Here is a 228,469-nt window from a genome sequence, read left to right as displayed (position 1 = left end):
GCTCCACTGCTCGTTGAACTTGTGGCCGATGCCGGTAGTGACCGTCCAGCCGTCGCGATACATCAGGTCAAGCGAAGTCCACTTGACCGGTATGGGAGACGTCGTCGTGCAAGCCGCAATGCCCTTGGTCGCCTGCGAGCAGATCGGAATGCTCTGCAGCACGCTCCAGTTGACCCACTTGATCGAACCGAAGGCGAGCCAGCCAGGCGCGATGCCCGACTGAAGTTTCATTTCCACCGAATCCGGCATCGAGGCTTCGCCGTAGATCGGAATGACAGGTCCACCGACATTCGTCAGATCGAGTTCGCCCTTAAGGTTGTCGAGCTTGACCTGCGAATTGTAGACGAGGCTGGCGCGCAGCGCGATCTCTGGGATTTCGTAGGCGAGGCCAGCGCGCCAGCCCCAGCCGCTGCTCGACAGATCAACACGACCGGTGCCGCCGAAATTGGGCACCAGCGGCGACACGAGGCTTTCCTTGAAGCCGTAGACCTCCTGGTAGAAGACGCCACCGATGAAGCGAAGCTGGCCCTTGCCCGCATCCATCTTGTAGGAGCAGGTGGCGGCATAGTTGTCGCTCTTGATTTCGGTTTCCATGTTGGACTGGGCGCCATTCCACTGGCCGGGAGCGGTATGCGCGCCCCAAGGCTGGGAATAGTCGGCCATACAGTCAACGCCTTGCACAATCTGGGCCTTGACGCCGATGCGCGGCACCCAATAGCTCTCGCTGTCGTGAGCAGAGCTCATGCCCGTCACGGTTCCATCGAACGGATTGGTGTCCACCGCATTCTTGAGCTTGCGCTCGGGCATCACATAGGTCGCCTCGGCTTCCGTGGCGAAGGGAGCCGGATCGAACAGAAGGTCGATGTCGTAGCCCCCGCGCTCGATGCCGCCGGCATGCACTGAACCGATCAAGCCCAGCGAAAAACACCCCGCCCCCAGCAGTGTTTTCAAACGCAAATTGTTCATGGATGTCCTCCCCGAAATACTGGTGCGTCAAGCTAGAACCAATTCAGGTTAACGGTGCAACAATGAATTCACATAGCGTACACGTACACTCTTGCGGACCGCATTTCGAACACAGTGGCGGCCTTGGCCAGCAGGTCCGAAAATGACCACTTGGGAGGCACACTAGGAAAAAAATCAGAAAAAAACGCTTAAAACGGCACGAAATCCGGCTATTTTGCCGGCATTCCGCCCGATTGTTACATTATGGCAACAATGGGGCTGAAACTTTCCGTTTACGTCAACATTAACGCAACGGAATGCCTGTTTTTTGGGCAAAAGAGCCGTCGCGACCCGCTTGTCAGCGCCTCGCGAATCCGGTTCTCAACCGGCGTCGCGCACCCTTGTCAACGCCACCGAAAGCTTCTCCTGCTGATCGCGGTATTCGTCGAGTTTTTCGCGCTCGGCTGCGACGATCTCTTCCGGCGCGCTGGCGACGAATCGTTCGTTCGACAGCTTCTTGTGCAACCGCGCGATTTCCTCGGTCACCTTGGCCAGTTCCTTCTGCAGTCGCGCCGCCTCGGCGGAGAGATCGATCAGGCTGCCGAGCGGCAGGCAGATCGTCGCCTCGTTGAGCACGATCTGGGCCGAGCCCTTGGGTGCGGCGTCCTGCAGCGAGATGTCGCCGACCCGCGCCAGCCGCTTGATGGCGGAAGCATGGCGTTCCAGCCTTTGGTGGGTCTCGGCGCTGGCGCCGACCACCACCAGCGGCGCGATGGCCGCCGGCGGCACGTTCATCTCCGAGCGCACCGAGCGAATGCCGGAGACCAGATCGACCAGCCAGTTGATGTCGGCGGCCGCATCGGCGTCCTCGAAGTCCGGTGACGGCCAGGCGGCGTGGCAGAGCAACGAGTCTCGCGTCATGCCCTCGCCTGCCGTCTGCGCCCACAATTCCTCGGTCATGAACGGCATCATCGGGTGAAGCAGCTTGTAGATCTCGTCGAGCACGAACGCGACGCAGGCGCGGCTTTCCGCCTTGGCCGCCTCGTCAGTGCCCATGAACACCGGCTTCAACAGTTCCAGATACCAGTCGCAGAACAGGTTCCAGACGAAGCGGTAGGCAGCGCCCGCAGCTTCGTTGAAGCGGTATGAGGTGATGCCCTCGGTGATCGCGTGCGACGCCCTGGTCAGCTCGGTCAGGATCCAGCGGTTGACCGGCAGCTTGGCGTCGTTCAGCCAGAAATCGTCATTGCGGGCGACCTCGTTCATCTCGGCAAAGCGCGTCGCGTTCCACAGCTTGGTACCGAAATTGCGGTAGCCGGCGATGCGCGCCGGATCGAGCTTCACATCGCGCCCCTGCGCCGCCATCACCGTCAACGTGAAGCGCAGTGCGTCGGCGCCAAACTCGTCGATGAGGTCGAGCGGATCGATGACGTTGCCCTTCGACTTCGACATCTTCTGCCCGTTCTTGTCGCGCACCAGCGCATGCACATAGACGGTGTGGAACGGCTCCTCATGCATGAAATGCAGGCCCATCATCATCATCCGGGCAACCCAGAAGAAGATGATGTCGAAGCCGGTCACCAGCACGTCGGTCTGGTAATAGGTCTTCAGCTCCGGCGTGTGATCCGGCCAGCCCAGCGTCGAGAACGGCCACAGCGCCGAGGAGAACCAGGTGTCGAGAACATCCTCGTCGCGGGTCAGGATTTCGCCCGGCTTGAAATTCTCGAGCTTGTCCTCGACCCAGGCCTTCCACGGCCCTTCCAGCGCCAGATAATATTCGATCGCGGCGGCCAGCGCCTCTTCCTCGGTCTTCTCGACAAAGACGCGCCCGTCCGGCCCGTACCAGGCCGGAATCTGATGGCCCCACCACAGCTGACGTGAAATGCACCAGGGCTGGATGTTCTCCATCCAGTCGAAATAGGTCTTTTCCCAGTTCTTCGGCACGAAGTTGGTACGGCCCTCGCGCACCGAGGCGATCGCCGGCTTGGCGAGCTCCGCGGCATTGGCATACCACTGCTCGGTCAGGAACGGCTCGATCGGCACGCCGCCGCGATCGCCATGCGGCACGGCGTGGCGATGCGGCTCGATCTTGTCGAGAAAGCCGCCGGCCTCCATCAGCTCGACGATCTTCTTGCGCGCGGCGAAACGGTCGAGACCGTCGAGTTCGTCCCAGATGGCCTGACGCTCGGGCGTGATCTCAAGGCCAGCGAGGAAGTCCTCGTTGTCCTTGAGTTTGATGGCTGCCTCGATGGTCAGGATGTTGATTGCCGGCAGCTTGTGGCGCTTGCCGACCTCGAAATCGTTGAAGTCGTGCGCCGGCGTGATCTTGACCGCGCCGGAGCCTTTTTCCGGATCGGAATACTCGTCCGCCACAACAGGGATCTTTCGGCCAACGATCGGCAGCACGACATTCTTGCCGACCAGATGCCGGTAGCGCTCGTCGTCCGGGTGCACGGCGACTGCCGTATCGCCCAGCATCGTCTCCGGGCGGGTGGTCGCCACGGTGATGAAGGTTGCTGGATTTTCCGGATCGAAAACCTCGCCTTCGATCGGATAGCGGAAGTGCCAGAGATTGCCGTTGACCTCCTGCGGCTCGACCTCAAGGTCGGAGATCGCGGTCAACAGCTTGGGGTCCCAGTTCACAAGGCGCTTGTCCTTGTAGATCAGCCCTTGCTTGTAGAGGGTGACGAAGACTTCGAGCACGGCCTTGGACAGGCCTTCATCCATGGTGAAGCGTTCGCGCGACCAGTCGGCCGAGGCGCCAAGCCGCTTCAGCTGATTGAAGATGGCGCCACCGGATTCGGCCTTCCACTCCCAGACCTTCTCGATGAACTGTTCGCGGGTGAGATCGCGGCGATGGATCTGCTTTTCCATCAGCTGGCGTTCGACCACCATCTGCGTGGCGATGCCGGCATGGTCCATGCCGGGCTGCCACAGCACGTTCTTGCCGCGCATGCGCTCGAAGCGCACCAATATGTCCTGCAGCGTGTTGTTGAGCGCGTGGCCCATATGCAGCGAACCGGTGACGTTGGGCGGCGGGATGACGATGGTGAAGGCCTCCGCCCCCTCCTCGGCGCCGGCGCCGGCGCGAAATGCGTCCGCCTCTTCCCAGATTTTGGCGATCTTGGGCTCGACGGTTTTGGCGTCGTAGGTCTTTTCAAGCATGGGAAAATGGTCCGCGCTGTCGGGATTTTTGCTGGTTCGGTGTAAATCGGAAGGTCTTGGGCAAGTCAACCGCAAGGGCGGTCAACGGTACCAGCCATTAGATAGGGCGGCATAGATCGAGGCAACAGACCCGGGCGCGGCCTTGGCCTCGGTCTCGACCTTAAGCCGCAAACCATCATACTTTCCAGCTGCTGCTGCAGGGCGCACCGGCCAGGCTCTACCTGACCCGCGACGAAAAAGCGCCGCCCAAGGGCAGCGCTTTAATCCGGAATGGGCTGTAACTCTTACTGGGCGCCGCGCGCGACGCGCTCGATTTCCTCGCGCACCAAGCGCTCGACCAGCGTCGGCAGATTGTTGTCCAGCCAGTCCTGCAGCATCGGCCGCAGCATCTCCTCGGCCATCTCGTCGAAGGTCTTCTTGCTGCGGCTGGCAAAGGCGTCGGAGAGTTCGCCGAAGGCCGCCGCGACTTGCCGTCCCGTATGTTCCGAAACGATCGCCGGACGGACCGGCATTGCATCGGCCTGGCGCGCCTGCTCGCCGCGCGAAGGGCTAGGCTCGAAAGTCGGCTCGGCCGCCAGATCGTCCTCGAAAGCCTCGATCTCCACGGATACAGCCTGCTGCCTCCCCGTCTCTTGCTGCTTAGTCTCCTGCGGCCTGACTTCCTGCGGCTTGGCCACATCGGCGGGCTTTGTCTGACTGCCCACGGCTGCAATTTCGCGCCGCCAATCGGTGACGATCGAATCGGTGGTTTCCGCCTTTGCCCGGGCCGGCGCCTCTGTCCTGGCCGCCGGAGCAGACTCGCTTGCGATTCTGGCACTCACTTCCGCCAGGGTCATCGGCGCATGCGCGGGAGGCGCGACGGTCGTCGGCGCCGGATTTGCCGGTGCCGGAGCGCTCGGCTTCATCGGAGCCGGCTCGGGGCGTGTCTCCAGCCGCGTCACCAACGGCTCGGTCAGTTGGGCCTGCACCTCGGCCAGCGTCAACGGCTTCTTGCTTTCGGCCGCGCTGTGCAGTTCGCTGCGGAAGGCCTCGACATCCGACGCCGGTCCGGCGGCCGGCGCAAGATCCTGGCGCAGCTCATCGGCGTCACCCGGCTGCTTGCGGCCGGTGTCGCTGTCTTCGATGATCCTCCTGATGGAAGCCAGTATTTCTTCCATGGATGGTTCGCGCTGTGCGCTGCTTGCCGTCGCCATCGTCACATCCGCCGCCCTTGTGACCCGTTTGCAGATTCCTGTCCGTCAAAGCCGGGCACGAATCATGGCGACAGCGTAGCCGACGGATCGCCATCCGAGAATCCCCAATCTCGGGAGATGCGGGATTTCAACAATTTAGACATGGCTCAGAGCCGAAGGCCCTCTTTCGGAAAAGATCATGTCGCTACAAAAGGATAGCGCCGCGCATCCCTGAGATGCGCGGCGCTCCAATGCTTCAATCCTGGCGGGATTTGAACCGCCTGGGCGCGGTCAGCGGCCGTCCGGCGTGCGCAGCCCGATCCACTTGTCCTTCACGGCTCTGTAGTGCTCTTCAGGCTTGTACTTCACCACATTCAACGCCAGGCGCTCGACCGACAGGCGGCCCATGGCCGAAAGGATGGCGTAGCTCGCCACCACCACATCGCGCTCGGAGCTGGCGAGGTCGATCTTGGCCGAGATGACGGCGTTCTGGGCGTTCAACACGTCGAGCGTGGTGCGCTGGCCGACATTGCGCTCTTCGATGACGCCGTTGAGCGCCAATTGCGCGGCGGCGATGACCTGCCGGTTGGCGTCAACGCTTTCCTGCGCAGCGGTATATTGCGTCCATGCTGACGTCACCGCCTGGCGGACCTGGTCGCGGTTGACATCGACTTCGATGCGAGCCTGGCTAAGCGATTCCTTCGACTGGCGGACCAGGGCGGAGGTGCGACCGCCCGAATAGATCGGAATGGTCAGCGTCGCACCGATGTTGGCGGAACGGGTGGTGCCATTCGGCGACGACAGAGAGTCCGGCGAGTTTTTGGAGTAGTCGTCCGAAACGCTGGCGGAAGCGGAAAGCTGAGGCAGCAGCGCCCCTTCCTGCGACTTCACCGCAAACCCCGCCGCATCGACCAGATGCTCAGTGGCGAGAATGGCCGGATGTTCGGTCGCCGCGATGCCGATCGCCGCATCGAGACTCCTTGGCAAAAGCTTCGCCAGCGGCGACGCCGCCTTGAGCTTGCCCGGATCGTCGCCGACGATCTGGCGATAGGTCGCGGCACTGGCCAGCGCCTGCGCGCGGGCCGCACTCAACTGCGCCACCGCGGCCGAGCGCGAGGCGTCGGCTTGGGCCACGTCGGTGCGCGTGCCTTCGCCAACCTCGAAGCGCGAGCGCGCCGCGCGCGCCTGCTCGGTCAGGAACTGCAAATTCTGTTCCGTCAGCACCGCCACCTGGCGGTCGTGGATGACATCCATATAGGCGCTTGCCGCGTTGAACAGCGTGTTCTCTTCGGTGTTGCGCAAGCTCTCGACCGACGCCTTGACCTGCGCCTCGGCCGCCGCGACGTTGTTCTTGGTCTGAAACCCGTCGAACAATGTCTGATTGATGGTGACGCCGAAGCTACCGGTTGTCAGACGAGTGCCGGCGTTTGAGCCGTTGAGGTGCCGGCTGGAGTAGCCGACGTCCGCGCTGCCGGCAATGGTCGGCCTGTATCCCGACTTGGCGATGGCCACGCCCTCATCGGTGACGCGCACGCCGGCGCGGGCGGAATTCAGCGACGAATTGTTCTGGTAAGCCTTGGAAAGCGCGCCGAGAATGGTTTCCGCCGAGGCGGCTATCGGCGAAAGCGCTGTCGCGGAAATGAGGACGGTAACAAACAAACTCTTGGCTAAGGACGGCACTTTAAATCCCTCATTCGTTTTGCACGGGAACCACGCCACGCCGGCCCATCCCTCGGGATCAGCCAGCGCCGCGTCGATTTATCGTTCCCCCGCTGACAGCCTCCCGAAACCCTCGGTTAACCAATCAGCAACGATTGTTCAATCGCAAGCCAACATGACAGCGTTTTTGCTGCAAGGCAAAATCACTTAGAATTCGAACGCATGAATACGTTCAAATCCCGGTAGTGGCTTAATTGCCGCATTAAATGCCCGTCTTCCGGTTACAACCCCCCCTGCCTTGAAAAACAAGCGGGCTACACCCGCATTGCCCTGCCCTTCGACAGCCACCAGACGGCCGCCTTCGGCGAGTTGGCCGAGCAGCGCCGCCGGCACGTCCTCGACGCTGCCGCCGACGAGAATCACATTGTAGGGCGCCTTGGCGGCATGACCTTGCGGCAACGGCCCGGTGACCACGGCGACATTGTCGCAGCCCTGCGCCGAGAGTGCGGCCTTGGCCGTTTCCGCCAGTCCGGCATCGCTTTCCAGCGCGATGACGGATTTTGCCAGTCTGGACAGCAGCGCCGCGCAATAGCCGGTGCCGCAGCCGACATCGAGCACCGAATCGCCGGCGCCGATCTCGGCCAGCTGCAAAAGCTTGGCCAGCGGCGACGGCTCCATGAGGTAGCGTGCACCGCTGCCGTTGGCGCCGTCGGAGATGCGGATATCCCCGTCAATATAGGCAAGAGCCTGCTGGCCTGCCCCGACAAAGGCCTCGCGCGGAACCGCGAGCATGGCATCGAGCAATGCTGCGTCTGTCACGTCGGTGGTGCGGACCTGGCCGTCGACCATCTTGACGCGAAGTTCGGAGAAATCAGCGCTCATGTCCCAACCAATCCGTCAAAAGCCAATGCGCTGAAATGCGCTTGTCGCGCCAACACTGCGGCGCATTCGACCGGAACTCAAGCCCCCGCCGCGCGGGAGCTGAAGCAACTGGAGGCCTCGCCCGGAATCGAACCGGGGTGCAAGGATTTGCAGTCCTCTGCGTAACCACTCCGCCACGAGGCCTCGTCGCTCCCGGCGAGCGAACTCAATATGGTGGCGGCGAAAGGTCGTCAAGCGTCCGCGCAGCATTCCGGCGCGCTTTCCGCGTCAGCTTCCGCAACGTGGTTCCCGAGCGGTGTAACCGCTTGGCGCGGTATATTAGGCAGTCGTTAAGCATGGCCTGCCGATCGGTGAAACTCGAACCTGCGGGTTTACGTTGCGGGAGATGGAGGTAGCCCATGCCTAGGGCCGCAACGGACTGGAAAAACAGCGAGGGCAGATTGTCGCTGCTGCGCTGCGAAGAGCTTGTGCGCTACGCGATCGACCGCCTCTCCATCGAGGGTGCAAACCGGCTTTCGCCGCATGATCGCGCGCGGCTGGCTTCAGCCGCTGCCGTCCTCAAGGAAATCTGCGAGGGGCTGGAAAAGCACAGCGGCCGCTGAGCCGGGACCGCGCCATCGCTTTTCAACTCGGCCGGCGGCGTCGTTCCCACCAGACGACGAACCGCCGCCGCTGGCGGCGCACCGCGGCAAATTCGTAGGAAAGCACCAAAAGGCCGAGCGGAATCATCCAGAAGCCGAGAATCGGCAGGAAGCCGAGAATGCCGAAAAACACCAGCACGATGCCGATGGCGATCCTGAGGCCGCGCGAGCGCGGCATGGTGAACTCGCGGCCGAACACCGAAATTTTCCGCGCCGGTGCCTGGTTTTCGCCTGCTGCAGTCATGTCGAAAGTCGATCCGGTTGCCATCAGTAAAGCCATATGCCGTAAAGGCTGCAATCGCCTTTTCGGTTCCGCCGACCAAGGCCGGACGGCGCCCAAGACCGCTCATATGTGGTGTCATCAGGCGATTGCCAGAAACCATTGCATGAAAAAGCGCTAAAAAAATGCGAAATGCTTCTTTGCAAAGCCGAAACGGGTTTGCTATAGGCTGCGCCACTCACATGAGAGCCTCTGTTCCCCGGTAGCTCAGTGGTAGAGCAACCGGCTGTTAACCGGTTGGTCGCTGGTTCGAATCCGGCCCGGGGAGCCAACATTTCCAAGGTCTTTAGAGTTCTCAGGAACAGCCGGAGATCGGCTGATCTACAGCATATTTACACAACTCGACTTCGCTAGGTGCTGATCTACACCCGGAGGAGAGAATGACCATTGACCACGTTTTCGACGATCTGATCCGGCTGCAGGGAGCCCAACCGAAAGGAAATTGGCGCGCCTTTGCCATGTTCGACTGACTTACTGGCCGCCTTCGCCGGGTCAGCCTGAGATAATTTCGTAGGTAAGGAGCTGAGCGTCGCTGAGGGACGACCTCCGTCCAGGCGAGATGACGCCGGAGCCGAACAGGAGAACGGATTCACGGCGCACGAACACTTCTTGGTCAGGTCCAGTCGACACAAATGTGCCCGACGAGCTTCGCTCAACAAGCCCCGCCCTGCCGTTCGAAATGGTGAAGGTCGCGTGGTGCCGTGAGACCCAGGGCCGCAGGACGACGATATTGCATTCAGGAGATCGGCCGATGGTCACGAATTCGTTGTTGCGGCAAGATCGCAACTGATCTCCATAGCGGATGATTAGATTGATGTGCCTTGGCGGGGCGAACCGCCTATCGATAATGGTGCCCCGGCTGGCGATCTGCGTAGTGAGGCCCCCATCGTCGCTACCCAGGGTATAGACGTCGAAGGGCTCTTCCTTCCCCTTGAAGGGCATTTTGTCGAGGAGCCGCAAGGCACCGCGGCCCTCTGGGGAAAGGGCTTCGAAGAAGCTCTGGCTGATCAGCACCTCCCCCGGGTTCGCCGTGGTGGACAATCTCGCCGTGACATTGACAACGTCGCCGAATACTTCGCCCCGCGTGCGAATAACCGCCCCGAAGTGCAATCCGATCCGGGTGGTCAGCGACCCTTTCGTCAGCTGGCTGCTAATCTGACGGACGGCCGTTAGCGCCGCGTCTGGCCTCTCGAACAGGCTAAGCACGTCATCGCCCTTCGAGTGAATGAAATCACCGCCGTGCCGGAGGGAAATCTCGCGTATAGTGTCTAGGCAATCCGAGACCTGCTGCAGAGCGGCATCGTCGCCGATGCGCTCATAAAGCGGCGTGCTGCCCACCACATCGGCTAACAGGACTGCGGCTAGAATTCTTTCCTGATCCATCGTCCTAAAGCTCCGGCACCGGCTTTATCTCTACAACTGAAACTTGCCACCCGTCCCTGCTTGCGTTGTAGAATGCACGGCAGGGCGGTCTGGCGCTACCGGCAGCGTGACATGATGGGCGTGTGGGCGAGCTTGATGATGCCTTCTGGGCTTGTGTGGCGCCGATCAATCGCGCCGGAATGCCCGTGATGGATCGGAGCAGGCGCAACGTGCTGATCGGTGCGTCTATCTTCGGAGCCTTGAGCCTTGCGGGCTGCTTCCTGCTATGTGCGCAATGCGGCAAATCAGGACAAAATCCCCCATGGCCGAAGCCAGCCACCCCAAACGCCCGCTAGGACAGGCGAAGCCGTTGCTGGAGGAAGATATCGCACCGGCGCTTGCGCGCCTTGATGCCTGGTATTCTACCCATCTTCCGCCAGACAAATATGTGTTCAATCCTCCGGCCACCGGCGCACAACTGGATGCGTTCGAGCGGCTAATCGGCCTCAAGTTGCCGCGCGCCTCTCGAGACCTATACCGGTGGCACAACGGCGAAAACGACGACCGTTGGGGCCATATCTATGGGCTTCCGCTGCTGCCGCTGCATCAGGCAGGGGCGCAATGGAAAGCCTGGCGCGATGTGCTCGCTGACTTCGGCGGCAATCGCTATGAAAGTCCGGGAGGGCGTGGCCTGAAAACGCGGTTGACCCGGCCTATATCAATCTGCGCTGGATACCGCTGACCCATGACGGCTCAGGCAATCATATCGGCCTCGATTTCAATCCCTGGCCCAGCGGTCGTGTCGGCCAGGTCATCCTCTATGGGCGCGACGAAGATGTGAAGGCGGTGCTTGCGGAATCCCTCGGCGAGTTCCTCGAGTGGATCGCCGGCTTGCTGGAAAGCGGCAATTTCACGTTGGAAGCAGCGGAAGAGCCAATGTTGCGCCAGTTCCGATTGAAAGCCCCCGCATCAAACGACTTCCAGGAAGGCGCACGAAGCCTTCTAGGTGCACCTGGTCCCTTCCTATGACGGCAATCGCATTCGCTGACGCACTTATTAGGCGTTCCTAGGATCTCACCTGAAAGTCCTGCACCTTCGCAAAGGAAACAGCCCGACGCGCCACGCAGGTCGGCGGAACCTGGACGCGCGTCGGGCCATTTGCGGGTGGGCTAGAAAACGGGGTTCGGCCCGCAACGCCCAAACTATAGGCACCGTAGCTATTGCTCAACCAGGACTGAAGTCCCCGGTCTTCCGTGGGTTCTGTCCCTGCAGGCTCGCCGAGAGCACCCTCCCGGGTTCTCAGCGAGCCAGCCACCCCGGCACGAGGGACACAACGGAGCGACCTCTAACCTGTACGGGTTCGATGTGCAGAAAGTTACGAAGCATCTCCCAGGAGACTTCGTGCCACTCGATCCACGGCTGGGTAGCATCATCCGGACCACCCAAAATATATGAGGATTCACTAAAAAGTTTGGAACATCAGATGGACAGGGACAGAACCAAAGCGGTCACGTCAGACCTTCGAAAGCAAGCCGCAAGACTTTAGTCTGATAGAAAAAGCCCACCACTGAGGTCCCAGCAGTGGGCTTTAAGCGGCTACATCCACAGAGGGAATCGACCGCCTTGCAAATACAACTCCAGATGAGCGGCTATGGTTCCCGGTGGATCCGTTACGGTCTGAGTTGGGCGCCGCCAACTCAACGGAAGCCGGCGGTGCCCTTAGCTAGCAACCAGCGGCACGGTGACGGTTGTCGAGTAATTGATGGGGTATTGGTCGAAATACGGGAAGGCGATGACGAAGCCATAGCTGGCGGTCAGATGCGCCATCTTGAAGCCGCCGCTGGCAGGGTCGATCGCGATCGTCACGATGACGTTCTGCAGACCCAGGCTCACCAATTTCTGCGTAGCGATGGCCTGGATGTCGCTCTGCGAAAGCGTGTTGTTCAGCTGCAGCGCCCGAGAAGAGGTCTCCAGCGTATAGCGGACGGTCGACACGGCATTCATGGCCCAGCCGAAGGCGAAGATTCCGAACAAAAGCATCACCAGGACAGGGGCGATCAAGGCGAATTCCAGCCCTGCTGCGCCGGAGCAATCACGGCGCCATCTGGACCCGATCCTTTCAGCGGACACGGATCACCTGCTGATGACTGATCGCGCGCGGGTCCGGGAAGACACCGAAGTTGAACGGGGGCACCCAGGTGCCTGTCGCCGTTATCTGGACGAAGACGGTCGGCAGCTTCGTTCCGCCGCAGATGGTGGTCGCATCCACGACCGTGGTGCCGCACAAGTAGGAGCGGACCAGCACGACCGCGGCGTCATCGGGCTTGTTGTCCCAGCTTGAAAGCGCGACCGCCTGCGTTCCCGTGTCTTTGGCCGCGTCACTGCCCGCGCCGGCCATCACCAGATTGGCCGCGGTTTTAACGCCGGCCCGCATCTGCAGGTAGCTCGTCACGTAGGACCAGCCGTCGGCGATGCCGAAGCAGACCAAGCACAGGATGGGCAGCACCATGGCAAATTCCACGGCGGCCATCCCGGCTTTGTCCCGGACAATGCGCAAGGTCCGCTTACCCATCCCGCTACTCGACGAGCTGAACGGACTGCGTCGCCGGAATGTCCTTCATTCCAAGGCTGGTGCAGTTCTGCTTGATGGTCGTACTGCCGGACCACTGGATGGTGTCGGCGACGACCTGGGTGCAGCCGCCGTTCCCCGAGAAATTGCCAAGGTAGTTGACCTGCTGCCTGGGAAAATAGATGGCGCCGGTCAGAAGCGAGTTCGCCGTGCCATTGAAGGTGCTCTGCGCCGCGGTCCCCGTCCTGTCGCCGTAGAACAGCACGCCGGAATAGGTTCCGGATGTCGGCGCACTCAGCGTCACCGTGGCGTTGCCGTTCATACTGACGGTGTTGCTGCCTGCCATGAAGATGGTTACCCCGCTGCCCGCGACGACCGCGTTGGCGTTGACCTTCATACTGCCCTGCACGACATAGACGCCGGGAGAAAGCGTGACGTTGCCGCTGAGGCTCATGCCGCTGCAGTAGGTGCCAGGCTGGAGTGTTTGCGAGTTCTTGTTGCCGTTGACATTCTTGCACGGGTTGCTGGCCGTCGGCGTCGCCAGGCTGGAGAAAGGATCGGCTGCCGGCAAGGCCTGGGTCATATTGGACTTGCAGACCGTGGTCGCAGGAACGTTCAGCACCATGCCGCCGACCGTGATCAGACAGTCGGCCTTTATCGTCGCCGATCCCTGGGTCTTGATGGCGTCCGAGGCAATCGAGTCCGCCATGACCGAGCAGCCGGTGAGGTTGACGGTGGTGTTGCCGGAAAAGAGCGCAGCCTGGGCGGCCGACGGGCTGAGCGCCAGCACGCAGGCTTTCGAGGCGTCGGTGATGAGCGCCACGGCCCTCGCCTGTTCCGGCACCGGCGTGCTGTTGAAGATCGCCGTGAAGTAGCGATCGAGGTTCTGCTTGACGATGACCTCCACCGCCTTCTTCGCGGTGTTCGGGCCGGACAATGGCGGCGTGTTGACCTGGATCGTGCCCGGCGTGGCAAAATTGTTCGAGGTCGCCGACAGCGTGGCGGCGGCGATGATGGTCGGGTTGTCGGAACCCGCGACCTTCTCGAGCGCGCCGGCATAGGCCGCGGCATCGGCCACCGCCTGCAGCTTCAGGCTGTTGTAGTACCAGAGGGAGGTCTCGACACCGAGGCCTGCGCCGCCCACCACGACCGGCAAGGTAAAGGCAAAGATGACGGCAACGTTACCGTTCGTGGCGCGTCTTAGGCGGCCCCAAAAAAACCGGATCCGGGTAAAAGCATTGAATGCCATATGTTATTAGAAATCACGAATAGATAAACGAATGTCTAAAGACTCCATTCCGATTCGACGTAGTCCGACGGGCTAGGCGCGCGTTCGCGCCTGGAATTGTCGTTGGGAAGCTTAGCGATCTGTCGCGTGTCACCGCCACCGATGGCGGAAGACAGGTCGATATGAGCACGTGGTCCAAGTCGGATCGCGAGCGACACAATGAATCGTGACGGAGCCGGATGGGCTTTTACCCGCTGGGCGTTTACCCGCCAGACATCGGCGCCCGGTGCGTTTCATTCGCTTAATGCATGTCGCCCAAAAGTGCGCAGCGGTTTTGGGACAACGACTTGCATAAATACAACAACCTAAAGCGCGTCGCATGAGGCCGTTCAGACGCGACGCGCTTTAGGCCTTCAAACGCCACCGAATTGTTCTCTGAAATCGTCAAGCACGCCCTTGCGGGGGCGAAGCTGCTCGCTTGACCGGCTGTTTGGCGGCGTCCGGAATGGCCTCCTTCGCCTCCTGCTCAGTGTTCCGCCGCCCGTAGACAAGCCCAAACACAAGCGCGAAATACCCCACCTGCAGCAGAAAAGCGGCGATGACGCCCCAGATTACACCCTTCCCGATGGACCCCGTGTCAAGATAGGCCCAAACTGCAACGAGCACCGACGTCGCCAGCATTCCCACCAGAAACCGCGGAAAATACATTGACCCAAACCCCTTGCCGCCGTTCCCCAACGGCTCCCCGCACCCTCCTGACCATTATTTAGTATTTTAGCAATTGCGCAAGTATGGCAGTTCGGTCGCTTGCGCAGCCGCCCTGAGGGAGAAGCCTTCCGGGCTAGGTGTCCTCGCGGAAATTCTGCAGCGAGGCAGGGCGCACGTCCTTCCGGCAAGGCTATATGCGTTACGCGATCACACCATACCCTTGACTGGTGAGTCCGCTATTCTTCATGGGCGGCGGACCCCATTTCCGCCTTAAGGCCGGCGCCACCCCAAAAGCCCACCCAGGCATACCCCAACGGCGTCGGCCATTTTTCCCCGGAACATCTCCACGACAGCGACGTTCGCCTTGATGGCTATCGTCACCGGGTTCGCATCTGCGGTGGTGGTTCTGTTTGTCGTGCTGCTGTTCATCCATGCAGCCCGAGACCTTCAAAGCTCGCCCAGCTATCACCGGTTATGTCGCCGCCTGCGCAAAGGCTTTTAGCGCCTGACGCGCATTGCCTGTTGATTCCCATCAGGTAGGGCCTGCGTAGCCGGCGGCTAGTCTCTAGCAGCCAGTCACGATCCACGGATCGGTGTCGTATCCGAGGCGTGGTTCTTCCGGCGTTGCACCAACGGCGATCAATCTTCCTCGCGGAATCCTGAAACGAGGCATGGCACAGGCTTCACATCCAATCTTTTGCACGTAACGGAGAGCGAGGACAGATCGGTGGTCGCCGTCCATCGCGATACCGCGAAGTGGAACGGCAAACGGCTGGATGTGCTCACCTGCACCGTCTTCGACATCAGGAACGGCAAGGCGATGGACCGCCGCTCAGGCTCAGGTGGTGGCATCCTGGAAGCGGTCGTTGAGGTCGCGGCGCAGGCCGGCATTGACATAGAATGGTGAAGCCTATGGCCGCATCGAGAACCTGTTCGACGAGCAGTACCAGGAAGTGTTCGGCTATAACACGCAAGGCCGAACTGCTTTCATCGGCTTGAGAGGGAGCTATTGAGCGCGATGTCGACAGGCAGCCATTCCATCACGATCGTGGGGGCAGTGTTTGCCGCCCTCACCTTGAGTGCATGCCTGCCGGCCCTGGCAGACGCGGCGCCAAAGCGCGTCGTCTCTATGAACCTGTGCACCGACGAAATGGCGATGCTGATTGCCGACCCGGGGCAACTTTATTCCGTGTCCTATCTCGCCAGCGACCGCGCCTCGTCGGTGCTGGCCGATCAGGCCGGTTCCTACGTGGTCAATCATGGTGCCGCCGAAGAGATCTTCCTGATGCAGCCCGATCTGGTCATTGCCGGCACCTATACGACGCGCACCACCGTTGCGCTGCTCCGGCGCCTCGGCTTCCGGGTCGAGGAATTCGCGCCGGAAAATTCTTTCGACGATATCAGGGCCGGCATCACCCGCATGGGCGAGATTCTCGGCCGCCGGCAGCGCGCCGGCGAACTGGTCGCCGAGCTCGATGCCGGCCTGGCCGAGCTTGCCGCCCAAAAGCCGCCGGATAAGACCGTCGCGCTCTACTACGCCAACAGCTACACCTCCGGTTCGGGAACGCTGGCCGACGCCATCGTCAAGGCTTCGGGCCTGACTAACATCGCCGACACGCTGGATTTCACCGGCACCACCAAGCTGCCGCTTGAGCTGCTGCTGCTCGCCAATCCCGACATTGTCGTCGACGGCGGCAGCCACCAGGAGACGCCGGCGCTGGCGCAGGAGAATTTCGTCCGCCCGGCTTACCAAGCGCTCAGCGGCCGCAAGATCGCGGTGCCGGCGAAATACACCATCTGCGGCGCGCCGTTCACGCTCGAAGCCGTCCGTATCCTGCAGGATGCGGCGCGAAAACCGGCCGGCGCGCCATGAGCGAGCTTGCCCGTTACCGGCTGGTGCTTTCCCTTCTCGGCCTGGCTGTTGTGATCCTGTTCCTGCTGTCGCTCACCGTCGGCCCGGCGGCGATCGGTTTTGGCGACAGCCTGGCGGCGCTGTTTTCCGACAAGCGCGACGCCATTGCCCTGATCATGCAGGAGATCCGCCTGCCCCGCGCCATACTCGGCCTGATGATCGGCGCCACGCTCGGCCTGTCGGGGGCAGCGCTTCAGGGCTGGCTGCGCAACCCGTTGGCCGAACCCGGCCTGCTCGGCGTCAGCGCCTCGGCCTCGCTGGGGGCGGTGATCGCCATCTATTCCGGCCTGGCGACGGTCTTTGCGCTCGGCCTGCCGCTGGCCGCCCTTGCGGGTGCTGTGCTGGCGGTGTTCGTCGTCCAGGCCATGGCCGGCATGCGCGGCGGCACGATGACCATCATCCTGTCCGGCGTCGCCGTCTCCGCTTTCGCCGGCGCCATGACCTCGCTGGCGCTGAACCTCTCGCCCAATCCGTTTGCCGCACTCGAAATCACCTTCTGGATGCTGGGCTCGCTGACCGACCGGTCGATGACGCATGTCTGGCTGTCAGCACCCTTCATGCTTATCGGCTGGGCGATGCTGGCAAGCCTTGGCCGCTCCCTCGACGCGCTGACGCTCGGCAGAGACGCCGCCGCCTCGATGGGCGTCGATACCAGGCGCGTGCAGTTTATGGCCGTTTTCGGCACGGCGGCTTCAGTGGGGGCTGCAACCGCGGTGGCCGGCGCTATCGGTTTCGTCGGCCTGGTCGTGCCGCATATGCTGCGACCGCTGGTCGGCGCACGGCCGTCGCGGCTCTTACCAGCCAGCGCGCTCGGCGGCGCCGCGATGCTGCTCGCCGCCGACATCGCGGTGCGGGTCATTGCACCCGGCCGCGACCTCAAGCTCGGCGTGCTGACAGCAATCGTCGGCGCGCCGTTCTTCCTGTGGCTGGTCTACAGCACCAGGAGGCAGCTGTTGTGAGCCTGCTCTCCGTTTCCAATCTTCGCGTCTCGCTCGGCGGCAAGCCGGTGCTCAACGGCCTGTCCTTCGACATCCAACCCGGCGAGTTCGTCGGCCTGATCGGCCCCAATGGCGCCGGCAAATCGACCTTGCTGCGCGCCGCTCTTGGGCTTGTTCCGAACCAAGGCAGGATCGCCATCGACGGGCGTGAAACCCTCTCCATTCGCGAGCGCGCGCAACACGTCGCCTACCTGCCACAGGAGCGCGACATCGCCTGGGCGGTCTCGGTGGAGATGCTGGTGTCGCTCGGGCGCACCCCGCACGGTTCGGCCTTTTCGCGCCTGACAGCCGCCGATCTCGATGCCATCGAGCGCGCCATGCGGCGCATGGAGGTCGACGCGTTTCGCGATCACCCGGCCACCAACCTCTCCGGCGGCGAGAAGGCGCGCGTGTTGATCGCCCGCGCCCTGGCGCAGGATGCGCCGCTGCTTTTGGCCGACGAGCCGACGGCCGGCCTCGACCCCTCCCACCAGATCGGCTTGATGCGGATCTTTGCCGACCTTGGCCGTGAAGGCCACGCGGTCGTGGCCTCGATGCACGATCTTGGCCTCGCCGCCCGCTGGTGCTCGCGGCTGATCCTGCTCGACCACGGCCTCGTCGTCGCCGACGGCCCGCCGCGCACCGTCCTGACCACTGAGCGCCTGCGCTCGGTCTATGGCGTCGAAACCTATCTCGGCGAAGCAGCCGGCGCGATGATAGTTCAACCCTTGGACATTGCTGCGACCACAGCCCAGAGAACCAGGTGAGGAGGAGCGCGATGATCGAGCTCGAATATCTGCTGCGCGAACATCTCGCGGACTGGCGCACCGGCTGGAGCATGGGCACGTTCGGCGCCATCGCCGAGTTCCATCAGGATGCCGGCGAGATCACCGTGGTGGACGAGCCGCACAGCCTGATGCGTGCGACAAAGCGCGGCGCCATCCACATCGACCGCAGGCGGCTGGCCGGCATCCGCGCCATTGCCCATGAGACGGTCAGTCCAAAACGCCATCGCTGGAGCCAGGCGGTGTCGCTGTGCCTGCCCGAGGCACGGGCGCGGCGTTCGGCCCGCTCAGTGCTGACCGAACTTGGCCCCGACGACGACGCCATCCGCGGCATCGACCGCACCGGCATCCTGTTCGACATGGGCCTGTCGCTGCCGCAATGCGATTTCTGCGTCCGCACCAGCGAACCGAAACTGCTTTCGGCCTTGCGAGCCGGCCTTGGCCGTTCGCTGTTCGATCACGACAATCCGGCGCTGATGGCGGTGCTTGCCGGCCATCCGCACCGCATCGCGCTGACCAATATCGGCCGCGTCGAGGTCTATCAGAAGATCGGCGGGCCGGAGACCGGCGGCGTCTCGCCGCCCGGACCGCACACGCATCTGTTGCCGAAACTGTTGAAGAGCGGCCGCACGCATTCGGCCAACACACCCATTCCTGATGGGTTGCTGCCGCTCGGCTCCCTGCATCCCGGCAATCCGGTGATCGGTCCGATGGGCGAGGACCTGCCCTTCGATGCCGACCTGCATCGCGATTTCCAGGCCTTGCTGGAGAATTACGGCAATCCCGAAATCGTCGCCGTGAAGCAACATGTGCTCGACGAGCTTGCCAGTGGCGATGGACCGGAGCGTTTCGACATGCCCGCCAACCGCTTTGCCCGCGCCGCCGTGCGGCTGGCGCTGCGCCAGCAGGCGCATGTCGCCACGCACGATCGCGACGACAGGCTCGGCGCCGTCATCGCCGCCTGGCAGGCGGTACATGAGCAGATTGCCCAGCAGGACGGCGAAGACGACGACGCGCCGGGGCACTAGCCTGGCGCGCCCTCGTCTCGCAGCCATGATGGATGATGGAACGGGCGGATGACGTTATGTCTCGATAACTGAACTTTGGCCCCTTGCGCGCAGATGCCTGCCGCGGGACGGTGGCAGCAAAATTTGGAGGACCCATGCGAAACATTCTGGCATCGACGCTGCTGTTCGTGGTCGCGTTATCTGCAAACCCTGCTGCGGCGCTGGACAGTTCCAGCCCACCCGTCGTCGTGACCCCGCTTGCCGATCGCACACAGACGGCCTCCGGCCAGCCGATCGTACTGCCGCAGAAAAATGTCCAGGTGCTGGTTTCGACCTACGACATCGCGGTCGGCGCCACCTTGCCGGTGCACAAGCATCCGTTTGCCCGTTACGCCTATGTCGAGGCCGGAACGCTCAAGGTGACGAACGTCGAGACCGGCAACAGCAACACTTACAAGACAGGCGACTTCATCGTCGAGATGATCGGCCAATGGCACCAGGCCACCAATATCGGCGACGGCCCGGTCAAGCTGCTGGTCATCGACCAGGTCGAACAGGGCGCCAAGAACACCATCCTGCAGAAACAATAGATCTCCCGCGACGGATCTAGGCCGCGTACCGGCTGGCCCAAGCAGCGATTGGCTGTTCCCGCTTCCCCGGCAATCGAGCCGATGCTAGGGCTGGCCATCTTTAAATCATGAAGGACTGCCCCTTGGCCGGAAATGCTCGCCCCCTGATCGAAATCTGCGTCGAAGGCATCGACGGACTGCTGGCCGCGCAAGCCGCTGGTGCCGACCGGGTCGAGCTCTGCGCCAGCCTGGTCGAAGGCGGCATCACGCCAAGCCTCGGCACGGTGCGCGCCGCGCTCGGGAGCGCGACCATTCCCTTCCATGTCATCGTGCGCCCGCGCGGCGGCGACTTCCTCTACACCGAGGCCGAATACCGCTCGATGCTCGCCGATGTGGCAGCGCTTCGCGATCTCGGCGTCGCCGGCGTCGTCGTCGGCTGCCTCAATGCCGACGGCACCATCGACGAAACCCGCATGGGCGCACTGGTCGAGGCGGCCGGTCCGCTCAACGTCACCTGCCACCGCGCCTTCGACATGACGCGCGACCCCGCCGAGGCGCTGGAAGCGCTGATCCGCTGCAAGGTCGGCCGCGTGCTGACCAGCGGCCAGAGGGACACTGCGGTGGAAGGCGCCGGCCTGCTGGGGGATCTCGTCCGCCAGGGGGGCCACCGCGTCATCATCCTCGGCTGCGGCGCGCTCGATCCCGAAAACATCGCCGGAGTGCTGGCAACAACCGGGCTTGCCGAAATGCATTTCGCCGCGCTCAAGGACGTGCCGAGCGCAATGGCCTACCGCAATCCGCAAGTCGGCATGGGCGGCACCGATCTCGACCGCGAGTACCGCACCACCGTCACCGACGCAGCGCTGGTGGCGACGACGATTGCGGCGGCGAGAGCGTGATGAGCAAGGCCATGACTGGACGGTTGCCGATCAGCAGCGTCTCGGCAGCCGACGAGGCGGCCATCCTTGCACTCAACAACGAGCACGCCGCCGAGCTGTCATGGCTTGAGTCGGAACGGCTATCCTTCCTGCTCGGCGAAGCGTTTTACATCAGGCGCATCGGTTCCCTCGAAGCCTTCATCATGACCTTCGACCAGGATGCCCGCTACGACAGTCCGAATTTCCTCTGGTTCCGTGAGCGCTATCCACGTTTCGTCTATGTCGACCGTGTCGTCGTTGCCGCTGAGGCACGCGGCCGCGGCCTTGCCCGCCGCCTTTATGAGGATCTGTTCGTGGAAGTCGCCCGCGCGGGCCACAGCATCGTCACCTGCGAGGTCAATGCCGAACCGCCCAATCCGGCCTCGGACGCCTTCCACGCCGCGCTCGGCTTCACCGAGGTCGGCGACGCCGTGATCCATGGCGGCAAGAAGGCGGTGCGCTACTACCTCAGGCAGATCGCCGGCTGACGCGGGCGCCACTGGCGCCATAAAGAAGCCCGGACTAATATAACGCTTCCGCCAGTCGGGGGGCGAAATACCATGCCGAGCAACGTCTTCCGCTTCGACGAAAGCTGGGACATCCCCGAGGCGACGCCGCAAGATGTGTGGGACGTGCTCTCCGACGCCGAATTGCTGCCGCTGTGGTGGGGCGATGTCTACAAGGAAGTCGTGCCGCTCGACCGCAAGGGCAAGGGCGTGGTCGGCTCGCGGGCCAAAGCCCGGGCGCGCGGCGCCCTGCCCTATGAATTGAACTTCATCGTCGAGGCCGCTGAGCTCGAGCCCGGCCGCCTGGTGGTGGTGAAGACCTTCGGCGATTTCGACGGGCTGTGGCGAGCGGAACTGTCCCCTTCGGGAACCGGCACCTGCGTCGACCTTGTCTGGCAGGTGACGGTCGAGAGGCCGATCCTCAAACTCCTGGCGCCGCTGCTCAGGCCAGCCTTTGCCTGGAACCACCGCTGGACCACCCCGCGCGGCGAAGCCGGCCTGCGCCGCTATCTCGCGGCGCAGAAGAAGGGCAAAGCGGCCTGATGCCGCCTCGGCGCCGCATAACTCACCAATTGCGGTTCAGCCAGGCCCGCGCCGGCTTCTCGACCAGATAGTAGCTGCACAATGCGCAGGCGAAGACTGCCGCCAGCATCGGGGTCGGCGCGCTGCCCTGCTCGGCGACGAATTTGTAGAAGGGTTGTTGCCAGAGATAGAGCGAGTACGACCACAGGCCGATCATCACCATCGGCCTGGACGACAGCAGGCCGCTCAAATGCCAGCTGCTGGTATCCAGCGTGTTGACGGCAAGCGCCAGCAACGGCACCGCGAAGAGGTAGTGGATCGGCGTCGGCACCGGATCGAGGAACAGCAGAATGGCCGCAGCCGCCGACACCAGGCTGACATAGGGCCCTTTCAGGAATGTCGGCAGCCGGTCGTCATGCTTGAGCAGGCAGATCGAAGCCGACAGCAAGATCGAAGCGATATGCACGTCGGTGCGCCAATAGCTGTGCTCATAATCCATGCCGAGCACCCAGTACGAAATGGCGCCATTGGCCATCGCCAGCAGCGACAGCGTCACCAGCAGCCGCACGACATTGGCTCGCCCGGTCACCACCACGCTGATCAGCGCCAGGATGATATAGGCATGCTCTTCCACACACAGCGACCAGATATGGTCGAGCGCGCCGGCGCGATTAATGAGAATGCCGGCATAGTTGTAGGTGAAGGTCAGCGCCGTTAGCGCCGCCTTCCATTTGAAGGCAATGTAGGTGCCGGAAAGCCCGACCATGGCGGCGATCACGAACACCAGCAATGCCGGGTAGATGCGCGAGAAGCGGCGCTTGAAGAACTTTTTCAACGGAAAACGTTCGATGAACAGGATCTCGCCCATCAGTCGGCCGCTGAGCACGAAGAAGAATTCGACGCCGAGCACGCCGAGATTGATCCCGGGAACGGGGAAAAAATGCCCGATCAGCACCAGCGCGATCGACAGCCCCCGCCAGCCATCGAGATAGGCCAATCTGGTTCTTGCAGTCTGCTCGGCTGCCGCCCGCGGCAAGACAACGGACGCTGCGGAAATGTCGGCCATGCCGATCCTTTACGACGCAAGATCCTGCTGCAGCTCAGATCGCTGCGCTCAGAATCCACCGTGTCCGCCTGCCTACATATTGCAGTGCAATATCGCTTTGTGCAAGTGCGAGAATGGAGCCGTGGCAGTCCTTGGGAAGTATGCGTCTGTTCCTGCACGGGAATTACCTGGAGCAACGGATTCGCACGCGGCGGCGAACTCGCAAGAACTGGGCGGGTACAGCCAGCCCTCCACGAAAAAGGGGCCGCAAAGGCCCCTTTCCTTGTCAGTAGTTGACAGTATCAGGCATTGGCCGCGGCCACAGCGCGTTTTGCCATCACCGCGATCAGGTTGGCGCGGTATTCGGCCGAAGCGTGGAGGTCGGTCATCAAGGTCTTCGCCGGCACTTTCACGCCGTCGAGCGCCGATGCGGCAAAGTTCTTGGCAAGTGCGGCCTCGATCTCCTTCGAGCGGAACACACCGTCATCGCCGGCGCCGGTGACGGCAACGCTGACCCCGTCCTTGCCCTTGGCCACGAACACGCCGACGATCGCGTAGCGCGATGCCGGATTGCGGAATTTTTCGTAGGCCGCCTTGGCCGGCGCGGTGAAACTCACCGCGGTGACGATCTCGCCCTCCTTCAGCGCCGTTTCGAACAGGCCGGTGAAGAATTTGGCGGCTGCAATCTCGCGCTTGTTGGTGATGATGGTGGCGCCGAGCGCCAGCAGCGCCGCCGGATAGTCAGCGGCCGGATCGTTGTTGGCAACGGAGCCACCGATCGTGCCCTTGTGGCGCACCGCCGGATCGCCGATCAGCGATGCCAGATGCGCCAGCGCCGGACAGGCCTTCCTAAGCTTCTCGTCATTGGCAACGTCGTAATGCGTGGTCGCGGCGCCGATGGTGACGGTTTTGCCCGACACCTTGACGCCTTGCAGCTCCTTTATCCGCGACAGGTCGACCAGGTCGGAAGGTGCTGCAAGCCGTGTCTTCATCGCCGGGATCAGCGTCATGCCGCCCGACAAAAGCTTGGCGTCGCCGCTTTTCACCAGCTTGGCGGCGTCAGCGACCGAGGCGGCGCGATGGTAATTGACCGAATACATCTTCGTTCCTCCTCAATGCTTCTTCGTCGCGCGGATCGCCGCCCACACGGTGGATGGCGAGGCCGGCATGGCGATGTCGGTAATCCCCAAAGCGTCGGTGATGGCGTTGATGACCGCGGGCGGCGAACCGATGGCGCCGGCCTCGCCGCAGCCCTTGATGCCGAGCGGATTGCTCGGACACGGCGTGTTCGAGGTCGAGACCTTGAACGACGGCAGGTCGTCGGCGCGCGGCATGGTGTAGTCCATGTAGCTCGCCGTCAGCAATTGCCCGCTGGCGTCATAGTGCGCACCTTCCAGCAGCGCCTGGCCGATGCCCTGGGCAATGCCGCCATGCACCTGGCCCTCGACGATCATCGGGTTGATGATGTTGCCGAAATCGTCCGCCGCGACGAACTGGACGATCTCGGTCGTGCCGGTTTCCGGATCGATCTCGACCTCGCAGATGTAGCAGCCGGCCGGGAAAGTGAAGTTCGCCGGGTCGTAGAAGGCGGTTTCCTTCAAGCCGGGCTCCATGCCGGCCGGCAGATTGTGGGCGGTGTAGGCGGCAAGCGCCACCTGGAACCAGGGCAGGCTCTTGTCGGTGCCGGCGACCTTGACCTCGCCATTCTCGATGACGATGTCGCCCTCATCGGCCTCAAGCAAATGGGCGGCGATCTTCTTGGCCTTGGCCTCGACCTTGTCGAGTGCCTTGGCGATGGCCGACATGCCGACGGCGCCCGAGCGCGAGCCATAGGTGCCCATGCCCATCTGCACCTTGTCGGTGTCGCCATGGACGATCGACACCGAATCGATCGGCACGCCAAAACGCTGGTTGACCAGCTGCGCGAAGGTCGTCTCATGGCCCTGGCCATGACTGTGCGAGCCGGTCAGAACTTCGATGGTGCCGACGGCATTGACCCGCACTTCGGCCGATTCCCACAGGCCGACGCCAGCGCCGAGCGAGCCGACCGCCGCCGACGGCGCGATGCCGCAGGCCTCGATGTAGCAGCTCATGCCGATGCCGCGCAGCTTGCCCGCCTTGGCGGCGGCCGCCTTGCGCTTGGCAAAGCCGGCATAGTCGGACGCCTGTGTCGCTGCATCGAGCGAAGCGCCGTAGTCGCCTGCGTCATAGTTCATGATGACCGGCGTCTGATGCGGGAAGGAGGTGATGAAGTTGGTGCGCCGAAGCTCCGCCGGCGACACGCCGAGTTCGCGCGCCGCCGTCTCCATTGTGCGCTCCAGCAGATAGGTCGCTTCCGGCCGCCCTGCCCCGCGATAGGCGTCTACCGGTGCCGTGTTGGTGTAGACGGTGCGCACATTGGCGTGGATCGTCGGGATATTGTACTGCCCCGACAGCAGCGTCGCGTAGAGATAGGTCGGCACGCAGGACGAGAACAGCGACATGTAGGCGCCGAGATTGGCGATGGTGTCGACCTTGAAGCCGGTGATCTTGTTGTTCTTGTCGAAGGCCATCTCGACGGTCGAGACATGGTCGCGGCCATGCGCGTCGGTGAGAAAGCTTTCGGTGCGGTCGGCGACCCATTTGACCGGCACGCCGGTTTTCTTCGACGCCCACAGGCAGACGATTTCTTCGGGGTAGATATAGATCTTCGAGCCGAAGCCGCCGCCGACATCGGGCGCGATGACGCGCAGTTTGTTTTCCGGCGCGACATTGTAGAAGGCGCTCATCACCAGCCGCGCGACATGCGGGTTCTGCGAGGTCGTCCAGCAGGTAAAGTGGTCCTCGGCCTTGTCGTAATGGCCAAGCGCCGCGCGCGGCTCCATGGCGTTGGGCACAAGCCGGTTGTTGACGATCTTCATGCGGGTGACATGGGCGGCGGCCTTGATCGCCGCATCGGTCGCCTTGGCGTCGCCGATCTCCCAGTCGAAGATCAGATTGTCGTCGGCCTCGGCATGGACCTGCGGCGCGCCTTTTTGCAGCGCCTTGGTGGCATCGACCACCGCCTTCAATTCCTTGTAGGTGATCTCGACGGCTTCCGCCGCGTCGCGCGCCTGGCCCTTGGTTTCGGCCACCACGATGACGATGGCGTCGCCGACATAGCGCACCTTGTCGACGGCGAGCGGCGACCAGGCCCCCATCTTCATAGGCGAGCCGTCCTTGGAGTGGATCATCCAGCCGCAGATGAGGTTACCGATGCCGTCGGCCTTGAGTTCCTTGCCGGTCAAGACGCCGATGACGCCGGGCATGGCTTGCGCCTTCTTGACGTCGATCTTCTTGATCTGCGCATGCGCGTGCGGACTGCGCACGAAAGCGGCGTGCTTCATGCCGGGAACCACCATGTCGTCGACATAACGGCCGGCGCCGGTGATGAACCTTTTGTCTTCCTTGCGCACGACCCGAGCGCCAATACCTTCAATGCCCATAAGAAATTCCTCCGGAATTTAGGGAGTAGTCAGTAGGGATTAGGCAGTAGGGGAAGGGGCTCTCGGATCCGTGTGGGCCGCTTGCCCTACTCCCTATTGCCTACTCCCTACTGCCTTGTTCACGCTGCTTGTTTCGCCTTGCCCTTCGACGCCTTCGCCATCGTCTTCGATGCGGCGAGGATTGCCTTGACGATGTTGTGGTAGCCGGTGCAGCGGCAGATGTTGCCTTCGAGCTCGGCGCGAACCGTCGCCTCGTCGAGGCCTTCGGGATGGCGGGCGATCATGTCGGTCGCCGTCATGATCATGCCCGGCGTGCAGAAGCCGCATTGCAGCCCGTGATGCTCCTTGAACGCCGCCTGCACCGGATGCAGGTCGGCGCCATTGGCGAGCCCCTCGATCGTCACTACGGTCGACCCGGAAGCCTGCACGGCCAGCATCGAACACGACTTCACCGCTTTGCCGTCGACATGGACGACGCAGGCGCCGCATTGCGAGGTATCGCAACCGACATGCGTTCCGGTGAGACCAAGATTTTCGCGCAGGAAATGAACCAGAAGCGTTCGGTCCTCGGCAGCGCCGCTGACCCGTTTTCCGTTCACGACAAACGAAACGTCCGACATGCATCCTCCCTGGGTATAACCTCGGTAATCATGCTGCTGCCGATGCGGCGTTGGCGCTCGGCCACGTGCTATTCGTACACCGCACAACGCGCAAAAAACACACGGTGCTCATTGTACTTTCGGTCATGGAGAAACCGAAAATCATCGGCCCGACCGCCCCATTGCCAAAGTGCGGATTGAAGGCAACAATGTCATCGACGCTGGCGCTCCAAAGGACATAAAAACAAAGAACAGGCGCGCACAGAAATGCGTCGGAGGAATGCGGAGAAAGCTGCTGGCCAGTTCACGGACGAGCTATGCATCCGGTCTGTCGGCGCTCACCACCGACGAGCCCGACGCTAATGCATTCGCCCGGGCGGTCGCCGCCGAAGCCTCTGCCATCGACGCTGGCTTTGCGCTGCTGTTCTTCTCCCAGAGCCTGGTCGATGCCACTGCTTTGTCGCATGCGCTCAAGGCCCACGCGCCGGCGCTGGCCTACGCCGCTTGCTCGACCGCCGGCGAGATCACCCCGCAGGGCCTCGAGGACGGCCACGTACTGGCCCTGCTCTTTCCCTCCGCGTCGTTTTCGGCGGTCAGCACCATGGTCGACAATCTCTCTTCGTCGGGCATGGACAGGATCACCGACGAGGTCGAGGCCTTGCGGCGATTGCTGCGCGGGCGCACCGGCAGTTGCCACACCAAAAGCACCTTCGCGCTCTGCTTCATCGACGGCCTGTCGTTTGCCGAGGAAGCGGTGACCTCGGCCATTCATTGGGGGTTGGACGACATCCCGCTGCTCGGCGGTTCGGCGGGCGATGATCTGAAATTCGAAACCACCAGGCTGATCTCGAACGGCAAGGTTGCGTCCGACAGCGCCATCATCGTGCTGATATCAACCGAAATTCCCTTCCACGTCTTCAAGACCGACAATTTCGTCCCCACCGACGAGAAGCTGGTGGTGACGGCATCCGATCCCGACCACCGCACCGTGCGCGAATTCAACGCCACCAATGCGGCTGAGGAATATGCAGCCTCGGTCGGCATCGTTGCGCAGAACTTGACGCCGCTGAGCTTCGCTTCGCACCCCGTGGTGGTGAAGGTGGGTGGCGAATATTACTGCCGCTCGATCCAGAAAATGCATCCCGACGGCTCGCTGTCGTTCTTCTGCGCCATTGACGACGGCGTCGTCCTGTCCATCGCCCAACCCAAGGACATGGTGGAATCGACGCGCGCCGCACTGCGCGACGTCGAGGAGCGGCTCGGCGGCATCGACATGATCCTCGGCTTCGATTGCGTGCTGCGAAGACTGGACGCCCGCAACCGCCAGGTGTTCCGCGACATTTCGGAGCTTTACCGGGTCAACAACGTCATCGGCTTCGGCACCTATGGCGAGCAGTACCGCTCGATGCACCTCAATCAGACTTTCACCGGCATCGCCTTTGGCGACCGACAGGCGGCGGAATAGGTTCCATGCCGCTCAGGGATATCGACGACATCGACAGGCTGAAGAAGATCAACGCCGCCCTGGTCAGCCGCGTCGAGCGCTCGATGGACCAGCAGGGCAACGCCTTCTCGCTGTTCCAGACCGCGATTTCGCTCGAAAATCGAGTGCGCATCCGTACCGAGGAGTTGCACTCGACGCTTCGTCGCCTGGAGCAATCCAATATCGACCTCAGCGCGGCCAAGGAAAACGCCGAGCTGGCGAACCTGTCCAAAACCAGGTTCCTGGCCGCTGCCAGCCATGACGTCCTGCAGCCGCTGAACGCCGCCCACCTCTCCGTCTCGGCGCTGGCCGAGGTGCAGACCAGCGACGAGGGCAAGAAACTCGTCCGCCAGGTCGAGCGCTCGCTGGAGACGATGGAAGACCTATTGCGCACGCTGCTCGACATTTCCAAGCTCGATGCCGGCGTGGTCTTGCCCGACATTGGCGACGTCAATCTGGAGACGTTGTTTTCTTCGCTGCGCTCGGATTTCCTGCCGGTGGCCGAGACGAAGGGCCTGGCGCTGAAGTTCCGCCCGGTCAGCGCGGTGGTGCGTTCGGACCGCACGCTGTTACGCCGCATCCTCCAGAACATCCTGTCCAATGCATTGCGCTACACCCGTTCGGGCGGCGTGCTGGTTGGCACCAGGCATCGCGGCGACACCATCCGCATCGACGTCGCCGACACCGGCTGCGGCATTCCCGAGGATCAGCGCGAGGCGGTATTCGAGGAATTCCATCGCGGCTCCGCCATTCCGGCCGATACCGGGATCTCCGGAGGCGGGCTGGGGCTGGGCCTTGCCATCGTGCGGCGCATGGCCGCCGCGCTCGGCCATCCGGTGACGTTCTCCTCGAAGGTCGGGCGCGGGACCATCTTCCACATCGATGTTCCGGTCGGCATCGGCGCCAGCGCCGATGCCATCGCCAGCCTTGCCGAGATGGAGCGTCCGCGCGGCTACGGCCTGTTCGGCACCAAGGTGCTTTTGGTCGAAAACGATGCCGATGTGCTGCAGGCGATGACTTTCCTGCTCGAGCGCTGGCAGTGCCTGGTGCGCGCCGCGACCTCGACCGAGGATGCAATCAGCCTGCTCGGCGACACCGACTGGGTGCCTGACATCGTCATTGCCGACCAGCATCTCGACGACGGCGATCTCGGCACCGCCACCATCGCCGAAGTCCGCGACTATCTCGGCCGCGCTGTTCCGGCCCTGATCGTCACCGCAGACAGCTCCGAAGCCGTGGTGAAAGCCGCCCGCGCCGCCGGCATCGAGCTGATGCGCAAGCCGCTGAAACCGGCGCAACTAAGGGCGCTGCTGGCCCATTTGCTGGCTTAGAGAATGGCTAACGCGTTGCTTGATTACCTGGGAAAGCCGGCGTCATCCCTTTTGACGTCGCCGCGGTTTGAATCCTGGAAATTCAGACGAACTGTTACCGATGATCTTTCGGAAATCCGCATAAACTACGAATCTGCGCGTAACAAATTTTCCTTCATCTGCGATAGCGATGAAAAGATAGACACCATATTCATAGAAGCCGACAATTTGGATCGAGACCTCTTGGGTATTCCCTTTTCATCCAGTCGCGGCGACGTGCTGAAAATGTTCGGCGTACCCTCAAAAAGCGGCTCCGCACGGAAAGATCCCTATTTAGGTGAGTTTGGCCCTTGGGACCGCTTCGACGAGCCGCATCATTTGATACATGTCTCATATCACCCTCATGCGGATCGCATAAAAAGGGTGTCGCTAGCACGCGCCGACGCCGTGCCGTGAATGTTCGGGCATTGCCCATACGTGAAGGGCAGACCCGGGGAACCCATCATGATAGTGCAATTCCACGGCCTGACCTTCGATCTGCCTGCCGGATGGGAAGACATAACTGACGACCTCCCCGACGGCTCACCGCCTACCTGAGCTAAGGTATCAGGTGTCGGCGCTTTCCAGTTCTCTATTGCGAAATATCGTAGTGGGGAAAGGCCAAACGCAGATTTCGACGTTCTCAGATCGTTTATGATTGAGTTTTGTCAAAACAACTTCATAGAAATCGAGCATATTTTTACCCGAAAATTTCGCGATATAATGTGTGTTGGTGTCGCATCAAGGACTGCGGGTGAAACCTTGTATGCCTGGTATTTATCGAATGGAAACGACTTTGCCTTCCTGACGTACCTCGGCCCAGGTGATGAAGACGATCATGTCGATAAAGAACTAGATGAGACGACAGAAATCATTTCGTCGATATCATTCGGATAGGATCAGAAACTACAGGCGTCTACCGGTGCCGACCCTCAAAACCCCGCCTGATCCCTGAACAGCTCCGCATTGTCGAGCTTCGACACCTCGATCACCGCTTGCGTGCGGCTATACACGTTGAGCTTGCGCAGGATCTCCGAGACATGCGCCTTGACCGTGGTCTCGCCGACCTGCAGCTCATAGGCGATCTGTTTGTTGAGCAGCCCCTGGCGCAGCATCTGCAGCACGCGCAGCTGCTGCGGCGTAAGCTTGGCCAGACGCTGCACCATGTCGGCGCGGTCGGCGCTGTCGGCGTCGGGCGGCTGGCCTTCATAGGTTTCGGGCACATAGATCGCGCCTTCCATCACCGAGCGTATGGCGGCGGCGAGATCGCTCTTGCGCGCTGATTTCGGAATGAAGCCCGCAGCACCGTAGGACAGCGCCTCGGAAATGATTTTCGGCTCCTCATAGCCCGACACGACGACCACAGGCAGCCGCGGATGGCGGGTCCTGAGCTGCAGCAGCCCGTCAAAGCCATGGACATCGGGCATGTTGAGATCGAGCAGCGCCAGGTCGAACGGTTTTATCCCACCCAGCAGATCGAGCGCTTCGGCGATCGAGCGCGCCTCCACCGTGTCGACTTCCGGGTAAGCCATTTGCACGGCGCTGTGCAGCGCTTCGCGAAACAACGGGTGGTCGTCGATGATCAGGAATCGGGCGCGATCGTTGATTGCGGTCATGGGGTTCGTTTCAGTCCTCCCTGGGCACGATACTCCCGCTGGTATGGTCAGCTTATTGGCAAATAGTCTATCGCCATCTTAAGCCGGAGGCCGAGCCGGGCTTTTGCGAACGCTCACGCCTTGCCCGGCGGTTCAAATCGGTCAAATGTGCCAGCAGTTGAAGAAGAAAGACCGCGCATGACAGAGTTCGTCCTTCCCCTGCCCGCAACCCCGTCGGTCGCCATAGAAGGTTCGCCGGACCGTTTTGCGGTGCGCCGCATCTTCTGCGTCGGCCGCAACTACGCCGCCCACGCCCGCGAACTCGGCAATGACGAGCGCGACCCGCCCTTCTTCTTCACCAAGCCGGCCGATGCGGTGGTCGATAGCGGCACCACGATCCCCTACCCGCCGCTGACCAAGAACCTGCATCACGAGATCGAGCTGGTCGCGGCCATCGGCAAGGCCGGCTTCCGCATTCCACGCGCAGAGGCGCTCGACCATGTCTGGGGTTACGGCGTCGGCATCGACCTCACCCGCCGCGACCTGCAGGACGAGGCCAAGAAGGCGGCACGGCCTTGGGACTGGTCGAAGGCCTTCGACCGTTCGGCGCCCTGCGGCCCTCTGGTCCCTGCGGCAAAATCCGGCCACCCGCAAAAGAGCCGCATCTGGCTCGCCGTCGACGGCACGGTGAAACAGGATGGCGATCTCGCCGAGCTGATCTGGCCGATCGCCGATATCGTTTCGATCTGCAGCGAGTCGGTTGCACTACAACCGGGCGACCTGATCTTTACCGGCACGCCGGCCGGCGTCGGCGCGGTGGCGTCCGGCCAGACGATGACCGGCGGCGTCGACGGCATCGGCACGATCGAACTGACCGTCGGTCAACCCAGTTGAGGACGTGATGAGCGACCTCGTCCTCCATAACTACTACCGCTCGTCCACCTCCTACCGCGCACGCATCGCGCTGGAGATGAAGGGGCTGACCTACGAGTACGTGCCGCATCATCTGCGTCATGGCGACCATCTGGAGCCCGCCTACCGCGCGGTCAATCCGCAAGCGCTGGTGCCGGCGCTGATTCTGAGCGACGGCACGCTTTTGACGCAGTCGCTGGCGATCATCGAATATCTCGACGAGACCCATCCCGAACCGCCGCTGCTGCCCAGGGATGCGCTCGGCCGTGCACGGGTGCGAATGCTGGCGCAGATGATCGCCTGCGACATCCACCCGGTGAACAATCTGCGCGTGCTGACCTCGCTGCGCACTTTGTTCGGCGCCGGCGACCAGGACGTCGTCAACTGGTTCCGCCACTGGGTGAACGAAGGCTTTCAGCCACTTGAAAAGATTCTGGCTTCATCGGACGAGACGGCCACATTCTGCCATGGCGACGCGCCCGGATTGGCCGACATCTGCCTCGTCGCCCAGATCGCCAGCAACGCCCGCTTCGGCGTCGACCTGACGCCCTACCCCACGATATCGCGCATCCACGCCGCCTGCATGGCGCTGCCGGCCTTCCGCAAGGCGGCGCCCGAGAATCAGATAGATGCGGAATAGGCGCACACTGCCGGAGCAGAGCATGGAGACTTGCCGATGAAAGCCGTCGTCTTCGAAAAATTCGGCGAAGCGCCGACGATCCAGACCGTGCCGGATCCGAAACCGGCCGCCGATGGTGTCGTCATCAAGGTCGAGGCGACAGGGCTCTGCCGCAGCGACTGGCATGGCTGGATGGGTCATGATGACGGCATCACGCTGCCGCATGTGCCGGGTCACGAGCTGGCCGGCATCGTCGTCGCCGCCGGCAAGCGGGTGACCCGCTGGAAAGCGGGCGAACGCGTCACCGTGCCGTTCTGCGTCGGCTGCGGCCGCTGTTTCGAATGCAATTCGGGCAACCACCAGGTCTGCGAGCACCAGACGCAGCCGGGCTTCACCGCCTGGGGCTCCTTTGCCGAATATGTCGCCATCGAGCATGCCGACACCAATCTCGTGCGCCTGCCCGACGAGATGGAATTCGCCACCGCCGCCAGCCTCGGCTGCCGCTTCGTCACCTCGTTTCGCGCCATCGTCGACCAAGGCCGGGTGACGCCGGGCGAATGGGTGGCGGTGCATGGCTGCGGCGGCGTCGGCCTGTCGGCGATCATGATCGCCAGCTCCATGGGCGCCAATGTCATCGCCATCGATCTCACCGACGAGAAGCTGGAGTTTGCCAAAAAGATCGGCGCGGTGGCGACCATCAATGCGTCCACGACGCCGAATGTGGTCAAGGCGGTCAAGCAGATCACCAATGGCGGCGTGCACATGTCGATGGACGCGCTCGGCCATCCCACGACATCGTTCAATTCGATTGCAAACCTGCGCCGGCGCGGCCGCCACGTGCAGGTCGGCCTGATGCTGGGCGAACACGCCCGCCCGCAAGTGCCGATGGACAAGGTGATCGCCTTCGAACTCGAAATCCTCGGCAGCCACGGCATGCAGGCCTACCGCTACCCCGCAATGATGGAGATGATCCGCACCGGCAAGCTCAAGCCCGAACTGCTGGTCGGCAAGAAGATCAGCCTCGACGAAGCGCCGGCCGCCCTGATGGCGATGGGCGGTTTTGAAGGCATCGGCATTGGCGTGGTGACGAAGTTCTAGGGACAGGGCCGCCCTCCGCCACCAAAACTACCGCGCAAACTTCTTTGCCCCGAACACGCACGCCACCACCCCGAGGGTGACGACGACCATGAGCGGGCTGACCTGCTCGTGCAACAGCGTCGCCGCCAGCGCGAGGCCGAAGAAGGGCTGCAGCAACTGCAACTGCCCGACGGCGGCGATGCCGCCTTGCGCGAGGCCGCGATACCAGAAGACGAAGCCGATCAGCATGCTGAACAGCGAGACATAGGCGAGACCGATCCAGGCGCCGGAGCCGACGGCGGCAAAGGACGGCGGCAGCGTCGCAAACGTCAGCACCAGCATGATCGGCAATGAGATCGCCAGCGCCCAGCAGATCACTTGCCAGCCGCCCAGCCTGCGCGACAGAGCGGCTCCCTCCGCATAGCCCAGGCCGCAGACGATGATGGCGGCCAGCATTAGGCCATCGCCCACCGGTGACGCGGTCACGCCTTGGGAGAAGGCAAAGCCCGCAACCAGCGCACTACCGATGCAGGAGAACAGCCAGAAGGCCGGGCGCGGACGCTCGCCACCGCGCAGCACGCCGAAGATCGCGGTGGCCAGCGGCAGCAGGCCGACGAAGATGATGGAATGGGCGGAGGTGACGTGCTTCAGCGCGAGCGCCGTCAGCAAAGGAAAGCCGACAACCACGCCAAGGGCGACGATCACCAGCGACAGGAAATCGCTACGCTCCGGGCGTTTCTGCCGGAACAGGACGAGCATTGCCAGCCCGAGCAGACCGGCAATCGCCGCGCGGGCCGAGGTCAGGAATGTCGGATCGAAATCCGCCACCGCCACACGCGTCGCCGGCAGCGAACCGCTGAAGATCAGCACGCCGACGAATCCGTTCACCCAGCCACTCGCGGTCTTGTCCATTCCAGGCTCCATTGCTTTCGCCCTCTATCGCGCCTGAGGGTATGGAATTGCCAGAGACAATGCGGTACAATTTTGCAGAACTGTAATGGCCGATTGAGCAATACAGATGGCTGATCTCTTTCTGGAAACCGACGGCGCAAAGACGCTGGTCGCTACCACGCTTGTCGAAACTGTCATGGCGACCATCCGTCAGCGGATTGCAGCGCGCAGCCTGACGCCGGGAGCGCGCCTGCCCTCGATCCGCGCTTTCGCCAAAGCCATGCAGGTATCCAAATCCACCGTGGTCGAGGCCTATGAGCGGCTTGCCGCCGAAGGCGCTATCCGCTCCCGGCCGGGTTCGGGCTTCTATGCCGCCGGTTCGCTGGCACCGTTGTCGCTGGCCGAGATCGGCCCGCGGCTCGACCGCGCCATCGATCCGCTATGGGTCTCGCGCCAGTCGCTGGAAGCCGGCGGCGAGATGCTGAAACCTGGCTGCGGCTGGATGCCGGCCTCGTGGATGCCGCAGTTCGCCTTGCGCCGGGCGCTGCGCACGGTGGCGCGCGCCGACGATGTCGACCTCGCCGATTACGGCACGCCGCTCGGCCTGCCGCCGCTGCGGCAATTGCTGGCGCGGCGCATGGAAGGGCACGGCATCGAAGTTTCGCCCGAACAGATCATGCTGACGGAATCGGGCACACAGGCCATCGATCTCCTGTGCCGGTTCCTCATCGAACCCGGCGACACCGTACTGGTCGACGACCCCTGCTACTTCAATTTTCACGCGCTGCTGCGCGCCCACCGCGCCAAGGTGGTCAGCGTTCCCTACACGCCATCGGGACCGGACATCGAGTTGTTCGCGCAGGCGCTGGCCGAGCACAAGCCACGCCTCTACATCACCAATTCCGCCATTCACAACCCGACCGGCGCGATCCTGTCGCCGGTCACCGCGCATCGGCTGCTGAAACTCGCCGACCAGTCGGACCTGACCATCGTCGAGGACGACATCTTTGCCGACTTCGAACATACGCCCGCGCCCCGGCTGGCGGCGTTCGATGGCCTCAACCGCGTCGTCCATATCGGCAGCTTCTCCAAGACGCTGTCGGCCTCGGTGCGTTGCGGCTTCATCGCCGCACCGCGCGGCTGGATCGAGCAGCTCACCGACCTCAAGATCGCCACCACCTTCGGCGGCGGCCGGCTGGCGGCCGAACTGGTGCTGGCGCTGCTCAAGGACGGCAGCTACCGCAAGCACATGGATCTGCTGCGGGCGCGGCTTTCCCGCGCCATGGGCGAGACGAGCGCGCGCCTGAAAGCGATCGGCATCACGCCCTGGATCGACCAGCCCGCCGGACTGTTCCTGTGGTGCAGCCTGCCCGATGGTGTGGATGCAGCCGACATCGCCCGCCGTGCACTGGCCGACAACATTGTGCTGGCGCCCGGCAACGCATTCAGCCTGTCGGGAACTGCCAGCCGCTTCCTGCGCTTCAACGTTGCCCAGTGCGGAGACGAGCGGATTTTCAGGGTACTTGAGACCGCGATGGCGCGTTGATCTCTGAGCGAGAGGCCGCACAGACCTCGCGCACGCAATCGCGCAGCCAGCGTTGCGCCGGTTCGGCGTCAAGCCGTGGATGCCACAGCATCGAGATGGTGACCTCGACGGTGGCGACCGGCAGCGGAAAGCTGACCATGCCGGCGCGTGCGCCTTGCGTATGCCGTTCCGGCACGCTGGCGATCAGATCGGAGGCACGTGCCATGGCAAGGGCGGCCGAGAAGCCGGAAACCATACACACGACCGTCCGCTGCAGGCCGAACCCGCTCAACGCCTCGTCGATCGGCCCTCGCTCGCGACCACGCCTGGAAACGCTGATGTGGCGGCCGGCCGCATAGCGTTCCGTCGTTACCGCGCCTTCGCTTAGGGGATGGCCCGCTCGCACGGCGCCAACGAAGTGGTCGCGAAACAGCGCCTGGATGCGGACCTCCGGTCCCGTCTCACCGGCAACGCCGATTTCCAGGTCGATCGCCGCGTCACGCAGCGCCATCGCATCCTTGCCGGATTTGGGCGCAAAGCGCAGCCGCACGCCAGGTGCCTCGGCTCCGACACGGGCGACGAGACGCGGTCCAAATTCCTCGACGAAGCCTTCATTGGTGCGCAGCGTGAAAATCTGGTCCAGCTTCGCGAGATCGAGAAGCCTGGCAGGGCGCAGCAACACCTCCGCCTCCTGGACGACGCGGCCGGTGTGCTGCCGCAATTCCTGCGCGCGCGGGGTCGGAACCAGGCCACGGCCGGCACGAACCAGCAACGGATCGCCGGTCGCCTGGCGCAGCCGCGCCAACGTCCGGCTCATCGCCGACGGGCTGAGCCGCAGCCGACTGGCGGCGCGCGCCACGCTGCCTTCGGCGAGCAGAACGTCGAGCGCGAACAGCAGATTGAGATCGGGCGATGTCATTGTCTAGCTATAACATGGCATGGCGTTTCATGCATGAATAAGATGCAAATGCTGCGCCTTCCGCTATGCCACTTTAGAAATTAGATCTCCGACAGGTCCGTTTCCCGGACCAGGAAGAAGGAGATCACTATGGCAATTGCTGAGCAGACTGGAAACCAACGCGCATCAGCGCCACGACAGGCCCAGTCCGCTGTCCTGGCATTGGCAAGCCTGTCGTTCGCCACGCTGCTGTCGTCGCTCGGAACCAGCATTGCCAGCGTCGGGCTGCCGTCGCTGATGCAGGCCTTCGGCGCGTCGTTCCAGTCGGTGCAATGGGTGGTTCTCGCCTATCTGCTGGCCATCACCGCCCTGATCGTCAGCGCTGGACGGCTGGCTGACATGTTCGGCCGCCGGCCTTTGCTGCTCGGCGGCATCGCGTTGTTCACACTGGCTTCGGTGCTCTGCGGGCTGGCGCCGACGCTGTGGCTGCTGATCGCGGCGCGCGCCGTGCAAGGGCTCGGGGCGGCACTGATGATGGCGCTAACGCTGGCCTTTGTCGCGGAGACCGTGGCCAAGGAGAGAACCGGCAGCGCCATGGGCCTGCTCGGCGCCATGTCGGCGATCGGCACGACGCTCGGCCCCTCGCTTGGCGGCTTTCTCATCGCCGGCTTCGGCTGGCGGGCGATCTTCCTCGTCAATGTCCCGCTCGGCATCGTGACCTTTGCGCTCGCCTGGCTGGCCCTGCCCGCCCGCGGCACGTCTGCGGCGACAACTCAAGGCAGGTTCGACGCGGTCGGCACTGCCCTGCTCGCCTTGACGCTCGCCGCCTACGCGCTGGCCATGACGCTCGGCCGCGGCCATTTCGGCGCCCTCAACATCGGCCTGCTGATCGCCGCCGGCATCGGCATCGTTCTGTTTGGCGTTGCGCAGAAGAGGACGAAAAATCCCTTGATCCGGCTTGCCCGGTTGTACGACTTCCGGCTCAGCGCCAGCCTGGCCATGAGCCTCGCCGTCGCCACCGTCATGATGGCGACCCTTGTCGTCGCGCCGTTCTATCTGTCGCGCGGGCTTGGGCTCAATGCCGCGATGGTTGGCTTGGTGCTATCGACAGGTCCGCTGGTCTCGGCACTCTCGGCGCTGATTGCAGGACGCTTCACCGATCACTTCGGCACGCACAGGATGATGATAGCCGGACTGTTCGGCCTTGCCACCGGCACCTTGCTTTTGTCGCTCGCCATGACAGAACTCGGCATCGCCAGCTATGTCGTGCCAATCACCGTCACCTGCTTCGGCTACGCGCTGTTCCAGACATCCAACAATGCGGCGGTCATGACCGGAGTCGGCGCCGGTGAGCGCGGCGTCGTGTCCGGCTTGCTCAATCTGTCGCGCAATCTCGGCCTGATCACCGGGGCATCGCTGATGGGCGCCATCTTTGCGGCCGCTTCGGCGGGAGGACAGGAAAGTCAGGATGTACTGCCATCAGTGGCAGCCGCCCACGGAATGCACGTGACCTTTCAGGCAGCGACGGTTCTGGCAGTGGCTGCACTGTTGCTGGCTCTGCTCTCGGCCCGCGCTGACGGTCGGTCATCGTCGCGGCAACAGTCATCATGATCTAAGGTAGGGAGTTTACGCGCCTGCCCGCTTGCGGCGCTCATAGAGCATGACCAGCGTTTCGGCAGTCAGGGCCGGCCTCTGCTCGCCCTCGATCTCGACCGTGTTGGCGGCCTTCATCAGATACTGGCCCGGCCCCCTGTCTTCCACCGACAACAGCGTGGTGCGCAGCCTGATGCGTGCGCCCACCCTGACCGGCGCCAGGAAACGCACCTTGTCGAAGCCGTAGTTGAAGGCGGCTTGGGTGTTTTCGGGCACGATGCCCAGATCGAGCGCCAAGGCGCCGATGATCGACAGCGTGAGATAGCCATGCGCAATCGTGGTGCGAAACGGGCTCTGCCGCTTCGCGCGCTCCGGATCGACATGAATCCACTGATGGTCGCCCGTGCATTCGGCAAACTGGTTGATGCGGTTCTGGTCGACGGTCGTCCATTCCGACACGCCGAGCTCCTGCCCGGCCATCGCCTTCAGCTGCTCGAAGGTCGGCGGCGTCTTCGGCCGTATTTCCGTCATTCCTGCTTTCCCGATGGCTCCAAAATGCCTCGGACCACGAACCGACAGCCTCTGTCAATTCGCCTGTTGCGATTCTGTTCCAGCATTTTCGGCCAAACGGCGCCCCTCGTCCACGGTCATGCGCCGCAAGCGGCCCGTCGCAGCCGCAGCCGGCAGGCTGCGCTTAAGAATCACTTCTTGTCATAGCCGGAGCGGATTTCCTCCATCGCTTCCTTGATGCGCTCGCGCAGGATTTCGACGGATTCGGTGCCGGATTTCTTGACCAACTCGGCCACTTCGCTGGCATTTTTCAGGGCGGCTTCGAAGGATTTCTTGGCGAACTCGGCCTGCTTGGACATCAGTTCCTGCGGATTGCCCGGAGCCTTGTAGCTCTGCGCCATGTCGCTGACTTCACGCAGCGTGTCCTGCAGCATCTCGCGCTGCCTGGACAGAAGCGATGTCGCGCCGGCAGCTCCCGCCCGCGCCGATTTTTCCAACGCCTCGAGGTTCTTGCGGTGATGCGCAAGGATCGCCTCGACATTCGGCACCTTCAGGTCACGGCCGAACTTGCTGAACATATCCATGAACGAATCGGAGTCGGGTTGTTTGGCCATTGCTCGTTTGCTCCCCAGTTTACTGCAAATGCTGAACCCTAGGCTGGACAATAGCACTCGCGCGCCGCGTGTCCATTCGCTCCGCAACGCAATTTAGTCGCGAATGCAGCGTCAGCCGGTAAGCAGCAGCCGCTCGCCCAAGTAGAGCGCGACGCCGGCAAGGCCACCGATGATCATGCCGTTGAAGCGGATATATTGCAGGTCCCTGCCGATGTTCATCTCGATCAGCCTGGTCAGCTGGGCAAGGTCCCAGCGCTTGACCTGGTCGGCGATGAACGTCGACACGCCGCTCTTCTGACTCTCCACGAACGAGCTAAGCGCCACGACAAAGCCTTGGTTCATGTCGGCCCTGATCTGCGGATCGCCGGCGAGATGGCGGCCGACCTCGACGAACATGTTGGCGAGATGCTCGCGAACGATCGAATTCTCCGCCCTGGCGTCCTGTTCGATGAACACGCTGAGGCTCTGCCACATGTCACCGGCCAGCGCCTTGACCTCCGGCCGCGCCAGGAAATCGCGCTTCAGCTTCTCGGCCCGCTTGGCGTATTGCTTCGAGGTCCTGAGCCGCTCGATGAAGCTATGCGCGAAACGGTCGAATTCGGCGCGCATCGGGTGATCGGGATCGGCCCGGACCTCATCGAGCAGCGAGCCGGCGGAAGCGACGATTTTCTTCAACAGATACGCGTCGGCGCGGAACAGGTTGAACAGCGACGGCAATTCCTCGCGGATTTTTTCGCGCATGGTCGCCAGCGCTTCCTCGTCGTTGAGGAAGCGGCCGATCACGCGGGTAAACTCGTCGAACAGTTTCTGGTGGCGACGGTCGTCGGTCAGCGCCGACAGCAGCTCGGCCGCCAGCGGCGCCAGCGGCACCTTGTCGATCTGCTCCAGCATGCGGCTGGTGACGAAGCCGCGCAGGCCGGATTGCTCGATTGCCGCAAGCGTCTGCGGCACCAGCCGCACGACGAAGCGCGACAGGCCGGCGGCGCGCTCGGCGTCGGCCAGCCAGTCGGCGACGAGCGCCGCAAAATCGACATCGGCGAGCTTTTCGCGCACCGGCTCTGGCGCCAGGAAATTGACCTCGATGAAGCGGCCGAGATTGTCGGCGATGCGGTTCTGGTTCGCCGGGATGATCGCGGTGTGCGGGATCGGCAGGCCGAGCGGTCGCTTGAACAGCGCCACCACCGCATACCAGTCGGCCAGCCCGCCGATCGTCGCCGCCTCGGCGAAGGCCGCCACGAAACCAAGCCACGGATAGGTGCTCTCAAACGACTTGGCCATGGCAAAGACCACGACGCAAAGCACCAGCGCAGCCGTGGCGAGCAACTTTGTCCGACGCAGCGCCGAAAGCTTGGCACCCGCCTCGCTGTCAAAAGCCGAGGGCGCCACGGACGAAACCGATTGAGACATGGATGAGGCGCTCCTGGTCGATCTCTATCTGGTCTGGGCTATTTAGGGAGTGTTTCGGCCCGTGGCATGATCGGATAGGCCGATTTCGCCCGGGACTTGCCGATTTCGCACGCAAAGTTGACAAGAATATTCATCTATCATGCAATCCCAGTCTGGAATTGTTCCAAGGTATAGGCCATATTCCGGCCAGGCCAGTGCGGGCGAATCCGAAGTTCCAGATGAGGAGCCGCGCCGGCACGAATCTAAAATCTGGTGCGGTTGCAACGCGCCAGCACTTGGGTGAGGAATGAAATGCGGTTAACGCGCCAGACCAACTACGCCATGCGCATCCTGATGTATTGCGCGGCCAACACCGAACGGCTGAGCCGCATCCCGGAGATCGCGGCCGCTTATTCGGTGTCGGAACTTTTCCTGTTCAAGATCCTGCAGCCGCTGGTCGAGCATGGTCTGGTCGAGACGGTGCGCGGCAGGAATGGCGGCGTCAGACTTGGCCGTCCCGCCGAGCAGATCAACCTGTTCGATGTCGTGCGGGTGACCGAAGAGAGCTTCGCCATGGCCGAATGCTTCGAGAACGACGCCGCCGAATGTCCGCTGGTCGACAGCTGTGCGCTCAACTCGGCGCTGCGCGAGGCGCTGAACGCCTTTTTTGCCGTGCTCTCCCGCTACACGATTGCCGATATGGTGGCAGCGCGCCCGAATGTCCGCCATTTGCTCGGCATCGACATGCTGGAACGCCGCGCGCCGGCGGCCTAGGCTTTTACGCGGCCGACTGCGGTAGCACAAAGGGCACGTTTCCGGTCGGCAATGCGCCGACCTTGAGCCGGCAGTCAAAGACCTTTTCGATCAGATCGTCGCTCAGCACCTCTTGCGGTGAGCCGTTGGCGGCGAGCCGGCCGCGATGCATGACGAAAATCCGGTCGGCATACATGGCCGTCAGGTTGAGGTCGTGCAGGATGGCGATCACGCCGCCGCCGCGCCGGGCGAAATCTCGGGCGATGTTCATGATGATCAGCTGGTGCTTGATGTCGAGGCTGGAAACGGGCTCGTCGAGGAACAGATAGCGCGGCTTGCCGTCGAGCACCGGCGCCCAGACCTGGCACAGCACCCGCGCCAGTTGCACGCGCTGTTGTTCGCCGCCCGAAAGCTCCTGATAGAAACGGCCGGCAAAGCCGTCGAGGTCGACGCGCGCCAGCGCTCGCTCGGGCAGCCTCTCGTCTTCGCCCGGCAGCACGCCGGAACGGCCGCCGACAAGGCCGAGCCTGACCACCTCGCGCACAGTGAAGGGAAAGGACAGCGTCGTCGCCTGTGGCAGCACGGCGCGCGCTGTCGCGGCCTCCACCGGCTTCATCGCGGAGAGGTCGCGGCCGTTGACGGCAACCGTTCCCGTAAACGACAGATCGCCCGACAAGGCCTTGAGAAAGGTCGTCTTACCCGAGCCGTTGGGCCCGACAATGGCGGCGATTTCGCCTGGCCGCGCGGCAAAATCGACATTGGCGACAATACGCTTGCCGCCGATCGCCACCGAGACATCGCGTGCTTCGATCATGCCCGCCTCACAGGTTTCAAATCACAAGTCGACTACGCCGCGCTTGCGCAGCAGGATCCAGAGGAAGAACGGCGCGCCGGCGATCGCGGTGACGATGCCGATCGGCAGTTCGGCTGGCGCCACGATGACGCGGGCGACAGCATCGGCCAGAAGCAGCATCGAGGCGCCGAGCAGCGCCGATGCTGGTAAGAGATAGCGATTGTCCGGACCGATCAGCAGCCGCAGCAGATGCGGCACGACGATGCCGACGAAGCCGATGCCGCCGCTGACCGCGACCGAGGCGCCGACCGCCGCGGAGACGCCGACGATGGCGGTGTATTTCAGCCGCTGCACCGGAATGCCGAGATGGCCGGCGGTCGCCTCACCCAGCGCCAGCGCATTGAGCCCGCGAGCCATGAACGGCATTGCCGCCAGCGCCAAAACGATGATCGGGCCGACGGAAGCGATCTTCGGCCAGGTGGCGCCGCCGAGCGAGCCCAGCTGCCAAAAGGTCAGGTCGCGCAATTGTCGGTCATCGGCCATGAAGATCAGGATGCCGGTGAGCGCCATGGCAAGGGCGGCCAGTGCAATGCCGGCAAGCAGCATGGTGGCGACCGAGGTGCGCCCCTGCCGCGTGGCGACGCGGTAGAGCACCAGCGTCACCGCAAGGCCGCCGCAAAAGGCGGCGAGCGGCAAGGCCAAACTGCCGAGCGCCAAAGTGAGCGGCGCCAGCCATGTCGTGCCGAGCACGATGACGGCAACTGCGCCGAGGCTCGATCCGGCGGAAACGCCGATCAGGCCGGGATCGGCGAGCGGGTTGCGAAACAGGCCCTGCATCACCGCGCCGGATACGGCCAGCGCCGCGCCTATCAGCACACCGAGCAGGACGCGCGGCATGCGGATGTCGTAGACGATCAGCCGGTCGCGGGCGCCAAGTGCGGTATCTCTAGGCACGGCGCCGGTCAGCCAATTACGAATGACACCGACGGCCGATGCATCGGAGGCGCCCGACGTTAATGACAGGAACATGGAAAGCGCAAGCACCACGCACAGAAGCAAAATAACCAGGCGCGCACGCCCCGAACGATCGCCTTCGGCCGCCACTTTGCCCGCCGCGCCGGTGATCGACTGATCCACCATCGGCTCAGTCCGTGACCTGGCTGCCATAGAGCGAGACGGCGAGATCGTGGATGGCGTTGGCCGTGCGCGGCCCGAAGCCGAGGAGGTAGCTGCCATCCATCAGGATCAGTTTGCGGCCTTCGCCGGCCGGCGTCGAGGTGATCGACGGGATAGCGAACAGCTCGGCCTCCGCAATCGGCGGGCCGGCATTCTTCATCGCCAGGATCACATCCGGCCTGGCGGTGACGATGGCCTCGTCGGACATCGGCTTGTAGCCGGAAAAACCCTCGACCGCGTTGACCGCACCGGCGAGCTTGATGATGCCGTCGCCGGCCGTGTCGCTGCCGGCGGCCAGGATCTTGCCGCCCTGGATCGACAGCACAAACAGGATGCGCTTGCGCTCCTTGATCGACGCCGTCTGCTTCTCGGCCGCCTTCAGCTTGGCATCGGTCTCGGCCACAAGCTTCTCGGCCTTGGCGTCGACGCCGAGCGCCTTGCCGACGATGCGGATCTTTTCCAGGATGCCGTCATGGCTGTAGTGCTCGGGCACATCGATGAACGGAACGCTCGACTTTTTCAGCACATCGACCGCTTCCTTCGGGCCGCTGCCATGCAGCGCCAGAATGCCCGACGGGTTGACCGACAAGACACCTTCCGGCGACAGCTGGCGCATATAGCCGACATCGGGCAGTGCGACCGCTGCTGCGGGGTAGCGGCTGGTCGAATCGCGGGCGACGAGGTGGCCCTCTTCGCCGAGCGCATAGACGATCTCGGTGATCGAGCCGCCGATCGCCGCGATCCGCGACGTGTCGGCAAACACGGCCACGTTTTCGCTGGCCGGCGCCGGCGCCGCAAGAAACAGCGACAGGCCCATGGCCGCTGCAAGCGTCCTGAACAGTGAAATCATCGTCGTTTCCTCAGGCTGCGGTCGGGCTTGGAATGCGCGGCAGGTTTTCGGCGAGGAACCGCCAGTCGTCGCGCTCGCCCCCGCCTTCATGGCGCTTGCCGAAGAACTGGATGATCATCTTGCCGTCGGCGCCATAGGCTTCGAGCGACGTGACATGACCGTCCTTGGTCGGCTTGCGCACGGCCCAGACCTCGTGGATGTGATCGGTGCGCAAATGCAGGTGGAAGGTCTCGTCCAGCACGTTGATCCACGGACCCATCGGCTTGATCGATTTGACCGGGCCGGAATGGATCTGGATGCAGCCGCGGTTTCCGACGAAACACATGATCGGCATTCCATCGGCGGCAGCATGGTGGAACATGGCGCTGACGGCATCATTGTCGAGCAGCCAGGCATAATCCTGGCCGACCATGCTCACGGCCTGGCGGCGGCTGAGCTTCAGGGCTTTCAGCATGCCGAAGAACTGATGCACATCGGTCAGCCGGCTCCAGCGGTCGCGCAGATCGTCAATGTTTGCGGCAACGCCCGGCGTTTCAGCATCGTCCTCGGCCACGCCGGCGACAGAAACGGTCGACTCCTGGTTCGATGATTCGAGGGCCGCCACCAGCTTCTGGTAGGCGTAGAGATTGGACGCCGGCCGCAAATGCACCTTGTGCACCGCATCGCCAGCCGCATCGAAGAATTGCAGGCTGCGGCGGATGTCGCCGCCGTCGCGCTTTTCGACGGCAAAGCCATGCGCCCAGACTTTCGGAAAGATGCGCAGGTCGATGTTTTCGCCCAGCACCATGGCATTGTGCGCGCCGGGCACGACCTTGTCGTAGACGCCGATCTTCTCGTGCACCGCGCTTTCGTTGCGGGTCAGCGCCATCACCTCGCCGACGGCGTCGAGGCCGGTCAGAAGATCGTTGACCCGCGGCTCGACGCGCATGACGCCGTCGCCGCAATGCGCGGCGACCAGTTCGGCTTCGGAAATACCGAGCTCGGCGGCAAGGTCGCGCTCGCGCGCTTTCGGATTGTCTGCCCGCGCCCGCCGGATTTCATGCGGGGCCGGTTTTACGCGCTGGTCCATGTCCTGCTTACCTGTCTGCCCTGTCTGGTTCGTCACTTGTTGAGGATCAGCTTGCCCTGGCGGGTGATCTTCAGCCGATAGAGCGCACCATGGTGCTCGATGCCAATCTCATGCTCGCCCTGGAACAGCGTGTTGGAGGACAGCGTCCTCACCGCCAGCGGCACCCGGTCGAAACGGGTCGGCGTCTCCTCGGAACGGCGGACGCGGTAACGGAAGTCATTGGGATTGTGGGTGTTCATTTCTGTCTATCCCTTTCCTGTGCCGGGCGTCTGGCTAGGCGTTGCAAAAATGCCGATTCATTTCTTGACTTGAATAATCATGTTTAATAGTCAGTGCAATACCGGACGAAATGAGTCAACATTTAAGACGCCGGATGAAATGAAAAATGCCAGCGAGCGCCGCCGCCAGCCAGCATCGAACCTGGATTTGGAGTTGGGGCAATGGGGTTGGCAAATCGTGGACGACTGGGTCAGGCAAACGCCGATCCGGTGCGTCGGCCTATGGCAAAGACAGTGGCCATTTTGCTTGCGGGAGTGGCAGTGGTCGCGTTGCTGACGCCGCCGGCCAGCGCTCAACAAGCCGCCCAACCGGCCGCTGACCAGGCCGACCAGACCAAGAAAACCGAGGACACCAAGCCAGCGCCTGCCGGCGTGACGCTGCTGGACAAGATCCTCGTCATCAGCCGCACCGGCGAAACGGCGATCGAATCGCTGGCCTCGGCCAGCCATGTCGATCAGGAACAGCTCGACCGCCGCATGGCGACGACGCCGAACGAAATGCTGCTCGGTGTGCCGGGCGTCACGGTGCAGGCCGATGCGCGACGCGTCAGCTCCAGCATCAACATCCGCGGCCTGCAGGATTTCGGCCGCGTCGCGGTGATCGTCGACGGCGCCCGACAGAATTTCCAGCGCTCCGACCACGGCACGCAGTCGACCTTCTATGTCGATCCCGAACTCATCAAATCCGTCGATGTGATCCGCGGACCGACTGCCAACACCTATGGCTCCGGCGCCATTGGCGGCGTCGTCTTCTTCGACACCAAGGATGCTGAGGACTTCTTGAAGCCCGGTGAGACCTGGGCCGGCTCCGTCACCGGACGCTATGAAAGCAATGGCAAGGGCTGGACCACCAGCGCCAGCGGCGCTTACAAATTCAACGACAACTTGGATGTGTTGGGCAACATCGTCTATCGCGACTACGACGACTACAAGAATGGCAGCGGCGACACCGTCGCCGGCACCGGCTTCGACGTGCTGAGCGGCCTGCTCAAGACCACCATCCGCGCCAGTGAAAACAGCGAATTGAAGCTCGGCTGGGTCGGCTCGAGCGACGGCTGGACGGAAACCAGCGGCGGCGTGCCGGCCAACGATGTCGACCTGAAGTCGAACACCTTCACCGCCCGCTACAACATCACCGACGACGCCAAGAGCTGGCTCGATCTCCACATCAACGCCTCCTACAACAAGACCAATCTGGACCTGACCACGCTCGTGCCGCAAAACCGCTTCGATCCGGTCACCGGTCTTCCCGTGGTGCTGCCGACAGGCTCGACATCGACCTTCGATGTCGGCACCACCGGCATCGACATCTGGAACACGTCGCGCTTCGAGACCGCCGGCATCGCGCACGAGCTGACCTATGGCGGCGACTGGGTCGGCGACAATGTCGAGACCGGCGGCACGTCGGGCAGCGACAGTTTTTATACGCCGTCAGGCAAGCGCAACGTTTCGGGTGCCTACATCCAGGACAAGCTGACCTGGGACTGGCTCGAAGTCATCACTGGCCTGCGTTACGACAATTACAGCCTGAAGGATTCGGACAACGAAACCTCAGGCGACAGGCTGTCGCCACGCATCACCGTCGGCGTCTCGCCCTTCGAAAGCGCCAGCCTGGCTGGCCTGCAATTCTATGGCACCTACGCGGAAGGCTACCGCTCGCCGTCGCTGACCGAAACGCTGATCAGCGGCAACCATCCGGCCGGCGTCACCTTCCCGTTCCTCCCCAACCCGAACCTGCGGCCTGAAACCGGCAAGACCACCGAATTCGGCGTCAACTACAAGCTGAACGACATCATCGAAGCCGGCGACGCGTTTCGGCTCAAGGCCGCCTACTTCCACAACGATGTCGACGACTACATCGAAGGCGTCACGCTGTCGCCATTCGACCCGACCAGCGGCTGCCCGTTCGGCCCGGGCATCCCGATCTGCTTCCAGTATCAGAACTTCGCACAGGCCAAGATCAACGGCTTCGAACTCGAGAGCGTCTACGATGCCGCCTGGGGTTACGCCGGGCTGTCGGCCTCGATCATCAACGGCCACACCATCTCTTATGGAGGTGAGCGCGCCGACCTTGCCACAATCCCGTCGTCGCAGGTCACCGGGCAGCTCGGCTTCCGCTTCCTCGAAGACAAGCTGACCGTCGGCGGCGAGGTGCAGTACAACGGCAAGCCGAAGGGCAACCCCGTGGCCAAGGACTATACGCTGGTCAACGCCTTCGCCAGCTACCAGGCAACCGACAATCTGAAGGTGGACTTCCGCGCCGACAATTTGTTCGATGTCAAATACACCAACCCGCTGAACGGCGGCACCACCGCCGTCGTCTACGAGCCCGGCATCACGCTGAAGCTGGCCGCAACCATGCGCTTTGGAGGCTGACACCCATGATACGCTTGACGACATCGCTTCGTCTGTTGACCTCGACGCTGGCGATGTCGCTTGGTTCGGTGCCGGCGTGGGCGCAGTCCGCGCCGGCTCAGCAACTCAGCCTCGAGCTCAATGCCGCGCAGCCCTCCGACAAGGGCTGCCGCCTGACCTTCGTCGTGAACAATGCGCTTGGCGCCGATCTTTCCAAGGCGGCGTTCGAGATCGCACTGTTCAACGAGGCCGGCGTCGTCGACCGTCTGAGCGTGCTCGACTTCAAGGACCTGCCGGCCGACAAGACCAAGGTGACCCGCTTCGACCTCGCTGGCACCGACTGCACCAAACTCAGCCGTGTGCTGATCAACAGCGCCACCGAATGCGCCGGCACCGGTATCGAGCCGCAGGCCTGCATGCGCGGCCTGAAGACGCAGACCAAGACCGGTATCGCATTCGGCGTCTGAGGTGGGACTGCATCGCGCCTTCCTGCAAGAGAGTTCGGCGCGGCCCGTCTCCGGCCCACCTTCATGGTCGGCAACCGATCTTGATTTGACAATCACACCGCGCTCGCGGCAGGTCTCGCCGCGAAACATGCAGGACATCACCCCCCTCCCCGTCGACGCCGGCAACGAACTGGCGACTGCGCCAGCCGAGCCGCTTGCGCAGCCATCGGCCGCGGACTGCAAATGGACGGTGGCGATCATCGCCTCCTGCCTGCTCCATGTCGCCGCTGCGGCGGCGTTCCTGATCGCACCCGCCGGGACGTTCGATACCGGGGATGCGATACAGTCCGAGGGCACCGATCAATCGGGCGCCGACGTCCTCGGCACCGCTTTGAAAAACCCGGCACCTGACGCGATCGATGTTACCCTGGTGGCCGATCCGCAGCCGGCCAAACCCGAGGCCGCTCAACCAGTGCCGCCAACCGAGGCGCCTCAACCCATAAAGGCGCCGGCGGCACCCAAGTCTGCGCCGGAAGCTGCCGAACAGGCAAACGTCGCTCCCGATACACTGACGGCTGCCATTCCGAATGATCAAACTGTCGCCCCAAGCGCTGAGACGTCGACACCATCAGCGGTTCAAACGCAAAGTTCAAAGGCGCCTCCCGCCGATGAGCCTGCTGTTGATTTGCCCGCCGCAAGGCCACCGGTCCCAAGCCCGAGGCCAAGCGCACCAATATCGGGAGAGACTGGCGGCACAGCAGATAGCGAGGAGCGCGAGGCACCGGCGGTTGCCAGCAGGGGTGAAAAACAGGGCGCGGCCGGCAATGCGATGGAATCCGGCTATAGCGTTGAAGTTCAGAACAAGCTTGCCCGCGCCAACCGCCACGTTTCGAAAAAGATTCAAGAGAAGGCTCGCAACAATGCCAGGGTCGTTTTCGTCGTCATGGCCGATGGCAGCATCAGCGACTTGCAGCTTGCCGAAAGTTCAGGGTCTGCCGAGCTAGACCAATTCGCCTTGAAACTGGTGCGCCAGCAAGCCCCGTTCCCGCCCATTCCACCCGAGACCGGGCTATCAAGCTGGGTGTTCAGGGCGCGGATCGGTCCGTTTTAAGCACCTTCGCCAAATGCCATCCACCAATTCGAGAGGACGCCAATGTACATCGCCATGAACCGCTTCAAGGTCCAGAACGGCTCGGAGACCGCCTTCGAGGATGTCTGGAAGAACCGCGATTCCAGCCTCTCGGAGATGAAAGGCTTCAGGGAATTCCACTTGCTGCGCGGCCCGGTCAACGAGACCGAGGGCTACACGCTGTTTGCCTCGCACACGGTATGGGCAAGCCACGAGGATTTCATCGCCTGGACCAAATCCGAGAATTTTCGCGCCGCCCACCGCAACACCGGCACCTCGAAGGTGCACTATCTCGGCCATCCCCAGTTCGAAGGCTTTTCGGTCGTCGAAGGCGCCTGACATTGGCGCGCCCAGGGACTGTGATGCCCTTGGGCGCTTGTTATGATCGCGGCGAGCCACCGCTTCTCAGTCGCCGCAACCACTGGGCGACATGCATACGCAGCCGCTGCCAGGGTCGTCCCCGGGTCAGGTAGCGCACCAGCCGCGGATCGCTGCCCAATTCCCTGAACTGGCGCACATGCTGGGTCAGAAATGCGGGTATGAAATTGCGGCCGTTGACATCGCTGAGCCAGCCCGAATTCGCCAGCACATACTCGACCGCATCGGCCGCCAGCACGCTCCTGTAGGCTCTGTAGGCAGGTGTTTGCCGCACATGACCGCCGGCAAAAGCCGTCCCAGTGGAGACGTTGGACCCATGCAGGCGGTAGAGACCGAGGCATTCCGACAGGATGAGACTGCCGCCGGCCAGATGCGCGCATATCGCCGTCAGATAGTCGCTGCCCACCCTGGCCTTGAACGGAAAGGACAAGACCGGTTCCAGAGCGCCGCGCCGGTAAACCATGGCCGAGGATGGGGACCACAGCCAACCATATATGGCCGGTCCGAAATAGGTCACCGGATGCTGCCACGCATAGTCGATCCCGGGCGCCATGCCGGCAAGCTGGCCGCCGGGCACGATCGCGACGCCATGGCGGTCCGGTCCGGAGCGCGGTTTGCGCAAGGCCAGGAAAGTGCCGCTCAGCAAGGTGTCGTTGCCATCGACCAGGAAAACATCGGAGCTCGACAGCGCGGCCGAATGCGTTGCATTGAGGTGGGCGGACAGATGGGCGAGCAAAAAATTCGGCAGCCAGACGTCGTCGGCATCCAGAAAGGCGATGAAAGGCGCATCGGTCGCGGCAAAGCCATCGCGAAATCCCGCGATCTGTCCGCCATTCTCCTGGCGCGCCAAAAAGCGCAGGCGCGGATCGTCGATTGACTGGAGAAGCTGGCGGACATGATCGGCCGAGCCGTCGGTCGAGGCATCGTCGACGATGACGCAGTCCCAGTTCCGGTAAGTCTGCGCCAATACCGAACGGATCGCATCCTCGACATAGGCGCGATAGTTGTGACAGGTGATGACCACACCAACGCGCGGCAGCTCAAACGGTGGGGACTTCTCTTCCATCGGATCGGCCTGGCCGCTCGCGTTGCTGTCTATACCAGCGCATATCCTTGCAACCCGACGCAGGCAAGCGAGCTCACGCTGCGGCCAGCAGGCTGGCGTTACCGCCGGCAGCGGTGGTGTCGACGCAGACGGCGCGTTCATGCGCATAGGCCGCCGGGTTGAGCACTTCACTGACCAGCGGCACGATCGGCCCGGTCCGGTTGGCGATCACCTTGCGCACGATGCGGGCTGCTTCCGGCTTGCCCGAGAAGGCGACGACATCGACGCGCAGCGAACGCGCCTCGACCGGATCGGGCCGACCATCTATGGCAGCGAGCGGCAGCCCCTTGCCGGTCAGCGCCGACAGTGCCGCCGGCGCGCCCGGCGCCACGGCCAGCACCGCATTGCCGGCGGCCAGCGCCTGGATCGCCTGCGCAAGCAGCGTGTCGGCGTCCGGCCCGAGGCACAGCACCCGGCCGCGCGGTGACAGCGACAGCGTGTTGGCCTCGCCGGTCGGGCCGGGCAGGTCGACCTGGCCGAAATCGATGCCGGCGGCAGCGCCGATCGCTGCCGCACCCTTGCCGCGCAGATGCTTTCTCAAAATGGCGATGCGGTCCGGCCGCGTCGACCAGCCGCCAAGCGTCGGATCGGGCAGGTTGTCGGCGAGTTCGGTTGCCGTCACCTTGTGACCATCGGCAATCTCGGTGCCGGCTTCCGGTCCCTTGCGGAAACGGCGGAGATAGTGCGGACCGCCGGCCTTCGGCCCGGTGCCTGAAAGCCCCTCGCCGCCGAAGGGCTGCGAGCCGACGACGGCGCCGATCTGGTTGCGGTTGACGTAGATGTTGCCGGCATGGATGCCATCGACGAAATGCTGGACGCGGCCTTCGATGCGGGTGTGCAGGCCGAAGGTGAGGCCGTAACCCTTGCGGTTGATAGCGGCGATGACGGCGTCGATCCCGTCGGCGTCAAAACTCGCGACATGCAGCACCGGCCCGAACACCTCGCGCTCCATCTCCTCGATGCCCTTGACCCGGAACACATGCGGCGCGACGAAGCGGCCATCCCCAGGCGCCTCGAGCTTGGCGATCAGCCGGCCCTGCAGCCCCATCGTGGTGCAATACTCGCGGATCGAGCTTTGCGCCTCGTCGTCGATCACCGGGCCGACATCGGTCGAAATCTGCCAGGGATCGCCGATGTTGAGCGCCTCCATGGCGCCTTTCAGCATCTCCAGCATCTTCTTCTCGACGTCCTTCTGCACGTAGAGCACGCGCAGCGCCGAGCAGCGTTGGCCGGCACTCTGGAAGGCAGAGGCCAGAATGTCGCGCACCGCCTGTTCGGGGAGTGCCGTGGAATCGACGATCATGGCGTTGAGACCGCCGGTCTCGGCGATCAGCATGGCGTCGGGCCCAGCGGTCTCGGCGAGCTGTCGCTCGATCAGCTTGGCGACTTCGGTCGAGCCGGTGAAGCAGACACCGGCAATGCGTGGGTCCGCGGTCAGCGGCGCGCCGACCGACGGGCCGTCGCCGGGCAGAAGCTGGATGACATCTTCCGGCACGCCGGCCTCGCGCAACAGTTCGACGGCACGGAAGGCGATCAGCGGCGTCTGCTCGGCCGGCTTGGCGATGACCGAATTGCCGGTGACCAGCGCTGCCGCGATCTGGCCGGTGAAAATGGCGAGCGGAAAATTCCATGGCGAGATGCAGACAATGGCGCCGCGCGCCTCGGTGCCCGCTTCGTTGTTCGCCGCTTCGGCCGCGTAATAACGCAGGAAGTCGACGGCTTCGCGCACTTCGGCGACGCCGTCGGCCAGCGACTTGCCGGCCTCGCGGGTAGCGAGCGCGAAGAACTCGATGGCATTGGCCTCATAGAGATCGGCGGCGCGGTTGAGGATCGCGGCGCGCTCTGCAACGGGACGCTTTGCCCAGGCCGGCTGCGCTTCCACCGCAAAGCGCACAGCGGTCGCAACCTGCTTGGCGACGGCCTCGGCGACCGTGCCGACGATTTCGGCAGGCTTCGCCGGATTGACCACCGGGCGCTGCTTGCCATAGCCGGCGGCGCGCGTGATCGGCTTGGCGTGCCAGCGCTCGGGACCGGCGAAGGCCGCCTTGGCCTTGTCGATCACCGCCAGCGTCACCGGATCGGTGATATCGAACCCTTTCGAATTGCGCCGCCCAGTGCCGAAGATCGTCGCCGGGCGAGCGATCGCCGGATTGGCGGCCGGACCCTGGCTCTCGACCGTTTCCAGCGGATCACGCGCAATGTCCTCCGGCTCGACGTCCTCGTCGGTGAGCTGGTGGACGAAGGAGGAGTTGGCGCCATTTTCCAGTAGGCGGCGAACCAGATAGGCCAGCAGATCGGAATGCGCGCCGACCGGCGCATAGATGCGGCAGCGCGTGCCTTCGCTCTGGCGCACCGTCTCGTGCAGCGCCTCGCCCATGCCGTGCAGACGCTGGAATTCGAAGGCGTCGCGATTGTCGGCCATCGACAGGATGGCAGCGACGGTGTGGGCGTTGTGGGTGGCGAATTGCGGATAGATGCGGTCGGTCATGCCAAGCAGCTTCTTCGCGCAGGCCATGTAGGAAACGTCGGTGTTGGCCTTGCGGGTGAAGACGGGATAGCCGGAAAGCCCGAGCGTCTGCGCCCGCTTGATCTCGGTGTCCCAATAGGCGCCCTTGACCAGCCGCACCATGATGTTGCGGTTGTATTTCTTCGCGAGCGCATAGAGCCAGTCGATGGTGAAGGCCGCACGCGGGCCATAGGCCTGGACGACGACGCCAAAGCCGTTCCAGCCGGCGAGCTCCGGCTCGGCCAGCACGCGCTCGATGACATCCAGCGACAAATCGAGCCGGTCGGCTTCCTCGGCGTCGATGTTGAGGCCCATGCGCGAATGCCGCGCAGCCAGCGCCAGCGATAGCAGCCGCTCGGCCATGACCGGCAGCATCTTTTCTTTCTGCGCTTCTTCATAGCGCGGATGCAGCGCCGACAGCTTGACCGAGATGCCGTGGTTCTGCCTGATATCAGGACCGTTCGAGCCGGAATCGAGCGAGGAAATGGCGTCGGCATAGGCCTTGAGGTAGCGCAGCGCATCGGCCTCGGTGCGGGCCGCTTCGCCAAGCATGTCGAAGGAATAGAGATAACCTTTCTGGATCATCGCCTTGCCGCGCTTGACGGCTTCCGCAATGGTGCGGCCGAGCACGAACTGCTCGCCCATTTCGCGCATGGCGGCGGCCACCGCCTTGCGGATCACCGGCTCGCCCAGCCTACGCACCATGGAGCGAAGCGTGCCCTCAATGCCGCCCTCGCCCTCGTCGAGCACGCGACCAGTCAGCATCAGCGCCCAGGTCGAGGCATTGACGAAGATCGAGCTCGAACCGCCCGAATGTGCCGACCAGTCATGCGGGGCGATCTTGTCGGCGATGAGGTCGTCCATGGTCTCGGTGTCGGGCACGCGCAGCAGCGCCTCGGCCAGGCACATCAACGCCACGCCTTCCTTGGTGGAGAGACCATAGGCCGAGAGAAACACCTCCATCAGCCGCGGATCGGACGAGCCGCGCACTGCCCGCACCAGATCGGCGGCACGAGCCGAGACGGTCTTGCGGTCTTCGGTCGAGAGTTCTGTTGCTTCGGCCAACCTCTTCACCGCCGCGTCTTCGTCGGGCAGGTAGTTGGCGCGGATCTGCTGGCGGATGGTGTCGAGCGGCATGGCTGTCCCTGCGGAGCGAGCATCTGGGAGCGGGCCGGCAGTCGCCGGACCGAATGGCGCAAGCTAGCACAGAGCCGAATTTTCGGTCGGTCCAAAGAAATCGACAAAGTAAGCCGAACGATCTATGATTGTGTCAAATTCCACATCAATTGGACTGCAATACCAGTGACAGAAGACCAATTGGACCGCATCGATAAAAACGTCCTGTCGGCGCTGGCGCGCGACGGACGGCTGTCCATGTCGGAACTGGCCGGCAAGGTCGGCCTGTCGAAGACGCCGGTACAGGCGCGGGTAAAGCGTCTCGAGAAGGATGGCTATATCAGGGGCTATCAGGCGATCATCGATCGCGAGCGGATGGGTGAAGGCCACGTTGCCTTCGTTCAGGTCAAATTGTCCGACACACGTTCGGCCGCCCTCGACGCCTTCAACCGCGCGGTGCAGGCGGTACCGGAGATCGAGCAGTGCCACATGATGGCGTCGAGCTTCGATTATCTCCTGAAGGTCCGCACCACCGACATCGCCGCCTACCGCCGCGTTCTCGGCGAGCGCATCTCGGCGCTGCCACACGTGGCCCAGACTTCGACCTTCGTGGCGATGGAAACGGTGAAGGATCGCTGACTCAATCCGACAGCGTCTTCAAAAACGCCACCAGCGCCGCGCGTTCGCGCTCCGACAGCTGCAGCGGGTGCACTTCGGAGGTGCCTTCAACTGCCGCCTCCGCTTTCGCGTAGTGCGCCACCACCTCCTCCAGCGTGGAGAGTTGTCCGGCATGCATGTAGGGCGGCCGCGTCGCCGCGCCCCTGAGCGACGGCGTCTTGTAGGCACGCATCAGCTCGGGCGCAGCCTTGACCATGAAGCGCAGCTCGCCGCAGGCGCCCGCGTCGCCATCGCGGAAGGCGCCGAAGCAGTTGAACGGATCGGCCTCGACCTGGGCTACCGCGTCGAAACGGCCGCGATCCAGCGGCAAATCCTTGACCGGCGGCACGCCAGTGTTGTGGAAACTGTTGTCGGTGAAGCGCGGGCCGTTGTGGCAGGTCACGCAATTGGCCTTGCCGATGAACAGCTTCAGCCCAAGAACTTCCTCCGGCGAAAAGGCATCGTCGGCGTTCGGCTTGGCGCCCGACGCCAGGTCGATGGCAAAACGGTCGAAGCGTGTCTGCGCCGGTTCGATCGACCGTTCGAAGGCGGCGATCGCCTTGCCGATGTTGGAAAAGACGCGGTTGACGTCGTCCATTTGGCTAGCGCTCATCGCCTTCCATGCAGCCTGCTCGGCTTCGTTGCCGAGGGGGCTGGCGTTGGCGGGCACGGTCGAAAGGTCGGGTAGCGGTCCGAAGATGCGCTCATAGCGCGCGCCGAACCGCTTTTGGATGTAATGCGCGAAGGAGGCGCGGTTTCCCGCCTGCTCGAGCGGGTTTTCCAGCGGCGTCAGCGCCTGCGCCCACAGGCTGTCGCGCCGTCCGTCCCAGAAGAACCATGGATTACGGGCAACGCCGGCCAGCGGCATGCTGCGCCTGTTGGTGCGGCCGACGCCGACGGCCTGCGGCAGGTCGTCCTGGAACTGCCGGTCGATCTTGTGGCAGGTCGAGCAGGACACACTGCCGTCATGGCTCATGCCCTGGTCGAAGAACAGAGTGGAGCCCAGAGCCGCCGCGGCCGGCACGTCGGCGAAGTGGTTGGTGGTGTCCGGCTTCAACGCCGGCAAAGCGTTCAGCGCCAGCGACGCAATGGTCTTCTTCTCGGCGTCGGAAAACTGCGGCTTGCCGCAGCCGGCAACAAGCAAGACCGCCGCCAATGCCAGAAGACCCAACAGACGGCTCATCGGCAGCTCACAGCACCACGTTGAAGATGACCGTGTCGGAACCGGCTGCCGCCGAAATGGCGAACCGCAACTGCCACACACCGCTCATGGTGAATTTCAGCCCCTCGATGCGATAGCGCCCCTCGCCCAGATAATCGGTCGCCTGCGGACTGGTCGGCAGGCCATGATTGTGCTGCGGCATGCCGCCGGAGACCGAGATCGCCGCACCTTCCACCGGGGCGCCGGCAATCGTCTTCAGGGTGAGCAGCCAGGATTGCAGCTCGCCTTGTTTGATAATGCCCCGCTCCGGCTGGAAACTGGCGACAAACAGACCGTTCGCGGTTTTCTTCGAGCGCGAGATATCCGGACCCGGCGCCGACTGCGGCGCGGTCAGATAGACGATCGCCAGTATGCCAGCCAGCAAGGCGGCCAGACCAAGGCCCGCAAGAAGATAACGCCATAGTGATGCCAAACCGGTTCCTCTTCCAAACATAACGTCTCGGGAAGCAATTCGCGTCCCGCCGCTTCTGTGGGAAAACGCTTCTGGCGCAAAAATCCGCCGCCGCCAAGCATGGCGCTGCCGGCCGCAAAAAGCTACAGGACCGAAACCGAGCCCTGAGGGAGAGTTATGGCAGCAGACGGCGTCGCTTCGATCGGTGAATGCATGCTCGAACTGTCCGGCCAGGCCGGACCGAACTGGCGCATGGGCTTTGCCGGCGACACGTTCAACACGCTTTGGGCGCTGCATGCTCTGAGTGGCGAGAGACCCGCCACTTACGTCTCTGCTTTCGGCGACGATCCGTTCTCGCAGGGCCAGATCTCGTTCTTCGCCGAAAACGGCATCGGCATTGGCGCCAGCCCGGTCATTCCAGGCGCGCGGCCCGGCCTCTACGCCATCACCTTGACCGGCGCCGAACGCGCCTTCACCTATTGGCGCAGCGATGCGGCTGCAAAGCGGCTTGCCTCGGACCCGGCCGCCCTGGCAAAAAGCCTTGAAAGCCAGGCGCTTGTGTATTTTTCCGGAATCACTTTGGCAATTCTGGACGCCGCCGCGCGCAAGACGTTGCTGGCGGCGATAGCCAAGGCGCGCCGCGCCGGTTCGCTCGTCGCCTTCGACCCCAACTACCGGCCGCGCCTGTGGCAGAGCCGCGACGAGGCGCAAGCCGCGATCCTCGACGCGCTCGCCGTCACCGACATCGCCCTGCCGACCTTTCCCGACGAGCAGATGCTGTTCGGTGACACCGCACCACAAGCGACCGCCGAGCGATTTGAAAAGCTGGTCGGCGAAGTTGTCGTCAAGAATGGCGAGGAACCCGCGCTGATCGCCACTGGTGGAGCTCTGCAGCCGGTTCCGGCCCAGCATGTCGCCACCCCCGTCGACACCACCGGAGCCGGCGATTCCTTCAATGGCGGCTATCTCGCCGCACGGCTTGCCGGCCACACCCCGGCCGAGGCCGTGCAACGCGCGCACCGTGTCGCCGCCGCCGTCGTGCAGGTGCGCGGCGCGCTGGCGCCGTTCGAAGTTCTAAGAACCGCTTTCGAGGGCTAAGACCTTAAGGAAGTCGGAAGCGATATTCCGTGACCTGATGATAGATCTGGCCCGGCCACAGCGTGGCCTGCGGGAAATAGGGCCGGTTCGGCGCGTCAGGCCAGGCCTGTGCTTCAAGGCAAAAGCCGGAAAACGCCTTGTAGCGCCGCCCATCCAGACCGCCCGAGGTCGGCGCGACGTACTGACCGGTGTAAAGCTGGAGGCCGGGCTCGGTGGTCCAGACTTCCATCTCGACGCCTGAAGTAGCGCCTTGCGCCCACGCCACCTGGTGAAGCGGCCCACGGCTGGATGCCAAGCAGAAATTGACATCGTAAGGCAGCTGCTCGCCTTCCGTTTCCATACGCAGCGGCCGCGCCTGGCGGAAGTCGAAGGGCGTGTCGTCGACAGGCTTGACCACGCCGGTCGGGATCATCTCGCTGTCGATCGGGGTATAAGCGCCGGCATTCAGCATCAGCCGGTGATCGAGAATGTCACTGGTGCCGCCATCGTCGAGATTGAAATAGGAATGCTGCGCCAGATTGCACAGCGTCGGCTCCTCGCAGGTGGCGGTCAGTTCCATGCTGAGCGTGCCGGGGATCTTCAGCCGGTAGGTGCAGGTGACGTCCAACGCGCCGGGAAAGCCCATCGTGCCGTCGGGGTCGTGCAGGGTCAGCGTGACAAAATCCCGGCCGTGCAGCGAGACCGTCCATGGTCGGTGGAAATAGCCCCGCGAACCGCCATGCAGCGTGTGCTTGCCCAGGAAATTGCGTTCGGTCTGGTAGCGCTGGCCGGCAATGGTGAAGCGACCGTCGCGGATGCGGTTGGCATAGCGGCCGACGACCGCGCCGAAGAAGGCCCGGTCGGTCTCGTAGGGCTCGAACCGGTCATAGCCGAGCACCAGCGGCGCATCGTGACCGGCGAGCCGAAGATCCTGAATGATCGCGCCGAGCCCGATGATGTTGGCGCTGATGCCGCCGCCACGAATGGTGAAACGGCGCACCGGTTCGCCCGCCTGCGTCGTGCCGAAGACTTCGCCGTCCTTCATCGCTATGCCCAAATGCTATTTCGTCGATCTATCGACTTAGGCCGGCTGAATGTCGTCTGGCAAGGGCAGGCGCATGGCCTGCCCTGCCCGTCAATGATTTAGAGGCCGAGGCCGCCGATGCAGACATATTTGGTGTCGAGGTAATCCTCGATGCCCTGATGTCCGCCTTCCTTGCCGAGGCCCGATTCCTTGACGCCGCCGAACGGCGCTTCCGGCGTGGTGATGAGGCCTTCATTGACGCCGACCATGCCGTATTTCAGACCTTCCATGACGCGGAAGGCGCGGCCGAGATCGCCGGTGTAGAAATAGGCGGCAAGGCCGAACTCGGTATCGTTGGCAAGCGCGATTGCTTCTTCCTCGATCTCGAACTTGAACACCGGGGCGATCGGGCCGAAAATCTCTTCCTTCATGAAGCGCATGTCGGGCTTCGCATCGGCGATGACCGTCGGCTGGAAGAACGAGCCGCCAAGCGCGTGGCGCTTGCCGCCGGCAACAACCTTGCCGCCCTTGGACGTGGCGTCGGCGATGAATTCCTCGACCTTCTCGACCGCCTTCACGTCGATCAGCGGCCCCTGCTGCACACCCTCTTCGAGGCCCGAGCCAACCTTCAGAGCATTGCTGGCGGCAACCAGCTTCTCGACAAACTTGTCGTAGATGCCGGCCTGCACGAGGAAGCGGTTGGTGCACACGCAGGTCTGGCCGGAATTGCGGTATTTCGCCGTGATGGCGCCGGCGACGGCGCGATCGAGGTCGGCGTCGTCGAAGACCACGAACGGCGCGTTGCCGCCGAGTTCCATCGACACTTTCTTGACGGTCACCGACGATTTCTGGATCAGGAGCTTGCCGACCTCGGTCGAGCCGGTGAAGGTGATCTTCGAGATCAGCGGGTTGGCGCAGATCTCATCGCCGATTTCGGCAGCCGAGCCGGTTAGGATGTTGACGACACCCTTGGGGAACCCGACTTCCTCGGCCAGCGCGCCCCAGGCGAGACCCGAGTAAGGCGTCTGCGAGGCCGGCTTGACCACGGCGGTGCAGCCGGCGGCGAGCGCCGGGCCGAGCTTGCGGGCAAGCATTGAGGACGGGAAATTCCATGGCGTGATCGCTGCGATGACGCCGACCGGCTCCTTGGTCACCAGGATGCGGCGGTCGCCCCACGGCGACGGCACGACGTCGCCATAGGTGCGGCGGCCTTCCTCGGCGAACCACAGAATGTAGGACGCGGCCGAGCCGATCTCGCCCTTGGATTCGGACAGCGACTTGCCCTGCTCGATGGTCAGCAGTTCGGCCAGCACGTCCTGATTGTCCATCATCGCGTCATGCAGCTTGCGCAAGAGCTTCGAGCGTTCGAGCGCGGTGGTCTTGCGCCAGGTTTTGAAGGCCTCGGCGGCAGCTTCGATGGCGCGGCGGGTTTCCGCCTTGCCCGACTTCGGCACGGTGCCGATCTTGAGGCCCGTGGCCGGGTTGTTGACATCGACGGTCTGGCCGCTGTCGGCCTGCACCCATTCGCCATTGATGAGATTGGCCTGGCGCATGAAATGGCTGGTTTTCTGAAGCATGGTCTAGCCTCCGTTCGGCGCGCTGACGGGCCGTCGCTGGATTTGATCGATGAGCGTGCGCATCGGTGCCGGCACGCCAAGTCATGAATTCATGACTTTGAGCCACTGCTCTTTACCTAGGGCAAGCCCCGCAAGCAATTGCAAGATGGCATATAGGGGTTGGGCCAGCGCAAGACGAGAGCTGAGCCCTAACCAAAGACGTGAACCACCACCGTCAGCCAGAAGGTCGTCGTAAGAGCGGCGCAAGCGGTGGCAATGGTCATCTGGTTCGACGCCAGCGCCTGGCCGGTGTTGAACTGCACGGCGATCAGGTAGGAATTGACCCCGGACGGCATCGCGGCCACCATCACCGCCACCTTGGCAGTCAAGGGCGGCAGGCCGAGCAACCAGACGAAGACCAGCACCAGCGCCGGCATCAGGAACAGCTTCAGCGCCGAAAGCACCAGCGCTGGACGGACGTTGCCCGAAATGCCGAAGCGGCGCAGGCTGAGCCCCATGGCGAACAACGCCACCGGCGCCGCCGTAGCGGCCAGCGCATCGACCAGGCGCGTGGCGACATCAGGCAGCGGCGCACCGGTGATGCGCCATGCAAGCCCCGCCAGAATCCCGATGACCAACGGATTCATGAACAGCCGCCTGAGGAAGCGACGGATAACACGCAAAGGATGCACGGGTTCGCCGCTGCTGCGGCCGAATATCTCGAACAGCACGATCGAGGCCATCAGCATGATCGGCAGATGCACCGAGACCAGCAGCGACAGCACCTCGAAGCCATCATTCCCGAATATGCCGAGGATAAAAGGCGCGCCGAGCAGCACGACATTGGAAAACGCCGACGACACGCCGCCGACGACACCGGCGCGGGCATCCCTGCCGAAAATGCGCGTGGTGACCAGATGGCCGGCGGCCCAGGTGATGGCGACCGCCGCGAAATAGGCGAACCACAGCGGCCATGGCGCCACGCCGTGGAAGTCTGACTGCACCATCGTCTGGAACAGAAGCAGCGGCATCGCCACGTTGACGGCGAACTCCGATATGCCCTCGCCGCTCGCCGACTTGAGATAGCCGGTCCACCCGGCGATGTAGCCGAGCGCGACGAGGCTGAAGACGAAGAGGACGGTTTCGATAAGCGGCGACATTTCCCGAGGGATAAGCGAGCCATGCTCGCGGCGCAATCGCGTCCGAATTTGATCATCGTCGGCTGGCAGGCTTATAGAGGGTTTGGATCATCGGGCGGACGACACGACAAATGGCCTTTGTCGGCACCTCGAAAGGCAATCTTGTCCGGCGGCTGGCGGCTTTCGTCACCGTGCTGCTTTGCCTTGCCCTATCTGTGGCTCAGGCCGCCGAAACCAAGAGCCTCAAGGGCGTGGCGCTGATCATCGGCCAGTCGAAATACGAACACATCGCAGCTCTTGCCAATCCGGCCAATGACGCCCGCGACATGGCCAAGATGCTCACCGACCTCGGCTTCGACGCCCGCAACGTCACTGATCGCGATGCCGCCAAGCTCAAGCGCGACCTCGACCGCTTCGTCGAGGACGCCGAAGGCGCAGACGTCGCCTTCATCTACTATTCCGGCCACGGCATCGAAGCCGGCGGCGAGAACTATCTGGTGCCGGTCGACGCCGACGTGTCGTCGCTGAAGAATGCCGGTGAGGCGCTGGTGCCGATTTCGGCCGTCATGGATGAGTTGAAGAAGACCGTGCCGGTGACGATCGTGCTGCTCGATGCCTGCCGCACCAATCCGTTTCCGCCAGATGCAGTTGTGCGCCGAGGGCCGACGGCCTCCGCCGAGCCCATCGGCGACGGCGGGCTCGAACCGATGCGCGGCGCGAAGACGCTCGCCAATGCATCGGTGGACGATGCCAGCCTCGGCACAGTGGTTGGCTTTGCCGCCGAACCGGGCCGCCCGGCGCTCGACGGCGCTGCCGGCGAAAACAGCCCCTACGCCGCTGCGCTGCTGCGTCATCTCACGGCGATGAAGGGCACCGAATTCGGTTCGGTCATGCGCATGGTCACCGAAGAGGTCTATCTCGACACCAAGGCGAAGCAACGCCCCTGGGTCAGCGAGAGCCTGCGCCGGCTGCTCTATTTCGGCGTTGCCCCACCGGAGCCGACTGGCGACGACGGGCTGATCACTGGCGAGCGGCGGCAATTGCTGCTGACCATTTCCGACCTGCCCGACCCCAAGCGGGCGCAGGTGGAACTGGCTTCGCTCAAGGACGGTGTGCCGCTCGACGCGCTCTACGGCGTGCTCAGGGCGCTCGGCACGGAAAAGATCCCCGAAGATCCGAACGACCTGCAGAAGGTGCTGGACGGCCAGGCCGAGCGCCTGAAAAAGATGATGGCCGAACGCGCGGCGTTGCGCACCGACGATCCCGAAATCTCGCGCCTCGTCGCATCCGCCGACAAGGCGATCAGCCAGGGCGCCATGGTGACGGCGCGCAAATTCCTTGATGACGCTGTCGTCCGGGTCGAGCAAAACAGCGGTGCGGTTGACGAGGCCGAGGATCTGCTTCGGAAGAAGCGCATCGCCGACGCCGCCGTCTACGCCAAACGCGCCGACGCCGCCGCACTGGTCTTCGACTACAAATCCGCCGCCAACGACTATGCCAAGGCGTTCTCGCTGGTCGAGAAGTGGGATGAAAAGCTGCGCTGGAACTACAAGAACCAGGAAGCCGAGGCGCTGAACGCTTATGGCTACGCCACGGGCGACCTCGATGCCCTGCAACAATCCATCGAAGCCTATCATGTCATCCTGAACTTGATCCCCAACGGTGAACAGAATCGCGACTGGGCAATCACTCGCAACAACATGGCGGTTGTGCTGCAAACCATCGGCGAACGCGAAACCGAGACCACGCATTTGGACGAGGCGGCGCAGATCTTCCGCGATTCGCTTGCCGTCTTCGAGCGCGAGAATGATGACCGCAACTGGGCTGCGGCGCAGAACAACCTGGCCAACGTGCTGCTGAAGATCGGGCAACGCGAAAGCGATCCGAAGCGCCTGAACGATGCGGTGGCGGCAATGCGCGCCACGTTGGAAAAGCGTCCGCGCGACAAGCTGCCGCTCGACTGGGCCGCGTCGCAGAACAATCTCGGCCTGGCGCTCTATGCCCTTTCCGAGCGCGAACCCGCCGGCGAGCATCTGAAGGACGCGGAAGCCGCCTACCGGCTGGCGCTCGAGCAATACACGCGCGAGAAAGCCCCCGTGGAATGGGCGATGGTCGAGAACAATCTCGGCAACACGCTGGTCACGCTTGGCATCCAGCTCAACGACAAGGTCAAGATCAATGAGGCGGCCGACGCGTTCCGCGCAGCACTCGAAGTGCGAACCCGCGAAACCTTCCCGGTGTCCTGGGCCACCAGTCGCCTCAATCTCGGCAATGCGCTGAGTGGCGTCGCCCGCTACGATATGGGCACGACTACGCTCGAAGAAGCAGCGGCTGCTTATGACGACGCGCTGACAGTGTTCACCCGCCAGCGCTTGCCGATGGACTGGGCCTCGGCGCAGAACAATCTCGGCTCGATCTATCAGACGCTTGGTCAGCGGACGCGTGATGCGGCCAAGCTGGAACAGTCGGCGGCAGCCTTCCAGGCGGCACGGCAGGTCTATGTCAGGCGGAAGTTCCCGCAGGACTGGGCCATGAGCTACTACAATCTCGGCAACACGCTGCAACTGCTCGGTGGCGTGACCGACAAGCCCGAGCATTACAGCGAGGCGGTCGACGCCTACGGCAATGCGTTGCGCGAGTACAAGCGCGAGACGAACCCGCGGCAATGGGCAATGGCCCAGGCCGGCCTGGGCTCGACGCTGCACTGGTTGAGCATGAGCAATGCCGATCCCAAGACCCTGCAGGATTCGATTGCGGCGCGGCGGGCAGCGCTCGAAATATTCACCATCGAGGCCACACCGGTTGACTGGGCCAATGCTCAAAATGGCATCGGTATGAGCCTGCTCAATCTGGGCAATCTCCAGCGAACCGACAAATATCTCAACGACGCCGAAGCGGCTTTCACGGCGACGCTGAAGGTGTTTACGCGCGAAAGCCAGCCGCTGCAGTGGGCCTTCGAACAGAACAATCTTGGTGACATCCACTGGAACCGCGCCAGCTATGGCGCAGGCAAGCCGGAATATCTCAAGGCAATCGAATTCTTCGAGAACGCCAAGCAGGGCTTTACCGAAGCCGGCTACACGATCCCCATCCCGCTCACCGACCAGAAGATCGATCTGGCGAAGAAGCAGATGGCGAAAAAGTGAAGTTACGGACGGAGCGTCCGCGTTTCGCTTGTCTTTGCCCCGGCTTTCCGATCCCTATATGCGAATAACCGGAGCGAGCATGTGGCTCCCGGAAAGGTCTCGATGATTCGATTTGTGCTGGCGCTGTTCCTGCTTGCCGTCCCTGCCGTCGCCCATGCGACGGACGCCGGCTGGGCGCTGCTGCGGGACGGCGGCCGTGTCGTGCTGCTTCGCCATGCGCTGGTCACCGGCACCACCGACCCCGCCAATTTCGACATCGGCAACTGTGCGACCCAGGTCAATCTGTCGGCACGCGGCAAGCAGCAAGCAAACAAGATTGGCGCCTTGTTCGGCGCTCGTTCCGCGCCGGTGGAGCGCGTGCTGTCCAGCCGCTATTGCCGCTGCCTCGACACCGCCCGCATCGCCTTCGAAGCGGAACCGGAGCTTTTTGCACCGCTCGACCTCCTGAAGAACGATCCGACCGAGAAGGCGGCACAGCTCGACGCGGTGATGAAGGAAATCCGGGCCTATTCCGGTTCCGACAATCTGGTCATGGTCACGCATCTCGAAAACATCCAAGCGCTGACCGGCGTGTCGCCGCGCGAAGGCGAAGCGGTGGTGGTGGAGCCGCAAGGCGACGGCCTGCGCGTGCTCGGCCGCGTCACGTTCTGACACGCCCGTCGGCGCCCCGCACTGTTGCCGAAATACCACCGCCGAAAGAAGTCGCAAATTCGCCGCCACAATGCCGCTTGCGACAACCCGTCGCAGGGTCTATAGGCGCGCTCCCGGTCACGAAAACCGAAGCGAGCACAACGGTTGGAGCTTTCGTCTCCGCCCGTGCAGGCGGCTTTGCCGCCCTGTATACGGCGCCGCTTTGGGGATTGGGATCGCGGATGTAGCTCAGGCTGGGAGAGCGCCGGATTTGGTTCCGGAGGTCGCAGGTTCGAATCCTGCTGTCTGCACCACGGATAGCTCAGTTTGGGTAGAGCATCAGACTCATAATCTGACGGTCCAAGGTTCGAATCCTTCTCCAATGGCTGACAGGCCACCACCCTTTCACGGTGTTATCTGAAAAACGGTCCGGGGACCGGAATGCTGAAGACCTGACGAGCCGCCGAAGCCCACGGGCCAAGGCCGGTTCGAAACGGTCTGACGCCATCGGCTCGCGGCCAGGCCCGCGGTGATGATCAAGGCGCAGTGTCGCCGGCAAGGGTGGCCTAGGCCTCCGGCGCCCGCTTCGCTGCCCCGCGATCCGCTCCCGAAGGTCCGCCGCGAATGGATGCCACCGGTCCCCGGATCATTCGTGCCGGGACGACGACGAAGTGAAACGAGAAACGAAGGGAAGATCGACGCATGACTTGACGCCTCGCATGGGGCCATGCCCGACAGGAGTAAGACAATGACGACTATTCTCGACAAGGTTCTTGGACGCGAGCGCGTCCTCGTAAAGGAAAACGAACGTGCCCTCACCCTTTACAAGGGTGAGATCAAGGCTGTCCTGCTGCCGGGCGAGCACTCGCTCGTCAACCAGCGCAGTAACCTTGAAGTGTCGCGGCATGATCTGAAGAACCCGGAATTCGTTTCGGCGTACGAGAAGGCGTTGTTCGACAAGCTCCCGGATGTGGCCGCGCGTCATTTCACCGTCGTTCGCACCGGACGCACGGACGTCGCCGTCATCGAGCGTGACGGCAACCTGCACGCCGTGCTGGCGCCGGACCGCAAGCTGGTGCTGTGGACGGATGCCGGTCCGTGGAAGGTGGCGTCGGTCGACACTGCGACCGATCTCGCCATCGACCCGGCGCTGATGCGCCGGCTCGGCCAGGCCCGGAAGACGGAATTGATGTCCGTCCATCCGGTCGTCGATGGTCAGGCCGGACTGCTGTTCGTCGACGGTGTGCTGGTGCGCACGCTGACCGCGGGCGTGCATGCGTTCTGGAACGTCGGACGCATGGTTCAGGTGAAGGTCGTCGACCTCAAGCGCCAGTCGCTCGATGTCGCCGGGCAGGAAGTGCTGACCAAGGATCGGGTGACGATCCGGGTCAACATCGCCGCCGAATACCAGGTCGTCGACCCGGTCAAGGCGGTGAGCACGGTGAAGGACTTCTCCGAAGCCCTCTACCGCGCCCTGCAGTACGCCTTCCGCAAGACGCTTGGCGCGCTGACGCTCGACCAGATCCTTGAAAAGAAGGTGACGGTCGATGAGGAGGCGGCGGCCAAGGTCCGTGCCGACCTGGCCGCGATCGGGGTCGAGGTCAGCGATATCGCCCTCAAGGATGTGATCCTGCCGGGCGAGATGCGCGAAATCCTCAACCAGGTGGTTTCGGCCGAAAAGCAGGCCGAGGCCAACGTCATCCGCCGCCGCGAGGAGACGAACGCCACGCGTTCCCTGCTCAACACGGCGAGGGTCATGGCCGAAAACCCGGTGATGCTGCGGTTGAAGGAGCTCGAGGCTCTGGAAACCATCGCCGGCAAGGTCGAGCGGCTGACCGTCCACAACGGGACGGGCGGACTGCTCAACGACATCGTCAAGCTCCGCGAAAACTGAGCTGACGTAACGTCAATCGGAAGGGCCGCCGGCTTATCGGGCGGCCCTTCTTGTCTTTATAGGAAGGCCATCCCATCTGCGCCCGGCGCATCAGGCCTTTTCCTGCCGGGAAAAACCGATTAGACAGCGCCCAAACCAGATGCGGACAGATTCCGCCCGCAACCGAAGGAAGAGCCCTTGTCCACCACGTTCGAGAAAGTCGCCAAGATCATTGCCGACACCAGCGAGATCGATATCGACACCATCACCCCCGAGAGCCACACGATCGACGATCTCGGCATCGACAGCCTCGATTTCCTCGACATCGTCTTTGCCATCGACAAGGAATTCGGCATCAAGGTGCCGCTGGAAAAGTGGACCCAGGAAGTCAATGACGGCAAGGCTTCGACCGACGATTACTTCGTCATGAAGAACCTGTGCGCCAAGATCGACGCGCTGGTCGCCGCCAAGACTGCCTGACATCGGGCAAGCGCGCGGCCTTGACGGGCTGCGCCGCCTGACCCACAAAGCCGCTCATGAGCAGCCCCCGCGACGTCGTCATCACTGGCATTGGCCTTGTCTCCTCGCTTGGAGAAGGCCCTGACGCACACTGGCAGAAGCTGGCGCAGCCAGGCCTGCAGCCGGTGATTGAGGCCGCGCGCTTTGCGCCCTACACCGTGCATCCGTTGCCCGAGATCGACTGGAATCTGCAGATCGCCAAGCGCGGCGACCAGCGGCAGATGGAAACCTGGCAGCGGCTCGGCACCTATGCCGCCGGCCTTGCGCTGGACGACGCCGGCATCAAAGGCAATGACGAGCTCTGCACGACCATGGACATGGTGGTGGCCGCCGGTGGCGGCGAGCGCGACGAGGCGGTGGATGCCGCGATCCTCGCCGCTTCGGAAAGCCGCAACGACCGTGACGTTCTGCTCAACGAGAAGCTGACCACCGAATTGCGGCCGACCTTGTTCCTGGCCCAACTTTCCAACCTGCTCGCCGGCAACATCTCCATCGTCCACAAGGTGACGGGGTCGTCCAGGACCTTCATGGGCGAGGAGGGTGCCGGCGTCGCCGCCGTCGAGACGGCCGCTGCGCGCATCCGCTCGGGACAGTCGACGCATATACTGGTCGGCGGCGCCTTCCAGACCGAACATTCCGACATGCTGCTCGGCTATGAGCTTGCCGGCTATCTGCATCGCGGCCCGTGGAAGCCCGTCTGGCAAAGACAGGGCGCCGAAGGCGGTGGCCTGGTCTCCGGCTCCGGCGGCGCCTTCCTGGTGCTCGAGCAGCGCGAGCATGCGCAAAGCCGCGGGCGCAAGATCTATGCCGAGCTCGGACCGGTCGTTTCCGGTCGCGCCAGGCGATCGCGCGGCGAACTCGACGCCGAGATCGCGGCGCTGCTCAAACAGGCAGCGCTCCCCAGCGGCAAGCTGCTTGCCCTGTCCGGCGCCTCCGGCGCGCACACGGCAACATCGGCCGAGAAGGCGGCGCTCGATGCCAATCCGGCGATATCAGCGCGCGGCTTCGCGACGTTGACCGGGCACATGAAGGAAGCGCAGTTTCCGTTCGCCGTGGCGCTTGCCGCGCTGGCTGTCGACCGCAAGGCCGCCTATCCCGTTTTCGATGCCGCGGCCGAGAAGCCGTTCGAAGGCATTCCGCAAACCGTTCTTGCAACGGCGATCGGCTATCACCAATTCGAGGGCATGGCGCTGGTCAACGCCGCTTGAAGCGGCGCTGCGTGGTCGTGCAACAGGGATAAGAGGGCTCTTATGGCCAATCTCAGAGATCACATGGGCAGGCCGATCGTCGCCGTCACCGGCATCGGCGTGGTGACCTCGCTCGGCATCGGCAAGGCAGACAATTGGGCAGCGCTGACCTCCGGCAAGTCGGGCATCCACCCGATCACCCGTTTTCCCGTCGACCACCTCAACACCCGCATCTCGGGCATGGTCGATTTCCTCGACTCGAGTTCGAAGGGCGCCAGCCTGCTGACCTACGAACTGGCAGAAACCGCCGCGAATGAGGCCGTGGCCGATTCCGGCCTCGATTCCTCCGATTTCGGTGGCCCGCTCTTCCTCGCCTCGCCGCCGGTCGAGCTCGACTGGCATGATCGCTTCTCGCTCTACAATTCCGATGGCCAGGGCGCCGGCGCCGAAAGGCTGCTGCGGGTGGCGCGCGGGCTGAAGGAATTGGACATTTTCGAAACCACGCAGTTCGGCTCGATCGCCGACCGGCTGGCCGACCGGTTTGGCACGCGCGGCCTGCCGATTACGCTGTCGACCGCCTGCGCGTCGGGCGCCACCGCCATCCAGCTCGGCGTCGAGGCGATCCGTCGCGGCGAATGCGACCGGGCGCTGTCGATCGGCGCCGACGGCTCGGCAACGGCCGAGGCGCTGATCCGCTTTTCGCTGCTGTCGGCGCTCTCGACCCACAACGACATTCCGGAAAAGGCGTCAAAGCCCTTTTCCAAGGACCGCGACGGGTTTGTGCTGGCCGAAGGCTCCGGCGCGCTGGTGCTGGAATCGCTTGAGGCTGCCCTTGCCCGTGGCGCCAGCGTGCTTGGCATCCTTCGCGGCTGTGGCGAAAAGGCCGACGATTTCCACCGCACCCGCTCCAAGCCCGACGGTTCGCCGGCGATCGCCGCAGTCCGCGCCGCCCTTGCCGATGCCGGCTTGAGCAAGGACGAAATCGACTACGTCAATGCCCACGGCACTTCGACCCCGGAAAACGATAAGATGGAGCATTTGTCGCTGTCGACCGTGTTCGGCGAACGGATCGGCTCGATGCCGGTCTCGTCCAACAAGTCGATGATCGGCCACACACTGTCGGCGGCGGGTGCCGTCGAGGCGGCATTTTCACTGATGACCATGCGCGAAAGCGTCATTCCGCCAACCATCAACTACGACAATCCGGACCCGGCGATCGTGCTCGACGTGGTGCCGAACAAGAAGCGCAATGCCGAAGTCGGCACCGTTTTGTCGAACTCCTTCGGCTTCGGCGGTCAGAACACCTGCCTTGTCATGGCGCGGGAACCGGTCTAAGCGAGCCGTTCAGCTCGAACAGAACCGACAGGCCTTATGCGCGCACTGCAACTTATCGAGGACCGCCGCCTTGAAACGGTGGACCTGCCGCCCCCGCCGCCCCCCGCACTGGGCGAGGTCACGCTGCGCATCAAGGCGGTGGCGCTGAACCATATCGACGTCTGGGGCTGGCGCGGCATGGCCTTTGCGAAGCGCAAGCTGCCGCTGGTCGTCGGCGCCGAAGCTTCCGGCGAGGTCGAGGCCGTCGGCCCCGGCGTTTCTAGCCTTTTGCCCGGACAATTGGTGTCGATCTATGGCGCCCGCACCTGCGGTCTCTGCCGCGCTTGCCGCGAAGGCCGCGACAATCTCTGCGAACATGTTTCGGGCGTGCACGGCTTCCACCTCGACGGCTTCGCGCAGGAGAAGATCAACCTGCCGGCGCGCCTGCTGGTCCCCGCCCCTCCCGGCGTGACCGATGTCGGCGCCGCTGTCGCGCCCGTCACCTTCGGCACGGTCGAGCACATGCTGTTTGATAATGCGAAGCTGCAGCCGGGCGAGACCATCCTTGTCCATGCCGGCGGTTCCGGCATCGGCTCGGCAGCGATCCAGCTGGCCAAGCGGATGGGTTGCACCATCATCACCACGGTCGGCTCGAACGACAAGATCGACAAGGCCAAGGCGCTCGGCGCCGACCATGTCATCAACTACCGTGACGACCGTTTCGAAGGCGTCGTGCGCAAACTGACCAAGAAGAAGGGCGTCGACGTCGTCTTCGAACATGTCGGCACCGACACCTTTGCCGCCTCGATGCTGTGCCTGAAGCGCGGCGGCCGCCTGGTCACCTGCGGCTCGACCTCCGGCGTGTCGACGCAGATCAATCTGATGCAGCTCTTCCAGCAGCAATTGAAGCTGCTCGGGTCCTTCGGCTGCCGCATGGAGAACATGGCCAACGCCATGCAGAAGATGGCAACGGGACAGGTAGCACCTGTCATCGACACCGAAGTCGGCTTCGACGGTATCGACGCCGCGCTGAAGCGCATGGAAGGCCGCGACGTGTTCGGCAAGATCATCCTGCGCGTTTCCTAGGACAATGGTCGGCAAGGTGTTCAAGAAAGCCCGCCGGGACTTCATGTTCCGCTATGGCCGCCGGCTGCGCCAGCTGGACCACTGGGTGACGGCGCGCGCCGCGATGCTGATCATCTCGCTGCTGCGCTTGCTGCCTGCCGACAGGGCGCTCAATTTCGCCGACCGCGCCGCCCGGCGGATCGGTCCGCGGGTCGGACGCCACCGCGTCGCCATCAACAATCTGCGTCTAGCCTACCCCGAAAAGAGCGATGTCGAGATCGAGGCCATCGCCTCCGACATGTGGGGCAACATGGCCCGGCTTGCCGCCGAATACATCTTCCTCGATGCGCTTTTCGACTATGATCCGAATGCGACGACGCCCGGGCGCGTCGAAGTCGGCGGCGCCGATCACTTCAAGCACATCGCCACCGAGCAGAAGCCGCACATCCTGTTCACCGGTCATCTCGGCAATTTCGAGCTTTTGCCGGTGGCAGCCGCCACCTTCGGCATGCAGATCACCGCGCTGTTTCGCCCGCCAAACAACCCCTACCTCGCCGACTACATCCACTCGACCCGCCGTTCGAGCATGGGCGCCCTGTTGCCCTCCTCCACCGGCGCCTCCTTCGCGCTGGCGTCCATTCTTGAGAATGGCGGTAATATCGGCGTTCTGGTCGATCAGAAATTCTCCAGCGGGCTGGAGACGACCTTCTTCGGCCGCCCGTGCCAAAGCAATCCGGTTCTGGGCATGCTCGCCCGCCACTATGACTGCGATGTCTATCCGGCGCGTTGCGTCAGGCTGCCGGGCAACCGCTTTCGCCTCGAGATCGAAGACAAGCTCACTCTGCCGCGCAACGAGAGCGGCAGCGTTGACGTCCCAGCCACCACGCAACTGCTCGCCGACGTTGTCGAGCGCTGGGTTCGCGAGGACCCGGGACAGTGGATGTGGTTCCACAAGAGATGGGAAATCTCGGGCCGGCGTCGCCGCCGGCGCGGACAGTCCAAAGACGCTGCCGGCCAGCGGCAGCGTCAATCTTAGGTCGTCAGTTCGTCACCACGATCCGAGTGTTGCCGAAGCCGACTTCCCGCACCATCGAATAGAAGGCCGCGGCATTGGCCGTATGCAGCCGCACGCAGCCATGCGAGGCCGGGCGCCCGAGCTGCCTCACCGCATTGGTGCCGTGGATGGCGTAGCCGCCATGGAAGAACACCGAATAAGGCATTGGCGACATGTGGTACTTTTTCGAATACCACATCCGCGCCGTCCGCTGCGGCCGATAGGTGCCCCGCGGCGTGAAATAGCCGCTGCGCGCGGTGGAGACGTTCCACCGGTAAAGCACCTGGCCGTATTGGCTGACGGTCATGGTCTGCGATGAGACGTCGATGCTGGCCACCAGCGAAGCAGCCCGGCTTTCGATGGACGTGCCGAACAGAATCGCAGCAAAAGCTGCCGCCATGAGAACGATTTTAGTCATGAGATCAAACCCCTTTGATGCCCCTTGCCTGCTCTGTCATCACGCGGTTTTTCATCTTTTTAACGACAGGTGAGTGATCTAACACACACTCCTTGATAAAATCGCCAATCTAAAGCAGCGAATTTGAACGATTTTCCCGTCATAGTTGCTGCAGCGACACGTAGTTTGAGCGCCAGTGGCGTTACGCTTGCAAAACCATCCCCTTGCCTGCTCAAATCCGGGAATGAATGAACGACTCTTCAAAGCAATCGACGACCGTTCCGATGAACTGGTCCAGCTTACCGCCGACCTGATCCGCTTCCCGACCATCAACCCGCCCGGCGAAGCCTATCGTCCCTGCGCGGAATATATTGGTGCGCGGCTAAGGAAACTTGGCTTCGAAACGGAATTCATCCGCGCCGAGGGAACGCCCGGCGACACCGACCGCTATCCGCGCGTCAATGTCGTCGCCCGCTTCGACGGCCGCTCGCCCGGCGCCTGCGTCCATTTCAACTCGCATATCGATGTCGTCGAAGCCGGCGAAGGCTGGAGTGTCGATCCCTTTGCCGGCGTGGTGAAGGACGGCAAGGTCTACGGGCGCGGCGCCTGCGACATGAAGGGCGGTCTCGCCGCCTCGATCATCGCGGCCGAGGCCTTCATGGAGGTCTTCCCCGACTTTCCCGGCGCCATCGAAATCTCGGGCACCGTCGATGAGGAGTCCGGCGGCTTCGGCGGCGTCGCCCATCTGGCGGGGCTCGGCTATTTCTCGAAACCCAGGGTTGATCACGTCATCATTCCCGAACCGCTGAACAAGGACCGCATCTGCCTTGGCCATCGCGGCGTCTGGTGGGCGGAGATCGAGACCAAGGGCGAGATCGCGCATGGCTCGATGCCGTTCCTCGGCGACAATGCGGTGCGCCACATGGGCGCCGTACTGCAAGCCTTTGAGGAAGAACTGTTTCCAGCGCTCGACCGCAAGGTGACGCGCATGCCGGTGGTGCCCGAAGGCGCAAAGCGCTCGACCATGAACATCAACTCGATTCATGGCGGCCAGACCGAGGATTTCCGCCCCGGCCTGCCCTCGCCCAACGTGCCCGATGCGTGCCGGCTGACCATCGACCGCCGCTTCCTGCTGGAAGAGGACCTGGCCACGGTCAAAAGCGAGGTGACCGACATCCTCGACCGGCTTAAGCGCGAGCGCAAAAAGTTCGACTACGAAATACGCGACCTGATGGAGGTGCTGCCGCTAATGACCGAGCGCGATGCGCCGGTGGTCAAGGCGGTGGCACAAGGCATCATGGCGATCTTCGACCGCGAACCGGATTATGTAATTTCACCAGGCACTTACGACCAGAAGCACATTGCCCGTATCGGCCATATTTATGACTGCATCGCCTATGGCCCGGGCATTCTCGATCTTGCCCACCGACCCGACGAATGGGTCGGGATTTCGGATATGGTGGAGTCGGCCAAGGTGATGGCGATCGGGCTGAATGTGCTGCTGAGGGGCACGGCTGCAGGCTAAACCGCCGGCTTCCTGAAAAAACATTCCCCCTGGCACCCCTGGGGAGCACGAAACGCAATTTACTCCATCTCGAAATCACGCTTCTATCCCAGCGGTTCGAGCATTTGGGAGTTGCACGATGAAATTGTGGAAAACCATTCTTGCCGCTGCTCTGCTGGCGCTGGCCGCCGGCAGTCAGGCATTTGCCGCGCGCACCGACCTGGTCATCGGCATTCCGCTCGAGCCGCCGCATCTCGATCCGACTGCCGGTGCCGCCGCGGCGATCGATGAAGTGCTCTACGCCAACGTCTTCGAGGGCCTGACCCGCATCGGCCCGAACGGCGAAGTCCTGCCCGATCTCGCCGAAAGCTGGGCTATCTCGGACGACGGCAAGGTCTACACCTTCAAGCTTCACACCGGCGTCAAATTCCATGACGGCACCGATTTCGACGCCAGCGACGTGAAATTCTCGCTCGACCGCGCCCGCGCCGACAATTCCGTCAACGCGCAAAAGGGCCTGTTCGCTGCCATCGACACGGTCGAAATCGTCGATCCGGCGACGGTGAAGGTGACGCTGAAGAACCCGCAAGGCTCGTTCCTCTACAATATGGGCTGGGGCGACGCGGTGATCGTGGCGCCTGAGAGCGCCGACACCAACAAGGAAAAGCCCATCGGCACCGGCCCGTTCAAATTCCAGAGCTGGGCCAAGGGCTCGTCGATCACGCTGGTGAAATCGGACAACTACTGGGGCGCCCCGGTATCCCTCGACAAGGCCGAATTCCGTATCGTTCCCGATGCCGCTGCCGCTGTGCCGGCGCTGCTCTCCGGCGACATCCAGGCCTTCCCCTTCTTCGATCCCGACAGCGTCGCGCAGGTCAAGGACGATCCGCGTTTCAAGGTGGTGATCGGCTCGACCGAAGGTGAAACCATCCTGGCGATCAACAACAAGAAGCCGCCTTTCGACAAGCTTGAGGTGCGGCAGGCGATTGCCTTCGCGCTCGACCGCAAGGCGATCATCGACGGCGCCTCGGCCGGGCTTGGCGTGCCGATCGGCTCGCATATGTCGCCCGCCAGCAAGGCCTATGTCGACCTCACCGGTCTCTATCCGCACAATGTCGACAAGGCCAAGGAGTTGCTGAAGCAGGCCGGCCTCGAGAACGGCTTCAAGGCGACACTGAAACTGCCGCCGCCTTCCTATGCCCGGCTCGGCGGCGAGATCATCGCCTCGCAGTTGCGCGATGTCGGCATCGATCTCGAAATCATTCCCGTCGAATGGGCGCAGTGGCTGGATCAGGTGTTCACCAAGAAGGATTACGACCTGACCATCGTCTCTCACACCGAGCCCAACGACATCGATATCTATTCGCGCAAGGACTATTACTTCAACTACGACAATCCGGCCTTCGACAAGATCATCGCCGAGTTGAACCTCACCTCCGACGACGCCAAGCGCAACACGCTGCTCGGCGAAGCCCAGAAGATCCTGGCCGACGATGCCGTGGTCGGCTTCCTCTACGAACTGCCGAAGGTCGGCGTGTGGGACGCCAAGCTGCAGGGCCTGTGGGAGAACGCCCCGATCCAGGCGAATGACCTGACCAAGGTGAAGTGGACGGATTGACCGCCTACCTCCTCAAACGCCTCGCCATCGCCATCGCGACCTTGATCCTGGCCTCGATGGTCGTTTTCGCCGTGCTCGAAATCCTGCCCGGCGACCCGGCGCGGCTGATGCTTGGCCTGAACGCCAGCGCTGAACAGGTCGAATTGCTGCGCAACCAGATGGGGCTCAACGCGCCGCTCGTCTTGCGCTACTTGCACTGGGTGGGCGGCCTGCTCAGCCTCGATTTTGGCCGCTCCTACACCTATTCGGTGCCGGTCATCGACCTTGTGCGCGAACGCATGGCCGTTTCACTACCCCTGGCGCTGATTGCGCTCGCACTCTCCACCGTCATCGCCATTCCCGTCGGGCTCTATTCCGCTAGCCGGCGCGGCCGGGCCGGCGACACGATCGCCATGGGTGCCGCCCAGCTCGGCGTCGCCGTGCCGAACTTCTGGTTCGCGCTGATGCTGATCTACCTCTTTGCCGTTTGGCTGCGGCTGGTGCCGGCCGGCGGCTTTCCCGGCTGGAGCGCCGGTGTCTGGCCGGCGCTGAAATCGCTGCTGCTGCCGGCCGTAGCACTCGCTCTGCCGCAGGCGGCGATCCTGGCGCGCGTCGCCCGCTCGGCGCTGATCGAGGTGCTGAACGAGGACTATATCCGCACCGCCCGCGCCAAGGGGCTGCCCTACCGCGCCGTGCTGTGGCGGCACGCGCTGCGCAACGCGATGATTCCGGTCCTGACCATTTTGGGGCTGCAATTCGCCTTCCTGCTCGCCGGCACCATCATCATCGAAAACGTCTTTTATCTGCCCGGCCTTGGCCGGCTGGTGTTCCAGGCGATCACCCAGCGCGACCTGATCGTCGTCGAAAGCATCGTCATGCTGCTGGTCGTCGCCGTCATTGCGGTCAATCTCGTAGTCGATGTCTCCTACGCGATCGTCGATCCGCGCCTTCGAGGCCGGCAATGACGCTGCACATCGACATCCCCGAGGAGACGCTGGGCAGCATTCTGGCCAAGGCATTTCGCAACCGCTCCTTCCTCATCGGCTTCGTCATCACGGTGTTGGTTGTCGCAATGGCGCTCATCTCCTACGTCTGGACGCCATACGACGTGACGAAACTGGTGATCTCGGACAAGACGCTCGCGCCCTCTTTGGCGCACTGGTTCGGCACCGACCATTTCGGCCGCGACATCCTGTCGATGATCATGGTCGGCGCCCGCAACTCGATCGCCGTGGCGCTGGTCGCGGTCGGCATCGGCATGGGCGTCGGCGTGCCGCTCGGCGCCTTCGCCGCGGCGCGCGGCGGGTTTGTCGACGAGGCGCTGATGCGGCTGAATGACCTCGTCTTCGCCTTCCCGGCGCTGTTGTCGGCGATCATGATCACCGCCATCTTCGGACCGGGCGCCATCAACGCCATCATCGCTATCGGCATCTTCAACATTCCGGTGTTTGCGCGTGTCGCCCGCGCGGGCGCGCTAGCGATCTGGCCGCGCGAATTCATCCTCGCCGCGCGCGCCGCCGGCAAGAGCAAGACCCAGATCAGCATCGAGCACGTACTGCCCAACATCGCCACGCTGCTTCTGGTGCAAGGCACCATCCAGTTCGCGCTCGGCATCCTTGCCGAAGCCGGGCTGTCTTATGTCGGCCTGGGCGCCCAGCCGCCAATGCCGAGCTGGGGTCGGATGCTGTTCGATGCGCAGACACGCATGGTGGTGGCGCCGTGGATGGCAATCTTTCCCGGCATGGCCATCGTCATCACTGTGCTCGGCCTCAATCTGCTCGGCGACGGCATTGCCGACATACTCGACCCGAAATCGCGGCGGCAGCGATGAGCCTGCTGGAAATCGAAAACCTGTCACTGGCGATCGGCGACACGCCGATCCTGAAGGGGGTCGAACTCTCTGTCGCGCCCGGCGAGGTGATGGGGCTGGTCGGCGAATCCGGCTCCGGCAAGTCGATGACGGCGCTGACCGTCATGCAGCTTCTGCCGCATGCGGCGCGCGCCAGCGGCCGAGTCTCCTTCGACGGCATCGACATCCTGGCGGCCACCGAGGACCAGATGTGCGCGCTGCGCGGCGACGACATCGGCATGGTGTTCCAGGAGCCGATGACGGCGCTCAATCCGGTGAAAACCATCGGCGAGCAGGTCGCCGAAGGCATACGCTGGCACACCAAAGCGAGCCGTGCCGAAGCCGAGGACCGGGCGCGCAAAATGCTCGACCGCGTCGGCCTGCCCGAAGCGAAATTCCCGCTGTCGCGCTATCCGCACGAGCTGTCCGGCGGCCAGCGGCAGCGCGTCGTCATCGCCATCGCCTGCGCATTGAAGCCGAAGCTCTTGATCGCCGACGAGCCGACCACGGCGCTCGACGTGGTGCTGCAGGCGCAAATCCTCGACCTGTTGCGCGGCCTTGTCAGCGAGAACCGCTTGGGCCTGCTGCTCATCTCGCACGACCTTGCTGTCGTGACCGAAATGGCCGATCGCATCACCATCCTGCGCCATGGCGAGGTGATGGAAGCCGGCGACACCGCACGCACGCTGTCTGAGCAGTTGCATCCCTACACGCGCCAGCTGGCGCTGGCCTCGATGCACGTGCCGGCGCGCCCGAAGATCCATGCCACCGGATCGGCCAAGCCACTGCTTGAGGTCGAAGGCGTGACGCGCGACTATCCCGGGCGACGCACCTCCCTGTTCAAACCCGCGTCCTCAATTCGCGCCGTCGACGACGTGTCCCTCTCGTTGGCGCCCGGTCAATCGGTGGCGCTGGTCGGCCGTTCCGGCTGCGGCAAGTCAACGCTTGCCCGCATGATCCTGGCGCTCGACAAATCCACCTCGGGAACGATCCGCTTCCGCGGCGAGACCATCACCGGCAGGAGCGAAGGAGAGCTGAAGCCAGCGCGACGCGACATGCAGGTGGTGTTCCAGGATCCCTACGGCTCCTTCGACCCACGCCAGAAGGTCGAGAAACTGGTGGCCGAGCCGCTGCATGTGCTGGAGAAGAAACCGACACCCGCCGAGCGACGCGAGATGGTGGCGCATGCGCTACGCGAGGTCGGCCTCGGCACCAGCGACATGGACAAATATCCGCATGAGTTTTCGGGTGGCCAGCGCCAGCGCCTGTCGATCGCCCGCGCTATCATCACAAGGCCGAAGCTGGTGGTTGCCGACGAACCGGTCTCCGCACTCGACGTCTCGATCCGCGCCCAGATCCTCGATCTGTTCGCCGAGCTCAACCAGAAACTCGGCATCGCCTATCTCTTCATCACCCACGATTTGACCGTCGCCCGCGCCATCACCGACGAGGTGCTGGTCATGCATGACGGCAGGATCGTCGAGCGCGGCAAGACCGGCGACGTGCTCGACCGCCCGCAATCCGAGGCGGCCAAAGCGCTGGTGGCGGCAGCGCCAGATTTGCATCGGGCGATCGCACGCCGGATGCAAGAACAGGGGTGAGCAGCCGGTTCGCGTAAGCGAATTCATCGCGCCAGTGGCACGATGAAAGGCCAGCGAACGCTGGGACGCTGCGAAGCAGCGGGGACCCAGCCGGCCGGCTCACTCCTCCGGCTTCACCACATCGACCGGGCTGATGTCGAGCAGGTCGAGCGTGCGGCGCAACAGCCGCACCTCGCTCTCGGCCAGTTTTGAATCTGCTTTGGCGATCTCCGCCATATGGCGTGCCAGCAGCTTGCGCCGCTCGACGTCGAGATCGCGAAACAGCGCAATGGCTTGCGAGCCATTGGTCTCGTAGCCGAACTCATTGAGATATTCGATGACCGCGTCGATGCTGGTTTCCGGGATGCCGAAGGCGTCCTTGCAGATGCGCCGGAAGGCGACCATCTCGCTCTCCGACACCGAACCGTCGGCCAGGATCATACGAAACAGCATCAACAGTTCAGCCGACAGCACCGGATCGTCGGCAACCTTGCGCACGCCGGGATCACCGTCGAAGATCGAAAGAATCTGATCAAGCAAAGCCATCGCCAACAGTGTCCCCTTCCCAAGTCCGCCCAGCGGTACTGGGATAATGACATGCAACACAGAAAATCCAAGCGCAACGCGCTTGGATCGACGTCACGCGGAAACGGTCTTGCGCAAACCGGGTCGCCGTGGTCGAAGGCGCGGCACCACCTTTCCCGCCGGAATGCCTGCCACACCCCGATGTTCGACCTCACCACCCAGACCGTCATCATGCTCGCCTTCGCTGCCTTTGCAGCCGGCTTTGTCGATTCGATAGCCGGCGGTGGAGGCCTGATCACCATCCCGGCCCTGCTGCTTGCCGGTTTCCCGCCGGTCGCAGCGCTTGGAACCAACAAGCTGCAAGGCATTTTCGGCACCGCTTCGGCGACCATCCACTACGCCGTGAACGGCCATGTCGATCTGCGTCGCCAGCTGCCGTCAGCGCTTCTTGCCCTTGTCGGCAGTGCCGTCGGCGCCTTGCTGGCGGCCTTCGTGCCTGGCGATCTCCTGCGCGCGCTGCTGCCGCTGCTGCTGATCGCCATCGCGCTCTACTTCGCCGTGAAACCCAACATGAACGATGTCGACCGCACCGAGCGCCTGTCGCCCTTCCTGTTCGGACTGACGGTCGCACCCGCGGTCGGCTTCTATGACGGCCTGTTCGGACCCGGCGCCGGCTCCTTTTATATGCTTGCCTTCGTCAGCCTCGCCGGCTTTGGCGTGCTCAAGGCGACGGCGCACACCAAGCTGCTGAATTTCGCCTCCAACATTGGCGGCTTCATCGTCTTTGCCGCCGCCGGCGTGATCTACTGGAAGATCGGCCTGATGATGGGCGTCGCCCAGTTCCTCGGCGCGCGTCTCGGCGCCAGCCTCGCCATCCGCATCGGCGCCCGGCTGATCAAACCGCTGCTGGTGATCATCTGCCTGGCGCTGGCGATCAAGCTGCTGGCCGACCCGGCAAACCCATTGCGCCAGCTAATTGGTGTATGAGCCTTACGCCTGATAGAATACGCTTGTACGAATCATGTTGGAGGGACAGACATGAATCTTAGTGCACCCACTCAGCTTATTTTCATCATATCCCTTGTTATCGCCATCATCGGCGTTCTCGCCGCGCTTGGCGTTCTTGCGTTTATTCCCTTGGCATCGGTCTGGATCATGCTCATCGCCTATGTCGTGCTTGCCGCCGGCTGCATGATGCGCGGCGCCTGAGCATCCATATCTCAGGTAACCGAAGCGCCCGGCCAAAAGCCGGGCGCTTTTGCTTTCGGCCCGTTTTGATTCAGATCAGGGCGTCTGCTAGATTTGGCCGGAAAGTGATGGCCGATGCCGATCGAGATGCAGCGCCGCAAGGAACAGGACCGCTCCATCGCCGGGCGGTTCGAGATGCGCCGGCGGGCTCCGCCGCCCGCGCTCGAAGGCATTGTGTCGGACATTTGCAGCTACCGCGAAACGGCGCCCGGCCATTTCCGCAACATCGAATACGCCTCACTGACCGTGCCGCTGGTCATCAGCTTCGCCGAACCCTTCGCCATCGGCCTCGGCAAAGACCCTGGCGACAATGACCGTTTCGCCAGTTTCGCCGCCGGCCTGTTTGCCGGCCCGGTGATCATCGAATCCTTCGGCGACGCCTGCTGCGTGCAGATCAACTTCACCCTGCTCGGCGCCCGCCGCTTCTTCGGCCTGCCGATGAGCGAGCTGACCGACAGCATGATCGTGCTCGACGATGTCCTTGGCGCCGAGGGTATTGCGTTGCGTGAAAGGCTTGGCAACGCGCCGGACTGGGCGGCGCGCTTCGATCTCGCCGAGGCCTTCGTCGCCACGCGCCTCCGGCATGCGGCTGACACGCCGCCTGAAATCACCTGGGCCTATGACCGCATCGTCGCATCGGGTGGCCGCACCCGCATTGCCTCGATCGCCGAAAAACTCGGCTGGAGCCGCAAGCATCTTGCCGGCAAATTCTCCGATGCGACCGGCATCGGCCCCAAGACGCTGTCCCGTATCGTCCGCTTCAACCGGGCGCTCGGCCTGTCTAGGCAGGACCAAAGCGACTGGGCCGATATTGCCGCCGATTGCGGCTATGCCGATCAGGCGCATCTGGTGCGCGAGTTTCGCCAGCTCGCCGGCGATCCGCCGACGGCGCTGAGGTAACATTTCTTCAAGACGGCGGAACAGCCTTCGAACAGACTGGGTTATCGACCAACCCAATGAAGGAGGTTTTTAATGCCCGCCACCAACGAAGCGCCCCGGCTCTACCCGGCCCTGCGCTACAAGAATGCAGGAAAAATGATCGACTGGCTGTGTGAGGCCTTCGGCTTCGAAGTTCGCGCCCGCTATGGCGAGGGCGACATCGTGCACCACGCCGAACTCACTTTCGGCTCCTCGATGGTTATGCTGGGCACCGCGCGCAGCGACGATTACGGCAAGATGGTCGGCGAGCCTGGCTCCGGCGGCGGCAAGTCGATCTATGTCGCAGTCGACGATGCCGATGCCACCCATGCCAAGGCCAAGAAGGCCGGCGCCACGATCATCCAGGAATTGACCGATCGCGATTATGGCAGCCGCGAATTCATCTGCCGCGATCCGGAGGGCAATGTCTGGTCGTTCGGGACCTATTGGCCGAAGGCGGGCGAGAAGGCGTGAACCAGCCTGAGGCGTTACCTCGCCAGCCCAAAAATCGCATCGCAGTCGAGATGGATCTCCAGCTCGGCTGCGATCTCGTCCAGCGCCTTTTCCACCTCGGCGCGATAGTCGATGCCGCCCCCCTTGACGCCGAGGCTTTCCAGGAACTTTGCCCGGAAAGCGTCGGCTGAAAACAGGCCATGCAGATAGGTGCCGAAAACCTTGCCGTCGGCGGAGACGGCGCCGTCATCCGCACCGTTGATGACGGCGGACGGCCGCGCCATGTCCGGCCCGGTGGTGCGGCCGAGATGGATTTCGTAACCCTCGAGCGGTGAGCCGAACGGCACCGACCGCGCGCTGACATTGCGCACCGTCTTTTCCGGCTCCATCACCGTTTCGATGTCGAGCAGGCCGAGCCCCTCGGCCTCGGTGACACTGCCTTCGATGCCGTCGGGATCGCGCACCATGCGGCCGAGCATCTGAAAACCGCCGCAGATGCCAACGACATGGCCACCGCGTTTGCGATGCGCGAGAAGATCGCGATCCCAGCCACTCTCGCGGAATTTCAGGAGATCGCCGATCGTCGATTTCGAACCGGGAATGACCACCAGGCCGGCATCCTCCGGCAAGCGCAGCCCCGGCGGCACGAACACCACCTCGACCTGCGGCTCGGCCTTGAGCGGATCGAGGTCGTCGAAATTGGCGATGCGGCCAAGCATCGGCACAGCGATCTTCAGCGCCCGTTTCTCACCCGACGCCAGGCGCTCAAGCACGACCGAATCCTCCGACGGCAATCGTGCCGCCGCCTTCAGCCACGGCACCACGCCGAAACAGTGCCAGCCGGTGAAGTTGTCGATCGCCTTGATGCCGTCGTCGAACAGCGAGACATCGCCGCGGAACTTGTTGATGAGGTAGCCGACGATCATGCGCCGGTCCTCCTCAGGCAGGATCAGATGCGTGCCGGCGACCGAAGCGATGACGCCGCCGCGGTCGATGTCGCCGACGAGGATCACCGGCACATTAGCCCGCGTGGCAAAGCCCATATTGGCAATGTCGCGGCTGCGCAGGTTGATCTCGGCCGGCGATCCCGCGCCCTCGACAATGACAAGGTCGGCGCCCTCGCCCACCTTGCCCCAGGACTCCAGCACGGCGTCCATCAGCCGGCCTTTCAGCGCCTGATAGTCGCGCGCTTTCGCCTCGCCGAACACCTTGCCCTGCACCACCACCTGCGCGCCGACATCGGTCTGCGGCTTGAGCAGCACAGGGTTCATGTGGACGCTGGGCGCTACACCGCAGGCGATCGCCTGCAGCCATTGCGCCCGGCCGATCTCGCCGCCGCTTTCGTCACCCGGAATGTCGGCGACGGCGGCATTGTTCGACATGTTCTGCGGTTTGAATGGCCTGACCTTCAGCCCGCGATTCCTGGCCGCACGGCAAAGCCCCGCCACCAGCACGGTCTTGCCGACATCCGAGCCCGTGCCTTGCAGCATGATCGCCTTGGCCATGGCTCAGCCTCTGCCCTGCGCGCCGGGAATGGTCGACTTCTGCGCCAGCGGCCCGCCGCGCCAGATGTAAAGCGCCAGCAGCGGCTCGCTGCCGGTGCGCATGGCATGGCTGACATTGGAGGCGTGATGGATCACTTCGCCCGCCTGGCGGACATGAAAGCCGCCCTCGCCCATGCGCCACTCGGTGCCACCGGTCAGCGGAATGTAGATCTCCTCTGCAATGTGATGGTGGTCGGGATAGGTAATGCCGGGCCCGAGGATCAGCAATCCGGCCGCGACCTCGTCATTGGTAAAATGGCCTCGCAGCCCAAACACCTCCAGCCAGCCATATTTCTGCAGGAACGCTTCACCGAAATCTGCCGCGTTGTAGGTTTGCCCCCAGCGGAGATCGTTGCGGTGCTCCGCCAGCAGCCGCACCAGACGCTGCGCATACGGCGGCGCCAGTTCAGCGATTCGGTCGAGCTGATCGAGGCACGGCAGTCTATGCGGTTCGAGCGGATGCGCCGGCATTGTCCAGTCGATCCGGGCGACAGCGTCCCGCACCAGCGCATTGTCCACGCCCCGGAGATAGGCATGGAAGCGATCAAGCAGCTCATCGAAATATGTCGGCACGCAATGCTCCGTTGATCCATTCATGCACAGCCGCTGCGCAGCAGGCCGGGTTGCGCGGCGGCATCATTGGTCTAGATTGGGCGGCGCGCAAAGCCAAAAACAACAGGCCAGCAAGCCAACCCCCAGCTAGGGAAACACAGGGAGCACGCCATGGACGCCGCGGTCGATGCGAGCACCAGCCAGTTCGAACTCAACGAGGAGCAGCGCGCCATCCAGGAGATGGCACAAGCCTTCGCCGCCGATCGCGTCGCGCCCAACGCGCTCCAGTGGGACCGGGAAAAACACTTTCCCGCCGATGTGATCCGCGAGACCGGCCCGCTTGGCCTCGGCGGCATCTATGTCAGGGACGATGTCGGCGGCTCGGCGCTCGGCCGGCTCGATGCCGTCCTGATCTTCGAGGCTTTGTCACACGCCGATCCCGCCTTCTCCTCCTTCATCTCGATCCACAATATGGCGGCGTCGATGATCGATCGCTTCGGCAGCGACGAGCAGCGCCAGCGCTTCCTGCCGAAACTGACCTCGATGGAATGGCTGGCGAGCTATTGCCTGACCGAGCCGGGCTCCGGCTCCGACGCCGCGGCGCTGAAGACGCGCGCGGTGAAGAGCGGCGACGACTATGTGCTGAACGGCGCCAAGCAGTTCATTTCCGGCGCCGGCGACAGCGACCTCTATGTCGTGATGGCGCGCACCGGCGCCGACGGTCCGAAAGGCATTTCCACCTTCGTCGTGCCCAAGGATGCGCCCGGCCTCTCCTTCGGCGCCAACGAGCACAAGATGGGCTGGCACATGCAGTCGACCCGCCAGGTCATCTTCGAGGATTGCAAGGTGCCGGCTCAGAATCTGCTGTCGGGCGAAGGCGCCGGGTTCGGCATCGCCATGGCCGGGCTGGACGGCGGCCGTCTCAACATCGCCGCCTGCTCGCTCGGCGGCGCACAGTCGGCGCTCGACAAGGCGCTGGCCTATACCGGTGAACGCAAGGCTTTCGGTTCGAAAATCAACCAGTTCCAGGCGCTCCAGTTCCGGTTGGCCGACATGGAAACCGAACTGCAGGCGGCCCGCATTTTTCTCTACGCCGCCGCCTCGAAACTCGACCGCAAGGCGCCGGATGCCGGCAAATGGTCGGCGATGGCCAAGCGCTTCGTCACCGACATCGGCTTCAACGTCGCCAACGAAGCACTGCAGCTGCATGGCGGCTACGGCTATCTGCACGATTACGGCATCGAAAAACTGGTCCGCGACCTGCGCGTCCACCAGATCCTCGAAGGCACCAACGAGATCATGCGCGTCATCATCGCGCGGGCCTTGATCGGACGACAATAGGCAGTAGGCAGTAGGATGACCGGCAAGATCAATTCGTACAAGGATCTTATCGTATGGCAGCAGGCGATGGATCTGGCTGTCGCTACCTACTCATTGACCAAGACATGGCCCAAAGAGGAATTGTATGGGCTGACCAGCCAAATCCGCCGTTCAGCAACCTCTATCCCTGCAAATATCGCAGAAGGCTATGGTCGAGACAACCGAGGCTCTTACCAGCAGTTTCTCAGGATAGCCCAAGGCTCGCTGAAGGAGTTCGAGACACACCTCCAGATTGCTGAACGCGTTGGCCTCACCACGCATGATCAAGCTGATCACCTGCTGTTGGCGACCGAAGGCGTCGGAAAAATGCTTCGCCAACTGATCGTAAAACTCACACCCGAATAGATCCCCTACTGCCTACTGCCTACTGCCTACTGCCTACTGCCTACTGCCTACTGCCTACTGCCTACTGCCTACTGCCTACTGCCTAGTCATCATGGAGCACCGCTATGACCACCATTGCCTTCATCGGCCTAGGAAACATGGGCAATCCGATGGCCGCCAATCTGGTCAAGGCGGGGCATGCGGTGCATGGCTTCGATCTGATGCCGGAGAATTTGACCGTTGCGCGCGAGCATGGCGTCGTCGTCATGGCGAATGCCATTGCCGCGGTGAAAGACGCCGATGTCGTCATCACCATGCTTCCCGCCGGCAAGCATGTGCTCTCCGTTTACGAGGACATCGCGCCCAAGGCCAAGCAAGGTGCGCTCTTCATTGACTCCTCGACCATCGACGTCGAGTCGGCCCGCAAGGCGCATGCCGTCGCAAAGAAGCACGGACTGCATTCGATCGATGCCCCCGTCTCCGGCGGTACCGGCGGGGCTGCCGCCGGCACCCTCACCTTCATGGCCGGCGGCTCGGGCGAAGCTTTTGCTGCTGCCGAACCTATTCTCAAGCCGATGGCCGGCCGCATCGTCCATTGCGGCGACGACGGCGCCGGCCAGGCGGCAAAAATCTGCAACAATATGATGCTCGGCATTTCGATGATCGGCGTCGCCGAGGCCTTCGTGCTGGCCGAAAAGCTTGGCCTCTCTCATCAGGCGCTGTTCGACGTCGCCTCCACCTCGTCGGGCCAGTGCTGGTCGCTGACCACCTACTGCCCGGTGCCCGGCCCTGTGCCGGCATCGCCGGCCAACAGGGATTACAGACCTGGCTTTGCCGCGGCACTCATGCTGAAAGACCTGAAACTGGCGCAGGAAGCCGCCCAAAGCGCCGGCGCGGTGACGCCGATGGGCGCCGAAGCGGCCCAGCTTTATGCGCTGTTCAACGCACAGGGAAATGGCGGCGCCGATTTTTCCGGAATCATAAATTTCCTTCGCGGCAATTCTCTATAAGTTTCGAATTTTGCAGCGCTTTTATCGATTTTTCTCGTGCGGGAAAATTGCAAATTTAGATTTGCTTAAGCTCTCGATAACCCGACGGTAACGATGTGCCTATACAACGGATGGCGAGGCGGACATATCGCATCCGCCCGGCGCTCCGGATCAGGTCTCGCGTACCGGAGCCCGTAAGTTTCGCAAGTGTATTGTTAGCGAAACGCCATGCGTATCTGGCAAAGCCGCGTTCCCGATGGGGCGCGGTTTTTGCGTTTCTGCGAATTATTGCTGCGGCGTCCAATTATATTTTGGTTGCCGCATCTGGACTGCCGATGTGATCCTCGTCAACCAGCACGATCGGCGCCCCTCCGGCCATGACGACAAGCAGGCGCAGGTTCCATTTTCCCGCACTGCGCACGGCATGCGACATCACCCAGGCCGATCCATGGCTGCCATGAATGGGCATACTAAGCTGGGCATCGCCCAAGCCGTCTCCAAAGATCTGAACGCTGCCGACCACCCAATAGCCGGCGTCAATATCTTCACCCAGCGCGGCCTTGACGCGGTCGTCGGCGCGCACCGTCTCCATGGTTAGCCGGTAGGCGTCGCTATTCTTCATCATGCGAGGGACGAGGACGGCTATGGCGGCGATACTGAAAAGCCCGACCACGAACAGGCTGAACCCGGCAATCGCCCAGTTGCGTTGCACCCTTCGGAAATGCTCGGCATCGCGCCAGGAAACATTCTGCCAGGCCCAGCGACTGCCCTTGGCGCCCAGCACGAAGAGCATGACGATGTTGACCAGCGGGACGAACATCAGCAGCGCGATGAAGGTGCTGTTGCCGATGCCCCAGATCCAGTTGAGGAAAAACGCGCCCCAGTTCCAGCGGTCGAGTTCGGGCGGAATTTCAGCGGGCTGGTTGAGCGGCTGTACGGCCATGATGTCCCCCCATCGGCAAATATACCTCAGCGGGTTTAGCCTATGGCTCCGAAAATCGGAATCGGTTTTCGCTTAGCCCTAAAGCCGTCATCAGCCTTTTGACGACAGCCGGCGGAAATTCGCTTTCACCGCACGGCTGGCGGGCTTCAGCGCCGCACTGATCGACCGTTCCGCCGCGACACCGCTGAACAGCGACGGCATGCGGCCCGAAAAGACCTCCGGCCAGAAGCGCGCCGTCGATTGCAGCAGCGCCATTTGCGCGGCAAACGCGCCCTCAGCCACGGCGGTGGCCTTTTCCTGCACCGCACGAGCGGTTTCAGGACTCCAGCCCCGGCCGCTCTGTGCGTCCGCGGCCATCAGCGGCAGGCGCATCATCGCCACCAGCGGCGCCAACATCAAATCCTGGCCTATCCCGGCCGCTTCCAGCGCCCGCCGGCTCTTGCCTGTCTTTGTCATGGAAATCTTGACCCCAATGCAGCCGGTCTTGGCCGGTCCCGCAACACTACGCACGACAAGGGCTATTCGTTCCCTCGTATCGCCACGGAAGTTGCATTTGAGGCCGGGCGCCCTGGTCGCAGGGCACCCGGCATCGTGTTCGCCTACTTCCTGCGCAAATCCGCTTGCGCCAGATCGAGCGCCTTGGCGATGCGATCGCAAGCCATGTCGATCGTCTCGCGCGTCCAGATCAGCGGCGGCGACAGGATCATCGTGTCGCCGGTGGCGCGCAGCATCAGGCCCTGAGCGATAGCGTGGTCACGGACGGTGACCGCGGCACTGCCTGCCGGCAGGAAGCGCTCCTTGGTCGCCTTGTCCTTGACGATCTCGATCGCCCCCATCAGCCCGATCGAACGCACCTCGCCAACCAGATCGTGGCCGGCGATGCGCTCCTGCAGCGCCTGGGCGAAATACGGGCCGGTGTCGTTCTTGACCCGGTCGACCAGACCTTCGCGCTCCATGATCTCGAGGTTCTTCAGTGCCACCGCACAGGCCACCGGGTGACCGGAATAGGTGTAGCCGTGATAGAACTCGCCGCCCTTTTCGACCAGCGTCGCCGCGATGCGGTCGCCGACCAGCAGTGCCGACAGCGGCTGGTAGCCCGAGGTCAGCGCCTTGGCGGTGGTGATGGTGTCGGGCTCGATGCCGAAGGTCTGCGCGGCGAACCACTCGCCGGTGCGGCCATAACCGGTGATCACCTCGTCCAGCATCAACAGCACATCGTATTTGCGGCAGATACGCTGCACTTCAGGCCAGTAGCTCATCGGCGGGATTTTAACACCGCCTGCCCCCATCACCGGCTCACCGATGAAAGCGGCCACCTTGTCGGCCCCAGCTTCGAGGATGGCGTCTTCGACGGCCTTGGCGGCGCGCAGGCCGAAATCATGGTCGCTTTCGCCAGGCAGCGCCAGCTCATAGGCATAGGGCATCATCACGTGGACGATGTTGGGGACAGCGCCGCCAAGCTGCTTGTGCATCAGGTCCATGCCGCCGAGCGACGTGCCGGCGATAGTCGAGCCGTGATAGCCCATCTTGCGCGAGATGATGCGGTTCTTCTCCGGCTTGCCCTCCAACGCCCAATAGTGGCGCACGAGCCGGAGTGCCGTGTCGTTGGCTTCTGAACCCGACGAGCCGTAGAACACTTGGGCGACGCCCTTGGGCGCCAGCTCCGCCAGCTTCTTCGACAACAGCACCGGCGTCGGCGTCGAGCATTTGAAGAAGGAGTTGTAGTAGGGCAGTTCCTTCATCTGGGCGTAAGCCGCATCGGCCAGCTCGTCGCGGCCATAGCCGACATTGACGCACCACAGCCCGGCCATGCCGTCGAGGATTTCGGTGCCGTCGGCATCGTAGATGAACGGGCCGTTGGCGTGGGTGATGATGCGCGAACCGGCCTCGCGCAATTCCTTGTGGTCGGTGAAGGGATGCAGATGATGCGCGGCGTCGATCTGCTGAAGCTGCTTCAGCGAATAATTCTGGTAGGTCATGGATGTGCTCTTTCCTCAGAAATCATTCCGGCGGTGCCGGGGCGAATTCGTCAGAGGACGGCAGGAGGTGAATAGCCGATGCGGGCGCACAGCCGCAAAAGCTCGGCCCGCAGCGTGCGCGGTGACGGCGTCACCGCGACCCGAAATACGCGAGCCCCAAAGGCGCTAACCAAGATCCTGACGAGAGCCATGGCCGCACCTTAGAGCAAAGGCTGGTCGAGGTGAACCACCCTTTGCTTGGCCCACGAGGGGATCTGTCTAGGCTTTGGCGGACAGCGCCTTTTGCAGGAAGACATATTTCATCGCCGTCTGCGCCGCCTGCGGCCGGCGGTCGCCGCGCCCGCCATGGCCACCTTCGGTCTCCTCGAAGAACAGCGTCCTGCCGTGCCCGGCTTCCTGCAGCCGCGCCGCCATCTTGCGGGCATGGCCGGGATGGACGCGGTCGTCGGCGGTCGATGTCGTCAACAGCACGGGCGGATAGGCGGCATCGGCCGAGACATGCTGGTAGGGCGAATAAGTGGCGAGCCACCTAGCCTCATCCGGTTTCGACGGATCGCCATATTCGCCCATCCATGAGGCGCCGGGCGGCAGTTCGGTGTAGCGCAGCATGTCGAGCAGCGGCACTTCGATGATCACTGCGCCGAACAGTTCGGGATGCTGCGTCAGCGAAACGCCGGTCAGCAGACCGCCATTCGAACCGCCCTGGATGCCGAGCGAGCCGGCCGTGGCAATGCCGCGCCTTACGACATCCTGCGCCACCGCGGCGAAATCGTCGAAGGCATTCTGGCGATTGCCTTTCAGCGCCGCCTGATGCCAGGCAGGGCCGAACTCGCCACCGCCGCGGATGCAGGCTTGCACATAGGCATTGCCCTTTTCCAGCCACAGCCTGCCGCGCACGCCGGCATAACCGGGCAGCAGCGGCACTTCGAAGCCGCCATAGCCGTAGAGCAGCGTCGGCACCGGACCCTTCTGGTCGCGCCGCCGGACGACGAAATACGGGATCATCGTGCCGTCCTTCGAACGCGCCTCGAACTGTTCGGAGATCAGGAGCGCTGCATCGAAACGCGCTGGCTGCGACTTCACCGTGGCCAGCGTCTCGCCATCGTCATCCGACCAGATGATCGAACTCGGCGTCAGGAAATCGGTGAAGGAGAACGAGACGCTGGAGCCGAAATGCTCGGCATGCGCGATGCCGACATTGCCGTTTTCGGGCAACGCGACCGGTTTCATCGACCAGCCGTCCGCCTTGCGCTCGCAGACGATGACCTTGCCGCGCACATTGTCCATCAGATTGATGAACAGCCGATCCTGCGTGCGGGCAAGACCCGCGATCGAGACCCGATGTGCCGGCTCGAGCATGGTTTCAACAGGCCCCAGTTCGCCAGTGTCGATCCAGCGTTCGAAATCAAGCGAATAGAGGCCGTCCGGCAAGCACTCGGTGCCATCAGGCGCCGTCCACGGAGTGCGCACGCCGAACACAAACCGACCCTTGAAAAGCGTAGTGTCGGTGACATCGTCCGGCAGCGGGATGCGTCGGTTTTCGCCCGATGGCAGGCGTAGAAAACTGTGCGAGGAGAAGAAGGCGATCGCGCGGACCAGGAACAGATACTGCTTGTCGCCGTCATATTCGACACCAACGCCGGCGGCGAGGTCCTGCCTCTCGGCCTCGAAGATCGGCGTCGCGTCTTCCAGGCGGGTGCCACGCTTCCACAGTTTGACGACGCGCGGATAGCCGGACTGGGTCTTGTCTCCTTCCTCGAGAGCGGCCGAGACAAGGACGGTGTCCTTGTCCAGCCAGGAAAAGCCGGATTTGGAGGCGGGAGCGCTGAAGCCGCCCTCGACAAAGGATTTTGCTTCAATGTCGAATTCGCGCATCTCGCTGGCATCGCCGCCGTCCGGCGACATCGCCACCAGGCAAAGGTTGAAATCGGGGTAGAGGCGGCTGGCACCGCTGAACACCCATTTCACGCCCTCCTTGGCCGAGAGCACGTCGAAGTCGATGATGGTTTCCCAGTCCGGCTTCTCGGTCTTGTAAGAGGCGACGCTCGTGCGACGCCAGAGGCCGAGCACATTGGTCTTGTCCTGCCAGAAATTGTAGACATGGCCGTTAAGCGCCGCACCGACCGCGATGTTGTCCTCGGCCGTCATCAGGTCGAGCGCCGTCTCGAACGCCGGCTGGTAGGACGGATCACCCTGCAACTGGCCGACCGTGGCTTCGTTCTGGCGGTGCACCCAGTCGAGCGATTGCTTGCTGGTCCGATCTTCCAGCCAGAGGAAATTATCCTCGGTGGCGGCTCCGATCTGGCGTTTTGTCGTCGATTGGGTCACGCGTGGTCTCCAAGCTATTGTCGGGCGGCCCCGCCTACATCGCGTCCCAGGCGGTTTTATTCAAGATGGTGACGTCAGGTCATTGGCCCTGATGGGGGTAAGCACCTGCTCCGGGAAAGCCGGTCAGGAATTATTGCGCTTGAAGGAGCGGTAGAGTGCAAAGCCGACCAGCAGCGCGTCGAGGCCGGCGATGACCACCGGCAGACCCAGCGGACCGATGGCCTGCATCAGGGTACCGGCTCCAGGTGGGCCGACAATGCCGCCGGCGCCCCACATCAGCGCGAAGGCGGCGTTGCCGGCAACCAGCACCGTTCCCTTGAAGCGGCTGCCGAGCTCGACCAGCGCCATGGTGTAGACGCCGTAGCCAACCGCCCCCATGACCAGAAGGACGACCCAGATCGCCGGCGTCGTGATCAGTACCGGCAGCAAGATCGCGCAGGTCGTTGTCGCCAACGCACAGAAGATGATCATCGCCCGCCCGCCGAAACGCTCGGCCAGCAGGCCGAGCGGGATTTGCAGGAAGATGTTGCCCAGCGACAGCGCCATCACCAGGGCCGCGAGCGTCCTTTCGGGCAGGCCATAGGCAGCACCGAACACCGGCATCAAGGCGTAGGTGCCCTGCTGGACCGCCGCCGAAACCAGCACGGCAAACAACAGCGCCGGCGCCAGCCTGGCGAAACCGAAAAATCCGCCGGACGACTGGCCGTCGTCCTCGAAGCCGGCAAGGCTTGACGAAACAGCGCGCAGGATCACGGCGCACAGCATGAACCCTGCCGTCCCGACCAGGAAAGGAACCCAGCCCGAAATGCCGACTGCGGTCAGGACCAAGGGCCCTGCGGCATAGCCCGCGCCCAGCACAGTGTTGAATGCACCCATCACCCTGCCGCGGCGCGACGGCGGCGCCAGCGACAGCGCCCAGACTTCGCCCAGGATATAGAGCGGGTTGATGACGATACCGATGATGAAGCGGATGACGAACCAGCCCACCCAGTCCTGCAGATAGCCGATGCCGAGGAAGCACAGCGCCCCAATCAATGAGCAGCCGACAGCCAGCGTGCGCGCGCCGACCAGCCGAACGGCCGCCGGCACGAACGAGGCTGAAAGGATCAGGCCAAGCGGCATCATCGCAGCCGACAAGCCGATCAGCGCAGGCGACATGCCTTGCTTCTGCATCAGCAGCGTAAACAGCGGTGAACTCAGCCCCTGCGCCGCGCCGAACATGGCAAGTGCGGCGGTAACGCCGGCAAGCGCTGCCCACTGCGTCCCCGCTTCGCTATCGCTCGAACCGGTCGCGGCCATGCTGTCTTCCCAATGAATTGCCGGCCCAGCGGCAAACCACTTGAGCTAGCGGTTCGATTCAGGGAAAGGAAGAGCCGCGGATGAAATCCCCTTGCGCCAAGGGACGTGGTGGGCGCGTCCTGTCCGCCAATCTCCCGCAAGGTTGTCAGCTATCCAACTGCCGTTCCGGCATGTCGCTTCCCTCGTCCTAGTGGTCGCCGCCTCCGCAATGGCCGGACAGCCGCCGGTCCATTATGCCGCCCGCTACCTGCATCGTACGAGGACCGTCATGACCGCCGCCCTGCACCCAGCCGAACCGCCTTTGGCAACCGACCGCGCCCGTCGCGGTGGCCGTGCGGGCAAGCGCGCCGGCGGCTCGGCCGCCTTCGAACAGCCGGCTTTCCGGCAGTTGAGAAACCCGCTGACGCCGACCAAGCTGGTCTCCGACGACGAGCTGGAATCGATCCACCTCGCCTCGCTGCGCGTCTTGAGGGAAATCGGCGTCGACGTGCTGCATGACGAAGCCCGCCGCATCATGAAGGAAAATGGCGCTGATGTCCGCGAGGGCAGCGAGCGCGTGCGCTTCGACAGCGACATGATCCTCGATCTGATCTCGAACTGCCCGTCGGAATTCACGCTGCATGCCCGCAACCCGGCGCACAATGTGCGCTTCGGCGGCAACAATGTGATCCTGTCGATGATGGCCTCGGCGCCGAACTGCTCCGATCTCGATCGCGGCCGCCGTCCGGGCAACCAGGCCGACTACCGCAACTTCCTGCGCCTGGCGCAGATGCACAACATACTGAACTGCACCGGCGGCTACCCGGTCGAACCGACCGATATCCATCCGTCGGTGCGCCACCTCGAATGCATCCGCGACCTCGCCACGCTGACCGACAAAGTGTTCCACATCTATTCGCTCGGCAAGGAACGCAATGTCGACGGCATCGAGATCACCCGCATCGCGCGCGGCATCAGCCACGAGCAGATGCTCGAAGAGCCGTCCGTCTTCACCATCATCAACACCAACTCGCCGCTGAAGCTCGACGTGCCGATGATGGAAGGCATCATCCAGATGTCGAGCAAGGGCCAGGTGGTCGTCGTCACGCCTTTCACGCTGTCGGGCGCCATGGCGCCGGTCACCATCGCCGGTGCACTGGTGCAGCAGAATGCCGAAGCGCTGTCCGGCATCGCTTTTGCCCAGATGGTACGCAAGGGCGCCCCGGTCGGCTATGGCGGCTTCACCTCCAATGTCGACATGAAGTCCGGCTCGCCGGCCTTCGGCACGCCCGAATATATGAAGGCACAGCTTGTCGGCGGCCAGCTTGCCCGCCGCTATAAGATTCCCTACCGCACCTCCAACACCTGCGCCGCCAACACCGTCGACGCGCAGGCCGCCTATGAAAGCGTGTTTTCGCTGTGGGGCGCCATCCAGGGCGGCGGCAATCTGATGATGCACGGCGCCGGCTGGCTCGAAGGCGGCCTGCGCTGCTCCTACGAGAAGACGATTCTGGACATCGACCTGTTGCAGATGGTGGCGGAGTTCCTTACCCCGCTCGACCTGTCCGAAGAGGCGCTCGGCTTCGACGCCATCCAGTCTGTCGGCCCCGGCGGCCACTTCTTCGGCACGCAGCACACGCAGGACCGCTACAAGACCGCCTTCTACTCGCCTATTCTCTCCGACTGGCGCAATTTCGAGACCTGGGCCGAAGCCGGATCGCCGACCGCGCTGGAAAAGGCCAACAAGGTCTGGAAGGAACGGCTGGCGTCCTACGAAGAACCCTATATGGACCCGGCCATTCGCGAGGAACTCAACGACTTCGTCGAAAAGCGCACGTCCGAAGGCGGCGCGCCGACCGATTTCTGATCGACACACCGCACAGCGTTCGTCACGCCGCTGGCCAACACCCGATTCAATTTACCCAAAAACGGACCTACCTTTATGAAATCTCACGTAAAAGCGGTTGTCATCGGCGGCGGCGTCGTCGGCTGCTCGGTTCTCTATCATCTGGCCAAGGCCGGCTGGACCGACGTCATGCTGATCGAGCGCTCGGAGCTCACCTCCGGCTCGTCCTGGCATGCGGCCGGCGGCTTCCACACGCTGAACGGCGACCCGAACGTCGCCAAGCTGCAGGCCTATACGGTCCAGCTCTACAAGGAGATCGAGGAGATCTCCGGCCAGTCCTGCTCGCTGCATCTGACCGGCGGCGTGATGATGGCCGATACGCCCGAGCGCATGGATTTTCTGCGGCTGGCCCACGCCAAGGGCCGCTATCTCGGCATGGACACCGAGCTGATCACGCCGTCCGAAGCCAAGGCGATGTTCCCGCTGATGGACGAGACGAATTTCGTTGGCGCCATGTGGGATCCGGTCGAAGGCCATCTCGATCCCTCCGGCACCACCATCGCCTATTCAAAGGCGGCCAAGAAACTCGGCGCCGAGATCGTGCTGCGCAACCGCGTCGTTGATCTCACGCAGCAGCCCGACGGCACCTGGAACGTCGTCACCGAACAGGGCACGGTCCATGCCGAGCACGTCGTCAATTGCGGCGGCCTGTGGGCGCGCGAGATCGGCCGCATGGTCGGCGTCGAGCTGCCGGTGCTGGCGATGGAGCATATGTACCTGCTCACCGAGCCGATGCCGGAAGTCGAGGAGTTCAACAAGTCGACCGGCCGCGAGATGATCGGTGTGCTCGACTTCAAGGGCGAGATCTACACCCGCCAGGAGCGCAACGGCATCCTGCTCGGCACCTATGAAAAGGCCTGCAAGCCGTGGTCGCCGGTCAACACGCCGTGGGATTTCGGCCATGAACTGCTGCCGCCCGATCTCGACCGTATCGCGCCGTCACTGGAAATCGGCTTCAAGCATTTCCCCGGTATCGAAAAGGCCGGCATCAAGCAGATCATCAATGGCCCCTTCACTTTCGCGCTCGACGGCAACCCGCTGGTCGGTCCGGTGCAGGGCCTGACCAATTTCTGGTGCGCCTGCGCGGTCATGGCCGGCTTCAGCCAGGGTGGCGGCGTCGGCCTCGCATTGTCCAACTGGATGGTGCATGGCGATCCGGGCTTCGACGTCTGGGGCATGGATGTCGCCCGCTTCGGCGAGTGGGCCAGCCTGCGCTACACCAACGCCAAGGTGCGCGAAAACTATTCGCGCCGCTTCTCGATCCGCTTCCCCAATGAAGAATTGCCGGCGGCCCGCCCGGCGCAGACCACGCCGCTCTACGACACCATGCTCGCCAACAACGCCGTCATGGGCGACTCCTGGGGCCTCGAAACCCCGCTGTGGTTCGCGCCGAAGGGCAAGGAGCCGAAGGACATCGTCTCCTTCCACCGTTCCAACGATTTCGGTCCGATCGGCGAGGAAGTGCGTGCCACCCGCGAGAAGGTTGGCGTCACCGAGATCGCCAACTTCGCCAAATACGAGGTGTCGGGGCCTGCGGCGGAAGATTTCCTCAACCGGCTGATGACCAACCGCATGCCGAAGATCGGCCGCATTGTGCTGACGCCGATGATCAACGAATTCGGCAAGCTGATCGGCGACTTCACCATCGCCAAGGCCGGTGAAGACCGCTTCATGATCTGGGGATCGTCGGCCGCGCAGAAATACCACATGCGCTGGTTCGAGAAGCATTTGCCGAAGGACGGTTCGGTGCGCATTCACCGCTTCGATCAGACGCTGGTCGGTCTCTCCATCGCCGGTCCGAAATCGCGCGATCTGCTGCAGAAGCTGGTCGATGTCGACATTTCGACCAAAGCCTTCCGCTTCATGGATTTCCGCGAAATGGCGGTCGGCGGCGCGCCCTGCATGGTCAACCGCATCACCTATACCGGCGATCTCGGCTACGAGATCTGGATGGCGCCGGCTTACCAGCGCCTGGTCTACAAGGCGATCAAGGACGCCGGCGAGGAGTTCGGCCTGGTCGATTTCGGCATGCGCGCGCTGCTGTCGATGCGCCTGGAAAAGAACTTCCCGACCTGGTACCGCGAGCTGCGGCCGATCTACGGCCCGTTCGAAGGCTCGATGGACCGCTTCATCAAGCTCGAGAAGAACGACTTCATCGGCCGTGAAGCCGCCGCCAAGGAACAGGCGGAAGGGCCAAAACTGCGCCGTGTCTCCTTCATCGTCGATGCGACCGATGCCGATGTGATGGGCGACGAGCCGATCTGGGCCAAGGTCAGCAAGGACTACGGCACGGTGGAAAAGCCGCATGGCTACGGCGCGCCGCGCTTCGACACGGCGGGCAAGGAAGTGCGTGGCTCGAAGGCAGCCGAAGGCGCGTCCGCCGTGCGCGGCATCGTCGACGGCGACTGGCGCGTGGTCGGCTGGGTGACCTCGGGCGGCTATGCGCATTCCGTGCAGAAGTCGATGGCGCAAGGCTATGTGCCGGCGGCACTTGCCGAGGACGAAAGTGCCGGCCTGTTCGAGATCGAGATTCTCGGACACCGGCGCCCGGCCCGCATCAATATCGAGGCGCCCTTCGATCCGAGCGGCGAGAAGATGCGGACCTAAAGCAATTCCAGGAAAAGTGTGAAGCGGTTTTCCGTCCGGAATTGCGTTGAAACATACAGATGTAGAGCGGTTCAGCGTTTCTGTGAAACGCCGAACCGCTCTATATCGGCGACAGCGCGCGTGAGATCGTGTAAGGGGCCTTCGGCAACTGGCCGCAGGCTTTTCCCTCGATGAGAAGACGATCCCCTTGCAGTATCTAGAGAAATGGACGGACTGGCTCTGCAACGGCAAGGTCGGTCCCTTCAACGCCGCGCTCTTCTGTCTCGCCGTTTACTGCCTCGTCCAGATCGCGGTGATGACGCTGTCGTCCCATATCGTCGGAACCGGTGTCGGCGTCGATGATTCCGAACAGCTGATGTACATGCATTACCTCTGGGCCGGCTACGGCGGGTCGCAGCCACCGCTTTACACATGGCTTGCCCGCCTCGTCGCCGGCGTGGTCGGGACGAATATACTCGCGCTCAAGATCGTGAAGTATCTTCTGATTGGCGTGGCGCTGGCGTCGGCTTTCATTGCTGTCCGCCGTCTCGGCTATTCCAGCCGGGCTGGCGCCGCGGCTATGTTCGGCCTGCTGTTGTTTCCGCAGATGGTGTGGGAGATGCAGCATGCCCTCACCCACTCGATCGCTGCCTTCTGTTTTTCAGTGGTGCTGTTTCTCGCGCTCGTCGAACTGGTGCAGCGGCGATCACTGACCGCCTATGTGTTGTTCGGCGCGGCCATAGCAGCCGCGATCCTGTCGAAATACAACAATGTGATTTTTCTCGGCGCGCTGCTGCTGTCCACCCTGTCGCTGCGCGAAACGCGGGGCGTCATCCTCAACCGCCAGTTTTTGATCAGCCTAGCGCTGGCCGTGCTGCTTTGCCTGCCGACGCTCTACTGGAGCCTGACACACACCGAACAGGTGCTGTCGCATGCAGGCGGTTTCGGCATGGCCAGAGAAAATGGTGTGATCCAGAACGCGCTCACTGGAGTATGGGGGCTCGGCAAGGCGATGCTGAATTTTGCCGGGCTGCCGGCCGGCATATTCGCGGTGGCTTTTCTCATCGCAAGGAACAGCCCGGCGCCGGCCCTGCAACCGCTGCCATGGGCCGAGAAACTGGTGTGGCGCACCATCGCTTTTGCCCTTGCCATCACCATCGTGCTCGTCCTGGCGACCGGGGCAACGCAATTCCGCGACCGCTGGATGCTTCCCATCCTTGTGTTGCTGCCCGTCGCACTTGCCCTTCGCATGGACGCCAGGGGAGACAGGGGCCGGAAGGTCCAGGACATCGCCGTCTTTGTCGGCGCGACCCTCGCCATCCTGGTACTGCCCGTTACATGGTACGCCCACCTCAAAGGTGGCGACAGCCGCGGCAGCATCGCGCGTGTTGACTACAATTCGCTCTACAACCAGTTGACGGCAAACGGACCGATACGCACCACCGTATCGAGCTGGCACTGGTTGGGAAATCTGCGTCTGGTCGACCCCGATCTTGTCGTCCTTGATGGAGAATTGCCAGACTTCGGCCAATTGCTGAAGGAGCCGGCGGTGTTCGTCACGGCAGACGACAGGGTGGGGGTCGAAACTATCCTCAAACTGCTGGATCAGGCCGGCTACGCAGCGGATGGCCCGCCGCAGCAGCTGGCCGTGCCCATGCTGTTCGGCAGCGACCCGCCCACCCGCACAGTAACGGTCACGCGGCTGAAGAAAGTGGCCGCAGCCGCAGCACCACAATAGCATCGGCAGGGAGGCTCGGGTGGAAAAGCAAGGGTTCGGTCGTCACCGCAAGATCATGCCGTTCGAGCCGGGCTCGGTTGAGGCCTTGCGCGACGCCTCGCGCCAGAAGGCGGCTTCACTGAACCAGCACGTGCTGGGCTACGGTGCGCAAGCTGAGTCCGAATGGCAAATGGCAGGCATCGCAACACCCGACCTTGCCGCGATGCGCAAATACCGGCTCGAGCGCATCCGCACTGAACTGAAGCGCCGCGGCTACGCCGGCGCCCTGCTCTACGACCCCGTCAACATCCGCTACGCCACTGATTCGACCAACATGCAGCTCTGGGTCGCGCACAACCCGACCCGCCACTGCTTCGTCGCCACTGAGGGACCGGTGGTTCTGTTCGACTATTTCTCCTGCGAGCATCTGTCCGACCATTCCGGCGTCGTCGACGAGGTACGGCCGGCAGTGTCGTGGATGTATCTCTATGGCGGCGAACTGACCGACCAGAAAGTCCGCCGCTGGGCCGCCGGCATTGCCGATCTGGTCAGGGAACATGGCGGCGGCAACAGGCGCATCGCCGTCGACCACATCAACCCGGAAGGCGTCGAGGAACTCGCCCGGCTCGGCATTGCCATCGGCAATGGCGAAGCGGTGATGGAAAGTGCGCGGTTGATCAAATCGCCCGACGAGATCCTCGCCATGCGCCGCGCCATCGTCGCTTGCGAAGCGGCAATGGGCGAAATGGAGAAGGCGCTCAAGCCGGGCATTTCCGAAAACGAGTTGTGGGCCGAACTGCATCGCGGCAACATTGCGCGCGGCGGCGAATGGATCGAGACCCGGCTGCTCGCGTCGGGGCCGCGCACCAATCCGTGGTTCCAGGAATGCTCGTCGCGCGTCATCGAAGCGGGCGACCTCGTCGCCTTCGACACCGACCTGATCGGCCCCTACGGCTTCTGCGCCGATCTCTCGCGCACCTTCCTTTGCGGCGACGAAAGGCCATCGAACGAACAGCGCGATCTCTTCCGCATCGCCGCAGACCAGATCGCCCGCAACACCGAGCTGATGCAGCCCGGCATATCCTTCCGCGACCTCGTCGAGCGCTCGGCGGTGCCGCCGGGAGACTGCTTCCCGACCCGCTACGGCGTGCTCTATCACGGCGTCGGTCTGGCCGACGAGTATCCGACCCTGCCGCATGCCAGCGACTGGACCCCGGACACACCTGACGGTGTGCTGGAGCCGGGCATGGTGCTGTGCGTGGAAAGCTACATCGGCAGGCTAGGCGGGCACGAAGGCGTCAAGATCGAGGAGCAGATCCTGATCACCTCGACCGGCAACGAGCAGCTTTCAACCTACCCGCTGGATGCGAGGCTGTTGGGGAACTGACGGCGGAACCCTCAGTAGTAGCAGTCGATCTTGCGCTTTGCGCGGTCGAAGACGCTGTCGAACCGCCCCCGGCCGATGGTCTGGTCCTTGGTCGAGACAGCCTGCCAGGCCCGCTCTTTGTCGGCACCTATGCCGGCCAGCGTGTTGATCGCAAGGTCGCCATAGCTGGAATAAAGCGGGACGGTTCCCGCCCGAATGCGCTCCAAAAATGGCTCCACGGCGGGAGAGCCCCGCTCTCCAAGTTGGCAAAGGGCCTGCACTCCCGCCAGGTAGGAGTGCTGCCAGAAATTTCCCCTGTCGCGCGGCTGCAGGGCGGCATCGTCGATCAGATAGAGCACCGTCGGGATGGCATCGGCGCCGAGGGCTGAAAGCCGCGCCAGGGCACGATAGGCGGCAACGCGCCGGGGCGTATCCCTGGCCAGTCTTTCGAGATCGGCACGATGCGCCGGAATGACCTGGTCCGGCAGGTACTGGATAGCGAGCGCCAAGTCACCGGCTTGCGGTGCATCGATATTGCCGGATTTGCCGACCTTGATGTCAAGCTCGAACAGCCTCGCGAAGAGCACGTCGGCAAGACGCGCGATGCTCTGCGGCGTTACGTCCTTCGTACGGCTCGCGGCCGTGTAGACATGCCTTGGGATGTCCAACCGCCGGTCGCTGAGCACGGCTATGGCGAGATCGATGTCGGCCTGCGACGCAGTCCGCTTATCACCCAGCCTGCTGAAGAAATCCTCGGCGAGGGAATTGGTGACGGCGTCGATCGGCTGGGGCTGACCGAGCTTCGCAGCCAATACAACAGCGGCATCCGCCGAACCAGCCGGCAACGCAAGCTTCATGCCGAGCGCGTGGACGACGAACCCGCTCCAGTCGGGTCGTGGGCCGAACCGGTCGAGGTGGGTGAGCCGAAGCAATCGCGGGAAGCCGATGCGAATATCGAACTGGTAGCCAGTCACGTAGCTTGGCAAGAGCAGCGGCAGCAGCCGATAGGAAGCAACGCCGGTCGATCGATAGACTTCGGAAAAACGGTCTCCCGCCTTGCTCTGCATGGAAATACGATAGACCGACATCGTGTCTGCCGTCGGATCGAGCCCCGCCCGATAGTCGTCCAGCCCACGCTTGACCTGCCCGGTGCTGATCACGGTATCGGCTTCCGAAAGCGGCGCCTCGGCCTCGATCAGGCAATTGCCCTTGGCAATCTCGATCCGCATGCGTTCCGAGGCTTTAGGCGCTTTGAAATCCCGGGGACCACCGAGATCGAGGAGGCGCGCATCGACGAGTTCGACCAGCGGACAAGAAGCTCGATGCTCCATGTGGAAGGTTCTGGCAGTGGCCGAAAAATCGACCTCGGGCATTTCCTTGTCGTAGTCGAGCACCATGATGCGCTGGACGCTGCCGGTCAGCAGTGCGCGCATGCAGAAATCGTCGCAATGCGTCTGGGTTTTGGTCCAGAAGACGGATTGATCGGAACGAACCGCCAGTGTCCCGGTCTGGAAAGGCCGAATGACCTGGTCGCGGTCGCCGGACACCAGCGCCGTCGTGGTCTGGTCCATCGATCTGTTGATCAGGAAAGGTGGCACGGCGAGCAGCGCCGCCGCAATCAAGGGGCTGGTCAGCCAGGCCAGCCGAGCTGGAATGCGAAAGCTGATGGCCCAGGTCAACAGCACGAACAGAAACACCGGTGGGATCAGCGCCATCAGTATGGCGATCGGGATGCCGACGATGCTCATCGCCGCGACGATCGCCATCTGCGGAAAAAGCAGACATGGTATGGCCGCCAGTCCCAGGACCAGCAACACGGCTCGGAATGTCCATCTCTGCACAGTTGCGACGGCCATATGCACCATCCCGCGAAGTCCCGTGCAGGCTGCACGAAGATGGTGATGGTCGCGTAAAGATTGGCCTCGGGCCCAGTCTACCGACGGGCAGAGTTAGCGAACGGTGTGTATGACAGGTCAGAGGCCACCACGTCGGCCATGATCAGCCTGACCGACTCCGGTGTCGTCCTGGCAGTGATGTAGGGCAGGCCTTTGCGCCGAGCCGTCCAGCCGACAACAGCGACCTTGCCCGCCGCCGGCTCGAAACGCTGCGCCAGCGCCCAGCTTTCGCAGTCGATCGCGGCGATATCCGCTTTGCCCTCGGCCACAGTAACGATCGAGCCGCGATGGCCGCCGCTTTCGCTGCGCGAGGAAAAGATATCGAGACTTTCGCCGACCACTTGCAGGTCGCGCGTCAGCCCAATGCTGCCCGACATCGAATCGAGGCTGTTGAAGGTGAAGCGCTTGCCACGCATGAGATCGAGCGGCAGTACGGCCTTGCCGTCCGCGGGCGAGCGAAGCTGTGGCCCCTCGCCTATGCGCATCACCAGCGCGCTCGAATAGAGTTCGCCCTGCCCGCCCTCATAGGCGTCGTAGCTCGGCTGGCCGACCACCTGCACATGGTTGTTCAGGCCAAGCTCCATCGGCCCCCAGCAGGTCTGCGCGAACAGCAGCGCCGGATGCAGCCAAAGCTTGTGATAGTCGAGTTCGTTCGGCGGCAGCGACGCCGGATCGGGCGCGATCAGCTTGCCCTCGGCATTGTGGATACCGCCGGGCACCGACGGCAGGTCGCCATTGCGGCGCACGATGGCCTGCGGCGCATCGATACCCTTTTTCCGAAAGGCCGCGCGCAACCCGGCCCACTGCGCGTCGACTTCGTCACGCATTTCGGGCCAGTCATACATCGGCAAAGCCGCAACCAATTCACTCATGCCGACACTCAATCATCATGTCTCAGGAAAGGATCGCAAAAACGCGGCGTCCAATCAGAAATTGGCCGACACGGATCCCGCCGGAATTATTCCTTCGGCGGCTCGGCAGGAACCGGCGCGCTCCCAAGCCCGCTGACGCTGCGCGCTCGGATGCGTGGCTTGAACGCCCTGCCCGGCTCGGCCTGGCGGCGCAGCACCGGGTGCACGATCGGCTCCTTGGCCTTGAAGGCGTAAGCTTTGATCAGCGCGAAATAGTTCGGATAGGCATAGCCATTGTTCATCCGCAGCCACTCGTCGCGGCGGTCACGAAACAGCTTCGGCAGTCTGTACCAGGCGACCGTCGGGGTCTTGTGGTGGACGAAGTGCAGATTGTTGTTGAGGAACAGGAACGACAGCGGCGAGCGCTCGATGATCACCGTGCGACCTTCCGGATGCTCCGACCACTGATGCTCGGCGAAAGTGCGGACAGCGATCAGCGACTGGCCGAGCCACACCGGCACCAGAATGTAGAGCCATACGGGGATGCCGAAGCCGAACTGCACGACCGGCAGCACGATGGCGAGACCGATCGCATGCAGCAGCCATGCCTTGCCGATCACCTTGTCGCCGGCAATCATGTGCTTGGCATCGTCAATGAAGAAGCCGATGCAGGACAGCCAGGGGCCGAGGAAGAAACGGCCGGCCATGGTGTTGTTGATCTTGAGCAGGAATTTCATCGTTGGCGGCAGATCGTCATGCATCCACAGCGCCTGGTAATAGCTCTCGGGATCGTCGAGCGGATCGGTCAGACGCTCGTCGGCGTGGTGGCGCAGATGAAGCGTCTTGAAGCGACGGAAAGGCCAGACCAGGCCGATCGGCAGGAAGACGAAGGCTTCGTTGATCAGCGCACTGCGCGTCGGATGGCCATGCAGCACTTCGTGCATGATCGACGACTGCAAGGCCAGGATGAAGCCGAGGAGAACGAGAGTCAGGATCGGATAAGAGGGCCAGAGCAGGAGCCCGGCAGCGAGCCACATTCCGTAACAGAAGAAAGCGAGGACCACGGTCGGCCACTCGATGGCCGCTGCGTTGCGTCGCTTGATGCTCTTGCCTGTCATGCTATCGACCACTGTCCCTCAGTCGCCGGAACCCCAATTGGTTCCTGACAGCATAGTGTCAGGAGAAGCGATTCCACTCAACGAGACAAAGTGTACAAAATGTTGCATTTGCGCATTTTTGACCGCACATGTTACACATTGTAAACAAGCTTAGGGATTCATTTACGCCTTGAGCGCTGATTCGGCGGCTCTGGCGCAAATTTTTCCTCAAAGAATGCGGAGAACGAACAGTGGACAAACGAGACCTGTCAGCCATCTTCCGGGAGCGTCTGAAGTTGCTCCTGACACGGTCCGATCTCAACCAGTCGGCCTTCGCGTCAGCAGTCGGCATCGATCGGTCGGCGCTGTCGCAACTGATGTCCGGCGCCTCGACGCGACTGCCGCGCGCCGAAACGCTGCTCAACATCGCCGCCGAATTCAAGATCTCGCTGGACTGGCTGCTTGGCCTCTCCCAGGACGAAGGCGTCACCGGTGAAATCCGCGAAAGCCTGGAGATCGAGGAAGCGCCCGACGGTTTCGACCGCACGCTGCTCGCCAAATGGTTCGCCGAGGCTGCGGGCACCAAGATCCGCTACGTGCCGGCCGGCATTCCGGACCTCCTGCGCACACGCCAGCTGGTCGACTACGAAGCCAACATCACCAATCGCAGTCGTTTGGCGCAGGCCAGCGAGACGCAGTACCGCATCGAGTACAACAGGCGCCCGGAGACCGACATGGAGGTCTGCATGCCGCGCCACACGTTGGAGATTTTTGCGCGTGGCCTCGGCGTCTGGGACCGTTTTCCCGAGGCCGACCGGCGGCAGCAACTCGCCCATATGGCGACGCTGCTCGACGATCTCTACCCGACCTTCCGGCTGTTTCTCTATGACGGCCGCATGCGCTACTCCATCCCGCTGACCATCTTCGGCCCCTATCGCGCTGCCATCTATGTCGGCGACATGTATGTGGTGCTGAACGCCACCCAGCCGGTGCAGGCGCTGACCCAGCATTTCGACAATCTGATCCGCGCCGCCGATATCAACCCGCACGAGGCAGCCGCCTTCGCGCGCAATCTGGCCGGCGCGTCATTCCCGTCGGGTTCTGCCTGAGCGCCAACGCCCCCGGAAAGGCGCGCCGCGCGGCAGCCGCGGGCCGCAAATACGTTGACTGGACATAAAGACTTCTTTATATCTTTATTCCATTCGAAAATTTGAAAGCCGATCCGATGACCGCGACCAATCCCATCGACGCACTGTTGGCCGAAAAGGGCGTGCTGCTGGCCGATGGCGCCACCGGCACCAATCTGTTCGCGATGGGTCTGGAGGCCGGCGAAGCGCCCGAACTGCTCAACGAGACGGCGCCTGATACCATCACCAGCCTGCACCAGAATTTCGTCGATGCCGGCGCCGACATCATCCTCACCAACTCTTTCGGCGGCACCCGCCATCGGCTGAAGCTGCATCATGCGCAGGACCGCGTGCATGCGCTGAACAAGCGCGCCGCCGAGATCGCCCGCGCTGTCGCCGACAAGGCCGGCCGCAAAGTCATCGTCGCCGGTTCGGTCGGCCCGACCGGCGAGTTGCTGGTGCCGCTCGGCGCCATGACCTATGACGAGGCGGTCGAGGCCTTCGCCGAACAGATCGAAGGTCTGAAGGAAGGCGGCGCCGAAGTCGCCTGGATCGAGACCATGTCGGCGCCGGACGAAATCCGCGCCGCCGCCGAAGCCGCCATTCGCGTCGGCCTGCCCTACACCTATACCGGCTCCTTCGACACCGCCGGCCGCACCATGATGGGCCTGCTGCCCAAGGATATACACGGCGTCGTCGACGGGCTGTCGCAAAACCCGCTCGGCGTCGGCGCCAATTGCGGTGTCGGCGCCTCCGACATCCTGGCCTCGCTGCTCGACATGACCGAGGCGAAGCCGGAAGCCACGGTGATCGTGAAAGGCAATTGCGGCATCCCGGAATTCCGCGGCACCGAGATCCACTATTCCGGCACGCCGGAACTGATGGCTGACTATGTCCGGCTGGCGGTCGATGGTGGCGCGAAAATCATCGGCGGCTGCTGCGGCACCTCGTTCGAACACCTTGCCGCCATGCGCAAGGCGCTCGATGCGCACACCAAGGCGGACCGCCCGACCGTCGCGGCGATCGTCGAGCGCATCGGCCCGATGCGCAACAAGGCGGCAACGGAAAACACTGCCGAGACCAGCGAAGCCCGCCGCGAACGCCGCCGCAGCCGCGCCTGATATCTGGAATTACTCGCTGTTTTCAGCGTAGCGCGACAGCGCCGTCTTGAAATCCAGGACGGTGCTGTCTGCGTTTCCGCCCATCGTCACCAGGTCACCCGATGACTGCGGATTGCCGATCTGCTCCAGCATGACGCGAAAGCGGTCGTTGGTCAGCGCCGACATTGCGGTATTCCGGGCCGCGTCGACGTCGTCCATGATGCGTCTCGATTCCGGCGAAAGCGCAGTCGACCCCGACACCTGCGAGTGTCGTACCGCCGGCAGCGTGTTTCCGATATTCGTGATCTGCAATTCACGGCCCCCTCAAGCCCAATCCCGGCACACTGGATAGCACCAGGGCATTGCAATGATGTTCCTGAAAAGCCACGCAATTTAACGATCGGCCGAGCACTCGCCAGGATCTGTCGAGATTCAGGTCAGGCCGAGCCGAAAACGATGGCTCGCGAGAACCGGAGCGGAGCGTACTTTTGGGTACGTGAGCACCGGAAGCACAGCGAGCCGTCGTTTGCAGGCCGACCTCACCTGAATATCAATAGATCCAAAAAAAGGCCGGCAAGGTTTCCCCCGCCGGCCTGCCTCACCCGCCCGTAGCCGGTTCCCCCGTATCAGAACGACCCCCGTCTGAAAGGAACCGGCGTTATTGCCACTACCGGTTACCGCCCAGCGCCGAGGCAAGGCGCACAAGCGAAAGGAACTCGGACCTGTACCCAAACGGGTCGGCTCCTCGGGCGGCGGTGGCAATCTCCATGATCTTGTCGTAGCCGAACTTCGCGGTCGCATCCTCGTCGCGCAGCTTCTGGCCGAAGGCGGCGACAGCGACGGAGAAACGCTGGTCGGTGCCGGCCTCGTCGAAGGACTTGACCTCGTTGGCCGACGTCACCGGCGTGGTGATCAGCTTCGAGACGTCCTCGTTGGGCAGCTTGTAGCGGATCTTGACGAAGGCATATTCGTCGGCATTGGCGACACCGCCATTGTTGACCGTTGCCTGGCCATAGCGCAGCGGGTCCATCTGCTCGCCGCCACTGCCCTTCGGCGTGATCTCGTAGATGGCGGTGACCGAATGGCCGGAACCGATATCGCCGGCGTCGACGCGGTCATTGTTGAAATCCTCACGGTTCAAGGCGCGGGTTTCGTAACCGATCAGCCGGTATTCCGAGACCTTGTCCGGATTGAACTCGACCTGGATCTTGACGTCCTTGGCGATGGTGAACAGCGTCGAGGAGGCATCCTCGACCAAAACCTTCTCGGCCTCGGCCAGCGTGTCGATATAGGCGGCGGTGCCGTTGCCGTTCTGGGCGATGGTTTGCATCATCTGGTCGTTCAGATTGCCGCGGCCGAAGCCGAACACCGACAGGAAGACGCCCGTCTTGCGTTCCTGCTCGATCAGCCGCTTCAGGTCCTCGTCATCAGTCTGGCCGACATTGAAATCGCCGTCCGTGGCCAGCATCACACGGTTGACGCCATCCTTGACGAAGGACTGCTGGGCAAGCTTGTAGGCTTCCTTGATGCCCGCCTCGCCGGCCGTCGAGCCCCCCGGCTGCAGATTGTCGATGGCGTTGAGTATCTTGTCCTTCTCGGTGACCTTGGTCGGCATCAGCACCGTGCCGGCGTCACCGGCATAGGTAACGATCGAGACGGTGTCGTCCGCCTTGAGCTTGCTGACCAGCAGCCGGAAAGCCGACTTGAGCAGCGGCAGCTTGTCCGGCTCGTCCATCGAACCCGACACGTCGATCAGGAACACCAGATTGGCCTTGGGCTGCTCGACCGGCTTGATGTCAAAACCCTTGATGGCGACGTGCATCAGCTTGGTGTGCCCGTTCCACGGCGTCGGCATGACGCTGACGGTCGAGTTGAACGGCGTCGAGGCGGAGTCCGGTCCTTTCCAGTCATAGGGGAAGTAGTTGACCATCTCCTCGACACGCACCGTATCGGCCTGCGGCAGGTAGCCCTGCTTCAGCGAGCCGCGGACGAAGGAATAGGAAGCGGTGTCGACGTCGATCGAGAAGGTCGAGACCGGATCCTGGAGTGCTGCATGCACCGGATTGGTCTTGAAATCCTCGACGCGGTCGCGGTTTGGCTCCTGCGGCGCGATCTGGTCGGCCGGCATCGTCGAGGGCTGCTGCGGCGCCATCAGCTTGGATTCGGCGGTCCCTTGGACACGGCTGGTCCGCGCGGCATCTGCCGCTGGCGCAGCTGGTGAAAGTCGCATGATAACTCTGCCGCCCGATGGCGCGGCCTCGGTGCTTGGCGCAGGCTCGGGCGCCTGCTGGTAAGTCTGCAAAGTGCCGTACTCCGCCGGAGCCTCGGTCTTCGGGGGTGCGGTCGGCGTAACAAGCGCATCGGTGGCGTCGCGGCTTCGCACCTCGGCGTCGGCGTCGGCCTTCTTCAGGTCGCCTTCGGGCGCCTGCTTTTCTTTCAGCGGCGCGTTGGTTGCCGGCTTGTCGGCCAGCGTTTCGGTGATCTTCTCGTCGTTGCCGAACGGCGACGGCTGTTCCCTCAGCATATGGAAGGTGGCGTATCCGGCGATCGGCAGGGCGACGAGCCCGGCAATGGCTGGCGTGGCAATGAGTTTCTTTTGCATGATCTCGCTCCAGAGCTTTTGTGCTCGCTCTGTGAGACGAAGCCCGCCAACCGATCCTTGGGTGACGGCGGAAATATTTTCCTGATCAAAGGCGCGCATGGCGGCTTCGAAGGCGCGTGCCTTCGCGCTCTCGCCCGGCGCCGGTACTGCTGCGTCGCGCAGCCTGTTGAGTTCGTTGTCGTCGACCATGGTCACACTTCCCCGGCTGAACGCATCAACGTCTTCAGCCGTTTCTTCGCTTCATGGATGTGCCAGGAAACCGTCGTCTCCGAGATTGCCATCGCCTCGGCGGCGGCCGCATGGCTCAAGCCTTCGCCATAGACCAGAAGCACTGCATCGCGCTGCTTGTCCGGCAATTGCCGCACCGCTGCCCAGAGCGCCTCAGTCGGATCTTCGGGCTCGGCGGACGCCTCTCCCGATATCATGCTGTAGGCGCCATAGGCCTCGGTCTTGACGTTTTCGCGCGTGGTCTTGCGCATCATGTCGCGCGCCGCGTTCATCGTCACGGAATAAAGCCATGTCGTGAACGCGCCGCCGCCGCGATAGTCGCGGATCGCCTTGCCGAGACGGACACAGACTTCCTGGGCGATGTCTTCGGCATCGGCCTTTTTTCCGCACCAGCGATAGGCGGCGCGATAGACGAAGTCGTAGTGCCGCTCCAGCAATTTGCCGAAGGCACCCCTGTCTCCGCCCTTCGCCCGCCCGATCAATTCGGCGTCGGAGGCTTCGCTCTCATCCAGCATCATCGCCATCATTTGATTGTTGGACGAAGGCTAATGGCCAATCCTTTGGGTTATGGAAAGAATTTTTTCAGGCAGGCGTATTTTGGGCTAGACGGCCTGGCCGGCAGCCCAACCCGACGACCACGCCCATTGGAAGTTATAACCGCCGAGCCAGCCCGTGACATCGACAACTTCGCCTATAAAAAACAGGCCCGGCACGGATTTCGCCTGCATCGTCTTCTGATCGAGCCCGTTGGTATCGACCCCGCCAAGCGTCACTTCGGCCGTACGGTATCCTTCGGAGCCGGCCGGCTTTATACGCCAGTCGTTGACGGCGGCTTCGACGGTTTTCATCCGCAGGTCCGTCAAATCAGCGAGATTGCCGTCGATCCCGCTGCGCTCGGCCACCGCTTGCGCAAGACGCTTCGGCAGGTGGTTCGCCAGCACCGTCTGCACCGCTTGCCTGCCGTTGACGCGCCGGCCGGCGCGAAGCAGTTCCGCCACATCCACTCCCGGCAGCATGGCGATGCGAATCTCGTCGCCTTCGCGCCAGTAGGATGATATCTGCAGGATGGACGGCCCGCTCAAGCCGCGATGCGTGAACAGCATCGCCTCCGAAAACCGCGTCTTGCCACAAGCGACTTCGGCATCGACGGCATTGCCGGCCAAAGGCGCCAGCCGCTCGAGCGTTCTGGCGTCGAACGTCAGCGGCACCAGCGCCGGCCGCGTCTCCACCACGGCCAGGCCGAATTGCGAAGCAAGCTCGTAGCCGAAACCGGACGCGCCCATTTTGGGGATCGACTTGCCGCCGCAGGCCACCACCAGCGATCTGCAGGCGACGGTGCCGGTGGAGAGCGCCAGCACAAAACCGTCCGCGGTCTTGCCGACATCCCTGACCTCGGTCGACAGCGCCAGTTCCGCACCCCGGTCCTGCATTTCGGCGACCAGCATGTCGATGACCTGGCGCGCCGAGCCATCGCAAAACAGCTGTCCCAGTGTCTTCTCGTGGTAGGCGATGCCATGGCGTTCTATGAGCGCGATGAAATCGCGCTGGGTGTAGCGACTGAGCGCCGAGATGCAGAAATGCGGATTGCCGGAGATAAAATTCTTCGGGCTGGTGTGGATGTTGGTGAAATTACACCGGCCACCGCCCGAGATGCGGATCTTCTCGCCGGGCTTTGCCGTGTGATCGAGCACCAGAACCGAGCGGCCGCGCTTGCCCGCCTCGATGGCGCACATCATTCCGGCCGCTCCGGCGCCGATCACCACGACATCATAGGATTGCATCAGGCTATTCGTTCCCGCTCGACTGGCGCCGTCTTGCAGGCCGCGCCAATCGTGCAGTCTCTACCCGTTCGATGCGACTGCAGGCAACGTCTCGATCAGTGTTTAGCCCAGCGTTTCGGCAAACAGCGTCGTCAATCGCTTCCAGTGGCGTTCGGCGCCGGTCGCGTTGAAGACACTATGGTCCGACACGCACCAGCCATGCGCCATGCCGGCATAGTTCTCGATGGCGTGGTCGACTTCGGCCACGCGCAGCGCCTCGGCCAACCGCGCCGACTGCTCCGGCGGAAAGCTGCGATCGACGCCGGCAACGCCGACATAGACACGCGCCTTGATAGAGGCTGCCTTGCGGTGCGGGCTGTCGGCATTGTCGCCAGCCAGATTGCCGCCGTGGAAGCTGGCGGCAGCCACGATGCGATCGGGATGGGTTGCGGCGGCATTCAGCGCCCGCGCCCCGCCCATGCAGTAGCCGACGGTGCCGACCGGTCCGGTGACACCTTCCGCAACGAGCGCATCGAGGAAAGCGCCGCTGTCGCGGACGGTCATGTCCTGCGTCGTGCCGTGCACCAACGCCATCAGCGCAGCCTTGGTCTCCTCCACGACAAAAGCGGTCTTGGCATCGAACGGGCCATAGGGCGCATTCCGGTAGAACAGATCCGGCACCAGCACCGCATAGCCCTCACTCGCAAGCCTTTCCGCCATCTGGTCGAGCGCCGGTCGTGGCCCGAAAGCGTCCATGTAGAGAATGATGCCGGCCTTGGACGGGGAAGCAGCCGCCGAGTGGAACAGTCCCGTTTTCGCCACGCCGTCCTCTGTCTTGATCTGGATGTCCTGCTTCGCCATGGCCCGCTCCGTTGACTGTCGTGCGATACATATCCGCAGGCATTTTCAGGGCAAGCCGTTCCCTGACAATTGCGTTCAACATTTTGTGCAGGCATTCGACGCCCCGCTAGAGGCCAGCAAACGCTACCATGTGAAAGGCCTGAACCTCAGCGGGATAGCGATAGTCGGCGCCATAGGGACAGGCGTTGCGGTCGAGGCAGCCGCCGGTGCGGCACGGTTCGCCATTCGCTCCCCGAACATGCGCCAGGCACGCCTGATATGTGAAACCGTCCAGGGAATAGGCGTCGACCGGACAGGATTTCAGACAAGGCTTTGCGACACATGCGTCGCAAAGGTGAATCACCTCGCGAGGTTCTGGGAGTGCGATCTCATCCTCGAACAGCAGCGCACCGCGATAGGCGTGCCAGAGCCCGTATTGCGGATGCATGAGAATGCCGAGCGGCGACGGTTTCAATCCCTCGGCCCGCATCGCCCATTGCTGGAACGGCAGATACGGCCTGTCGGACGGCGAAACGGCGCGCGCCCCGAATTTTTCCGCCACCGCGCCGATCACCTGGCGTGACCAGGTGTCGAGCGGATTGGCGATGGTTTGCGGCTGCCGCTCGCGCCAGTGCAGGAAATGTGGCCAGGGTGCCGCGCCCGCCTGCCCGACCAGCAGCACTGATTTGGCGGGAGCGCCCGAAGAGCCAGACGATGGCGTTTCCCCGGCCGCGAAGTTAAACCCACCGCGCAGAATGAGGCCGTTGGCGGAAAGCGCGGCCGCTATCTCGTCAGCGGTGCCGCGCGCAATCATCCCTACTGGTCCGGATCGGAGAAAGCGCTCCGCCAGACTTCCTTGTGGATGATGTTGGCGACTTTAGCCCCGCCTGACTCGGGCTCCTTTCAAGTGAAGGCGTCAGCCATCGACGCTTTCTTGGTGGCGATGTAGTCCTTCAGGCCGTCGTCGATGCCCGGATCGAGATACGGCGCCTCGTAGGTTTCCAGCCAGCGGCGGGCGAGATCGTTGGCGCGCTGCGGCGCCGTTTTCTCGCCTTCGGCCAGCCACTGCTCGTAGGAATTGTTGTCGGCGATACTGGAGCGGTAGAAGGCGGTCTGGAAATTGGCCTGCGTGTGGTCGCAGCCGAGATAGTGGCTGCCCGGGCCGACCTGGCGGATGGCGTCCATCGCCTGGCCATTTTCCGACAGGTCGACGCCTTCGGCAAACTTCTGCTGCATGCCGAGTTGGTCGATATCCATCATGAACTTCTCGTAGCAGGACGCCAGTCCGCCTTCGAGCCAGCCGGCCGAATGCAGCACGAAGTTGGTGCCGGCCAGAATGGTCGAGTTCAGCGTGTTGGCGCTCTCATAGGCGGCCTGCGCGTCCGGAACCTTGGAGGCGCAGAGCGAGCCGCCGGTGCGGAACGGCAGCCCAAGCCGGCGCGCCAGCTGTGCGGCGCCGTAGGAGACCAGCGACGGCTCGGGCGTGCCGAAGGTCGGCGCGCCCGACTGCATCGAGATCGACGAGGCGAAAGTGCCGAACAGCACCGGCGCACCGGGCCGGATCAGCTGCGTGAACGACGCGCCGGCCAGCACTTCGGCCAGGACCTGCGTCAGCGTGCCGGCGACGGTCACCGGGCTCATCGCGCCGGCGAGGATGAACGGCGTGACGATGCAGGCCTGGTTGTGGCGCGAATAGACTTTCAGCGCCCCCAGCATGGTTTCGTCGAACACCATCGGCGAGTTGGCGTTGATCAGGCTGGTCAGCACCGTGTTGTTTTCGACGAAATCGTCGCCGAACACGATCTTGGCCATGGCGACGGTATCTTCGGCCCGCTCCGGCGCGGTGACCGAACCCATGAACGGCTTGTCCGAATACTTTATGTGCGAATAGACCATGTCGAGATGGCGCTTGTTGACCGGCACGTCGACCGGCTCGCACACCGTGCCGCCCGAATGGTGGATCGACGGCGCCATATAGGCGAGCTTCACGAAATTCTGGAAATCCTCGATCGTCGCGTAGCGCCTGACGCCGTCGAGATCGCGCACGAAGGGCGGGCCGTAAACCGGCGCGAAGACAGTGGCGTTGCCGCCGATCTGCACCGAACGCTCGGCATTGCGCGCATGCTGGGTGTAGATGGGCGGGGCGGTCTTCAGCAGCGAACGGCACAGACCCTTGGGAAAATGCACGCGCTCGCCCTTGACGTCCGCGCCGGCCTCTTTCCACAGCTGCAGCGCTTCCGCATCGTCGCGGAAGATGATGCCGATCTCTTCAAGCACCGTGTCGGTGTTGTTTTCGATAATTGCCAGGCCCTCCTCGTTGAGGACCTCATAGATGTTGATCTTGCGCTTGATGTAGGTGAGCTGGGTGCCCGGTCCGCCACCCGAGCGGGCCGCGCGCCTGGCTGCCGCGCCGCCGCTGGCAGCGCGCCCGCGTCGCGCATTGGACGCTTCCTGGTCGACTGACGCGTTCTCACTCATGATCGTTTTTCCCTAAAAACCGTTTGCGGCCGCGCATCGCAGCTTCTCGCCCGGATCGTAGCCATGCACCCTATTCGAAACGGCCCGCCAGCGCCAACGCCTGTCGCAAAATCGACAAGAATTCCAATAGATTTGCGGTCGCTTTCCTTTTGCGGGAAGTCGCAAATCAGCTATGGATACCTGCCCCTGCCGGGTTAGGTATTGACGCGATTATTTTAAGCCGCCGTGGTCGCATCCCCGCGGCAAGGAGCCCGAGAAAAAATGGCCGACGACGAGATCATCCTCTCCGAGCTTTCCGACGACGAGCTGGTGCAGCAGATGCACGACGATCTGTATGACGGGCTGAAGGAAGAGATCGAGGAAGGCACCAACATCCTGCTCGAGCGCGGCTGGGTGCCCTACAAGGTGCTGACCGAAGCGCTGGTCGAAGGCATGCGCATCGTCGGCGAGGACTTTCGCGACGGCATCCTGTTCGTGCCGGAAGTGCTGCTTTCCGCCAACGCCATGAAGGCCGGCATGTTCATCCTGCGCCCGCTGCTCGCCGCCACCGGCGCACCGAAGCAGGGCAAGATGGTCATCGGCACCGTCAAGGGCGACATTCACGACATCGGCAAGAACCTCGTCGGCATGATGATGGAGGGTGCTGGCTTCGACGTCATCGACCTCGGCATCAACAATGCGGTCGAAAAATACCTCGACGCCATCGAGCAGCACCAGCCCGACATCATCGGCATGTCGGCGCTTTTGACCACCACCATGCCCTACATGAAGGTCGTCATCGACACGATGAAGGAAAAGGGCATTCGCGACGACTACGTCGTTTTGGTCGGCGGCGCGCCGCTCAACGAGGAATTCGGCAAGGCCGTCGGCGCCGATGCCTATTGCCGCGACGCGGCTGTGGCCGTCGAGACCGCCAAGGACTTCATGAAGCGCAAGCACAACGTGCGCGCTTCAGCCTGATTTGTTCCGCAAGGCGTTGGCCAACAATCGAAAGCCGCGCCTTGCAGCGCGGCTTTTTTGTTCCCAGATGTTGGCGACGACGGCCGCGTCTCAGGGTTTGGTGACGGTGTCGTCGATCGCTTTCGCGGTCGATTTGAGATCCCGGCCGACGCCGCGGACGGTGTTGGCGCAGGCCGTAAGCGCCAGGGCGCAGGCAAGGATTGCAATCGGCGCAACGCGTAACAGTTTCATGGACGGTTTATCCCTCTCTCGATAGATTCGCCCCACAGCAACGAAGGCCGCTTCGACCGGGTTCCATGGCCAGAGACCAAAAAACGAAACCGAATCAAGACGACAGGCTGCTGGTCATCGCCTGCGGAATGATTGCGCGCGAAGTTTTGGCCGTCAAGGAGCAGCTCAAGCTCGACCATCTCGACCTGACCTGCCTGCCGGCGGAATTCCATTTCTACCCCGACCGCATCGCGCCGGCGATGGACAAGGCGATCGAGAAGGCCAAGGCAGAAGGTTACCAGAACATCTTCGTCGGCTATGCCGATTGCGGCACCGGTGGCCTGCTCGACCGGGTGCTGGAGAAGCACGGCGTCGAGCGCATGGCCGGCCCGCACTGTTTTGCCTTCTACCAGGGCATGGATGCCTATGCGAAGGTCGCCGACGACGACATGATGTCGTTCTACATGACCGATTTCCTGTGCCGCCAGTTCGACGCCTTCTTCATGAAGCCGCTCGGCCTCGACAAGCATCCGGAGCTGATCAAGGACTATTTCGGCAACTACGAGAAACTGGTCTACATCGCCCAGACCGACGATCCCGAACTCGACAAGGTCGCCGAGAAAGCCGCGAAACTGCTTGGCCTCGCCTATGAACGGCGCTCGACCGGCTATGGCGACTTGACGGCCGGGTTGGCGCAGGCTGCCGCACACGCCTGAAGCAATTCTTGAGCCGCGACGCCGTCGAGAATAGATGACAGGCCGCCGCGAATGGGTAAGTTGTGCGCCCAAGCAAACAGGCTGATTCAGCCATCCGAACACGGAAACGTCCCGATGACCTCACGCCTGCTGATAGCCGCCCTTTGCTTCCTCTGTTTCGCCCTGCCCGCTTATGCCGACGGCGCGGTGCAGAAGATCATCACGCCGGCCGACAAGGCGCGCCTCGACAAATATGGCGAGGCGCGCAAGGCGGCCCTGGTCGAGGCAAAAGCGGGAGACCCGGCAGAGGTCAGCCAACTCGACGCGCTGCTGGCAAAGCCGCTGGTGGCCTTTTCCGATAAGGACCTGACCGGCAACTGGCAATGCCGCACCATCAAGGTCGGCGGTATCAGCCCGCTGGTCATCTATGGCTGGTTCAAATGCAAAGTGACCGGCGACGGTTCGGGTTGGCGGCTGGAAAAGATCAGCGGCTCGCAGCGCACAACGGGCCGTTTCTTCGATGATAGCGAGAAGCGCGCCATCTATCTCGGCTCCGGCTATGTCAACGATAACAAGCCAAAGCCCTATGGCAGCGGCCCGGAAAGCGACCAGGTTGGCTATGCCTTCCGCACTGGCGCCAATGAGTGGCGCATCGAATTCCCGGCGCCCTACTACGAATCGAAGCTCGACATCATCGAGTTCAAGCGCTGATCCGCTGTTCTCTCGCTGGCAGGGCGGTCATCAAGATTTAACCCCGCCCGGCCAGAATTGAGCCAGGCAGCGCACGGGAAGACGGTTGCGTGCCGGCAAGAAGGCGCGCCATGGCTTCAGCGATTGGGAAAAGCACTGCGATCATCGTGGTCACCGAAGGCGGCCCGCACATCTGGGCCATCGTCAACGCCCTGGCCGACCGGCTCGGCCCCGTCAGCGTCATCCTCGAAAGCCCTGAATCCAAAAAACAATTGCTGCTCGGCCGCGCGCGCCGCCAAGGCTGGCTTCTAGCCATCGGCCAGCTCGGCACCATGGTGCTGACCAAGCTCGGCAAACGCTTTTTCGCCGGCCATGCCGAGCGGCTGATTGCCGAGCAAAAACTTGAGACTGAGCCAAAGCCGGGACAAAAGATCATCCACGTCTCCTCTGCCAACGCAGCCGATTGCCTGCAGGCGATCGCCGACATCCGGCCGCGTGTGGTGCTGCTCGCCGGTTGCCGGCTCTTGTCCCGGCAGACGCTGGCGAAAATGCCTTGCCCGGTGCTCAACTACCACGCCGGCATCGCCCCGAAATACCGCGGCATGAATGGCGGCTACTGGGCCCTGGCCTCTGGTGATGCGGGAAACTTCGGCACCACCGTGCATCTGGTGGATGCCGGCGTCGACACCGGCGGGGTGCTGAAACAGGCGCGCGGCAGGCCTGAGCCCGGCGACACCATTTCGAGCTACGCGCTGCGCCAGGCGGCGTTCTCGCGCGACATCTGCGTCGAGGCGGTCCGCGATGCGCTGGCCGGCAAGCTGGCCACGATCGACCCCGGCCTGCCGTCGAAACAATGGTACCACCCGACGATCTGGTTCTATCTCTGGACCGGCCTCACCAAGCGGGTCTGGTAGCCGGTTTCGCCTGCGAATCTTGCCTTTCTTTTTGCGACGTCCAATAGCGTCGCTTTTGAATGCGCGCGCGTCGTCCCATAACAAGCAGCCCCACTGCGCATCCGGCAATGCTCGCTGCTGCTGGATAAAGTGGTCGAGAGTCCTTCGTGCGTCCAAGTGGACGCATGGCGCTCGACAGGGAGTGAGAATTTCATGGCCGATCTGATCGTCGTCTATTGGCGCGACATCCCCGCCCAGGTCATCGTCAAGAGGGGCCGGCAGAACGCCAAGCGCGAACTGCCGCTGCGCTTCACCGAGGCGATCGACATGTGCGCCATGCGCACCGGCGCCGGCGGCACAGACGACTACCTCGCCGAATGGCGCAAGGCCGAACCGGTTCCGGTCGGCGACGATCTCGAAGCCGAGGTCGAGAAGGCGTTCAGCGACATCGACGCGAAATATGACCGCGAGCGGCTGGTCGCTCTGGTCAAGGCGGGCGGAAAAGAAAATGTCTGAAACCACTCCTGCCAAAGAGGGCTCGGCAGTTACCCAGGCCACGCTGGTCAAGAAGGCAGCGCCGAAATCCGACTACAAGCCGGCCGACGTGTCGCCGCAGCGGCGCGTGCAGCGCTCGTTTGCAGTCAGGCTGTGGTCGATCCGCCATTCGCGCCTGCTCGAATGGTTCTACTCCAGATTCGCCGACATGTTCCTGCTTCTCCATCCTTTGTGGAAAGGCCTTGGCTACGGGCGCGTCGAAGCGCCGATCAAGTTTGTCGAAAAGCGCGTCAAAGGCTTCATGTTCGACTGCCGCATGTGCGGCCAGTGCATCCTGTCTTCGACCGGCATGTCGTGCCCGATGAACTGCCCTAAGCAGCTGCGCAACGGCCCTTGCGGCGGCGTGCGCGCCAACGGCAATTGCGAGGTCGAGCCTGATATGCCCTGCGTTTGGGTAAAGGCCTGGGAAGGCTCGCAGAACATGGTGCACGGCGACAAGATCCTGACCGTGCAGAAGCCTGTCGACCAGTCGCTGCGCGAAACCTCGGCCTGGCTGCGGGTAACCGCGCAGTCGGCAGCGGCCCGCGAAACCGCGGCCAAGGCCAACACCGGAGCCGCCGCATGATCGCCCGCCAGCGCGACGAAAACCCGGCCGGCATCCATCTGCCGCTCGATCCCCTGCCCGGCCACTCGTCACGCGGCCGGCTGGAGCGTGTGCTGCGGCGCGGCGAATTCGCTGTCACCACCGAACTCAACCCGCCTGACAGCGCCGATCCGGAAGATGTTTATAACCGGGCGAAAATCTTCGACGGCTGGGTCGACGCCATCAATGCCGTCGATGCCTCCGGTGCCAACTGCCACATGTCCTCGGTCGGCATCTGTGCGCTTTTGACCCGCATGGGTTACGCCCCGATCATGCAGATCGCCTGCCGCGACAAGAACCGCATCGCCATCCAGGGCGACGTGCTGGGTGGCGCGGCGATGGGCGTCGCCAACATGCTGTGCCTGACCGGCGACGGCGTGCAGGCCGGCGACCAGCCCGGCGCCAAGCCTGTCTTCGACCTCGATTCTATGTCGCTGCTCGAAACCTGCCGCATCATGCGCGACAACGGCAAGTTCCTCTCCGGCCGCAAGCTGACGACGCCGCCGCAGATTTTCCTCGGTGCCGCCGTCAACCCGTTCGCGCCGCCCTTCGATTTCCGCCCGATCCATCTCGGCAAGAAGATCGCCGCTGGCGCGCAGTTCGTGCAGACGCAGTACTGCTTCGACGTGCCTATGTTCAAAACCTTCATGCAGAAGGCGCGCGATCTCGGCCACACCGAAAAGGTCTTCATCCTGTGCGGCGTCGGTCCGCTGGCCTCGGCCAAGACGGCCAAATGGATCCGCTCCAACGTGCCCGGCATCCATATCCCGGACGCGATCATCAAGCGGCTGGAAGGTGCCCAGGACCAGAAGAAGGAAGGCAAGCAGCTCTGCACCGACATCATCAATGAGGTGAAGGAAATCCCGGGCGTCTCCGGCATCCACGTGATGGCCTACCGCCAAGAGGAATATGTCGCCGAGATCGTCGATGAATCAGGCGTGCTGAAGGGCCGCCAGCCGTGGAAACGTGAGATCCGCCACGACGACCAGATGGTCGCCGACCGGCTCGACCGCATATTGCATGACGAGATTACCGAAACACAGGTGGACATGGTAAAGACCGCGCACTAAGCCCGGCCAAGCACCAGACCTGGAACGAAACCAGACACGATATAAAGAAGCCCTTTATATCAAGGCGGAGAGACTTCATGACCCGGACCATTGTCGCCTCGGCGACACGAGAGATTATCATCGGCTTCGACCAGCCCTTTTGCGTGATCGGCGAGCGCATCAACCCGACCGGCCGCAAGAAGCTGGCCGCCGAGATGATCGCCGGCAATTTCGAGACCGTCATCAAGGACGCCCTGGAACAGGCCGCCTGCGGCGCCACCATGCTCGACGTCAATGCCGGCGTCACCTCGGTCAACCCGAACGAGACTGAACCGGGCCTTCTGGTGCAGACGCTGGAGATCGTGCAGGGTCTGGTCGACCTGCCGCTGTCGATCGATAGTTCCGTCACCGCCGCCATCGAAGCCGCACTCAAGGTCGCCAAGGGCCGTCCGCTGGTCAACTCCGTCACCGGCGAAGAGGAAAAGCTCGAAGCCATTCTGCCGCTGGTCAAGAAGTACAATGTTCCGGTCGTCGCCATCTCCAACGATGAGACCGGCATTTCGATGGACCCGGACGTCCGCTTTGCCGTCGCCAAGAAGATCGTCGAGCGCTGCGCCGATTTCGGCATTCCGGCGCATGACGTCGTCGTCGACCCGCTGGTGATGCCGATCGGCGCGCTGGGCGACGCCGGCCGCCAGGTGTTTGCGCTGCTGCGTCGGCTCCGCGAAGAACTCAAGGTCAACACCACCTGCGGCCTCTCCAACATCTCCTTTGGCCTGCCGCACCGCCACGGCATCAACGCTGCTTTCATCCCGATGGTGATCGGCGCCGGCATGACCTCGGCGATCATGAATCCGGTGCGGCCGCAGGAAATGGAAGCCGTGCGCGGCGCCAATGTGCTCAACGGCACCGACGAGAACTGCACCAACTGGATCCGGACCTACAAGGACTACAAGCCGGCCGAAGGCGGCCAGGCGGTCGCGGCGCCCACCGCGGTCAACGCGCCGGGCGAAGGCGGTGGCAATGGCGGACGCCGCCGCGGCGGCCGTGAAGCCCGCATGGCCAGGGGATAAGCGCGCAATCGTGAACTCGCCTGCAAACATTACCGATCCGCTCGTGCTGTTCATGCCGTCAGGCAAGCGCGGGCGGTTCCCTGTCGGCACGCCGGTTCTCGATGCCGCGCGCCAGCTTGGCGTCTATGTCGAGAGCGTCTGCGGTGGCCGCGCCACCTGCGGACGCTGCCAGATCGAGGTGCAGGAAGGCAATTTCGCCAAGCACAAGATCGTCTCTTCCAACGACCACATCTCGCCCAAGGGTGCCAAGGAAGAGCGCTATGAGCGCGTGCGCGGCCTGCCCGAGCGGCGCCGCCTGTCCTGCTCGGCACATATCCTCGGCGACCTCGTCATCGATGTGCCGCAGGACACGGTCATCAACGCCCAGACCATCCGCAAGGATGCCGACACCCGCGTCATCGCCCGCGATTCAGCGATCCGCATGTGCTATGTCGAGATCGAAGAACCCGATATGCACAAGCCGCTCGGCGATCTCGATCGCCTGAAGATCGCCTTGATGAAGGATTGGGGCTTTAAAAACCTCGAATTCGATTTCTACCTGATGCCGCAGGTGCAAGGCATCCTGCGCAAGGGCAACTGGACGGCGACTGCCGCCATCCACAAGGATGCCGAGAGCGATATTGCCCGCGTCATCGCGCTCTGGCCCGGCCTCAAGAACGAGGCCTATGGGCTGGCCTGCGACATCGGCTCGACCACCATTGCCATGCATCTGGTGTCGCTGCTGTCGGGCCGTGTCGCCGCTTCGTCCGGCACGTCAAATCCACAGATCCGCTTCGGCGAGGATCTGATGAGCCGCGTCTCCTATGTGATGATGAACCCGGACGGCCGCGAAGGCATGACGGTCGCCGTGCGCGAGGCGATCTCGGGCCTCGTCGACAAGGTCTGCGCCGAAGGCAATGTCCAGCGCAACGACATCCTGGACTCGGTCTTCGTCGGCAATCCGATCATGCACCATCTGTTCCTCGGCATCGATCCGACCGAGCTCGGCGGCGCGCCCTTCGCGCTCGCCGTCTCGGGTGCCGTGCGCATCAAGGCTTCCGATATCGGCCTGAAGCTCAACCAGGGCGCCCGCCTCTATATGCTGCCTTGCATCGCCGGCCATGTCGGCGCCGATGCGGCCGCCGTTACGCTGTCGGAAGGCCCGCACCGCCAGGACGAGATGATGCTGATCGTCGACGTCGGCACCAATGCCGAGATCGTGCTCGGCAACCGCACGCGCGTCGTCGCTGCGTCCTCGCCCACCGGCCCGGCCTTCGAGGGCGCCGAAATCTCCGGCGGCCAGCGCGCCGCACCCGGCGCGATCGAGCGCGTGCGCATCGATCCCGACACGCTGGAGCCGAAATACCGCGTTATCGGCTCGGAACTGTGGTCCGACGAACCCGGCTTCCTCGACAGCGTGCAGGCGACCGGCGTCACCGGCATTTGCGGCTCCGGCATCATCGAGATCGTCGCCGAGATGTATCTCGCCGGCATCATCTCCGAGGATGGCGTTGTCGATGGTTCCCTTGCCGCCCGCTCGCCGCGTGTCACTGCAAACGGCCGCACCTTCTCCTATGTCTTGAAGGAAGGTGAGCCGAAGATCACCATCACCCAGACCGACGTGCGCGCCATCCAGCTTGCCAAGGCGGCACTCTATGCCGGCACCAAGCTTTTGATGGAAAAGCAGAACACCGAGCACGTCGACCGCATCCACTTCGCCGGCGCCTTCGGCTCCTTCATCGATCCGAAATATGCCATGGTGCTGGGACTGATCCCCGACTGCGACCTCGACAAGGTGTCAGCCGTCGGCAACGCCGCCGGCGCCGGCGCCCGCATGGCCCTGCTCAACCGCGGCTATCGTCGCGAAATCGAGGACACGGTCAGCCATATCGAGAAGATCGAGACCGCACTTGAGCCGAAATTCCAGGAGCATTTCGTCTACGCGATGGCGCTGCCCAACAAGGTCGATCCGTTCCCGAAACTGTCGGCGGCGGTGAAATTGCCGCCGCGCAAGACCGTCAGCGAGGACGGCGTCGCCGGCGACGCCGCCCCACGTCGGCGTTCGCGCGAAGGCCACGCCGCCAGGCGCAGCCGCGAATAACAAGGCTCAAGTGCCGTTTTGCCAAGTGGATTTGAGCGGCTTCAATAGCGTAGGCCGATACCAAGCGCCACTTCGTTGGTTCGCTTTTCTGTGAGTTCGTTCTGGCTTAACTCATAGTCAAGATTGAGCGTCACGTTCCCGGCGTCGTCTAAAGTCCACGCCAGCCTGTTCGCCCAGTCATATGTATGTTCGTTGTCACCCGTCACATTCCAGGAATCCCGGAATTCGGACGTAAGCGTTGAGACCCGTTTGCCGTCCCTGATCCATGCAAGTTCGGCCGTAAGCCCGTAACCCACATTGAGATAATCGTCATATGGAGATGGGACACCACCATCTGAAAGCACGCGCTCGTAAGTCCCAAATAATGATGGAGCCAAGCGCGCAATTATTCTCCCGTGCGGTACAGTGAAACCGCGCAGGAACGCGAAAGAAAACGGCTCATAGACGGCTTCCGCGCCGACCACCTTACGCTCGAATTCAGTATCGGTTTTCAAATAGCCCCAAGCGCTGAGGTACTGCACGGGAAACATCAAGCCCGCAATTTCCAAGTCCCCGCCACCACGCAACTCCAAAGCGTTTGTCTCGAACTTCTTTCCGCGAGATTCAAAAGACCGATCGATCGCTATCGATCCGCCATATGTGAGCGCGCTGATATATGGCCCCGTTGCCGGCGCAAACTTGTCCTTGAGCCGCAACTCCCGCAGCACCCCGAACGCCGCAGTGACGCGCCCGCTTGCAGTCTCCGAAATCGCGTTGTTCTTGTATGAAAAATTTGCTCCGTTTCCATCAAACTTGTCTGCCCGAATGGACACGTCGCGTCCTGATTTCCTCAGATAGAATTTGAGGTCGTCGGAATATGTTCTCTTGTCCTCTGCTTCCTTTTCAATTCTTGCTTTCTCAATCTCGGCAGGGGTTGGAGGTACCTTGGGTTTCTGTCCCAAGACGGACATAGCTTCTTTCACGGCAATTGGAGCAATCGGGAGTCCTGTTTCCTGGGGCGTCGATGCAAAATTCGCTGCCGCTTCCTCCTCTGCCAGGGAATGGAGCTTCTTGTTAAACTCGTCCAGTTCAGAAGGATCGATCATTCCATTCTTGTTTTTGTCGAATTCGCCGATGGAAACTGTCGCCTTGTTGGCGAAATAAACGATCATTTCCTGGTAGCTGATAGTGCTCTTGTCACTGTCGGTATTGTATTCATCTATATTCGTACTCGACCTGGCGTTATGAGCGGAACCAAGCATGCCGATCATAGCCGCAATAAAGAGAACCGGGACGCGAGGCTCTATTAACTTCCGCAATTTGCGAACTGTTGTCTGGTCTGCAGTGCTGGTTGGTGTAAGCACCGGTTTCAACGGAGTGCCGTTTGCGCTAAATTCGTTGTTCAGTGGCTTATACAATGCTCGCCTGGCTGTGACGTCCAGCCCGTAAAGAGATTCCAAATCCTCGTCAGCCTTTGGCTCGAACGGCCCAACACCTCCGCCCAAAACCTTTCTGATGGTGCTTCGAATAAGCGCGTAGATTGTATTTGGATGCATCGCCCTCTCCCTTAACCCCAGCGGCGATCATAAATTTTGATTTACGTTTGTCAAACATTTAACAATGAATACTTTATAGCGTTGCCAATTAGAGTATTTTTTTCCAGGGCCTACATACCCCCGCGAAATAGGCTTGTTAGAAGTATCTTAGCGCTAGCAACTCACCTGTTGACAGACGAATGAAGAATCGCCGCCCTAGAGCGCCAGATTCATTTGTATGCAAATGTTTCCAGATCGCACCGATCTGGAAACCGAAACGCTGCTTTCGCGCAATCCGTCCGATACAGGCGTGAAGCATTTAACGGACACCGAAAGGCGGGCCGGACTATTGCGCCATCACAACGCTTCAAAGGAGAATAACGATGTTCGACAGCCTCGGCCGTTTTCGCGCGGCCATCAAGAATGCACGGTCTGTGCGCGCCATGAACAGCCTGCCGCCCGAAGTGCAGAAGGACATTGGCTGGCCCGTGTCGCCGCGCATCGACGCTCAGGCCAACCTGACGCGCCTGATCCTGGGCTCGGGCCGCTGATGACCTTCGCCGACAAGTGCAAATTGCTGGCCAAGCGCCGGGACCGCCGCGTGGTCCCGGCGACCACCGACATCAAGTTGCGCGCTGCGCTGCTGCCCCGGCGCTGAGCCCGCTTGCGGGAAACCGCAGACCTGGTTGATCAAACAACCGTGTTGCATTGGGCCAAATTCTTGACATTTCGGCTGGAGGCACGATGTTCGAGATAGTGGGGAAATTCTCTTAGTCGGCTGCGGCCGAGCTTGTGTATTCGAATGCCCAGTTTCAAAAGCCATCTCGTTTCCTTCATCCTCCGGCATAGCCGGAAGAAGGCGTTTGCCAGCCCGGAAAATCTGCAGCGCTGGATCGCCTATGCACGCAAGACCGAGGACCACCATCCGCCGGCATTGCTGCGTGAGCGGCTCGATATCACCGAGCGCAGCGTCGATGGCTTCCCCGTCTACGAGATCGCGCCGAGGGCCGGCGAGCGCAGGCGCATCCTCTACATGCATGGCGGCGCCTATGTCTTCCAGATCACCTCCTATCATTGGGGACTGATCGCCGAGATGGCGGAACGGCTGGGTTTCGGGATCACCGTGCCGATCTACCCGATAGCCCCCGAGCATGATTTCCACGCCATGTTCGGCATGGTCGGCGACGTCTACCGGCAGATGCTGGATCAGACGGACGCCGAAGACATCGTTTTCATGGGCGATTCCGCCGGCGGCAACATGGCCGTGGTGCTGACCATGATGGCCGCGGAAGATGGCCTTCCCCTGCCCTCGCGCCACGTGCTGATCTCGCCCGGGCTCGACATGTCGCTCTCCAACCCCGAAGTGTTCGAGGCTGAGCGCTATGATCCCTGGCTCGGCATTTCGGGCGGAATGGAGGCCGTCCGGCTCTACAGCGCCGGCTTTGATCGCAGCGACTGGCACATCAGCCCGCTTTACGGCGACCTCTCGGTTTTGCCGAAGACGCTGCTCCTGACCGGCTCGCGCGACCTGCTCAGCCCCGACAATTTGATCTTCGCCGAGAAGGCGCGTGCCGCCGGCGTCGAGGTCGAGGTCGTCTACGAGGAAGGCATGTTCCACGCCTGGCTGCTGATCGAGATGCCCGAAGCGCGGCGGGCGCGCGAGCGCATCGTCGCCTTTCTGAGCAGCGATAAAGCCACTGGTCAGGCCAAGAGCGAGGCGATCACCTGGTCGGTCAAGACTTCATCAAGCAAGCCATTCAAGACCGGATTGGCCAGCACGTAGATCGCTTCGAGTATTTCTTCATCTCGTTCTGGCTGGTTGTCGATGTCTTCCCTGCATTCGATCAGGTCCGCCCATGCTTCCACGTCGGCAGCAGTGAGTTCTCCCGCCTGGAACCGTCGGAGCACATTCAAGACATGATCAGTGGTCAGGATGACCACTGGCGTCTCGGACCAACCAAGGTCGCTTACGATTGCAGCCAGAACATCAATCGGTTTTCTGAACTCGATGAGATCGTTGAGACCTGAAACGCGGCTCACATCATGGCTCATCAGAACTTGCCGGTCTCCCTGAACACTTCAAAGGTCGCGCGGATATGGTCGGCGACTGCCTTGACCGGCGCGCTGGCGTCCGGCGACACCACCATCGCCAGATTGTAGGTGCCGATATCGGGCATGCCGTCCTTCGGGCACAGCTCGACCATGTCGTTGCCGAGGAACGACTTCGGCAGTGGCGCCACGGCGAGGTCGGACATGATGGCGGCGCGCTGGCCGGCCGTATGCGCGCTCATATAGGCGATGCGGTAGTTGCGGCCCTCACGGCTCAGCGCATCGAGCGCGCCGGCCCGCCAGGCGCAGCCCTCTTCCCATAGCGATACAGGCAAAGGCTCGCGTAGATGCGCGCTGCCGCCCTTTGCGCCAGCCCAGACAATCGGCTCGGTAAGCAGCACCTCGGCGCCAAGCGCGCTGGTCTTGTAGGAATTGGTCAACAGCGTGATGTCGAGCGCCCGGTCGTCCATGCGGCGGCGCAGATTGCTGCTCTGGTCGATGGTGACGTCGACGGCGATCGACGGATGCGATTGCGCGAAACGCTTCAAGACATGCGGCAGCACGCGCTCGCCATAATCGTCCGGCGAACCGAGCCGCACCACGCCGACGATCTCGGGGATGATGAACTTCGACACCACCTCGCGGTTGATCGACAGCAGCCGGCGGGCATAGCCGAGCAGCATTTCGCCATCGGTGGTCAGCGTCACCGAGCGCGCATCGCGCGCAAAGACCGAGCGGCCGAGAATGTCCTCGAGCTTCTTGATCTGCATGGAGACCGCCGACGGCGTGCGGAACACCGCATTGGCAGCGGTGGTAAAGCTACCGGTCTCGGCAATGGCCACAAACGTGCGCAAAACGTCGAGATCGAGCAGCGGCAGGGGATGATTGAGTGGGGCGTTCATCGGGATCGACCTTCAATTTTTCTGATGTGAAGCATCATTCCATTTCGTTTGATTGAACATCAGAATGGGAGGATAGTCAACTCCATCGAAGGCAGGACGCGCCACGGCTTCAAACGCTCCTGACACGAAATTGCATTCGATGCGGAATATCCCGGCGACGAAACGCGTTCATGCGGGACGTGCCACAACCAAAGGAGAATGAAATGTCTATCCTGTCATCCATCGGTCGGCTTGCGACCGAGTTCAGCGCCGCCCGCGCCCGCTTCCAGACCGAACGTGCGATCCGCTCGCTGCCGATCGAACTGCAGAAGGACATCGGCTGGCCTGAAGCTGCCGACACCAAGACCGGTGCACGCCATGGCGTCGGATCCTGGGCTGGAGCAAAGTAAACCATTGTGTACCATGTGCTGAAGGCCTGCCGCGCACCAGCCCGGCAGGCCTTCTCTGTTTTACCCCCGCTTGCCTTCCCTAACTTATTTGTACTCAAATGAATTTCAGAGCCATGTCGCCCTTGCATGGCGCATATGAGCAAGCTGCATAGCAGCTCAAATTTCCAATTAACGCCTTGTAAATAATCACAAATCCCGGGCAATCTGCCCAAAAATGTCGCAATTGATGTCGCTTTTCATATCAAGCGCTTCGCATTTGCGATTTAGTTTCTGCTTACACAAGCCTATATCACCGTCAGCAAACGAGCTGCCCCACTCCATCAAGCGAAGGCGACCCGTCTGAGCAACCGATAGGAGATGACGATGAAGCTTTTTGCCCGCCTCTTTGCCCGCCGCGAAATGAACCTGACGACCGCTCTCGAGCGCCAGCGCCTTGCCAACACCATGCCCGGCCAGACCGGCGCCATGAATGCGGTGCGCCTCGGCTTCGTCGCCTGAGATAACGGCTACCGCGCAGCGCTTCCCTGCCGCTGCCGAAAGTCGACAAATGCGCCGCTTCGGTTTGACCGAGGCGGCGTTTTTTCGTTCTGAAGCCGATGCTGCCGGATAGCGATGCTCAATCCGGCGGCAGCCTGTGCCCGTCATCCCGGACCATTGCCCATTTGCGACCCATGTCGCAAATTTAGTTGCCGCTTAGCCGCCTAGCCGATTGACAGGAATGGTTTTTCCTGATGTCGCTATGCTGTTCGCGACATCCTGTTCGCGCCATGGCTGCGTGAGGTTCCCTTGAACGCCGTAAAGCATCCGATCAAGCGATCGTTTGTATTCTTCCTCATCCCCGATTTCACCATGATCGCCTTTGCGACGGCGCTCGACCCGCTGCGCTCGGCCAACCGCATGCTCGGCTATGAGGCCTATTGCTGGCGTCTCGCCAGCATCGACGGCAAGCCGGTGCGCGCCTCCAACGGCGTCGAATGCGCGGTCAACACCTCGCTCGAGGAAGAGCGCAAGAAGATGGCCGGGCCGGATCGGCCGAACATGGCCATTGTTTGCAGCGGCATGAATGTCGAGCGCTACCAGAACAGGTCGGCCTTCGCCTGGCTGCGCGAGGAGTATAACAGAGGCGTCGCCGTTGGCGGCCTGTGCACCGGCGCGCATATCCTTGCCGCCGCCGGCCTGCTCTCGAACAAGCGCTGCGCCATCCATTGGGAAAACCTGCCGGGCTTCTCCGAGGCCTTCCCGAAGGCCAACGTCTTTGCCGACCTCTTCGAAATCGACCAGAACATCTACACCTGCGCCGGCGGCACCGCTGCGCTCGACATGATGCTGAAGCTGATCGGCGACGATTTCGACGACAATCTGGTCAACCGGGTCTGCGAGCAAGTGCTGACCGACCGCGTGCGCAGCCCGACCGACCGCCAGCGCCTGCCGCTGCGTGCCCGCCTCGGCGTGCAGAACTCCAAGGTGCTGACCATCATCGAACTGATGGAAGGCAACCTGTCCGAGCCGCTGTCGCTGATCGAGATCGCCGACCATGTCGACCTGTCTCGTCGCCAGATCGAGCGCCTGTTCCGCACCGAGATGGGGCGCTCCCCTGCCCGCTACTACCTGGAAATCCGCCTCGATCGCGCCCGGCATCTCTTGATCCAGTCGTCGATGCCGGTGGTCGAGGTGGCGGTTGCCTGCGGCTTCGTCTCGGCCTCGCATTTCTCCAAATGCTACCGCGAGCTCTACGCCCGCTCGCCGCAGCAGGAGCGCGTCGACCGCAAGCAGTTGCTGGCGGCCTGAAGCTCTTCAGTCCGGCGCGTCCTCTCGGACGCGCCTGGGGCTCGGCGCCTCGATCTTTTCGAGCTATTTGCGCGGCGAACTGACAACAAGGATTGGGCAGCGCTCGGCCACAGGATAATTGCCGCTCGCGACGAGGCGGACATCGGCGAAGTACCGCGAGGCCTCCGTCACGTGAATATCCTCGTTCAGCCAGCAGCAGATCGTGTCCGACCCTTTGTATAGGTCGATGAAGGCGAAGGCACCCGGCTGCCATCCGCCTGCCGCCATCAGCGCGGTTCGATCGCCGAACATCCCGTCAATAGCGTCCAGAACGGCCGACATCTTCAGCCCATAATCGGGCGCGGCGACAGGCAATGACAACGCGGTGCGCAGAACGATCTCGGCGAGCGCCTTTATCTTGCCGGCAAGCGCATCGCCTCTTATGGCGTCGAGCGCCTCAGTTTTCTTTGGCCTTGCGAACAGTCTGATGCCCGCGCGACCGCCCGGCCGCAACACCCGCGCCATCTCCTGCAGGCATCTGAGGCGCTGGGCCTCGCTGATCACCGCCGAAAGGCAGCCGTCGCCGACGATAACGTCAACGCTACCGTCCGTCAGGGGAAGGTCAAGCCAGTTGCCTACCACGGCCTTCCTTGTCGAATCATCGCCGATCCACAGCGCGCCGATCATGTGCGGAGCGGCATCAATGGCGACCAGGGTTTTGCCGAGCCTGGCCAACTCCGGCGTGACACCAAGCAGCGCCGTGTCGGCGCTATCCATCGCAAGCTCGCGTTTCAGAACGGCCACGACGTCAGGATACGGGCGCAGCGGCGGCCCTATGAGATCCCATGTCCGAAAGAGATTTGCCCACAGGTCGGACATGCACCTCACCCTTTTGTAGTGCAACGCACTTTCCCCTAGGAAAGCGCTCTATATTATCGCCTCCTGAAATGAAAGGCGGCTGGGAGCCACAATGGCGCATATCGTGGTGATCACGCACGAGCACGACCGGTTGATCGAACGCAAATTCTTCCGGCGCCCCGAAAGCAGCTACATGATCTACGCCATCCTGGAAGGGCTGCGCAGGCGCGGTCACTCATGGGAGGTCGCGCAAGGCCCGTCGAGCAAGGCGAAAGGCGACTTCGCGATCCTTCATGTCGATGCAACCCAGGTCGACCCGGCCTATGTCGAATACGGACAACGTTTTCCGCTGTGCCTCAATCTTGGCGTGACGGACATTTCGAAACGGCGCATCAGCGTGGCCGAAGTGACCCGGCACGATAATTGGGAGGGACCGGTTATCGTCAAGGGCGTGCTGAACTGCGGAGGCCTTCCCGAAGAACGGATCAACCAGCGGGCTGCGCGTGCGGGAAGGCCCGCTCCCTTCCCCGATGCCAGGGTCATGAAGGACTATCAGGTGTTCGATCACGCGGCGGATGTGCCGGCGGAAGCTTTCGACGACCCTGACCTGCTGATCGAGCGGTTCCTGCCCGAGGTCGAAGCAGACGGGTTTGCCTTGCGCTATTGGCTTTTCTGCGGCGATTACGACTTTTGCGGCCGCTTTGTCTCGAGCCATCGCATCATCAAGGGCGCGGGCGTCTTTCGCAGCGAGCCGTGCCCGATCCCCGACGACCTGCGCCACCGGCGCCGCGAACTGGGATTCGACTACGGCAAATTCGACTTTGCGGTCCATGGCGGGAAGACCTACCTGATGGACGCCAACAAGACGCCCGGCAGGGTGCCCGAAGGCGCCGGCGAGGTAGCCTCCATGCCGCGCATGGCCGACGCCCTGGAAACAATGATCAAAAAGGCACTATCCTGACCGCCTCTGCCGCAGCAGGAGCGCGTCGACCGCAAGCAGTCGCTGGCGGCTTGATACGGCTACGCCCTGGCACTTATTGAGTTCAATGGGCTTCGGCCGTGCGCATCGCCTCGACGCGGATGTCTTCCGTCAGCCGCGCCTTCAGCGCCGAAAATTCCGGGCTGGTTTTCAGCGTGTAGTGGCGCGGGTGCGGCAGGTCGATGGCGACATCAGACTTGATGCGGCCGGGTCGCGCGCTCATCACGATCACCCGCGAGGCCATGAAGATCGCCTCCTCGATATCGTGGGTGACAAACAGCACCGTCTTCTTGCGCCGTTCCCAGATGCCGAGCAAAAGCTCCTGCATCAGCCCGCGAGTCTGGTTGTCGAGCGCGCCGAACGGCTCATCCAGCAACAGGATCTCGGGATCGTTGGCCAGCGCCCGGGCGATCGCGGTGCGCTGCTGCATGCCGCCGGACAGTTGCTTTGGCCAATGGTTGTCGAAGCCCTTGAGCCCGACGAGATCGACATAGGAGGCGACGATCCCGTCGCGCTCCTTTTCCGCCATGCCGCGCTCGCGCAGGCCAAAGGCGATATTCTGCGCCACCGTCAGCCACGGAAACAGCGTGTAGGACTGGAAGACCATGCCGCGATCCGGTCCCGGCCGCGTCACCGCCTTGCCGTCGAGCAGCACGCGGCCCGCGCTCGGCGCCTCGAGGCCGGCAACGATCCGGAGCAGCGTCGACTTCCCGCAGCCTGACGGCCCCAGAATGGTGATGAAGTCGTTGGCCGCGACCGCCAGATCGACCGGCATCAGCGCCTTGACCGGCTGCCCGCCGCGCACGCCGGAGAATGTGCGGGAGACGCCTTCGATGAGAAGCTTGCTCATGCCAGGCTCCAGGGGAAGAGCCAGCGGTTGAACGCCTTGAAGGCGAAGTCGGACAACAGCCCGATCAGCCCGATGACGATGATGCCGAAGATGATCTGTCCGGTCGCCAGCCGCGACTGGCTGTTGATGATCATGTAGCCGATGCCTGAGGACGAACCGATCAGCTCGGCGACGATGACATAGGTCCAGGCCCAGCCGAGCACCAGCCGCAGCGTCTCGGCAATCTCGGGCGCATTGGCCGGCATGATCACCCGTTTGACGATGCCGTTGTTGGTCGAGCCCAGCGTATAGGCGGCTTCGACCAGGTCGCGCCGCGTCGAGCCGACCTTGACCGCGACGATCAGGATGATCTGGAACACCGAACCGACGAAGATGACCAGCAGCTTTTCCAACTCGCCAATCCCGGCCCAAAGAATGAGCAGCGGGATAAAGGCAGAAGCCGGCAGATAGCGGGCGAAGGAGACGAACGGCTCCAGGAACGCTTCCACCGGCTTCCAGGCGCCCATGGCGATGCCGATCGGCACGGCGACGACCGACGCCAACAGGAACCCGCCGAAGACGCGCCAGATGGTGATCAATATGTCGAGCCAGAACCGGTCCTCGACCAGCAGCCGCCAGCCGTCTTTGAGCATCGACAGCGGATCGGCGAGGAAGATGCGGTTGACGTGACCGCCAAGCGTGATCCACGCCCAGAAAGCGACGAACAGCACGAAGAAGGAAATGCCGAGCACGGTTCGAATGCCCGGCGACACCGGATGCAAGGGGCGCATCGTCAGATCGTCCGCATCGTCAAATCACCATTTGTCCAGGAAAAGGCAGCGGCGCCAGAGCGCCGCCGCATGATCGTCAAAGGCAAAGCTATCAGTTCGCCACCGCGCTGGTGTCGGCCAGCGTGGCGACGTCAGGCGCTTCCTTGATCAGCCCCATCCGCAGGAGCAATTCGCCGGCGGTCTTGGAAAAGTCCTGGAACTCCTTGGTGAAGAACTGCTTGTTCTCCGCCTTGTCGGCCCATTTCAGGTACTTCGCCGAATCCTCGAACTCCTTGGCCGACTGTTTTACGTCGGCGCCCATGATCTCGTAGGATTTCTGCGGATCGCTCTTGATCAGGTCGAGCGCCTCGAAATAGCTGTCGGCCAGCGCCTTCGCGGCGTCGGGATTGGCGCTGAGGAATTCGGGCGTGCAGCCAACCGTGTCGAGCACCATCGGGTAGTCGAGCGTGGTCGCCAATATATGGCCCTGGTCGGACTTGTCGCGCACCGCCGAGATGAACGGCTCATAGGTGACCGCCGCATCGTTCTGACCGGCGAGGAAGGCTTGCGCCGCTGCATCCGGCTCCAGATTGACGACCGTGACATCCTTCGTCGACAGGCCGTTCTTGTTCAGCACCCAGGCCAGCATGAAATAGGGCGACGTGCCCGGCGCCGAAGACGCGACATTCTTGCCCTTGAGGTCGGCGACGGTCTTGATGTCGTTGCGCACGACGATACCGTCGGCGCCGTAGGATTTGTCGAGCTGGAAGATCTGCTTGGTGGTGACGCCGCTGGCGTTCCAGACCAGCCAGGTCTCTACTGTGGTGGCGGCGCATTGCAGGTCACCGCTGGCGATGGCGAGCGGCCGGCTGGCCTGCGGTACCTTTTTCAAGGTCACATCGAGGCCATGCTTCTCGAAGATGCCGGCCTGCTTGGCCAGCGTCAGCGGCGCAAAGCCGGTCCAGCCGCTGATACCGATGGTGACCGATGTGGCGGCCTCAGCCGGTGCGGATAAGCCCGCGCCAAGCGCCAATGCCGCGGCAAAAACGATGGTCTTTCTCATGTCAGTTCCCCTTTTTTTCTGATGGGGAATTGTGTCACAGACGCCCATAGGCTTGTCAATGAAACTGATGGTGCACTGCGGCATGGACCAAAGCTCTAGCGGGCGTCGAACATCCAGCTGCGGTCGCGCCACATTTTTTCGCCGACCTGGCAGTCAGTCGGCCGGTCCTGCGCCAGCATCACCGGCGGGTGAGCGGCTTCCTCCCGAGCCCATTGCGGCGAAGCGGGGCCGGCCAGCTCCAGCACCAGCTTGCGGCGGATCGCTTCGGGAAACTGCGTCCAGTCATTGACCGGGATCATGAAGGATCCGGGTCCGCCGATAACGCAGTCGCTGTAGTAGCGGTCGAGATTGTTGACGTCGTAGCCGCCAAACCCGCTGCCGCGCGTCATCAGCGGCAGGCCGTTGATGATTATGCCTTGCTTGACCACCGCGTCGCGGGTGATGTCGACGGGCGCGCCCTGATTGTTGGGGCCGTCACCGGAAATGTCGATGACGCGCTTCGTGCCCTGAAAGCCGCTTTCGGCGAAGAGATCGCTGCCGAATTCCAGCGCGCCGGAAATCGAGGTCCGCCGAGCGCTGGCTGGCGGATGGGCGGAAAGCTGCGCGGCCACCCGCTCGGCGTCGGCCCGGCTGGCGATCACCGTCCATGGCACGACGACCAGCTGCGTGGTCGCTCCCGCCCATTCGACATAGGTGACGGCGACCTTGCCATAGGCGCCGTCGGCAATGGCCTGCAGCACATGGTCGTGCGTCAGCGCCGCGGCATAGCCGTGACGCTGGATTTCGAGTTCGCCCGGCGACATCGACAGCGACACGTCGACGGCCAGCACCAGCTCGACATCGACCGGCTCGGCGGCATGAATCGGTGATGTCAGCCAGAGCCCCAGCGCCAGCGCGGCGCTGCCGGAGAGGAAATGTCGTGCGCGCGAAAAAGCAGACATGCCGCAACGTAAGCGAGAATCACCTGCTGACAAAGGAAAAAGGCGGCCTGCCGGTTCCGCGTCTAATCTCCGAACAGCAGCCGCGGTTCGGCCTTATTTGTTGATGGGTCGCCCACCTTTGCCGCGCCATTCCACGTCGTCGGCCCCAGCCTTTGCCGCTTCCCGGCTCGGACGGGTCGTCTTTCTGCCGGTGCCACGCAACGCTCTCCAGTTCGGCCTGAATGACGGCGGGAGCCACACCAGGATGCCCGCCGCGGCAGCGGGCAGGATCACGGCGAAACGCAACACAGAGAGCACGACACCGCAGAATCCGACGATACGCGCGGCTCGCCCCTCGCCGAAACGCCGCGCAAGCAAATGCCGCGCGATCATCCCGCCATCAAGGGGGTATGCCGGTAGAATGTTGAGAATGGCCAGCACCCCATTCAGCAAGGCGCCGATCCACAGCATCCACGCCAGATAGGTCATCGGCATTGGCGGCGGCGCACTGAACAGGCTGTCCACCTCTTCGGGAATCCAGGGCCTGACGATCAGAAAGTAGGAAGCAGCGAAAAACGCCGCCAACAGGATGTTGGCCAAGGGGCCGGCAAACGCAATCCACGCCCAGCCATACGAAGACGTTGCGCCGCGCTTGAAGTACGCAACCCCGCCAAACAGATAGAGCTCTATCCTGTCGGTTCCGATACCTTGCCGGCGAGCGGCCCATGCATGCGCCAGTTCGTGCAGGAATACCGATGCGAAGAACAGCGCGCCAAAGATCGATGTGTGGATCAGTGCGGTTTTGGGACGTGTCGACCATTCATGCAGAAAGGGCAGGACAATCGGAATGGCAAAGGTCCAGCTGACGCGAACGGGGATGTTCCCATTCAGGCTGAACACCAGCGCATCGTTCTTTCTGTCCCAGCCAAACCGCTGCAAGTGCTTCACTCCGCCTGCGCAACGGTAGGCGGAAATCACCTGCTTAAAAAGTGAAAAGCCCGGCAAAGCCGGGCTTTCATGCACTTGTCTTCCACCACGCCAACGCCAGCCAGGCTGCCGAGGAGCTGGCGGTTAACTTCTCGGCTTGAGGTTCTCCGGGTCGTAGAGCGGCTTGTATCCGACGGCAGCCACTTCGACCGGATAGGTCTCGCCGAAATATTCGATGGCGAACTTGCGCCCTTCCTGGGCATGAGCCCAGGGCAGATAGGCGAGGCCGATGTTCTTGCCGATGGTCGGGCCATAGGCCATCGACGTGGTGAAGGAGCGGCGGCCGAGCTCGTCGACCAGCGTTTCGCCGGTCTTCGAGTCCATCACCGGCATGGTGCCGACGGGATAGCGGGCAACGCCCTTCGAATCGACGTTTTCCGTCATCACCAGCGTGCACAGGATCGCCGGCTGGTGCTCACGGGCGCGGTACTCGACATGCTTCGCCTTGCCGCAGAAATCGTTCTCCTTGACCTTCGGTCGGGCAAGATCGGCTTCGAGCAGATTGTACTCGGTCAAGAGGTCGGCGTTCTGCAGCCGCAAGCTCTTTTCCATGCGCCGCGTGTTGGCGTAGGTCTCGACGCCGAACGGCATCACGCCGGTCGCGCGCAGCGCGTCCCAGACAGCGAGGCCGTCCTCGTAGCGCATATGCAGTTCCCAGCCCTGCTCGCCGACATAGGAGATGCGGAAAGCGGTGACATCCTTGCCGCCGATCCTGACCGGCTTGATTGCCGCGAACGGGAAGTTCTCGAGCGACAGGCCTTCCGGATTCTCGACCACCTTCTGCAAGGTCGCGCGGGCGTTCGGACCCCATATACCGATGGTGACGTATTTTTCCGTCACGTCGGTGATGGTGACGTCAAAGCCTTTGTCCTGCGCGGTGCGCTGCATGTAGCGGAAGTCGCGCGGGCCGGCGTCGGCGCCGTCGATGAGGCGGCAGCGGTCGGCCATGCGGATCACCGTAAAGTCGGCCCGCACCATGCCTTCCTCGTCGAGGAAGTGGGTGTAGATGCCCTTGCCGATGTTGTTGTCGCCACCGACCTTGGCCGCGCACAGCCATTCCAGCAGCGCGACATGGTCGGGTCCCTCGATGTCGTACATCGAGAAATGCGACAGGTTGACGATGCCGCAATCCTCGCTCATCGCCAGGTGCTCGGCATTGGAGACGCGCCAGAAATGGCGGTTGTCCCATTCATTCTCACGCACGGGAACACGGTTGCCATACTTCTCCAGCAGGTGCTCGTTGGCGGCGTAGCCATGCGCACGCTCCCAGCCACCCAGCTCCATGAAATAGCCGCCGAGCTCCTTCTCGCGCTCCCAGAACGGCGAGCGCCTGATGTTGCGGCCCTTGGAGAAGGGTTCGCGCGGATGCACAGCGGGGTTGTAGACCTTCATCGCCGTTTCGGTGCAGCGATCCCAGATGAACTGTTCCTTGGTCTGGTGCGGATAGAAGCGCGCATAGTCGATGGCATGGTGGTCGATTTCGGTGCGGCCGTCGGTCATCCAGTCGGCCATCAGCTTGCCCATGCCGGGGCCGTCCTTGACCCAGATGGCGACGGCGTACCACAGGCCCCTCACCTTCTGGCTCTCGCCCATCGATGGGCCGCCATCGGCGGTGACCTGCAAAAGGCCGTTGAAGGAATGGCTTTCGTTATAGCCGAGTTCGCCCAGGATCGGCGTCAGCTCCATGGCGCGCTCCAGCGGCGCCAGGATCTGTTCCATGTCGAGGTCGCGTTGCGACGGCGACAGCCGCGCCTGGTCCTTTTCCAGCAGGTCGCGCGGGTGGCAGAGACGCGGATTGGTCTCTTCGTAATAGCCCCATTCGATCTGGCCGCCTTCGGCGGTTTTGGGATCGCCGGTGTCGCGCATATAGGCCGAATTGCCCTGGTCGCGCAGCAGCGGCCAGCCGATCTCCTTGCCGGTGCCGGCAAACTCGTTGTACGGGCCAAAGAAGGTCAGCGGATGGTCGATCGGCATCACCGGCAGGTCTTCGCCGACCATTTCGGCGATCAGCCGGCCCCATATGCCGGCGCAGACCACGACATAGTCGGCCATGATGGTGCCGCGGTCGGTTACGACGCCCTTGATGCGGCCTTCCTCGACGATGAGGGATTTGGCCGGCGTGTTGGCGAAGGATTTGAGCTTGCCCGACGCTTCTGCCTGGTCGACCAGCTTGCCGGCGACCGTCTGCGAGCGCGGGATGACCAGGCCGGCATCCGGATCCCAGAGACCGCCCTGCACCATGCCTTCTTCGATCAGCGGGAATTTTTCCTTGATCTCGGCCGGCTCGATCAGCCGGGCGCGGGTTCCGAAGGATTTGGCCGAAGCGATCTTGCGCTTGATCTCGTCCATGCGGCTGTCGTCGCCGACGCGCGCCACTTCGAGGCCGCCGATGCGGGCGTAGTGGCCCATCTTCTCGTAGAAATCGATGGAGTAGAGCGTCGTCCAGCAGGACAGGAAATCATGGCTGGTCGTGTAGCAGAAGTCCGAGGCGTGCGCGGTCGAACCGATATCGGTCGGGATGCCCGACTTGTCGATGCCGACAATGTCGGTCCAGCCGCGCTCGATCAAATGATGGGCGATCGACGCGCCGACAATACCACCCAGGCCGACGATGACGACCTTCGCCTGTTTCGGAAACTCTGCCATTGCCCGCGACTCCAAAGGGGTAAAGCGGGCGCGTCCGCGCCCGTTCGAATGGCGCACAATATGCAGAGGACGCGGATGGAGCTACCGCCTGTTTGCGACACGTCGCAGATGCGGCGCGACCAGCGCGCCGGCGTGTCGTCAGTGGCGATCTATCTCAGGCGAAGGCCCAGATATCCTCGGCCTGGAAGCCGACCTGATAGCCTGATGTCTTCAGCTTGACCACGACCTGGCCGATTTCCGCGGCGGGCAGCGCGCCGACCTCGACCTTGATCATACCGGGACGATAGCGCTTGAGGTCGAGCTGCTCGAAGACGATCCAGTCGGCGCCTTCGCAATCGACCAGGAAGGCGTCGATATGCGTGATGCCGTTGCGGTCGAGTAGCGTCTGCAGCGTTTCCGACGGCACCTCGATATCCCTGAGGTGCGGCGCGAACTTGTTGAAATTGGCGTCGTCCTCACCCCAGGCATTCTTGCCCGACATCAGATTGGTGTCGGTGACAGACGAGCAGCCGATGAACTCGATCGGCAACGTGCCGGCCTCGAGTGCTGCTGCATCGAACGTGTGGACGGTGATCGTGCCCTTGGTCTTCGTCACCGCCACCGGCTCGATGATGAAGCGTTCGGTGTCGGGATAGTTGGCGCGCAGCCGCTTCTGATTGTACGGGATCGGCTCGACCAGCATTGCCCGCGCCCGCGGGATGCGATGCAACCACGGCGTGACGTCGTCGAACAGCGCACCGTCGCAGGCGCCGACATTGACCATCTGGAAGGGTCGCCCGCTGCCAAAGCGCGCCTTCAGCGCCGCCTTGGCCAGGAACTTCGTGCCGCGCAGCGCCGGCCCGCGATCGAGCAGGCCGGCGGGCAGACCGAGTGAGAGGGCAATGCGTGCCAGGCCGGATACAGAACTCAAGGCTTATCTCCTGGTATGACCTGCAAGGCGGCGGGCCGCCTTCCATTCAGGCTTGCCGATGCCCACAGCGCCATGATCGGCCCCACCAGCAGCAGGAACGGCGGCAGGAGGTTGGGGAAGTAGATGCGGGTATCGTGGATCGGGAACACGGTGAACTTTGCCAGCACCCCGAGCACGAGTGCGGCAAGCAGGATGCCGGCGCGACGCTCGAGCCGGAAGCCGGCGCGGCTAAGCGCGAACCAGCCGGCCAGCGCCAGCACGCAGACGCCGACCCAGCTGTTGATGCCGATGGCGCGAATGAAGGATGCGGCAAACGCCTTGAGATAGGCGGCGACCGAGAACGGCGGCTCGAACCCGTCCATATTGTAGTGCTGCTCAATGCTGGAGAACCACAGATGCGGCCACCAGCCCGGATGATGCGCCCAATGCGAAATCGCGAAATAGGCGACGAAGGATAAAGCAAAGCCGGCCAGCGCCCCCCATGCTCGTTGCCGGAAAACCAGCAGCAGCACGGCGAAGATAGCCAGGAACACGATGTTATCCGGCCGCGCCATGAAGGCGAGGAAGAGCAAGACGGCGGTTGCTGCTTCGCGGCCGCGCACATAGGCAAGCAGCCCGCCGAGGAACAGCGCGGAACACAACAGATCCGGCGTCGAGGCGCGCGCCGCGTCACCAAAATCGGCCATGATCAGCACCGCGCCGACCACGGGCGCCAGCGCCAGCCCGCCTTCGGTTCGCAGCCAGAGCAGCGTGATCATCCCGAACAGCAGCGCCGAGACCACCTGCAGCACCCGCATCGCCTCGACCGGCGACATCACCACGCTCATCGTCGACAGCATTTCGGCGTAGAGGAACTTGATCCGGTACATGCCGAGCAGCGAGTGGAAGTCGGCGGCATTTTGCGCCATGTGGCTGCGGAAGCCGCCGCCATCGTCGGTCAGCGCCTTGTAGTCGGCGGCCGACACGCCGGCCTGGACGGTGCTGTAGGCATAGTCGTGCAGCGCCTGCGCATCGGGATAGCTGCCCTCCTCGGCAATCGCCAGATAAGGCAGCATGTCCCAATTGGCATCGGGCATCGTCCAGGCGGTGAACGCCGTGAGCAGGATGTAGAGCGAAAACGCGATCGCGCCGATCGGCGCCGCCCATTGCGCATAAGTCCCCTCGCCCCACGCCAGAGCGGCCGCGGTCAGCCGGTCGAGTGTGTTTTGCGGGGCGGGAGACTTGCTCAGCATCGTCAGGACTTCGCTCAACGGACCTGGCTTTTGACGAAATCCTTCACGATCGACACGATGCCGCGCGACAACAGGCTGTCGAAGGCATCGACGAAACGGTCGACATGCTCGCGCTGGCAGATCAGCGGCGGCTCGAGCCGGATGACGTTGCGGTTGTATTCGGTGAAGGCGACGAGCATGTCATAGTCGCGCAACAAGAGCGCGCCGACAAAGCCTGACAGCGAGCCTTTCAGCTTGTCATCGAGCACGCTGACGATCGGACGCAGCACCATTGGCAAGGTTTGCGAGAAGTCGTGGAACTCGAGCCCGACCATGAAGCCTTTGCCGCGCACATCCTTGATGATCTTGGGATATTTCTCCTTCAGCGCCTGCAGCCGCTGCAGCAGATAGTCGCCAGTCGAAGCGGCATTGTCGATCAGTCCCTCGTCATAGAGCACGTTGATGCCCTCGATCGCGGTGATGCAGGCCTCGCCCATGCCGCCGAAGGTCGCCATGGCATGAATCATCGCCGTCTTCGGCGTGCCATAGGCCTTCATGTAAACCTCGCGCCGGGCGATCATCGCGCCAACCGCCGCCTTGCCAGCACCGAGCGACTTGGCCAGCGCCGTCACATCCGGCACGACGCCATAATGCTCGAAGGCGTAGAAGCGGCCCGAACGGCCATAGCCGCACTGCACTTCATCAGCCACCCACAGCACGCCATACTGGTCGCACAGCGCGCGCAGCTTCTGCCAGTATTCGGCAGGCGCCTGGATAATGCCGCCGCCGCCCTGGATGGTTTCGAGCACGATGACGCCGACATCCGGGTCGGAGCGGAACAGGCGCTCGACCGCCTCGATATCGGCGAACGGAATGCGCACCGTGTTCTCGGCCATTTTGAAGTCGGCGCGGTAGAGCTGGCCGTCGGTGATGCCGAGCACGCCCTTGGTCTTGCCATGGAAGGAATTCTCGGCATAGGCGATTTTCGGCCGCTTCGGCCCGGCGGCGCGCTCGGCAAGCTTCACCGCTGCTTCCATCGCTTCCGAGCCGGACGATCCCAGAAACACCATGTCGAGATCGCCGGGCGAGCATTTGGCGATGTTGTGCGCGAGTGCGGCCGCATATTGCGACATGAAGGCGATGGCGATTTCCTGGCGTTTCTCCTCCTGGAATTTGCGGCGGGCCTCCAGGATGCGCGGATGGTTGTGGCCGAAGGCCAGCGAGCCGAAGCCGCCGAAGAAGTCGAGAATCTTGCGGCCGTTCTGGTCGATGTAGAACATGCCTTCGGCGCGCTCGATCTTGATCTTGTGGAAGCCGAGCAGCTTCATGAAATGCAACTGGCCCGGGTTGAGATGCGCCTTGAACAGATCTGTCATGCGGGCGATATCCATCGACTTCGCCTGCTCGACGCTGATCAGATCGGGCTTGGCGATGGTGGTGGGCGACAGCGCCGGCGCGCTGACCATGGTGCGCGCGTTCGTCTGCTCAGGCTTGGCCATGACGGTCATCTCGGAGTTCTCCTGGTCGTCCCATCTTATTCGGCGGGGACATGATTGGCGGTGACGGCAAGGCCGTCCTTCTTGGCGCGGTACTCGCTGTAGGCGGCGATCAGCATGTCCTCGTCGCGATATTGCGGCACCCAGCCGAGCTGGCGCTCAGCCTTGGACACGTCGAGCACGCACTCCTCATCAGCGATCAGATATTGTTCCGGATCCATGATCGGCATGTTCATGAGATCGAGCAGGTCGAGCGTGCGCTTGACCGCCCAGCCCGGCGTCGGGATCAGCAGCGACTTCGACCCGGCATGTTTGATCAGGTCGCCGAGCAGTTTCTTCACCGGCGGCGGATTGAGCGAGCCGAGATTGTAGGCTTCGTTGGGCACGCTGGCCTTCCAGGCCGCGCGCGCGGCTTCCGCACAGTCGAACACTGAGATGAACTGATAGGGATTCTTGCCCGACCCGATCATCGGCACCGGAAGGTTCCAGTCGATCAGTTTGAACAGTTTCTCCAATATGCCGAGCCGGCCGGGACCGATGATCAGGCGTGGGCGAAACAGCGAGATCGACATGCCGCGCTTGCGCCATTCGGCGGCGAGTTCTTCTGTCTTCTGCTTCGACCAGCCATATTCGCCGAGCGGGGCGACCGGGTGCTCCTCGGTCATAGGCTGGGTGACCGTGTGGCCGTAGATCATGTCGGTGGTGTAATGGACGAGCCTCGGTGCGCCGGCCTTGTCCATGGCCTGCATGATGTGCTCGGTGCCGTGGAAATTCACTGGGAAGAAGAAGTCGTGGCGCTTGGCGCGCACCTGGATCGGCGACAGCATCTTGGCCGACAGGTTGTAGACCATGTCGTCGGCCTTCAATCCGACTTTGGCCACCGAGGCCGGATCGGTGACGTCGCAGGTGACGAAGCGGACCGAACGATAATGCGGCAGGTCGCTTTTGACGATGTCGGCAACGACAACCTCTTCACCGTCGGCCACAAGCTTCGGGGCAAGATGACGGCCGACGAAGCCGTCACCGCCGAAAATCACATGTCTCATCGAACGGTCTCGTTTGCGTGGATCTTGTCGGGGGTGATGGAAGCCGTCTGGTCGTCATGCCCGCGTCCGCTTTGCGCGATCAGAACCGTGCCGACGCAGATGAAGGCGATACCGGCGATGCGCCAGGCGTTTAGGTCCTCGCGGAAGATGAAATAGGCGAAGATCGCGACCGCGACATAGGCAAGGCTGAGGAACGGATAGGCAAAGCTGAGCTCGACCTTGGACAGCACATAGAGGTGCGAAGCCATCGAGATGACGAAGGTGCACAGGCCGAGGAAGACCCACGGGCTGAAGACGATCTGCAAGAGCTTCAGAAGCGGGTTGGTGCCTTCGAACGAGATCGGGCCGAGCGACATCATGCCTTGCTTCAGCATCAGCTGCGCCGCGGCATTGGTCATGACTGTGAACAGAATGAAGACGATATATTTCATATTTTCCACCCGCCGCTTGCGACGGTCCTACTACTAACCTGCAAACATTTCGTGAAGTCACGACAATGTTTCGAGTAAACCATGGAATTTACCATCTATTTACCATGACTTATTCAACTTGGATCTATTCCGCCGCCTCGACGCGCCCCCTTGGCATCTCCAGTTTTTTCGCCGTCCGCAGCCAGAAACTGGACATGAACGCCGGGTCGCGCAGCGCCTCCAGCCGCTGCCAATCCGGGAAGGAGGCCGCGAAAACATCGGCGCTCATGCGCGCATCCTTGTAGGGATTGACCGCGCCGCCGGCCGCGACCGTGATGCGGTCGAGTTCGCAAAGCAGGGCCAGCGTCTTGTCGCCACGGTTGGGAAAATCCAGCGTCAGCGTGAAGCCCGGCCGCGGAAACGACAACAACGCCGGCGAACGGATCGAGCCGAAGCGCTTCAGCACGGTGAGGAAAGACCCTTGCCCGGCCCGCCGCGTCACGTCGAGCAGCGCCGGCACGGTCTGGCGCGCGGCATTTTCCGGCACCACGCTCTGGTGCTGGTAGAGACCTTTGGGGCCATAGAGCCGGTTCCAGCCACCAACGCCGTCAAGCGGGAAGAAAAAGCCCTGATAGCCGGCCTGGCGCGGTTCTGATGAGCGCCCCTTTTTCCAGCGATAGGCGGCATTGAAGGCCGTGAGAAACGGCCGGTTGAGCACATTGAAAGGCGGTTGGACCGGCACCGAAAGGCGCGAGCCGGTGCGCGACGCCTTATGCAAGCCACGCTCGGCATGGTTGCCAGACAACAACAGGCCGCGCCCGCGGCCATGGCCGCCGGCCAGCTGGTCGATCCAGGCGACGGCATATTCATTGGCTTGGTCGGCAGCCTCAGCCAGTTCGAAGAATTCGCCGAGGTCGCGGAACGGCGTCGCCTTCTCGACGATGTCGAGCGAGGGCACCCGCATCAGCCGGATAGACGCCGACAGGATCAGCCCGGTCAGCCCCATGCCGCCGATCGTTGCCGCAAACAGCCGGGCGTTGTCCGTTGCCGAGCAGGTGTAGGTTCGCCCGTCCGAGCGCAGCAGCGTGAGAGACTCGACATGGCAGCCAAAGGTGCCGCGCCGGTGATGGTTCTTGCCGTGAACGTCGTTGGCGATGGCGCCGCCAAGGGTGACGAACTGGGTGCCTGGAACCACCGCGGGAAAGAAGCCATGGGGTGCGGCGTGCGCTATGATGTCGGACAGCAACACGCCGGCTTCCGCCTCGAGCAGGCCGGTCTCGGCGTTGAAGGCGCCGATACGGTTCAGCGGCCGCATGTCGATCACCGCGCCCGCTTCGTTTTGGCAGGAATCGCCGTAGGAGCGACCGTTGCCATAGGCGAGCAAGCCATTTGCCTTCGCCTTGCCGCTCTTCATCAGTTCGATAGCCGTATCGGCCGCGATGCTTCGCTTTGCGGCCGGCGTGGCGCGGCCGAAACTCTGGAACCTTTCGCCCGCCATGCCTACCAGCCTCCGGCGACCAGCAGTGCAGCGCCGATAGCCACGATGATCTGGCTGCGCCAGTCACGGATGATGAAGACGACCGGATCGTCGTTCATCTCGTCGCGGCGCGCCAGGATCCAGACGCGCATGGTCAAATACAGCACGATCGGCGCCAGCGGCCAGACCAGCCACGGACGCGGATAGAGTTCGCGCACAGCGACGCTATCCATGTAGAGCGCCAGCACCAGCGCCGAGGAGAAGGCCGACGCCATGCCCGCCTGTGCGACGATCTCCTGATCTTCGATGCGGTAGCCGCGGCCTGCAATACGCTCGCCCACTGGAATGGCTGTGGTGCGCAGTTCGACATAGCGCTTCACCAGCGCCAGCGACAGGAAGAAGAAAATCGAGAAGGCGAGCAGCCAGAACGAGACCTCGACGCCGGTCGCCGCAGCGCCCGCCAGCACGCGCACCGTGTAGAGGCCGGCCAGCGTCAGCACGTCGACCAGAAGCATGCGCTTGAACGACAGCGAATAGGCCGTTGTCACCACGATGTAGCCGGCGAGCACGCCCAGGAATTCGATCGGCAACAGAAGCCCGGCGGCAATACCGGTCGCCAGCAGCACCGCCATCGCGCCGAGACCGAACGGGATCGACAGCGCGCCGCTGGCGAACGGCCGGTTGCGTTTGGTCGGGTGCTTGCGGTCGAGCGCAAGGTCGAAGAAATCGTTGAGGATGTAGATGGCCGAAGCCACGGCGCTGAAAGAGACGAACGCCAGCATGCATTGCCAGATCATGTTGGCGTTGAAGTATTCGTGCGACAGCACCATCGGCACCGCGATCAGCGAATTCTTCAGCCACTGATGCACCCGCAGCATCTTGACGAATGTCTTCAATGTCCTTTTCGGGGCCGGCATCGTTTCGGCGCTATGCGCGGCCTGCCAGCGTGCCGCGTGGCGGTCGGGCGCCACGACGATGGCGTCGCGCGCGGCTTCGAAAACCTTGAGATCGTGACGGCTGTTGCCGGCATAGTCGAAACCGCCATCGCCATAGGCGGCGATGAGCGCGTCGCGCTTGCGGCCCGAGGTCATGTTGTGCGGACCATCGGTCGCCAGCACGTAGTCGAAGATGCCCAGATGGGCGGCAATCGCTTCGGCGAACTTGCGCGGCGTGCCCGTCGCCAGCACGATCTTGCGGCCGTCCACATGGTCGGCTCGCAGGCGCTGCAGCAGCGCTTCGCGATAAGGCAGCGAGGCCGGATCGATGTCGATGCGCTCGGCAATGGCCTGTTTCAGCCGCGCAGGGCCGCCAGCCAGCCAGAACGGAACCAGGAAGATATAGAGCGGATTCTTCTTGAGAAGGATGAACAGGCCTTCCCAAAGAAGGTCGGTTGCAATCAGCGTGCCGTCGAGGTCGACCGCAAGCGGGATTGCGTTCTTGTCCGACCGCGCATCCATGTCTGTCCTGCCCTACTCATAAACCCATCGCGCCGTGTTTCGGCGTCTTCGTATGGGTATAGCGGCGGAACGGCGCAATGAACGTTAAAACGCCTGGTTGCAGCCGATAGGCGCGACGATATTTCCTGCGTCATTGTTAAGCAATCACTACCACAGACAATAAAAGGCCGGGCATTGCCCGGCCTCTGCAAGAGCTGTCTGCCGACTTTACTTGATGCGGGCAACACCACCCGAGATTTCGACCGTTTCCGAGCCGGTCAGGGCCTCGAGGTCACCATTCGGCAAGGTGACGAAACAGCCGTTCGGGCAGAATTCCACGGTTTCGCCGGCGGCCAGCGCCAGCTCCGTCTTGCCGCCGCCTTCCGTCACGATCAGCGTACGGGTCTCAGCGTCCTTGTTGACCGCGCTGGCGGCAAAGGCCGAGCCACTCGCTGCGGTAAGAGCGATGGCGACGACGAGCGACTTCCACATTTTGCAATATCGGTGTTTCCACACCGCCTCTGTTGCATTTCGCAAGGCATTCTCGCCTTTGCATGTGAGCTTATATGAGATGCAAGCTGAACCGCAACTGAATGCCGCATTCATGCCGCAATTGGTTTCGCTAGGCCGGCCTCACCTGAATATCAATGCGCCTAGCTGGGATCGGGCTTTCGGGCCTTGCGGCCTGATTTGGCCAGGCGCGCCTTCTCGGCTGCCGCTTCGGCCTCCGCCTGCTGCTTCTCGGCGAACTCGACTTCGATCTTGTCGTCGTCGAGCGGCCATGCCTCGGTCTGCTTGACCTTGACCTCGGCGCGCGGCGTCGAGGGGATTTCGATATGCTCGGCGTCGAAAGCATCGAGCACGGCAAAGCGGATATCGTTCTGAACGATCGCGCCGTTCAGCACGTCGGCCAGGAACACCCGGATCTCGAACTCGAGTGCCGCCGGCCCGAAATTGGTGAACAGAACGAACGGCTCCGGGTTCTTCAGCACCAGCGGATGGCCGCGTGCGATCTCGACCAGGATGGCGTGCACCCGCTTGACGTCGCTGCCATAGGCGACGCCGACCTTGATTTCCACACGTCCGAGCTTGTTGCGGTGCGTCCAGTTCCCAACCGCGTTGTTGATCAGGTTCGAATTGGGCAGGATCACCGATTGCCGCTGGAAGGTCTCGATCTCGGTGGCGCGCACGCTGATCTTCTTGACTGTGCCGGAGGTGTCGCCGGCCACGATCCAGTCGCCGACCTTGAACGGCCGCTCGGCGAGCAGGATCAGGCCGGACACGAAGTTGGACACGACATTCTGCAGGCCAAAGCCGATACCGAGGGAAAGTGCACCGGCAACGAGCGCCAGGTTGGAGAGATCGATGCCCGCCGCCGAGATGCCGACCAGACAGGCGAGCGCGACGCCGGCATAGCCGACCGCCAGCCGAATCGAATTGCGCACGCCGGTATCGACCTTGCCGCGCGCCATCACCGAGCCGTCGAGCCAGCCCTGGAACCAGCGCGTCAGGAAATAGCCGATGATGAAGACGACGATGCCGGTGAGGATGCCGGTGACCGAAATCGTCACCGAGCCTATGGTGATGCCGGTCGCCAGCTTGTAGCCCCAGGCCTGAATGTCGCCGGGCTGGAACCCCCACATCAACAGGATCAGCGGCAGGAACACCAGCACGATCATCACATTGATGGCGACGCTGACCACCAGGCCGAGTTGGTCGAGTGCGGTATCCTCATAGCTGGAGTTGGTCTTCAGCCAGCGCCCGATCGAGGTGCCGGCGAAGCCACCCTCCTCGCCGATCTCGCGCGCCGACAGGAAGCCGATATAGCCGGTGAGCAGGATGGTGCCGGTGACCACGACCTGCAGCGTGACGAAGATGGCGAGGCCGATATAGCCGAACAGCGCCGCCATGATGGTAAACAGGCCGAGCGCGATGCAGGTATAGCGCAGCCAGGCCGGCCAGGGGCGCCAGCGCCCGTCAGCGTCCTTGTAGGGCTTCAGCAGCGCCATCAGGATCAGGATGAAGCCAACGATGACGGTGCCGACAAAACTCCTGGCGATCGTCAGCGACAGTGGTGAGCCCATCTTGTCGTTGACGATCGCCAGGAAATTGTTGACGCCGATGACGACTGCCATCGCCGTCGTCAACCGCACCAGCCAGCGCGCCGGACCGGTCTCGACCTGGATCAGGCGCCAGTTCGGCATCCGTGGCTCCAGCGCCGCATTGGTCAGGCGATTGACGCAGAACACTATGGCGATGACGGCGGCCAGCGCGTTGAGGAAGACGCCGATGTCGCCGCGCAGCACATTGTAATAATTGTAGAGAAAGACCGTCGAGGCGAGGAAGGCGCTGACCGCCAGCGTCGGCAGCAAGGTCGACCAAAACGCCACCGATAGGCGGCTGAGATAGGTGGGGTCCTCAACCGACGGATCGGCTTCGAAGATGCGCCCGAACAGCCTGCGCCCGCCGACCAGGAGCACTGCTGCTAGCCCCAGCGCCATGAAGGTCGCCGCAAGCATCGCCTGGAACTTGAACTTGAAGGCAAAGCTCAGCCACGACGACACCGCCCTGTAAAAATTGGTATATTCGTCCCGGGCGTCGGAGAACACCTGCGGGCTCAGCGCATCGGACAGCACGTAGCGCTTGGTGAGCAGGTTGCGGAACAGCTCGCTGCGCATGTTGCCGATCTTCGCGATCAGGGCATTGATGCGGATAGCCAAGGTCTGGGCGCTAGAGATGACGGCATTGATCTCCGCCTTTTCGGATGCCAACGCCTGGCGCTCGCCGGTCACGATATCCGGTTCCGGCGGCTGCCCGGCGGCCGGCGGTGCGCCGAGCTGCTCAAGCCTTGAGTTAATCTCCCCAAGCCGCGAACGAAATGCCAGCGCGCTGTTCAGAGCATCGCGCGACAGCTCTTCCAACTGCAGCCGGATGTCGACAAGGGTGGCGTCTTCAACGCCGTCTTCCTGGACCTTCTTCTCCAGAGTGTCGGTTTTCGTCGTCAGGCCCTGCAGGTTTTTCTGCTGGTCGGCGACCAGCCCGGCAGGCGCCTGGCCCAACCCCTGCGCCATCGCGCCGAACGAATGCGGCGCCGAGACAACCAGCGCTAGGATGAGGAGCAGGCGGAAGAAACGAAAAAACATAATGGTGGCGACTCAATGGGCGGCAAAAGCCGCTTCTAAAGCGGTCCTTGATAAAGACGGTCATCCCAAGGGGCAAGTCATGGCCAAGTCATGTCGGTGGCGGCCTTGCGGGAGTCGGCCAGTCGAAAAGCCATGGCGCAATCTTGGCTTTGCGCCCGCCGCCTGCTCTATAGTCTGCCGCATCGCACCAAGGATGGCATGAAGAATGGCGGAATATTCAGCCCTTTCGCTTCTCACGAACGCGCTCAGGGGAAACCAGGACTGGAAGCCGGCCTGGCGCAAGCCCGACCCCAAGGCCTCCTATGATGTCATCATCATCGGCGGCGGCGGCCATGGCCTGTCGACGGCCTACTATCTGGCCAAGGAGCACGGCATCACCAATGTCGCGGTGCTGGAGAAGGGCTGGCTGGGCTCCGGCAATGTCGGCCGCAACACCACGGCGGTACGCTCCAACTACCTCCTGCCGTCCAACACGCGCTTCTACGAACATTCGATGAAGATGTGGGAGAACCTCTCGCACGACCTCAACTACAATGTCATGTTCTCGCAGCGCGGCTGCCTGAACCTTGCCCACACACCGGCCCAGTTCGACGACTATGCAAGGCGCGGCAACGCCATGCGCCATCTCGGCGTCGACGCAGAGCTGATGAGCACCGCCGAGATCGCGCGCCTGGTGCCGGCGCTGGACATGTCGGCCTCGGCGCGCTTTCCCATCGTCGGCGGCCTGATGCAGCCGCGCGCCGGCACCGCCCGCCACGATGCGGTGGCCTGGGGCTATGCGCGCGGCGCCGACCGCCGCGGCGTCGACATCATCGAAAACTGCGAGGTCACCGGCTTCCTGCGCGACGGCGACCGCATCACCGGCGTGCAGACGACGCGTGGCGAAATCCGCGGCAAGAAGGTCGCCGTGGCGGTGGCCGGCAGCACCGGACGGGTTATGCAGCTTGCCGGCGTCGACAAAATGCCGATCGAGAGCCACGTGCTGCAGGCCTTTGTCACCGAATCGCTAAAGCCCTTCATCGATACGGTGCTGACCTTCGGCATGGGTCATTTCTACATGTCGCAGTCCGACAAGGGCGGTCTCGTCTATGGCGGCGACATCGACGGCTACAACAGCTACGCCCAGCGCGGCAATCTGCCCATCGTCGACGAGGTGATGAGCGAAATGCTGGCGCTGTTTCCCGGCCTTGCCCGCGTGCGCATGCTGCGCTCCTGGGGCGGCGTCTGCGACATGTCGATGGACGGTTCGCCGATCATCACCACCGGGCCGCTGCCCGGCATGTATCTCAACTGCGGCTGGTGCTATGGCGGCTTCAAGGCGACGCCGGCTTCAGGCTGGTGCTTCGCATACACCATCGCCAAGGACGAGCCGCACGCGTTCAACGCGCCGTTCACGCTCGACCGTTTTTATCGCGGCCTGGTGATCGACGACAAGGGCCAGGGCGCTACGCCCCGGCTGCATTAGGGTTCAAACAAATGCTTATCACTTGCCCCTATTGCGGCCCGCGCGACGTCATCGAGTTCACCTATCAGGGTGACGGCAACCGCGAGCGCCCGCAGCCTGCCTCGCAGGACCTCGACGCCTGGAACGCCTATGTCTACGACCGGCTGAACCCGGCCGGCGACCACAATGAGATCTGGCAGCATTCCGGCGGCTGCCGCACGCATCTGAGGATGGTGCGCAACACGGTTACGCATGAGATTTCCAGCACCGGTTTCGCTCGCGGCGACCACAATGCCGCGGCCCGGCACAAGACTGGGGGCAAGTCGTGAGCCCGCGCCGCGCCGAGGCCGGCGGCCGCATCGACCGGCTGCGCACTATCCGCTTCACCTTTGACGGCACGCCCTACACCGGCCATGCCGGCGACACGCTGGCCTCGGCACTGCTTGCCAATGGCGTCACGCTGTTCGGGCGTTCGTTCAAATACCACCGCCCGCGCGGCCTGCTCTCCGCCGGCGTCGAGGAGCCGAACGCGCTGGTGACGGTGCTGCGCGGCGAGGTGCGCGAGCCCAACATCGCCGCGACCATGGTCGAGATCTATGACGGACTGGTGGCCGTCAGCCAGAACCGCTTTCCCTCGCTCGCCTGGGACGTCAACGCCGTCAACCAGCTCGGCGGCAAGATCCTGGCCGCCGGCTTCTACTACAAGACCTTCATGGGTCCGGTCTTCGGCCCGCTGAAAGGCACCCGCTTCTGGATGTTCTGTGAGCATTTCATCCGCCGCGCCGCCGGTCTCGGCCGCGCCGGCATTGCCGCCGACACCTCGCGCTACGAGCGCATGAATGCGTTTTGCGACGTGCTGGTCGTCGGCTCCGGCCCGGCCGGACTCTCTGCTGCAAAGACGGCAGCCGATCAGGGTGCGCGTGTCATCCTGGCCGAGCTCGAGCCGCGGTTCGGTGGCTCGGCCAACTGGTCCGGCGAGACCATCGACGGCACGCCGGCCGCCGACTGGGCGGCGCGCACCGTCGGCCAGCTCGAAGGCCATGACACGGTCCGCCTGCTGCCACGCACCACCGTGTGGGGCTATTATGACGGCAACACTCTGGCCGCACTCGAACGTGTCACCGACCACAAGGAAACACCCGGGAAGGGCGAGCCGCGCCATCGCTACTGGGCCATTCGCGCCAAGACCGTGGTGCTGGCCACCGGCTCTTTTGAGCGGCCGCTGGTATTCCCGGGCAATGACCGGCCGGGCGTCATGCTGGCGCATGCCGGAGAGCGCTACGCCAATGACTATGCCGTTCTGCCCGGCGATAGGATCGCGCTGTTCACCAACAATGACAGCGCCTATCGCTCGGCGCTGGCGCTGAAGAAGGCCGGCGCGGCCATCGTCGCCATCGTCGATGTGCGCCCCGAACTGTCGGCCGAGATGCGGAGTCTGGCCACCGAGGCCGAGGCCGAAATGCTCTCCGGCCATGCCGTGGTCGCCACCGAGGGTGGCAAGGCGCTGAGTGGCCTCAAGGTGCAGCGCTTCGACATGAACTCCGGCGTACTGAGCGGTGACGCCCGCAGCATCCATGCCGACTGCCTGCTGATGTCGGGCGGCTGGTCGCCGACCATCCATCTCGCCAGCCAGGCCGGGGCGAGAGCCGAATGGAACGCCGCCCGCCAGGCGTTCCTGCCGCCGAAGCCATCTCGGCAATGGATTGGCGCCGGCGCTTTCAACGGCAGCTTTTCGACCGTCGAAGCCATCACTGAGGGCCGCGCCGCCGGCCTTTCGGCCGCCGGTGCAACGGGCACGCCAGCAGCCTTGCCGGATGTCGAAGCAGCGCCCTGCAATCCTGATCCGGCGCCGGTGTTCGAGATCAAGGCGAAAGGAAAAAGCTTCGTCGACTTCCAGCATGACGTCACCGCCGAAGACGTGCGGCTGGCGCATCGCGAAGGTTTTGTCTCGGTCGAGCATTTGAAGCGCTACACCACGCTCGGCATGGCGACCGATCAAGGCAAGAACTCCAACGTGCCGGGCCTCGCCATCATGGCCGAAGCGTTGGGCAAGCCGATCCCCGAAGTCGGCACGACGCGTTTCCGTCCGCCCTATTCGGCGGTGTCGATCGGTTCGCTCGCCGCCGAACGCTTCGGCGACCTAAAACCCGAGCGGCTGACGCCGATGCATGACTGGCACCTCGCCAACGGCGCGACGATGTATTCAGCCGGCCTCTGGTACCGGCCGATGATCTATGGCCTTGCGGGCGAGACGGTCGAGCAGGCCTATGTCCGCGAAGCCAAGGCGACGCGCGAAAGCGCTGGGATCGTCGATGTCTCGACGCTTGGCAAGATCGCCGTGCAGGGGCCGGATGCGGCGGAATTCCTCGACCGCGTCTACACCAACATGTTTTCCACCCTTGCCGTCGGCAAGGCCCGCTACGGGCTGATGCTGCGCGAGGATGGGCTGGCCTTCGACGATGGCACCACCTGGCGGCTCGGCGAACAGGATTTCCTGATGACCACCACCACGGCCAATGCCGGCAAGGTGATGCAGCATCTGGAATACTTTCTAGATGTCATCTGGCCGGAGCTGAAGGTGCACGTCACTTCGGTGACGGACGAATGGGCGGGCGCCGCCATCGGCGGACCGAAGGCGCGGGCCATCCTTGCCGCCTGCGTTTCCGGCACTGCGGTCGACAACACGGCCCTGCCCTTCATGGGCATCGTGCACGGGCAGATTGCCGGCGTTCCGGTGATGATTTGCCGGCTGTCTTTCTCAGGTGAAATGGCCTTCGAGGTCTATTCCGGCGCCGGCTACGGCACCCATGTCTGGGAAGCCCTGGTTGAGGCTGGCAAGCCGTTCGGCTTGGTCACCTACGGCCTGGAGGCGCTGGGCACGATGCGCATCGAGAAGGGCCATGTCACCGGCGCCGAGATCGACGGCCGCACCACCGCGCGCGACCTGCATCTCGACTGGATGCTGTCGAAGAAAAAACCCTTCATCGGTTCGGCGATGATGGATCGCGAAGGCCTGATCGCGCCCGACCGATTGCAGCTGGTCGGACTGGTCTCGCTCGACAACCGGCCGTTCAATGGCGGCGCGCACATCGTCGAGGAGTTGGACGAGGCCAATCCGCACGATTCCATCGGCCACATCACGGCCTGCTGCTATTCGCCGGCGCTGGGCAAGCACATTGCGCTGGCTCTGGTCGAGGGCGGCAAGGCGAGGCATGGCAGCCGCGCCTTTGTCTCCGATCCGCTGCGCAAGCGGTTCGGGCCGGTCGAGATCGTCTCCAACCATTTCTACGACCCGGACGGGAGCCGCATGCATGGCTGAGCGCCAATCACCTGAACGCCTCTCGCCGCTCGAGCCGGTGTTCCATCCGGGCTCGCACGGCAATTTCGAGCATGGCGTCGATGTCATCCTGACCGAGACCAGGCCGGGTTCGATCCTGCAGCTCGCCGCATGGCCGGGCGCGGAAAAGCAGCTGATCGAAGCGATCCGCAAGGTCTCCGGCCTTGCTCTGCCCGATGGCGCCGGCGGCGGCGTTGCCAAGGATGGCAAGGCTGTGTTCGGCTTCGCGCCGGGAAAATTCACGGTCGTCGACGAGGCCGAGGGCCTGGCGGCGGCCTTTGCCAAGGTCGTAACCCCGGCCATCGGCACCGTCACCGACCTGTCGCATGGCCGCACCGCCATCCGCATCGCCGGCCCGAAGGCCGAATGGGTGCTGGCGAAATTCTTCGCCATCGACTTCGCCCTGCCCGCCTTCCCCATCGGCGCCGGCCGCTCCACCACCCATCACGACGTCTTCGCGCAGATCCAGCGCACCGGCGCCGACCAGTTCGATATCTATGTCTTCCGCTCCTTCGCCCGCTCGTTCTGGAAGGCGCTCTGCCATGCCAGCGACGAAGTCGGCTACGAGGTGCAGTAGGGGCGCGGTAAAAAGGTCCCTTCATCCGGCCTCTGGCATCAAGGCCAGCCGGCTCTGCCGCTAGAGAATCCTGCAGTGGAAGCCCATGGTGAGAAACGTGGCCGCCCAACCGGTCCAAGGGGTTGAAAAATCCCGTCTCAGAGTCGGCATCGTCGTTTGGTTCGAACATCCCCATGACTGCAGAACTATCCGCCGGCGCCACGGATCGCGCCGATGTGTCGGCCAGAGCCTTGCTCCTGCTGCCGCTGACGGTCGCCTGCGGCGTGTTCATGACCAGCCTCGACCAGAATGTCGTGGTCACCGCGCTCCCCGGTATCAGCGAAAGCCTCGCGCGCCCGCCGAGCCAGCTCGGCCTGTTGATCACCGTCTATGTCGCCAGCCTGATCATCTCGATGCCTCTCGGCGGCTGGGCCGCCGACCGCTTCGGCCTGCGCAATGTCTACTGCCTTGCCTTGCTGGTGTTCGCGGCGTCATCAGCGCTGTGCGGGCTGTCCAACGACATCTGGACGCTGGTCGGCGCCCGTGCGCTGCAAGGGTTCGGCGGCGCCTTGATGGGGACGCTCGGCCAGGTCGTCATCCTGTCGACCTTCCCGCGCAGCCGCACGCTGAAGATCAACATGTATATCTCGCTGGCCGGCCAATCCGGACCGCTGGTCGGCCCGCTCGTCGGCGGTGCGCTGACCACCTACATCTCATGGCGCTGGATCTTCTTCATCAACGTGCCATTCGCTCTGGCGGCGGCCGTGCTTGCCGCATCGCTGTTTCCGACGGTCACCAAGCCGGTGCGCACGCCGTTCGATTTTCCAGGCTTCCTGCTGGTCGGCAGCGGCATGGTCCTGCTGGTCTTCGGCATGGATTCGCTTGCGGCGAAAGACGCAGCCGGAAGCATGATCGCGGCCGAGCTGGCGCTGGCGATCGTCATCCTGACGCTTGCCTCCTTCTATTGCCTGCGTGCCCGCAACCCTTTGCTTGACCTGAAACTCCTGCGCATCCGCACCTTCCGCATCTCCTTCCTCACCGGCGGCGGGCTGGACACGATCGGCCTCAGCTCCGTCGTTTTCCTGCTGCCGCTGATGTTCCAGCTCGGCTTCGGCATGAGCGCGGTGCAGGCGGGATCGCTGACCTTCGTCGCCGCGATCGGATCGCTGATCATGCGTGTGTTCATGCCGCGCCTGCTCAACCGCTTCGGCTTTCGTCGTGTGCTGGTCGTCAACACGCCGATCGTAGCCGCCATGGTTGCGGGCTTCGCCTTGATAGAGGCGACAACGCCGGTCTGGATCGTGCTTGCCTATATCTTTGCCTTCGGTGTCCTGCGCTCGGCGCAGTGGGCGTCGACCGGCAACCTCGCCTATTCCGACATCGCTCCCGAACAGCTCGCCCGCTTCAGCGCCCTCTACTACATACTTTGGCAGCTGGCGGTGGCGATCAGCGTCGGCCTGGCCGCCGCGCTGCTGTCATTCCTGGCCGGCGGCGGGCCAGCGGTGACCAACGACTTCCGCATCCTGTTCGTGGTCGAGGGCGTCATCACGCTGTGCGCGCTGATTGCTTATCTCAAGCTGACGCCGCAGGACGGCGCCCATGTCAGCGGCCACGGCGCGCAGATGAATGTCGAATAGGAGCCCTCAGCGAGCCCTTATTCGCTGAACGTCACCCACTCTTCCAGCGGCACGCGGTCGGTGCGGAAGTCGTTTTCGGGCTTGGACGTGTCCTCAAGGCCGAGCGCCATGCCGCAGACGACGATCTCCTCGTCGGGAATGTTGAGCACCGGCCTGATCTGTCGGTGATAGGGAGCGAAGGCTGCCTGCGGGCAGGTATGCAGCCCCCTGCCCCGCGCCGCCACCATGATGTTCTGCAGGAACATGCCGTAGTCGATCCATGAGCCCTGGTTCAACCGCCGGTCGATGGTGAAGATCATGCCCACCGGCGCATCGAAGAAGACGAAGTTGCGGTCGTGCTGGGCGCGCATCTTGTCGACCTCGCGGCGGCCGATGCCGAGCGCGCCGTAAAGCCCGAAACCATTGGCGCGACGGCGGGTGAGATAAGGCTCGAAGAACTGGGTGGGGTAGTAGCGATACTCGTCCCAATCGGCCTTCTCTGCGCGGATGCCGGAATTGAGAATGGCATCGGTGATCTGCTGCTTGATCTCGCCCTTGGTCACATAAACCCGCCAGGGCTGCATGTTGGTGCCCGAAGGCGCGCGCGCGGCGACGCCAAGAATGGCGCGGATCGTCTCGTCGTCGACCATGTCGGGCAGAAAGGCGCGGACTGAACGACGCGACAGGATTGCCTCGTCGACAACAGCCGCGTCTTGTGCTCGCAGGGCGTTTTTTTCCAGCATGGGCCGTCCCTTTGCGCATACTCGGAAAGCCGGATCGGCTATCGGAGAAGACCTTGCGCAGATTCCAATCCTTGGTCGCCGCCCGGACGTCCCCACACACGCCGTTCGTGGCCGAGCCTTTGCATGAACCGTCAAAATCGCGCAAGCAAATCTTGTGGCCTCATGAAAATCCACTTGATTTTTTCATGGGCGTGGGCTCTCATGAAATTCACTTCCAAATTTTCATCAAGTGAGCGTTTTGCCCCCAGCTACCGCCAGAACATTGCAGGGACCTGACGAGCGCCTGCTGGCGAGCGATATCCGTGCGCTGCGCAAGGCGCGCGGGCTGACGCTGGCCGAGATCGCGCTCAAGCTCGACCGCTCCGTCGGCTGGGTCAGCCAGGTCGAGCGCGGCCTGTCGATCCCCTCGCTCGGCGACCTCAGGGCCTTCGCCGACCTGTTCGGCGTGCCGCTCAGCCTGTTCTTCAGCCACGACGTGCCGATCGAGAAGGAGCGCGGCGTCGTCGTGCGCGCCGGCAGCCGGCGCACGCTTGGCACAAGCGAATCCGGCCTGGTGGAGGAGCTTCTGTCGCCCGATCTCGGCGGTAGTTTCGAAATGGTGCGCTCGATCTTCGCGCCGGGCGCGGAGCTGAAGAGCGAACAGCTGCGGCCGACCGAGGAAGCCGGCTACATCGCTTCGGGTATTTTCGAGATCGAGATAGCGGGTGTCTGGCACCGTCTTGTTGAAGGCGATTCCTTCCGCTTCGAGCGCAAGCCGTACCGCTGGCGCAATCCCGGCACCGAGCCGGCCGTGATCATCTGGGTGGTTTCGCCGCCTGTTTATTGAATGAGGGGTTTTGATATGGCCGGTTTGCCGACCACGGCACGCGTGGTGATCATCGGAGGCGGTGTCGTTGGCACCTCCTCGCTCTACCACCTTTGCAAGGCGGGCTGGACCGATTGCGTGCTGCTCGAAAAGAACGAGCTGACATCGGGCTCGACCTGGCATGCCGCCGGCAATGTGCCGACCTTCTCGTCGTCCTGGTCGCTGATGAACATGCAGCGCTATTCGACCGAGCTCTATCGCGGCCTCGCCGACGCGGTCGACTACCCCATGAACTATCACGTTACCGGCTCGCTCCGCCTCGCCCATACGAAGGAGCGCATGCAGGAATTCCAGCGCGCCAAGGGCATGGGCCGCTACCAAGGCATGGACATCGACATTGTCGGCCCCGACGAGATCAAGCGGCGCTACCCCTTCATCGAGACGCATGAGCTGAAAGGCGCGCTCTACGATCCGAGCGACGGCGACATCGACCCGGCGCAGCTGACGCAAGCGCTGGCCAAGGGCGCGCGCGACATGGGCGCGAAAATCATCCGCTTCTGCCCGGTGTCAGGCGTGCGCCGCGAGAACGACGAGTGGGTGGTCGAAACGCCGCAAGGCGAAATCCGCTGCGAGATCGTCGTCAACGCCGCCGGCTACCGTGCCGCCGAAGTCGGCAAAATGTTCGGCCGCGACGTCCCGATGATGGTGATGAGCCATCAGTACATATTGTTCGAGGAAATCCCCGAGCTGGTGGCGTGGTCGAAGGAACAGGGCAAGAAGCTGCCGCTGCTGCGCGACGTCGACACCTCCTACTATCTGCGCCAGGAAAAGAACGGCATGAATCTCGGCCCCTATGAGCGCAATTGCCGCGCCCATTGGGCGACCCATAACGATCCGATGCCGGAGGATTTTTCCTTCCAGCTGTTCCCCGACGATCTCGACCGTCTCGAACACTATCTCGCCGACGCCGTCGCCCGCGTGCCGATCCTCGGCACCGCCGGCCTGTCCAAGGTGATCAACGGGCCGATCCCCTATGCGCCGGACGGCAACCCGCTGATCGGGCCGATGCCCGGCGTGCCCAACGCCTTCGAAGCCTGCGTCTTCACCTTCGGCATCGCGCAAGGCGGCGGCGCCGGCAAGGTGCTGGCCGAATGGGTGACGCAAGGCCAGACCGAATGGGACATGTGGTCCTGCGACCCGCGCCGCTTCACCGCCTTTGCCGCCGCACCGGACTATTGCGTCGCCAAGGGCGTGGAAATCTACGGCAACGAATACGCCATCCAGTTCCCGCGCCACGCCTGGCCCGCGGCGCGCGACCGCAAGCTGTCGCCGATCCACGATCGCATCAAGGTGCTCGGTGCCCAGTTCGATGCCTATAATGGCTGGGAGCGCGCCACCTGGTACGCGAAGGAAGGCGACGACACGTCGGAGGAAGCGACGCTGACCTTCCGCCGCGACGGGCCATGGCAGCATCGCGTACGCGAAGAGTGCCTGGCGGTGCGCGACGCCGCCGGCATTTTGGACCTGCCCGGCTTCTCGCGCTTCCGCTTGCAAGGCCCCGGCGCTCGCGACTGGCTGGCGACGATGATCACCGGCCTTGTGCCGAAACCCGGCCGCATCGGCCTCGGCTACTTCTCCGACGACAAGGGCCGCATCGTCACCGAAATGTCGATCATGGCGCTGGCCGAGGATCTCTTCTTCCTGATCACCGCTTCGGTGGCGGAGCAGCACGATTTCGAGTGGCTGCAGCACCATCTGCCGCAACCCAATGAGCTCACGCTGCAAAACCTCACCGAGGCCTTCAGCTGCCAGATCCTGTCCGGGCCGAAATCCCGCGACATTCTCTCTGAACTGACCGACGCCGACCTGTCGCTGCCCTGGCTTTCGCATCAGTCGGCGCAGATCGCCGGGCACTGGTGCCAATTGGTGCGCGTCTCCTTCGCCGGCGAGCTCGGCTGGGAAATCCACACCAAAGTGGAAGACACCGCCGCCATCTTCGACGCCGTCTGGGCGGCGGGACAAAAGCACGGCCTGAAACCGTTCGGCATGTATGCGCTGGATTCGCTGCGGCTGGAAAAAGGCTACCGCACCTGGAAGGGTGATCTTTCGACCGACTACACAATCCTGCAGGGCGGGCTCGAGCGGTTCGTCAAATGGGACAAGCCGGAATTCCGCGGCAAGACGGCGTTGCAGAACGAAAAGCAGCAGGGCGTGAAGAAGCGCTTCGTCACCTTGGTCGTCGAAAACCCCGGCGATTGCGACGCGCCCTCCGTGTCGACGCTGTGGCATGGCGGCAAGATCGTCGGCGAGACGACGTCGGGCGGCTGGGGTCATCGCATCGACAAATCGATCGCGCTTGGCATGCTGCGCGCCGACCTGGCTGAACCCGACACTGCCATCGAGATTGAAATCTTCGGCGACCGTTTTCGGGCGATCGTACAGAAGGATGAGCCGCTGTGGGATCCGAAGAACGAGAGGCTGCGCGCGTGAAAACAGTTATCCTCACCGATGGCGGTATGGGCCAGGAGCTGGTCCGCCGCAGCGAATCCGAGCCGACGCCGCTGTGGTCGGCCAGGGTGCTGATCGACGAACCGGATCTGGTGCGCGACCTGCATGCGGAGTTCATCCGTGCCGGCGCCCGCGTCATCACCATAAACACCTATTCGGCCACGCCGGAGCGGCTGGCGCGCGAGGGCGCGGAGGAGCTGTTCAAGCCGCTGCAGAAGCGCGGCATCGAGCTTGCAAGGCAAGCTTGCGAGCAAGCCGGAGAGGCAACCATCGCCGGCTGCCTGTCGCCGCTGTTCGGCAGCTATGCGCCGGCGCTCACCATTTCCTATCAGGACACACTCGACATCTATCGCCGCATCGTTGCCGAGCAGGCGGACGGCGTCGATCTCTTTCTGTGCGAAACCATGGCGTCCGCCGATGAAGCGCGCGCGGCCGTCACAGCGGCATCGGAAAGCGGCAAGCCGGTCTGGGTGTCGTGGACGCTGGCCGACCACGGCACCCCGCGCCTGCGGAGCGGCGAAGCGATCGCCGCAGCCTCTCGTGCACTCGACGGCCTGCCGCTCGCTGCAAGGCTGGTCAATTGCTGTCGGCCCGAAGCGATCGCCGCGGCACTGCCCGAGCTGGTCGATCTCGGCGGCCCCGTCGGCGCCTATGCCAACGGCTTCACCTCTACCGAAGCGCTCAAGCACGGCGGCACCGTCGATGTGCTGCACGCCCGCCACGACCTTGGTCCGGATGCCTATGCCGACCAGGCGCTCGGCTGGGTCGAGGCCGGCGCCACCATCGTCGGCGGATGCTGCGAAGTCGGCCCTGCCCACATCGCTGCCTTGCGCGACCGGCTCGAAGAGGCCGGTTACCAGATTTCGGGAGTTCATTGATGCCCAGACCGTCAAAGCGCATTTCCGGCATCGTGCCTTCGGGCAAGGATGGCTGGGAGGTCCACACCGAGGCCTGGGCCCGCAAGGAGGCCGGCCAGGACATCATCATGCTGTCGGTCGGCGACCATGATTTCGACACGCCGAGCCAGACCATCGAGGCCTGCGTGACCGCGGTGCGCGGCAGCAATCACCACTACACCCCGCTTTCCGGCGTTCCGCGCCTGCGCAGGGCGATGGCGGCGGCCTCTACTGCCTGCACCGGTATCGAGACTGGCCCCGAGCAGGTCATCGCCACGCCGGGCGGCCAGGCAGCGCTCTACGCGGCGGTGCAGGCCGTGCTCGATCAGGGCGATCACGCCATCGTGGTCGCGCCCTACTACGCGACCTATCCCAATACGTTCAGCGCCGCCGGCGCCAGTTTCACCGTGGTCGAGACCCCGGCCGAGGACGGCTTTCAGCCGCGCGCCGACAGGATCCGCGCGGCGCTGAAGCCCAACACGCGCGCCATCCTGATCAACACGCCGAACAACCCGACGGGCGCCGTCTATTCGCGCGAGCGGCTGGAGGAATTGGCCGAGATCTGCCGCGAGCACGATCTCTGGCTGCTGTCGGACGAGGTCTACTGGACGCTGGGCGGCGGCGAACACATCTCGCCGCGCGGCCTGCCCGGCATGGCCGAGCGCACGCTGGTCATCAATTCGATGTCCAAGAGCCACGGCATGACCGGCTGGCGAATGGGCTGGCTGACCGGCCCGGCTCAGATGATCACGCTTTTGACCAACCTCAATCTGGTGACGACCTACGGCCTGCCGGCCTTCATCTCGATCGCCTGCGCCGAGGCGCTGGAGAACCGCTATGGCGTCAAGGAGATCGCCGAACGCTACGCGGCGCGGCGCACGGTCCTGCTCGATGCCGTGCGCGGCATGAACAATGTCACCGTGCACGGCTCGGAAGGCGGCATGTATGTCATGCTCGATATCTCGGCCGTCGAGCCCGACGACGAGAAATTCGCCTGGGCCTTGCTCGACGCCGAAAAGGTCGGCGTCATGCCGGGCTCCAGCTTCGGCCATGCCGCCGCCGGCCACATCCGCATCAGCCTCTGCCAGCCGGAACCGGTGCTTCAGGAAGCAGCCCAGCGCCTGCGCCGTTTTGCATCCAGCTATCGCCGCGAGGCCGCATGACCAAGACGATACCCACCAAGGCCATTCCTAATAAAGCGAGGGCCGTGATCATCGGCGGCGGCGTTTCCGGCTGTTCGGTCGCCTATCATCTGGCCAAGCTCGGCTGGACCGACATCGTGCTGCTCGAACGCAAGCAGCTGACCTCTGGCACGACCTGGCACGCCGCCGGCCTGATCGGCCAGCTGCGCGGTTCGCAGAACATGACGCGGCTGGCGAAATATTCAGCCGACCTTTACGTCAAGCTGGAAGCCGAAACCGAAGTCGGCACCGGCATGCGCCAGGTCGGCTCGATCACCGTGGCGCTGACCGAGGAACGCAAGCACGAAATCTACCGGCAGGCCTCGCTGGCCCGCGCCTTCGATGTCGATGTGCGCGAGATTTCGCCCAGGGAAGTCAGTGAGATGTATCCGCATCTCAATGTGTCCGATGTCGTCGGCGCGGTGCATCTGCCGCTCGATGGCCAGTGCGACCCCGCCAACATCGCCATGGCGCTGGCCAAGGGTGCCCGCCAGCGCGGCGCCACTATCGTCGAGAATGTGAAGGTCACCAAGGTTCATACCAAGGCCGGTCGCGTCACCGGCGTGTCGTGGGCGCAGGGCGAGGACCAGGGCACCATCGAGGCCGACATCGTCGTCAACTGCGCCGGCATGTGGGCTCGCGAGCTCGGCGCACAAAACGGCGTCACCATCCCGCTGCACGCCTGCGAGCATTTCTATCTCGTCACCGAGCCGATCCCCGGCCTCGGCCGCCTTCCGGTGCTGCGCGTTCCCGATGAATGCGCCTACTACAAGGAAGATGCCGGCAAGATGATGCTCGGCGCTTTCGAGCCGGTGGCCAAGCCATGGGGCATGGACGGCATCCGCGAGGATTTTTGCTTCGACCAGTTGCCCGAGGACATGGAGCATTTCGAGCCGATCCTCGAAATGGGCGTCAACCGCATGCCGATGCTGGCCACCGCTGGGATTCACACCTTCTTCAACGGCCCCGAAAGCTTCACCCCCGACGACCGCTATTATCTCGGCGAGGCGCCAGAGCTGTCGGGCTACTGGATGGCGACCGGCTACAACTCGATCGGCATCGTCTCGTCCGGCGGCGCCGGCATGGCGCTGGCGCAGTGGATCAATGATGGCGAAGCGCCCTTCGACCTCTGGGAAGTCGATATCCGTCGCGCCCAGCCGTTCCAGAAGAACCGCCGCTATCTCAAGGAGCGCGTCTCCGAAACGCTCGGCCTGCTCTATGCCGACCATTTTCCTTATCGGCAGATGGCGACATCGCGGAATATCAGGCGCTCGCCGCTACATGAGCATCTGAAGGCGCGCGGCGCGGTGTTCGGCGAGGTCGCCGGCTGGGAGCGCGCCAACTGGTTCGCCCGCGAAGGACAGGAGCGCGAATACCGCTATTCCTGGAAGCGGCAGAACTGGTTCGACAACCAGCGCGAGGAACACTTGGCGGTCCGCAACAAGGTCGGCCTGTTCGACATGACCTCGTTCGGCAAGATCCGCGTCGAGGGCCGCGATGCATGTGCCTTCCTGCAAAAGCTGTGCGCCAACGATATGGACGTAGCTCCAGGCAAGATCGTCTACACGCAGATGCTCAACCAGCGCGGCGGCATTGAGAGTGATCTCACCGTGTCGCGGCTGTCTGACACCGCCTACTTCCTCGTCGTGCCCGGCGCGACGCTGCAGCGCGACCTTGCCTGGCTGCGCCGGCATGTCGGCGAGGAATTCGTCGTCGTCACCGACGTGACCGCAGCCGAAAGCGTGCTCTGCCTGATGGGTCCGGATGCACGAAAGCTGATCCAGAAGGTCAGCCCCAACGATTTCTCCAACGAAAACAATCCGTTCGGCACGTTCCAGGAGATCGAGATCGGCATGGGCCTCGCGCGTGCGCACCGCGTCACCTATGTCGGTGAACTCGGCTGGGAGCTCTATGTCTCGACCGACCAGGCAGCCCATGTCTTCGAGGCGATCGATGAGGCCGGCGCGGATGTCGGCCTGAAACTCTGCGGCCTGCATACGCTGGATTCCTGCCGCATCGAAAAAGCCTTCCGCCATTTCGGCCACGACATCACCGACGAGGACAATGTGCTGGAGGCCGGCCTCGGCTTTGCGGTCAAAACCGCCAAGGGCGACTTCATCGGCCGCGATGCGGTGCTGAAGAAGAAGGAAGCCGGCCTGTCACGCCGGCTGGTGCAGTTCCGGCTGAAAGACCCTGAGCCCCTGCTCTTCCACAATGAGGCGATCCTGCGCGACGGCAAGATCGTCGGCCCGATCACTTCAGGCAATTACGGCCATCATCTCGGCGGCGCTGTTGGGTTGGGCTATGTGCCGTGCCAGGGCGGGAGCGAAGCGGATGTGCTTTCCTCGTCCTACGAGATCGAGATCGCAGGAGAGCGCTTCGCCGCCGAGGCCTCGCTGAAGCCGATGTATGATCCGAAGGCGGAACGGACGAAGATATAGTGCGCCCTCTTCCTTCTCCCCGTTCACGGGGAGAAGGTGGCCCGAAGGGTCGGATGAGGGGCGGCGCCAAGGTCTGCAGAGTTCGTGCTGCCCCTCATCTGCCTGCCGGCATCTTCTCCCCGTAAACGGGGAGAAGGACGCTAATCTCTCAAAACCGCTCCAGCTTCGCCCGCACCTTCACCAGAAAAGCCGCCCGGCTCTTCGGCGTCGAGGCGTCCATCAAATAATGCGCCAGGAAGAAGGTCCGGCAGCGCGTCGCGCACAGCGCCCGCATGCCGCGCAAAAGCGTCTTGCGGCCGGGCTGGCCGACGACGACGCTCCACCAGGTCGGCGCGCCGCAGGTGGTGATGACGCCGACCTTGGTGACATGCGTCATCAGCGACGTGATGCGCCCCTTGCCCGCCGGCAGCTTGAAGGCGACATCGGTTGCCCACACCCGGTCGAGCCAGCCCTTCAGCATCGCCGGCAGCCCGTACCACCAGGTCGGATAGATGAAGAGGATCGCCTCAGCCCAGGCAAGATGGTCGAAATGCGGTTTTAGCGCCGGATCTTCCGGCGCGCGGTCGTTATAGCCGCGCCGCTCGTCGCAGCCCATCACCGGGTCGAATTTTTCGGCGTAGAGGTCGAGCAGCCGCACCTCCCAGCCGCGGGCCTGCAGCACGTCGACGGCAGTATCTCTGATCGCGGCGCAAAAACTTTCGGGCACCGGATGGCAATAGATCACCAGCACGCGCATCAGAAGCTATCCATCCTGGCCGCAACCTTGGCCATGAAGGCTGCCCGCGTTTCATCGGTCGACAGGTTCATCGAATAATGCGCGAGGTAGGACACGGAAGCGCCTGGCTTGATCGTCGCGCGCAGCATTCGCTTGACCAGCCGGCGCGGCGGATCGCCCATCAGCACGGCGCGGAACCGGCTGCCGCCATAGGTGGTGACGGCGGTCAGCTTGCTTATGTTGTGCAGCGAGGGCTGCGCCTTGCCGTCGACCAGCTTGAACGACACCCCGGGCAGGAAGACGCGATCGAAAAAGCCTTTCAGGATGGCCGGAAAACCATAGTTCCAGACGGGATATGACAGCACCAGCGCCTCGGCCCGCAACAGGCGCTCGACATAGGGAGCGGCCGGGTCCGCCGGGCTGCGCTGGTTGTGATAGTCCAACCTCTCCGCGCCCGTCAGCCTGGGATCGAAATCCTCGGCATAGAGATCGCAATCGTCGACCTCATGGCCCGCCGCCGTCAGCCGCTCGACAATCGTCCGATGCAGGCCGGCATTGAAGCTGGTCTCCGCCGGATGCGCGTAGAGAACGAGGATTTTCACAGTGGAATATCCGCGAGGTCAGCGCTAGGCACCCCCCTCTGCCCTGCCGGGCATCTCCCCCGCAAGGGGGGAGATTGGCCGCCTTTACGCCGCGCCTTTCCTTCCAACGTTGGAGATAGGCCAAAGCGGCGGAGCGAACAATCTCCCCCCTTGAGGGGGAGATGGCCGGCAGGCCAGAGGGGGGTGCAGCGCCACACGCTCGTCATCAGCCTGCCTTCTGCAATCCCTTGAACAGGAACGTCCGGCCGGAGCGATAGTCGTAGTCGGGATTCTCCCAGGCGATCATCTTGCCGGGATTGAGCAGCCCTTGCGGATCGGTCTCGCGCTTGAAGGCGAGCTGGATTTCGTCAGTCTGCTTCATGCCGCCTTCTTCCAGCGTGTAGCGGTGCGGGTTGAAGATCGGGCAGCCATTCTCCTCATGCAGCCGGATGATTTCGTTGAGCCGCGCCTCGGTGGTGAACTTGACCAGCGGCAGGCCGAAGCAGGTGATGTTGCCGTCGAGCCGCACGAATTCGAGATGCGAAAAGACCTCGCCCGGAAACATCGCATCCATCTTCTCGACCAGCGCCAGCTGGTTGGGAAACGGATAGAGCGACTGCAGATAGGTGATCGAGGGATCGACCCGCAGTGCCCTCAGTGTCGTGTGGTTCCACGCCAGTTCAAAACCCGGCGGGAGGCCCTTTTTCTCCTCATCCGATGCCGCCGCCGCATTGAAGATGACCTCACCGCCGGCGCGGCGGGTAAAGGCGAGGAATGCGTCGAGCCCATGCCTTGCGACCATGACGACGCAGGTGCTCTGCCCCTCCTTCAGGAACTTCTGGTGGCGCTTGAAGTAGAGCTGCGGCACGGGGGCGGCGATCGGCGTGATCAGCTTGGTCAGGATGCCGTCCTGGCAGGCCAGCGCATTGCCGTAGCGGGCTGCCGGCATGAAGCTATCGAAGCCGACGATGACGTCGATCCATTCATAGGCCGCCGTCAGCGGCATCTCGACTTCCGTAATGATGCCATTGGTGCCATAGGCATGCGTCACCTTGTGCAAATCCTCGCCGGTGAGTTCGAGCACCTTCGGCTCGGCTTCCATGGTGACGACACGCAGGCGCAGCACATTGCCGAAATCGCGCAAGCCGCCGAAATTGATCGAGCCGACGCCGCCGGAGCCGCCGGCGATGAAGCCGCCGATCGAGGCGGTGTTGTAGGTCGACGGCGACAGCCTGAGCTCCTGCCCGGAATGCGCCCGCGTCGCCTTGTCGATATCGGCGAGGATCGCACCCGGTCCGGTGACGACGCGGCCCGGCGCGATGGTCTTGATCTCGTTCATCTCGGCAAGGTTGAGCACCACGCCGCCCGACAGCGGCATCGCCTGGCCGTAATTGCCGGTGCCGCTGCCGCGCGGAGTCACCGGGACGCCGTGACGGTGGCAGGCGGCGAGCACACGGATCAGTTCGGGCTCATTCTTCGGCGTCACGATCAGGTCGCCGGTGACATGGTCGAGCTGCTGTTTCAGCACCGGGCTGTACCAGTAGAAATCGCGGCTCTTCTGCTGGACGATGGCCGGATTGTCGTCGAGCTTTATCCCGTCGAGATCGCGTTTGAGCGCCGAAACATCCATCATTCCACCATCAGTTCGTCGAGCTCGGCATAGTCGGGCAATTGCCTGTCGATCGCCTTGCCGTCGCGCACGACGATGCGATCCGATTCGGGTCGCGACAGCAATTCCGTCCAGCTCCGCCCCTTGAAGACGATGAAGTCTGCGCTGCAGCCAGCGGCGAGCGTGCCGACACCATCGAGGCGCATCACTTTTGCCGGGGTCGCCGCCACCGTCTGCGGCCAGTCGCCGACCGGATGGTCGAAATGCAGGATGCGCGTCGCCATGCGGTAGACCTCCAGCATGTCGAGGTCGCCATAGGCGTAGAAAGGGTCGCGCGTGTTATCGGAGGCGACGGCGACCGCAATGCCTCTCGCCTTCATCTCGTGCAGCAGCGTCACGCCGCGCCAGCGTGGCGTGGTCTGGTCGGCACGCCGGTCCTGCAGATAGAGGTTGCACATTGGCAGCGACACCACCGCCAGCCCGGCCTTGGCCACCTTGTCGAGTGTGTCCAGCACGTCGAGATCCGGCTGGCGCGCCAGCGAGCAGCAATGTCCGACCAGGATGTTGCCTTCAAAGCCGTTCCAAAGGGCAGCCTCGGCGATCTTCTTCAGCGAGATCGCAGCGACATCGTCGGTCTCATCGGCGTGGAAATCGAGATCGAGCCCGTGCTTGATCGCCTCGGCGAACACCTTGTCGAGAAGCTCCTCGAGGTCGGGCACCATATAGGTGACGACGCCGAGCACGCCCTTGGCCGCGGCCACGCGTTTCGCCAACCTCTCGAACCATTTCTTGTCGCGCACGCCTTCGATGCCGAGCAGGCAGGCCGCCTGCAATTCGATGCGGCCGCGCCATTTCTCCCGCATCGCCTCGAACACCGGCCAGGAAATCTCCTCCTGCGGCGACACGCTGTCGAGATGCGTGCGCAGCGCCCTAGTGCCGTGCGCATACGCCGAGCGCAGCGAGAAATCCATGCGCCGCGCCACATCCTCGGCGCTCCAGCGCGCGGCGCGGTCGGCGCCGGTGGCGTTGAGCGCGCCCATGAAGCTGCCATCCGGATTGGGCTTGCGCGGCCAGATATGACCCTTGTCGATATGGGTGTGGCAGTCGACGAAACACGGCAGCACGATGCGGCCGGCGAGATCGATGGCATCTGCCGGCGTTTTCGATTTCTTGTGCGCTGTGATGGCTGAGATCTTGCCATTGGCGACGACGATGTCGGCAACTGCGAAGCCGTCGCTGTCGTAAGCCGCGGCAAGGCCGGGCGTCAGCGACCGGTGAACGCGAACGTTGGCCAGGACATAGGAACCGTCCTGCGGAATGCTGATGGCTGACGTCACCCTACCGCTCCTGTTTCAGCGCGCTCTCGTGCCAGCGGCGCAGGATGAGATGCGACACCAGCGACAGCACCAGGAAGATCAAGATGCCGGTGAGCGAAATCAGGATCAGCGCCGCAAACAGCCGTGGTGCATTGAGCCGGTAGCCGGCCTCAATGATGCGTGACGCCAGCCCCGACGACTGTCCCTGCGCGCCGGCAACGAACTCGGCCACCACGGCGCCGATCAGCGACAGGCCGCCGGCAATCTTCAAGCCGCCGAGGAAATAGGGCATCGCCGCCGGCAGCCTGAGATAGCGCAATTGCTGCCAGCGCGTGGCGCCGTTGAGCTTGAACATGTCGCGCAGATTGCGATCGACCGAATTGAGGCCAAGCGTGGTGTTGGACAGGATCGGGAAGAAGGCAACGATCCAGGCGCAGAGCAGCAATTTCACCGTCTGGTTGTTCACATAGATGTTGATCAGCGGGAAGATCGCGACGATCGGCGTCACCTGCAGCACGATGGCGAAGGGGAAGAACGACATCTCCACCCATTTCGATTGCGCAAACAGCACCGCCAGCCCGACGCCGCCGATGACGGCAAGCACCAGGCTGAGGAAAGTGATCCTGAGGGTCACCAGCAGCGAGGAGAACAGCAGCCCGGCGTCGTCATAGAGCGTCTGCAGCACGACGCCCGGACGCGGCAGGATGTATTTCGGGATCTCGTTCCAGACGCAGACGCGGTCCCATAGCCAGATCGCCAGGATCATGATCGCCAGCGGCAAGACCCATCGGCCGATCCGCTCCAGCCGCTCCTGGCGCACACGGCCCGCCTCCTCGGGATCGAGGGTCAGCACGGGTTGCTCAATGGCCGTCATGGTGTGGTCCGGCTGACGTGTTGATGGCGTTGACCAGAATATCCGAGGCCTGGCGGCAGAGCGCGGCATAGTCGGGCGAGGTGCGGAACACCTCGTCGCGCGGATAGGCGGCATCGATTGCAAGCTCTGCATGGACGCGGCCGGGCCGCGCCGCCATGACGACGACGCGGTTGGACAAAAACACGCTTTCAAAGACGCTGTGAGTGACAAAGACGACGGTGAAGCGTTCGTCCTGCCACAGCTCCAGAAGATCGTTGTTGAGCTTGAATCGGGTGATTTCGTCGAGGGCGGCGAACGGCTCGTCCATCAGCAGGATGCGCGGCTTGGTCACCATGGCGCGCGCGATCGAGACGCGCATCTTCATGCCGCCGGAAAGCTCGCGCGGCACGGCGTTTTCGAAACCGGTCAGGTGCACCCGCGCCAGCATCTCCGTCACCGCAGGCTCCGCCTTGGCCCGCGAGATGCCTTTCAGCCGCAGTGGCAGCCAGACATTGTCGAAGACATTGGCCCAGGGCAGCAGCGTCGGCTCCTGGAAGACGAAGCCGATGTTGGCGCGGTCGATCGAACCGCGCCAGTCGAGCACGCCGGAGGTCGGCGTCGACAGGCCGGCGATCAGCCTGAGCGCCGTCGACTTGCCACAGCCGGACGGTCCGAGCAGGCTGAGAAAATCGCCCTCGCGGATGGTCAGGTCGACATCGCTCAGCGCCGTGACGCCGTTGGAAAACACCTTGCCGACATGGCGCAGCGCCAGCAGCATCGGGCTTTCACCCGATGCCAAAATCGGCGCCTGCGCCATTGTCTCCAGTCTCACGATTACTTCTTCAGCTCGAGCCCGACGCCCTTGTTGATGAAGGCCAGCGTATAAGCCTTCTTGATGTCGATGCCGGGCTGCGCGACCTTGGCCTTGACCATCTTGTCGTAAAAACTCTGGATGCGTGCGTCGGTCATGGCGCCGATGCCGAGCTTTTCCGAATCGCCGGAATCGACCACGCCGAATTTTTTCAGCTGTTCGATCGAGAAGGCGATCTGCTCATCCGTCATGTCAGGATTGTCTTTCTTGATCATGTCGTTGGCGGCCTTGTTGTCGCCGTAGAGATAGTTGTACCAGCCCTTGGCCGAACCATCGACGAAGCACTGGACGACCTCCGGCCGCTTGTCGATCGTGTCCTGCATGACCTCGACGGTGGTCGCATAGGTCTCCCAGCCATAGTCGGCGAGCAGGAACTGGTTGGGCAGGAAGCCGCCCGCTTTCTGCACCGCGAATGGCTCCGAGGTGACATAGCCCTGCTGGATCGACTTCTTGTTGGCGATGAAGGGCGCCGGATTGAAAGTGTAGGGCACGCGCTTGGCGGCATCGAAGCCGAGCTCGGTGACCATCCACTGGAAGAAGGTCTGTGCACCCTCGTCACCGAGAATGTACTGGTCGGCGGTCTTCAAATCTTCCCACTTGTCCAGCCCCTGCCCCGGCTGGGACATGATGACCTGGGGGTCCTTCTGGAAATCGGCCGCCACCACGCGCATCGGAATGCCCTGCTGCACGGCGTCGAAGGCCGAAAGCAGATTACCGCCCATGTAGAAATCGAGCTTGCCGGCCAGCAGCAGCGGCCGCCCGCTGACCTGCGGACCGCCCTGCGAGATCGTCACGTCGAGGCCGCATGCGGCATAGGTACCGTCGGCGACAGCCTGGTAGTAGCCGCCATGCTCGGGCTCGGCCAGCCAGTTGGTGCCGAAGGTGACTTTCTCATTCGCGGCCGCACCCAGCGTGCTGGCCCCAAGCAGCGCGAGCGCGCCAGCCAAAATCTTCTGTCTTCCGTACATCGACACCACCCTTTGTTGGCTCCGGAGCGTCACGCGCCGGGCTCGACACCATTGGTCCAAGAAGCAAGACACATGCCACCGCCCGGACCGCCTGCTTCACGCGGACGTCATTGCCAAGACCGGACGGGTCATGCTGTGCAGAAGGCATCGTGCCTATTTTTTGGACGCCTGTCCACAATCGCTCCGGCAACATGCACCGCATCTTGAGGGACTTGCTTTCGGGCCCTAGGCTGGCCGTATCCAGGAGATTGCCATGTTCAAATTCCTCACCCCGAAGTCGATCAAACCACCCTTTGCCCGCTACAGCCACGGCGTCGAGGTGCCCCCAGGCAAGCGGCTGGTGCTGTGCTCCGGCCAGGTCGCCATCACGGCGGATGACCAGATCCCGGAGGATGCCGGCGCGCAGGCCGAATTGTGCTTCCAGAACATAGCAGCGATCCTCGGCGAGGCCAGCCTGGGACTAGGGGACATCGTTCGCATCAACGCCTACGTCACCGACCGCGCGCATCTGCGACCCTACATGGACGTCCGCGACCGCCTGTTTGCCAGCCCCGCACCCGCCTCGACACTGATGATCGTGTCAGGCTTCGCGCGGCCGGAATTCAAGGTCGAGGTCGAGGCGATCGCCGCGGGGTGAGGAGTGGTCCGCGAGCGGATGGAAAGCCACAGAATTGGCTTTCCAAGCGACGAACGCCCGAAGCCATAGCGGAGGGCCGGTCGACAATTTCGGGTTCCAGCTCTAAGGCTGGTTCATCCGCTTGAAGAGGCACGACATGACCGTTGCAAACAGACGTGTGTGGTGGGGTGACTACCGGACCACCGAATACGCCACGATCGATCCGGAGGCGACCATTGCCGTTCTGCCGGTGGCTGCGATCGAGCAGCACGGCCCGCATCTGCCGGTTTCGACCGACACATCGATCATGAACGGCATGCTGGAGACCGTTATCGCCCGCCTGCCCGGCGACCTCGACATCCGCATCCTGCCGGTCCAGGCGGTCGGCAAATCGAACGAGCATCTGCATGCGCCGGGCACGCTGACCTTGCCGGCGACGACCCTGGTCGACGCCTGGACCGAGCTTGGCCTGTCCATCGCGCGCGCCGGGGTGAGGAAGCTGATCGTCGTCAACTCGCATGGAGGCAATGAAGAGATCATGGGCATCGTCACGCGCGAACTGCGTGTGCGTGAAAGGATGCTGGCGGTGAAGACCAGCTGGCAGCGATTCGGCCGCCCGGCCGGCATGTACACCGAGCTCGAGGACCGCCACGGCATTCATGGCGGCGACGTCGAGACCTCGCTGATGCTGCATTTTCGCCCGGAGCTGGTCGATATGGGCAAGGCCGACAATTTCGTCTCCAAGGTCGCCCGCGCCGAGACCGAATTTGCGCTGCTGCGCCACACCGGCACGCACGCCTTCGCCTGGATCGCTGGGGATCTCAACCCCAACGGCGTCGTCGGCGACGCCTCGATCGCAACGGCCGAAAAGGGCCGGCTGACCGCGGAACATCAGGCCGACGGTTTCATCACCCTGCTGAAAGACGTGCGCAAGGCGAAGCTTGCCGACTGGCTGGCGTAGCGGGCCGCCTTAGCCGTCGATTTTCAAAACGAAAGGCGTGCCCTCGAAAGCGTCGGCGCCGCGCCCGATCGCCTCGATCGCTTCGATCATGCGGCCTTGTCGCGAGAGCAGAGTGTCAGCGACGGCGATCAGCCGCGGATTAGGCGTCGCCGAGGGCGAAAGCTGCCGCAATGTCTGCGCCAATTCTGCCTCATCGCGCTTTGGCGCCAGCGCCGCGGCGATGATGTAGGCCGAGGCGGTCGAGCGGCTGATGCCGGCATAGCAATGCACGACCATCGGATTGGCACGGTCCCATTTGCGGGCGAAATCGAGCAGATTGCGCACATGGTCTTCGCCCGGCATCGTCATGCCGTCCTGTGCCACGGCGATATCGTGCATGACCAGATGCAGATGGTTGTCCTTGGCGATTGAGGCCGGCCGTGTCACCTCGGTGCCGGCGGCAAGCAGCGACAGCACGCGCTCAGCGCCGCTTCTGGCCACCGTCTCCTCAAGCTTCGCCAGCGAACAGACATGGATCATGGCGCGATCTCCTTCGGCTTATCGTTGCGCCGCGCGGACCAGTCGGCAAGCGCGGATTCAAGCCGCTGCCATTCCTCCTGACTTCCAGGCAGCCCGGCACGCAGCACCTGCGGCCGGTCGGAAAAATGCCGGAGCAGGATGCCGCGCTCGCCGAGCGCCGAAAACAGCCCGGCCGCGTTCGGAATCTGAAGATAACGAAACAGCGTCGTGCCGCCGGCGACAGCAACACCGAATCGCGCAAACAGCGCGTCGAGCCGCGCGGCATCCGAAACCAGCCGGCGTCGCATGTCAGCCTGCCAGCCGCTATCGGCAAGCGCGCGAATGCCATACTCCAGCGCCGGACCGGCGACAGCCCAGGGTCCGAATTGCGTTTCAAGCCTTTCGACCGTCAACGCATCGGAAAGCGCGAAGCCGAGCCGTAGGCCGGCAAGGCCGAAGAACTTGCCGAACGAGCGCAGCACGACGATGCCGCCCTGCCCGACATCGCCGGCAAGGCTTTCGGCGTGCGGGCCGACATCCATGAAGGCTTCGTCGACGACCAGCAGCCCGCCCTTGGCGCGCAATATCTCGGCAAGCCGAAGCAGCCTTTCCCGCGGCACAACACGCCCGTCTGGGTTGTTTGGATTGACGACGATGGCGAGGTCGGCCGCGACGAGCGCCTCGACATCGTCGACCTCCGCCACGGCATGGCCGGCGATCGCAGCCGCTCTGGCGTGCTCGGCATAGGTCGGCCCGAGCACCAGCGCCCGGCCGGGACTCACCAGCGAGGCGACGCGCGGCAACAGGATCTGCGTGCCCGGGGCTGCTGCCACATGGGCTGCCGACGGCGCGCCATAGGCGCCTGCGGCGATCCTGGCCAACTCACGCAGGCGCGCGGCTTCCGGCAATCGTGACAGAGCGGTGGCGGGCAGCTCGAAAAGCGGGTAGGAGTGCGGATTGATACCTGTCGAGAGATCGACGAAAGGTTGTGGCGCGTGAGGGAAGAGCGCGCTCGCCCGGCCAAGGGATCCACCGTGATCCACCGCAGCAATCGCTCCATCAAGAAGCTTCATGTCGATCCTGATCGCTTTCCTGTCCCTGGCCATCGAACGCATCCTGGGTTACCCGGACTGGCTATTCCGTGCCGTTGGCCATCCCGTCACCTGGTTCGGCAGGCTGATATCCTTTCTCGACCTCAGGCTCAACCGCGCCACTGATTCCGACGCCTCGCGTCGCCGCCGGGGCGCACACGCGCTGCTGGTCATTGTTCTGGTGCCGGCGGCGATTGCCTTCATCGTGCAAATCCTGCTCTGGCAGCTCTTTCCTGCCGGCATGATCATCACGGCAATCATGGCCTCGTCGCTGCTGTCGCAGAAGAGTCTCACCGAGCATGTCGAAGCGGTCGCCGATGCGCTGGACACGGGCGGGCTGGCACTCGGACGCATTGCCGTCGCCCGCATCGTCGGCCGCGATCCCGAAAAGCTCGACCACGCCGGCGTCAGCCGCGCCGCGATCGAAAGCCTGGCCGAGAATTTTTCCGACGGCATCGTCGCACCGGCCTTCTGGACCGGTGTTTGCGGCCTGGCCGGCGGCGTCGCCTATAAAGCCGCCAACACCGCCGATTCGATGATCGGTCACCGCACGCCGCGCCATGAGGCCTTCGGCCGGGCGGCAGCACTTTTCGACGACTGGATCAACCTGCCGGCCTCCCGGCTGACCGCGCTGCTTATCATTGGCGCCGCCTTTCTTGTCAGCGGCGCCGATCCCCGCAATGCCTGGGAAGCGGTGCGGCGCGACGCCAGAAAGCACCGCTCGCCCAATGCCGGCTGGCCGGAGGCGGCGATGGCCGGCGCCCTCGGCCTAGCGCTCGCCGGCCCGCGTACCTATGGCGGCGTTGTCGTCGAGGATGCGTTCATGGGCGAAGGCGGCCGGCGCGAAGCCGAGAGCCTGGACATCAGGCGGGCGCTGAAGCTCTACCAGGTCGCCGACTATCTGCTGATCGCGCTGTTCGGATTGCTCTCGGCGGGGCTGATCTACCTGACGATCTGAGATAGGTCAGAACTCGATCCCCTGCTGCGCCTTCACACCCGCAGAGAAATGGTGCTTGGTCACGCCCATTTCGGTGACGAGGTCGGCGGCCTCGACCAGCGCCGGCTTGGCATTGCGGCCGGTGACGACGACATGCAGGCCCTCGCGCCGGGCCTTTAGCGCGGCAACCACCTTGTCGAGATCGAGATAGTCATAGCGCAGCGCGATGTTAAGCTCATCGAGCACGACAAGGCTGATCGACGGATCGGCGATCAGCTCTAGCGCCTTGGCCCAGGCAGCTTCGGCCGCCGCAATGTCGCGCTTCAAATCCTGCGTCTCCCAGGTGAACCCCTCGCCCATCGTGTGCCAGACGACCCGGTCGCCGAACGCCGCGAAGGCATCTTTTTCGCCGGTGTGCCATTTGCCCTTGATGAACTGGACGACGCCGACGCGCTTGCCGTAGCCGAGCATGCGCAGCGCCAGGCCGAAGGCGGCGGTGGTCTTGCCCTTGCCGGGTCCGGTGTTGACGATCAACAGCCCCTTCTCGACCGTCTTTTCCGCAACCTCGGCATCTTGCACCGCCTTGCGCTTGGCCATCTTGGCGCGGTGGCGTTCCTCGTCTTTTGCGTCGATATCGGTCATTATTTCACCTTGAGCGGCAGCCCCGCCACCATCAGAAGCACCGTATCGGCAATTGCCGCAACCTGCTGGTTAAGCCGGCCGGCAGCGTCACGAAACCGGCGCGCCAGCGCATTGTCGGGCACGATGCCTTGCCCGACTTCGTTGGAGACCACGAACCACGGCCCGCGCGGCCGCGACAGCACGCCGGCCAGCCGCCGGCATTCCGTGTCGAGATCATGGTCGGAAAGCATATGATTGGTCAGCCACAGCGTCAGGCAATCGACGAGCACCGGCTGGTTGTCGGGTAGCGCTTCGAGTGCACCGGCAAGATCGAGCGGCGCATCGATGGTCGCCCACCCCTCGCCACGCCGCGACCGGTGTTGCGCGATGCGCTCACGCATCTCATCGTCATAGGCTTCAGCGGTCGCGATATAGGCCCATGGCGGCGTTTGGGGGGGGGGGATCTTGCCGGAGCGCSCACCGCCGATGATGAAGGTCAAACTGCGATCAGGCAAAGCTGTCGCGCAGGCTGGTCGCGGTGCCGGTGAAGCGGGCGCGCACCACGCCAACCATCGCACCAAGCACCAGCCAGAACACCAGATTGGTCAGCGTCACCGCCACCACGAACTGATGATGCAGGCCTTCCGGGATCGGCGTCTCGAAACTGTCCGGCTGCGGCGCGCCGACAATATGCGGGGCGACAATCAGGATGACAGCAAGGACGGTTAGCGGCGCCGACGTGCGGAAGGCGATCAAGGCAAGGCCAATAGCAGTCGCCACAACCGTTGCCACCCACCAGATCTGGCGCGGCATGAGATCGGCCGCCGGCATTGCCGGCAGTTCCGGCGGCAGGCCGAGGCCCGGCGCCAGCGTGAACACGGCAAAGCCGGCCAGACCCCAGAATACGCCCTGGCGCCAGTTGCCGATGCCGCCAGCGAATTCGGAAACCGCCACCAGGACCAGCGCGAAACCGATGCCGGTGACGATATTGGCCAGCACGCTGAAGGCGAAGCGCTCGAAGCCGTCGGCCGGCGCCCAGCTTTCGTCCTCCGCCGGTGCGGCCGTTTCAGCCGGTGCGGGTGCTGCACTGCTCATGGCATTTCCCGCCGGCGCGGCGGTGCTCATGGCATTGGTGTCCGTAGCGTTGGCGGCCGCGGCATGCTCATGCTTATGGCCGCCACCGGCCTGTTCGTAGACTTCCGCCTTCAGGATGAGCGGCACGGTGGCATAGGCCTGCATGCAGGCGAGAACGACGCCGGCCACGAGCCCGGCGATCGCCGCGACGAACACGACGTTGCGAAACAGGTTCATGATGTCAGATCCTCGTCAGTGGCAGGGAAACGCCATCGAATGGCGATAGTCATGCGCGGCATTGTGGATCGCATCGATATGCGAGAAGCCGACAACGCCGATGACGAAAATGCCCAGAAACGCGCTAAGCACGAGCTGCATGAAGCGCGACTGCGAGGAGACGGAAGCGCCGAGGGAGACGGAAGCGGTATTCATATCTTGTCCTTTCGCCCTCCACCCGAGGGCATCGAAGTCAGTTCCCTGTCGCCGGCAGGTCTCCTGGCTCGCGGATCAGCGCCCTTCCCCACCTTCCCGAAGAAAAATCCTCAGTGGCTTGGAGAGGACTACCGCACACAGTTGCGGGGGCAGCCACGGCATTGGGCAACAAGTCAGCCCTCACCGCATTCCCTCTTGGTCCCTAACGGAACCGACGACATGCGTGACTATAGGCTGAAACAGCCGCGTCCGGCAAACCAAATTCCGCCGGCCAACAGCGCGAATGCGCCATGCAGTATTACGGGTTCAAGGAGCTGATCCGCTCCGCAACCAGCCGCTGCAGGCGCCACAGATGGCGATCGTGAATGCCGCGCTCCTCCAGATTCTTCACCGTGTTGTAGAGATAGTCGGCGCCTGACCCCCAGTGCCCGCAGGATGTGGCCAGCCTGTCGACGACCTTCGCCTCGTCGAGCGGGCCGGAATAGGTCAGCCCTTTGCGGTTGATGACGAAAGCCAGTGCCCTGAGCGGACCGGCCTCGCTTGTAAGCTTCAGCATGCGCGGCCGGTAGCTTGTCGGCTTCAGCGTGACTTCGCGCCGGAAAAGCCGGCCCAGCTGCTCTCGCCTGTCATTGTCGGCCAGCCGGAAGGCGACGCCTTTGCACTGTCCGCCACTGTCGAGCGCCATCATCAGTCCGGGGCGCTCTTTGGTGCCCCGCCAGCGTGTCATGTTCATGCAGAAAGATCGGTGCCAGCCGCGTGCCAGCGCAACGCGGTCCTCGACATAATCGATTTCCGGCTTCCAGATCAGCGAGCCATAGCCGAACAGCCACAGCGGTTCGCTATCGGGAAGCTCGGCCTGCAATTCGTCCACCAGCGAATCGTAGTCGCTGTCATCGAGGTGCATCGCCTCCGGGTCGGGTCCGGCGTCGGCGATCTCGCGCCAGCAGCGCGCGACCAATTCCGGCGTAAGCGACATCTGTCGTGCGGCCAATTTCCGAATCCCTATGTCCGGACATGATTATGCGCAGCACCGGCAACCGGCAATGTCAGCCGTGATTGACAAACGATTTGCCGGGGTGTCGGCTGGCGTATCCCTAGAGGAAGCCAGCCATGCAACCCAATCCGAGCGAGCGCGACCCCTATAATGGCCTGACCCAGGCCAAGCCGACGCTGCCGTCCTCTGCCTATTGGGACGCCGGCGCGTACCAGCGCGACCTCGACGCCATCTGGTACAAAAGCTGGCTGCTCGTCTGCCGCGAGGCCGATCTCGCCCAGCCTTTGGCGTTCAGGACATTCCGCGTCGGCACGCAGGAGATCGTCGTGCTGCGTGACGACACCGGCGAGCTGCGCGCCTTCCACAACACCTGCCGGCATCGCGGCTCGCAGCTTTGCCAGGAAAGCGAGGGCCGGCTGAAGGCGCGGCTGATTACTTGCCCCTACCACGCCTGGTCCTATTCGCTGCGCGGTGATCTCGTGCGCGTTCCCTCGAAATCGCTGCCCGACGGTTTCGATAAGGCCGACCATCCGCTCTACCGCGTGGCGCTGTCGGTGTGGCGCGGCTTTGTCTTCGTCAACCTGCAGGAGGATGCGGCCGGCTCGGCGCAGGCATCCTTCGATCCGGCATCCGGCGACCTCGCCAACTGGCCGCTGGAAACGCTGGTGTCAGGCCATGTGCTGCGCAAGGTGATGAACTGCAACTGGAAGATCTTTTGGGAAAACTTCAACGAGTGCCTGCACTGCCCCGGCGTCCACAAGGACCTGTCGCGACTGGTGCCGATCTACGGCCGCGGCCTTATGAGTCGGCGCGACGACCCCGACTGGGTCCGCCATGCCGACAATGACGCACCGGAGTTTTCCGGCGGACTGCGTACCGGTGCCGAGACCTGGTCGCGCGATGGACAGGCGCATGGCCCGGTCTTCTCCGGCCTGACACCGGCCGAACGCGCAGCAGGCCAGACCTATTCCACCAGCCTGCCGTCGATGTTCATCGTCGGCCATGTCGACTATGTCCGCACCGTGCGGCTGACGCCGCTCGGCCCCGAACAAACCGAGCTCACCGCCGAATGGCTGTTCGCACCGGAGGCGCTGGCTGAGACCGACATCGACAATGTCGTCGCCTTCGGCACCCAGGTACTGGAAGAAGATGCGGCGATCTGCGAGGTCAACCAGAAAGGCCTGCGCTCGATGCGCCACCAGGCCGGTGTGCTGATGCCGGAGGAGTACGACCTGCACCGTTTCCACAACTGGGTGCGCGAGCACCATGCGGCATCCTGATCAAAGCGATTTCGGCAGATAGCGCCACGTGACGAATCCGCAGACGGCCGCCAGCAAGCCCAGGGTGACAAAAACCGAACCCAGGCCGAAAAACGCCAGCACCACGGAATAGACCAGCGGCGGCGTCAGCTCGGAAAAGTCGAGATAGGTGCGGTAGACCGCAGCCATCTGCGACCGCTCATAATGCCTGACCGAGCGCATGAAGGCGGTCGAGCCCAGCGCATCGAGCGCGATGGTGAAGAAGGCGCCGCAGAGCAGGAAGAAGCCGGTAAGCAGCGGCGCGGTCGCGCCGACCGCGCCCGCCGCCAGCAGCGCGGCCGACATGGCGAAATAGGCGAAGGTCATGGTGCGCCGGCCACCGAAGCGTTTTCCAGCCTTGCCCCAGAAGATCGCCATGAACAACAGCGCATTGCCGGCCGAAACCAGCAGGCCGCCGGCAAGCTCGCCCTCGCCGGTGATGACCATGAACAGCGGCCCATAGACGAAGAACGTCGTCCAGAAGCAGGAGCGGCCGAAGGCGATCAGCCAGGCGAGCCTGAGCCTCGGCTGCGCGACGAAGCGGCCGATATTGGCCAGCGGATTGGCCGGCCGCGTCTTGCCCGGCCGGATCGACTGGTTGTCGCCCAGCCGATACGTCCAGAACAACGCCAACAAGGCCAGCGCGAACACCGCCACCGCACCATGCGCGGCATAGATGCCGTAGCGTGTGTAGAGGAAAATGCCGAGCGTCGGCCCGCCGGTCCAGGCCAGCATCGACCACGCCATGCGCAGCGATTCGGCCTGCATGAAGTCGGTCTTGCGAATGTGGTCCATGATGTAGAGGTTGAGCGTGATCGACAGCGCGCTCGCCCCCATGACGCGGCACAGCATCCCGGCTAGCTGCCCGGCAAGCGTGTGGGTGACGAAGAACAGCGAGCCTATCGCCAGCAGGCAGGCGCCGGCGGTATAGACCCAGCGCCGCGCAAAGCGGCGGATCAGCATCGGCATGAACAGCGTCACCGACAGGCCGAGCAGCGCCACGATGGTGTAGAGGATCGAGACGATCTGCTCATTGTGGAGGATTTCGTAGGCCTGGATCGGGATGACGCTCGACACCGTGGCGCGGGCGAAGGATTCGACCGCATAGAGCGAGGCAAAGGTGCGCGCATCCGCCGGACGCAAGGCCGGAAGCCAGATCGGATGGCGCACATGGGTGGACATTTCATCCCCAAAAGCAGACTCGCGGCGTCAAATCTGCGCTGGCGATTCCGCAGCCGGTAACAGGAAACCGACCCCTTCCCGGCAAAAAGCGATTTCGGTCAAAGGCTTTCCGGCTCTGGCCTAAAGCACCGCCTGATGCAGCCGCGCGGCCTTCTTTTGTCCGGTGCAACCGTGATAGTCGTCTCTGGGGCTGAATCAGATTACGAGACCATGAGTATCCATACCGCACCCCCTGGAGATCAACCGAAGCGCATCGTCGCCATCGACGTCGTGCGCGGCATCGCGCTGATCGCCATGGCCAGCTACCACTTCACCTGGGATCTTGAGAATTTCCACTACACCGATCCCGGTCTCACCGCCTTCGGCTGGTGGAAGATCTATGCGCGCTGCATCGCCTCGACATTCCTGTTCCTGGTCGGCGTCAGCCTGTTTCTGGCCCATGGCAGGCAGATCCGCTGGAACGGCTTCTGGAAGCGCTTTGCCATGGTCGCCGTCGCGGCGGTTGCCATATCGGCGGTCACGTATTTCTTGACGCCGGGCAGCTTCATCTTCTTCGGCATCCTGCACGAGATCGCGCTGGCCAGCCTGCTCGGCCTTTTGTTCCTGCGGCTGCCGTCCTTGCTGACGCTGGTCGTGGCGGCGGTGGTGATCGCAGCGCCCATCTACCTCCGATCCGAAGCCTTCGATCATCCGGCGTTGTGGTGGGTCGGTCTGTCGGCGATCAACCCACGCTCCAACGACTATGTGCCGCTGTTTCCCTGGTTCGGCGCCGTGCTTGTCGGCATCGCCGCGGCAAAGCTGGCGTCCACCACCGGCCTGCTGGCGCGGCTGGCGACGCTGACGCCCGGAAGCTGGGCCAAGCCATTCACCTTCATCGGCCGCCACAGCCTGGCTTTCTACCTGATCCACCAGCCGCTGCTGTTCGGCTGTGTCTGGCTGTTCTCGCAGATCATGCCGGCGCCGGTCGAGACACGGGAAGTGGTCTTCCTGAAGGAATGCCAGGTATCCTGCGAACAGCAGCGCGACACGGAGTTCTGCACCAGCTATTGTGTGTGCATGCTGGACACGCTGCAAAGCGAGGCGGCATTCGACCGGCTCTACAATGGCGACCAGACCCCGGAGTTCAAAGCGCATCTCGGTGAACTCGCCGGCATCTGTACCGCCAAGACGGAGGAGAGCCCGATGACGCAGGGAGGGCAACAATGACCGACAAGCTGCCAAAAGCCGGATTAGCAAAACCTGGGCTATCGAAATCCGGGCTGATTCCATGGCCGCCGCTGATCTACTGCACCGCCATCGCCATCAGCATCGTGCTCGGCCTCTTCTATCCCCTGCCCTGGATCGGCGACCTCCTTGGCGACCTCCTGTTCGCGGCCGGCTTTGTGGTACTGTTTGCCGTTGCCGCACTCTGGTTCACCGCCATCCGCGCCATGACGCGCGCCAAAACGACAATGAACCCCAACGGCGTGCCGGAGCATCTGGTGACGTCAGGCCCGTTCGGCGTCACGCGCAATCCGATGTATCTGGCCAACACGCTGCTGTTGATCGGTGCCGCCTTGGTCTCGGGGATCGTATGGTTCCTGCCGCTGGCCCTGATCGCCGCCTTCGCCACCCAGAAGGTCGCGATCGAGAGCGAGGAAAAAGTGCTGGCCGCAAAATTCGGCAAGAAATACCGCGACTACGCCAAGCGCGTGCGGCGCTGGATTTGAGCCTTCCCGGCGCGATGCCGTCGCCTAGGTATTCACGCCCAGCTCCACCAACCGCTCGACGCAGGACTCTTCCGCCTGGTCGAGCTCGGCCAGCGTCTCCTCGAGGTCGCGCCGCTTCTGGCGAAGATCCTCGCGCTTCTCCTCGATGCGCTTGATCATCAGGTTGAGTTGGCCGACCTCGCCGGGCGGCTCCTTGTACATCTGGATGATTTCGCGGATTTCGTTGATCGAGAAGCCGAGTCGCTTTCCGCGCATGATCTGGCGGATCAGGTGCCGGTCGGACGGGCGAAACAGCCTGGTGCGGCCGCGCCGAACCGGTTGCACCAGCCCCTCATCCTCGTAAAAGCGCAGCGTCCGCGTCGACACGTCGAATTCGCGGGTCAGTTCAGTGATCGAATAATATTCCCGCATTCTTGCTCCCAAGCCGAAACGTAAGCGACCGCCTGCCAAGCGGCGCACCCCACTCAACCCGATCAACCATGTCCCATGCCGGACTCGACATGAAACCCCTGTGCGAATCTCGCACGGCATTTACGTAAAAGTCAATTGACGTGAGACGTTACCAACTTGAGCTAGGTTGTTGAGATTCAGGTCAGGCCGAGTCGAAAATGGTTGATACCGAGAACCGGAGCGTACTTTTCGTACGTGAGCACCGGAAGCGCAGGTATCAGCCATTTGCAGGCCGGCCTCACCTGAATATCAACAGCCTAGGGTATGGCGAACCACCAGGTAGCTAGCCCGAGGAAAGCAAAGAATCCAACGACATCGGTGACCGTGGTGACGAAAACCGCTGAGGCCACGGCCGGATCGATCTTGAACCGGTCGAGCAGCAGCGGGATCAGGATGCCGGCAAGAGCTGCGACGAACATGTTGATGATCATCGCCGCGGCGATGATGCCGCCCAGATTGGGATCGCGGAACCAGGCCGACGCAACGATGCCGATCAGCACGGCGAAGATGATACCGTTGATGGACCCGACGCCCATCTCGCGGCGGATGATGCGGCCTGCATTGTAGATGTCGAGGTCCTTCGTCGCCAGCGCCCGCACGGTGACGGTCATGGTCTGCGACCCGGCATTGCCGCCCATGCCGGCCACGATCGGCATCAGCACCGCCAGCGCCACGATATGCTCGATGGTGCGGTCGAACAGGCCGATCACCGAAGCTGCCAGGAACGCGGTCAACAGATTGACCAGCAGCCAGGGAACGCGCGAGCGCGAGGTCGACAGGATGCTGTCGGACAGCTCTTCGTCGCCGACACCGCCCATGCGCAACAGATCTTCCTCGGCTTCCTGCTGGATGACATCGACGACGTCGTCGATGGTCAGCACGCCGACCAGCCGCTCGTTCTCGTCGACGACAGCGGCGGACAGAAGATCGTATTGCTCGAATTCCCGCGCCGCCTCTTCCTGATCCATGGTGGCCGGAATGGCGTGCCTGGTCTCATGCATCACCTCCTCGACCTTGATGGTACGCTTGGTGCGCAGGATCTGGTCGAGGTCGATGGCGCCGAGCAGCTTGAAACTCGGATCGATGACGAAGATCTGGCTGAATCGGTCGGGAAGGTTCTGGTCCTCGCGCATGTAGTCGATGGTCTGACCGATGGTCCAGAACGGCGGCACCGCGACGAACTCGGTCTGCATGCGGCGACCGGCGGTCTCTTCGGGGTAGTCGAGCGAGCGGCGCAGCCTGATCCGTTCGGTGAACGGCAGCTGCGACAGGATCTCGTCCTGGTCTTCCTTTTCAAGGTCTTCGAGAATGTAGACGGCGTCGTCGGAATCGAGTTCCTGCACCGCCTGGGCAATCTGCGCATTGGGCAGATTGTCGACGATCTCCATGCGAATCGCCTCGTCGACCTCGGTCAGCGAGGAAAAATCGAAATCGGCGCCAAGCAGTTCGACCAGCGCGCGGCGCTGTTCGGGATGCAGCGCCTCGAGCAGATCACCGAGTTCCGACTGGTGCAGGTCGTCGACTTCGCGCTTCAGCGTCAGCGTGTCGCGATCGGCGATGGCGGCGCCGATCTGGGCCAGGAAGGACGACAGAACGGCGCCATCCTCGCCATAAATGTCGGCGTGGGCATCGTCAGCGGCTTTGGCGCCGCTCGTCTGTTCGTGTTCGCCTTCCACCGGCGCCTCCCGCCATCGCAATCCCGCAAAAGGTGCCTGTCAGGTCTAGACCATGATCCCGAAAAGGGGAAACCGGTTTTCGGAAAAGATCATGATTAAACACTGAGATAGGCGGTGGCGCGATTTGGCTTGAGAGCACGCCACATGGTCGCACGACGTTATGCCGAGGTCGCTTCGTACAGCCGCCAAAAAGCGACCAAGATTGCGCAACAAAAATTAACATCACTTCATGCATGCAGCCACCTTCGCCTGAAATACTCCGAGCATCAGGGGCTCACCGCCTCGCTGCTCTGGAGCATGCATGTTCAATATGGATTCTGGAATGTTTGCCGGCCGGGCCTCTCTTGCGGCGATGGCGGTGCTGGTTTCAACGCATTCGGGCATCGTGCTGGCGGCTGACGCTATTGCCGTGAATTCCGATGACTTTAGCCCTCCGCCCGATCCTTCCCGTTTCGGACGCTTCGAACAAAAACTGGCCGACTGGCACGTCGTCGTTGGAGGCGGCGCCATCATAGTCCCCAAATACGAGGGCAGCGACGAGTTCAAGGTCATGCCGGTACCTTTCATCACCGCGACATTCCTCGATACGGTGACGGTCGATCCGACGGGCGCCAACATCGCGATCTACAGACAAGGCCCGTTCGAATTCAGCGCGCGGCTTGGCTATGAGATGGGCCGCAAGGAAGACGACGCCGACCACCTGCGCGGCTTAGGGGATGTCGACATGGGCGCGACAGTCGGCGCGAAGGCCGCGGTGAAGTTCGGCCCGGCTGAAATCTTTGCGCAGCTCGACAAGACCATCGGCGGCAGCGATGGCCTCGAAGGCAAGGTCGGGATCGAGGTCAGCCAGCCTCTGTCCCCATCGTTGGTGATCGGCGCCAGTGCAGCCGCCGTCTTCGCGGACGAAAATTACATGCAGGCCTATTTTGGCGTCACGCCGGAACTATCGGCTCGCTCGGGGCTGGCTCGCTATGATGCTGGTGCCGGGTTGAAGCGCGCCGATTTTTCAATTTCCGCCACATATATGCTCAATCAGAACTGGATGGTGCGGGGCGAAGCGGGGGTCGGCATTCTCTTGGGTGACGCCGCCGACAGCCCGATCGTCGTCGACAAGGTTCAGCCTTCAGGGATGCTTCTGGTCGGATACCGGTTCTGACATCCACGCAGGCACCTATGCAGGCTATGACAAACTCCGAGATCGCACGGCAAAGGCACCCAAGCGATTTGAACGCCGAATCCAGATCGACAAGGCAAGGTTCGCGTATCCTCATCGTCGAAGACGACCTCGAAATCGCGCGCATGCTGGGTGATACGCTCACCGAAAACGGCATGATCGTGGAAATAGCCGGGAACGGCGTTCGGATGGACGCCGCGCTTCGCAACCAGAAATTCGATCTTATCGTGCTTGATGTCATGCTGCCTGGCGAAAACGGCCTCAGCATCTGCCGCCGCCTTCGCGCGCAAACGAACGTTCCGATCCTGATGCTGACCGCCCTTGGCGAAGAAATCGACCGCATCTTCGGACTCGAGATTGGCGCGGACGACTACGTGACAAAACCGTTCAGCGCTCGCGAACTGACGGCCAGGATACGGGCGCTGCTGCGCCGCACGACCTACGCTCCCGAGGAACGGGATCGGTCGAAGGTGCTTCGCTTCAACGGCTGGCGCCTCGACCCCATTCGCCGGCAATTGCATGATCCGAGCAACGCGCGGGTCGCGACCACCACGCATGAATTCGACCTGTTGCTTGCTTTCTGCCGTAATGCGGGCCGGGTTCTCTCGCGCGAGGAACTCCTTGGCGTAACCCATGCAGGGCTTGCCGGACCAATCGAGCGCAGCGTCGATGTTCACGTCAGCCGAATCCGCCAGAAGATCGAAAAGGATGCGCGCGATCCGGTGCTTCTCAGGACAGTTCGGCTGGGCGGTTACATCTTCACCGCGACGGTTGAGGAAGCATGAGGGATTTGATCCGCCGTTTCCTGCCGCAGTCTGTGCGTGGGCAGTTCGCGGCAGTCATTATCATCACGGTGGTTGTGATCCTGTCCGTTGGATCGGTCGTCGAAAATGTTACAGCGAGTATCAACCTGCCGGCTGTCGACGACAGCGCCACACGAACCGCCGTGGTTGCTGCCTTGTTGCGCGAAGCACCAGTGGAAGCTCGCAGCGTGATCTTGGCAGCGGCGGCGCGAGCGGGTTTTGATTTCAAGATACTGCCCAGGAAGCAGATCGACAGTATTCCAGTTTCCTATCTTCAGTGGCGAAATATCGAATGGCTTTTCCGGTTCAACAACGAACCGACGGATGGACGTTGGCTAACAATCGACGGTGAATATGCCTTTGTGCTGGATCTGGACCAACAGGCCGTCCTGGCTCATTTTGGCGTGCCCGATACCTTGCTGACATCAGGCTTTATCCGTTCCCTGTTCTACAAATTTATGGCTTTTGTCGCTTTTCCTGCCCTGATTTGGCTTTTTGCAGTATGGGCCGTGACAAACCCCCTAAGACGCATTTCGACCGCTGTCGGGTCAGCAGAGATCGAGAACAGCGACGAGCTTTTCATCGAACGCGGCTCCATCGAGATGGTCGGCCTGGTGCGCGCCCTGAACAGGATGAGAACGCGTATCCGGACGATGATCGAGAATCGCACGCGCATGTTGCGCAGTGTCAGCCATGATCTGCGCACGCCTTTGACGCGGCTGCGGCTTCGCGCCGAGCGCATGGATGACGGCCTCACCCGAACCGCGATGCTGTCCGATGTCCAGCATATTGAAGAGCTGATCAACGAGACTTTGACCTATCTGCGCAACGATGTTTCGACGGAGAAGCTGCAACGCGCAGACATTGCCAGCGTGCTGCAAACAGTCTGTGCCGAATTCTCCGATGTCGGGTTTTCGGTCTCGTATTCCGGACCGGATCGGCTTCTGGGCTGGTGCAAACCCAATGCGCTGGCACGTGCGATCACCAATCTCTGCGACAACGGGGTTAAATTTGCCGGCAATGTCACCGTCGCATTGACGCTGACCGAGACGACGGCGCGCATAGCGGTCGGCGACGATGGACCGGGCATTTCGATGACGGCGCGCTCCCGCGTATTCGAACCATTCTTCAAGGAGGACACATCGCGTGGCGTTGCCTCGAAGCATGGCTTCGGTCTTGGTCTCTCGATCGTTGCGGACATCATCCAGGGTCATGGTGGCAAGATCGAATTGCAGGATAATCAACCGACAGGGCTCATCGTGACCGTCGATCTGCCGAACGGACCAGTTGTCTCGCCATCACAATGGCTCCCGGGGTTCGGCGAGCGCATGTCAGGTTGATCCCGTAACCCACGGAATTTCAAACGAAATGCGCCCTCCCGCCTGAACGGCGACACTGGCAGGCGAGATCACTCCGGCCGGCATTGACAACACCAATACCATCAAAAACCGATGCCCCGGCGGCTTAAAGCAGCGCGACAGCGCATGTCGCTGGGGAAAGAGCACCCCCGCACGGTTGGGGCAGAATTGTCATGATGCAGGTCCAGGCAATGGCCGGACCGCTGAGATTGCAACCAGAACAGCCGGAAGCCCTTGAAGATCAGGTCGCAGACAGAAACCAAGGCAACCGAGGAACGGCGCGTGCGCGTGGTCGTGGCCGAACGCAATCCGCTCGTCATATCGGCGCTGCGCGAAATGCTGGAATGCGACGGCCGCTTCGATCTCCTCGCCTGCGTGCAAAGCGGCAGCCAATTCCTCCAACTGGCGACGGAAGGCGAATTCGACGTCGCCGTCATCGGCTGGAAGCTCGCCGACATGGACGGCGCCGATGTGCTGGCCGAGGTTCACAGCGGCAAGCTCGGCGTGCGCATAGCCGTGTTTTCCAACGACCATGACATCGGCATCCTGAAGCAGTGCGTGCGGCTCGGCGCCCAGGGCTACTGCTTCCAGTTCGACGACCCGTCGATCATCTTCGAGACGATCCTGGCCGTTGCGCATGGACGCATCTGCATCCCCTATATCGACATCAACAAGGTCAACGACACGCCCTTGTCGCAACTCACCGTGCGCGAACGCGAGCTGCTGGCAGTGCTGTCCGACGGCTGGACCAATCTGCAGATCGCGACGCGGACGGGGATTTCCGAGAACACGGTAAAATACCACCTCAAGAATCTCTACGACAAGCTCGACGTCCGCAACCGGGCGATGGCCGTGGCGCTCTATGCGCGCGAGAGGCGTACCCAGAAACAGCCTTTCGGGTAGGCAAGCGATGGGCCGCGGGTAGGCCAACCGGGTAGGCCGCCCCCACCCGTGCGCGGCGAGATGTTACCCGGCAAGGTGTTGTTGCCTTTAGCCGTCGAAACGAAACTCCCCATCACCGCTTTGCTGGATCAGGAGGAGTTCGCACCATGGCCGGTTTCACCCATCTTTTCATTCCCGGACCGACCAACATCCCCGAACAGGTCCGGCAGGCGATGAACCTGCCGATGGAGGATATGCGCGCCGCGTCCTTCCCCGATCTCACCTTGCCGCTGTTCGAGGACATCAAACGCGTCTTCAAGAACGAGACCGGCCGCGTCTTCATCTACCCCTCCTCCGGCACCGGCGCCTGGGAAGCGGCGATGACCAATGTGCTCAGCCCCGGCGACCGCGTGCTGATGTCGCGCTTCGGCCAGTTCTCTCACCTGTGGGTCGACATGGCCGAGCGCCTCGGCCTCGAGGTCGATGTCATCGATTGCGAATGGGGAACGGGCGTGCCGCTCGAGCTCTATGCCGAGCGGCTGAAGGCCGACAAGGCGCACCGCATCAAGGCAATCTTCTGCACGCAAAACGAGACGGCGACCGGCGTAACCAGCGATGTCGCCGGCTGCCGCGCCGTGCTCGACGATGCAAACCACCCTGCCCTGCTGTTCGTCGACGGCGTGTCGTCGATCGGCTCGATCGACTTTCGCCAGGAAGAATGGGGCGTCGACTGCGCCGTCAGCGGCTCGCAGAAGGGCTTCATGCTGCCCGCCGGCCTCGGCTTCCTGTCCGTCAGCAAGAAGGCGCTTGTGGCTTCGAGGAGCGCCACCCACCGCCGCTGCTTCTTCTCTTTCGAGGACATGATCCGCGCCAACGATGGCGGCTATTTCCCTTATACGCCGGCTACACAGCTGCTGCGCGGCCTGCGCGCCTCGCTCGACCTGATCGCCGAGGAAGGGCTCGAAAACATCTTCGCCCGCCACCATCGCCTCGCCGAAGGCGTGCGCAAGGCGGTCGACGCCTGGGGCCTGAAACTCTGCGCCAAGGCGCCGAAATGGCATTCCGATACGGTCAGCGCCATTCTGGTGCCCGAAGGCATCGACAGCGGCGACGTCGTCAAGCGCGCCTACGGCACCTACCAGACGTCGCTTGGCGGCGGCCTCAACAAGGTGATGGGCAAGGTCTTCCGCATCGGCCATCTCGGCTGGCTGAACGAGGTGATGGTGCTTGCCTCGCTGTCGGCAGCCGAAATGGCGTTGCTCGACTGCGGCGTGCGGCTGGCGCCGGGTTCCGGCGTCGGCGCCGCCATCCAGCATTTCCGCGCCTCGGCCGCCGTGCCGGTCGCCGAAGCCGCCTGAGGGAGCCGACCATGAGCCACACCATCAACCATCTGAAGAAACTGCGGCTGCAGCGCAGCGAGCTGGCGGTTCCCGGCTCCAGCCCGGAAATGATCGACAAGGCGGCCAACAGCGCCGCCGACTTCATCTTCCTCGACATCGAGGACGCGGTCGCGCCGCCCGACAAGGAACGCGCCCGCAAGAACATCATCCAGGCGCTCAACGACATCGACTGGCGCGCCAAGGGCAAGACCGTCTCGGTGCGCATCAATGGGCTCGACACGCACTACATGTACCGCGACGTGGTCGACGTCATGGAGCAGGCCGGCGACCGGCTGGACACCATTTTGGTGCCGAAGGTCGGCGTGCCGGCCGACCTCTATATGGTCGAGGCCATGGTCAACCAGATCGAGATGGCCAAGGGTTTCAAGACCCGCGTCGGCCTCGAAGCGTTGATCGAGACCGCGCTCGGCATGGCCAATGTCGAGGCGATTGCCGCGACCCCCGGCCGGCTGGAAGCCATGCATTTCGGCGTCGCCGACTATGCCGCGAGCTGCAAGGCGCGCACCGTCAACATTGGCGGGCTCAACCCCGACTATCCCGGCGACCAGTGGCATTTCGCTTTGTCGCGCATGACTGTCGCCTGCCGCGCCTACGGCCTGCGCGCCATTGACGGGCCGTTCGGCGACTTCTCCGACCCGGAGGGCTACATCGCCGGCGCCAGGCGCGCCGCGGCACTTGGCATCGAGGGCAAATGGGCAATCCATCCCTCGCAGATCGCGCTCGCCAACGACGTCTTCTCGCCGCCGGAAAAAGAGGTCACCCGCGCCAGGCGCATCCTCGAAGTGCTGAAAGAGGCCGAGGCGCAGGGCAAGGGAGCGGCAGCCCTCGACGGCAAGATGATCGACGCCGCGTCGGAGCGCATGGCCAGGAACGTATTGGTGGTCAACGAGGCAATCGAACGCGCTGGCCAACCGCGCGTCGCCACGCATTGACTGTTCAGGGAGGATAAGATGGACATCCACGAATATCAGGCCAAGGAACTGCTGGCGCGCCACGGCGTGCATGTGCCGCGCGGCGGGCTGGCCTACAGCCCCGAGCAGGCAACCTACAGGGCGCGCGAGATCGGCGGCAGCAAATGGGTGCTGAAGGCGCAGGTGCACTCCGGCGCGCGCGGCAAGGCCGGCGGCATCAAGCTCTGCGCCAATGACGAGGAGATCTCCAACGCCGCCGAAGCCATGCTCGGCCGCAAGCTGGTGACCCAGCAGACCGGCCCGCGCGGCAAGCTGATCTCACGTCTCTACCTCGAGGAAGCCGTCGACATCGCGCAGGAGCTCTATGTCGGCTTCGTGCTCGACCGCAAGGAAGAGCGCGTCATGATCGTGGCGTCTGCCGCCGGCGGCATGGAGATCGAGGACATCGTCGAAAAGGCGCCCAATTCCATCCTGCGCACATCGGTCGATCCCGGTGTCGGCATGCAGCGTTTTCAGGCCCGCGAAATCGCCTTCGGGCTCGGCCTCGACCACAATCTGATCGGCAAGGCGACCGAGACCATCTTCGCCTGCTACCAGGTGTTTCGCGACTATGACGCCTCGATGCTGGAGATCAATCCGCTGGTGGTGACCCGCGACGGCAATCTGATCGCCCTCGACGCCAAAATGTCGTTCGACGAGAACGCGCTGTTTAGGCGGCCGGAAATCTCCGAACTGCGCGACAAGAGCCAGGAAGACCCGCGCGAAACCTTCGCCAGCGACCGCGGCCTCTCCTATGTCGGCCTCGACGGCAATATTGGCTGCATCATCAATGGCGCCGGTCTCGCCATGGCGACCATGGACATGATCAAGATCGCCGGCGGCGAGCCGGCCAACTTCCTCGACATAGGCGGCGGCGCCTCGCCCGAGCGGGTGGCGAAATCCTTCCGCGCTGTGCTCGGCGACAAGAATGTCGAGACCATCCTGGTCAACATCTTTGCCGGCATCAACCGCTGCGACTGGGTCGCCGAAGGCGTCATCAAGGCGATACGCGAGGTCGGCGTCAACGTGCCGCTGGTGGTCCGTCTCTCAGGCACCAAGGCCGAGGAAGGCCGCCGCATCCTGGCCGATTCCGGCGAGGCGGTGATCGTTGCCGACACGCTGGCCGAAGCCGCCGAAAAAGCCGTCGCCGCCTGGCGTGCAGCCACCAAGAAAAAAGCAGCCTGAGGGAGGTCGAGAAAATGGCAATCCTGCTCAACCGCAGCACCCGCGTCATCGTCCAGGGATTTACCGGCAAGATAGGCAGCTTCCATGCCGAAGACATGAAACGCTACGGCACCAAGCTGGTCGGCGGCGTCACCCCCGGCAAAGGCGGCCAGAAGCATCTCGGCCTGCCCGTCTTCAACACGGTCAAGGGCGCGGTGCGCGAGACCCGCGCCGAGGCGAGCATCGTTTTCGTGCCGCCGCCCTTTGCCGCCGATTCGATCATGGAAGCAGCCGACGCGGGGATAAAACTGTGCGTCTGCATCACCGACGGCATCCCTTCGCAGGATATGATGCAGGTCAAGCGCTACATGCTGCGCTACCGCTACGAAGACCGCATGCGGCTGATCGGCCCGAACTGCGCCGGCGTCATCACGCCCGGACAGGCGCTGATGGGCATCATGCCCGGCAGCATCTATCTGCCGGGCCGCGTCGGCATTGTCGGCCGCTCCGGCACGCTCGGCTATGAAGCGGCGTCGCAGATGAAGTCGCTCGGCATCGGCGTGTCGACCAGCGTCGGCATCGGCGGCGATCCGATCAACGGCTCCTCCTTCAAGGACATGCTGAAACTGTTCGAGCAGGATGACGAGACCGACGCGGTGGTGATGATCGGCGAGATCGGCGGACCGCAGGAAGCCGAAGCGGCGATCTGGGCGCGCGACAATATGCGCAAGCCCTTGATCGCCTACATCGCCGGCCTCTCGGCCCCGAAAGGCCGCCGCATGGGCCACGCCGGCGCCATCATCTCGGCCTTCGGCGAATCAGCGCAGGAAAAGGTCGAAATCCTGAAAGACGCCGGCGTCGTCATCGTGCCGACGCCGTCGTCGTTTGGTGAGGTGGTTGCCGAGACGCTGGCGGGGATGAAGAAGGCGGCGTGACGGCGGCCGGGCGAAACCCGCATAGAGCAATGTGACGTTGGGGCTGGCGCCAGGCATCGCCACCCCCTCGATCGGCAGGATATCAGATGAAACCGCGTTTGATTGTTACTCGCAGATGGCCGGCGCCCGTCGAAGCGGTCCTCGCCGAACGCTTCGACACGACGTTCAACACCAGCGATACGCCATTGAGCCCGGCTGCAATGACGTCCGCCTTCGTGGATTATGACGCGATCCTGGCAACGGTCAGCGACCGCTTGCCTGACGCGGTGTTTCCGGAATCCTCCACCCGCACCCGGATCATCGCCAATTTCGGCGTCGGCTTCAGCCATATCGATGTCGCGGCCGCCCGCGACCGCGACATCGTGGTGACCAACACGCCAGGCGTGCTGACCGATTGCACCGCCGACCTGGCGCTCAGCCTGATATTGGCTGTCGCGCGCCGAACTGGTGAAGGCGAGCGCCAGCTACGGGCCGGAGAATGGCGCGGCTGGTCGCCGACGCACATGGCCGGCGCGAAGGTGTCGGGCAAAACCCTTGGCATTGTCGGCATGGGCCGCATCGGCAAGGCAACCGCCAGGCGCGCGCATTTCGGTTTCGGCATGAAGATCGTGTTCTTCAATCGCTCGCCGGTCGACGATGAGGAGACGCGCGCCATGGGCGCGGTGCAGATGCAGACGCTGGAAGGGCTGCTCGCGGCATCCGATTTCGTGTCGCTGCACTGTCCGGGCGGCGCGGAAAACCGCCATCTCATCGATGACCGCCGCCTGCGTCTGATGAAACCCGGCGCATTCCTGATCAACACAGCGCGCGGCGATGTCGTCGACCAGGATGCCCTGATCGGCGCACTGGAAAGGCGCGAGATCGCAGGCGCCGGCCTTGATGTCTTTGCCGAGGAACCGGCCGTTCCGGAGGCGCTGAAGCGGTTGGAGAACGTCGTGCTGTTGCCGCATCTGGGCAGCGCGACCGAGGAAACGCGCGTGGCGATGGGCATGAAGGTGGTGGAGAACCTGACCGCCTTCTTCGAGGGTCGCCCGGTCCCCGACCGGGTTGCTTGAAAGCTGGGCGCCAGTCTCGGCCCGGGAGGAAAGCGTTTTGGAACAAAGCAAACCCATCAAGTTTCGCGAAGACGAGCGCAGCCTGCTGTTGCGGCTGCTGCTTCAGGTCGCGAGCGCGCGCGAGCCCGAGATCGCCTCGGTTCTGAGCGGGCGGAGGTCACTTGTTTCCCTCGCCCCGGAGCAGCGCATCCCGGCGTTGCAGGCTAGCGGCGTATGGTTCCAGTTGCTGGCGATCGCCGACGAGTTGCTTGCCATGCGGGCACGCCGCGAGCTCGAACAGGGCGCGGGCGTCGACGAAGTGCCGGGCTCCTTCGCCAGCGTAATCGCGCAGATGGCGGCGCACGGGGGCTCGGCGGCCGAAGTGCAGGCTGCGTTTGATGAACTTTGCGTCGGCCCGACCATGACCGCTCACCCGACGGAGGCCAAACGCGTCACGGTTCTGGAGATCCACCGCCGCATCTATCGCAAGCTGACCGAACTCGACCAGCCACGCTGGGCCCCGCGCGAACGCGAGCTTCTGGTTACCGATCTTGAAAGCGAGATCGAGCTGCTGTGGATGACGGGCGAGCTGCGGCTGGAGCGCCCGACGGTCGAACGCGAAATCGCCTGGGGCCTGCATTTCTTCCGCGAAGTCATTTTCGAGGCGACGCCGCAGCTTTACGGCAAGCTTCAGGACGCCTTCCAGCGTCACTATCCCAGAGAGCCGGTCAGAATCCCTTCCTTCATGCGCTATGCCTCGTGGATCGGCGGCGATCGCGACGGCAACCCGAACGTGACCGCCGCCATGACCGCCCGTGCCTTGGCCGAATACCGCAACACCGCCATTGGCTGGTACCTGACGCAAATGCAGCGGCTGGTGACGGTGCTCAGCGCCAGTTCGAACGTCGTCGACCTGCCAGCCAGCTTCGCACCGCTGCTGCAAAAGGCACTCGATAAAAGCGGACAGACGCACGACATCGCCGCGCGCAATCCCGACGAACCGCTTCGCCAGTTCGCCTCGGCCTTGTTGGCCCGGCTTGAGGCGACACGCGATGGCGCAGCCGCCGCCTACCCCTCCGCAGAGGCGTTTGGTGCTGATCTGCGCGGGCTGGCTCTCGTCCTCGAAGCGATCGGCGGGCGCGCGGTCGCCCGACGTTTCGTCCAGCCGCTGCACTGGCAGCTCGGAAGCTTCGGCTTCCGGACGGTCTCGCTCGACATCAGGCAAAACTCCACTGTCGTCAATCGAGTGCTGGCCGAGATCTTTGCTCTGGCAGACCCGGTTGCACCAGACACGCCGCAATGGTCGGCGCGCATCCGCGCAGCCCTTGGCCAAAGCGAGCGGATGGACATCGACGCGGATCGGCTTTCGCCCGAGGCAAGGGAACTGCTTTCGACATTCTCTGTCATCGCGAACCAGACCGCCGGCTCCGATGCCGATGCCGTGGGCTGTTTCGTTCTCAGCATGACCCGCTCGGTCGACGATCTGCTCGCGGTCTATCTGCTGGCGCAATATTGCGGGCTTTCGACCGCGCCCGGTGGCGACGGCACGATCAGGCTGCGGATCTTACCCTTGTTCGAGACCATCGCCGACCTGCAGGCGGCCCCCGGCATCCTGAACGGATTGCTCGACATTGCCCTGGTGAGGCGCACGGTGCGGGATTTCGGCGCGCGCCAGGAAATCATGCTCGGCTATTCGGACTCCAACAAGGATGGCGGCTTCCTGGCCTCCAATTGGGAGCTGGCCAAGGCGCAAAAGCGCCTCGCTGCCGTCGGCCGCAAGCACAAGGTCAGGATCAGCTTCTTTCACGGCCGTGGCGGCTCCGTCAGCCGTGGCGGCGCGCCAACCGGCCGGGCGATCGCGGCGCAGCCGGCAGGTACGGTCGCCGGAGCCATGCGGGTGACGGAACAGGGCGAGGTCGTGTCTTCGAAATTCGCCAATCGCGGCACCGGCCTCAACCAGCTCGAAATCCTCGCCGCCGCCGTTCTGGCTCACAGTGCCGTATCGCCGGGCGACGCCGAAACAACGCAGACGCCCGAGTTCGACGAAGCGCTGGAAGCGCTGGCCGGCATGTCGCAGGCCTCCTATGCCGGGTTGATGGCAGAGCCAGGCTTCCTCGATTATTTCAACCAGGCGAGCCCGGTCGCGGAGCTGGGGCTCCTGAAAATGGGCTCACGGCCGGAGCGCCGTTTCGGCGCCGGCGGCATTGCCGATCTGCGCGCCATCCCCTGGGTGTTCGCCTGGAGCCAGAACCGTCATCTGCTGACTGGCTGGTATGGCATCGGCAGCGCGCTGAGTTCCTTTGTCGCGGTGCGCGGCGATGCCGGGCGAGAGCTTCTGGGGCGCATGTTCGAACACTCGCGCTTCTTCCGTCTGATCGTCGACGAGGCGGAGAAGACGCTCTACCAGTCCGACATGGAGATCGCCCGGCTCTATGCCGGCCTGGTGTCCGATGGCGATGCATCCCACCGGATCTACACCCGCATTCGCGCGGAGTACGAATTGACACGGGGCCTGATCCGCGACCTCACCGGGGGTGATCTTTCCGTGCGCTTTCCGATGTTCAAGCGGCGTTTCGACAGTCTGCGGCGTCAGATGGACGACATTCACCGGCTGCAGGTCGATTTGCTGCGTGAAGTCAGAGCAGGCGCGGCGGATCAAAAGCGGTCGACCGACGCCCTGCTTGTCTCGATCAACTGCATCTCCTCAGGCCTTGGATGGACAGGATAGGCCCGGTTTTCGCCGAGCTACCGACGCCATCTGGCGTCATGGTCCGAGGCTGATTGACCACGCCGCGGATGAAGAAGGCGGCGTGATCCCGGCGCCTCCGTCGGGACATCCCAACAGATTGAGGGCCTGCGCGAAGACATTGATCGCCTCGCGCAGCTTAACGCGACGATCCGCGTTGTGACCGTAGCACTTGACAGTGGATGAAGGCCCGACGGTTCTCCCAGGATAGCAGCGGACGGAGCTGCAGCACTTTAGGGCACATCGAGGTATACCCTGAAGTGCGAGCTGCGAGGCTGGTGGCGTGCGCCTATCGGCTGCTTGATGACTGCAATTGGCCGACAGCAGACGGTCGGCTTTTGGCAAGGTAGCTCTTGGAAAGATCCGTTCCACATGGTCGATGGCGCCGCGGATGGCTGGCTCCACCCATCAAATCTCGGAATCGAGCGAGTCATGTCGAGCCCCGACACGCACTGCTCGATCGCCGGAGGGAATATCTTGCAAGCACATGATCCGCCACTGACGGCATTCGTGGAAGCTATCTTGCTCACAGCTCAACACGATCCCTATGCATCCGAGAAGATTACGCGGATGAAATCGCGGTAGAGCATGATCTGCCGGGCGAGCGCCTGCTTCTCTTTGATCGCCTTCGAAAGAATGATGCCCCCATCAATGATCACCGACATCATGTCGGCCAAGTCATCGAGGCTGATTTCGATGCGCGGGGGATAATCCGACACAATCCGATCAAGGCGTTCACGGAAGCGCGCGCGCCAAGCGACAAAGGTGGACGCCCAGAGGTCGCGCACGTCCTTATCGAACAGACGCTCCTGGTAGCAATAGGACGCGATGAGACATCCCGGATGCCCATTCGGCAGATCGGCCACAATCTCCGCGAATATCTTGAGCGCAGCCAGAAAGCTCTGCAATGGATCGTTGCTGACTTCGTCGGCGCGGGAAAACAGATCATCGAAGAATCCGTTTTCTCGCGCGATGTATCGGACGAGCATTGCCTCAGCGAGTTCACCTTTGTCCTTGAAATGGTAGAAAAATCCGCTCTTCGTAATCCCGACTGCCGCGATCAATTCTTCAATGGATGTGGCGGCGAATCCCTTTCCGAGCACTCCGGCTTCTGCGATTTCAAGCAGGCGTTCCCGGGTGTCGCCAGATCTGCGTTCGTCAACGTCCTGCATCGATTGACCCTCCACCTTCATAGGCACTCTACCACGGGCGCGCGTGCGATGGCGGCGGTCGCCGCCCTTCACCTAAACGAAGCTCGCCGCCACCGAGGTGTACCATGGGTCCACTAGGCGGCCCGCCTGGCCGCTGACACAGTGCGCCGAGGAAATAGCGCGCAAGGTGCTTTCGGTTCAGAAGCCTTGTCCCTCGCCTTAACCGACAGCCACGCGAAATCCGGAGATGGAGGCGATTATGTCCCTGCTAACGATTGACGGGAACGCTGCAAACAGCACTGGCCTGGATCCGGAAATGCTCGCCGCCTTTTCGTCGAGCCTACGCGGTTCCTGCCTTACCGCATCGAACCCCGGTTACGATGAGGCGCGCCGAATCTGGAACGGACTTGTCGACAAGCGCCCCGCCCTGATTGTCCAATGCGTCGGCGCGGCCGACGTGATTGATGCGGTCAAGTTTGGCCGCGAGCACGGAATGCTTATGGCCGTGCGTGGTGGTGGACATAACGTGGCCGGAAACGCGACCTGCGACAACGGAATGGTCATCGATCTTTCGCGCATGAACACCGTGCGCGTCGATCCAACGGCCCGCAGGGCATGGGCGGGCGGTGGTGCAACGCTGGGCGATGTCGATCGCGAGACGCAGGCTTTCGGCTTGGCGACTCCGCTCGGCATAGTATCACAGACCGGGATTGCTGGACTCACCCTATGCGGCGGCCTCGGCTGGCTGCGCCGCAAGCACGGACTCAGTTGCGATGCCCTCGTCTCCGCCGATGTCGTCACGGCAGATGGCGCGCTCCTCACGGCTAGCGCCAATCAGAATAGCGACCTGTTCTGGGCGTTGCGCGGCGGTGGGGGAAATTTCGGCATCGTCACCTCCTTCGAATACGAACTGTATCCGGTCGGCCCCATGGTGACGCTATGCGCGCCCTTCTACGCGTTGGACGATGGCGTTCACGTCATTCGTCAATGGCGCGATTTCGTTGCAGACGCTCCCGACGAATTCAGCTCCATCATAACGATCTGGAACATACCGTCGGCGGCGCCTTACCCCGTCGAGTTACACGGGCGGGCAGTCGTCATTCCGACTGGTGTTTACGCAGGCGACCTCGAGAAAGGCGCTGCTTATATCCAACCCCTGCGTGAGCTCGGCAAGCCATTGATCGATTTGAGCGGTGATTTGCCCTACGTCGCCGTGCAGAGCGCCTTCGATCCATTCTTCCTCAAGGGCGAGCGCCTGAACTACTGGAAATCGCTCTACCTTGACAGGCTCGACGACGAGGCGATCCAGCGCATCGTTGCGCGCGGCCAGAAACGGCCCTCGCCTTGGTCGCTTATCGATATATCGCATTTGGGCGGCGCCATGGCGCGTGTCCGTCCTCACGACACCGCGCTGGGCGCGCGCGATTCTCCGTATTTGCTCAGCATCGACACGTCTTGGACGGAGCGGGAGAGTACGGAGCCGGCGATCGCCTGGACTCGCAATTTTTGGAGCGAGATGCGGCCCTTCTCGGGGGACCGGGTGTACCTGAACTTTCCCGGACAAGGTGAAGAGGGCGAGGCGATGGCGCGGACTTCGCACGGAGAAGCCAACTATCAGCGGCTCGTGGATCTCAAGTCCAAGTACGATCCCGAAAACCTATTCCGACTCAACCAAAACATAAGGCCGCGAACCGGCTGAACGTCAGCGCGCGCTCACCACCGGTGGACGGGCAAATTCGCTGGAAGCGAAACCAAGTGCGTGATCGGGCGAGTTTTGAACAACGATTGCCGGGCCGGGGTGAGATGCAGGCGGACTGAACGACTGTGCTCCAGGTCCTTTACATGCGCCCGCGCGCGCCTTCCGGATCATAGGGAGAGTCGGCGATCACCCGTGCCGGGCGCCGCTCGCCGAGAATTGAAACCTCCAGCACTGTCCCGGGCGTCCCAAGCTCCAGCGGCAGCAGCGCCAATGCTATGTCATGACCAAACGTGTAGGAATAACCCGCCGATGTGACGCGGCCGACAAGGCTGCTGTCGCGATAGACGCCCTCATAGGCAAAGGCGCTCGCCCCATCCGTGTCGATGGACAGCGTCACGATCCGGCGCGCCGTTCCCTGCTTCTGCTGCGCAGCCAGGGAGGTGCTGCCGATGAAGTCTCCCTTGTCGAGCCTCACAAAGCGGTCGAGACCGCTCTCCCAGGCCGACAGTTCGAGGTTCATGTCGCGGTACATGGCGCGGAAAGACTTGTCGAGGCGCAGCGATTCCAGCGCCTGCAACCCGACCAGCCTCAGCCCGTGCGCCTCACCTGATGCCAGAAGCGCATCCAGCAAATGCCGTTGATAGCAGAGCGGATGATAGAGCTCCCAGCCGAGCTCGCCCGAATAGTTGACCCGCATCAGCCGCACGTCGCTGGCCAGGGCGACGGTCGCCGACTGCACGCTGAACCAGGGGAAAGCCTCGTTCGACAGATCGATCTCCGTCAGCGGCTGCAGAACGTCGCGCGCCTTGGGCCCGACCACGGTGAAACTGCCGCGATCGTTGGTGACATTGCGCAGCTGCACGCTGCCGTCCTTCGGCAGCAGCCGGTTCAGGTCGTCGTAGTTCCAGCGTTCGGCGCGCGGCGTCGAGACGAGGTAGAACAGGTCGTTCCGTAGCCGCGCCACCACATACTCTGCCTGCACACCACCGGCCGGCGTGAGATGGTGGGCGAGCGCGATGCGACCGAGGCGCGGCAGGCGATTGGCGAGGATCCCGTCGAGCCAGCGCTCGGCACCCGGGCCGCTGACCTCGAACTTCGTCATCGGCGTCATCTCGACCAGGCCGACGGCCTGCCGGACAGCCTGGACCTCCTCGCCGACATAGGTGCCCTTGGCGGTCCAGCGCCAGCTGTACGAATTGCGGGCCTCGACGCCCGAAGGTGCGAACCAGCTTGGCATTTCCCAGCCGTTCAGCACATCCCACACAGCACCGAGCTGACCCAGGCGGTCGTAGGACGGAGCTGTTTTCTGCGGACGTGCCGCCGGCATGTCCTGGCCCGGATAATGCTGCGTCGCATGGGTGCCCCAGGCTTCCCGCACCTTCTCCCGGGTCCACTTCTTGTTGGCATGGTCGCCAAAGCGCCGCGGATCCAGCTCCGCCGTGTCGATGCTGTTGCCGCCTTCGACAATCCGTTCGGAAAGGTAATGGCCGATCGCTCCGCCCCACAGGATGCCGCCCGGAACGCCTTCTGCGAGCCAGACATTCTGGAGCCCCCAGGCCGGCCCCATCAACGGCAGCTCATCGGCCGTCATCTGGAACGGTCCGCGTACATTTCGCTTGATGCCGGCGCGCCCGAGCGCGGGCACGAGTTCGCTCGCCCGTTCCCAATTCCAGGAGACGGCGTCGAAATCCTCATCGAGCAGGTCGGCGCCGAACCATTCCGGCACGCCGTTTTCGGCGAACAGCTTGAGCTGTTCGGTGCGCTCGTAGGGGCCGAACAGCAGCCCGTCCCCTTCCTCACGCAAATAGCCCTCGTAACCCTCGTCCCTCAGGATCGGCATTTCCGGAAGGCCCTGCCGCTTGCGCTCCACGACTTCGGGCACCGCGTCGGTGATCCAGTACTGATGCACGATCGGAATTGCCGGAATGTCGAGGCCCAGCATGGCGCCGGTTTGGCGTGCATAATTGCCGGTGGCGAGGATTACGTGTTCGCAGATCATGTCGCCGCGGGAGGTTCTGACCTTCCATTCGCCGCCCGGCATCCGCTCGAACCCCGTCACTTCGGTGCCAAGATGGATCTTCGCGCCGAGGTCGCGTGCACCCTTGGCCATGGCCTGGGTCACGTCAGCGGGCGCGATGTGGCCGTCATCGGGATGATAGAGCGCGCCGAGCATGCCGCTGTTGTTGAGCAGCGGCCAGATTTCTCGCGCCTCGTCGGGCGATACGATCCGCGCCCGTATGCCCTGAACCTCGGCGACGTCGATATAGCTGCGGTATTCGTCGAGCCTATCGCGCGTGTTGGCAATGCGCAGCTGGCCGCATTTGTGCCAGCCGACCTTCTGGCCGGTTTCGGCTTCGAGGCCCTCATAGATCTCAATGGATTTGGCGATCATCCGGCCGACGTTGAGACTGCGGGCATAGGAGGGTATCAGCCCGGCCGCATGCCATGTCGAACCGGCAGTGAGCTGCGTCCGTTCGAGCAGCGCGACATCGCTCCAGCCGCGCTTCGCCAAGCCGTAAAGAATACCTGCGCCGACACAGCCGCCACCGACGACCACCGCACGAACATGACCCAACATACGCGATGCCCCTGGATGAAATTGTCCTGGGCACTATAGGTAAGCGCGGCACTGTCGGTCACGCCATTTGCGACGCCGATGTGGCGAATGGCGGTTGGTACGCCCGCCGTACGGAGCTGCGGAGGTGGACTCGCGCGGTTCGCGATTGTTTCGCATTGCCAACATCGACACGCCGGAGATCGGTGACTATCCGCCGCGATGTCGGCACACCTCTCGCGCTGTGGCGAATTCGCCCTCGCGGCAACTATAGCTGAAGTGCGCCATTGGACAGCAGACCAGTCCTATGCTTTCATAAAGTGTGGAGGCGCAGGGGGGAACTGCTATGCCAATAGTTCAACGCGAAATCCGCAAACGCGGATTCTTCGGCCATGTCTTCAAATGGCTGTTCATCATCTTCAACGTTCTCATGGTGCTTTGGCTCTTCGCCTATTGGTCAAAGATCGGCGGCATGATTGATCAATCCGCCAGCCAAGCCGAGAAGGCAGGCGGCGCGATCGGAGCTGCCATAGGAACAGGCATGCTGGTCTTCTTCTGGGTGGCCGGTGACATCATCCTCGGTTTGTTCACACTGCTGACCAGAGGGAAGAAAATACTGATCACGGAGGATGGTCGATGAGACAGTTTCTTTTATCGGCATTGTTTATCGCCGCCGCTTCGCCAGCGTCCGCGTCCGGCTGTACTGTTACGAAGGCCCAGTACGCGGCCCTTAGCGACGGGATCAGCTACCAGCAGGCCGTCAACATTCTTGGATGTGAAGGCGAAGAGCTGAGCAGCAGCGACATGGCCGGTTACAAGACAACTATGTACATGTGGGAAGGCAACGGCTTCGGCGGCAACATGAACGCTATGTTCCAGAACAATGCGATGGTTTCCAAGGCGCAGTTCGGGTTGAAATGAACTTTTAGTCCTTTTAGTGGTGGCCGATACGCTGTCGCGGATGAAGAAGGCCGCCTGCACAGCGGCCCTCGCGTTTGACCACGCCTCAGGCGACTCTGACCTCAGGCGGCCTTGTCGGTCGCGGGCTTCGCGACCTTGGTGCGGGTGGCGCTGCGGCGACCGTCGACACTGACCGGAACGTCGCCGTCGACCGTGGCGCGACGGACGACCCGGTGCTGATCGCCATAGTCGTTGACTGCGTAATGCTGCGTGGCCCGGTTGTCCCAGATCGCCACATCGCCGGCTTTCCAGCGCCACCGGACGGTGTTCTCCGGCGCCGTGACATAGGACTGGAACACCTCGTAGAGCCGCGCTGAATCGCTTTTGGAAAGACCGATCAGCCTTTGCACGAAATTGCCGAGCAGCAGCGAGCGTTCGCCTGTTTCGGGATGGACGCGGACAACGGGATGCTCGGTCTCGTAGATCGTCGAGGTGAAGACCTCCTCGAAGTGCTTCCTTTCCGCAGCGCTCGCACGCGGCCTCACCGCCGCATAGTCGTAGACGTTGCTGTGCACCGCCCAGAGACTGTCCGCGAGCAGCTTCAATGGCTCGGGCAGGTCCTGGTAGGCCGCGGCGGTGTTCGACCAGATGGTGTCGCCGCCGGCCGGCGGTATGACGACGCCGCGAAGAACAGAGAATTTCGGATAGGCGTCCACGAAAGTGACGTCCGTATGCCATTGGTCGGCACCACCGCCGCCACGGCTTGAATCGAGTTCGAGAATGGACGCCGTTCCCTTGACGGGCCCCTGGGTCGGATGCGGCACGAGGTCGCCGAGACGATGCGCGAAGCGCTCCTGCTCGACATCGTCGAGATGCGCCTGGTCGCGGAAAAACACCACCTTGTGCCGCAGAAGGATCTGGTTGATCGCCGCCACGGTCTGCTGTGGCAGGTCGCCGGAAAGCCGTATGTTCCTGATCTCTGCGCCGACACGTCCCGTAAGCGGGACAATATCGGCTTCCGGGATGGTCTGCTCTACGGGTGCAAGTTTGGGCATGGGAAAACCTCTATCCTCTGGAACCGCGGGCTGCTGGCAACGCTCCGCCGTTACCGGCCGCACAGCGATCGGCGGAGCCCCCCCTTCACAAGGGGCTGTCTTGCTTGATTACGAAAGCGCTGCTCGCAACTCAGGAGACGAACGCCGCCAAGGCTTGGCGAGGAGTACCGAGATCACATTCAAAACGTAATTCTACAAATTCCATAGAAAAAGTGTTTCAAAGTTCGGTGGGTCGGAGAAAAATGACTTCTGCATGAGCTCGTTCCCGGAGCTGTCGGCGGCGTGAAGCAACGCAGACGATGAGGCACATCTTGCCCCATCAAAACTGTATCCCCGAAATCGGGAAGTGAGGTGGTTCAGATGGGCAGATCGCGAACGCGGTTGGTCACCCTATGGAGGCGGTCCCTTGCTTCCTGCATTTCATTAATTGTGACGGTGCGACGGCTTCCGCCCGCGTGATGCAGATCACGGCCGCTTCGTCGCGGCTCCGTGGATCTGCCGACGCTGACGAAAGGCCATGTGCCAGACAATTCCGAAGCTCTGCCACTTCCTCGATATCGGCGAACAGTTGGACAAATCGCGCATCGCGGCGATCAGCTTTCGCCTTACGCCATTGGCTGAGCACAGGGGCTTTCGTGGGTAGGATGGCCTCAACCGGGTCGATCAGAGCAAGGTACTCACGCATCGCCGTTTCGAGAAAGCCCCAAAACAAAAGCACCTCGCCGACCGCTGCCATCAGGTCGCGCATGTTGTATCCTGGCGGCGGCGTGTCGGTCATACCGGTATTTTGCATGAGGCTTTGGGTAAAGCCAATCGGTGTAGCTGATAGAACGATCACGCTCACAGCCAACGGAGGAATCCGCTGGAAGTCCTCGGCACAGTCAGGCCATTGGCTAAAGCCGCTTCAACAGGGGACCTGGAAACGCGAGCCGCGTTTTAGGGAAATTTTGGTGCGGTCGAGAAGACTCGAACTTCCACGGGTTGCCCCACAGCGACCTCAACGCTGCGCGTCTACCAATTCCGCCACGACCGCCCGTGGTAGGAGCCGGAACGAACCGGCTCGCGGCGTGTAGCAAATCGTTTCCGGCGAAACAAGGGCGCGGCGCGCAATAATCGCCGGGAATTGGCACAACGGTCGGGAAGGCCGAAATGCGTGGCGAACTGGACGTTTGCGCCTGATACCGCCATATGAAGGGCAAATGCATTCCGCCCGAGAGCGTAAGGCGGTTTCGGAAGCCGGCGTGCATTGCGCGAAAAACGAAAAGCCATGACAGAACGCAGCCAGATCGCCACGTCGTTCCTGCCCTTGCCCGGCTCAGCACCGGTCGAGTGGCGCATCGAGCCTGGCCTTACCGCCTATCCCGATGCGCTTGCCCTGATGGAAGCGCGCGCCGAGGCGATCCGCACGGGTGCGGCCGCCGAGATGGTCTGGCTGGTCGAGCATCCGCCGCTTTACACCGCCGGCACCAGCGCCCGCATCGAGGATTTGATCGACCCCGACCGTTTCCCGGTGTTTGCCGCCGGCCGCGGCGGCGAATACACCTATCACGGGCCGGGACAGCGGGTCGCCTATGTCATGCTTGACCTGAAGCGCCGGCGCGAGGACGTGCGCGCTTTCGTCGCCGCGCTCGAGCAGTGGATCATCGGCACGCTCGCCGCCTTCAACGTGCGCGGCGAACGCCGTGAGGACCGCGTCGGCGTCTGGGTGGTGCGGCCCGATCGCCCTTCCCTGCCCGACGGCTCGCCGGCCGAGGACAAGATCGCCGCCATCGGTATCCGGTTGCGGCGCTGGGTGAGCTTTCACGGCATAGCCGTCAATGTCGAGCCGGATCTCAGCCACTTCAGCGGCATCGTGCCGTGCGGCGTGCCGGATCACGGCGTCACCAGCCTCGTCGATCTCGGCCTGCCGGTGACGATGGCCGACTTCGACCTGGCGTTGAAATCCGCCTTCGAGGATGTTTTTGGCGCAGCCGAGCGCATTTCTGCCGAACCGGCGCGCAAGGCCGGCTGAAGTCTCGCCTCGATTAAACGCTCAAAGCAACCGCGCCGACGCCCACAACAGCCCGTAGCCGTGGATGGCGAAGACCGCCAGCAGCGCGCCGGCCATGGCGAAGCGGTCGAAGGTGCGGATCGGCTTCAATTCGTGGCGCGGTTTTACCCCGCTGCCCCTGGTCAGCAGGCTGAGGATTGCAAAGACAGCGCCCGCCACCAGCAGAAAGCTTTGGGAAAAGCCGGCCAGCCAGCCGATCGCCAGCAAGGCTGACAGCAGAGAGAAGGAGGCCAGCGCCAGCGCGATCGGGCCCGGACAGATCTGGCGCAGCACCTGACCGCCGTCGAACTTCCAAACCGGCACCAGATTGGCGATGTTGAACAAAGCGGCAAAGCCGGCAAGCGTCGCCAGCAGCGCAGCAGCGAGCCGATGCCCGTCACCGGAGGCGAGCCCGCTGGCGACGATCAGCAGCGGCACCAGGAAAGCGGAAAAGCCAGCACCCATCAGCGCCACGAAGGCGACCTCGAAGCGGCTGTCATAGGGCCGCCCGCCAATGGCGATGCCGCCGAGCAGCGGGATGAAGATCATCCGCGCCTTGCGATGCCCGGTCAGCCGGAAGGCCGCCATATGGCCGAGTTCGTGCAGGGCGACCACCGAGGTCAGGATCGCGGCCAGCGCAAAGCCACCGAGATTGAGCCCGAAGAACGGCCACAGGATGAAGGCAGACAAAACGGCAAAGCCGACCTGGCTCAGCGGATGCTCGAACCAGCCGCCCTTGCGATACTGCCCCGTCCTCGCCCAGTGCTGTAACTTGCCGAGCTCGCGGCGCATGGCGAAGTATCGGAACACCAGGAAGGCGACGCCGCGATAGCGATCGGTCTGGCTGAGCGTCACGCGCGTACTGTCGCCTTCGGGGACAAGTTCGGTGGTCTCGTAAAAATCCTTCCAGAACGAAGCGTCAAGCGCGGTATCCTCGATGACGCGCATCGAAAAACGACTGCCTTCGACGACGTCTTCGAACCGCGACCTGCGCTCGATCGGTTGGCCATCGCGACCTTCCCAGGACAGCATGATGCGGGCCGTACCCTGCCCGTCCAATGCCTCGGCCGAGAGTATCTCGCCTGACCAGCCGGCATCCCTGCCGAGCGGCCACAGCGCCTGCCAGAGGCGCTGCCGGTCCATGGCCACCACACGGCTGAGCCTCACCGTGCGCAAACCGAGCGGCGCGGTCATCAGCAAGAAAATCAGTTCCGAGATTGCCGGCCACGAGAAGGACCGTGATGATCGGCGACACTTGGGTGTTTGCTCCCTGTCTTGGTGGAGCACCCTAGCGTCATGGCGGCAAGAAAGGCTTAACGGCACAACGCCCTCCTGCCCGCCCTAAAACACTGCGGCGAGCCGCAGTTTCATCACATGGCGCCGATCCAGACGGCCATGGAAACGAGAAACGCACTCATGCACACCAACGAAACGACGTCCTGAACAAGATCGCTCATAACTCTCTCCTGTTGTTGTTATGTTCGTATTTTGTTCTAATTTTGTTCGAATGTCAACGAACGGAAAACGGTATGCCGACGAATCCTGACAGCCGGTTTGGGCAGGGTTAAGAAAGCGTTGATATGATAAGGGGCGGGATCGCGCGGTAGAAGATATCCACTGCTTCAGGTGGCGAGTTGTTCGCGAATGTCGGCGCTGCCCCTCACCTGCCTGCCGGCATCCTCTCCCCGTATAGTGACGGGGAGAGGGGCGCTGTCATCGATGATTTCGCTAATCGCCAGCGTTGCAGGTATAGCGCCGAGGCTGCGACCAGCCCTTTCTCCCCGTCACTATACGGGGAGAAATGCCCGGCAGGGCAATGAGGGGCGGAGCTGACTTCAGCGATCTTTGCTCCCCAAAAGGGCTAAGATCCGCAGGCCGGCCTCACCTGAGTATCGCCATACCCTAGAGCGGTACGACCTTGCCCTCGTGCAACGTCACCCGCCGGTCCATGCGCGAGGCCAGTTCGTGATTGTGGGTGGCGATCAGCGCCGCGAGGCCCGACTGCTTGACCAGTGCGCCGAGCGCCTCGAAGACATAGGACGCGGTGACGGGGTCGAGATTGCCGGTTGGCTCGTCAGCGAGCAGCAGCAATGGCGCGTTGGCGACGGCACGAGCAATGGCGACGCGCTGCTGCTCGCCGCCGGAAAGCTCCGACGGACGGTGCGAAGCGCGCTTGCCGATCTGCATGTAGTCGAGCAACTGCGCCGCGCGCTCCGCCGCTTCCTTGCGCGACAGCCCCTTGATCAGCTGCGGCATCATGATGTTTTCGAGCGCCGAAAACTCCGGCAGCAAATGATGGAACTGATAGACGAAGCCGACATCGTTGCGGCGGATCGCGGTACGCTCGTCGTCCGAGAGCCGTCCGCAGGCCCGGCCGGCCAAAATGACGTCGCCGGCGTCGGGACGCTCAAGCAGGCCCGCCGTGTGCAGCAGCGTCGACTTGCCGGTGCCCGATGGCGCCACCAGCGCCACCATCTCGCCGCGCTTCAGTGAAAAATCCGCGCCGTTCAGAATGGTGAGCTTGCGCGGCCCCTGGACATAGTGCCGCTCGACGCTCTTCAGCTCGATAATGATCTCGGACTTCATTCGTATCTCAAGGCCTCGACCGGATCGAGACGGGCGGCCCGCCACGCCGGAAACACGGTTGCCAGGAAGGACAGGCCGAGCGCCATCAGGATGACATAAGTCGTCTCGCGCGGGTCCATCTTGGCCGGCAGCTGGCTGAGGAAGTAGAGCTCCGGATTGAACAGCACCTTGCCGGTCATCCAGGAGAAGAACTGGCGGATGGATTCGATGTTGGTGCAGATGAGCACCCCGAGCAGAACGCCGGCGAGCGTGCCGGTGACGCCGATCGCCGCCCCCGTCATCAGGAAGATGCGCAGGATGGCGCCCCGCGAGGCGCCCATCGTGCGCAGGATGGCGATATCGTGGCCCTTGTCCTTCACCAGCATGATCAGGCCGGAGATGATGTTGAGCGCCGCCACCAGCACGATCAGCGTCAGGATCATGAACATGACGTTGCGCTCGACCTGCAGTGCTGAAAAGAACGTCTCGTTGCGCTGGCGCCAATCGACCATGTCGATCGGCCGTTGCGCCGCCGCGTCGACCAGTGGTTTCAGCGCATCGACATTATCGGGATTGTCGACATAGATCTCGATCGTCTGCGCCCTGCCGTCCATGTTGAAATAGAGCTGGGCTTCCGAAAACGGCATGTAGACGATGGAGCTGTCATACTCCGACATGCCGACCTCGAAGATCGCCGCCACCTTGTAGCCCTTCAGCCGCGGCGTCGTGCCCATCGGCGTCACATCGCCGTCGGGCGAGATCAGCGTGATGGTGTCGCCGAGCACGAGGCCGAGATTCTCCGCCATGCGCTTGCCGATGGCGACGCCTTCGCCGGAATCGAAGCCGTCAAGCGTGCCCTGCTTGACGTTTTGGGCGACGATGGCGATCTTGCCGAGGTCCTCGGCGCGTATGCCGCGCACCAGCGCGCCCATGCCGCCGCCGACATTGCCTTGCGCCAGCACCTGGCCGTCGATCAGTGGTATCGCGTATTTGACGCCGGCCACGCCGTTGATGCGGGCGGCAACCTGCGCATAGTCCTCAAGCGGCGAATCCAGCGGCTGCACGATCAGATGACCGTTGACGCCGAGGATGCGGGTCAGAAGCTCGGCCCGGAACCCGTTCATCACCGCCATGACGACGATCAGCGTCGCGACGCCAAGCATGATGCCGAGGAAGGAGATCGAGGCGATGACCGAGATCACGGTCTCCTTGCGGCGTGAGCGCAAATAGCGCCAGGCGACCATGCGCTCGAACATGGAAAACGGGCCTGCGACCGGAGATTTGGCGGCCGGCGACTTGCCGACCGGAGACTTGGCGACCGAAGGCTTCGCTGCCGCGGCTTGGCTCATGCGGTTGCACCGAAGCGTTTCCTGGCCTCCGCCACCGGCAGCGTCTCGCGCTCGCCAGTCCGGCGGTTCTTGATCTCGATCTCGCCGGCAGCGACGCCGCGCGGTCCGACGATCACCTGCCAGGGCAGGCCGATCAGGTCGGCGGTGGCGAACTTGCCGCCCGGCCTCTGGTCGGTGTCGTCGTAAAGCACATCCTTGCCCGCACCGGTGAAGGCGGCATAGAGCTCATTGCAGACGCGGTCGCAGTCGGCGTCGCCCACCTTCATGTTGATCAGGCCGATGTCGAACGGCGCCACCGCCTCCGGCCAGATGATGCCGTTGTCGTCATGGCTGGCCTCGATGATCGCCGCCACAAGGCGCGAAGGACCGATGCCGTAGGAGCCGCCGGAGACGAAATGATCCTTGCCGTCGGGCCCGGTCACCTTGGCGCCCATCGGCTTCGAATATTTATCGCCGAAATGGAAGATGTGGCCGACCTCGATGCCGCGCGCCGAAACACGGTCCGCTTCGCCGAGCTTGTCCCAGGCCGCCTCGTCATGCATCTCGTCGGTGGCGGCGTAAGGTGTCGTCCAGGTCTTGACGATGTCGGCGATCTCGCCGTCATTGGCGAAGTCGGTGTTTTCGCCGGGCACCTGAAGCGACAGATACTCGCGATTGCAATAGACCTGGCTTTCGCCGGTGTCGGCCAGGATGATGAATTCGTGGCTGAGGTCGCCGCCGATCGGCCCGGTGTCGGCCCGCATCGGAATGGCCTGCAACCCCATGCGCGTGAAGGTCCTGAGATAGGAGACGAACATCCTGTTATAGGCCGCCTTGGCGCCCTCGAAATCGAGGTCGAACGAATAGGCGTCCTTCATCAGGAATTCGCGTGAGCGCATGACGCCGAAGCGCGGCCGCACCTCGTCGCGGAACTTCCACTGGATGTGGTAGAGGTTGAGCGGCAAATCCTTGTAGGACTTGACGTAGGCCCGCACGATCTCGGTGACCACTTCCTCATTGGTCGGTCCGTAGAGCATGTCGCGGTCCTGCCGGTCCTTGATGCGCAGCATCTCCTTGCCGTAATCGTCATAGCGGCCGCTTTCGCGCCACAGATCGGCCGACTGAATGGTCGGCATCAGGATTTCCAACGCGCCGGCGCGGTTCTGCTCCTCGCGGATGATGCGGCAGACCTTGTCCAGCACCAGCTTGCCCAGCGGCAGCCAGGAAAAGCTGCCCTGCCCCTGCTGGCGGATCATGCCGGCACGCAGCATCAGCCGGTGCGAGACGATCTCGGCCTCGCGCGGATTTTCTTTCAGGATGGGCAGGAAAAACTGCGACAAACGCATGGACAGGTCCGTGAGAGAGGAGGCTGCGCCGGAATCGGCGCGGCTGGCTTGCTTGCCCCGGCTTCATAGCTATTTCGTGACGGAATGGAAACCCGACCGGCCGCATCGGCCCGAAATCGCAAAAAATCGATTCTTCTTCCAAAGACCTTCGAACCGAAAACGATAATCCTTGGGCGCAAAGTGCTCCGCCTGGCCGCGAAGTGCTGACACACGCTTTACGCGTCCGAGCGACGCAGCACACCTGGCCACAATAATGCGGCAACCCCGCTGTTGTTCGTTTCGCAAGCAAAGCCTGCCGTACTATTGTGCAGTGCAGCACAGGATTGCCCGTTTGCGGGCAAAATTATGCGTGACAATTTCATCGGGGTTAGGCTAGTGTGCCCCGATAACCGAGAGGGTAGAGAAAAATCTGCTCTCCTACGCGGTCAAAGTCTTGGGAGGATGCGATCTAGGCGCGGTTACCCGCTGCCGCCGGAAACCGGAAAACAGATCGGAACGCGTTTAAATTGCAAGGCCTTGTGCCTTGCATTTTTTTTGCCCAATCATCTGGTTAGATCAAACTGTTCCCAAATCACATGAGCTTGCACCGGCGTGATCTGGTCGCGATTCTATCAGGATTGGCTATGCTTGCGCGCGGAGTTGCTAACCTTGGCCCGAGGCACCGAAACTGGAGTCCGATGCTCCGAAAATAGGCACAAAAAGCCGCATGCTGCCCGCCCGATTTTTTCGGCAGGAAAGTGCTTTAATTAGCCGGTGCCTGGCTGGCTTCGGGAATGATGTGCGGGACTTCGTCGAGGCTGTAACCCAGCCCGTGCGTCAGGCCGTAGAAAATGCCCATGACGACAGCCGTGACGATGGTGGTACGGATCACGGCGCGCAGCATATGCGGTCCGCGCGGGGCGCTGGCAACGGTGCCCAGCGTCACGTCGTGATCGTCATCCTGCGTGCGCACGCTGAACGGCAGCACCATGAACAGCATCAGCCACCAGGTGATGAAGAACAGCGCGGCAAACGAAATCCAGCTCATGCCTGCTCCAGTTCGACCAGCGTGCCGAAGAAATCCTTGGGGTGCAGGAACAGCACCGGCTTGCCGTGGGCGCCGGTTTTGGGATTGCCGTCGCCCAGCACACGGGCGCCGCTTGCCTTGAGGTGATCGCGCGCGGCAAGGATGTCGTCGACCTCATAGCAGACATGATGCATGCCGCCCGAGGGGTTCTTCTCGAGGAAGGCCGCGATCGGCGAGCCCTCGCCCAGCGGCTCCAGCAGTTCGATCTTGGTGTTGCCGACATCGACGAACACCACCGTCACGCCATGCTCCGGCAGCGCTTGCGGCGCCGTGACCTTCGCGCCAAGCGTATCGCGATAAGCGGCGATCGCCGCGGCCAGATCCGGCACGGCAAGCGCGACATGGTTCAGGCGTCCCAGCATGAAACCTCCAGCTTCGATGTCTGGCGTCTTACGGCAAATCGGCCGACATCAATAGCCTTTGCCAAGGCGCGCAAGGTCGCACTTGGGTGAACCCCCGACTTGTTCCAATCGATATCAGCGAAGTACAAACGGCCATGTCCGATATCCGCTCCCGCGTTTTCAGCTTCGATCTTGGCTCATTCAAGGTTGCGGCCCTGCTCGACGCCGTCGATGTCCGCGACAATCTCGCGGCTGCCTTCGCCCCTGGACAATCGCCGGGCGCAGTGCGGGAACTCGCCGTCTCGAACGTCATCGATCCCGATCGATACGAGCATTGCTTCATCCCGACGCTGATCGACACCGGCGCGGAAAAAATCCTGTTCGACACCGGATTCGGCGACGAGGACAGTGCACTCCTGCAATGCCTGCAAGACCTTGGGCTCGAACCCGCCGACATCGATGTGGTGATCATCACGCATGGGCACCCCGACCACATTGGCGGCCTTGTGAACAATGGCGAAGCCGACTTCAGCCGGGCGCGCTATGTGTTCGGTGCGGCCGAATTCGTCTTCTGGACCGAGGCGGATACGGTGCGCGAAGCCAGGCTGAACAACCGCGACCTGTTTCGGCGTGTCTGCGCCGGCCTTGCCGACCGCGCGACATTCGTATCGCCCGGAGACGAAATCGTGCCGGGCATCACCGCCATCGACGCAGCAGGCCATTCTCCGGGGCTGCTGGCATTCCACGTCGAAAGCGACGGACAGCAATTGCTCGTCTGGTCGGATGCTTTCCTGCACTCTGTCGTGTCGATCCAGCGCCCCGAATGGCGTGCCGATCTCGACGACGAGAAGGAGCAGGCCGTCGAGACCCGCAAGCGCCTGCTGAAAATGGTCGCCGAACACCGGCTGCTCGTCGCCGGCTATCACATGCCGTTTCCGGGTCTCGGCCACATCGAGCAGGTGGACGGGACGTTTCGCTGGCTTCCCGCCACCAGCTGAATTCCAGCGCTTGGCTTCGCCCTATCTCGTGACGAACACTGTCACCAGCGGCTTCTTGCCCCAGGCTTCGTTGGCCGCACCCCGCACCGCGCGACGCACCGCTTCCTGCACCAGGTCGAGGTCCTTGCGGCGCTGGCGCGGGATCGAATCCACCGCACCAACCGCCGCGTCGAGCATCAGGTCTTCCATGTTCTCGCCACGGGCATCCGCCTCGGCGACGCCGATGGCGACCAGATCAGGATCGCCGGCGAGCTCATATTTGTCGTCGAGCACGACATTGACCGCGACATGGCCGGCAAAGGACAGCTTGCGCCGGTCGCGTATGCCCATCGCCTGGTCGGTGCCGATCAGGCGGCCATCCTTGTAGATGCGGCCGAACGGCACCTGGTCGATGATCGTGGCCGGACCGGGCGCCAGCCGCAGCATGTCGCCATCACGCACCTGCGCCACCTGGCCGATGCCGGAGGTCGACATCAGCGACCCCTGCGCCACCAGATGCGCGGCCTCGCCATGCACGGGAACGCCGATCTGCGGCCGCACCCACTCATACATCCTGCGCAATTCGCTGCGGCGCGGATGGCCGGAGACATGCACCAGCGCGTCGCCGTCCTCGATGATCTTGATGCCTAGATCGATGAGGCGGTTCTTGATCTCGAGGATCGCCTTCTCGTTGCCGGGAATGGTGCGCGAGGAAAACACCACCGTGTCGCCGGCCGTCAGCGACACCGACTTCATCTCGTCGCGTGACAGTTTTGCCAACGCCGCCAGCGCTTCGCCCTGGCTGCCGGTGCAGATGATGACCAGATTCTCGCGCGGTATGAAGCCGAAATCCTCCTCGGCGATGAATTCCGGCAGCCCGCCCATGTAGCCGAGTTCACCGGCAACATCGATGACCCGCTTCAGCGAGCGGCCGAGCACCAGGCACTGCCGGCCGGCATCGCGCGCCGCCCTGGCGATCGAGACGATGCGCCCGACATTGGAAGAGAAGGTGGTGACGGCGACGCGGCCGACGGCGCTCTGGATGACCCCCCTCAGGCCCTCGCCCACCGCCACTTCCGACGGCGATTCGCCTTCGCGCAGCGCATTGGTCGAATCGCAGACCAGCGCCAGCACGCCCTTGTCGCCATAGGCGCGGAAACGCGCCTCGTCGGTCTTGGGGCCAATCGTCGGCTCCGGATCTATCTTCCAGTCGCCGGTGTGGATGACGGTGCCGGCCGGCGATGTGATCGCCAGCGACATCGGCTCGGGAATGGAGTGCGCCACCGGAATGGCCTCGATTTCGAACGGACCGACGGTGAACTTGTCGCCTGCCCGGTAGATCGTCACCGGGATCTTTGGCGCACCCTGCTCGCCCTGGCGCTTTGCGTCCAGCAGGCCGGCGCTGAACGGCGTCATCCACACCGGCGCCTTCAGCTTCGGCCAGGTGTCGAGCAGCGCGCCGTAATGGTCTTCATGCGCATGGGTGATGATGATGCCGCGCAGGCCGGCGAGGTTCTCCTCGATGAAGCGCGTGTCGGGCAGGATCAGGTCGACGCCCGGATGCGCCGCATCGGGAAAGGTCACGCCGACATCGACGACGATCCATTCGCGCGCGCTGGGCGGCCCGTAGCCGTAAAGGGCGAAGTTCATGCCGATCTCGCCGACGCCGCCGAGCGGCACGAAGACGAGTTCGGCGTTTTGCGCTTTCGCCATCAATTTTCCCTTCCCGGCCCTTGCGGCCAGCCCCTAAACTTTTGCCGACGCGACCGCGCCGAAATGCACGTCGCCGGCGGCTACCGTCACGACCGACCCCTCATCATCGCGGATCACGAAACGGCAGTCCGCGTCAATGGTCTCGAAGGTACCGCGCACCACATTCCCGTCAATCCTGACAGCAACCTCGCCGCCAAGCCCCGCCGCGCGCGCCAGCCAGCGCCGCCTGATGGCGTCGAGCCCGCGTCCTTCATCCCACAGCCGGGCATTGTCGGTCCACGCATCCGACAGCGCCAAGAACAGCGTTTCGGCATCGCATGTCGCGCCAAGCGCCTGCAACGATGTCGCCGGATACGGCATATCAGTGGGATGCGCCACCACATTGACGCCGATGCCGACCGCCACCGCGAAACGGCCGCCGTCGAGAATGGCTGATTCCAGCAGGATGCCGGCCAGCTTGGCGCCGGAGGCCAGCACATCGTTCGGCCATTTCAGCTCGAAACGGTTATGTCCCTGGCTGGCGCCATCGAGGCCGACCGCGATCCTGCCTTTCGGCACCACGGCGTCGAGCGCATCGGCCAGCGACAGGCCGGCAACGAAACCGAGCGTCGCGGCAAGGCGAAGCTCACCGCCGGTGATGACGAGCAAGGTCGCTGCCAGATTGCCTTCGGGGGACACCCAGGCACGGCCACGCCGGCCGCGCCCGCTTTCCTGCTTTTTGGAAACGACCCACAATTTGCCGGGGTCACCTGCCTTTGCATGGTCCAGCGCCACCGTGTTGGTGGAGCCGATACTGTCATGGGCCTCAAGCCGGAACCCTTCCGTCTCAGAGGTTGGAGCCAGCCGAAATGCCATCCGGTCAGAAAAATGTCTTGGCGGCGGCTTCGGCATAGGTCGCGATCGGACCGCCGATCAGCACATAGAACAGCACGAAGGCGCCGGAGACGCCGAGCACGAGGCGCAGTTCGCTGGCCATCGGCACGAAGCCGCCGGCCGGTTCGTCGAACCACATGATCTTGATGATGCGCAGATAGTAATAAGCGCCCACAACCGAGGCCAGCACGCCGATGATCGCCAGCGCGTAGAGATTGGCGTTGATGGCGGCGAGGAAGACGTACCACTTCCCCCAGAAGCCGGCGAGCGGCGGGATGCCGGCCAAAGAGAACATCAGGATGGTCAGGATCGTCGCCATGATCGGGTTGGTCGAGGAGAGACCGGCGAGATCGCTGATCTGCTCGACATTGCCTTCCTTGCGCCGCATGGCGAGGATGAAGGCGAATGTGCCGAGCGTCATCACCAGATAGATCAGCATGTAGATGGCGACGCCACGCACACCGGCCTGGCTGTTGGCGGCAAGGCCGACCAGCGCATAGCCCATATGGCTGATCGAGGAGTAGGCCATCAGTCGCTTAATGTTGGTCTGGCCGATGGCCGCAAAGGCGCCGAGCGCCATCGAGGCGATCGAAATGAAGACGATGATCTGCTGCCAGTCGGAAGCGATCGGCTTGAAGGCGCCCATGGTGACGCGCACGATCAGCGCCATCGCCGCCATCTTGGGTGCAGCTGCCAGGAAGGCGGTGACCGGTGTCGGCGCGCCTTCATAAACGTCGGGCGTCCACATATGGAACGGCACCGCGGAGATCTTGAAGGCAAGGCCGGCCAGCACGAAAACCAGGCCGACGACGAGGCCAAGCTGGCGCTCGCCGCTGCCCAGCGCCGAGGCGATTTCCTGGAAGCCGACATTGCCGGTGTAGCCGTAGACGAGGCTGATGCCGTAGAGCAGCATGCCCGACGACAGCGCGCCGAGCACAAAGTACTTCAGGCCGGCTTCGGTCGAACGCAGATTGTCGCGGTTGATCGCCGCCAGCACGTAGATCGCCAGCGACTGCAATTCGAGGCCGAGATAGAGCCCGATCATGCCGTTGGCCGAGATCATCAGCATCATGCCGAGCGTGCAGAGCAGGATCAGCACGGGGTATTCGAACTTGTCGAAATGCTCCTGCTTGGCAAAGCGCATCGACATGACAAGCGTTACCGCCGAACCGACCAGCGACAGCACCTTCATGAAGCGGGAGAACGGATCCTGGATGAAGGCGTTGCCGTAGGCGCTGCCCAGCTCCGTGGAAAGGATCAGCCATAGGCCGGCGATCACCAGCACGGCGACGGCAAGGCCGGTCACCAGATTGACGGCGTTGGCACGCGAATAGGCGCCCACCATCAACAGCGCCAGCGCGCCGATGGCAAGGATCAGCTCCGGCGTCGAGAGCGAAAGGCTGGCGTAAAGGTCCGGCGTCATGGTTCGCAAAACCCTTGGTTAATTCGCCGCCGCGGTCTGCGCGGCGCCGATGGATGCGGTGACATTGGTGACGAGCGCCTTGACCGACTGGGCCGTGGCATCGAAGACGGGGGCGGGATAGACGCCAAAGAAGATGACCAGCACGACCAGCGGGTAGATGATCGCCTTCTCGCGCGTCGACAGGTCGAGCAGCCCCTTCAGGCTTTCCTTGGTCAGCGCGCCGAAGATCACCCGGCGGTAGAGCCAGAGCGCGTAGGCAGCCGACAGGATGACGCCGGTGGCGGCGAAGAACGCCACCCAGGTGTTGACCTTGAACACGCCAAGCATGGTCAGGAATTCGCCGACGAAGCCTGACGTGCCCGGCAGGCCGACATTGGCCATGGTGAAGACCATGAACACGGTGGCGTATTTCGGCATGTTGTTGACGAGGCCGCCATAGGCGTCGATCTCGCGCGTGTGCATGCGGTCATAGATGACGCCGACGCACAGGAACAGCGCGCCCGAGACCAGGCCGTGGCTGAGCATCTGGAAGATCGCGCCCTGCACGCCTTCCTGGTTCATGGCGAAGATGCCCATGGTGACGAAGCCCATATGGGCGACGGAGGAATAGGCGATCAGCTTCTTCATGTCCTCCTGCATCAGCGCCACCAGCGAGGTGTAGATGATGGCAACGACCGACAGCGTGAACACCAGCGGCGCGAACATTTCCGACGCCAGCGGGAACATCGGCAAGGAGAAACGCAGGAAGCCGTACCCGCCCATCTTCAGCAGGATGGCGGCCAGGATCACCGAGCCCGCCGTTGGCGCCTCGACGTGCGCGTCGGGCAGCCAGGTGTGCACCGGCCACATCGGCATCTTCACCGCGAAGGAGGCGAAGAAGGCCAGCCATAGCCATGTCTGCATGCTGGCCGGGAAATTGTGCGTCAACAGCGTCGGAATGTCGGTGGTGCCGGACTGGTAGAACATCGCCATGATGGCCAAGAGCATCAGCACCGAGCCGGCCAGCGTGTAGAGGAAGAACTTGAACGAGGCATAGACGCGTCTTTTGCCGCCCCAGACGCCGATGATGATGAACATCGGGATCAGGCCGGCCTCGAAGAAGACGTAGAACAGCACGATGTCGAGCGCGCAGAACACGCCGATCATCAGCGTTTCCAAAAGCAGGAAGGCGATCATGTAGGCCTTCACCCGCTTGTCGATCGCTTCCCACGACGCCAGGATGCAGAGCGGCATCAGGAATGTCGTCAGGATGACGAACAGCATCGAAATACCGTCGACACCCATATGGTAGGAAATGCCGGAGTCGAGCCAAGCGTATTTCTCGACGAACTGGAAGCCGGCCTGCGAATTGTCGAAGCCGGTCCAGATGAACAGCGAGACGACGAAGGTGAACGCCGTCGTCGAGAACGCGATGGCGCGGATGTTGCGACGCGCGTTCGGGCTGTCATCCCTGACGAACAGGATGAGCAGCACACCAACCAGCGGCAGGAAGGTGACCAGCGAGAGAAGGTTGGACCAGGCGGTCATCAGAGCATCATCCAGGTGACGAGTGCGGCAACGCCGATCAGCATGGCGAAGGCGTAGTGATAGAGGTAGCCGGTCTGCAGCTTGACGACGCGGTTGGTGACATCGACGACGCGCGCCGAAACGCCATCGGGGCCGAGGCCATCGATGATGGTGCCGTCGCCGGTCTTCCACAGGAAGTGACCAAGAGCCTTGGCCGGGCGCACGAACAGGACGTCGTAGAGCTCGTCGAAGTACCACTTGTTGAGCAGGAAGGCGTAGAGCAGGCGATGGTTGGCGGCGACACTCCGGGGCAATTCCGGCGAGCGGATGTAGAACTTCCAGGCGACGGCAAAGCCGATGACCATGGCGACGAACGGTGCCAGCTCGACCCACAGCGGCAGTTCGTGGATCTCGTGCAGGATGTGGTTGTCCGGCAGCGTGAACAGCGATGCCTTCCAGAACTCGGCGTAGCCTTCGCCGATGAACGAGTTGTGGAAGATCACACCGGCAAACAGCGCGCCGGCGGCCAGTATGAACAGCGGCACCAGCATCACCGGCGGCGATTCATGGACATGGTGCATGACGTCGTGGCTTGCCCGTGGCTCGCCGTGGAAGGTCATGAAGATCAGCCGCCAGGAGTAGAACGATGTGAAGCAGGCGGCGATGACCAGCAGGATGAAAGCGAGGCCGGCGACCGAATTGTGCCCGGCAAAGGCAGCCTCGATGATGGCATCCTTGGAGAAGAAGCCGGCGGTGCCGATGACGGTCACCGGAATGCCGACGCCGGTCAGCGCCAGCGTGCCGATCACCATCATCCAGTAGGTCTTCGGAATGAGCTTCCTCAGGCCGCCCATCTTGCGCATATCCTGTTCGTCGGAGACGGCATGGATGACCGAGCCGGAGCCGAGGAACAGCAGCGCCTTGAAGAAGGCATGCGTGAACAGGTGGAAGATAGCCGCACCGTAGGCGCCAAGGCCGAGCGCGACGAACATGTAGCCGAGCTGCGAACAGGTCGAATAGGCGATGACGCGCTTGATGTCGTTCTGGACCAGGCCGACTGTCGCCGCGAAGAAGGCGGTGAAGGCGCCGATGAAGGTGACCACTGTCAGCGCCGAATGCGACAGCTCGAACAGCGGTGACAGCCGTGCCAGCATGAACACGCCGGCCGTCACCATGGTCGCGGCATGGATGAGCGCCGAGACCGGCGTCGGGCCTTCCATGGCGTCCGGCAGCCAGGTGTGCAGCGGCACCTGCGCCGACTTGCCCATGGCGCCCATGAACAGCAGCAGGCAGACGATGGTCATGGCCGCCTGCTTGTCCAGCGCGTAGCCGAGGAAAGTAAGCACGGCAGCGCCTTGCGGCGCGCCTTCAGCCGGAATGAACGTCGCCGCATTGGCGAAGATGGTGCCGAGATTGACCGAGCCGAACAGCACGAAAACGCCGAAAATGCCGAGCGCGAAGCCGAAATCGCCGACGCGGTTCACGACGAAGGCCTTGATGGCGGCGGCATTGGCCGACGGCTTCTTGTACCAGAAGCCGATCAGCAGGTAGGAGGCGAGACCCACCCCTTCCCAGCCGAAGAACATCTGCACCAGATTGTCGGCCGTCACCAGCATCAGCATGGCGAAGGTGAACAGCGACAGATAGGCAAAGAAGCGCGGCCGGTTCGGGTCGTGGTGCATGTAGCCGATTGAATAGATGTGAACCAGCGCCGACACGGTGTTGACAACCACCAGCATCACCACGGTCAGCGTATCGATCCTGAGCGCCCAATTGGCGTCGAGCCCGCCGGACTGGATCCAGCGCAGCACCGGCACAGTGAACACTTCGCCTTCGCCGAAACCGACGGAGAAGAAGGCAACCCAGGACAGCACGGCCGAAATCACCAGGAAGCCGGAGGTGATGTATTCCGAGGCCTTGGCGCCGAGCGCATTGCCGAACAGGCCGACAATCAGGAAGCCGAGTAGCGGAAGGAAGACGATCGCTTGATACATGTTAGCCCCGTCAACCCTTCATCTGGTTCACGTCTTCGACCGCGATCGAGCCGCGGTTGCGGAAGAAGACGACGAGAATGGCAAGACCGATGGCCGCCTCGGCGGCGGCAACCGTCAGCACGAACAGGGCGAACACCTGTCCGACGAGATCGCCGAGCGCTGCCGAGAAGGCGACGAAATTGATGTTGACCGCCAAAAGGATCAGCTCGATCGACATCAGGATGACGATGATGTTGCGACGGTTCAGGAAGATGCCGAACACGCCAAGCGTGAACAGGATCGCCGATACGGTGAGGTAATGTGCGATGCCGACGACCATCTCAGAGCCCCTCGCCCGACTTGACTTTGCGGATTTCCATGCCCGTAGCCGGCGTGCGGCCAACCTGGGCCGCGATCGACTGCCGCTTGACGCCTTCCTTGTGGCGCAGCGTCAAGACGATGGCGCCGATCATGGCGACCAGCAGCACGAGGCCCGAAATCTGGAAGTAGTAGAGGTAGTCCGTATAGAGGATATCGCCGAGCGCGGCCGTATTCGTCCGCGCGGCGAGATCCGGGATGGGTTTCGAAACCGTCGAAGCCAGCTGCGGCGAGAATGTGTAGCCGCCGAGCACGATGATCAGCTCCGCCGCCAGGATCAGCCCGACCAGCGCGCCGATCGGCGCATATTGCAGCGCGCCCTCCTTCATCTCGGCGAAGTCGACATCGAGCATCATGACGACGAACAGGAACAGCACCATGACCGCGCCGACATAGACGACGAGCAGGATCATCGCCAGGAACTCGGCGCCGGTCAGCATGAACAGGCCGGCGGCATTGAAGAAGGTCAGGATCAGGAACAGCACGGAATGCACGGGGTTGCGCGCCGAAATGACCATGAAGGCCGACGCCACCGCGACAAAGGCGAAGAGGTAGAAAAAGGCCGCCTCTAGTCCACTCAGCATGGGTTCCCCCGGGTTCCTGTCCGAAACAGGACGCTCGTCCTGTTCGCTTGTGTTGCTTCGGTCCGCCTCCGGTGCCGAAGCCGCGTTGTCCTTAGACGAGGCCCCTCGCCCCGTCCATGCGTCAATATCAGCGGTAGGGCGAGTCCAGCGAGATGTTGCGCGCCAGTTCGCGCTCCCACCGGTCGCCATTCGCCAGCAGCCTGTCCTTGTCGTAGTAAAGCTCTTCGCGCGTCTCCGTCGCGAATTCGAAATTCGGCCCCTCGACGATGGCGTCGACCGGGCAGGCTTCCTGGCAGAAGCCGCAATAGATGCACTTCACCATGTCGATGTCGTAACGCACCGTGCGGCGCGTGCCGTCATTGCGGCGCGGGCCGGCTTCGATGGTGATCGCCTGCGCCGGGCAGATCGCTTCGCACAGCTTGCAGGCGATGCAGCGTTCCTCGCCATTGGGATAGCGGCGCAACGCATGCTCGCCCCGGAAGCGTGGGCTCACCGGCCCCTTTTCGTGCGGATAGTTGATCGTCTCCTTCGGCGCGAAGAACTGACGCATCGACAGGAAGAAGGCGCTGACGAAATCCTGCAGCAGCAGCGATTTTGCGGCTTGGCCAAGAGCGGACATCACGCAAACCCCGTGATCTTGAGGAAGGCCGCGGTGGCAACGACCATGAACAGCGAGATCGGCAGGAAGACCTTCCAGCCAAGGCGCATCAGCTGGTCGTAGCGGTAGCGCGGCACGAAGGCCTTCACCATCGAGAACATGAAGAACATCAGGCAGATCTTGAGCACGAACCAGATCACACCGGGCACCCAGGTGAAGGGCGCGAAGTCGAAGGGCGGCAGCCAGCCGCCGAGGAACAGGATGGTCGCCAAGGCGCACATCATCACCACGGCGACATATTCGCCGAGGAAGAACAAAAGGAACGGCGTCGAGGAGTATTCGACCATATGGCCGGCGACGAGTTCCGACTCGGCTTCCACCAGATCGAAGGGCGGGCGGTTGGTCTCGGCCAGCGCCGAGATGAAAAAGATGACGAACATCGGAAACAGCGCCAGCCAGTGCCAGTCGAGGAAGCTGTTGGGCAGGCCAAGCTTGGTACCCAGCCCGTCCTGCTGCGAAAGCACGATGTCGGACAGGTTGAGCGAACCGACGCAAAGCAGCACGGTGACGATGACGAAGCCGATCGAGACTTCGTAGGACACCATTTGCGCCGCCGAGCGCAGCGCACCGAGGAACGGGTATTTCGAGTTGGACGCCCAGCCGCCCATGATCACGCCATAGACCTCGAGCGAGGAGATGGCGAAGACATAGAGGATGCCGACATTGACGTTGGCGATCGCCCATCCTGCATTGACGGGAATGACCGCCCAGGCAGAGATCGCGAGCACTGCCGACACCAGCGGCGCCAGCAGGAAAACGCCTTTGTTGGCGCCGGACGGAATGACCGGCTCCTTGAAGACGAACTTCAACAGGTCGGCGAAGGCCTGCAGCGTGCCCCAGGGGCCGACGACGTTCGGGCCGCGGCGCAGCTGCACCGCCGCCCAGATCTTGCGGTCGGCATAAAGCAGATAGGCGACCGCGATCAGCAGGACAACGATGAGGAGCACCGACTGGGCCACAATCCAGAGCGCCGGCACCACATAGAAGGAGAAGAAAGTGTCCATGCTTATTCCGCCGCCTGCTTGAAGCCGCTCTTCGCCAGCGCCGAGCACTCAGCCATCACGGCCGACGCCCGCGCGATCGGGTTGGTCAGATAGAAATCCGTGACCGGCGAGGTGAAGGTGCCTTTGTTCAGCCGCCCGCCGAGCTTCGCCACCTTGGCGATGTCATCGGCATTGCCTGGCTCGACATGATCGATGCGGGCCAGATGCGGGTATTCGCCATAGAGTTTGGCGCGCAGCTGCTGCAGCGAATCGAAGGGTAGTTTCTTTCCGAGCACATCCGACAGCGCCCTCAAGATGGCCCAGTCCTCGCGTGCATCGCCCGGTGCGAAGCCGGCGCGGTTGGTCTGCTGCACGCGTCCCTCGGTGTTGACATAGGTGCCGGACTTTTCGGTGTAGGCAGCGCCCGGCAGGATGACATTGGCGCGATGCGCGCCGGCGTCGCCATGCGTGCCGATATAGACGACGAAAGCGCCGCCGGTCTTTGACATGTCGATCTCATCGGCGCCGAGCAGGAACAGCACGTCGCTCTCGCCCAGCATGCCGGCAACGTTCTTGCCGCCCTCACCCGGCACGAAGCCGACATCGAGGCCGCCGACACGGGCAGCCGCAGTGTGCAGCACGGCAAAGCCGTTCCAGTCGGCGCGGGCAGCGTTGACCGCGGCAGCGAGTTTCGCCGCCTGGCCGAGCACGGCTGCACCATCGGCGCGCGACAGCGCACCCTGGCCGACGATGATCAGCGGATGCGTCGCCTTCTTCAGCACCTGGAAGAACTTGCCATTGCCGTCGGCCAGATCCTTCAGCGATTCCGGACCGGCGCCGAGCTGCTCGTACTCATAGCGTGTGTCGCCGACCTCGCCGATGACGCCGACCGGCAGGTTGCCGATGCGCCAGCGCTTGCGGATGCGGGCGTTGAGCACCGAAGCCTCGAAGCGCGGGTTGGCGCCGATGATCAGCACCGCATCAGCCTGCTCGATGCCCTCGATGGTCGGGTTGAAGATATAGCTGGCGCGGCCGAGCGCCGGATCGAGTGCGGCGCCATCCTGGCGGCAATCGGTGTTTTTCGAGCCCAGCGAAGCCATGAGCTGCTTCAGCGCGTAGATTTCCTCGACGGCGGCCAGATCGCCGGCAACGGCGCCGATCTTCTCGGCCGCAGCCTTCGACATCGCGTCCTTGATCGCGGCAAAAGCTTCCGCCCAGCTGGCGGGCGCCAGTTTGC

At 63.1% G+C, this 228,469-nt stretch carries 210 protein-coding genes, 5 tRNA genes and 1 riboswitch (2 of these 216 only partly in view); of the genes, 103 read left to right on the top strand and 112 right to left on the bottom strand.

What is annotated here, in order from left to right:
- The 6 genes from AC1D1B_RS22300 to AC1D1B_RS22275 form a co-directional block, all read right to left on the bottom strand.
- Positions 1-966, bottom strand: partial view of an outer membrane protein transport protein gene (locus AC1D1B_RS22300; RefSeq protein WP_477334550.1) — the 5' portion only. The gene continues 264 nt to the left of window position 1, outside the view; only the first 966 of its 1,230 coding nucleotides appear in the window; it begins with the start codon at positions 964-966; the stop codon falls past the left edge of the window.
- A 360-nt stretch (positions 967-1,326) separates the two neighbouring features.
- Positions 1,327-4,110, bottom strand: a complete 2,784-nt coding sequence (locus AC1D1B_RS22295) for a valine--tRNA ligase (RefSeq protein ID WP_477334549.1) — start codon at positions 4,108-4,110, stop codon at positions 1,327-1,329.
- A gap of 284 nt (positions 4,111-4,394) precedes the next feature.
- Positions 4,395-5,303 carry a PopZ family protein gene (locus tag AC1D1B_RS22290; protein WP_477334548.1) on the bottom strand — a complete coding sequence of 303 codons (909 nt, stop codon included), beginning with the start codon at positions 5,301-5,303 and terminating at the stop codon, positions 4,395-4,397.
- Positions 5,304-5,573: 270 nt separating this feature from the next.
- Positions 5,574-6,962 carry a TolC family outer membrane protein gene (locus AC1D1B_RS22285; protein WP_477334547.1) on the bottom strand — a complete coding sequence of 463 codons (1,389 nt, stop codon included), beginning with the start codon at positions 6,960-6,962 and terminating at the stop codon, positions 5,574-5,576.
- A 186-nt stretch (positions 6,963-7,148) separates the two neighbouring features.
- The gene (locus AC1D1B_RS22280; RefSeq protein WP_477334546.1) at positions 7,149-7,823 is read right to left on the bottom strand and encodes a protein-L-isoaspartate O-methyltransferase family protein; all 675 of its coding nucleotides are present in this window, start codon (positions 7,821-7,823) and stop codon (positions 7,149-7,151) included.
- Positions 7,824-7,932: 109 nt separating this feature from the next.
- Positions 7,933-8,006 (bottom strand) — tRNA-Cys (locus AC1D1B_RS22275).
- 215 nt (positions 8,007-8,221) lie between these two features.
- Between AC1D1B_RS22275 and AC1D1B_RS22270 the strand changes: the two genes are divergently transcribed.
- The gene (locus AC1D1B_RS22270) at positions 8,222-8,425 is read left to right on the top strand and encodes a hypothetical protein (protein ID WP_477334545.1); all 204 of its coding nucleotides are present in this window, start codon (positions 8,222-8,224) and stop codon (positions 8,423-8,425) included.
- Between the two features lie 22 nt (positions 8,426-8,447).
- Here the strand turns inward: AC1D1B_RS22270 and AC1D1B_RS22265 are convergent, their stop codons facing one another.
- Complete coding sequence (locus AC1D1B_RS22265) at positions 8,448-8,708, bottom strand: PGPGW domain-containing protein (protein WP_181056168.1); 261 nt, start codon at positions 8,706-8,708, stop codon at positions 8,448-8,450.
- A gap of 232 nt (positions 8,709-8,940) precedes the next feature.
- Here AC1D1B_RS22265 and AC1D1B_RS22260 point away from each other — a divergent pair.
- Positions 8,941-9,015 (top strand) — tRNA-Asn (locus AC1D1B_RS22260).
- A 221-nt stretch (positions 9,016-9,236) separates the two neighbouring features.
- Here AC1D1B_RS22260 and AC1D1B_RS22255 read toward each other — a convergent pair.
- Positions 9,237-10,127: an adenylate/guanylate cyclase domain-containing protein gene (locus AC1D1B_RS22255; RefSeq protein ID WP_477334544.1), complete on the bottom strand. Its 891-nt coding sequence runs from the start codon at positions 10,125-10,127 to the stop codon at positions 9,237-9,239.
- 301 nt (positions 10,128-10,428) lie between these two features.
- Here AC1D1B_RS22255 and AC1D1B_RS22250 point away from each other — a divergent pair, with 301 nt between their 5' ends.
- Positions 10,429-10,848, top strand: coding sequence for an SMI1/KNR4 family protein (locus AC1D1B_RS22250; RefSeq protein WP_477334543.1), 420 nt, complete (start codon positions 10,429-10,431; stop codon positions 10,846-10,848).
- Positions 10,824-11,135: an SMI1/KNR4 family protein gene (locus AC1D1B_RS22245; RefSeq protein WP_477334890.1), complete on the top strand. Its 312-nt coding sequence runs from the start codon at positions 10,824-10,826 to the stop codon at positions 11,133-11,135. Before AC1D1B_RS22250 ends, AC1D1B_RS22245 begins: the two co-directional genes overlap by 25 nt.
- Positions 11,136-11,825: 690 nt before the next feature.
- Here AC1D1B_RS22245 and AC1D1B_RS22240 read toward each other — a convergent pair.
- The 4 genes from AC1D1B_RS22240 to AC1D1B_RS22225 form a co-directional block, all read right to left on the bottom strand.
- Positions 11,826-12,236, bottom strand: a complete 411-nt coding sequence (locus AC1D1B_RS22240) for a TadE/TadG family type IV pilus assembly protein (protein WP_477334542.1) — start codon at positions 12,234-12,236, stop codon at positions 11,826-11,828.
- Positions 12,226-12,636, bottom strand: a complete 411-nt coding sequence (locus AC1D1B_RS22235) for a TadE/TadG family type IV pilus assembly protein (RefSeq protein WP_477334541.1) — start codon at positions 12,634-12,636, stop codon at positions 12,226-12,228. The genes AC1D1B_RS22240 and AC1D1B_RS22235 overlap by 11 nt, the downstream gene beginning before the upstream one ends.
- Before the next feature lie 46 nt (positions 12,637-12,682).
- Positions 12,683-13,924, bottom strand: coding sequence for a pilus assembly protein TadG-related protein (locus tag AC1D1B_RS22230; RefSeq protein ID WP_477334540.1), 1,242 nt, complete (start codon positions 13,922-13,924; stop codon positions 12,683-12,685).
- Positions 13,925-14,347: 423 nt separating this feature from the next.
- Complete coding sequence (locus AC1D1B_RS22225; protein ID WP_477334539.1) at positions 14,348-14,611, bottom strand: hypothetical protein; 264 nt, start codon at positions 14,609-14,611, stop codon at positions 14,348-14,350.
- A gap of 727 nt (positions 14,612-15,338) precedes the next feature.
- On the opposite strand from AC1D1B_RS22225, the gene AC1D1B_RS22220 reads away from it, so the two are divergent.
- The 9 genes from AC1D1B_RS22220 (at position 15,339) to AC1D1B_RS22180 (ending at position 21,827) form a co-directional block, all read left to right on the top strand.
- A complete protein-coding gene (locus tag AC1D1B_RS22220) occupies positions 15,339-15,518 on the top strand; it encodes a hypothetical protein (RefSeq protein ID WP_477334538.1) in 180 nt (59 codons plus the stop codon).
- A gap of 111 nt (positions 15,519-15,629) precedes the next feature.
- Positions 15,630-16,484, top strand: coding sequence for an ABC transporter substrate-binding protein (locus tag AC1D1B_RS22215; protein ID WP_477334537.1), 855 nt, complete (start codon positions 15,630-15,632; stop codon positions 16,482-16,484).
- Positions 16,481-17,482: a FecCD family ABC transporter permease gene (locus AC1D1B_RS22210; protein ID WP_477334536.1), complete on the top strand. Its 1,002-nt coding sequence runs from the start codon at positions 16,481-16,483 to the stop codon at positions 17,480-17,482. The genes AC1D1B_RS22215 and AC1D1B_RS22210 overlap by 4 nt, the downstream gene beginning before the upstream one ends.
- Positions 17,479-18,267 carry an ABC transporter ATP-binding protein gene (locus AC1D1B_RS22205; RefSeq protein WP_477334535.1) on the top strand — a complete coding sequence of 263 codons (789 nt, stop codon included), beginning with the start codon at positions 17,479-17,481 and terminating at the stop codon, positions 18,265-18,267. Before AC1D1B_RS22210 ends, AC1D1B_RS22205 begins: the two co-directional genes overlap by 4 nt.
- An 11-nt stretch (positions 18,268-18,278) precedes the next feature.
- On the top strand, positions 18,279-19,313 hold the full coding sequence (locus AC1D1B_RS22200) for a DUF6925 family protein (protein WP_477334534.1): 1,035 nt from the start codon (positions 18,279-18,281) through the stop codon (positions 19,311-19,313).
- Between the two features lie 134 nt (positions 19,314-19,447).
- On the top strand, positions 19,448-19,882 hold the full coding sequence (locus AC1D1B_RS22195) for a cupin domain-containing protein (RefSeq protein WP_477334533.1): 435 nt from the start codon (positions 19,448-19,450) through the stop codon (positions 19,880-19,882).
- A 122-nt stretch (positions 19,883-20,004) separates the two neighbouring features.
- Positions 20,005-20,760 carry a copper homeostasis protein CutC gene (locus tag AC1D1B_RS22190; protein ID WP_477334532.1) on the top strand — a complete coding sequence of 252 codons (756 nt, stop codon included), beginning with the start codon at positions 20,005-20,007 and terminating at the stop codon, positions 20,758-20,760.
- An 11-nt stretch (positions 20,761-20,771) separates the two neighbouring features.
- Positions 20,772-21,266 (top strand): GNAT family N-acetyltransferase, encoded by a 495-nt coding sequence (locus AC1D1B_RS22185; RefSeq protein ID WP_477334888.1) that lies wholly within the window; start codon positions 20,772-20,774, stop codon positions 21,264-21,266.
- 72 nt (positions 21,267-21,338) lie between these two features.
- Complete coding sequence (locus tag AC1D1B_RS22180; protein WP_477334531.1) at positions 21,339-21,827, top strand: SRPBCC family protein; 489 nt, start codon at positions 21,339-21,341, stop codon at positions 21,825-21,827.
- A gap of 22 nt (positions 21,828-21,849) precedes the next feature.
- Here the strand turns inward: AC1D1B_RS22180 and AC1D1B_RS22175 are convergent, their stop codons facing one another.
- The 4 genes from AC1D1B_RS22175 to AC1D1B_RS22160 all read right to left on the bottom strand — a co-directional run bounded on the left by AC1D1B_RS22175 (position 21,850) and on the right by AC1D1B_RS22160 (position 26,935).
- Positions 21,850-22,872 carry an acyltransferase family protein gene (locus AC1D1B_RS22175; RefSeq protein WP_477334530.1) on the bottom strand — a complete coding sequence of 341 codons (1,023 nt, stop codon included), beginning with the start codon at positions 22,870-22,872 and terminating at the stop codon, positions 21,850-21,852.
- Between the two features lie 281 nt (positions 22,873-23,153).
- Positions 23,154-23,951, bottom strand: coding sequence for an FAD binding domain-containing protein (locus tag AC1D1B_RS22170; RefSeq protein WP_477334529.1), 798 nt, complete (start codon positions 23,949-23,951; stop codon positions 23,154-23,156).
- 12 nt (positions 23,952-23,963) lie between these two features.
- Positions 23,964-26,315 carry a xanthine dehydrogenase family protein molybdopterin-binding subunit gene (locus AC1D1B_RS22165; protein ID WP_477334528.1) on the bottom strand — a complete coding sequence of 784 codons (2,352 nt, stop codon included), beginning with the start codon at positions 26,313-26,315 and terminating at the stop codon, positions 23,964-23,966.
- A 119-nt stretch (positions 26,316-26,434) separates the two neighbouring features.
- Positions 26,435-26,935 carry a (2Fe-2S)-binding protein gene (locus tag AC1D1B_RS22160; protein ID WP_477334527.1) on the bottom strand — a complete coding sequence of 167 codons (501 nt, stop codon included), beginning with the start codon at positions 26,933-26,935 and terminating at the stop codon, positions 26,435-26,437.
- A gap of 259 nt (positions 26,936-27,194) precedes the next feature.
- Here AC1D1B_RS22160 and AC1D1B_RS22155 point away from each other — a divergent pair, with 259 nt between their 5' ends.
- The 3 genes from AC1D1B_RS22155 to AC1D1B_RS22145 are packed head-to-tail and all read left to right on the top strand — an operon-like array spanning position 27,195 to position 30,163.
- Entirely contained in the window at positions 27,195-28,379 is a 1,185-nt protein-coding gene (locus AC1D1B_RS22155) for an FIST N-terminal domain-containing protein (protein ID WP_477334526.1), read from the top strand.
- Positions 28,380-28,384: 5 nt separating this feature from the next.
- A complete protein-coding gene (locus tag AC1D1B_RS22150; protein ID WP_477334525.1) occupies positions 28,385-29,728 on the top strand; it encodes an ATP-binding response regulator in 1,344 nt (447 codons plus the stop codon).
- 3 nt (positions 29,729-29,731) lie between these two features.
- On the top strand, positions 29,732-30,163 hold the full coding sequence (locus AC1D1B_RS22145) for a hypothetical protein (RefSeq protein ID WP_477334524.1): 432 nt from the start codon (positions 29,732-29,734) through the stop codon (positions 30,161-30,163).
- A 515-nt stretch (positions 30,164-30,678) separates the two neighbouring features.
- On the opposite strand, the gene AC1D1B_RS22140 is transcribed toward AC1D1B_RS22145, so the two are convergent.
- Positions 30,679-31,362: a response regulator gene (locus AC1D1B_RS22140; protein WP_023672627.1), complete on the bottom strand. Its 684-nt coding sequence runs from the start codon at positions 31,360-31,362 to the stop codon at positions 30,679-30,681.
- A gap of 177 nt (positions 31,363-31,539) precedes the next feature.
- Here AC1D1B_RS22140 and AC1D1B_RS22135 point away from each other — a divergent pair, with 177 nt between their 5' ends.
- The 3 genes from AC1D1B_RS22135 to AC1D1B_RS22125 are packed head-to-tail and all read left to right on the top strand — an operon-like array spanning position 31,540 to position 33,970.
- Positions 31,540-32,235 carry a fumarylacetoacetate hydrolase family protein gene (locus AC1D1B_RS22135; protein ID WP_477334523.1) on the top strand — a complete coding sequence of 232 codons (696 nt, stop codon included), beginning with the start codon at positions 31,540-31,542 and terminating at the stop codon, positions 32,233-32,235.
- Positions 32,236-32,242: 7 nt separating this feature from the next.
- Positions 32,243-32,893 (top strand): maleylacetoacetate isomerase, encoded by a 651-nt coding sequence (gene maiA / locus AC1D1B_RS22130; protein WP_477334522.1) that lies wholly within the window; start codon positions 32,243-32,245, stop codon positions 32,891-32,893.
- A 36-nt stretch (positions 32,894-32,929) separates the two neighbouring features.
- Positions 32,930-33,970, top strand: a complete 1,041-nt coding sequence (locus AC1D1B_RS22125) for a zinc-dependent alcohol dehydrogenase family protein (RefSeq protein WP_477334521.1) — start codon at positions 32,930-32,932, stop codon at positions 33,968-33,970.
- A 27-nt stretch (positions 33,971-33,997) separates the two neighbouring features.
- On the opposite strand, the gene AC1D1B_RS22120 is transcribed toward AC1D1B_RS22125, so the two are convergent.
- Positions 33,998-34,861, bottom strand: a complete 864-nt coding sequence (locus AC1D1B_RS22120; RefSeq protein WP_477334520.1) for a DMT family transporter — start codon at positions 34,859-34,861, stop codon at positions 33,998-34,000.
- Between the two features lie 106 nt (positions 34,862-34,967).
- Here AC1D1B_RS22120 and AC1D1B_RS22115 point away from each other — a divergent pair, with 106 nt between their 5' ends.
- Entirely contained in the window at positions 34,968-36,386 is a 1,419-nt protein-coding gene (locus tag AC1D1B_RS22115; RefSeq protein ID WP_477334519.1) for an aminotransferase-like domain-containing protein, read from the top strand.
- Here AC1D1B_RS22115 and AC1D1B_RS22110 read toward each other — a convergent pair.
- Positions 36,355-37,284: a LysR family transcriptional regulator gene (locus AC1D1B_RS22110; protein ID WP_477334518.1), complete on the bottom strand. Its 930-nt coding sequence runs from the start codon at positions 37,282-37,284 to the stop codon at positions 36,355-36,357. The genes AC1D1B_RS22115 and AC1D1B_RS22110 overlap by 32 nt on opposite strands.
- A 129-nt stretch (positions 37,285-37,413) precedes the next feature.
- Here AC1D1B_RS22110 and AC1D1B_RS22105 point away from each other — a divergent pair, with 129 nt between their 5' ends.
- On the top strand, positions 37,414-38,874 hold the full coding sequence (locus tag AC1D1B_RS22105) for an MFS transporter (RefSeq protein ID WP_477334517.1): 1,461 nt from the start codon (positions 37,414-37,416) through the stop codon (positions 38,872-38,874).
- Between the two features lie 15 nt (positions 38,875-38,889).
- Here AC1D1B_RS22105 and AC1D1B_RS22100 read toward each other — a convergent pair whose 3' ends face one another.
- The 3 genes from AC1D1B_RS22100 to AC1D1B_RS22090 all read right to left on the bottom strand — a co-directional run bounded on the left by AC1D1B_RS22100 (position 38,890) and on the right by AC1D1B_RS22090 (position 41,387).
- Entirely contained in the window at positions 38,890-39,387 is a 498-nt protein-coding gene (locus AC1D1B_RS22100) for a MaoC family dehydratase (protein WP_477334516.1), read from the bottom strand.
- A 170-nt stretch (positions 39,388-39,557) separates the two neighbouring features.
- Positions 39,558-39,980: a phasin family protein gene (locus tag AC1D1B_RS22095; RefSeq protein ID WP_477334515.1), complete on the bottom strand. Its 423-nt coding sequence runs from the start codon at positions 39,978-39,980 to the stop codon at positions 39,558-39,560.
- A 111-nt stretch (positions 39,981-40,091) separates the two neighbouring features.
- Positions 40,092-41,387 (bottom strand): DUF445 domain-containing protein, encoded by a 1,296-nt coding sequence (locus AC1D1B_RS22090; protein ID WP_477334514.1) that lies wholly within the window; start codon positions 41,385-41,387, stop codon positions 40,092-40,094.
- 291 nt (positions 41,388-41,678) lie between these two features.
- On the opposite strand from AC1D1B_RS22090, the gene rirA reads away from it, so the two are divergent.
- Entirely contained in the window at positions 41,679-42,140 is a 462-nt protein-coding gene (rirA, locus tag AC1D1B_RS22085; protein ID WP_142865126.1) for an iron-responsive transcriptional regulator RirA, read from the top strand.
- 4 nt (positions 42,141-42,144) lie between these two features.
- On the opposite strand, the gene AC1D1B_RS22080 is transcribed toward rirA, so the two are convergent.
- The 5 genes from AC1D1B_RS22080 to hemP are packed head-to-tail and all read right to left on the bottom strand — an operon-like array spanning position 42,145 to position 46,246.
- On the bottom strand, positions 42,145-42,933 hold the full coding sequence (locus AC1D1B_RS22080; protein WP_477334513.1) for a heme ABC transporter ATP-binding protein: 789 nt from the start codon (positions 42,931-42,933) through the stop codon (positions 42,145-42,147).
- 21 nt (positions 42,934-42,954) lie between these two features.
- Complete coding sequence (locus tag AC1D1B_RS22075; RefSeq protein ID WP_477334512.1) at positions 42,955-44,052, bottom strand: FecCD family ABC transporter permease; 1,098 nt, start codon at positions 44,050-44,052, stop codon at positions 42,955-42,957.
- A gap of 4 nt (positions 44,053-44,056) precedes the next feature.
- Positions 44,057-44,938 (bottom strand): heme/hemin ABC transporter substrate-binding protein, encoded by an 882-nt coding sequence (locus tag AC1D1B_RS22070; protein ID WP_477334511.1) that lies wholly within the window; start codon positions 44,936-44,938, stop codon positions 44,057-44,059.
- 10 nt (positions 44,939-44,948) lie between these two features.
- Positions 44,949-46,007 carry a hemin-degrading factor gene (locus AC1D1B_RS22065; RefSeq protein WP_477334510.1) on the bottom strand — a complete coding sequence of 353 codons (1,059 nt, stop codon included), beginning with the start codon at positions 46,005-46,007 and terminating at the stop codon, positions 44,949-44,951.
- A 32-nt stretch (positions 46,008-46,039) separates the two neighbouring features.
- Entirely contained in the window at positions 46,040-46,246 is a 207-nt protein-coding gene (gene hemP, locus AC1D1B_RS22060; RefSeq protein WP_023673860.1) for a hemin uptake protein HemP, read from the bottom strand.
- 261 nt (positions 46,247-46,507) lie between these two features.
- Here hemP and AC1D1B_RS22055 point away from each other — a divergent pair, with 261 nt between their 5' ends.
- The 4 genes from AC1D1B_RS22055 (at position 46,508) to hmuQ (ending at position 50,554) form a co-directional block, all read left to right on the top strand.
- Positions 46,508-48,661: a TonB-dependent hemoglobin/transferrin/lactoferrin family receptor gene (locus AC1D1B_RS22055; RefSeq protein WP_477334509.1), complete on the top strand. Its 2,154-nt coding sequence runs from the start codon at positions 46,508-46,510 to the stop codon at positions 48,659-48,661.
- A 5-nt stretch (positions 48,662-48,666) separates the two neighbouring features.
- Positions 48,667-49,107: a hypothetical protein gene (locus AC1D1B_RS22050; protein ID WP_477334508.1), complete on the top strand. Its 441-nt coding sequence runs from the start codon at positions 48,667-48,669 to the stop codon at positions 49,105-49,107.
- A gap of 127 nt (positions 49,108-49,234) precedes the next feature.
- A complete protein-coding gene (locus AC1D1B_RS22045) occupies positions 49,235-50,197 on the top strand; it encodes an energy transducer TonB family protein (protein WP_477334507.1) in 963 nt (320 codons plus the stop codon).
- A gap of 42 nt (positions 50,198-50,239) precedes the next feature.
- Positions 50,240-50,554, top strand: a complete 315-nt coding sequence (gene hmuQ, locus AC1D1B_RS22040; RefSeq protein WP_477334506.1) for a heme-degrading protein HmuQ — start codon at positions 50,240-50,242, stop codon at positions 50,552-50,554.
- 40 nt (positions 50,555-50,594) lie between these two features.
- On the opposite strand, the gene AC1D1B_RS22035 is transcribed toward hmuQ, so the two are convergent.
- Positions 50,595-51,659 (bottom strand): glycosyltransferase, encoded by a 1,065-nt coding sequence (locus AC1D1B_RS22035; protein ID WP_477334505.1) that lies wholly within the window; start codon positions 51,657-51,659, stop codon positions 50,595-50,597.
- Positions 51,660-51,732: 73 nt separating this feature from the next.
- Positions 51,733-55,341: a bifunctional proline dehydrogenase/L-glutamate gamma-semialdehyde dehydrogenase PutA gene (gene putA, locus AC1D1B_RS22030; RefSeq protein ID WP_477334504.1), complete on the bottom strand. Its 3,609-nt coding sequence runs from the start codon at positions 55,339-55,341 to the stop codon at positions 51,733-51,735.
- A gap of 165 nt (positions 55,342-55,506) precedes the next feature.
- On the opposite strand from putA, the gene AC1D1B_RS22025 reads away from it, so the two are divergent.
- Positions 55,507-55,959 carry an Lrp/AsnC family transcriptional regulator gene (locus AC1D1B_RS22025; protein ID WP_477334503.1) on the top strand — a complete coding sequence of 151 codons (453 nt, stop codon included), beginning with the start codon at positions 55,507-55,509 and terminating at the stop codon, positions 55,957-55,959.
- 1 nt (position 55,960) lies between these two features.
- On the opposite strand, the gene AC1D1B_RS22020 is transcribed toward AC1D1B_RS22025, so the two are convergent.
- Positions 55,961-57,160, bottom strand: a complete 1,200-nt coding sequence (locus AC1D1B_RS22020; protein ID WP_477334502.1) for a cytochrome-c peroxidase — start codon at positions 57,158-57,160, stop codon at positions 55,961-55,963.
- Between the two features lie 7 nt (positions 57,161-57,167).
- On the bottom strand, positions 57,168-57,611 hold the full coding sequence (locus AC1D1B_RS22015; protein ID WP_477334501.1) for a FixH family protein: 444 nt from the start codon (positions 57,609-57,611) through the stop codon (positions 57,168-57,170).
- Between the two features lie 156 nt (positions 57,612-57,767).
- On the opposite strand from AC1D1B_RS22015, the gene AC1D1B_RS22010 reads away from it, so the two are divergent.
- A complete protein-coding gene (locus tag AC1D1B_RS22010; RefSeq protein ID WP_477334500.1) occupies positions 57,768-58,688 on the top strand; it encodes a sugar kinase in 921 nt (306 codons plus the stop codon).
- A 4-nt stretch (positions 58,689-58,692) separates the two neighbouring features.
- On the opposite strand, the gene AC1D1B_RS22005 is transcribed toward AC1D1B_RS22010, so the two are convergent.
- The 3 genes from AC1D1B_RS22005 to AC1D1B_RS21995 all read right to left on the bottom strand — a co-directional run bounded on the left by AC1D1B_RS22005 (position 58,693) and on the right by AC1D1B_RS21995 (position 62,407).
- Positions 58,693-59,718, bottom strand: coding sequence for an aldose epimerase family protein (locus AC1D1B_RS22005; protein WP_477334886.1), 1,026 nt, complete (start codon positions 59,716-59,718; stop codon positions 58,693-58,695).
- A 92-nt stretch (positions 59,719-59,810) separates the two neighbouring features.
- A complete protein-coding gene (locus AC1D1B_RS22000) occupies positions 59,811-61,268 on the bottom strand; it encodes an NAD-dependent succinate-semialdehyde dehydrogenase (RefSeq protein WP_477334499.1) in 1,458 nt (485 codons plus the stop codon).
- Positions 61,269-61,456: 188 nt separating this feature from the next.
- The gene (locus AC1D1B_RS21995) at positions 61,457-62,407 is read right to left on the bottom strand and encodes an AEC family transporter (protein ID WP_477334498.1); all 951 of its coding nucleotides are present in this window, start codon (positions 62,405-62,407) and stop codon (positions 61,457-61,459) included.
- Positions 62,408-62,517: 110 nt separating this feature from the next.
- Here AC1D1B_RS21995 and AC1D1B_RS21990 point away from each other — a divergent pair, with 110 nt between their 5' ends.
- From AC1D1B_RS21990 to AC1D1B_RS21945, 10 genes are all read left to right on the top strand, one after another.
- Positions 62,518-65,532 carry a caspase family protein gene (locus AC1D1B_RS21990; protein WP_477334497.1) on the top strand — a complete coding sequence of 1,005 codons (3,015 nt, stop codon included), beginning with the start codon at positions 62,518-62,520 and terminating at the stop codon, positions 65,530-65,532.
- Between the two features lie 102 nt (positions 65,533-65,634).
- On the top strand, positions 65,635-66,183 hold the full coding sequence (locus AC1D1B_RS21985) for a histidine phosphatase family protein (RefSeq protein WP_477334496.1): 549 nt from the start codon (positions 65,635-65,637) through the stop codon (positions 66,181-66,183).
- Positions 66,184-66,400: 217 nt separating this feature from the next.
- Positions 66,401-66,476: transfer RNA gene (locus tag AC1D1B_RS21980), tRNA-OTHER, on the top strand.
- Between the two features lies 1 nt (position 66,477).
- Positions 66,478-66,544, top strand: a tRNA-Met gene (locus tag AC1D1B_RS21975).
- Positions 66,545-66,910: 366 nt separating this feature from the next.
- Entirely contained in the window at positions 66,911-68,056 is a 1,146-nt protein-coding gene (locus AC1D1B_RS21970; protein ID WP_477334495.1) for a slipin family protein, read from the top strand.
- A gap of 177 nt (positions 68,057-68,233) precedes the next feature.
- The gene (locus tag AC1D1B_RS21965) at positions 68,234-68,515 is read left to right on the top strand and encodes an acyl carrier protein (RefSeq protein ID WP_181056006.1); all 282 of its coding nucleotides are present in this window, start codon (positions 68,234-68,236) and stop codon (positions 68,513-68,515) included.
- Between the two features lie 56 nt (positions 68,516-68,571).
- The gene (locus AC1D1B_RS21960; RefSeq protein WP_477334494.1) at positions 68,572-69,762 is read left to right on the top strand and encodes a beta-ketoacyl-ACP synthase; all 1,191 of its coding nucleotides are present in this window, start codon (positions 68,572-68,574) and stop codon (positions 69,760-69,762) included.
- A gap of 42 nt (positions 69,763-69,804) precedes the next feature.
- Positions 69,805-71,076: a beta-ketoacyl-ACP synthase gene (locus AC1D1B_RS21955; RefSeq protein ID WP_477334493.1), complete on the top strand. Its 1,272-nt coding sequence runs from the start codon at positions 69,805-69,807 to the stop codon at positions 71,074-71,076.
- Positions 71,077-71,112: 36 nt separating this feature from the next.
- Entirely contained in the window at positions 71,113-72,141 is a 1,029-nt protein-coding gene (locus tag AC1D1B_RS21950) for a zinc-binding dehydrogenase (protein WP_477334492.1), read from the top strand.
- Positions 72,142-72,145: 4 nt separating this feature from the next.
- Complete coding sequence (locus tag AC1D1B_RS21945) at positions 72,146-73,156, top strand: lipid A biosynthesis lauroyl acyltransferase (protein ID WP_477334491.1); 1,011 nt, start codon at positions 72,146-72,148, stop codon at positions 73,154-73,156.
- Positions 73,157-73,160: 4 nt separating this feature from the next.
- Here AC1D1B_RS21945 and AC1D1B_RS21940 read toward each other — a convergent pair whose 3' ends face one another.
- Positions 73,161-73,592 (bottom strand): L,D-transpeptidase, encoded by a 432-nt coding sequence (locus AC1D1B_RS21940; protein ID WP_477334490.1) that lies wholly within the window; start codon positions 73,590-73,592, stop codon positions 73,161-73,163.
- A gap of 223 nt (positions 73,593-73,815) precedes the next feature.
- On the opposite strand from AC1D1B_RS21940, the gene AC1D1B_RS21935 reads away from it, so the two are divergent.
- From AC1D1B_RS21935 to AC1D1B_RS21915, 5 genes are all read left to right on the top strand, one after another.
- The gene (locus AC1D1B_RS21935; protein WP_477334489.1) at positions 73,816-75,096 is read left to right on the top strand and encodes an acetylornithine deacetylase/succinyl-diaminopimelate desuccinylase family protein; all 1,281 of its coding nucleotides are present in this window, start codon (positions 73,816-73,818) and stop codon (positions 75,094-75,096) included.
- Between the two features lie 118 nt (positions 75,097-75,214).
- Positions 75,215-76,693, top strand: a complete 1,479-nt coding sequence (locus AC1D1B_RS21930; RefSeq protein WP_477334488.1) for an ABC transporter substrate-binding protein — start codon at positions 75,215-75,217, stop codon at positions 76,691-76,693.
- Positions 76,690-77,637 carry an ABC transporter permease gene (locus tag AC1D1B_RS21925; RefSeq protein WP_477334487.1) on the top strand — a complete coding sequence of 316 codons (948 nt, stop codon included), beginning with the start codon at positions 76,690-76,692 and terminating at the stop codon, positions 77,635-77,637. Before AC1D1B_RS21930 ends, AC1D1B_RS21925 begins: the two co-directional genes overlap by 4 nt.
- Complete coding sequence (locus AC1D1B_RS21920; protein WP_477334486.1) at positions 77,634-78,503, top strand: ABC transporter permease; 870 nt, start codon at positions 77,634-77,636, stop codon at positions 78,501-78,503. Before AC1D1B_RS21925 ends, AC1D1B_RS21920 begins: the two co-directional genes overlap by 4 nt.
- The gene (locus tag AC1D1B_RS21915; protein ID WP_477334485.1) at positions 78,500-80,122 is read left to right on the top strand and encodes an ABC transporter ATP-binding protein; all 1,623 of its coding nucleotides are present in this window, start codon (positions 78,500-78,502) and stop codon (positions 80,120-80,122) included. The genes AC1D1B_RS21920 and AC1D1B_RS21915 overlap by 4 nt, the downstream gene beginning before the upstream one ends.
- A 99-nt stretch (positions 80,123-80,221) precedes the next feature.
- On the opposite strand, the gene AC1D1B_RS21910 is transcribed toward AC1D1B_RS21915, so the two are convergent.
- The gene (locus AC1D1B_RS21910; RefSeq protein WP_181055995.1) at positions 80,222-80,653 is read right to left on the bottom strand and encodes a TerB family tellurite resistance protein; all 432 of its coding nucleotides are present in this window, start codon (positions 80,651-80,653) and stop codon (positions 80,222-80,224) included.
- Between the two features lie 174 nt (positions 80,654-80,827).
- On the opposite strand from AC1D1B_RS21910, the gene AC1D1B_RS21905 reads away from it, so the two are divergent.
- The 4 genes from AC1D1B_RS21905 to AC1D1B_RS21890 all read left to right on the top strand — a co-directional run bounded on the left by AC1D1B_RS21905 (position 80,828) and on the right by AC1D1B_RS21890 (position 83,266).
- Positions 80,828-81,613, top strand: coding sequence for a TSUP family transporter (locus AC1D1B_RS21905; protein ID WP_477334884.1), 786 nt, complete (start codon positions 80,828-80,830; stop codon positions 81,611-81,613).
- A 51-nt stretch (positions 81,614-81,664) separates the two neighbouring features.
- Positions 81,665-81,835, top strand: a complete 171-nt coding sequence (locus AC1D1B_RS21900; protein WP_477334484.1) for a hypothetical protein — start codon at positions 81,665-81,667, stop codon at positions 81,833-81,835.
- Positions 81,836-81,949: 114 nt separating this feature from the next.
- Positions 81,950-82,774: a helix-turn-helix domain-containing protein gene (locus AC1D1B_RS21895; RefSeq protein ID WP_477334483.1), complete on the top strand. Its 825-nt coding sequence runs from the start codon at positions 81,950-81,952 to the stop codon at positions 82,772-82,774.
- 72 nt (positions 82,775-82,846) lie between these two features.
- Positions 82,847-83,266: a VOC family protein gene (locus AC1D1B_RS21890; protein WP_477334482.1), complete on the top strand. Its 420-nt coding sequence runs from the start codon at positions 82,847-82,849 to the stop codon at positions 83,264-83,266.
- A gap of 14 nt (positions 83,267-83,280) precedes the next feature.
- On the opposite strand, the gene AC1D1B_RS21885 is transcribed toward AC1D1B_RS21890, so the two are convergent.
- Both AC1D1B_RS21885 and AC1D1B_RS21880 read right to left on the bottom strand, forming a co-directional pair.
- Complete coding sequence (locus AC1D1B_RS21885) at positions 83,281-84,750, bottom strand: cobyric acid synthase (RefSeq protein WP_477334481.1); 1,470 nt, start codon at positions 84,748-84,750, stop codon at positions 83,281-83,283.
- 3 nt (positions 84,751-84,753) lie between these two features.
- Positions 84,754-85,362: a dimethylsulfonioproprionate lyase family protein gene (locus AC1D1B_RS21880; RefSeq protein WP_477334480.1), complete on the bottom strand. Its 609-nt coding sequence runs from the start codon at positions 85,360-85,362 to the stop codon at positions 84,754-84,756.
- A gap of 150 nt (positions 85,363-85,512) precedes the next feature.
- On the opposite strand from AC1D1B_RS21880, the gene AC1D1B_RS21875 reads away from it, so the two are divergent.
- The 3 genes from AC1D1B_RS21875 (at position 85,513) to mmsB (ending at position 88,055) form a co-directional block, all read left to right on the top strand.
- Entirely contained in the window at positions 85,513-86,682 is a 1,170-nt protein-coding gene (locus AC1D1B_RS21875) for an isobutyryl-CoA dehydrogenase (protein WP_477334479.1), read from the top strand.
- A 15-nt stretch (positions 86,683-86,697) separates the two neighbouring features.
- Positions 86,698-87,066, top strand: coding sequence for a four helix bundle protein (locus tag AC1D1B_RS21870; RefSeq protein WP_477334478.1), 369 nt, complete (start codon positions 86,698-86,700; stop codon positions 87,064-87,066).
- A 104-nt stretch (positions 87,067-87,170) separates the two neighbouring features.
- A complete protein-coding gene (gene mmsB, locus AC1D1B_RS21865; protein WP_477334477.1) occupies positions 87,171-88,055 on the top strand; it encodes a 3-hydroxyisobutyrate dehydrogenase in 885 nt (294 codons plus the stop codon).
- Between the two features lie 283 nt (positions 88,056-88,338).
- On the opposite strand, the gene AC1D1B_RS21860 is transcribed toward mmsB, so the two are convergent.
- From AC1D1B_RS21860 to AC1D1B_RS21840, 5 genes are all read right to left on the bottom strand, one after another.
- Positions 88,339-88,977 carry a cytochrome c oxidase assembly factor Coa1 family protein gene (locus AC1D1B_RS21860; protein WP_477334476.1) on the bottom strand — a complete coding sequence of 213 codons (639 nt, stop codon included), beginning with the start codon at positions 88,975-88,977 and terminating at the stop codon, positions 88,339-88,341.
- 90 nt (positions 88,978-89,067) lie between these two features.
- Positions 89,068-89,433, bottom strand: coding sequence for a hypothetical protein (locus AC1D1B_RS21855; RefSeq protein WP_477334475.1), 366 nt, complete (start codon positions 89,431-89,433; stop codon positions 89,068-89,070).
- 143 nt (positions 89,434-89,576) lie between these two features.
- The gene (locus AC1D1B_RS21850; protein WP_477334474.1) at positions 89,577-90,956 is read right to left on the bottom strand and encodes an aspartate aminotransferase family protein; all 1,380 of its coding nucleotides are present in this window, start codon (positions 90,954-90,956) and stop codon (positions 89,577-89,579) included.
- Positions 90,957-91,214: 258 nt separating this feature from the next.
- Positions 91,215-93,284, bottom strand: coding sequence for a prolyl oligopeptidase family serine peptidase (locus AC1D1B_RS21845; protein WP_477334473.1), 2,070 nt, complete (start codon positions 93,282-93,284; stop codon positions 91,215-91,217).
- Positions 93,285-93,407: 123 nt separating this feature from the next.
- Positions 93,408-94,583 (bottom strand): MFS transporter, encoded by a 1,176-nt coding sequence (locus AC1D1B_RS21840; protein WP_477334472.1) that lies wholly within the window; start codon positions 94,581-94,583, stop codon positions 93,408-93,410.
- 268 nt (positions 94,584-94,851) lie between these two features.
- Between AC1D1B_RS21840 and AC1D1B_RS21835 the strand changes: the two genes are divergently transcribed.
- From AC1D1B_RS21835 to AC1D1B_RS21820, 4 genes are all read left to right on the top strand, one after another.
- Entirely contained in the window at positions 94,852-96,429 is a 1,578-nt protein-coding gene (locus AC1D1B_RS21835; protein ID WP_477334471.1) for a trimethylamine methyltransferase family protein, read from the top strand.
- Between the two features lie 75 nt (positions 96,430-96,504).
- Positions 96,505-99,075 carry a GcvT family protein gene (locus AC1D1B_RS21830; RefSeq protein WP_477334470.1) on the top strand — a complete coding sequence of 857 codons (2,571 nt, stop codon included), beginning with the start codon at positions 96,505-96,507 and terminating at the stop codon, positions 99,073-99,075.
- Positions 99,076-99,262: 187 nt separating this feature from the next.
- A complete protein-coding gene (locus tag AC1D1B_RS21825) occupies positions 99,263-100,792 on the top strand; it encodes a glycosyltransferase family 39 protein (protein WP_477334469.1) in 1,530 nt (509 codons plus the stop codon).
- A gap of 55 nt (positions 100,793-100,847) precedes the next feature.
- A complete protein-coding gene (locus AC1D1B_RS21820; protein WP_477334882.1) occupies positions 100,848-102,158 on the top strand; it encodes a M24 family metallopeptidase in 1,311 nt (436 codons plus the stop codon).
- A gap of 11 nt (positions 102,159-102,169) precedes the next feature.
- Here the strand turns inward: AC1D1B_RS21820 and AC1D1B_RS21815 are convergent, their stop codons facing one another.
- The 3 genes from AC1D1B_RS21815 to AC1D1B_RS21805 all read right to left on the bottom strand — a co-directional run bounded on the left by AC1D1B_RS21815 (position 102,170) and on the right by AC1D1B_RS21805 (position 106,001).
- Positions 102,170-103,954 carry a hypothetical protein gene (locus tag AC1D1B_RS21815; RefSeq protein ID WP_477334468.1) on the bottom strand — a complete coding sequence of 595 codons (1,785 nt, stop codon included), beginning with the start codon at positions 103,952-103,954 and terminating at the stop codon, positions 102,170-102,172.
- Between the two features lie 116 nt (positions 103,955-104,070).
- Positions 104,071-104,904 (bottom strand): phosphate/phosphite/phosphonate ABC transporter substrate-binding protein, encoded by an 834-nt coding sequence (locus tag AC1D1B_RS21810; protein ID WP_477334467.1) that lies wholly within the window; start codon positions 104,902-104,904, stop codon positions 104,071-104,073.
- 86 nt (positions 104,905-104,990) lie between these two features.
- A complete protein-coding gene (locus AC1D1B_RS21805; protein ID WP_477334466.1) occupies positions 104,991-106,001 on the bottom strand; it encodes a fatty acid desaturase in 1,011 nt (336 codons plus the stop codon).
- Positions 106,002-106,231: 230 nt separating this feature from the next.
- Between AC1D1B_RS21805 and AC1D1B_RS21800 the strand changes: the two genes are divergently transcribed.
- Both AC1D1B_RS21800 and bmt read left to right on the top strand, forming a co-directional pair.
- A complete protein-coding gene (locus tag AC1D1B_RS21800; protein WP_477264297.1) occupies positions 106,232-107,089 on the top strand; it encodes a helix-turn-helix domain-containing protein in 858 nt (285 codons plus the stop codon).
- A gap of 116 nt (positions 107,090-107,205) precedes the next feature.
- A complete protein-coding gene (gene bmt / locus AC1D1B_RS21795) occupies positions 107,206-108,228 on the top strand; it encodes a betaine--homocysteine S-methyltransferase (protein ID WP_477334465.1) in 1,023 nt (340 codons plus the stop codon).
- A gap of 9 nt (positions 108,229-108,237) precedes the next feature.
- Here the strand turns inward: bmt and AC1D1B_RS21790 are convergent, their stop codons facing one another.
- The 7 genes from AC1D1B_RS21790 to AC1D1B_RS21760 all read right to left on the bottom strand — a co-directional run bounded on the left by AC1D1B_RS21790 (position 108,238) and on the right by AC1D1B_RS21760 (position 116,115).
- A complete protein-coding gene (locus AC1D1B_RS21790; RefSeq protein WP_235983895.1) occupies positions 108,238-108,426 on the bottom strand; it encodes a hypothetical protein in 189 nt (62 codons plus the stop codon).
- Positions 108,427-108,874: 448 nt separating this feature from the next.
- Entirely contained in the window at positions 108,875-110,998 is a 2,124-nt protein-coding gene (locus AC1D1B_RS21785) for a vWA domain-containing protein (protein WP_477334464.1), read from the bottom strand.
- A 2-nt stretch (positions 110,999-111,000) separates the two neighbouring features.
- Positions 111,001-111,561, bottom strand: coding sequence for an RNA polymerase sigma factor (locus AC1D1B_RS21780; RefSeq protein ID WP_112565450.1), 561 nt, complete (start codon positions 111,559-111,561; stop codon positions 111,001-111,003).
- 78 nt (positions 111,562-111,639) lie between these two features.
- Complete coding sequence (locus AC1D1B_RS21775) at positions 111,640-112,818, bottom strand: BaiN/RdsA family NAD(P)/FAD-dependent oxidoreductase (protein WP_477334463.1); 1,179 nt, start codon at positions 112,816-112,818, stop codon at positions 111,640-111,642.
- Between the two features lie 102 nt (positions 112,819-112,920).
- Entirely contained in the window at positions 112,921-113,658 is a 738-nt protein-coding gene (locus AC1D1B_RS21770; protein WP_477334462.1) for a dienelactone hydrolase family protein, read from the bottom strand.
- A gap of 106 nt (positions 113,659-113,764) precedes the next feature.
- Complete coding sequence (locus AC1D1B_RS21765; RefSeq protein WP_477334461.1) at positions 113,765-114,451, bottom strand: hypothetical protein; 687 nt, start codon at positions 114,449-114,451, stop codon at positions 113,765-113,767.
- Positions 114,452-114,540: 89 nt separating this feature from the next.
- Positions 114,541-116,115 carry a trimethylamine methyltransferase family protein gene (locus AC1D1B_RS21760; RefSeq protein WP_142865185.1) on the bottom strand — a complete coding sequence of 525 codons (1,575 nt, stop codon included), beginning with the start codon at positions 116,113-116,115 and terminating at the stop codon, positions 114,541-114,543.
- A gap of 261 nt (positions 116,116-116,376) precedes the next feature.
- Here AC1D1B_RS21760 and AC1D1B_RS21755 point away from each other — a divergent pair, with 261 nt between their 5' ends.
- The gene (locus AC1D1B_RS21755; RefSeq protein ID WP_023688118.1) at positions 116,377-117,075 is read left to right on the top strand and encodes a corrinoid protein; all 699 of its coding nucleotides are present in this window, start codon (positions 116,377-116,379) and stop codon (positions 117,073-117,075) included.
- Between the two features lie 90 nt (positions 117,076-117,165).
- Here the strand turns inward: AC1D1B_RS21755 and AC1D1B_RS21750 are convergent, their stop codons facing one another.
- The gene (locus AC1D1B_RS21750; protein WP_112565267.1) at positions 117,166-117,306 is read right to left on the bottom strand and encodes an entericidin A/B family lipoprotein; all 141 of its coding nucleotides are present in this window, start codon (positions 117,304-117,306) and stop codon (positions 117,166-117,168) included.
- 65 nt (positions 117,307-117,371) lie between these two features.
- On the opposite strand from AC1D1B_RS21750, the gene AC1D1B_RS21745 reads away from it, so the two are divergent.
- The 8 genes from AC1D1B_RS21745 (at position 117,372) to AC1D1B_RS21710 (ending at position 124,903) form a co-directional block, all read left to right on the top strand.
- Positions 117,372-118,001, top strand: coding sequence for a DUF1638 domain-containing protein (locus AC1D1B_RS21745; RefSeq protein ID WP_477334460.1), 630 nt, complete (start codon positions 117,372-117,374; stop codon positions 117,999-118,001).
- A gap of 114 nt (positions 118,002-118,115) precedes the next feature.
- The gene (locus AC1D1B_RS21740) at positions 118,116-118,691 is read left to right on the top strand and encodes a DUF4893 domain-containing protein (protein ID WP_477334459.1); all 576 of its coding nucleotides are present in this window, start codon (positions 118,116-118,118) and stop codon (positions 118,689-118,691) included.
- Positions 118,692-118,801: 110 nt separating this feature from the next.
- Positions 118,802-119,584 (top strand): formyl transferase, encoded by a 783-nt coding sequence (locus AC1D1B_RS21735; protein WP_477334458.1) that lies wholly within the window; start codon positions 118,802-118,804, stop codon positions 119,582-119,584.
- Between the two features lie 192 nt (positions 119,585-119,776).
- Entirely contained in the window at positions 119,777-120,079 is a 303-nt protein-coding gene (locus tag AC1D1B_RS21730; protein WP_477334457.1) for a virulence factor, read from the top strand.
- On the top strand, positions 120,072-120,683 hold the full coding sequence (locus AC1D1B_RS21725) for a methylenetetrahydrofolate reductase C-terminal domain-containing protein (RefSeq protein WP_477334456.1): 612 nt from the start codon (positions 120,072-120,074) through the stop codon (positions 120,681-120,683). Before AC1D1B_RS21730 ends, AC1D1B_RS21725 begins: the two co-directional genes overlap by 8 nt.
- Positions 120,680-121,771: a methylenetetrahydrofolate reductase gene (locus tag AC1D1B_RS21720; RefSeq protein WP_142865193.1), complete on the top strand. Its 1,092-nt coding sequence runs from the start codon at positions 120,680-120,682 to the stop codon at positions 121,769-121,771. Before AC1D1B_RS21725 ends, AC1D1B_RS21720 begins: the two co-directional genes overlap by 4 nt.
- 77 nt (positions 121,772-121,848) lie before the next feature.
- Entirely contained in the window at positions 121,849-122,823 is a 975-nt protein-coding gene (locus AC1D1B_RS21715) for a methyltetrahydrofolate cobalamin methyltransferase (protein WP_477334455.1), read from the top strand.
- Entirely contained in the window at positions 122,774-124,903 is a 2,130-nt protein-coding gene (locus AC1D1B_RS21710; protein ID WP_477334454.1) for an ASKHA domain-containing protein, read from the top strand. Before AC1D1B_RS21715 ends, AC1D1B_RS21710 begins: the two co-directional genes overlap by 50 nt.
- Positions 124,904-124,944: 41 nt before the next feature.
- On the opposite strand, the gene AC1D1B_RS21705 is transcribed toward AC1D1B_RS21710, so the two are convergent.
- On the bottom strand, positions 124,945-126,438 hold the full coding sequence (locus AC1D1B_RS21705) for a hypothetical protein (RefSeq protein WP_477334453.1): 1,494 nt from the start codon (positions 126,436-126,438) through the stop codon (positions 124,945-124,947).
- A 362-nt stretch (positions 126,439-126,800) separates the two neighbouring features.
- On the opposite strand from AC1D1B_RS21705, the gene AC1D1B_RS21700 reads away from it, so the two are divergent.
- Both AC1D1B_RS21700 and AC1D1B_RS21695 read left to right on the top strand, forming a co-directional pair.
- Positions 126,801-126,968, top strand: coding sequence for a hypothetical protein (locus tag AC1D1B_RS21700; protein ID WP_477334452.1), 168 nt, complete (start codon positions 126,801-126,803; stop codon positions 126,966-126,968).
- Between the two features lie 251 nt (positions 126,969-127,219).
- The gene (locus AC1D1B_RS21695) at positions 127,220-128,200 is read left to right on the top strand and encodes an alpha/beta hydrolase (protein ID WP_477334451.1); all 981 of its coding nucleotides are present in this window, start codon (positions 127,220-127,222) and stop codon (positions 128,198-128,200) included.
- Here the strand turns inward: AC1D1B_RS21695 and AC1D1B_RS21690 are convergent.
- On the bottom strand, positions 128,119-128,469 hold the full coding sequence (locus AC1D1B_RS21690) for a hypothetical protein (protein ID WP_477334450.1): 351 nt from the start codon (positions 128,467-128,469) through the stop codon (positions 128,119-128,121). The genes AC1D1B_RS21695 and AC1D1B_RS21690 overlap by 82 nt on opposite strands.
- Positions 128,469-129,368, bottom strand: a complete 900-nt coding sequence (locus AC1D1B_RS21685) for a LysR substrate-binding domain-containing protein (RefSeq protein ID WP_181055955.1) — start codon at positions 129,366-129,368, stop codon at positions 128,469-128,471. The genes AC1D1B_RS21690 and AC1D1B_RS21685 overlap by 1 nt, the downstream gene beginning before the upstream one ends.
- 203 nt (positions 129,369-129,571) lie before the next feature.
- Between AC1D1B_RS21685 and AC1D1B_RS21680 the strand changes: the two genes are divergently transcribed.
- From AC1D1B_RS21680 to AC1D1B_RS21670, 3 genes are all read left to right on the top strand, one after another.
- On the top strand, positions 129,572-129,757 hold the full coding sequence (locus tag AC1D1B_RS21680; RefSeq protein WP_023700331.1) for a hypothetical protein: 186 nt from the start codon (positions 129,572-129,574) through the stop codon (positions 129,755-129,757).
- 363 nt (positions 129,758-130,120) lie between these two features.
- Positions 130,121-130,255: a hypothetical protein gene (locus AC1D1B_RS21675; RefSeq protein ID WP_023681787.1), complete on the top strand. Its 135-nt coding sequence runs from the start codon at positions 130,121-130,123 to the stop codon at positions 130,253-130,255.
- Positions 130,256-130,606: 351 nt separating this feature from the next.
- Positions 130,607-131,545 (top strand): GlxA family transcriptional regulator, encoded by a 939-nt coding sequence (locus tag AC1D1B_RS21670; RefSeq protein ID WP_407941710.1) that lies wholly within the window; start codon positions 130,607-130,609, stop codon positions 131,543-131,545.
- Between the two features lie 63 nt (positions 131,546-131,608).
- Here AC1D1B_RS21670 and AC1D1B_RS21665 read toward each other — a convergent pair whose 3' ends face one another.
- Entirely contained in the window at positions 131,609-132,403 is a 795-nt protein-coding gene (locus tag AC1D1B_RS21665) for a class I SAM-dependent methyltransferase (RefSeq protein ID WP_477334449.1), read from the bottom strand.
- A 91-nt stretch (positions 132,404-132,494) separates the two neighbouring features.
- Here AC1D1B_RS21665 and AC1D1B_RS21660 point away from each other — a divergent pair, with 91 nt between their 5' ends.
- A complete protein-coding gene (locus tag AC1D1B_RS21660; RefSeq protein WP_477334448.1) occupies positions 132,495-133,343 on the top strand; it encodes an ATP-grasp domain-containing protein in 849 nt (282 codons plus the stop codon).
- Between the two features lie 82 nt (positions 133,344-133,425).
- On the opposite strand, the gene AC1D1B_RS21655 is transcribed toward AC1D1B_RS21660, so the two are convergent.
- The 15 genes from AC1D1B_RS21655 to AC1D1B_RS21585 form a co-directional block, all read right to left on the bottom strand.
- The gene (locus tag AC1D1B_RS21655; protein ID WP_477334447.1) at positions 133,426-134,211 is read right to left on the bottom strand and encodes an ABC transporter ATP-binding protein; all 786 of its coding nucleotides are present in this window, start codon (positions 134,209-134,211) and stop codon (positions 133,426-133,428) included.
- A complete protein-coding gene (locus tag AC1D1B_RS21650; RefSeq protein WP_477334446.1) occupies positions 134,208-134,981 on the bottom strand; it encodes an ABC transporter permease in 774 nt (257 codons plus the stop codon). Before AC1D1B_RS21650 ends, AC1D1B_RS21655 begins: the two co-directional genes overlap by 4 nt.
- Positions 134,982-135,072: 91 nt before the next feature.
- Entirely contained in the window at positions 135,073-136,023 is a 951-nt protein-coding gene (locus AC1D1B_RS21645; RefSeq protein WP_477334445.1) for an ABC transporter substrate-binding protein, read from the bottom strand.
- 95 nt (positions 136,024-136,118) lie between these two features.
- Positions 136,119-136,964 (bottom strand): DUF1194 domain-containing protein, encoded by an 846-nt coding sequence (locus AC1D1B_RS21640; protein ID WP_477334444.1) that lies wholly within the window; start codon positions 136,962-136,964, stop codon positions 136,119-136,121.
- A gap of 93 nt (positions 136,965-137,057) precedes the next feature.
- Positions 137,058-137,966 carry a M50 family metallopeptidase gene (locus AC1D1B_RS21635; RefSeq protein ID WP_477334443.1) on the bottom strand — a complete coding sequence of 303 codons (909 nt, stop codon included), beginning with the start codon at positions 137,964-137,966 and terminating at the stop codon, positions 137,058-137,060.
- A 48-nt stretch (positions 137,967-138,014) separates the two neighbouring features.
- Positions 138,015-140,576 (bottom strand): GcvT family protein, encoded by a 2,562-nt coding sequence (locus tag AC1D1B_RS21630; RefSeq protein ID WP_477334442.1) that lies wholly within the window; start codon positions 140,574-140,576, stop codon positions 138,015-138,017.
- A 154-nt stretch (positions 140,577-140,730) separates the two neighbouring features.
- The gene (locus AC1D1B_RS21625) at positions 140,731-141,486 is read right to left on the bottom strand and encodes an FkbM family methyltransferase (protein WP_477334441.1); all 756 of its coding nucleotides are present in this window, start codon (positions 141,484-141,486) and stop codon (positions 140,731-140,733) included.
- On the bottom strand, positions 141,483-142,718 hold the full coding sequence (locus AC1D1B_RS21620; protein ID WP_477334880.1) for a hypothetical protein: 1,236 nt from the start codon (positions 142,716-142,718) through the stop codon (positions 141,483-141,485). The genes AC1D1B_RS21625 and AC1D1B_RS21620 overlap by 4 nt, the downstream gene beginning before the upstream one ends.
- 14 nt (positions 142,719-142,732) lie before the next feature.
- On the bottom strand, positions 142,733-144,163 hold the full coding sequence (locus tag AC1D1B_RS21615) for an aspartate aminotransferase family protein (RefSeq protein WP_477334878.1): 1,431 nt from the start codon (positions 144,161-144,163) through the stop codon (positions 142,733-142,735).
- A 68-nt stretch (positions 144,164-144,231) separates the two neighbouring features.
- Positions 144,232-145,239 (bottom strand): NAD-dependent epimerase/dehydratase family protein, encoded by a 1,008-nt coding sequence (locus AC1D1B_RS21610; protein WP_477334440.1) that lies wholly within the window; start codon positions 145,237-145,239, stop codon positions 144,232-144,234.
- Entirely contained in the window at positions 145,236-145,670 is a 435-nt protein-coding gene (locus AC1D1B_RS21605; RefSeq protein WP_477334439.1) for an EamA family transporter, read from the bottom strand. The genes AC1D1B_RS21610 and AC1D1B_RS21605 overlap by 4 nt, the downstream gene beginning before the upstream one ends.
- A gap of 124 nt (positions 145,671-145,794) precedes the next feature.
- The gene (locus AC1D1B_RS21600) at positions 145,795-147,147 is read right to left on the bottom strand and encodes an FAD-binding oxidoreductase (protein WP_477334438.1); all 1,353 of its coding nucleotides are present in this window, start codon (positions 147,145-147,147) and stop codon (positions 145,795-145,797) included.
- Between the two features lie 2 nt (positions 147,148-147,149).
- Positions 147,150-148,583: a UbiA family prenyltransferase gene (locus tag AC1D1B_RS21595; protein ID WP_477334437.1), complete on the bottom strand. Its 1,434-nt coding sequence runs from the start codon at positions 148,581-148,583 to the stop codon at positions 147,150-147,152.
- Between the two features lie 207 nt (positions 148,584-148,790).
- Positions 148,791-149,054, bottom strand: a complete 264-nt coding sequence (locus tag AC1D1B_RS21590; protein ID WP_023670370.1) for a hypothetical protein — start codon at positions 149,052-149,054, stop codon at positions 148,791-148,793.
- Between the two features lie 161 nt (positions 149,055-149,215).
- Positions 149,216-151,705 carry a mechanosensitive ion channel family protein gene (locus tag AC1D1B_RS21585; protein ID WP_477334436.1) on the bottom strand — a complete coding sequence of 830 codons (2,490 nt, stop codon included), beginning with the start codon at positions 151,703-151,705 and terminating at the stop codon, positions 149,216-149,218.
- A gap of 205 nt (positions 151,706-151,910) precedes the next feature.
- Here AC1D1B_RS21585 and AC1D1B_RS21580 point away from each other — a divergent pair, with 205 nt between their 5' ends.
- The 5 genes from AC1D1B_RS21580 to AC1D1B_RS21560 all read left to right on the top strand — a co-directional run bounded on the left by AC1D1B_RS21580 (position 151,911) and on the right by AC1D1B_RS21560 (position 158,679).
- Entirely contained in the window at positions 151,911-153,170 is a 1,260-nt protein-coding gene (locus AC1D1B_RS21580) for a sarcosine oxidase subunit beta (RefSeq protein ID WP_477334435.1), read from the top strand.
- A gap of 11 nt (positions 153,171-153,181) precedes the next feature.
- The gene (locus AC1D1B_RS21575; protein WP_477334434.1) at positions 153,182-153,478 is read left to right on the top strand and encodes a sarcosine oxidase subunit delta; all 297 of its coding nucleotides are present in this window, start codon (positions 153,182-153,184) and stop codon (positions 153,476-153,478) included.
- Complete coding sequence (locus AC1D1B_RS21570; RefSeq protein ID WP_477334433.1) at positions 153,475-156,468, top strand: sarcosine oxidase subunit alpha; 2,994 nt, start codon at positions 153,475-153,477, stop codon at positions 156,466-156,468. The genes AC1D1B_RS21575 and AC1D1B_RS21570 overlap by 4 nt, the downstream gene beginning before the upstream one ends.
- Entirely contained in the window at positions 156,461-157,063 is a 603-nt protein-coding gene (locus AC1D1B_RS21565; RefSeq protein WP_477334432.1) for a sarcosine oxidase subunit gamma, read from the top strand. Before AC1D1B_RS21570 ends, AC1D1B_RS21565 begins: the two co-directional genes overlap by 8 nt.
- A 173-nt stretch (positions 157,064-157,236) precedes the next feature.
- Positions 157,237-158,679 carry an MFS transporter gene (locus AC1D1B_RS21560; protein ID WP_477334431.1) on the top strand — a complete coding sequence of 481 codons (1,443 nt, stop codon included), beginning with the start codon at positions 157,237-157,239 and terminating at the stop codon, positions 158,677-158,679.
- A gap of 17 nt (positions 158,680-158,696) precedes the next feature.
- Here the strand turns inward: AC1D1B_RS21560 and AC1D1B_RS21555 are convergent, their stop codons facing one another.
- Entirely contained in the window at positions 158,697-159,401 is a 705-nt protein-coding gene (locus AC1D1B_RS21555; protein ID WP_477334430.1) for a nitroreductase, read from the bottom strand.
- A gap of 262 nt (positions 159,402-159,663) precedes the next feature.
- On the opposite strand from AC1D1B_RS21555, the gene AC1D1B_RS21550 reads away from it, so the two are divergent.
- From AC1D1B_RS21550 to AC1D1B_RS21530, 5 genes are read left to right on the top strand one after another with little or no spacing between them, the layout of a single operon-like run.
- A complete protein-coding gene (locus AC1D1B_RS21550; RefSeq protein ID WP_477334429.1) occupies positions 159,664-160,227 on the top strand; it encodes a helix-turn-helix domain-containing protein in 564 nt (187 codons plus the stop codon).
- 15 nt (positions 160,228-160,242) lie between these two features.
- A complete protein-coding gene (locus AC1D1B_RS21545) occupies positions 160,243-162,696 on the top strand; it encodes a GcvT family protein (RefSeq protein WP_477334428.1) in 2,454 nt (817 codons plus the stop codon).
- Positions 162,693-163,592: a homocysteine S-methyltransferase family protein gene (locus tag AC1D1B_RS21540; RefSeq protein WP_477334427.1), complete on the top strand. Its 900-nt coding sequence runs from the start codon at positions 162,693-162,695 to the stop codon at positions 163,590-163,592. The genes AC1D1B_RS21545 and AC1D1B_RS21540 overlap by 4 nt, the downstream gene beginning before the upstream one ends.
- A complete protein-coding gene (locus tag AC1D1B_RS21535; RefSeq protein ID WP_477334426.1) occupies positions 163,592-164,773 on the top strand; it encodes a pyridoxal phosphate-dependent aminotransferase in 1,182 nt (393 codons plus the stop codon). Before AC1D1B_RS21540 ends, AC1D1B_RS21535 begins: the two co-directional genes overlap by 1 nt.
- A complete protein-coding gene (locus tag AC1D1B_RS21530; protein WP_477334425.1) occupies positions 164,770-167,232 on the top strand; it encodes a GcvT family protein in 2,463 nt (820 codons plus the stop codon). The genes AC1D1B_RS21535 and AC1D1B_RS21530 overlap by 4 nt, the downstream gene beginning before the upstream one ends.
- Positions 167,233-167,380: 148 nt before the next feature.
- Here AC1D1B_RS21530 and AC1D1B_RS21525 read toward each other — a convergent pair whose 3' ends face one another.
- The 7 genes from AC1D1B_RS21525 to AC1D1B_RS21495 all read right to left on the bottom strand — a co-directional run bounded on the left by AC1D1B_RS21525 (position 167,381) and on the right by AC1D1B_RS21495 (position 174,145).
- Positions 167,381-167,968, bottom strand: a complete 588-nt coding sequence (locus AC1D1B_RS21525; RefSeq protein ID WP_477334424.1) for an NAD(P)H-dependent oxidoreductase — start codon at positions 167,966-167,968, stop codon at positions 167,381-167,383.
- A complete protein-coding gene (locus tag AC1D1B_RS21520; RefSeq protein ID WP_477334423.1) occupies positions 167,968-168,549 on the bottom strand; it encodes an NAD(P)H-dependent oxidoreductase in 582 nt (193 codons plus the stop codon). The genes AC1D1B_RS21525 and AC1D1B_RS21520 overlap by 1 nt, the downstream gene beginning before the upstream one ends.
- Before the next feature lie 205 nt (positions 168,550-168,754).
- Positions 168,755-170,158: an FAD-binding oxidoreductase gene (locus tag AC1D1B_RS21515; RefSeq protein ID WP_477334876.1), complete on the bottom strand. Its 1,404-nt coding sequence runs from the start codon at positions 170,156-170,158 to the stop codon at positions 168,755-168,757.
- On the bottom strand, positions 170,158-171,474 hold the full coding sequence (locus AC1D1B_RS21510; RefSeq protein WP_477334422.1) for a cytosine deaminase: 1,317 nt from the start codon (positions 171,472-171,474) through the stop codon (positions 170,158-170,160). Before AC1D1B_RS21510 ends, AC1D1B_RS21515 begins: the two co-directional genes overlap by 1 nt.
- 1 nt (position 171,475) lies before the next feature.
- Entirely contained in the window at positions 171,476-172,327 is an 852-nt protein-coding gene (locus tag AC1D1B_RS21505; RefSeq protein WP_477334421.1) for an ABC transporter permease, read from the bottom strand.
- On the bottom strand, positions 172,314-173,123 hold the full coding sequence (locus tag AC1D1B_RS21500; RefSeq protein ID WP_477334874.1) for an ABC transporter ATP-binding protein: 810 nt from the start codon (positions 173,121-173,123) through the stop codon (positions 172,314-172,316). Before AC1D1B_RS21500 ends, AC1D1B_RS21505 begins: the two co-directional genes overlap by 14 nt.
- Before the next feature lie 17 nt (positions 173,124-173,140).
- Positions 173,141-174,145, bottom strand: coding sequence for an ABC transporter substrate-binding protein (locus tag AC1D1B_RS21495; protein ID WP_477334420.1), 1,005 nt, complete (start codon positions 174,143-174,145; stop codon positions 173,141-173,143).
- A 253-nt stretch (positions 174,146-174,398) separates the two neighbouring features.
- Here AC1D1B_RS21495 and AC1D1B_RS21490 point away from each other — a divergent pair, with 253 nt between their 5' ends.
- Both AC1D1B_RS21490 and AC1D1B_RS21485 read left to right on the top strand, forming a co-directional pair.
- Positions 174,399-174,782: a RidA family protein gene (locus AC1D1B_RS21490; RefSeq protein ID WP_477334419.1), complete on the top strand. Its 384-nt coding sequence runs from the start codon at positions 174,399-174,401 to the stop codon at positions 174,780-174,782.
- A 136-nt stretch (positions 174,783-174,918) separates the two neighbouring features.
- Positions 174,919-175,722, top strand: coding sequence for a creatininase family protein (locus AC1D1B_RS21485; protein WP_477334418.1), 804 nt, complete (start codon positions 174,919-174,921; stop codon positions 175,720-175,722).
- A gap of 9 nt (positions 175,723-175,731) precedes the next feature.
- Here the strand turns inward: AC1D1B_RS21485 and AC1D1B_RS21480 are convergent, their stop codons facing one another.
- The gene (locus AC1D1B_RS21480; RefSeq protein WP_477334417.1) at positions 175,732-176,241 is read right to left on the bottom strand and encodes a tyrosine phosphatase family protein; all 510 of its coding nucleotides are present in this window, start codon (positions 176,239-176,241) and stop codon (positions 175,732-175,734) included.
- Positions 176,238-177,293: a threonine-phosphate decarboxylase CobD gene (gene cobD / locus AC1D1B_RS21475; RefSeq protein ID WP_477334872.1), complete on the bottom strand. Its 1,056-nt coding sequence runs from the start codon at positions 177,291-177,293 to the stop codon at positions 176,238-176,240. Before cobD ends, AC1D1B_RS21480 begins: the two co-directional genes overlap by 4 nt.
- Here cobD and cbiB point away from each other — a divergent pair.
- Complete coding sequence (gene cbiB, locus AC1D1B_RS21470; protein ID WP_477334416.1) at positions 177,292-178,269, top strand: adenosylcobinamide-phosphate synthase CbiB; 978 nt, start codon at positions 177,292-177,294, stop codon at positions 178,267-178,269. The genes cobD and cbiB overlap by 2 nt on opposite strands.
- A gap of 6 nt (positions 178,270-178,275) precedes the next feature.
- On the opposite strand, the gene cobO is transcribed toward cbiB, so the two are convergent.
- The 5 genes from cobO to AC1D1B_RS21445 form a co-directional block, all read right to left on the bottom strand.
- On the bottom strand, positions 178,276-178,890 hold the full coding sequence (gene cobO, locus AC1D1B_RS21465) for a cob(I)yrinic acid a,c-diamide adenosyltransferase (RefSeq protein ID WP_023714330.1): 615 nt from the start codon (positions 178,888-178,890) through the stop codon (positions 178,276-178,278).
- Positions 178,890-179,384, bottom strand: a complete 495-nt coding sequence (cobU, locus tag AC1D1B_RS21460; protein ID WP_477334415.1) for a bifunctional adenosylcobinamide kinase/adenosylcobinamide-phosphate guanylyltransferase — start codon at positions 179,382-179,384, stop codon at positions 178,890-178,892. The genes cobO and cobU overlap by 1 nt, the downstream gene beginning before the upstream one ends.
- Positions 179,377-180,180: a CbtA family protein gene (locus tag AC1D1B_RS21455; protein WP_477334414.1), complete on the bottom strand. Its 804-nt coding sequence runs from the start codon at positions 180,178-180,180 to the stop codon at positions 179,377-179,379. Before AC1D1B_RS21455 ends, cobU begins: the two co-directional genes overlap by 8 nt.
- A 15-nt stretch (positions 180,181-180,195) precedes the next feature.
- Entirely contained in the window at positions 180,196-180,375 is a 180-nt protein-coding gene (locus AC1D1B_RS21450) for a CbtB domain-containing protein (protein ID WP_477334413.1), read from the bottom strand.
- A 36-nt stretch (positions 180,376-180,411) separates the two neighbouring features.
- Positions 180,412-180,606, bottom strand: a riboswitch (cobalamin riboswitch).
- A gap of 67 nt (positions 180,607-180,673) precedes the next feature.
- A complete protein-coding gene (locus AC1D1B_RS21445; protein WP_477334412.1) occupies positions 180,674-181,366 on the bottom strand; it encodes a gamma-glutamylcyclotransferase in 693 nt (230 codons plus the stop codon).
- Positions 181,367-181,485: 119 nt separating this feature from the next.
- On the opposite strand from AC1D1B_RS21445, the gene AC1D1B_RS21440 reads away from it, so the two are divergent.
- Entirely contained in the window at positions 181,486-182,649 is a 1,164-nt protein-coding gene (locus AC1D1B_RS21440; RefSeq protein WP_477334411.1) for an aromatic ring-hydroxylating oxygenase subunit alpha, read from the top strand.
- Here AC1D1B_RS21440 and AC1D1B_RS21435 read toward each other — a convergent pair whose 3' ends face one another.
- Positions 182,650-183,849, bottom strand: coding sequence for an MFS transporter (locus AC1D1B_RS21435; protein ID WP_477334410.1), 1,200 nt, complete (start codon positions 183,847-183,849; stop codon positions 182,650-182,652).
- A 210-nt stretch (positions 183,850-184,059) separates the two neighbouring features.
- Between AC1D1B_RS21435 and AC1D1B_RS21430 the strand changes: the two genes are divergently transcribed.
- Positions 184,060-185,055, top strand: coding sequence for a heparan-alpha-glucosaminide N-acetyltransferase (locus AC1D1B_RS21430; RefSeq protein WP_477334409.1), 996 nt, complete (start codon positions 184,060-184,062; stop codon positions 185,053-185,055).
- Entirely contained in the window at positions 185,052-185,558 is a 507-nt protein-coding gene (locus AC1D1B_RS21425) for a methyltransferase family protein (RefSeq protein ID WP_477334408.1), read from the top strand. The genes AC1D1B_RS21430 and AC1D1B_RS21425 overlap by 4 nt, the downstream gene beginning before the upstream one ends.
- 24 nt (positions 185,559-185,582) lie before the next feature.
- Here the strand turns inward: AC1D1B_RS21425 and AC1D1B_RS21420 are convergent, their stop codons facing one another.
- Together AC1D1B_RS21420 and mgtE are read right to left on the bottom strand one after the other, a co-directional pair.
- Positions 185,583-185,969, bottom strand: a complete 387-nt coding sequence (locus AC1D1B_RS21420; RefSeq protein WP_023685221.1) for a MerR family transcriptional regulator — start codon at positions 185,967-185,969, stop codon at positions 185,583-185,585.
- Positions 185,970-186,265: 296 nt separating this feature from the next.
- Complete coding sequence (gene mgtE / locus AC1D1B_RS21415; RefSeq protein ID WP_477334407.1) at positions 186,266-187,684, bottom strand: magnesium transporter; 1,419 nt, start codon at positions 187,682-187,684, stop codon at positions 186,266-186,268.
- 144 nt (positions 187,685-187,828) lie between these two features.
- Between mgtE and AC1D1B_RS21410 the strand changes: the two genes are divergently transcribed.
- The 11 genes from AC1D1B_RS21410 (at position 187,829) to AC1D1B_RS21360 (ending at position 200,112) form a co-directional block, all read left to right on the top strand.
- Positions 187,829-188,083, top strand: a complete 255-nt coding sequence (locus tag AC1D1B_RS21410; RefSeq protein ID WP_477334902.1) for a hypothetical protein — start codon at positions 187,829-187,831, stop codon at positions 188,081-188,083.
- Positions 187,986-188,840: a MipA/OmpV family protein gene (locus AC1D1B_RS21405; protein ID WP_477334406.1), complete on the top strand. Its 855-nt coding sequence runs from the start codon at positions 187,986-187,988 to the stop codon at positions 188,838-188,840. The genes AC1D1B_RS21410 and AC1D1B_RS21405 overlap by 98 nt, the downstream gene beginning before the upstream one ends.
- 26 nt (positions 188,841-188,866) lie before the next feature.
- Positions 188,867-189,643 (top strand): response regulator, encoded by a 777-nt coding sequence (locus tag AC1D1B_RS21400; RefSeq protein ID WP_477334870.1) that lies wholly within the window; start codon positions 188,867-188,869, stop codon positions 189,641-189,643.
- Positions 189,640-191,001, top strand: coding sequence for a sensor histidine kinase (locus AC1D1B_RS21395; RefSeq protein ID WP_477334405.1), 1,362 nt, complete (start codon positions 189,640-189,642; stop codon positions 190,999-191,001). Before AC1D1B_RS21400 ends, AC1D1B_RS21395 begins: the two co-directional genes overlap by 4 nt.
- Positions 191,002-191,301: 300 nt before the next feature.
- Positions 191,302-191,922: a LuxR C-terminal-related transcriptional regulator gene (locus tag AC1D1B_RS21390; protein WP_477334404.1), complete on the top strand. Its 621-nt coding sequence runs from the start codon at positions 191,302-191,304 to the stop codon at positions 191,920-191,922.
- Between the two features lie 146 nt (positions 191,923-192,068).
- Positions 192,069-193,259 (top strand): aminotransferase class V-fold PLP-dependent enzyme, encoded by a 1,191-nt coding sequence (locus AC1D1B_RS21385; RefSeq protein ID WP_477334403.1) that lies wholly within the window; start codon positions 192,069-192,071, stop codon positions 193,257-193,259.
- Between the two features lie 11 nt (positions 193,260-193,270).
- Complete coding sequence (locus AC1D1B_RS21380; protein WP_181055906.1) at positions 193,271-194,233, top strand: HpcH/HpaI aldolase/citrate lyase family protein; 963 nt, start codon at positions 193,271-193,273, stop codon at positions 194,231-194,233.
- An 18-nt stretch (positions 194,234-194,251) separates the two neighbouring features.
- Positions 194,252-195,436: a malate--CoA ligase subunit beta gene (locus AC1D1B_RS21375; protein WP_477334402.1), complete on the top strand. Its 1,185-nt coding sequence runs from the start codon at positions 194,252-194,254 to the stop codon at positions 195,434-195,436.
- A gap of 14 nt (positions 195,437-195,450) precedes the next feature.
- Positions 195,451-196,350 (top strand): succinate--CoA ligase subunit alpha, encoded by a 900-nt coding sequence (sucD, locus tag AC1D1B_RS21370; protein WP_477334401.1) that lies wholly within the window; start codon positions 195,451-195,453, stop codon positions 196,348-196,350.
- Positions 196,351-196,436: 86 nt separating this feature from the next.
- Positions 196,437-197,405, top strand: a complete 969-nt coding sequence (locus tag AC1D1B_RS21365) for a 2-hydroxyacid dehydrogenase (RefSeq protein WP_477334400.1) — start codon at positions 196,437-196,439, stop codon at positions 197,403-197,405.
- 37 nt (positions 197,406-197,442) lie between these two features.
- Entirely contained in the window at positions 197,443-200,112 is a 2,670-nt protein-coding gene (locus AC1D1B_RS21360) for a phosphoenolpyruvate carboxylase (protein ID WP_477334399.1), read from the top strand.
- A 563-nt stretch (positions 200,113-200,675) separates the two neighbouring features.
- On the opposite strand, the gene AC1D1B_RS21355 is transcribed toward AC1D1B_RS21360, so the two are convergent.
- Positions 200,676-201,302, bottom strand: a complete 627-nt coding sequence (locus tag AC1D1B_RS21355; protein WP_477334398.1) for a TetR/AcrR family transcriptional regulator — start codon at positions 201,300-201,302, stop codon at positions 200,676-200,678.
- A gap of 238 nt (positions 201,303-201,540) precedes the next feature.
- Between AC1D1B_RS21355 and AC1D1B_RS21350 the strand changes: the two genes are divergently transcribed.
- Complete coding sequence (locus AC1D1B_RS21350; protein WP_477334397.1) at positions 201,541-202,980, top strand: FAD-binding oxidoreductase; 1,440 nt, start codon at positions 201,541-201,543, stop codon at positions 202,978-202,980.
- A 139-nt stretch (positions 202,981-203,119) separates the two neighbouring features.
- Here the strand turns inward: AC1D1B_RS21350 and AC1D1B_RS21345 are convergent, their stop codons facing one another.
- Positions 203,120-205,558, bottom strand: a complete 2,439-nt coding sequence (locus AC1D1B_RS21345; protein WP_477334396.1) for a GcvT family protein — start codon at positions 205,556-205,558, stop codon at positions 203,120-203,122.
- A 298-nt stretch (positions 205,559-205,856) separates the two neighbouring features.
- Here AC1D1B_RS21345 and AC1D1B_RS21340 point away from each other — a divergent pair, with 298 nt between their 5' ends.
- Both AC1D1B_RS21340 and AC1D1B_RS21335 read left to right on the top strand, forming a co-directional pair.
- On the top strand, positions 205,857-206,174 hold the full coding sequence (locus AC1D1B_RS21340) for a hypothetical protein (RefSeq protein ID WP_477334395.1): 318 nt from the start codon (positions 205,857-205,859) through the stop codon (positions 206,172-206,174).
- Complete coding sequence (locus tag AC1D1B_RS21335; protein WP_477334394.1) at positions 206,171-206,455, top strand: hypothetical protein; 285 nt, start codon at positions 206,171-206,173, stop codon at positions 206,453-206,455. Before AC1D1B_RS21340 ends, AC1D1B_RS21335 begins: the two co-directional genes overlap by 4 nt.
- Before the next feature lie 101 nt (positions 206,456-206,556).
- Here the strand turns inward: AC1D1B_RS21335 and AC1D1B_RS21330 are convergent, their stop codons facing one another.
- The 3 genes from AC1D1B_RS21330 to AC1D1B_RS21320 form a co-directional block, all read right to left on the bottom strand.
- The gene (locus tag AC1D1B_RS21330) at positions 206,557-207,489 is read right to left on the bottom strand and encodes a TauD/TfdA dioxygenase family protein (protein WP_477334393.1); all 933 of its coding nucleotides are present in this window, start codon (positions 207,487-207,489) and stop codon (positions 206,557-206,559) included.
- A gap of 385 nt (positions 207,490-207,874) precedes the next feature.
- Positions 207,875-208,339 carry a hypothetical protein gene (locus AC1D1B_RS21325; RefSeq protein ID WP_477334392.1) on the bottom strand — a complete coding sequence of 155 codons (465 nt, stop codon included), beginning with the start codon at positions 208,337-208,339 and terminating at the stop codon, positions 207,875-207,877.
- A gap of 98 nt (positions 208,340-208,437) precedes the next feature.
- Positions 208,438-208,522: transfer RNA gene (locus tag AC1D1B_RS21320), tRNA-Leu, on the bottom strand.
- Between the two features lie 234 nt (positions 208,523-208,756).
- Between AC1D1B_RS21320 and lipB the strand changes: the two genes are divergently transcribed.
- Positions 208,757-209,500, top strand: coding sequence for a lipoyl(octanoyl) transferase LipB (lipB, locus tag AC1D1B_RS21315; protein WP_477334391.1), 744 nt, complete (start codon positions 208,757-208,759; stop codon positions 209,498-209,500).
- A 21-nt stretch (positions 209,501-209,521) separates the two neighbouring features.
- On the opposite strand, the gene AC1D1B_RS21310 is transcribed toward lipB, so the two are convergent.
- The 6 genes from AC1D1B_RS21310 to mce form a co-directional block, all read right to left on the bottom strand.
- The gene (locus AC1D1B_RS21310; protein ID WP_477334390.1) at positions 209,522-210,712 is read right to left on the bottom strand and encodes a site-2 protease family protein; all 1,191 of its coding nucleotides are present in this window, start codon (positions 210,710-210,712) and stop codon (positions 209,522-209,524) included.
- Positions 210,713-211,420: 708 nt separating this feature from the next.
- Positions 211,421-212,104, bottom strand: a complete 684-nt coding sequence (locus tag AC1D1B_RS21305; protein ID WP_112394723.1) for an ABC transporter ATP-binding protein — start codon at positions 212,102-212,104, stop codon at positions 211,421-211,423.
- Positions 212,101-213,432 carry a lipoprotein-releasing ABC transporter permease subunit gene (locus AC1D1B_RS21300; RefSeq protein ID WP_477334389.1) on the bottom strand — a complete coding sequence of 444 codons (1,332 nt, stop codon included), beginning with the start codon at positions 213,430-213,432 and terminating at the stop codon, positions 212,101-212,103. Before AC1D1B_RS21300 ends, AC1D1B_RS21305 begins: the two co-directional genes overlap by 4 nt.
- On the bottom strand, positions 213,429-214,757 hold the full coding sequence (gene proS / locus AC1D1B_RS21295; protein WP_477334388.1) for a proline--tRNA ligase: 1,329 nt from the start codon (positions 214,755-214,757) through the stop codon (positions 213,429-213,431). Before proS ends, AC1D1B_RS21300 begins: the two co-directional genes overlap by 4 nt.
- Positions 214,758-215,499: 742 nt before the next feature.
- On the bottom strand, positions 215,500-215,784 hold the full coding sequence (locus AC1D1B_RS21290) for a DUF1467 family protein (RefSeq protein WP_477231404.1): 285 nt from the start codon (positions 215,782-215,784) through the stop codon (positions 215,500-215,502).
- The gene (gene mce, locus AC1D1B_RS21285) at positions 215,781-216,185 is read right to left on the bottom strand and encodes a methylmalonyl-CoA epimerase (protein WP_477334387.1); all 405 of its coding nucleotides are present in this window, start codon (positions 216,183-216,185) and stop codon (positions 215,781-215,783) included. The genes AC1D1B_RS21290 and mce overlap by 4 nt, the downstream gene beginning before the upstream one ends.
- A gap of 134 nt (positions 216,186-216,319) precedes the next feature.
- Here mce and AC1D1B_RS21280 point away from each other — a divergent pair, with 134 nt between their 5' ends.
- Positions 216,320-217,162, top strand: a complete 843-nt coding sequence (locus AC1D1B_RS21280; protein ID WP_477334386.1) for an MBL fold metallo-hydrolase — start codon at positions 216,320-216,322, stop codon at positions 217,160-217,162.
- A 21-nt stretch (positions 217,163-217,183) separates the two neighbouring features.
- On the opposite strand, the gene AC1D1B_RS21275 is transcribed toward AC1D1B_RS21280, so the two are convergent.
- The 10 genes from AC1D1B_RS21275 to nuoG all read right to left on the bottom strand — a co-directional run.
- Positions 217,184-218,854, bottom strand: a complete 1,671-nt coding sequence (locus AC1D1B_RS21275; protein WP_477334385.1) for a ribonuclease J — start codon at positions 218,852-218,854, stop codon at positions 217,184-217,186.
- A gap of 33 nt (positions 218,855-218,887) precedes the next feature.
- The gene (locus AC1D1B_RS21270; protein WP_477334384.1) at positions 218,888-219,709 is read right to left on the bottom strand and encodes a biotin--[acetyl-CoA-carboxylase] ligase; all 822 of its coding nucleotides are present in this window, start codon (positions 219,707-219,709) and stop codon (positions 218,888-218,890) included.
- Between the two features lie 4 nt (positions 219,710-219,713).
- A complete protein-coding gene (nuoN, locus tag AC1D1B_RS21265) occupies positions 219,714-221,150 on the bottom strand; it encodes an NADH-quinone oxidoreductase subunit NuoN (protein ID WP_477334383.1) in 1,437 nt (478 codons plus the stop codon).
- A gap of 18 nt (positions 221,151-221,168) precedes the next feature.
- On the bottom strand, positions 221,169-222,677 hold the full coding sequence (locus AC1D1B_RS21260) for an NADH-quinone oxidoreductase subunit M (RefSeq protein WP_477334382.1): 1,509 nt from the start codon (positions 222,675-222,677) through the stop codon (positions 221,169-221,171).
- On the bottom strand, positions 222,677-224,650 hold the full coding sequence (nuoL, locus tag AC1D1B_RS21255) for an NADH-quinone oxidoreductase subunit L (protein WP_477334381.1): 1,974 nt from the start codon (positions 224,648-224,650) through the stop codon (positions 222,677-222,679). The genes AC1D1B_RS21260 and nuoL overlap by 1 nt, the downstream gene beginning before the upstream one ends.
- A gap of 10 nt (positions 224,651-224,660) precedes the next feature.
- Positions 224,661-224,969, bottom strand: a complete 309-nt coding sequence (gene nuoK, locus AC1D1B_RS21250) for an NADH-quinone oxidoreductase subunit NuoK (protein WP_023670810.1) — start codon at positions 224,967-224,969, stop codon at positions 224,661-224,663.
- Between the two features lies 1 nt (position 224,970).
- Positions 224,971-225,591, bottom strand: coding sequence for an NADH-quinone oxidoreductase subunit J (locus AC1D1B_RS21245; RefSeq protein WP_477334380.1), 621 nt, complete (start codon positions 225,589-225,591; stop codon positions 224,971-224,973).
- Positions 225,592-225,718: 127 nt separating this feature from the next.
- Entirely contained in the window at positions 225,719-226,210 is a 492-nt protein-coding gene (nuoI, locus tag AC1D1B_RS21240) for an NADH-quinone oxidoreductase subunit NuoI (RefSeq protein ID WP_181055889.1), read from the bottom strand.
- Entirely contained in the window at positions 226,210-227,253 is a 1,044-nt protein-coding gene (nuoH, locus tag AC1D1B_RS21235; RefSeq protein WP_477334379.1) for an NADH-quinone oxidoreductase subunit NuoH, read from the bottom strand. Before nuoH ends, nuoI begins: the two co-directional genes overlap by 1 nt.
- A gap of 2 nt (positions 227,254-227,255) precedes the next feature.
- On the bottom strand, positions 227,256-228,469 hold the 3' portion of the coding sequence (gene nuoG, locus AC1D1B_RS21230) for an NADH-quinone oxidoreductase subunit NuoG (protein ID WP_477334378.1). Its footprint extends 868 nt past the window's final position; 1,214 of the gene's 2,082 nt are visible here — the last part of the coding sequence; its start codon lies off the right edge, out of view; its stop codon occupies positions 227,256-227,258.

Source organism: Mesorhizobium sp. P2_C5_2, assembly GCF_056404535.1.
The sequence above is the reverse complement of the archived record's forward strand: the minus strand, read 5'-3'. Positions and strand labels throughout refer to the sequence as shown.

Bases quoted from the DNA above. Each gene is read 5' to 3' on its own strand.
- AC1D1B_RS22295 (WP_477334549.1), bottom strand. From the start codon at position 4,110: ATGCTTGAAAAGACCTACGACGCCAAAACCGTCGAGCCCAAGATCGCC.
- AC1D1B_RS22290 (WP_477334548.1), bottom strand. From the start codon at position 5,303: ATGGCGACGGCAAGCAGCGCACAGCGCGAACCATCCATGGAAGAAATA.
- AC1D1B_RS22280 (WP_477334546.1), bottom strand. From the start codon at position 7,823: ATGAGCGCTGATTTCTCCGAACTTCGCGTCAAGATGGTCGACGGCCAG.
- AC1D1B_RS22270 (WP_477334545.1), top strand. From the start codon at position 8,222: ATGCCTAGGGCCGCAACGGACTGGAAAAACAGCGAGGGCAGATTGTCG.
- AC1D1B_RS22265 (WP_181056168.1), bottom strand. From the start codon at position 8,708: ATGACTGCAGCAGGCGAAAACCAGGCACCGGCGCGGAAAATTTCGGTG.
- AC1D1B_RS22255 (WP_477334544.1), bottom strand. From the start codon at position 10,127: ATGGATCAGGAAAGAATTCTAGCCGCAGTCCTGTTAGCCGATGTGGTG.
- AC1D1B_RS22250 (WP_477334543.1), top strand. From the start codon at position 10,429: ATGGCCGAAGCCAGCCACCCCAAACGCCCGCTAGGACAGGCGAAGCCG.
- AC1D1B_RS22235 (WP_477334541.1), bottom strand. From the start codon at position 12,636: ATGGCCGCCGTGGAATTTGCCATGGTGCTGCCCATCCTGTGCTTGGTC.
- AC1D1B_RS22230 (WP_477334540.1), bottom strand. From the start codon at position 13,924: ATGGCATTCAATGCTTTTACCCGGATCCGGTTTTTTTGGGGCCGCCTA.
- AC1D1B_RS22225 (WP_477334539.1), bottom strand. From the start codon at position 14,611: ATGTATTTTCCGCGGTTTCTGGTGGGAATGCTGGCGACGTCGGTGCTC.
- AC1D1B_RS22215 (WP_477334537.1), top strand. From the start codon at position 15,630: ATGTCGACAGGCAGCCATTCCATCACGATCGTGGGGGCAGTGTTTGCC.
- AC1D1B_RS22210 (WP_477334536.1), top strand. From the start codon at position 16,481: ATGAGCGAGCTTGCCCGTTACCGGCTGGTGCTTTCCCTTCTCGGCCTG.
- AC1D1B_RS22200 (WP_477334534.1), top strand. From the start codon at position 18,279: ATGATCGAGCTCGAATATCTGCTGCGCGAACATCTCGCGGACTGGCGC.
- AC1D1B_RS22195 (WP_477334533.1), top strand. From the start codon at position 19,448: ATGCGAAACATTCTGGCATCGACGCTGCTGTTCGTGGTCGCGTTATCT.
- AC1D1B_RS22185 (WP_477334888.1), top strand. From the start codon at position 20,772: ATGACTGGACGGTTGCCGATCAGCAGCGTCTCGGCAGCCGACGAGGCG.
- AC1D1B_RS22180 (WP_477334531.1), top strand. From the start codon at position 21,339: ATGCCGAGCAACGTCTTCCGCTTCGACGAAAGCTGGGACATCCCCGAG.
- AC1D1B_RS22175 (WP_477334530.1), bottom strand. From the start codon at position 22,872: ATGGCCGACATTTCCGCAGCGTCCGTTGTCTTGCCGCGGGCGGCAGCC.
- AC1D1B_RS22170 (WP_477334529.1), bottom strand. From the start codon at position 23,951: ATGTATTCGGTCAATTACCATCGCGCCGCCTCGGTCGCTGACGCCGCC.
- AC1D1B_RS22165 (WP_477334528.1), bottom strand. From the start codon at position 26,315: ATGGGCATTGAAGGTATTGGCGCTCGGGTCGTGCGCAAGGAAGACAAA.
- AC1D1B_RS22160 (WP_477334527.1), bottom strand. From the start codon at position 26,935: ATGTCGGACGTTTCGTTTGTCGTGAACGGAAAACGGGTCAGCGGCGCT.
- AC1D1B_RS22155 (WP_477334526.1), top strand. From the start codon at position 27,195: ATGCGGAGAAAGCTGCTGGCCAGTTCACGGACGAGCTATGCATCCGGT.
- AC1D1B_RS22150 (WP_477334525.1), top strand. From the start codon at position 28,385: ATGCCGCTCAGGGATATCGACGACATCGACAGGCTGAAGAAGATCAAC.
- AC1D1B_RS22145 (WP_477334524.1), top strand. From the start codon at position 29,732: ATGGCTAACGCGTTGCTTGATTACCTGGGAAAGCCGGCGTCATCCCTT.
- AC1D1B_RS22140 (WP_023672627.1), bottom strand. From the start codon at position 31,362: ATGACCGCAATCAACGATCGCGCCCGATTCCTGATCATCGACGACCAC.
- AC1D1B_RS22135 (WP_477334523.1), top strand. From the start codon at position 31,540: ATGACAGAGTTCGTCCTTCCCCTGCCCGCAACCCCGTCGGTCGCCATA.
- maiA (WP_477334522.1), top strand. From the start codon at position 32,243: ATGAGCGACCTCGTCCTCCATAACTACTACCGCTCGTCCACCTCCTAC.
- AC1D1B_RS22125 (WP_477334521.1), top strand. From the start codon at position 32,930: ATGAAAGCCGTCGTCTTCGAAAAATTCGGCGAAGCGCCGACGATCCAG.
- AC1D1B_RS22120 (WP_477334520.1), bottom strand. From the start codon at position 34,861: ATGGACAAGACCGCGAGTGGCTGGGTGAACGGATTCGTCGGCGTGCTG.
- AC1D1B_RS22115 (WP_477334519.1), top strand. From the start codon at position 34,968: ATGGCTGATCTCTTTCTGGAAACCGACGGCGCAAAGACGCTGGTCGCT.
- AC1D1B_RS22110 (WP_477334518.1), bottom strand. From the start codon at position 37,284: ATGACATCGCCCGATCTCAATCTGCTGTTCGCGCTCGACGTTCTGCTC.
- AC1D1B_RS22105 (WP_477334517.1), top strand. From the start codon at position 37,414: ATGGCAATTGCTGAGCAGACTGGAAACCAACGCGCATCAGCGCCACGA.
- AC1D1B_RS22100 (WP_477334516.1), bottom strand. From the start codon at position 39,387: ATGACGGAAATACGGCCGAAGACGCCGCCGACCTTCGAGCAGCTGAAG.
- AC1D1B_RS22095 (WP_477334515.1), bottom strand. From the start codon at position 39,980: ATGGCCAAACAACCCGACTCCGATTCGTTCATGGATATGTTCAGCAAG.
- AC1D1B_RS22090 (WP_477334514.1), bottom strand. From the start codon at position 41,387: ATGTCTCAATCGGTTTCGTCCGTGGCGCCCTCGGCTTTTGACAGCGAG.
- rirA (WP_142865126.1), top strand. From the start codon at position 41,679: ATGCGGTTAACGCGCCAGACCAACTACGCCATGCGCATCCTGATGTAT.
- AC1D1B_RS22080 (WP_477334513.1), bottom strand. From the start codon at position 42,933: ATGATCGAAGCACGCGATGTCTCGGTGGCGATCGGCGGCAAGCGTATT.
- AC1D1B_RS22075 (WP_477334512.1), bottom strand. From the start codon at position 44,052: ATGGTGGATCAGTCGATCACCGGCGCGGCGGGCAAAGTGGCGGCCGAA.
- AC1D1B_RS22070 (WP_477334511.1), bottom strand. From the start codon at position 44,938: ATGATTTCACTGTTCAGGACGCTTGCAGCGGCCATGGGCCTGTCGCTG.
- AC1D1B_RS22065 (WP_477334510.1), bottom strand. From the start codon at position 46,007: ATGGACCAGCGCGTAAAACCGGCCCCGCATGAAATCCGGCGGGCGCGG.
- hemP (WP_023673860.1), bottom strand. From the start codon at position 46,246: ATGAACACCCACAATCCCAATGACTTCCGTTACCGCGTCCGCCGTTCC.
- AC1D1B_RS22055 (WP_477334509.1), top strand. From the start codon at position 46,508: ATGGCAAAGACAGTGGCCATTTTGCTTGCGGGAGTGGCAGTGGTCGCG.
- AC1D1B_RS22050 (WP_477334508.1), top strand. From the start codon at position 48,667: ATGATACGCTTGACGACATCGCTTCGTCTGTTGACCTCGACGCTGGCG.
- AC1D1B_RS22045 (WP_477334507.1), top strand. From the start codon at position 49,235: ATGCAGGACATCACCCCCCTCCCCGTCGACGCCGGCAACGAACTGGCG.
- hmuQ (WP_477334506.1), top strand. From the start codon at position 50,240: ATGTACATCGCCATGAACCGCTTCAAGGTCCAGAACGGCTCGGAGACC.
- AC1D1B_RS22035 (WP_477334505.1), bottom strand. From the start codon at position 51,659: ATGGAAGAGAAGTCCCCACCGTTTGAGCTGCCGCGCGTTGGTGTGGTC.
- putA (WP_477334504.1), bottom strand. From the start codon at position 55,341: ATGCCGCTCGACACCATCCGCCAGCAGATCCGCGCCAACTACCTGCCC.
- AC1D1B_RS22020 (WP_477334502.1), bottom strand. From the start codon at position 57,160: ATGAGCCGTCTGTTGGGTCTTCTGGCATTGGCGGCGGTCTTGCTTGTT.
- AC1D1B_RS22010 (WP_477334500.1), top strand. From the start codon at position 57,768: ATGGCAGCAGACGGCGTCGCTTCGATCGGTGAATGCATGCTCGAACTG.
- AC1D1B_RS22000 (WP_477334499.1), bottom strand. From the start codon at position 61,268: ATGCTTCAGAAAACCAGCCATTTCATGCGCCAGGCCAATCTCATCAAT.
- AC1D1B_RS21995 (WP_477334498.1), bottom strand. From the start codon at position 62,407: ATGTCGCCGCTTATCGAAACCGTCCTCTTCGTCTTCAGCCTCGTCGCG.
- AC1D1B_RS21990 (WP_477334497.1), top strand. From the start codon at position 62,518: ATGGCCTTTGTCGGCACCTCGAAAGGCAATCTTGTCCGGCGGCTGGCG.
- AC1D1B_RS21985 (WP_477334496.1), top strand. From the start codon at position 65,635: ATGATTCGATTTGTGCTGGCGCTGTTCCTGCTTGCCGTCCCTGCCGTC.
- AC1D1B_RS21970 (WP_477334495.1), top strand. From the start codon at position 66,911: ATGACGACTATTCTCGACAAGGTTCTTGGACGCGAGCGCGTCCTCGTA.
- AC1D1B_RS21960 (WP_477334494.1), top strand. From the start codon at position 68,572: ATGAGCAGCCCCCGCGACGTCGTCATCACTGGCATTGGCCTTGTCTCC.
- AC1D1B_RS21955 (WP_477334493.1), top strand. From the start codon at position 69,805: ATGGCCAATCTCAGAGATCACATGGGCAGGCCGATCGTCGCCGTCACC.
- AC1D1B_RS21950 (WP_477334492.1), top strand. From the start codon at position 71,113: ATGCGCGCACTGCAACTTATCGAGGACCGCCGCCTTGAAACGGTGGAC.
- AC1D1B_RS21945 (WP_477334491.1), top strand. From the start codon at position 72,146: ATGGTCGGCAAGGTGTTCAAGAAAGCCCGCCGGGACTTCATGTTCCGC.
- AC1D1B_RS21940 (WP_477334490.1), bottom strand. From the start codon at position 73,592: ATGACTAAAATCGTTCTCATGGCGGCAGCTTTTGCTGCGATTCTGTTC.
- AC1D1B_RS21935 (WP_477334489.1), top strand. From the start codon at position 73,816: ATGAATGAACGACTCTTCAAAGCAATCGACGACCGTTCCGATGAACTG.
- AC1D1B_RS21930 (WP_477334488.1), top strand. From the start codon at position 75,215: ATGAAATTGTGGAAAACCATTCTTGCCGCTGCTCTGCTGGCGCTGGCC.
- AC1D1B_RS21920 (WP_477334486.1), top strand. From the start codon at position 77,634: ATGACGCTGCACATCGACATCCCCGAGGAGACGCTGGGCAGCATTCTG.
- AC1D1B_RS21915 (WP_477334485.1), top strand. From the start codon at position 78,500: ATGAGCCTGCTGGAAATCGAAAACCTGTCACTGGCGATCGGCGACACG.
- AC1D1B_RS21905 (WP_477334884.1), top strand. From the start codon at position 80,828: ATGTTCGACCTCACCACCCAGACCGTCATCATGCTCGCCTTCGCTGCC.
- AC1D1B_RS21900 (WP_477334484.1), top strand. From the start codon at position 81,665: ATGAATCTTAGTGCACCCACTCAGCTTATTTTCATCATATCCCTTGTT.
- AC1D1B_RS21895 (WP_477334483.1), top strand. From the start codon at position 81,950: ATGCCGATCGAGATGCAGCGCCGCAAGGAACAGGACCGCTCCATCGCC.
- AC1D1B_RS21890 (WP_477334482.1), top strand. From the start codon at position 82,847: ATGCCCGCCACCAACGAAGCGCCCCGGCTCTACCCGGCCCTGCGCTAC.
- AC1D1B_RS21885 (WP_477334481.1), bottom strand. From the start codon at position 84,750: ATGGCCAAGGCGATCATGCTGCAAGGCACGGGCTCGGATGTCGGCAAG.
- AC1D1B_RS21875 (WP_477334479.1), top strand. From the start codon at position 85,513: ATGGACGCCGCGGTCGATGCGAGCACCAGCCAGTTCGAACTCAACGAG.
- AC1D1B_RS21870 (WP_477334478.1), top strand. From the start codon at position 86,698: ATGACCGGCAAGATCAATTCGTACAAGGATCTTATCGTATGGCAGCAG.
- mmsB (WP_477334477.1), top strand. From the start codon at position 87,171: ATGACCACCATTGCCTTCATCGGCCTAGGAAACATGGGCAATCCGATG.
- AC1D1B_RS21860 (WP_477334476.1), bottom strand. From the start codon at position 88,977: ATGGCCGTACAGCCGCTCAACCAGCCCGCTGAAATTCCGCCCGAACTC.
- AC1D1B_RS21855 (WP_477334475.1), bottom strand. From the start codon at position 89,433: ATGACAAAGACAGGCAAGAGCCGGCGGGCGCTGGAAGCGGCCGGGATA.
- AC1D1B_RS21850 (WP_477334474.1), bottom strand. From the start codon at position 90,956: ATGACCTACCAGAATTATTCGCTGAAGCAGCTTCAGCAGATCGACGCC.
- AC1D1B_RS21840 (WP_477334472.1), bottom strand. From the start codon at position 94,583: ATGGCCGCGACCGGTTCGAGCGATAGCGAAGCGGGGACGCAGTGGGCA.
- AC1D1B_RS21835 (WP_477334471.1), top strand. From the start codon at position 94,852: ATGACCGCCGCCCTGCACCCAGCCGAACCGCCTTTGGCAACCGACCGC.
- AC1D1B_RS21830 (WP_477334470.1), top strand. From the start codon at position 96,505: ATGAAATCTCACGTAAAAGCGGTTGTCATCGGCGGCGGCGTCGTCGGC.
- AC1D1B_RS21820 (WP_477334882.1), top strand. From the start codon at position 100,848: ATGCCGTTCGAGCCGGGCTCGGTTGAGGCCTTGCGCGACGCCTCGCGC.
- AC1D1B_RS21810 (WP_477334467.1), bottom strand. From the start codon at position 104,904: ATGAGTGAATTGGTTGCGGCTTTGCCGATGTATGACTGGCCCGAAATG.
- AC1D1B_RS21805 (WP_477334466.1), bottom strand. From the start codon at position 106,001: ATGACAGGCAAGAGCATCAAGCGACGCAACGCAGCGGCCATCGAGTGG.
- bmt (WP_477334465.1), top strand. From the start codon at position 107,206: ATGACCGCGACCAATCCCATCGACGCACTGTTGGCCGAAAAGGGCGTG.
- AC1D1B_RS21790 (WP_235983895.1), bottom strand. From the start codon at position 108,426: ATGGACGACGTCGACGCGGCCCGGAATACCGCAATGTCGGCGCTGACC.
- AC1D1B_RS21785 (WP_477334464.1), bottom strand. From the start codon at position 110,998: ATGGTCGACGACAACGAACTCAACAGGCTGCGCGACGCAGCAGTACCG.
- AC1D1B_RS21780 (WP_112565450.1), bottom strand. From the start codon at position 111,561: ATGGCGATGATGCTGGATGAGAGCGAAGCCTCCGACGCCGAATTGATC.
- AC1D1B_RS21775 (WP_477334463.1), bottom strand. From the start codon at position 112,818: ATGCAATCCTATGATGTCGTGGTGATCGGCGCCGGAGCGGCCGGAATG.
- AC1D1B_RS21770 (WP_477334462.1), bottom strand. From the start codon at position 113,658: ATGGCGAAGCAGGACATCCAGATCAAGACAGAGGACGGCGTGGCGAAA.
- AC1D1B_RS21765 (WP_477334461.1), bottom strand. From the start codon at position 114,451: ATGATTGCGCGCGGCACCGCTGACGAGATAGCGGCCGCGCTTTCCGCC.
- AC1D1B_RS21760 (WP_142865185.1), bottom strand. From the start codon at position 116,115: ATGAGTGAGAACGCGTCAGTCGACCAGGAAGCGTCCAATGCGCGACGC.
- AC1D1B_RS21755 (WP_023688118.1), top strand. From the start codon at position 116,377: ATGGCCGACGACGAGATCATCCTCTCCGAGCTTTCCGACGACGAGCTG.
- AC1D1B_RS21750 (WP_112565267.1), bottom strand. From the start codon at position 117,306: ATGAAACTGTTACGCGTTGCGCCGATTGCAATCCTTGCCTGCGCCCTG.
- AC1D1B_RS21745 (WP_477334460.1), top strand. From the start codon at position 117,372: ATGGCCAGAGACCAAAAAACGAAACCGAATCAAGACGACAGGCTGCTG.
- AC1D1B_RS21740 (WP_477334459.1), top strand. From the start codon at position 118,116: ATGACCTCACGCCTGCTGATAGCCGCCCTTTGCTTCCTCTGTTTCGCC.
- AC1D1B_RS21735 (WP_477334458.1), top strand. From the start codon at position 118,802: ATGGCTTCAGCGATTGGGAAAAGCACTGCGATCATCGTGGTCACCGAA.
- AC1D1B_RS21730 (WP_477334457.1), top strand. From the start codon at position 119,777: ATGGCCGATCTGATCGTCGTCTATTGGCGCGACATCCCCGCCCAGGTC.
- AC1D1B_RS21725 (WP_477334456.1), top strand. From the start codon at position 120,072: ATGTCTGAAACCACTCCTGCCAAAGAGGGCTCGGCAGTTACCCAGGCC.
- AC1D1B_RS21720 (WP_142865193.1), top strand. From the start codon at position 120,680: ATGATCGCCCGCCAGCGCGACGAAAACCCGGCCGGCATCCATCTGCCG.
- AC1D1B_RS21715 (WP_477334455.1), top strand. From the start codon at position 121,849: ATGACCCGGACCATTGTCGCCTCGGCGACACGAGAGATTATCATCGGC.
- AC1D1B_RS21710 (WP_477334454.1), top strand. From the start codon at position 122,774: ATGGCGGACGCCGCCGCGGCGGCCGTGAAGCCCGCATGGCCAGGGGAT.
- AC1D1B_RS21705 (WP_477334453.1), bottom strand. From the start codon at position 126,438: ATGCATCCAAATACAATCTACGCGCTTATTCGAAGCACCATCAGAAAG.
- AC1D1B_RS21700 (WP_477334452.1), top strand. From the start codon at position 126,801: ATGTTCGACAGCCTCGGCCGTTTTCGCGCGGCCATCAAGAATGCACGG.
- AC1D1B_RS21695 (WP_477334451.1), top strand. From the start codon at position 127,220: ATGCCCAGTTTCAAAAGCCATCTCGTTTCCTTCATCCTCCGGCATAGC.
- AC1D1B_RS21690 (WP_477334450.1), bottom strand. From the start codon at position 128,469: ATGAGCCATGATGTGAGCCGCGTTTCAGGTCTCAACGATCTCATCGAG.
- AC1D1B_RS21685 (WP_181055955.1), bottom strand. From the start codon at position 129,368: ATGAACGCCCCACTCAATCATCCCCTGCCGCTGCTCGATCTCGACGTT.
- AC1D1B_RS21680 (WP_023700331.1), top strand. From the start codon at position 129,572: ATGTCTATCCTGTCATCCATCGGTCGGCTTGCGACCGAGTTCAGCGCC.
- AC1D1B_RS21675 (WP_023681787.1), top strand. From the start codon at position 130,121: ATGAAGCTTTTTGCCCGCCTCTTTGCCCGCCGCGAAATGAACCTGACG.
- AC1D1B_RS21670 (WP_407941710.1), top strand. From the start codon at position 130,607: ATGATCGCCTTTGCGACGGCGCTCGACCCGCTGCGCTCGGCCAACCGC.
- AC1D1B_RS21665 (WP_477334449.1), bottom strand. From the start codon at position 132,403: ATGTCCGACCTGTGGGCAAATCTCTTTCGGACATGGGATCTCATAGGG.
- AC1D1B_RS21660 (WP_477334448.1), top strand. From the start codon at position 132,495: ATGGCGCATATCGTGGTGATCACGCACGAGCACGACCGGTTGATCGAA.
- AC1D1B_RS21655 (WP_477334447.1), bottom strand. From the start codon at position 134,211: ATGAGCAAGCTTCTCATCGAAGGCGTCTCCCGCACATTCTCCGGCGTG.
- AC1D1B_RS21650 (WP_477334446.1), bottom strand. From the start codon at position 134,981: ATGCGCCCCTTGCATCCGGTGTCGCCGGGCATTCGAACCGTGCTCGGC.
- AC1D1B_RS21645 (WP_477334445.1), bottom strand. From the start codon at position 136,023: ATGAGAAAGACCATCGTTTTTGCCGCGGCATTGGCGCTTGGCGCGGGC.
- AC1D1B_RS21640 (WP_477334444.1), bottom strand. From the start codon at position 136,964: ATGTCTGCTTTTTCGCGCGCACGACATTTCCTCTCCGGCAGCGCCGCG.
- AC1D1B_RS21630 (WP_477334442.1), bottom strand. From the start codon at position 140,576: ATGGCAGAGTTTCCGAAACAGGCGAAGGTCGTCATCGTCGGCCTGGGT.
- AC1D1B_RS21620 (WP_477334880.1), bottom strand. From the start codon at position 142,718: ATGCTGAGCAAGTCTCCCGCCCCGCAAAACACACTCGACCGGCTGACC.
- AC1D1B_RS21615 (WP_477334878.1), bottom strand. From the start codon at position 144,163: ATGGTCAGCGCGCCGGCGCTGTCGCCCACCACCATCGCCAAGCCCGAT.
- AC1D1B_RS21610 (WP_477334440.1), bottom strand. From the start codon at position 145,239: ATGAGACATGTGATTTTCGGCGGTGACGGCTTCGTCGGCCGTCATCTT.
- AC1D1B_RS21605 (WP_477334439.1), bottom strand. From the start codon at position 145,670: ATGAAATATATCGTCTTCATTCTGTTCACAGTCATGACCAATGCCGCG.
- AC1D1B_RS21600 (WP_477334438.1), bottom strand. From the start codon at position 147,147: ATGGCGGGCGAAAGGTTCCAGAGTTTCGGCCGCGCCACGCCGGCCGCA.
- AC1D1B_RS21595 (WP_477334437.1), bottom strand. From the start codon at position 148,583: ATGGATGCGCGGTCGGACAAGAACGCAATCCCGCTTGCGGTCGACCTC.
- AC1D1B_RS21590 (WP_023670370.1), bottom strand. From the start codon at position 149,054: ATGTGGAAGTCGCTCGTCGTCGCCATCGCTCTTACCGCAGCGAGTGGC.
- AC1D1B_RS21585 (WP_477334436.1), bottom strand. From the start codon at position 151,705: ATGTTTTTTCGTTTCTTCCGCCTGCTCCTCATCCTAGCGCTGGTTGTC.
- AC1D1B_RS21580 (WP_477334435.1), top strand. From the start codon at position 151,911: ATGGCGGAATATTCAGCCCTTTCGCTTCTCACGAACGCGCTCAGGGGA.
- AC1D1B_RS21575 (WP_477334434.1), top strand. From the start codon at position 153,182: ATGCTTATCACTTGCCCCTATTGCGGCCCGCGCGACGTCATCGAGTTC.
- AC1D1B_RS21565 (WP_477334432.1), top strand. From the start codon at position 156,461: ATGGCTGAGCGCCAATCACCTGAACGCCTCTCGCCGCTCGAGCCGGTG.
- AC1D1B_RS21560 (WP_477334431.1), top strand. From the start codon at position 157,237: ATGACTGCAGAACTATCCGCCGGCGCCACGGATCGCGCCGATGTGTCG.
- AC1D1B_RS21555 (WP_477334430.1), bottom strand. From the start codon at position 159,401: ATGCTGGAAAAAAACGCCCTGCGAGCACAAGACGCGGCTGTTGTCGAC.
- AC1D1B_RS21545 (WP_477334428.1), top strand. From the start codon at position 160,243: ATGGCCGGTTTGCCGACCACGGCACGCGTGGTGATCATCGGAGGCGGT.
- AC1D1B_RS21535 (WP_477334426.1), top strand. From the start codon at position 163,592: ATGCCCAGACCGTCAAAGCGCATTTCCGGCATCGTGCCTTCGGGCAAG.
- AC1D1B_RS21530 (WP_477334425.1), top strand. From the start codon at position 164,770: ATGACCAAGACGATACCCACCAAGGCCATTCCTAATAAAGCGAGGGCC.
- AC1D1B_RS21525 (WP_477334424.1), bottom strand. From the start codon at position 167,968: ATGCGCGTGCTGGTGATCTATTGCCATCCGGTGCCCGAAAGTTTTTGC.
- AC1D1B_RS21515 (WP_477334876.1), bottom strand. From the start codon at position 170,158: ATGGATGTTTCGGCGCTCAAACGCGATCTCGACGGGATAAAGCTCGAC.
- AC1D1B_RS21505 (WP_477334421.1), bottom strand. From the start codon at position 172,327: ATGACGGCCATTGAGCAACCCGTGCTGACCCTCGATCCCGAGGAGGCG.
- AC1D1B_RS21500 (WP_477334874.1), bottom strand. From the start codon at position 173,123: ATGGCGCAGGCGCCGATTTTGGCATCGGGTGAAAGCCCGATGCTGCTG.
- AC1D1B_RS21495 (WP_477334420.1), bottom strand. From the start codon at position 174,145: ATGTACGGAAGACAGAAGATTTTGGCTGGCGCGCTCGCGCTGCTTGGG.
- AC1D1B_RS21490 (WP_477334419.1), top strand. From the start codon at position 174,399: ATGTTCAAATTCCTCACCCCGAAGTCGATCAAACCACCCTTTGCCCGC.
- AC1D1B_RS21485 (WP_477334418.1), top strand. From the start codon at position 174,919: ATGACCGTTGCAAACAGACGTGTGTGGTGGGGTGACTACCGGACCACC.
- AC1D1B_RS21480 (WP_477334417.1), bottom strand. From the start codon at position 176,241: ATGATCCATGTCTGTTCGCTGGCGAAGCTTGAGGAGACGGTGGCCAGA.
- cbiB (WP_477334416.1), top strand. From the start codon at position 177,292: ATGTCGATCCTGATCGCTTTCCTGTCCCTGGCCATCGAACGCATCCTG.
- cobD (WP_477334872.1), bottom strand. From the start codon at position 177,293: ATGAAGCTTCTTGATGGAGCGATTGCTGCGGTGGATCACGGTGGATCC.
- cobO (WP_023714330.1), bottom strand. From the start codon at position 178,890: ATGACCGATATCGACGCAAAAGACGAGGAACGCCACCGCGCCAAGATG.
- AC1D1B_RS21455 (WP_477334414.1), bottom strand. From the start codon at position 180,180: ATGAACCTGTTTCGCAACGTCGTGTTCGTCGCGGCGATCGCCGGGCTC.
- AC1D1B_RS21450 (WP_477334413.1), bottom strand. From the start codon at position 180,375: ATGAATACCGCTTCCGTCTCCCTCGGCGCTTCCGTCTCCTCGCAGTCG.
- AC1D1B_RS21440 (WP_477334411.1), top strand. From the start codon at position 181,486: ATGCAACCCAATCCGAGCGAGCGCGACCCCTATAATGGCCTGACCCAG.
- AC1D1B_RS21435 (WP_477334410.1), bottom strand. From the start codon at position 183,849: ATGTCCACCCATGTGCGCCATCCGATCTGGCTTCCGGCCTTGCGTCCG.
- AC1D1B_RS21430 (WP_477334409.1), top strand. From the start codon at position 184,060: ATGAGTATCCATACCGCACCCCCTGGAGATCAACCGAAGCGCATCGTC.
- AC1D1B_RS21425 (WP_477334408.1), top strand. From the start codon at position 185,052: ATGACCGACAAGCTGCCAAAAGCCGGATTAGCAAAACCTGGGCTATCG.
- AC1D1B_RS21420 (WP_023685221.1), bottom strand. From the start codon at position 185,969: ATGCGGGAATATTATTCGATCACTGAACTGACCCGCGAATTCGACGTG.
- AC1D1B_RS21410 (WP_477334902.1), top strand. From the start codon at position 187,829: ATGGTCGCACGACGTTATGCCGAGGTCGCTTCGTACAGCCGCCAAAAA.
- AC1D1B_RS21405 (WP_477334406.1), top strand. From the start codon at position 187,986: ATGTTCAATATGGATTCTGGAATGTTTGCCGGCCGGGCCTCTCTTGCG.
- AC1D1B_RS21400 (WP_477334870.1), top strand. From the start codon at position 188,867: ATGACAAACTCCGAGATCGCACGGCAAAGGCACCCAAGCGATTTGAAC.
- AC1D1B_RS21395 (WP_477334405.1), top strand. From the start codon at position 189,640: ATGAGGGATTTGATCCGCCGTTTCCTGCCGCAGTCTGTGCGTGGGCAG.
- AC1D1B_RS21385 (WP_477334403.1), top strand. From the start codon at position 192,069: ATGGCCGGTTTCACCCATCTTTTCATTCCCGGACCGACCAACATCCCC.
- AC1D1B_RS21380 (WP_181055906.1), top strand. From the start codon at position 193,271: ATGAGCCACACCATCAACCATCTGAAGAAACTGCGGCTGCAGCGCAGC.
- AC1D1B_RS21375 (WP_477334402.1), top strand. From the start codon at position 194,252: ATGGACATCCACGAATATCAGGCCAAGGAACTGCTGGCGCGCCACGGC.
- sucD (WP_477334401.1), top strand. From the start codon at position 195,451: ATGGCAATCCTGCTCAACCGCAGCACCCGCGTCATCGTCCAGGGATTT.
- AC1D1B_RS21365 (WP_477334400.1), top strand. From the start codon at position 196,437: ATGAAACCGCGTTTGATTGTTACTCGCAGATGGCCGGCGCCCGTCGAA.
- AC1D1B_RS21355 (WP_477334398.1), bottom strand. From the start codon at position 201,302: ATGCAGGACGTTGACGAACGCAGATCTGGCGACACCCGGGAACGCCTG.
- AC1D1B_RS21350 (WP_477334397.1), top strand. From the start codon at position 201,541: ATGTCCCTGCTAACGATTGACGGGAACGCTGCAAACAGCACTGGCCTG.
- AC1D1B_RS21345 (WP_477334396.1), bottom strand. From the start codon at position 205,558: ATGTTGGGTCATGTTCGTGCGGTGGTCGTCGGTGGCGGCTGTGTCGGC.
- AC1D1B_RS21335 (WP_477334394.1), top strand. From the start codon at position 206,171: ATGAGACAGTTTCTTTTATCGGCATTGTTTATCGCCGCCGCTTCGCCA.
- AC1D1B_RS21330 (WP_477334393.1), bottom strand. From the start codon at position 207,489: ATGCCCAAACTTGCACCCGTAGAGCAGACCATCCCGGAAGCCGATATT.
- lipB (WP_477334391.1), top strand. From the start codon at position 208,757: ATGACAGAACGCAGCCAGATCGCCACGTCGTTCCTGCCCTTGCCCGGC.
- AC1D1B_RS21310 (WP_477334390.1), bottom strand. From the start codon at position 210,712: ATGACCGCGCCGCTCGGTTTGCGCACGGTGAGGCTCAGCCGTGTGGTG.
- AC1D1B_RS21305 (WP_112394723.1), bottom strand. From the start codon at position 212,104: ATGAAGTCCGAGATCATTATCGAGCTGAAGAGCGTCGAGCGGCACTAT.
- AC1D1B_RS21300 (WP_477334389.1), bottom strand. From the start codon at position 213,432: ATGAGCCAAGCCGCGGCAGCGAAGCCTTCGGTCGCCAAGTCTCCGGTC.
- proS (WP_477334388.1), bottom strand. From the start codon at position 214,757: ATGCGTTTGTCGCAGTTTTTCCTGCCCATCCTGAAAGAAAATCCGCGC.
- AC1D1B_RS21290 (WP_477231404.1), bottom strand. From the start codon at position 215,784: ATGAGCTGGATTTCGTTTGCCGCGCTGTTCTTCATCACCTGGTGGCTG.
- mce (WP_477334387.1), bottom strand. From the start codon at position 216,185: ATGCTGGGACGCCTGAACCATGTCGCGCTTGCCGTGCCGGATCTGGCC.
- AC1D1B_RS21280 (WP_477334386.1), top strand. From the start codon at position 216,320: ATGTCCGATATCCGCTCCCGCGTTTTCAGCTTCGATCTTGGCTCATTC.
- AC1D1B_RS21275 (WP_477334385.1), bottom strand. From the start codon at position 218,854: ATGGCGAAAGCGCAAAACGCCGAACTCGTCTTCGTGCCGCTCGGCGGC.
- AC1D1B_RS21270 (WP_477334384.1), bottom strand. From the start codon at position 219,709: ATGGCATTTCGGCTGGCTCCAACCTCTGAGACGGAAGGGTTCCGGCTT.
- nuoN (WP_477334383.1), bottom strand. From the start codon at position 221,150: ATGACGCCGGACCTTTACGCCAGCCTTTCGCTCTCGACGCCGGAGCTG.
- AC1D1B_RS21260 (WP_477334382.1), bottom strand. From the start codon at position 222,677: ATGACCGCCTGGTCCAACCTTCTCTCGCTGGTCACCTTCCTGCCGCTG.
- nuoL (WP_477334381.1), bottom strand. From the start codon at position 224,650: ATGTATCAAGCGATCGTCTTCCTTCCGCTACTCGGCTTCCTGATTGTC.
- nuoK (WP_023670810.1), bottom strand. From the start codon at position 224,969: ATGGTCGTCGGCATCGCACATTACCTCACCGTATCGGCGATCCTGTTC.
- AC1D1B_RS21245 (WP_477334380.1), bottom strand. From the start codon at position 225,591: ATGCTGAGTGGACTAGAGGCGGCCTTTTTCTACCTCTTCGCCTTTGTC.
- nuoI (WP_181055889.1), bottom strand. From the start codon at position 226,210: ATGTCCGCTCTTGGCCAAGCCGCAAAATCGCTGCTGCTGCAGGATTTC.
- nuoH (WP_477334379.1), bottom strand. From the start codon at position 227,253: ATGGACACTTTCTTCTCCTTCTATGTGGTGCCGGCGCTCTGGATTGTG.